The 222,976-nt window shown below is 66.6% G+C and carries 203 protein-coding genes and 2 tRNA genes (2 of these 205 running past the window's edge); 90 read left to right on the top strand and 115 right to left on the bottom strand.

The genetic code is table 11. The annotated features are described in order from the left end of the window. From ACWKV7_RS05180 to sutA, 4 genes are all read left to right on the top strand, one after another. Positions 1-925 carry the 3' portion of an ammonium transporter gene (locus ACWKV7_RS05180; protein WP_483856583.1) on the top strand. It extends 389 nt beyond the left edge of the window, so only the last 925 of its 1,314 coding nucleotides appear in the window; the start codon falls outside the window, past its left edge; its stop codon occupies positions 923-925. Between the two features lie 79 nt (positions 926-1,004). After that, positions 1,005-2,255, top strand: coding sequence for an ammonium transporter (amt, locus tag ACWKV7_RS05175; protein ID WP_483856582.1), 1,251 nt, complete (start codon positions 1,005-1,007; stop codon positions 2,253-2,255). A gap of 159 nt (positions 2,256-2,414) precedes the next feature. Beyond that, positions 2,415-2,879 (top strand): secondary thiamine-phosphate synthase enzyme YjbQ, encoded by a 465-nt coding sequence (locus ACWKV7_RS05170; protein WP_483856581.1) that lies wholly within the window; start codon positions 2,415-2,417, stop codon positions 2,877-2,879. 155 nt (positions 2,880-3,034) lie between these two features. Next, positions 3,035-3,355 (top strand): transcriptional regulator SutA, encoded by a 321-nt coding sequence (gene sutA / locus ACWKV7_RS05165; protein ID WP_483856580.1) that lies wholly within the window; start codon positions 3,035-3,037, stop codon positions 3,353-3,355. A 145-nt stretch (positions 3,356-3,500) separates the two neighbouring features. On the opposite strand, the gene ACWKV7_RS05160 is transcribed toward sutA, so the two are convergent. The 6 genes from ACWKV7_RS05160 to lptM are packed head-to-tail and all read right to left on the bottom strand — an operon-like array spanning position 3,501 to position 8,084. Beyond that, a complete protein-coding gene (locus ACWKV7_RS05160; RefSeq protein ID WP_483856579.1) occupies positions 3,501-4,202 on the bottom strand; it encodes an HAD family hydrolase in 702 nt (233 codons plus the stop codon). Further along, positions 4,199-5,104, bottom strand: coding sequence for a tyrosine recombinase XerC (xerC, locus tag ACWKV7_RS05155; protein WP_483856578.1), 906 nt, complete (start codon positions 5,102-5,104; stop codon positions 4,199-4,201). The genes ACWKV7_RS05160 and xerC overlap by 4 nt, the downstream gene beginning before the upstream one ends. Before the next feature lie 54 nt (positions 5,105-5,158). Then, positions 5,159-5,851: a DUF484 family protein gene (locus ACWKV7_RS05150; RefSeq protein WP_483856577.1), complete on the bottom strand. Its 693-nt coding sequence runs from the start codon at positions 5,849-5,851 to the stop codon at positions 5,159-5,161. Then, entirely contained in the window at positions 5,848-6,678 is an 831-nt protein-coding gene (dapF, locus tag ACWKV7_RS05145; RefSeq protein WP_483856576.1) for a diaminopimelate epimerase, read from the bottom strand. Before dapF ends, ACWKV7_RS05150 begins: the two co-directional genes overlap by 4 nt. A 4-nt stretch (positions 6,679-6,682) precedes the next feature. Then, positions 6,683-7,930, bottom strand: a complete 1,248-nt coding sequence (gene lysA / locus ACWKV7_RS05140; RefSeq protein ID WP_483856575.1) for a diaminopimelate decarboxylase — start codon at positions 7,928-7,930, stop codon at positions 6,683-6,685. A 13-nt stretch (positions 7,931-7,943) separates the two neighbouring features. Further along, positions 7,944-8,084, bottom strand: a complete 141-nt coding sequence (lptM, locus tag ACWKV7_RS05135) for an LPS translocon maturation chaperone LptM (protein ID WP_483856574.1) — start codon at positions 8,082-8,084, stop codon at positions 7,944-7,946. 211 nt (positions 8,085-8,295) lie between these two features. On the opposite strand from lptM, the gene cyaY reads away from it, so the two are divergent. The 4 genes from cyaY (at position 8,296) to ACWKV7_RS05115 (ending at position 10,251) form a co-directional block, all read left to right on the top strand. Continuing rightward, positions 8,296-8,628: an iron donor protein CyaY gene (gene cyaY / locus ACWKV7_RS05130; protein ID WP_483856573.1), complete on the top strand. Its 333-nt coding sequence runs from the start codon at positions 8,296-8,298 to the stop codon at positions 8,626-8,628. Then, the gene (locus tag ACWKV7_RS05125) at positions 8,600-8,815 is read left to right on the top strand and encodes a DUF1289 domain-containing protein (RefSeq protein WP_483856572.1); all 216 of its coding nucleotides are present in this window, start codon (positions 8,600-8,602) and stop codon (positions 8,813-8,815) included. The genes cyaY and ACWKV7_RS05125 overlap by 29 nt, the downstream gene beginning before the upstream one ends. A 136-nt stretch (positions 8,816-8,951) precedes the next feature. Then, the gene (rnk, locus tag ACWKV7_RS05120) at positions 8,952-9,359 is read left to right on the top strand and encodes a nucleoside diphosphate kinase regulator (protein WP_483856571.1); all 408 of its coding nucleotides are present in this window, start codon (positions 8,952-8,954) and stop codon (positions 9,357-9,359) included. Positions 9,360-9,450: 91 nt separating this feature from the next. Beyond that, complete coding sequence (locus ACWKV7_RS05115; protein ID WP_483856570.1) at positions 9,451-10,251, top strand: lipase family protein; 801 nt, start codon at positions 9,451-9,453, stop codon at positions 10,249-10,251. Positions 10,252-10,422: 171 nt separating this feature from the next. On the opposite strand, the gene ACWKV7_RS05110 is transcribed toward ACWKV7_RS05115, so the two are convergent. The 5 genes from ACWKV7_RS05110 to ACWKV7_RS05090 form a co-directional block, all read right to left on the bottom strand. Then, positions 10,423-11,085 carry a glycine-rich domain-containing protein gene (locus ACWKV7_RS05110; protein WP_483856569.1) on the bottom strand — a complete coding sequence of 221 codons (663 nt, stop codon included), beginning with the start codon at positions 11,083-11,085 and terminating at the stop codon, positions 10,423-10,425. A 15-nt stretch (positions 11,086-11,100) separates the two neighbouring features. Then, positions 11,101-13,953, bottom strand: coding sequence for a class I adenylate cyclase (locus ACWKV7_RS05105; protein ID WP_483856568.1), 2,853 nt, complete (start codon positions 13,951-13,953; stop codon positions 11,101-11,103). 207 nt (positions 13,954-14,160) lie between these two features. Then, complete coding sequence (locus ACWKV7_RS05100; RefSeq protein WP_483856567.1) at positions 14,161-14,409, bottom strand: TIGR02647 family protein; 249 nt, start codon at positions 14,407-14,409, stop codon at positions 14,161-14,163. A gap of 104 nt (positions 14,410-14,513) precedes the next feature. After that, positions 14,514-14,789 (bottom strand): hypothetical protein, encoded by a 276-nt coding sequence (locus ACWKV7_RS05095; protein WP_483856566.1) that lies wholly within the window; start codon positions 14,787-14,789, stop codon positions 14,514-14,516. A 58-nt stretch (positions 14,790-14,847) separates the two neighbouring features. Continuing rightward, on the bottom strand, positions 14,848-15,603 hold the full coding sequence (locus ACWKV7_RS05090) for an endo alpha-1,4 polygalactosaminidase (RefSeq protein WP_483856565.1): 756 nt from the start codon (positions 15,601-15,603) through the stop codon (positions 14,848-14,850). A gap of 211 nt (positions 15,604-15,814) precedes the next feature. On the opposite strand from ACWKV7_RS05090, the gene ACWKV7_RS05085 reads away from it, so the two are divergent. Next, positions 15,815-16,789 carry a magnesium transporter CorA family protein gene (locus ACWKV7_RS05085; RefSeq protein ID WP_483856564.1) on the top strand — a complete coding sequence of 325 codons (975 nt, stop codon included), beginning with the start codon at positions 15,815-15,817 and terminating at the stop codon, positions 16,787-16,789. Between the two features lie 204 nt (positions 16,790-16,993). Here ACWKV7_RS05085 and argH read toward each other — a convergent pair whose 3' ends face one another. Continuing rightward, positions 16,994-18,388, bottom strand: coding sequence for an argininosuccinate lyase (gene argH, locus ACWKV7_RS05080; protein ID WP_483856563.1), 1,395 nt, complete (start codon positions 18,386-18,388; stop codon positions 16,994-16,996). 212 nt (positions 18,389-18,600) lie between these two features. On the opposite strand from argH, the gene ACWKV7_RS05075 reads away from it, so the two are divergent. The 8 genes from ACWKV7_RS05075 to rsd all read left to right on the top strand — a co-directional run bounded on the left by ACWKV7_RS05075 (position 18,601) and on the right by rsd (position 26,034). After that, on the top strand, positions 18,601-19,683 hold the full coding sequence (locus ACWKV7_RS05075) for a sensor histidine kinase (RefSeq protein ID WP_483856562.1): 1,083 nt from the start codon (positions 18,601-18,603) through the stop codon (positions 19,681-19,683). Further along, positions 19,680-20,426, top strand: coding sequence for a LytR/AlgR family response regulator transcription factor (locus ACWKV7_RS05070; protein WP_483856561.1), 747 nt, complete (start codon positions 19,680-19,682; stop codon positions 20,424-20,426). Before ACWKV7_RS05075 ends, ACWKV7_RS05070 begins: the two co-directional genes overlap by 4 nt. A 164-nt stretch (positions 20,427-20,590) precedes the next feature. Next, complete coding sequence (gene hemC, locus ACWKV7_RS05065) at positions 20,591-21,529, top strand: hydroxymethylbilane synthase (protein ID WP_483856560.1); 939 nt, start codon at positions 20,591-20,593, stop codon at positions 21,527-21,529. Then, positions 21,526-22,299 (top strand): uroporphyrinogen-III synthase, encoded by a 774-nt coding sequence (locus ACWKV7_RS05060; protein ID WP_483856559.1) that lies wholly within the window; start codon positions 21,526-21,528, stop codon positions 22,297-22,299. The genes hemC and ACWKV7_RS05060 overlap by 4 nt, the downstream gene beginning before the upstream one ends. 16 nt (positions 22,300-22,315) lie before the next feature. Further along, entirely contained in the window at positions 22,316-23,428 is a 1,113-nt protein-coding gene (locus ACWKV7_RS05055) for a uroporphyrinogen-III C-methyltransferase (RefSeq protein ID WP_483856558.1), read from the top strand. After that, a complete protein-coding gene (locus ACWKV7_RS05050; RefSeq protein WP_483856557.1) occupies positions 23,425-24,669 on the top strand; it encodes a heme biosynthesis HemY N-terminal domain-containing protein in 1,245 nt (414 codons plus the stop codon). The genes ACWKV7_RS05055 and ACWKV7_RS05050 overlap by 4 nt, the downstream gene beginning before the upstream one ends. Positions 24,670-24,780: 111 nt before the next feature. Next, positions 24,781-25,272 (top strand): disulfide bond formation protein B, encoded by a 492-nt coding sequence (locus tag ACWKV7_RS05045; RefSeq protein ID WP_483856556.1) that lies wholly within the window; start codon positions 24,781-24,783, stop codon positions 25,270-25,272. Positions 25,273-25,566: 294 nt separating this feature from the next. Then, positions 25,567-26,034: a sigma D regulator gene (gene rsd, locus ACWKV7_RS05040; protein WP_483856555.1), complete on the top strand. Its 468-nt coding sequence runs from the start codon at positions 25,567-25,569 to the stop codon at positions 26,032-26,034. Positions 26,035-26,054: 20 nt separating this feature from the next. Here rsd and ACWKV7_RS05035 read toward each other — a convergent pair whose 3' ends face one another. Continuing rightward, complete coding sequence (locus ACWKV7_RS05035) at positions 26,055-26,690, bottom strand: FKBP-type peptidyl-prolyl cis-trans isomerase (RefSeq protein WP_483856554.1); 636 nt, start codon at positions 26,688-26,690, stop codon at positions 26,055-26,057. A gap of 128 nt (positions 26,691-26,818) precedes the next feature. Between ACWKV7_RS05035 and ACWKV7_RS05030 the strand changes: the two genes are divergently transcribed. Next, positions 26,819-27,751, top strand: coding sequence for an AlgP family protein (locus ACWKV7_RS05030; protein WP_483856553.1), 933 nt, complete (start codon positions 26,819-26,821; stop codon positions 27,749-27,751). Here the strand turns inward: ACWKV7_RS05030 and ACWKV7_RS05025 are convergent. After that, positions 27,748-28,215, bottom strand: a complete 468-nt coding sequence (locus tag ACWKV7_RS05025) for a TIGR02444 family protein (RefSeq protein ID WP_483856552.1) — start codon at positions 28,213-28,215, stop codon at positions 27,748-27,750. The two genes, ACWKV7_RS05030 and ACWKV7_RS05025, sit on opposite strands and share 4 nt — an antisense overlap. Positions 28,216-28,265: 50 nt before the next feature. Here ACWKV7_RS05025 and ACWKV7_RS05020 point away from each other — a divergent pair, with 50 nt between their 5' ends. The 6 genes from ACWKV7_RS05020 to ACWKV7_RS04995 all read left to right on the top strand — a co-directional run bounded on the left by ACWKV7_RS05020 (position 28,266) and on the right by ACWKV7_RS04995 (position 33,109). Further along, a complete protein-coding gene (locus tag ACWKV7_RS05020; RefSeq protein WP_483856551.1) occupies positions 28,266-30,182 on the top strand; it encodes an ATP-binding cassette domain-containing protein in 1,917 nt (638 codons plus the stop codon). Further along, positions 30,179-30,757: a mechanosensitive ion channel domain-containing protein gene (locus ACWKV7_RS05015; RefSeq protein WP_483856550.1), complete on the top strand. Its 579-nt coding sequence runs from the start codon at positions 30,179-30,181 to the stop codon at positions 30,755-30,757. Before ACWKV7_RS05020 ends, ACWKV7_RS05015 begins: the two co-directional genes overlap by 4 nt. A 7-nt stretch (positions 30,758-30,764) precedes the next feature. Continuing rightward, on the top strand, positions 30,765-31,514 hold the full coding sequence (locus tag ACWKV7_RS05010; RefSeq protein WP_483856549.1) for a TerC family protein: 750 nt from the start codon (positions 30,765-30,767) through the stop codon (positions 31,512-31,514). A gap of 76 nt (positions 31,515-31,590) precedes the next feature. Next, positions 31,591-32,226, top strand: a complete 636-nt coding sequence (locus ACWKV7_RS05005) for a LysE family transporter (protein ID WP_483856548.1) — start codon at positions 31,591-31,593, stop codon at positions 32,224-32,226. Positions 32,227-32,298: 72 nt separating this feature from the next. Further along, on the top strand, positions 32,299-32,634 hold the full coding sequence (locus ACWKV7_RS05000) for an enhanced serine sensitivity protein SseB C-terminal domain-containing protein (protein WP_483856547.1): 336 nt from the start codon (positions 32,299-32,301) through the stop codon (positions 32,632-32,634). 16 nt (positions 32,635-32,650) lie between these two features. Then, positions 32,651-33,109 carry a YaiI/YqxD family protein gene (locus tag ACWKV7_RS04995; RefSeq protein WP_483856546.1) on the top strand — a complete coding sequence of 153 codons (459 nt, stop codon included), beginning with the start codon at positions 32,651-32,653 and terminating at the stop codon, positions 33,107-33,109. Positions 33,110-33,141: 32 nt separating this feature from the next. On the opposite strand, the gene ACWKV7_RS04990 is transcribed toward ACWKV7_RS04995, so the two are convergent. The 3 genes from ACWKV7_RS04990 to dibA form a co-directional block, all read right to left on the bottom strand. Beyond that, positions 33,142-35,301 carry a putative bifunctional diguanylate cyclase/phosphodiesterase gene (locus ACWKV7_RS04990; protein WP_483856545.1) on the bottom strand — a complete coding sequence of 720 codons (2,160 nt, stop codon included), beginning with the start codon at positions 35,299-35,301 and terminating at the stop codon, positions 33,142-33,144. 157 nt (positions 35,302-35,458) lie between these two features. Next, the gene (gene elbB, locus ACWKV7_RS04985; protein WP_483856544.1) at positions 35,459-36,115 is read right to left on the bottom strand and encodes an isoprenoid biosynthesis glyoxalase ElbB; all 657 of its coding nucleotides are present in this window, start codon (positions 36,113-36,115) and stop codon (positions 35,459-35,461) included. A 178-nt stretch (positions 36,116-36,293) separates the two neighbouring features. Next, positions 36,294-38,192: a phosphodiesterase DibA gene (gene dibA, locus ACWKV7_RS04980; RefSeq protein ID WP_483856543.1), complete on the bottom strand. Its 1,899-nt coding sequence runs from the start codon at positions 38,190-38,192 to the stop codon at positions 36,294-36,296. 141 nt (positions 38,193-38,333) lie between these two features. On the opposite strand from dibA, the gene desA reads away from it, so the two are divergent. Further along, positions 38,334-39,524, top strand: coding sequence for a delta-9 fatty acid desaturase DesA (gene desA / locus ACWKV7_RS04975; RefSeq protein WP_483856542.1), 1,191 nt, complete (start codon positions 38,334-38,336; stop codon positions 39,522-39,524). Between the two features lie 144 nt (positions 39,525-39,668). Beyond that, positions 39,669-40,196, top strand: a complete 528-nt coding sequence (locus ACWKV7_RS04970; protein WP_483856541.1) for an SRPBCC family protein — start codon at positions 39,669-39,671, stop codon at positions 40,194-40,196. 4 nt (positions 40,197-40,200) lie between these two features. Here the strand turns inward: ACWKV7_RS04970 and ACWKV7_RS04965 are convergent, their stop codons facing one another. Beyond that, positions 40,201-40,917: a murein L,D-transpeptidase catalytic domain family protein gene (locus tag ACWKV7_RS04965; RefSeq protein WP_483856540.1), complete on the bottom strand. Its 717-nt coding sequence runs from the start codon at positions 40,915-40,917 to the stop codon at positions 40,201-40,203. Positions 40,918-41,185: 268 nt separating this feature from the next. On the opposite strand from ACWKV7_RS04965, the gene ACWKV7_RS04960 reads away from it, so the two are divergent. The 8 genes from ACWKV7_RS04960 to ACWKV7_RS04925 all read left to right on the top strand — a co-directional run bounded on the left by ACWKV7_RS04960 (position 41,186) and on the right by ACWKV7_RS04925 (position 49,632). After that, a complete protein-coding gene (locus ACWKV7_RS04960) occupies positions 41,186-42,694 on the top strand; it encodes a L,D-transpeptidase family protein (protein WP_483856539.1) in 1,509 nt (502 codons plus the stop codon). 89 nt (positions 42,695-42,783) lie between these two features. Then, positions 42,784-43,104, top strand: coding sequence for an ArsR/SmtB family transcription factor (locus ACWKV7_RS04955; protein WP_483856538.1), 321 nt, complete (start codon positions 42,784-42,786; stop codon positions 43,102-43,104). Further along, positions 43,101-43,535, top strand: a complete 435-nt coding sequence (locus ACWKV7_RS04950) for a YeeE/YedE family protein (RefSeq protein ID WP_483856537.1) — start codon at positions 43,101-43,103, stop codon at positions 43,533-43,535. The genes ACWKV7_RS04955 and ACWKV7_RS04950 overlap by 4 nt, the downstream gene beginning before the upstream one ends. Positions 43,536-43,537: 2 nt before the next feature. Further along, positions 43,538-43,957, top strand: a complete 420-nt coding sequence (locus ACWKV7_RS04945; protein ID WP_483856536.1) for a DUF6691 family protein — start codon at positions 43,538-43,540, stop codon at positions 43,955-43,957. Positions 43,958-44,212: 255 nt separating this feature from the next. Continuing rightward, positions 44,213-45,076, top strand: coding sequence for an MBL fold metallo-hydrolase (locus ACWKV7_RS04940; protein ID WP_483856535.1), 864 nt, complete (start codon positions 44,213-44,215; stop codon positions 45,074-45,076). 10 nt (positions 45,077-45,086) lie between these two features. Beyond that, the gene (locus ACWKV7_RS04935; RefSeq protein ID WP_483856534.1) at positions 45,087-46,817 is read left to right on the top strand and encodes a bifunctional protein tyrosine phosphatase family protein/NAD(P)/FAD-dependent oxidoreductase; all 1,731 of its coding nucleotides are present in this window, start codon (positions 45,087-45,089) and stop codon (positions 46,815-46,817) included. After that, on the top strand, positions 46,814-48,544 hold the full coding sequence (locus ACWKV7_RS04930; RefSeq protein ID WP_483856533.1) for a SulP family inorganic anion transporter: 1,731 nt from the start codon (positions 46,814-46,816) through the stop codon (positions 48,542-48,544). The genes ACWKV7_RS04935 and ACWKV7_RS04930 overlap by 4 nt, the downstream gene beginning before the upstream one ends. A gap of 98 nt (positions 48,545-48,642) precedes the next feature. Continuing rightward, the gene (locus ACWKV7_RS04925) at positions 48,643-49,632 is read left to right on the top strand and encodes a sensor domain-containing diguanylate cyclase (RefSeq protein ID WP_483856532.1); all 990 of its coding nucleotides are present in this window, start codon (positions 48,643-48,645) and stop codon (positions 49,630-49,632) included. Between the two features lie 10 nt (positions 49,633-49,642). Here ACWKV7_RS04925 and ACWKV7_RS04920 read toward each other — a convergent pair whose 3' ends face one another. The 5 genes from ACWKV7_RS04920 to ACWKV7_RS04900 form a co-directional block, all read right to left on the bottom strand. Further along, entirely contained in the window at positions 49,643-50,899 is a 1,257-nt protein-coding gene (locus ACWKV7_RS04920) for a nucleoside recognition domain-containing protein (protein ID WP_483856531.1), read from the bottom strand. Positions 50,900-51,276: 377 nt separating this feature from the next. Further along, positions 51,277-51,444, bottom strand: coding sequence for a DUF1328 domain-containing protein (locus ACWKV7_RS04915; protein WP_483856530.1), 168 nt, complete (start codon positions 51,442-51,444; stop codon positions 51,277-51,279). A 202-nt stretch (positions 51,445-51,646) separates the two neighbouring features. Further along, positions 51,647-51,904 (bottom strand): hypothetical protein, encoded by a 258-nt coding sequence (locus ACWKV7_RS04910; RefSeq protein WP_483856529.1) that lies wholly within the window; start codon positions 51,902-51,904, stop codon positions 51,647-51,649. A gap of 259 nt (positions 51,905-52,163) precedes the next feature. Beyond that, a complete protein-coding gene (locus ACWKV7_RS04905) occupies positions 52,164-52,601 on the bottom strand; it encodes a PA2169 family four-helix-bundle protein (protein ID WP_483856528.1) in 438 nt (145 codons plus the stop codon). A 39-nt stretch (positions 52,602-52,640) separates the two neighbouring features. After that, positions 52,641-53,468 (bottom strand): BON domain-containing protein, encoded by an 828-nt coding sequence (locus tag ACWKV7_RS04900; protein ID WP_483856527.1) that lies wholly within the window; start codon positions 53,466-53,468, stop codon positions 52,641-52,643. A gap of 256 nt (positions 53,469-53,724) precedes the next feature. On the opposite strand from ACWKV7_RS04900, the gene algB reads away from it, so the two are divergent. From algB to ACWKV7_RS04885, 3 genes are all read left to right on the top strand, one after another. Then, positions 53,725-55,071, top strand: coding sequence for a sigma-54-dependent response regulator transcription factor AlgB (gene algB, locus ACWKV7_RS04895; protein ID WP_483856526.1), 1,347 nt, complete (start codon positions 53,725-53,727; stop codon positions 55,069-55,071). Continuing rightward, positions 55,068-56,855, top strand: coding sequence for a KinB sensor domain-containing domain (locus ACWKV7_RS04890; RefSeq protein WP_483856525.1), 1,788 nt, complete (start codon positions 55,068-55,070; stop codon positions 56,853-56,855). The genes algB and ACWKV7_RS04890 overlap by 4 nt, the downstream gene beginning before the upstream one ends. Positions 56,856-56,949: 94 nt before the next feature. Next, positions 56,950-57,357, top strand: a complete 408-nt coding sequence (locus ACWKV7_RS04885; RefSeq protein WP_483856524.1) for a DUF1330 domain-containing protein — start codon at positions 56,950-56,952, stop codon at positions 57,355-57,357. Here ACWKV7_RS04885 and ACWKV7_RS04880 read toward each other — a convergent pair. After that, on the bottom strand, positions 57,354-58,196 hold the full coding sequence (locus ACWKV7_RS04880; RefSeq protein WP_483856523.1) for an N-acetylmuramoyl-L-alanine amidase: 843 nt from the start codon (positions 58,194-58,196) through the stop codon (positions 57,354-57,356). The genes ACWKV7_RS04885 and ACWKV7_RS04880 overlap by 4 nt on opposite strands. Beyond that, entirely contained in the window at positions 58,193-58,786 is a 594-nt protein-coding gene (locus ACWKV7_RS04875) for a MarC family protein (RefSeq protein ID WP_483856522.1), read from the bottom strand. The genes ACWKV7_RS04880 and ACWKV7_RS04875 overlap by 4 nt, the downstream gene beginning before the upstream one ends. A gap of 208 nt (positions 58,787-58,994) precedes the next feature. On the opposite strand from ACWKV7_RS04875, the gene ACWKV7_RS04870 reads away from it, so the two are divergent. Beyond that, on the top strand, positions 58,995-60,416 hold the full coding sequence (locus ACWKV7_RS04870) for a DASH family cryptochrome (protein WP_483856521.1): 1,422 nt from the start codon (positions 58,995-58,997) through the stop codon (positions 60,414-60,416). Between the two features lie 7 nt (positions 60,417-60,423). On the opposite strand, the gene ACWKV7_RS04865 is transcribed toward ACWKV7_RS04870, so the two are convergent. From ACWKV7_RS04865 to ACWKV7_RS04845, 5 genes are all read right to left on the bottom strand, one after another. After that, positions 60,424-62,214: a GGDEF domain-containing protein gene (locus tag ACWKV7_RS04865; RefSeq protein WP_483856520.1), complete on the bottom strand. Its 1,791-nt coding sequence runs from the start codon at positions 62,212-62,214 to the stop codon at positions 60,424-60,426. Further along, positions 62,211-63,089, bottom strand: coding sequence for an endonuclease/exonuclease/phosphatase family protein (locus ACWKV7_RS04860; protein WP_483856519.1), 879 nt, complete (start codon positions 63,087-63,089; stop codon positions 62,211-62,213). The genes ACWKV7_RS04865 and ACWKV7_RS04860 overlap by 4 nt, the downstream gene beginning before the upstream one ends. Positions 63,090-63,095: 6 nt before the next feature. Beyond that, the gene (locus ACWKV7_RS04855) at positions 63,096-63,740 is read right to left on the bottom strand and encodes a thiol:disulfide interchange protein DsbA/DsbL (protein ID WP_483856518.1); all 645 of its coding nucleotides are present in this window, start codon (positions 63,738-63,740) and stop codon (positions 63,096-63,098) included. 141 nt (positions 63,741-63,881) lie between these two features. Continuing rightward, complete coding sequence (locus tag ACWKV7_RS04850; protein WP_483856517.1) at positions 63,882-64,514, bottom strand: c-type cytochrome; 633 nt, start codon at positions 64,512-64,514, stop codon at positions 63,882-63,884. A gap of 47 nt (positions 64,515-64,561) precedes the next feature. Next, positions 64,562-64,852, bottom strand: a complete 291-nt coding sequence (locus tag ACWKV7_RS04845; RefSeq protein ID WP_483856516.1) for a c-type cytochrome — start codon at positions 64,850-64,852, stop codon at positions 64,562-64,564. Between the two features lie 190 nt (positions 64,853-65,042). Here ACWKV7_RS04845 and yihA point away from each other — a divergent pair, with 190 nt between their 5' ends. Continuing rightward, complete coding sequence (gene yihA / locus ACWKV7_RS04840; RefSeq protein WP_483856515.1) at positions 65,043-65,687, top strand: ribosome biogenesis GTP-binding protein YihA/YsxC; 645 nt, start codon at positions 65,043-65,045, stop codon at positions 65,685-65,687. 399 nt (positions 65,688-66,086) lie between these two features. On the opposite strand, the gene polA is transcribed toward yihA, so the two are convergent. Further along, positions 66,087-68,825 (bottom strand): DNA polymerase I, encoded by a 2,739-nt coding sequence (gene polA, locus ACWKV7_RS04835; RefSeq protein WP_483856514.1) that lies wholly within the window; start codon positions 68,823-68,825, stop codon positions 66,087-66,089. 86 nt (positions 68,826-68,911) lie between these two features. Here polA and ACWKV7_RS04830 point away from each other — a divergent pair, with 86 nt between their 5' ends. Continuing rightward, on the top strand, positions 68,912-69,199 hold the full coding sequence (locus ACWKV7_RS04830) for a DUF2782 domain-containing protein (RefSeq protein WP_483856513.1): 288 nt from the start codon (positions 68,912-68,914) through the stop codon (positions 69,197-69,199). 2 nt (positions 69,200-69,201) lie between these two features. Further along, the gene (locus tag ACWKV7_RS04825) at positions 69,202-70,152 is read left to right on the top strand and encodes a homoserine kinase (protein ID WP_483856512.1); all 951 of its coding nucleotides are present in this window, start codon (positions 69,202-69,204) and stop codon (positions 70,150-70,152) included. 79 nt (positions 70,153-70,231) lie between these two features. On the opposite strand, the gene ACWKV7_RS04820 is transcribed toward ACWKV7_RS04825, so the two are convergent. The 3 genes from ACWKV7_RS04820 to ACWKV7_RS04810 form a co-directional block, all read right to left on the bottom strand. Further along, positions 70,232-70,903 (bottom strand): TSCPD domain-containing protein, encoded by a 672-nt coding sequence (locus tag ACWKV7_RS04820; protein ID WP_483856511.1) that lies wholly within the window; start codon positions 70,901-70,903, stop codon positions 70,232-70,234. A 98-nt stretch (positions 70,904-71,001) separates the two neighbouring features. Then, a complete protein-coding gene (locus ACWKV7_RS04815; RefSeq protein WP_483856510.1) occupies positions 71,002-73,143 on the bottom strand; it encodes an adenosylcobalamin-dependent ribonucleoside-diphosphate reductase in 2,142 nt (713 codons plus the stop codon). A gap of 149 nt (positions 73,144-73,292) precedes the next feature. Next, entirely contained in the window at positions 73,293-74,204 is a 912-nt protein-coding gene (locus tag ACWKV7_RS04810) for a zinc ABC transporter substrate-binding protein (protein WP_483856509.1), read from the bottom strand. Between the two features lie 64 nt (positions 74,205-74,268). On the opposite strand from ACWKV7_RS04810, the gene zur reads away from it, so the two are divergent. From zur to ACWKV7_RS04790, 4 genes are all read left to right on the top strand, one after another. Continuing rightward, positions 74,269-74,748, top strand: a complete 480-nt coding sequence (zur, locus tag ACWKV7_RS04805) for a zinc uptake transcriptional repressor Zur (RefSeq protein ID WP_483856508.1) — start codon at positions 74,269-74,271, stop codon at positions 74,746-74,748. After that, positions 74,749-75,522, top strand: coding sequence for a zinc ABC transporter ATP-binding protein ZnuC (znuC, locus tag ACWKV7_RS04800; protein ID WP_483856507.1), 774 nt, complete (start codon positions 74,749-74,751; stop codon positions 75,520-75,522). After that, on the top strand, positions 75,515-76,303 hold the full coding sequence (znuB, locus tag ACWKV7_RS04795) for a zinc ABC transporter permease subunit ZnuB (protein ID WP_483856506.1): 789 nt from the start codon (positions 75,515-75,517) through the stop codon (positions 76,301-76,303). The genes znuC and znuB overlap by 8 nt, the downstream gene beginning before the upstream one ends. Before the next feature lie 179 nt (positions 76,304-76,482). Continuing rightward, entirely contained in the window at positions 76,483-77,325 is an 843-nt protein-coding gene (locus tag ACWKV7_RS04790) for a PA5502 family lipoprotein (RefSeq protein ID WP_483856505.1), read from the top strand. Between the two features lie 60 nt (positions 77,326-77,385). Here the strand turns inward: ACWKV7_RS04790 and ACWKV7_RS04785 are convergent, their stop codons facing one another. Both ACWKV7_RS04785 and ACWKV7_RS04780 read right to left on the bottom strand, forming a co-directional pair. Further along, positions 77,386-78,267 (bottom strand): alpha/beta fold hydrolase, encoded by an 882-nt coding sequence (locus tag ACWKV7_RS04785; RefSeq protein ID WP_483856504.1) that lies wholly within the window; start codon positions 78,265-78,267, stop codon positions 77,386-77,388. 97 nt (positions 78,268-78,364) lie between these two features. After that, positions 78,365-79,165, bottom strand: a complete 801-nt coding sequence (locus ACWKV7_RS04780) for an alpha/beta fold hydrolase (protein ID WP_483856503.1) — start codon at positions 79,163-79,165, stop codon at positions 78,365-78,367. Between the two features lie 181 nt (positions 79,166-79,346). Here ACWKV7_RS04780 and ACWKV7_RS04775 point away from each other — a divergent pair, with 181 nt between their 5' ends. Beyond that, a complete protein-coding gene (locus ACWKV7_RS04775; protein ID WP_483856502.1) occupies positions 79,347-79,967 on the top strand; it encodes a TetR/AcrR family transcriptional regulator in 621 nt (206 codons plus the stop codon). A 223-nt stretch (positions 79,968-80,190) separates the two neighbouring features. Here the strand turns inward: ACWKV7_RS04775 and ACWKV7_RS04770 are convergent, their stop codons facing one another. Together ACWKV7_RS04770 and ACWKV7_RS04765 are read right to left on the bottom strand one after the other, a co-directional pair. Further along, positions 80,191-81,543 carry a DUF1329 domain-containing protein gene (locus ACWKV7_RS04770; RefSeq protein WP_483856501.1) on the bottom strand — a complete coding sequence of 451 codons (1,353 nt, stop codon included), beginning with the start codon at positions 81,541-81,543 and terminating at the stop codon, positions 80,191-80,193. Between the two features lie 17 nt (positions 81,544-81,560). Next, positions 81,561-83,312: a DUF1302 domain-containing protein gene (locus ACWKV7_RS04765; RefSeq protein WP_483856500.1), complete on the bottom strand. Its 1,752-nt coding sequence runs from the start codon at positions 83,310-83,312 to the stop codon at positions 81,561-81,563. 234 nt (positions 83,313-83,546) lie between these two features. Between ACWKV7_RS04765 and ACWKV7_RS04760 the strand changes: the two genes are divergently transcribed. Beyond that, positions 83,547-84,398, top strand: coding sequence for an extracellular medium-chain-length polyhydroxyalkanoate depolymerase (locus tag ACWKV7_RS04760; RefSeq protein ID WP_483856499.1), 852 nt, complete (start codon positions 83,547-83,549; stop codon positions 84,396-84,398). Between the two features lie 73 nt (positions 84,399-84,471). Here the strand turns inward: ACWKV7_RS04760 and ACWKV7_RS04755 are convergent, their stop codons facing one another. Further along, positions 84,472-85,437 carry a CobW family GTP-binding protein gene (locus ACWKV7_RS04755; RefSeq protein WP_483856498.1) on the bottom strand — a complete coding sequence of 322 codons (966 nt, stop codon included), beginning with the start codon at positions 85,435-85,437 and terminating at the stop codon, positions 84,472-84,474. A gap of 121 nt (positions 85,438-85,558) precedes the next feature. Here ACWKV7_RS04755 and ACWKV7_RS04750 point away from each other — a divergent pair, with 121 nt between their 5' ends. Further along, positions 85,559-85,909 (top strand): NADH:ubiquinone oxidoreductase, encoded by a 351-nt coding sequence (locus tag ACWKV7_RS04750; RefSeq protein ID WP_483856497.1) that lies wholly within the window; start codon positions 85,559-85,561, stop codon positions 85,907-85,909. A gap of 13 nt (positions 85,910-85,922) precedes the next feature. Here ACWKV7_RS04750 and zigA read toward each other — a convergent pair whose 3' ends face one another. Both zigA and dksA read right to left on the bottom strand, forming a co-directional pair. Further along, positions 85,923-87,128 carry a zinc metallochaperone GTPase ZigA gene (gene zigA / locus ACWKV7_RS04745; protein WP_483856496.1) on the bottom strand — a complete coding sequence of 402 codons (1,206 nt, stop codon included), beginning with the start codon at positions 87,126-87,128 and terminating at the stop codon, positions 85,923-85,925. A gap of 11 nt (positions 87,129-87,139) precedes the next feature. Next, positions 87,140-87,556 (bottom strand): RNA polymerase-binding protein DksA, encoded by a 417-nt coding sequence (gene dksA / locus ACWKV7_RS04740; RefSeq protein ID WP_483856495.1) that lies wholly within the window; start codon positions 87,554-87,556, stop codon positions 87,140-87,142. A 68-nt stretch (positions 87,557-87,624) separates the two neighbouring features. Between dksA and folE2 the strand changes: the two genes are divergently transcribed. Then, complete coding sequence (gene folE2 / locus ACWKV7_RS04735; RefSeq protein ID WP_483856494.1) at positions 87,625-88,533, top strand: GTP cyclohydrolase FolE2; 909 nt, start codon at positions 87,625-87,627, stop codon at positions 88,531-88,533. Here the strand turns inward: folE2 and ACWKV7_RS04730 are convergent. Together ACWKV7_RS04730 and ACWKV7_RS04725 are read right to left on the bottom strand one after the other, a co-directional pair. Next, a complete protein-coding gene (locus ACWKV7_RS04730) occupies positions 88,520-89,740 on the bottom strand; it encodes a PepSY-associated TM helix domain-containing protein (RefSeq protein ID WP_483856493.1) in 1,221 nt (406 codons plus the stop codon). The genes folE2 and ACWKV7_RS04730 overlap by 14 nt on opposite strands. A gap of 66 nt (positions 89,741-89,806) precedes the next feature. Then, positions 89,807-91,915, bottom strand: coding sequence for a TonB-dependent siderophore receptor (locus tag ACWKV7_RS04725; RefSeq protein WP_483856492.1), 2,109 nt, complete (start codon positions 91,913-91,915; stop codon positions 89,807-89,809). Between the two features lie 281 nt (positions 91,916-92,196). Here ACWKV7_RS04725 and ACWKV7_RS04720 point away from each other — a divergent pair, with 281 nt between their 5' ends. After that, entirely contained in the window at positions 92,197-92,925 is a 729-nt protein-coding gene (locus ACWKV7_RS04720; RefSeq protein ID WP_483856491.1) for a substrate-binding periplasmic protein, read from the top strand. A 40-nt stretch (positions 92,926-92,965) separates the two neighbouring features. On the opposite strand, the gene ACWKV7_RS04715 is transcribed toward ACWKV7_RS04720, so the two are convergent. From ACWKV7_RS04715 to rimB, 9 genes are all read right to left on the bottom strand, one after another. Further along, positions 92,966-93,490 carry a DUF3617 domain-containing protein gene (locus ACWKV7_RS04715; RefSeq protein ID WP_483856490.1) on the bottom strand — a complete coding sequence of 175 codons (525 nt, stop codon included), beginning with the start codon at positions 93,488-93,490 and terminating at the stop codon, positions 92,966-92,968. Positions 93,491-93,546: 56 nt separating this feature from the next. Continuing rightward, positions 93,547-94,041 carry a GNAT family N-acetyltransferase gene (locus ACWKV7_RS04710; RefSeq protein WP_483856489.1) on the bottom strand — a complete coding sequence of 165 codons (495 nt, stop codon included), beginning with the start codon at positions 94,039-94,041 and terminating at the stop codon, positions 93,547-93,549. Positions 94,042-94,110: 69 nt separating this feature from the next. Continuing rightward, positions 94,111-96,084 (bottom strand): DUF2207 domain-containing protein, encoded by a 1,974-nt coding sequence (locus tag ACWKV7_RS04705; RefSeq protein ID WP_483856488.1) that lies wholly within the window; start codon positions 96,082-96,084, stop codon positions 94,111-94,113. A 2-nt stretch (positions 96,085-96,086) separates the two neighbouring features. Then, on the bottom strand, positions 96,087-96,644 hold the full coding sequence (locus tag ACWKV7_RS04700) for a LemA family protein (RefSeq protein ID WP_483856487.1): 558 nt from the start codon (positions 96,642-96,644) through the stop codon (positions 96,087-96,089). 128 nt (positions 96,645-96,772) lie between these two features. After that, positions 96,773-97,225, bottom strand: coding sequence for a DUF1850 domain-containing protein (locus ACWKV7_RS04695; RefSeq protein ID WP_483856486.1), 453 nt, complete (start codon positions 97,223-97,225; stop codon positions 96,773-96,775). After that, entirely contained in the window at positions 97,222-99,249 is a 2,028-nt protein-coding gene (locus tag ACWKV7_RS04690; RefSeq protein ID WP_483856485.1) for a TRAP transporter permease, read from the bottom strand. The genes ACWKV7_RS04695 and ACWKV7_RS04690 overlap by 4 nt, the downstream gene beginning before the upstream one ends. Positions 99,250-99,445: 196 nt before the next feature. Further along, positions 99,446-100,402: a TAXI family TRAP transporter solute-binding subunit gene (locus tag ACWKV7_RS04685; RefSeq protein WP_483856484.1), complete on the bottom strand. Its 957-nt coding sequence runs from the start codon at positions 100,400-100,402 to the stop codon at positions 99,446-99,448. A gap of 716 nt (positions 100,403-101,118) precedes the next feature. Beyond that, positions 101,119-102,024, bottom strand: coding sequence for a 30S ribosomal protein S6--L-glutamate ligase (gene rimK / locus ACWKV7_RS04680; RefSeq protein ID WP_483856483.1), 906 nt, complete (start codon positions 102,022-102,024; stop codon positions 101,119-101,121). Further along, positions 102,021-102,491 (bottom strand): retropepsin-like aspartic endopeptidase RimB, encoded by a 471-nt coding sequence (rimB, locus tag ACWKV7_RS04675; protein ID WP_483856482.1) that lies wholly within the window; start codon positions 102,489-102,491, stop codon positions 102,021-102,023. Before rimB ends, rimK begins: the two co-directional genes overlap by 4 nt. 174 nt (positions 102,492-102,665) lie before the next feature. Here rimB and ACWKV7_RS04670 point away from each other — a divergent pair, with 174 nt between their 5' ends. Together ACWKV7_RS04670 and ACWKV7_RS04665 are read left to right on the top strand one after the other, a co-directional pair. Further along, positions 102,666-103,595 (top strand): acyl-CoA desaturase, encoded by a 930-nt coding sequence (locus tag ACWKV7_RS04670; protein ID WP_483856481.1) that lies wholly within the window; start codon positions 102,666-102,668, stop codon positions 103,593-103,595. Between the two features lie 43 nt (positions 103,596-103,638). Continuing rightward, on the top strand, positions 103,639-104,031 hold the full coding sequence (locus ACWKV7_RS04665) for an RNA-binding S4 domain-containing protein (RefSeq protein ID WP_483856480.1): 393 nt from the start codon (positions 103,639-103,641) through the stop codon (positions 104,029-104,031). 22 nt (positions 104,032-104,053) lie between these two features. Here the strand turns inward: ACWKV7_RS04665 and ACWKV7_RS04660 are convergent, their stop codons facing one another. Beyond that, a complete protein-coding gene (locus ACWKV7_RS04660; protein ID WP_483856479.1) occupies positions 104,054-104,854 on the bottom strand; it encodes a phosphatase PAP2 family protein in 801 nt (266 codons plus the stop codon). Between the two features lie 107 nt (positions 104,855-104,961). Here ACWKV7_RS04660 and hslO point away from each other — a divergent pair, with 107 nt between their 5' ends. The 3 genes from hslO (at position 104,962) to ACWKV7_RS04645 (ending at position 108,320) form a co-directional block, all read left to right on the top strand. Next, complete coding sequence (hslO, locus tag ACWKV7_RS04655; protein ID WP_483856478.1) at positions 104,962-105,855, top strand: Hsp33 family molecular chaperone HslO; 894 nt, start codon at positions 104,962-104,964, stop codon at positions 105,853-105,855. Positions 105,856-106,012: 157 nt separating this feature from the next. Next, positions 106,013-107,557 carry a phosphoenolpyruvate carboxykinase gene (locus ACWKV7_RS04650; RefSeq protein WP_483856477.1) on the top strand — a complete coding sequence of 515 codons (1,545 nt, stop codon included), beginning with the start codon at positions 106,013-106,015 and terminating at the stop codon, positions 107,555-107,557. 160 nt (positions 107,558-107,717) lie between these two features. Continuing rightward, positions 107,718-108,320: a nitroreductase family protein gene (locus ACWKV7_RS04645; RefSeq protein ID WP_483856476.1), complete on the top strand. Its 603-nt coding sequence runs from the start codon at positions 107,718-107,720 to the stop codon at positions 108,318-108,320. Between the two features lie 66 nt (positions 108,321-108,386). Here ACWKV7_RS04645 and ACWKV7_RS04640 read toward each other — a convergent pair whose 3' ends face one another. From ACWKV7_RS04640 to ACWKV7_RS04630, 3 genes are read right to left on the bottom strand one after another with little or no spacing between them, the layout of a single operon-like run. Continuing rightward, a complete protein-coding gene (locus tag ACWKV7_RS04640) occupies positions 108,387-109,205 on the bottom strand; it encodes a hypothetical protein (protein WP_483856475.1) in 819 nt (272 codons plus the stop codon). Beyond that, a complete protein-coding gene (locus tag ACWKV7_RS04635; protein ID WP_483856474.1) occupies positions 109,202-110,281 on the bottom strand; it encodes a flavin-containing monooxygenase in 1,080 nt (359 codons plus the stop codon). The genes ACWKV7_RS04640 and ACWKV7_RS04635 overlap by 4 nt, the downstream gene beginning before the upstream one ends. Positions 110,282-110,325: 44 nt before the next feature. Next, positions 110,326-110,676, bottom strand: coding sequence for an ArsR/SmtB family transcription factor (locus ACWKV7_RS04630; protein ID WP_483856473.1), 351 nt, complete (start codon positions 110,674-110,676; stop codon positions 110,326-110,328). Positions 110,677-110,803: 127 nt separating this feature from the next. On the opposite strand from ACWKV7_RS04630, the gene ACWKV7_RS04625 reads away from it, so the two are divergent. Continuing rightward, positions 110,804-112,777: a RecQ family ATP-dependent DNA helicase gene (locus ACWKV7_RS04625; RefSeq protein WP_483856472.1), complete on the top strand. Its 1,974-nt coding sequence runs from the start codon at positions 110,804-110,806 to the stop codon at positions 112,775-112,777. Between the two features lie 96 nt (positions 112,778-112,873). Here ACWKV7_RS04625 and ACWKV7_RS04620 read toward each other — a convergent pair whose 3' ends face one another. From ACWKV7_RS04620 to ACWKV7_RS04580, 9 genes are all read right to left on the bottom strand, one after another. After that, complete coding sequence (locus ACWKV7_RS04620) at positions 112,874-113,410, bottom strand: DUF6817 domain-containing protein (protein WP_483856471.1); 537 nt, start codon at positions 113,408-113,410, stop codon at positions 112,874-112,876. 56 nt (positions 113,411-113,466) lie between these two features. Further along, complete coding sequence (locus tag ACWKV7_RS04615; protein WP_483856470.1) at positions 113,467-113,757, bottom strand: hypothetical protein; 291 nt, start codon at positions 113,755-113,757, stop codon at positions 113,467-113,469. Next, positions 113,754-114,317, bottom strand: a complete 564-nt coding sequence (gene ybiA, locus ACWKV7_RS04610) for a riboflavin biosynthesis intermediates N-glycosidase (RefSeq protein WP_483856469.1) — start codon at positions 114,315-114,317, stop codon at positions 113,754-113,756. The genes ACWKV7_RS04615 and ybiA overlap by 4 nt, the downstream gene beginning before the upstream one ends. A gap of 89 nt (positions 114,318-114,406) precedes the next feature. After that, positions 114,407-114,778, bottom strand: coding sequence for a VOC family protein (locus ACWKV7_RS04605; RefSeq protein WP_483856468.1), 372 nt, complete (start codon positions 114,776-114,778; stop codon positions 114,407-114,409). Positions 114,779-114,861: 83 nt separating this feature from the next. Continuing rightward, positions 114,862-115,401, bottom strand: coding sequence for a carbonic anhydrase (locus ACWKV7_RS04600; RefSeq protein ID WP_483856467.1), 540 nt, complete (start codon positions 115,399-115,401; stop codon positions 114,862-114,864). A gap of 569 nt (positions 115,402-115,970) precedes the next feature. After that, positions 115,971-116,645, bottom strand: a complete 675-nt coding sequence (locus ACWKV7_RS04595) for an ATP-grasp domain-containing protein (protein WP_483856466.1) — start codon at positions 116,643-116,645, stop codon at positions 115,971-115,973. Positions 116,646-117,305: 660 nt separating this feature from the next. Continuing rightward, entirely contained in the window at positions 117,306-118,154 is an 849-nt protein-coding gene (locus ACWKV7_RS04590; RefSeq protein ID WP_483856465.1) for a hypothetical protein, read from the bottom strand. Between the two features lie 147 nt (positions 118,155-118,301). After that, positions 118,302-120,653 carry a putative bifunctional diguanylate cyclase/phosphodiesterase gene (locus ACWKV7_RS04585; protein WP_483856464.1) on the bottom strand — a complete coding sequence of 784 codons (2,352 nt, stop codon included), beginning with the start codon at positions 120,651-120,653 and terminating at the stop codon, positions 118,302-118,304. Further along, positions 120,650-121,297, bottom strand: coding sequence for a methylamine utilization protein (locus ACWKV7_RS04580; RefSeq protein WP_483856463.1), 648 nt, complete (start codon positions 121,295-121,297; stop codon positions 120,650-120,652). Before ACWKV7_RS04580 ends, ACWKV7_RS04585 begins: the two co-directional genes overlap by 4 nt. A gap of 486 nt (positions 121,298-121,783) precedes the next feature. On the opposite strand from ACWKV7_RS04580, the gene ACWKV7_RS04575 reads away from it, so the two are divergent. Next, positions 121,784-122,464 (top strand): helix-turn-helix transcriptional regulator, encoded by a 681-nt coding sequence (locus tag ACWKV7_RS04575; RefSeq protein WP_483856462.1) that lies wholly within the window; start codon positions 121,784-121,786, stop codon positions 122,462-122,464. Here the strand turns inward: ACWKV7_RS04575 and ACWKV7_RS04570 are convergent. The 4 genes from ACWKV7_RS04570 to ACWKV7_RS04555 all read right to left on the bottom strand — a co-directional run bounded on the left by ACWKV7_RS04570 (position 122,447) and on the right by ACWKV7_RS04555 (position 125,098). Then, positions 122,447-123,313 carry a sterol desaturase family protein gene (locus ACWKV7_RS04570; protein ID WP_483856461.1) on the bottom strand — a complete coding sequence of 289 codons (867 nt, stop codon included), beginning with the start codon at positions 123,311-123,313 and terminating at the stop codon, positions 122,447-122,449. The two genes, ACWKV7_RS04575 and ACWKV7_RS04570, sit on opposite strands and share 18 nt — an antisense overlap. Before the next feature lie 192 nt (positions 123,314-123,505). Next, complete coding sequence (locus ACWKV7_RS04565) at positions 123,506-123,694, bottom strand: hypothetical protein (RefSeq protein WP_483856460.1); 189 nt, start codon at positions 123,692-123,694, stop codon at positions 123,506-123,508. Then, complete coding sequence (yidD, locus tag ACWKV7_RS04560; protein WP_483856459.1) at positions 123,670-124,053, bottom strand: membrane protein insertion efficiency factor YidD; 384 nt, start codon at positions 124,051-124,053, stop codon at positions 123,670-123,672. The genes ACWKV7_RS04565 and yidD overlap by 25 nt, the downstream gene beginning before the upstream one ends. Before the next feature lie 145 nt (positions 124,054-124,198). Beyond that, entirely contained in the window at positions 124,199-125,098 is a 900-nt protein-coding gene (locus ACWKV7_RS04555; RefSeq protein WP_483856458.1) for a LysR family transcriptional regulator, read from the bottom strand. A gap of 97 nt (positions 125,099-125,195) precedes the next feature. Between ACWKV7_RS04555 and ACWKV7_RS04550 the strand changes: the two genes are divergently transcribed. From ACWKV7_RS04550 to ACWKV7_RS04535, 4 genes are all read left to right on the top strand, one after another. Beyond that, the gene (locus tag ACWKV7_RS04550; RefSeq protein ID WP_483856457.1) at positions 125,196-126,437 is read left to right on the top strand and encodes a 3-hydroxyacyl-CoA dehydrogenase; all 1,242 of its coding nucleotides are present in this window, start codon (positions 125,196-125,198) and stop codon (positions 126,435-126,437) included. Further along, a complete protein-coding gene (locus ACWKV7_RS04545) occupies positions 126,437-128,227 on the top strand; it encodes an acyl-CoA dehydrogenase C-terminal domain-containing protein (RefSeq protein ID WP_483856456.1) in 1,791 nt (596 codons plus the stop codon). Before ACWKV7_RS04550 ends, ACWKV7_RS04545 begins: the two co-directional genes overlap by 1 nt. A gap of 103 nt (positions 128,228-128,330) precedes the next feature. Continuing rightward, on the top strand, positions 128,331-129,494 hold the full coding sequence (locus tag ACWKV7_RS04540) for an iron-containing alcohol dehydrogenase (protein WP_483856455.1): 1,164 nt from the start codon (positions 128,331-128,333) through the stop codon (positions 129,492-129,494). A 186-nt stretch (positions 129,495-129,680) separates the two neighbouring features. After that, entirely contained in the window at positions 129,681-130,115 is a 435-nt protein-coding gene (locus ACWKV7_RS04535; protein ID WP_483856454.1) for an acyl-CoA thioesterase, read from the top strand. Between the two features lie 3 nt (positions 130,116-130,118). Here ACWKV7_RS04535 and aroQ read toward each other — a convergent pair whose 3' ends face one another. The 5 genes from aroQ to fdhD form a co-directional block, all read right to left on the bottom strand. Then, entirely contained in the window at positions 130,119-130,652 is a 534-nt protein-coding gene (gene aroQ, locus ACWKV7_RS04530; protein ID WP_483856453.1) for a gamma subclass chorismate mutase AroQ, read from the bottom strand. Between the two features lie 74 nt (positions 130,653-130,726). Beyond that, positions 130,727-131,572 (bottom strand): alpha/beta fold hydrolase, encoded by an 846-nt coding sequence (locus tag ACWKV7_RS04525; RefSeq protein WP_483856452.1) that lies wholly within the window; start codon positions 131,570-131,572, stop codon positions 130,727-130,729. A 126-nt stretch (positions 131,573-131,698) separates the two neighbouring features. Next, positions 131,699-132,151 carry a YMGG-like glycine zipper-containing protein gene (locus tag ACWKV7_RS04520; RefSeq protein ID WP_483856451.1) on the bottom strand — a complete coding sequence of 151 codons (453 nt, stop codon included), beginning with the start codon at positions 132,149-132,151 and terminating at the stop codon, positions 131,699-131,701. A gap of 212 nt (positions 132,152-132,363) precedes the next feature. Next, positions 132,364-134,664 (bottom strand): FdhF/YdeP family oxidoreductase, encoded by a 2,301-nt coding sequence (locus ACWKV7_RS04515; protein WP_483856450.1) that lies wholly within the window; start codon positions 134,662-134,664, stop codon positions 132,364-132,366. 1 nt (position 134,665) lies between these two features. Next, a complete protein-coding gene (gene fdhD / locus ACWKV7_RS04510; RefSeq protein ID WP_483856449.1) occupies positions 134,666-135,499 on the bottom strand; it encodes a formate dehydrogenase accessory sulfurtransferase FdhD in 834 nt (277 codons plus the stop codon). A gap of 249 nt (positions 135,500-135,748) precedes the next feature. On the opposite strand from fdhD, the gene ACWKV7_RS04505 reads away from it, so the two are divergent. Both ACWKV7_RS04505 and ACWKV7_RS04500 read left to right on the top strand, forming a co-directional pair. After that, the gene (locus ACWKV7_RS04505; protein ID WP_483856448.1) at positions 135,749-136,054 is read left to right on the top strand and encodes a hypothetical protein; all 306 of its coding nucleotides are present in this window, start codon (positions 135,749-135,751) and stop codon (positions 136,052-136,054) included. A gap of 151 nt (positions 136,055-136,205) precedes the next feature. Further along, positions 136,206-136,412: a DUF2795 domain-containing protein gene (locus ACWKV7_RS04500; RefSeq protein WP_483856447.1), complete on the top strand. Its 207-nt coding sequence runs from the start codon at positions 136,206-136,208 to the stop codon at positions 136,410-136,412. A gap of 26 nt (positions 136,413-136,438) precedes the next feature. On the opposite strand, the gene ACWKV7_RS04495 is transcribed toward ACWKV7_RS04500, so the two are convergent. The 3 genes from ACWKV7_RS04495 to yrfG form a co-directional block, all read right to left on the bottom strand. After that, positions 136,439-137,329, bottom strand: a complete 891-nt coding sequence (locus ACWKV7_RS04495) for a LysR family transcriptional regulator (protein WP_483856446.1) — start codon at positions 137,327-137,329, stop codon at positions 136,439-136,441. 65 nt (positions 137,330-137,394) lie between these two features. Then, entirely contained in the window at positions 137,395-139,941 is a 2,547-nt protein-coding gene (locus ACWKV7_RS04490; protein WP_483856445.1) for a PAS domain-containing protein, read from the bottom strand. 109 nt (positions 139,942-140,050) lie between these two features. Beyond that, on the bottom strand, positions 140,051-140,725 hold the full coding sequence (gene yrfG, locus ACWKV7_RS04485; protein ID WP_483856444.1) for a GMP/IMP nucleotidase: 675 nt from the start codon (positions 140,723-140,725) through the stop codon (positions 140,051-140,053). 141 nt (positions 140,726-140,866) lie between these two features. Here yrfG and nudE point away from each other — a divergent pair, with 141 nt between their 5' ends. Both nudE and cysQ read left to right on the top strand, forming a co-directional pair. Continuing rightward, positions 140,867-141,433 carry an ADP compounds hydrolase NudE gene (gene nudE / locus ACWKV7_RS04480; protein WP_483856443.1) on the top strand — a complete coding sequence of 189 codons (567 nt, stop codon included), beginning with the start codon at positions 140,867-140,869 and terminating at the stop codon, positions 141,431-141,433. Continuing rightward, positions 141,430-142,248 carry a 3'(2'),5'-bisphosphate nucleotidase CysQ gene (gene cysQ / locus ACWKV7_RS04475; protein ID WP_483856442.1) on the top strand — a complete coding sequence of 273 codons (819 nt, stop codon included), beginning with the start codon at positions 141,430-141,432 and terminating at the stop codon, positions 142,246-142,248. Before nudE ends, cysQ begins: the two co-directional genes overlap by 4 nt. A 135-nt stretch (positions 142,249-142,383) precedes the next feature. Here cysQ and ACWKV7_RS04470 read toward each other — a convergent pair whose 3' ends face one another. The 5 genes from ACWKV7_RS04470 to arcD all read right to left on the bottom strand — a co-directional run bounded on the left by ACWKV7_RS04470 (position 142,384) and on the right by arcD (position 149,271). Continuing rightward, the gene (locus ACWKV7_RS04470; RefSeq protein ID WP_483856441.1) at positions 142,384-144,282 is read right to left on the bottom strand and encodes a beta-ketoacyl synthase; all 1,899 of its coding nucleotides are present in this window, start codon (positions 144,280-144,282) and stop codon (positions 142,384-142,386) included. 335 nt (positions 144,283-144,617) lie between these two features. Next, complete coding sequence (arcC, locus tag ACWKV7_RS04465; RefSeq protein ID WP_483856440.1) at positions 144,618-145,544, bottom strand: carbamate kinase; 927 nt, start codon at positions 145,542-145,544, stop codon at positions 144,618-144,620. 1 nt (position 145,545) lies between these two features. After that, positions 145,546-146,556, bottom strand: coding sequence for an ornithine carbamoyltransferase (locus ACWKV7_RS04460; protein ID WP_483856439.1), 1,011 nt, complete (start codon positions 146,554-146,556; stop codon positions 145,546-145,548). Positions 146,557-146,580: 24 nt separating this feature from the next. Beyond that, positions 146,581-147,828 (bottom strand): arginine deiminase, encoded by a 1,248-nt coding sequence (gene arcA, locus ACWKV7_RS04455; RefSeq protein WP_483856438.1) that lies wholly within the window; start codon positions 147,826-147,828, stop codon positions 146,581-146,583. Between the two features lie 15 nt (positions 147,829-147,843). After that, positions 147,844-149,271 carry an arginine-ornithine antiporter gene (gene arcD, locus ACWKV7_RS04450; protein WP_483856437.1) on the bottom strand — a complete coding sequence of 476 codons (1,428 nt, stop codon included), beginning with the start codon at positions 149,269-149,271 and terminating at the stop codon, positions 147,844-147,846. 153 nt (positions 149,272-149,424) lie between these two features. Here arcD and ACWKV7_RS04445 point away from each other — a divergent pair, with 153 nt between their 5' ends. Then, complete coding sequence (locus ACWKV7_RS04445) at positions 149,425-150,189, top strand: hypothetical protein (RefSeq protein ID WP_483856436.1); 765 nt, start codon at positions 149,425-149,427, stop codon at positions 150,187-150,189. Positions 150,190-150,276: 87 nt separating this feature from the next. On the opposite strand, the gene dctM is transcribed toward ACWKV7_RS04445, so the two are convergent. The 5 genes from dctM to ACWKV7_RS04420 all read right to left on the bottom strand — a co-directional run bounded on the left by dctM (position 150,277) and on the right by ACWKV7_RS04420 (position 156,749). Continuing rightward, positions 150,277-151,557, bottom strand: a complete 1,281-nt coding sequence (gene dctM / locus ACWKV7_RS04440; RefSeq protein WP_483856435.1) for a C4-dicarboxylate TRAP transporter large permease protein DctM — start codon at positions 151,555-151,557, stop codon at positions 150,277-150,279. Further along, entirely contained in the window at positions 151,554-152,183 is a 630-nt protein-coding gene (locus tag ACWKV7_RS04435) for a TRAP transporter small permease (RefSeq protein ID WP_483856434.1), read from the bottom strand. Before ACWKV7_RS04435 ends, dctM begins: the two co-directional genes overlap by 4 nt. A gap of 112 nt (positions 152,184-152,295) precedes the next feature. Further along, on the bottom strand, positions 152,296-153,285 hold the full coding sequence (gene dctP / locus ACWKV7_RS04430) for a C4-dicarboxylate TRAP substrate-binding protein DctP (RefSeq protein ID WP_483856433.1): 990 nt from the start codon (positions 153,283-153,285) through the stop codon (positions 152,296-152,298). A gap of 267 nt (positions 153,286-153,552) precedes the next feature. Continuing rightward, positions 153,553-154,935 carry a sigma-54-dependent transcriptional regulator gene (locus ACWKV7_RS04425; protein WP_483856432.1) on the bottom strand — a complete coding sequence of 461 codons (1,383 nt, stop codon included), beginning with the start codon at positions 154,933-154,935 and terminating at the stop codon, positions 153,553-153,555. Beyond that, entirely contained in the window at positions 154,932-156,749 is a 1,818-nt protein-coding gene (locus ACWKV7_RS04420) for a sensor histidine kinase (protein WP_483856431.1), read from the bottom strand. Before ACWKV7_RS04420 ends, ACWKV7_RS04425 begins: the two co-directional genes overlap by 4 nt. Positions 156,750-156,905: 156 nt before the next feature. On the opposite strand from ACWKV7_RS04420, the gene ACWKV7_RS23720 reads away from it, so the two are divergent. Then, positions 156,906-158,531 carry a methyl-accepting chemotaxis protein gene (locus ACWKV7_RS23720; protein WP_487249193.1) on the top strand — a complete coding sequence of 542 codons (1,626 nt, stop codon included), beginning with the start codon at positions 156,906-156,908 and terminating at the stop codon, positions 158,529-158,531. Between the two features lie 7 nt (positions 158,532-158,538). Here the strand turns inward: ACWKV7_RS23720 and rfbD are convergent, their stop codons facing one another. From rfbD to rfbB, 4 genes are read right to left on the bottom strand one after another with little or no spacing between them, the layout of a single operon-like run. Then, positions 158,539-159,408, bottom strand: coding sequence for a dTDP-4-dehydrorhamnose reductase (gene rfbD, locus ACWKV7_RS04405; RefSeq protein WP_483856430.1), 870 nt, complete (start codon positions 159,406-159,408; stop codon positions 158,539-158,541). Then, the gene (gene rfbC, locus ACWKV7_RS04400; protein WP_483856429.1) at positions 159,405-159,950 is read right to left on the bottom strand and encodes a dTDP-4-dehydrorhamnose 3,5-epimerase; all 546 of its coding nucleotides are present in this window, start codon (positions 159,948-159,950) and stop codon (positions 159,405-159,407) included. The genes rfbD and rfbC overlap by 4 nt, the downstream gene beginning before the upstream one ends. Then, positions 159,947-160,819 carry a glucose-1-phosphate thymidylyltransferase RfbA gene (gene rfbA, locus ACWKV7_RS04395; RefSeq protein ID WP_483856428.1) on the bottom strand — a complete coding sequence of 291 codons (873 nt, stop codon included), beginning with the start codon at positions 160,817-160,819 and terminating at the stop codon, positions 159,947-159,949. Before rfbA ends, rfbC begins: the two co-directional genes overlap by 4 nt. Continuing rightward, positions 160,816-161,880: a dTDP-glucose 4,6-dehydratase gene (rfbB, locus tag ACWKV7_RS04390; RefSeq protein WP_483856427.1), complete on the bottom strand. Its 1,065-nt coding sequence runs from the start codon at positions 161,878-161,880 to the stop codon at positions 160,816-160,818. The genes rfbA and rfbB overlap by 4 nt, the downstream gene beginning before the upstream one ends. Before the next feature lie 151 nt (positions 161,881-162,031). On the opposite strand from rfbB, the gene ACWKV7_RS04385 reads away from it, so the two are divergent. The 6 genes from ACWKV7_RS04385 (at position 162,032) to ACWKV7_RS04360 (ending at position 168,781) form a co-directional block, all read left to right on the top strand. Then, on the top strand, positions 162,032-163,138 hold the full coding sequence (locus ACWKV7_RS04385) for an NAD(P)/FAD-dependent oxidoreductase (RefSeq protein WP_483856426.1): 1,107 nt from the start codon (positions 162,032-162,034) through the stop codon (positions 163,136-163,138). An 86-nt stretch (positions 163,139-163,224) separates the two neighbouring features. Continuing rightward, complete coding sequence (locus ACWKV7_RS04380; protein WP_483856425.1) at positions 163,225-165,453, top strand: AsmA family protein; 2,229 nt, start codon at positions 163,225-163,227, stop codon at positions 165,451-165,453. Beyond that, positions 165,450-166,517 carry an A/G-specific adenine glycosylase gene (mutY, locus tag ACWKV7_RS04375; RefSeq protein ID WP_483856424.1) on the top strand — a complete coding sequence of 356 codons (1,068 nt, stop codon included), beginning with the start codon at positions 165,450-165,452 and terminating at the stop codon, positions 166,515-166,517. Before ACWKV7_RS04380 ends, mutY begins: the two co-directional genes overlap by 4 nt. Continuing rightward, entirely contained in the window at positions 166,514-166,786 is a 273-nt protein-coding gene (locus tag ACWKV7_RS04370; protein ID WP_483856423.1) for an oxidative damage protection protein, read from the top strand. Before mutY ends, ACWKV7_RS04370 begins: the two co-directional genes overlap by 4 nt. Positions 166,787-166,875: 89 nt before the next feature. Beyond that, positions 166,876-166,951, top strand: a tRNA-Phe gene (locus ACWKV7_RS04365). A 105-nt stretch (positions 166,952-167,056) separates the two neighbouring features. Further along, entirely contained in the window at positions 167,057-168,781 is a 1,725-nt protein-coding gene (locus tag ACWKV7_RS04360; RefSeq protein WP_483856422.1) for a DUF6538 domain-containing protein, read from the top strand. Between the two features lie 135 nt (positions 168,782-168,916). Here ACWKV7_RS04360 and ACWKV7_RS04355 read toward each other — a convergent pair whose 3' ends face one another. The 4 genes from ACWKV7_RS04355 to ACWKV7_RS04340 all read right to left on the bottom strand — a co-directional run bounded on the left by ACWKV7_RS04355 (position 168,917) and on the right by ACWKV7_RS04340 (position 171,868). After that, positions 168,917-169,837 (bottom strand): hypothetical protein, encoded by a 921-nt coding sequence (locus ACWKV7_RS04355; protein ID WP_483856421.1) that lies wholly within the window; start codon positions 169,835-169,837, stop codon positions 168,917-168,919. An 82-nt stretch (positions 169,838-169,919) separates the two neighbouring features. Beyond that, positions 169,920-170,165, bottom strand: coding sequence for a hypothetical protein (locus ACWKV7_RS04350; protein ID WP_483856420.1), 246 nt, complete (start codon positions 170,163-170,165; stop codon positions 169,920-169,922). Between the two features lie 236 nt (positions 170,166-170,401). Continuing rightward, positions 170,402-170,980 (bottom strand): recombinase family protein, encoded by a 579-nt coding sequence (locus tag ACWKV7_RS04345; protein ID WP_483856674.1) that lies wholly within the window; start codon positions 170,978-170,980, stop codon positions 170,402-170,404. A gap of 171 nt (positions 170,981-171,151) precedes the next feature. After that, complete coding sequence (locus ACWKV7_RS04340) at positions 171,152-171,868, bottom strand: hypothetical protein (protein WP_483856419.1); 717 nt, start codon at positions 171,866-171,868, stop codon at positions 171,152-171,154. A gap of 843 nt (positions 171,869-172,711) precedes the next feature. Here ACWKV7_RS04340 and ACWKV7_RS04335 point away from each other — a divergent pair. The 6 genes from ACWKV7_RS04335 to ACWKV7_RS04310 all read left to right on the top strand — a co-directional run bounded on the left by ACWKV7_RS04335 (position 172,712) and on the right by ACWKV7_RS04310 (position 177,461). Beyond that, the gene (locus tag ACWKV7_RS04335) at positions 172,712-173,485 is read left to right on the top strand and encodes an ABC transporter ATP-binding protein (protein ID WP_483856418.1); all 774 of its coding nucleotides are present in this window, start codon (positions 172,712-172,714) and stop codon (positions 173,483-173,485) included. Positions 173,486-173,499: 14 nt separating this feature from the next. Continuing rightward, entirely contained in the window at positions 173,500-174,252 is a 753-nt protein-coding gene (locus tag ACWKV7_RS04330) for an ABC transporter substrate-binding protein (protein WP_483856417.1), read from the top strand. A 56-nt stretch (positions 174,253-174,308) separates the two neighbouring features. Then, positions 174,309-175,004, top strand: coding sequence for an ABC transporter permease (locus ACWKV7_RS04325; protein WP_483856416.1), 696 nt, complete (start codon positions 174,309-174,311; stop codon positions 175,002-175,004). Beyond that, positions 175,001-175,798 (top strand): ABC transporter permease, encoded by a 798-nt coding sequence (locus ACWKV7_RS04320; RefSeq protein ID WP_483856415.1) that lies wholly within the window; start codon positions 175,001-175,003, stop codon positions 175,796-175,798. Before ACWKV7_RS04325 ends, ACWKV7_RS04320 begins: the two co-directional genes overlap by 4 nt. An 86-nt stretch (positions 175,799-175,884) precedes the next feature. After that, complete coding sequence (locus ACWKV7_RS04315; RefSeq protein ID WP_483856414.1) at positions 175,885-177,120, top strand: methyltransferase; 1,236 nt, start codon at positions 175,885-175,887, stop codon at positions 177,118-177,120. Positions 177,121-177,385: 265 nt separating this feature from the next. Next, positions 177,386-177,461, top strand: a tRNA-Thr gene (locus tag ACWKV7_RS04310). A gap of 116 nt (positions 177,462-177,577) precedes the next feature. Here ACWKV7_RS04310 and ACWKV7_RS04305 read toward each other — a convergent pair. The 6 genes from ACWKV7_RS04305 to ACWKV7_RS04280 form a co-directional block, all read right to left on the bottom strand. Further along, complete coding sequence (locus ACWKV7_RS04305; protein ID WP_483856413.1) at positions 177,578-179,710, bottom strand: efflux RND transporter periplasmic adaptor subunit; 2,133 nt, start codon at positions 179,708-179,710, stop codon at positions 177,578-177,580. A gap of 11 nt (positions 179,711-179,721) precedes the next feature. After that, positions 179,722-181,155, bottom strand: a complete 1,434-nt coding sequence (locus ACWKV7_RS04300; protein WP_483856412.1) for an efflux RND transporter periplasmic adaptor subunit — start codon at positions 181,153-181,155, stop codon at positions 179,722-179,724. Between the two features lie 96 nt (positions 181,156-181,251). Then, positions 181,252-182,487: a glycosyltransferase gene (locus ACWKV7_RS04295; protein ID WP_483856411.1), complete on the bottom strand. Its 1,236-nt coding sequence runs from the start codon at positions 182,485-182,487 to the stop codon at positions 181,252-181,254. A 3-nt stretch (positions 182,488-182,490) separates the two neighbouring features. Continuing rightward, the gene (locus ACWKV7_RS04290) at positions 182,491-184,935 is read right to left on the bottom strand and encodes a DUF4347 domain-containing protein (RefSeq protein WP_483856410.1); all 2,445 of its coding nucleotides are present in this window, start codon (positions 184,933-184,935) and stop codon (positions 182,491-182,493) included. A 274-nt stretch (positions 184,936-185,209) separates the two neighbouring features. After that, positions 185,210-186,019 (bottom strand): efflux RND transporter periplasmic adaptor subunit, encoded by an 810-nt coding sequence (locus ACWKV7_RS04285; RefSeq protein WP_483856409.1) that lies wholly within the window; start codon positions 186,017-186,019, stop codon positions 185,210-185,212. Positions 186,020-186,045: 26 nt separating this feature from the next. Beyond that, the gene (locus ACWKV7_RS04280) at positions 186,046-187,662 is read right to left on the bottom strand and encodes a TolC family protein (RefSeq protein WP_483856408.1); all 1,617 of its coding nucleotides are present in this window, start codon (positions 187,660-187,662) and stop codon (positions 186,046-186,048) included. A gap of 324 nt (positions 187,663-187,986) precedes the next feature. Between ACWKV7_RS04280 and ACWKV7_RS04275 the strand changes: the two genes are divergently transcribed. Genes ACWKV7_RS04275 through ACWKV7_RS04265 form a run of 3 tightly spaced genes read left to right on the top strand, consistent with a single transcriptional unit; the run spans position 187,987 to position 193,404 of the window. Next, positions 187,987-189,231 (top strand): glycosyltransferase family 4 protein, encoded by a 1,245-nt coding sequence (locus tag ACWKV7_RS04275; RefSeq protein WP_483856407.1) that lies wholly within the window; start codon positions 187,987-187,989, stop codon positions 189,229-189,231. Beyond that, complete coding sequence (locus ACWKV7_RS04270) at positions 189,228-190,907, top strand: glycosyltransferase family 4 protein (RefSeq protein ID WP_483856406.1); 1,680 nt, start codon at positions 189,228-189,230, stop codon at positions 190,905-190,907. Before ACWKV7_RS04275 ends, ACWKV7_RS04270 begins: the two co-directional genes overlap by 4 nt. Positions 190,908-190,953: 46 nt before the next feature. Next, entirely contained in the window at positions 190,954-193,404 is a 2,451-nt protein-coding gene (locus ACWKV7_RS04265) for a glycosyltransferase (protein WP_483856405.1), read from the top strand. 47 nt (positions 193,405-193,451) lie between these two features. Here ACWKV7_RS04265 and ACWKV7_RS04260 read toward each other — a convergent pair whose 3' ends face one another. From ACWKV7_RS04260 to ACWKV7_RS04225, 8 genes are all read right to left on the bottom strand, one after another. Continuing rightward, positions 193,452-195,329, bottom strand: coding sequence for a hypothetical protein (locus ACWKV7_RS04260; protein WP_483856404.1), 1,878 nt, complete (start codon positions 195,327-195,329; stop codon positions 193,452-193,454). Between the two features lie 36 nt (positions 195,330-195,365). Then, the gene (locus ACWKV7_RS04255; RefSeq protein ID WP_483856403.1) at positions 195,366-196,250 is read right to left on the bottom strand and encodes a shikimate dehydrogenase family protein; all 885 of its coding nucleotides are present in this window, start codon (positions 196,248-196,250) and stop codon (positions 195,366-195,368) included. Further along, positions 196,247-197,137: a 3-deoxy-7-phosphoheptulonate synthase gene (gene aroF, locus ACWKV7_RS04250; RefSeq protein ID WP_483856402.1), complete on the bottom strand. Its 891-nt coding sequence runs from the start codon at positions 197,135-197,137 to the stop codon at positions 196,247-196,249. Before aroF ends, ACWKV7_RS04255 begins: the two co-directional genes overlap by 4 nt. Before the next feature lie 70 nt (positions 197,138-197,207). After that, positions 197,208-198,263 carry a Gfo/Idh/MocA family protein gene (locus ACWKV7_RS04245; RefSeq protein WP_483856401.1) on the bottom strand — a complete coding sequence of 352 codons (1,056 nt, stop codon included), beginning with the start codon at positions 198,261-198,263 and terminating at the stop codon, positions 197,208-197,210. 30 nt (positions 198,264-198,293) lie between these two features. Further along, a complete protein-coding gene (locus tag ACWKV7_RS04240) occupies positions 198,294-199,670 on the bottom strand; it encodes a glycosyltransferase (protein ID WP_483856400.1) in 1,377 nt (458 codons plus the stop codon). Then, the gene (locus ACWKV7_RS04235; protein WP_483856399.1) at positions 199,667-200,401 is read right to left on the bottom strand and encodes an acylneuraminate cytidylyltransferase family protein; all 735 of its coding nucleotides are present in this window, start codon (positions 200,399-200,401) and stop codon (positions 199,667-199,669) included. Before ACWKV7_RS04235 ends, ACWKV7_RS04240 begins: the two co-directional genes overlap by 4 nt. Before the next feature lie 89 nt (positions 200,402-200,490). Further along, the gene (locus tag ACWKV7_RS04230; protein WP_483856398.1) at positions 200,491-201,483 is read right to left on the bottom strand and encodes an NAD-dependent epimerase; all 993 of its coding nucleotides are present in this window, start codon (positions 201,481-201,483) and stop codon (positions 200,491-200,493) included. Next, entirely contained in the window at positions 201,480-202,823 is a 1,344-nt protein-coding gene (locus ACWKV7_RS04225; RefSeq protein WP_483856397.1) for a UDP-glucose dehydrogenase family protein, read from the bottom strand. The genes ACWKV7_RS04230 and ACWKV7_RS04225 overlap by 4 nt, the downstream gene beginning before the upstream one ends. A gap of 999 nt (positions 202,824-203,822) precedes the next feature. Here ACWKV7_RS04225 and ACWKV7_RS04220 point away from each other — a divergent pair. Genes ACWKV7_RS04220 through ACWKV7_RS04205 form a run of 4 tightly spaced genes read left to right on the top strand, consistent with a single transcriptional unit; the run spans position 203,823 to position 210,198 of the window. Then, complete coding sequence (locus ACWKV7_RS04220; RefSeq protein WP_483856396.1) at positions 203,823-204,941, top strand: AAA family ATPase; 1,119 nt, start codon at positions 203,823-203,825, stop codon at positions 204,939-204,941. Then, the gene (locus ACWKV7_RS04215) at positions 204,938-205,372 is read left to right on the top strand and encodes a bpX5 domain-containing protein (protein WP_483856395.1); all 435 of its coding nucleotides are present in this window, start codon (positions 204,938-204,940) and stop codon (positions 205,370-205,372) included. Before ACWKV7_RS04220 ends, ACWKV7_RS04215 begins: the two co-directional genes overlap by 4 nt. Before the next feature lie 49 nt (positions 205,373-205,421). Next, positions 205,422-207,260, top strand: a complete 1,839-nt coding sequence (locus ACWKV7_RS04210; protein ID WP_483856394.1) for a hypothetical protein — start codon at positions 205,422-205,424, stop codon at positions 207,258-207,260. Continuing rightward, a complete protein-coding gene (locus ACWKV7_RS04205) occupies positions 207,253-210,198 on the top strand; it encodes a bpX6 domain-containing protein (RefSeq protein WP_483856393.1) in 2,946 nt (981 codons plus the stop codon). Before ACWKV7_RS04210 ends, ACWKV7_RS04205 begins: the two co-directional genes overlap by 8 nt. Positions 210,199-210,204: 6 nt before the next feature. Here the strand turns inward: ACWKV7_RS04205 and dbpA are convergent, their stop codons facing one another. From dbpA to ACWKV7_RS04185, 4 genes are all read right to left on the bottom strand, one after another. Next, on the bottom strand, positions 210,205-211,584 hold the full coding sequence (dbpA, locus tag ACWKV7_RS04200) for an ATP-dependent RNA helicase DbpA (protein WP_483856392.1): 1,380 nt from the start codon (positions 211,582-211,584) through the stop codon (positions 210,205-210,207). A gap of 84 nt (positions 211,585-211,668) precedes the next feature. Further along, complete coding sequence (locus ACWKV7_RS04195; RefSeq protein ID WP_483856391.1) at positions 211,669-212,709, bottom strand: serine hydrolase; 1,041 nt, start codon at positions 212,707-212,709, stop codon at positions 211,669-211,671. Further along, the gene (locus tag ACWKV7_RS04190) at positions 212,706-213,785 is read right to left on the bottom strand and encodes a serine hydrolase (RefSeq protein ID WP_483856390.1); all 1,080 of its coding nucleotides are present in this window, start codon (positions 213,783-213,785) and stop codon (positions 212,706-212,708) included. The genes ACWKV7_RS04195 and ACWKV7_RS04190 overlap by 4 nt, the downstream gene beginning before the upstream one ends. Positions 213,786-213,902: 117 nt before the next feature. After that, positions 213,903-214,301, bottom strand: a complete 399-nt coding sequence (locus tag ACWKV7_RS04185) for a YkgJ family cysteine cluster protein (RefSeq protein ID WP_483856389.1) — start codon at positions 214,299-214,301, stop codon at positions 213,903-213,905. A gap of 174 nt (positions 214,302-214,475) precedes the next feature. On the opposite strand from ACWKV7_RS04185, the gene ACWKV7_RS04180 reads away from it, so the two are divergent. Next, positions 214,476-216,923, top strand: a complete 2,448-nt coding sequence (locus tag ACWKV7_RS04180) for a glycogen/starch/alpha-glucan phosphorylase (protein ID WP_483856388.1) — start codon at positions 214,476-214,478, stop codon at positions 216,921-216,923. A 97-nt stretch (positions 216,924-217,020) separates the two neighbouring features. Here the strand turns inward: ACWKV7_RS04180 and metK are convergent, their stop codons facing one another. Then, positions 217,021-218,211, bottom strand: coding sequence for a methionine adenosyltransferase (gene metK, locus ACWKV7_RS04175; protein WP_483856387.1), 1,191 nt, complete (start codon positions 218,209-218,211; stop codon positions 217,021-217,023). Between the two features lie 15 nt (positions 218,212-218,226). Next, complete coding sequence (locus ACWKV7_RS04170; RefSeq protein WP_483856386.1) at positions 218,227-219,228, bottom strand: ArsR/SmtB family transcription factor; 1,002 nt, start codon at positions 219,226-219,228, stop codon at positions 218,227-218,229. A gap of 196 nt (positions 219,229-219,424) precedes the next feature. Between ACWKV7_RS04170 and tkt the strand changes: the two genes are divergently transcribed. The 3 genes from tkt to ACWKV7_RS04155 all read left to right on the top strand — a co-directional run. Further along, positions 219,425-221,422 (top strand): transketolase, encoded by a 1,998-nt coding sequence (tkt, locus tag ACWKV7_RS04165; RefSeq protein ID WP_483856385.1) that lies wholly within the window; start codon positions 219,425-219,427, stop codon positions 221,420-221,422. A gap of 105 nt (positions 221,423-221,527) precedes the next feature. Next, a complete protein-coding gene (gene epd, locus ACWKV7_RS04160; protein ID WP_483856384.1) occupies positions 221,528-222,571 on the top strand; it encodes an erythrose-4-phosphate dehydrogenase in 1,044 nt (347 codons plus the stop codon). 23 nt (positions 222,572-222,594) lie between these two features. After that, a protein-coding gene (locus tag ACWKV7_RS04155) for a phosphoglycerate kinase (RefSeq protein ID WP_483856383.1) crosses the window boundary here: on the top strand, positions 222,595-222,976 show its beginning. 782 nt of this gene lie beyond the right edge of the window; 382 of the gene's 1,164 nt are visible here — the first part of the coding sequence; it begins with the start codon at positions 222,595-222,597; the stop codon falls past the right edge of the window.

Raw genomic sequence — 222,976 nt, 5'->3', positions numbered from 1 at the left:
GTTCGTCACCTTCCAGATGACCTTCGCCATCATCACCCCGGCGCTGATCGTCGGTGCCTTCGCCGAGCGCATGAAATTCTCCGCGATGCTGATCTTCATGGCCGTGTGGTTCACCGTCGTCTACGCGCCCATCGCCCATATGGTCTGGAGCGGCGACGGCGCGCTGATGTGGGACTGGGGCGTGCTCGACTTCGCTGGCGGCACCGTGGTGCACATCAACGCCGGTATCGCCGGCCTGGTGGCCTGCCTGGTGCTGGGCAAGCGCAAGGGCTACCCGACCACTGCGATGGCGCCGCATAACCTCGGCTACACGCTTATCGGCGCGAGCATGTTGTGGGTCGGCTGGTTCGGCTTCAACGCCGGTTCCGCGGTGGCCGCCAACGGCACCGCCGGCATGGCCATGCTGGTGACCCAGGTCGCCACCGCCGCCGCTGCGCTGGGCTGGATGTTCGTCGAGTGGCTCACCCACCGTAAGCCGAGCGTGCTGGGCATCGCCTCGGGTGCGGTGGCCGGCCTCGTGGCCATCACGCCGGCCTCCGGCACGGTGGGCCCGATGGGCGCGCTGGTCATCGGCCTGGCTGCTGGGGTGATCTGTTTCTTCTGCGCCACCAGCCTCAAGCGCAAGCTCGGCTACGACGACTCGCTCGACGTATTCGGCGTGCATGCCGTCGGCGGCATCGTCGGCGCCATCCTAACCGGCGCCTTCGCGGCACCCGCGCTGGGCGGTTTCGGCGAAGTGGAAAGTATCGCGGGGCAACTCTGGATCCAGGCCGAGGGGGTGGCTTTCACGGTGATCTACACCGCGGTCCTGACCTTCGCGATCCTGAAAGTCATCGATCTGGTGATGGGCTTGCGCGTCAGCGATGAGGAAGAGACCGTCGGCCTCGACCTCGCCTTGCACAACGAGCGTGGCTACAACCTGTAAGCACACGGAGCGCGCCCGGAGCCAACCCGGGTGCCTTAACCGAACGGCGCTGGAAAAGCGCCACGGCAAGAGGTGATTCATGGATAACACAGCACTGATTCCCATGCAGTACGCATTGGATACCTTCTACTTCCTGATCTGCGGTGCGCTGGTGATGTGGATGGCGGCCGGTTTCGCCATGCTCGAGGCGGGCCTGGTGCGCGCCAAGAACACCACCGAGATCCTGACCAAGAACGTCGCCCTGTACGCGGTGGCCTGCGTGATGTACATGCTGATCGGCTACCACATCATGTATTCCAGCCCGGAAGGCGGGTTCCTGCCGAGCTTCGGTTTCCTGCTCGGCGAGGAACATGCCGCCGACGTGATCGCCGCCGGCGGTGACGGCGCGCCCTACTACTCGGCGCGTTCCGACTTCTTCTTCCAGGTGGTGTTCGTCGCCACCGCCATGTCCATCGTCTCCGGCGCTGTCGCCGAGCGCATGAAGCTGTGGGCGTTCCTGGCCTTCGCCGTGGTGATGACCGGCTTCATCTACCCGGTCGAAGGCTACTGGAAGTGGGGCTCGGGCTTCCTCAACGAAGCGGGCTTCCTCGACTACGCCGGCTCCGGCGTGGTGCACATGACCGGTGCGGCCGCCGCGCTGGCCGGCGTGCTGCTGCTCGGCGCACGCAAGGGCAAGTACGGCGCCAAGGGCCAGGTCAATGCCATCCCCGGCGCCAACCTGCCGTTGGCCACCCTCGGCACCTTCATCCTGTGGATGGGCTGGTTCGGCTTCAACGGCGGCTCGCAGCTGAAGATGAGCACCATCGACGATGCCAATGCCGTGGCCAACGTGTTCGTCAACACCAACATGGCCGCCGCCGGTGGCCTGATCGCCGCGCTGATCGTAGCCCGCATCCTGTTCGGCAAGGCCGATCTGACCATGGCCCTGAACGGCGCCCTGGCCGGCCTGGTGGCCATCACCGCCGAGCCGCTGACCCCGTCCGCCATCCAGGCCACGCTGATCGGCGGCGTCGGTGGCGTGCTGGTGGTATTCAGCATCCTTGGCCTCGACAAGCTGAAGATCGACGATCCGGTCGGTGCCATTTCCGTGCACGGCGTGGTCGGCATCTGGGGCCTGCTGGCGGTCTGCCTGACCAATGGCGACGCCAAGCTGAGCGCCCAACTGCTGGGCATCGGGGTGATCTTCGCCTGGGTGTTCATTGCCAGCCTGGTCGTCTGGGGTGTGCTCAAGCTGGTCATCGGCCTGCGAGTATCCGAGGAAGAAGAATACGAAGGCGTGGACATCGCCGAATGCGGCATGGAAGCCTATCCGGAATTCACCAAGCAGTAATTTCCGGAAGAACTTCGAAGGGCGCCCTCGGGCGCCCTTTGTTTTTTTCCTGGCCGCGCTAGAATGCGCGGCGCTGGAACGCAGCGCGGCGTGCGGCATTGAACCTTGCGGGCGATTCGGCACCGTATGATTCAGGCGGTATGACGAAACGGGGCTTTCATGTGGCGGCAAACCTTGATCACCTTGCGGGCGCGTCCTCGCGGGTTCCACTTGGTCACCGATGAGGTGCTGGCGGCGTTGCCGGAACTGTCAGCCTACCGGGTGGGTCTGTTACACCTCTGCCTGCAGCACACCTCGGCCTCGTTGACCGTCAACGAGAATGCCGACAGCGCGGTGCGGCGGGATTTCGAACGTTTCTTCAATCGCCTGGTGCCGCAGGGCCAGGGCGGCTACGAGCACGATTACGAAGGGCCGGACGATCTGCCGGCGCACTTCAAGGCCAGCCTGCTGGGTTGCCAGTTGAGCCTGCCGATTGCGCAGGGGCGGCTGGCGCTGGGCACCTGGCAGGGAATCTACCTCGGCGAGCATCGCGACCATGGCGGTGCGCGCCGGCTACTCGCCACCCTGCATGGCGAGGAATTTGAAGGCGGCGCCAGGGAGGCGCTTGCCGAGCCGGCTGGTTAGCCCCGGCTCTCGTCGGTGCCTTGCATCGGCGACCGGCACGGTGTGCCGCAGCACCACTCGGGTTGCAGTGGTTGTTGAATTTTTTCCGGCAGCGTTAGAAAGCTGGCGCTGCTGGGCTATAACTAACCTGCTTTTCGCAAGTCATGAGGTTGAGCATGAGCGACGAAGAATTGGAACAAGACGATCTGGAAGCAACCGACGAAGAGGACGGCGAAGAGCTGGCCACGGCGGATGACGACGGCGATGGCGACGACGACAGTTCCGAGCGCGCGGCGCCCACGGGCAAGAAGGCCAAGGCTGCGGTCGACGCCGATGAGCTGCCGAGCATCGAAGCCAAGCAGAAGGAGCGCGAAGCCCTGGAAAGAGCCATGGCCGAGTTCCTCGCCCGTGGTGGCAAGGTCCAGGAAGTGGAGCCCAACGTAGTTGCCGATCCGCCGAAGAAGCCGGATAGCAAGTACGGCAGCCGCCCCATCTAGTTCCCCGAATGCGAAAGAAAAAGCCCGCCTACTGGCGGGCTTTTTTGTGGTCGTGGTGTGCGTTGCTGCGGGTGAAGAGGACGCGAATCCGCTGCCGAAAGCCCAGTGGGCGAGCTGTCAGGGGCGCCAGTGTGCTGGCGACGGGTCAGGCGCGGCCCCAACCTTCCAGCAGCGCGGGCAGCTCCGCCAGGCTGCGGATTTCCGCGTGGGCCGGGGTTGCGCCGGTCCACGGCTTGCCCAGCGGGTTGTACCAGATCGCCCGCAGGCCGGCATTCAGCGCGCCGCCAATGTCATCGCCGGGATGGTCGCCGATATGCACCGCGTGCTCGGCTTCCACTCCGGCGCGCTTGAGCGCTTCGCGAAAGGGATGCGGGTCGGGTTTGCCGATGCCCAGCTCCTCGGCGCAGAGGGCGAACTGGAAGTAGTCGGCAAGGCCCAGGCGACGCACGTCGGCATTACCGTTGGTGAGCACGCCGAGCATGTAGCGATTGGCGAGCCGTTCCAGGGTCGGCTGCACGTCCGGGAACAGACTGACCTGGTGGCGGGCCTCGAGAAAGGTCTGGAAGCCGGCCTCGGCCAGTTCGCTGGCCTCCACCGCGGTGTAGCCGGCGTCCTCCAGGGCGTGGAACAGGATGCGTCGGCGCAGTTCGCTGAGGCGGTGGCGCAGCATCGGGTCAGCCTCCAGCAAGCGCGAGCGAATCGCCCACAGGTGCTCGATCGGCACCGGCCCCAGGCGCGGGGCGTGGCCCCCCAGCCAGTCGCGCAAGGCGGCTTCGGCGCCATGCATCACCGGGGCGACGTCCCACAGGGTGTCGTCGAGATCGAAGGTAATCAGCCGAATGCTCATGAGGGGTCGCCTTTACTGCGCTTGGCGCGGGGATGGGCGCGGTCATAGACCGTGGCCAGGTGCTGGAAGTCCAGGTGGGTGTAGACCTGGGTGGTGGCGATATCGGCATGGCCGAGCAATTCCTGCACTGCGCGCAGGTCCTGGGAGGACTCCAGCAGGTGGCTGGCGAAGCTGTGCCGCAGCATGTGCGGGTGCAGGTGCTGGCCCAGTTCGCGCACGCCGGCCTGGCGCACCCGCAACTGCACGGCACGGGGGCCGAGGCGGCGGCCCTGCTGGCCGATGAATACGGCGCCGTCGACCGGGCCGGCCAGGGCGCGCAACGGCAGCCAGGCCTCCAGGGCCTGTCGCGCCTTGCTGCCGACCGGCAGTTCGCGGGTCTTGTTGCCCTTGCCGCATACCCGCACCAGGCCGGCGGAGAGGTCGAGGCCGTCGAGGTCGAGGCCGACCAGTTCGGCCAGACGCAGGCCGGAGGAATAGAACAGTTCGAGCATGGCCTGGTCGCGGCGGGCCAGGAAGTCATCCTCCACCGCACCGTCCAGCAGTTGCTGGGCACGGTCGGTGTCCAGCGTGTGCGGCAGGCGACGCTCGCCCTTCGGCGGACGCAGGCCGGCGGCCGGGTCGTGCTGGCAGATACCTTCGCGCAGCAGGTAGCGATAGAGCCCGCGCACCGCCGAAAGCAGTCGCGCCAGGCTGCGGCTGGACTGGCCCTGCTGGTGCAGGCGAGCGACCAGGCTGCGCAGGTTGCGCACGTCCAGGTTCGCCCAGTCGTCGATGGCCTGCCGGGTGCAGAGGGCGATCAGCTTTTCCAGGTCGCGCCGATAGCCGGCCAAGGTGTGCGGCGACACCTGGCGCTCGCTGCGCAGGTGTTCGAGGTAGGCGTCCAGATCAGCGGCAAGCTTCAAGCTCAAGCTCCAGTTGATGCGGTCCGCCGCTGTTCTGGCAGCTCGTGGCTGCCCCTAGCGTACCGAACGCAGCGGCGTGGCGAAGCGCGGCAGCACGCGGGCCAGCACCTCAGCGACGTAGCCGAGGAACAGCGTGCCGAGGGAACTCTTGTAATGCTGCGGGTCCGGGCTGCCGATGGCGAGGATGCCGTGCAGACCCTGGTGGCTGAGGCTGACCACCGCGGCGGAGCCGACCTGGTCACGCTCGGCCTCGCCGAACAGGAAGCTCAGTTCGTGGGGCCGCAGCACGCCGCAGATGGTCTTGCCGCCAGCGAGCAGGCCGCCAATGGCCTGGTGCGCCTCGGCGGCGCTGACCGAGCGGCCGACGCCAAGCGACATCTCGCTGAACAGGATCAGGCTGACATAGGGCACCTGGAATTCGTGGCGCAGGCTGTCTTCCACCGTGCCGATCACCTCTTCCAGGCTGGTGGCGTCGAGCAGGTCGAGCACCAGGCGGCGGGTCTTGTCGAACAGCCGGTCGTTGTCGCGGGCCACGTCCATCAGTTGGGCCAGGCGGTGGCGCATCTCGATGTTGCGCTCGCGCAGCAGCTTGACCTGGCGCTCCACCAGCGACACCGCATCGCCGCGCGAATGGGGGATGCGCAGCTCGGGAATCAGCTCGTCGTGGTCGACGAAGAACTCGGGATGGGCGCGCAGATAGGCGGCGACGGTCTCGGAGTCGAGCGGCTTGGGCGGCTGATCGGTCATAGACGAACCTGTCCTTCGTAAACGCGCACGGCGGGCCCGGTCATCATAACCGGCTGCCCGGGCCCTGCCCACTCGATGGACAACCGCCCGCCGGGCAGTTCGATCTGCACCGGCGAGTCCATCCAGCCCTGGCGAATCGCCGCGACGGCGGCGGCGCAGGCGCCGGTACCGCAGGCCTGGGTCTCGCCGGCACCGCGTTCCCAGACGCGCAGCCTGGCCTGCTTGCGGTCGACGACTTGCAGGAAGCCGACGTTGACCCGCTGCGGAAAGCGCGGGTGGTGTTCCAGCTTCGGCCCCAGCTCATGCACCGGTGCCGTGCCCACGTCATCGACGCGCAGCACGGCATGGGGATTGCCCATGGACAGCGCGGCCAGTTCGACCGTCTGCCCGTCGACCTCGACGCGGTAGTGAGTGGCTTCGGTCTCCGCCTGGAACGGCACCTGTTTCGGCTCGAGCCGTGGCGGGCCCATATTGACGCGGATCTGGCCATCCGGGCGCACGTCCAGTTCGATCGGGCCGCCCTTGGTTTCGACGCGGATCTGCCGTTTCACCGTCAACCGCTTGTCCAGCACGAAGCGGGCGAAGCAGCGTGCGCCATTGCCGCATTGCTCCACTTCCGAGCCGTCGGAATTGAAGATGCGGTAGCGGAAATCGACATCCGGATTGCTCGGCGGCTCGACGATCAGCAGTTGATCGAAGCCGATGCCGGTATGCCGGTCGCCCCATTGCTTGGCGTGCTTGGGCTGGATGTGCGCGTGCTGGCTGACCAGGTCGAGCACCATGAAATCGTTGCCCAGGCCATGCATCTTGGTGAATCGCAACAGCATGGCATCACTCCGGCAGCAGGCTTTCGGCGGCGTAGAGCTCCTGCACGGTTTCCCGGCGGCGCACTTCGAAGGCTTTTGCGCCATCCACCAGCACCTCGGCGGCGCGGCCGCGGGTGTTGTAGTTGGAACTCATGACGAAGCCGTAGGCGCCGGCCGACTTCACCGCCAACAGGTCGCCCTCGGCCAGTGCCAGCGCACGATTCTTGGCGAGGAAGTCGCCGGTTTCGCAGATCGGCCCGACCAGGTCATAGGGGCGTGTCGCGCCGTCGCGCGGCTGTACCGGCACCACGTCCATCCAGGCCTGGTACAGCGCCGGGCGGATCAGGTCGTTCATCGCCGCATCGATGATGGCGAAGTCCTTGTGCGTGGTGTGCTTGAGGTATTCCACGCGGGTCAGCAGCACGCCGGCGTTGGCGACGATGGAGCGGCCCGGCTCGAACACCAGGGTCAGGTCGCGGCCCTGGATGCGCTGGCGCACGGCGGCGATGTAGTCGCCGGCCTGGGGCGGGTTCTCGTCCTTGTAGCGCACGCCGAGGCCGCCGCCGAGGTCCAGGTGGCGGATGCGAATGCCGCGCCCGGCGAGCCGGTCGATCAGCGCCAGCAGGCGGTCGAGGGCATCGAGGAACGGCGGCAGCGCGGTCAGTTGCGAGCCGATGTGGCAGTCGACGCCGACCACTGCGAGGTTCGGCAACTCGGCGGCGCGGGCGTAGACCGCCTCGGCCTGCTCGATATCGATGCCGAACTTGTTTTCCTTGAGGCCGGTGGAGATGTACGGGTGGGTGCCGGCATCCACGTCCGGGTTGACCCGCAGCGATATCGCGGCGGTCTTGCCCAGCTCGGCGGCGACTTGCTGCAGACGCTCCAGTTCGTCGACGGACTCGACGTTGAAGCAGTGCACGCCGACTTCCAGCGCGCGGCGCATGTCGTCGCGGGTCTTGCCGACGCCGGAGAAGACGATCTTGTCCGGCGCGCCGCCGGCGGCCAGCGCCCGCTCCAGCTCGCCGCGGGAGACGATGTCGAAGCCGGCGCCGAGGCGGGCCAGCACGTTGAGCACGCCGAGGTTGGAGTTGGCTTTCACCGCGAAGCAGACCAGGTGCGGCACGCCGGCGAGGGCGTCGGCATAGGCCCGGTACTGCGCCTCGATATGGGCGCGGGAGTAGACGTAAGTCGGGGTGCCGAAGCGCTCGGCGATGGCAGACAGCGCTACGTCTTCCGCGAACAGCGTACCGTCGCGGTAGGAGAAGGCCTCCATGGGTGCCTCCTGATCAGAATTCGTAACGGTCTTTGCTGTGTTCTTTGGCGGCCTTTTCGTCGTCCGGCAGGTACAGCGGGCCTTTTTGGCCACAACCAGCCAGGGCGGCAGCGAGCACGGCGAGCGCGAGGAAGGGAAGCAACAGGCGCTTCATGGCGGAATCCTTTATGAAAGCGTGAATTGTGCCGGAGTATACCGGCCCCCCGGCGCCTTGCCTATGCGCCGGCGCCCGGCTGGCGGGCCTTGCGGCCGGCTACGGGGGGTGTCGGCGGCGTCGGGTCGCGACGCGGGCCCGGGGCGGCGTTATCCTGTTGCCACGGGTCGGCGTGTCGCCGTCCCTTCCATTGTGTGAGGAAGCTTGATCCATGAGCCTGAGCGAAGCTCGCTATCACGACCTGATCGATGCCGTTCAACAGGAAATCGAAGACGTTTTCGACGACAGCGACCTGGATGTCGACCTGGAGAATTCCGCCGGTGTGCTCACCGTGCGCTTTCCCAATGGCAGTCAGGTGATTCTCAGCCGCCAGGAGCCGCTGCGGCAGCTATGGGTGGCGGCGCGCTCGGGCGGGTTCCACTTCGACTATGACGAGACCGCCGGCCGCTGGATCTGCGACACCAGCGAAGAGCCGCTGGGCGAATTGCTGACCCGCGTGGTCCTGGAGCAGGGCGGTGAGGAACTCGACTTCGAGGAACTCTGAAGGGCCGCCGAGGGTCCCTTCACCGTGCATTCGGCAGTGCTGCCTCGACCCGCAGGATATCTGCCTCGGCTGTGGCCGTAGCCTGGCCGAGATCCTCGAGTGGGGTGCGGCGGACGAGAGCCGGCGGCGACAGATCTGCGTCGACGCCCAGGAGCGCGTGCAGCGGGCGGCCGAAGCGAAGCGCTGAACGAGCCGCGCATCTTGCGCTTTCTCCGTGCTGTGTTACGGTCGATCCGAGTCTCGCCATCGAGTACCGAGAAACCCCGCCCCACCGGGCGGGGTTTTTATTTTTCCGAACCCTTCCAGGGAGAACATCCTTCGCCATGAGCATCACGCCACCGATCATCATCACCCGTCTCGATCTGCAACGCCTGGAGCAACTGCTGGACAGCCTGGACGACTACGGTCCCGCTGCGCAGGCGCTGGAAAGCGAGCTGGCGCGGGCGCAGGTGGTCGGCCATGACGAAGTGCCGGCCGGTGTGGTGACGATGAATTCGCGCGTGCATTGCCGCGAGGAAGGCAGTGGCAAGGATTACCACCTGAAGCTGGTGTATCCGCAAGAGGCCGGCCAGGACGGCACGGTCTCGGTGCTGGCGCCGGTTGGCTGCGCGCTGCTGGGCCTGTCGGTCGGGCAGTGCATCGACTGGCCGACCCCCACCGGCAAGACCTTGCAGTTGACGCTGCTGGCGGTGGAGTACCAGCCGGAAGCCGCCGGCGAATACGCGCGCTGAGCGCGGTAATGATCTAAAGTTGCGGGCAGCCGCAACGGTGCATGGAACCTGTGCCGGGGTTGCGCGTTCTCACTCCGGCATGGAGGCCCCTATGTCCAGTCTTCCCCTGTATTTTCCCGCGGGTTTCTCCCTGCCGCAGGCTTTGCTCTGCGCGCAGTTGGTGGCCGCGGCCTACGACCAGTACGACCAGTGGCAGAGCCAGAAGCGTCCGCGCCGGCCGCAGGACTTCCACTGGCAGGCGCCGTCGATGAGCGGCTGGAGTTTCTCCACGCCGGTCTGGAGCATTCTCAGCGACCTGCACTTCATCAACGAATCGGAACCCTTCGGCTTTGCCGCCCGCGACCCGCAGGGCGAGGTGTACCTGGTTTTCCGCGGCACGGACACCGTGCAGGACTGGCTCGACGACCTCGATGCCGACCAGCAGCCCTACCCGTGGAACAGCGACTTCGGCAAGGTCCACGCCGGCTTTCTCAAGCTCTACCGCTCCCTGCGCGATCTGGCGCTGCAGGCCCTGGACGACATGCAGCCCGCCGGCCCATTGTGGGTCTGCGGCCACAGCCTGGGTTGCACCCTGTCCAGCCTGGCGGTGCCCGACCTGCGGGAGCGCTGGCCGGACCTGGCGCTGCAGCACTACAACTTCGCCAGCCCGCGGCTGGCCGCGCCGGATTTCGCCGCCGCCTACAACGCGCTGGCGGTGCCGACCTACCGGGTGGTGAACGACAGCGACCTGGTGCCGGAGGTGCCGCCGGGGGTGACCGGTTCCTGGCTCTATCAGCACCTCGGCCTGGCGATCACCTTCACCGCCAGCTATGCCGGCGTGGCGGCCGACCACAGCCTGACCGATTGCTACCTGTACGCCTTGCAGCACCCGGAAGCGCCCATGCGCGGCTGATCGGCTGCGCCGCTGGGTCGTCGAGCCTGCCAGGAACACAACGACAGGCGTGACGCAGCCGAGCGTGTGCTCGGCGCTACGGGTTGCGCGCGGAGCCTGGTGTGGCTGTCCTGGCGGCTCGCCGGCAAGCAGTCCAGCGGCGGCCTGTCCGGACGGACCGGGTGTACACCGCTAGTCCCCGCCGCCGCCACAGCCCCCGCCGCAACCTCCGTCGCTTCCGCCGGAATCGCCACCGCAGCCGCTGCCGGCGCATCCCGAGCTGCAACCGATGTGGCCGGCACAGTAGTCGCCGGTGGCGATGCCCTGCCCATCGCTGCAATCGAGACGGTAACGAAAACCGTCGGCGATGCCCAGTTCGGCATCGAGGGCGAACAGCAGCGGCAAGCGCTCGGGTGAGCGCGGCGAGATGCCTTCGCGGGCGCAGGCCAGGCGCCAGGCGCGGCGGATGCCTTCCTGGGCCTGGGTCGGACTCTTCATCGCTTCGCTCGGCACATGGTGCAGGAAGCGGCCGATGCCTTGCTTGCAGAACTGCTGGTACTGGCGGGTATGCAGGATCAGCTCGTGCCAGAGCACGTCCACCGCCTGCGACGGCATCGCCACCAGGCGGCGGTTGGCCATGCGGCACAGCTGGAAGTATTCGCGCAGGCCCTCGAGCGCGCGGGCGGTCTGCGCTTCGCTGAGCTGGGGGTAGCGTGCGGCCAGCTTGTTGCGCAGGCGCGGGGGGAACGGATAGCGCCGGATGAACGCTTCGCGTGCCGCCATGCGCCGCTGGCGCAGCAACCAGTAGCCGGCGAACAGGGCGCCGCCGAGCAGCAGAGTGGGGACCAGGGTCATGGGGGCTCCTTGACGTCAGGCGCTTTGCAGGGCGCGGTTCAGCGCCTCTTCCAGCTCGGCCTTGTAGCGCAGGTAGTGCACGGTCTGGGCGTAGCCCTCGCCGAGCACGCGGGTCAGGTCGAGGTCGGTGATGTAGCAGTGATAGCGCTCCGGGGTGCGGCGCTGGGCGAGGATATGCCGGGCCACGGCGGCGAACAACTCCGGGCCGTATTCCAGCTCGGAAAACTCGCGGTGGTTGCAGAACAGCGTGACGTGGACACGGCCGGGGTCGGCGGCAGGCTCGACGATGGCCTGTACGTCGTAGAACGGGTGGCTGATCGGCGCCTGTGGCGGGCTGCGGCGCTCCAGTTGCTGGGCGCGCCCTGGCAAGGGCGGCAGCACCTCGTAATAGAGAATCTCCAGTGCCGTCGGCGGCAGCGGGTCGTTCAGCGGCAGCAGGGCGTTGCGGCGATACAGCAGCGACTGCAGGAAGCGCTGCACCGGGGTCAGCAGGCTCTGTTCGTCGCGGAACGGCAGGCGCTGGCGCCAGAGGGCGTTGTGTTCGTCGAGCAGGGTCAGCTCGGCCTGCTCGCCGTCCCGGCGATAGAACACCTGGATGCAGTCGGGGCGCGCGACCGGCAGGATCAGCGCCAGGTCGTGCTCCTCCAGCGCGTGGCGGTCGAGGTGCAAGGGGCTGTAGCGCGGCAGTTCTTCGCCGAGCTGTTCGAGCAGCGCCGGCAGATCGGGCAGGGCGATGTGACTGACCGCGCCGGGCTGCAGATCGAGCAAGTGGAAGTGCTGCTGCACCTGCAGCAGGTAGCGGCTGGCCGGGTCGCTGTCGAGGGTGGCGAGTACCTCATGGAACAGCTCGTCGACCCGCTGGGCGATCGCCGCCGCGCGGTTCTTGCAGAAGCAGCGCACCCGCAGCTGTGGGCGCGGCGCCCGCGGCGGCAGGCTGTTGAGAAAGTCGCGCAGGCAATCGAGCAGCGCATGGGGGCCGTCGTAGCGGCTGACCAGCAGCTCGTTCCAGCTGTTGAGGGTGATCTGGTCGAGGGTCAGCACCAGGTTCTCGCGCACCCCGGCGTAGCCCAGCGAATCGGTGCGTCCGGTGGCCATGTGCACGTTGAGCTGGCTGTGGGCCTTCAGCGGATCGACGCCGACGTTGACCAGCAACAGTACCTCGCGCGGATGGCTGGCGCGCAGCAGGGTCTCTTCGCCCACCGGCGGCAACGGCAGCGGCAGTGCCTGCTGCAGGCTGGCCAGCAGGTTGGACAGCTCGTACTCGGTCAGGTCGCTCTGCCCCGGATGCAGCGACAGCCGCGTACTGGCGTCGATCACGCCGTTGCGGTGGCACCAGGCGAGCAGTTCGCCCAGTTCGCGGGCCCGCTTGAGCGGGGCGAAGTCCGGCCATTCCTGGGCATTCAGGCTGCCGGCGAACAACGCCCACTGGGTTTCGCCCGGCGCTTCCGGGCTCGCGCAGTGGACCAGGGTCAGGGTGTCCTCGGCCAGGTCGGGGGCGATGCCGGGGTTGATGAATTCGATCTTGCCGGCCTTGCGCTCGAAGGCGGCGTACAGGCGTCGGCCGAGCACGCTGAGGTCGCGGCTGTTCAGCGAGCTGCCGGCCTGCTGGCTGCGGGCGAATTCGGAGAGGAAGCGGTAGCTGTAGGTCAGCTCGTTGACCAGCGCGCGGCGCTCGGCGCTGACCTGGCGCACCTTCCACTGGCTGCGGCTGTCGAGCGTGGCGAGCTGGCGCGCATCCCAGCCCCAGTTGGCGGTCAGCCGCTCCAGCAGCAGGCGCTGCCAGCTCTTGCGGCGGCCATGGGGCGGGCGGCTGAGCTTCTTGTTCACCTTCAGGTACAGGCAGCGGCGGATCAGCTCCAGGCGCTCGTGGTCGCGACGCCCGAGCAGGTATTCCTCCAGCCGGCGGTAGACCACGATGTAGGGGTCCAGCTCATCCACGTCCAACTGGTTGGCGTAAACGGCATGCTTGAAGCGCAGCGACAGGCATTCCACCTGCGGGTGCTCGCTGGCGTAGACCTCGGTGAGCAGCAGCTTGAGCACCGATTTGTACGGCGAGTCGATGCCCTTGAACAACTGCCACATGCCGGCGCCGATGAACTCTTCCGGCGGGATGCGCGCCAGGTGGCCGAGGTCGATCACCTCGTCGGCACGCACGAAGCGCTTGGACAGCAGCGCATGGGTGTAGTCGCGGTAGCGCTGTTCCTCGTAGACCGGCACCAGCCACCACAGCGGCGTGCGCCCGGCCAGCCAGATGGCGGTGCGGTAGAACTCGTCGAGCAGCAGGTAGTGCTGGGTGGTGCCGCAGTCGTCGGAGGTCAGTTGTGCCTCGCGGTCGCCGACGGTGAAGCGCTGCGGGTCGATCAGGAAGAAGTGCGCCTCGGCGCCGAGGGTGGCGGCCCAGGCTTCCAGCAGGTCGCACTTGCGCCGCAGGTCGTCGACCCGCATCGGCAGCAGGTCGGTGTCGTGGCAGACCCACAGGTCCATGTCGCTCTTTTCCGCCTGCGCCACGGTGCCCAGGCTACCCATCAGGAACAGGCCGTGGATCGGTCGCGGCGGGTTGCCGCGCTGCGGCTTGTAGGCGAACGAGCGGGTCAGGCGCTGGGCTTCGGCGAGCAACTGGCTGTCCGGCTCGAAGCCTGAGACGCCGGCGGGGGTCTGCCCGGAAACGTAGCCCGGCAGCAGCGGGTGGTTCACATGGAACAACAGCGGCAGCAGCTTGAGCACCAGTTGCTGGCGCGTCGACAGCGCCTGCATGGCCCGCTCCAGGCGCGCGTCGTTGACCTGCAGGAAGCGTGCGCGCAGACGCGACAGCTCCTTGCGGTCGATACCCTCGTCGATGTTCGGACGAATTTCCTGGGTGCGCGTCATGGCTGGATCATGGCGGAGTGATGGCCCTAGGTTAGCAGCCGCCTCTCGGTTGGGCAGCATCATCGGACTGGCGTAAAGACGGCAGCGCTGGTCGACGCAAAGTCGCCGGCAACCCGTCGCAACGGCGTGGCGGCGAGCGGGGGTCGATCTGCTATCGGCGCGCCCGGCGGCACACTTGAGTGCGCGGCCGGGCGGGCCGACGAAACGTCAGGCGGTTTCGCGGGCGGTGGTGAGGATCGTCAGCAGAGTCTGGGCGTGCTCGGCGGCATCCAGCCCGAGGCTGGTCAGGTAGCCACCGTCGGCCTGGCTGATGAGGCCCTTGGCATGCAGGCGCTCGGCGGCGGCGACCGCTTCGGGCGCAGCGTTCCGGTGCACCTTGAGGCCTTCCTGGGTGTTGGCCAGGTTGTACAGGGCGAGGATTTCCAGTTCGGCAACCAGTTCGGCGGTAAAGGACATAGATGCTCCTGCATCGGCTGGGCGGTACCGGGGCTGGCCCCGGCGGAGAGGGCCCGCGCCTCGGCGCGAGCCCTTGCAGTGTAGCGGGGGGCGCGGCGGCTCGCTCAAGCGGGTTCGGGCAGCTCCGGAAGGGCGCGCAGCGCCTGCTCGTACCAAGCCGCGTCGAAGGGGCGGTTCTCGCGCAGCATGGCGTCGATCTCGTGGGCCAGCACCAATGCCATCAGGCGCAGGATTTCCTCGCGCTCGTAGCCGACCAGGGTCAGCTTGTTCAGGGTCGCGCGCGCCGCCGGCGGGTTATCCGCCTCCAACTGGTTCTCGACGGCCTGGATCAGGGTGGCTTCGGCGAAGGTCTCGTCTTCGCTGTCATCATGTTCGCTCATGGGCGTCTCCTGCTCGACAAGGCGCCAGTGTGCCATGCTGCGGCCGTCCTGGCGCGACCTAGGGGCACGGCGTGCCCACCCCCTTCAGGGCGAGCTTGAAGAACTGCAGGCGATAGCCGCTGGCCTCGGCCTGGCGGCAGAGCTTGGCGTTGTAGGTGCGGTACTCGGCGATCAGCACCGGCTTGCCCTGGCTGCGCAGCAGCCGATAGGCGTCGCATTCGCGGTACTTGTAGCAGCTCTCGTTGACCGCGAAATCGAACTGCTCGAACAGCTCCGGCAGCAGCTCGACCGCGTTCTTCAGGCCAACGGCCAGGTTGCGTCGGTGCGCTTCGGCGGCCAGCCAGCGGTTGAAGTCCAGTTGCTGCGCGCGGGTCAGGCCCAGGCCATTGGCATTGCTGTAGCCGTCGACGTTGTCCGGGTCGACGCCGTCGCAGCCCTTGCTCACCGCCAGGTCCATGCGCTTGGCCAGCAGGCTGCGCACGTCGGCGCGGCGGACATCCAGCCAGCGTTCTCCCGGCCAGTCGTCCAGCGGCGCACCGAGGGCGGCCTTGGGGAATTGCTGGGCATCGCTGCGCCAGTCTTCCCAGGTGCCGGCGCTGAAGTAACAGATGACGATGCGTCCGCGGCCCTTGAGGTCGGCAATAGTCTGCGCAGAGGTGTCGTAGAGGTCGATGTCGTAGAGCTGGCGATCCGGCCGCTGCAGAGGGCCGTTCAACTGCATGTGCCAGCTGACTCCGGCCGGAATGGCCAACGGGGTGGCCCAGGCGGTACCGGCTAGCAGCCAGAGGCTGGCGATGGCGAGGAAGTGGCGCATGGCAGAGTCCTGTCGGTGATGGTGGAGCGGTTCGCTGCTGCGAGGGTAGTCCCGTTGCGCGGCCGGGAAAGCGTCACGCGTCGAATCTGCGAGCGGGTTCAAGCCGGCAGTGAGGACTGCCTGGCAAGCGCCCGCTCGCCCTGGGGCTTGCCGGCACTCCGCCGCTGCGGCATGGTCCCACCTCTCATCGGCAGTAGAGGAACCCGCGGGCATGATCACCTATCACCGACTGGACAACGGCATTCTGTCCCGCCAAGCGGGTGAAGTCGGCGAGGCCGTTCCCAAGCAGGCGATATGGATCGACCTGCTCTCGCCGACCCTCGAGGAAGAACGCTTCATCGAGCAGGCGCTGGGGGTGGATATCCCGACTCGCGAGGAAATGTCGGCGCTGGAGGATTCCTCGCGGTTCTACGAGGAGAGCGGCGTGCTCTACCTGACCGCCACGGTGGTCAGCGGCATCAGCGAGCAGCGGCCGAGCGCCACCGAGGTGTTCTTCGTGCTCACTCCGCGCTGGCTGGTGAGTGTGCGCTACGCGGAGCTGAAGGCCTTCCAGGCGCTGGACGGCAAGCGCCAGCGGCAGCCCGAGCAGCATCGCAGCAGCGACAACATCTTCGCCTCCCTGTCCGAGTCGATCGTCGACCGCGTCGCCGACGTCATGGAGAAACTGCAGGCGCAGCTGAATACCCTGGCCCAGCGCATCTTCAGCGAGAACCACAAGCCCCGGCAGGAGCGCGCCGACCTGCAGCAGGTGATCAAGCACCTCGGGCGGCACAACTCGCTGCTGTCCAAGCTCAACGAAAGCCTGCTCAGCATCAGCCGCCTGCTGACCTATGCGCGCCAGGGAGGTAACGGTTGGCTCAGCGAGTCGGCCCGGGGATGGCTGAAGTCGGTGGAGCGCGACGTACGCTCGCTCAACGAATACCAGACGAAGATGTCCGGGGAGATCACCTTCCTGCTGGATGCCACCCTCGGGCTGATCAACATCGAGCAGAACAGCATCATCAAGGTGTTCTCCATTGCCGCCGTGCTGTTCCTGCCGCCGACCCTGGTCGGCACCGTCTACGGCATGAACTTCAAGCACATGCCGGAGCTGGACTGGATGCTCGGCTACCCGCTGGCGCTGGCCGGCATGCTCGGCTCGGCGGTGCTCTCCTACGCCTATTTCAAATTCAAACGCTGGCTCTGAGTTGCCCGCCCGCTAAGCGAGCAGCGTCGAGTCGAAGTGCATTTTCGCGCGGAGGAAGGCCGGGCGTTCCTTGGGATCGCTCGTCGCCCTGGGTGCGTTGATTCAACAGCAGGCCGCGTAGGCAGGGGGGCAGGTATTCGCTAGAGGCTGCCTCGCCCTGGGGGGCGCTCCCCGGGTGGCTGCGGTCCGCCCGGGGCGTGTGGCTCAGCGGCTGGCGAGCAGCTCGCGGCCGCGTTGCACCGCCGCCCGTACCTGGGCCGGCGCAGTGCCGCCGATGTGATCGCGGGCGTTCACCGAGCCTTCCAGGGTGAGCACGGAGAACACGTCATCGCCGATCTGGTCGCTGAAGCGGCGCAGTTCTTCCAGGCTCATCTCGGCCAGGTCCTTGCCCGACTCGACGCCGTACTTCACCGCATGACCGACGATCTCGTGGCAGTCGCGGAACGGCAGGCCCTTGCGTACCAGGTAGTCGGCCAGGTCGGTGGCGGTGGAGAAGCCGCGTAGCGCCGCTTCGCGCATGATGTCCTTCTTCGGCTTGATTGCCGGAACCATGTCGGCGAAGGCGCGCAGGCTGTCGCGCAGGGTGTCGGCGGCGTCGAACAGCGGCTCCTTGTCTTCCTGGTTGTCCTTGTTGTAGGCCAGCGGCTGGCCCTTCATCAGGGTCAAGAGGCCGGTGAGGGCGCCGAACACGCGGCCGGATTTGCCGCGCACCAGCTCAGGCACGTCCGGGTTCTTCTTCTGCGGCATGATCGAGCTGCCGGTGCAGAAGCGATCAGGCAGGTCGATGAACTGGAACTGCGCGGAGGTCCACAGCACCAGCTCCTCGGAGAAGCGCGACAGGTGCATCATCGCCAGCGAGGCGGCGGCGCAGAATTCGATGGCGAAGTCGCGGTCGGACACACCGTCCAGCGAGTTGCCGGAGATCGCCTCGAAGCCCAGCAGCTCGCAGGTGATCTCGCGCTGGATCGGGTAGGTGGTACCGGCCAGCGCGGCCGAGCCCAGCGGCATGCGGTTGGTGCGCTTGCGGCAGTCGACCAGGCGCTCGTAGTCACGACTGAGCATTTCGAACCAGGCCAGCAGGTGGTGGCCGAAGGTCACCGGCTGGGCGGTCTGCAGGTGGGTAAAGCCGGGCATGATGGTGTCCGCCTCGGCCTCGGCCAGGCCCAGCAGGCCCTGCTGCAGGCGGTTGATCTCGGCGAGGATGACGTCGATCTCGTCGCGCAGCCACAGGCGGATGTCGGTGGCCACCTGATCGTTGCGCGAACGGCCGGTGTGCAGTTTCTTGCCGACCACGCCGATGCGCTCGGTGAGCTTGGCCTCGATGTTCATGTGCACGTCTTCCAGGTCGACGCGCCAGTCGAACTGGCCGGCTTCGATCTCGCCCTGGATCTGCTTCAGGCCCTCGACGATGGCGTCGCGCTCGGCATCGCTGAGCACGCCGGCCTTGGCCAGCATGGTGGCGTGGGCGATGGAGCCCATGATGTCGTGGCGGTACAGGCGCTTGTCGAACTCGACGGAGGCGGTGAAACGGGCGACGAAGGCGTCGACGGGCTCGCTGAAACGGCCGCCCCAGGACTGGTTGGTCTTGTCGGTGCTCATGAATGCGCTCGCTGCTGGATACGTGATGAAGAAGGCCGCCGAGCCGGCGATAAACGGCAATAATACCAGTGTTGTCGCGAAAACCGGCGCGACAGCGATTCACGGGCCGGTTTGCCTCTGCTGGAATTGCCACCCGTGCATTTCAGCGGCTAATTCGCCCGGCTGGTGCCGGCTCGCTTGCCGCCCCCCGGGGCCATACGGAAACTGCGCCGATGCGTATCGACTGGCTACCCAGCGCGCCCCCCAGCGCGCCTACCGACGATTTCTTCATTCCCGAACTATGCCAACCCGAGGCATTGCTAAGCCTGGTCCTGCTGGCGGAGCTGCTGGTGCTGGTGCTGGTGCTTTCCGAACCGATGCTGCCGGGCTTCAACTGGGTGCGCCTGGCGCTGACCTCGTTGTTCGTGCAGTGGATCGTGCTGCTCTCGGCGGCGCTGTTGTGCCGCCTGCGACCGCTGCTGGCGCGCCTCAGGCCGGCGCTGGCCGGCTGCCTGAGCAGTACCCTGGTGGTGGCCCTGACCCTCGGCTGCACTTGGGTGGCGGACGTCTACGATCTCGGCGGGCCGCTGCCGCATGCTGGCGAGGTCAATCTTTATCTGCGCCACGCGTTGATCGCATTGATCATGTCGGCGCTGTTGCTACGCTATTTCTATCTACAGAGCCAATGGCGACGGCAGGAGCAGGCCGAACTACGGGCACGCATCGAAGCCTTGCAGGCGCGCATCCGCCCACACTTCCTGTTCAACAGCCTGAACAGCATCGCCAGCCTGGTCAGCTGCGACCCGCCGAAGGCCGAGCAGGCGGTGCTGGATCTGTCCGATCTGTTCCGCGCCAGCCTGGCCAAGCCCGGCACCCTGGTGCCCTGGCGCGACGAGCTGGAATTGGCCCGACGTTATCTGTCGATTGAACAATACCGCCTCGGCGAGCGTCTGCAATTAGAGTGGCGGGTGGATGATGTGCCGGAGGATCTGCCGATTCCGCAGCTGACGTTGCAGCCGCTGCTGGAGAATGCGCTGATCTACGGCATCCAACCACGTATCGAAGGAGGCTTGGTGAAGGTCGAGGCGGACTACGGCGACGGGGTGTTCACGATGTGCGTCAGCAATCCCTATGACGAGCACGGCAGCGAACGGCCCTCGGGCGGTACCCACCAGGCCTTGTTGAACATAGACGCGCGTCTGGCGGCACTTTTCGGGCCGCGGGCCAGTCTGAGCGTGGAGCGCCGTGACGGGCGTCATTTCACCTGTCTACGCTATCCTTGTGAACGACTCACGCAGGAAGCCAGAGCAATATGAATGTCCTGATTGTCGATGACGAACCCCTAGCCCGAGAGCGCCTGAGCCGCTTGGTGGGCGACCTGGACAGCTATCGAGTTCTGGAGCCGGCCGCCAGCAATGGCGAGGAGGCCCTGGCGCTGATCGATAGTCTGAAACCCGATATCGTGCTGCTCGACATCCGCATGCCTGGTCTCGACGGTTTGCAGGTGGCGGCCAAGCTCTGCGAGCGCGATACGCCACCGGCGGTGATCTTCTGCACCGCCCACGACGAGTTCGCGCTGGACGCCTTCAAGGTCAGCGCGGTGGGCTACCTGGTCAAGCCGGTGCGCCCCGAGCACCTGGCCGAGGCGTTGAAGAAGGCCGAGCGGCCCAATCGCGTGCAACTGGCCGCGTTGACCCGCCCGGCGGGCGAGAACGGCAGCGGCCCGCGCAGCCACATCAGCGCGCGCACCCGCAAGGGTATCGAGCTGATCCCGCTGGACCAGGTGATCTACTTCATCGCCGATCACAAGTACGTGACCCTGCGCCACGAGGGCGGCGAAGTGTTGCTGGATGAGCCGCTCAAGTCGTTGGAAGACGAGTTCGGCGATCGCTTCGTGCGCATCCACCGCAATGCGCTGGTCGCCCGTGAGCGCATCGAACGCCTGCAGCGTACGCCGCTCGGGCATTTCCAGCTGTATCTCAAGGGCCTCAACGGCGACGCCCTGACCGTCAGCCGTCGGCACGTGGCCGGGGTGCGCAAGCTGATGCACAACCTCTAAGGGCAGCCGCAAGCGTCGAGCAAGAGCCAGGCCGGGCCGCTTGGCTTTGCCGATCGGCCTCCTACCCTGATTCGCTTGGAGCTTGGAGCTTGGAGCTTGGAGCTTGGAGCTTGGAGCTTGGAGCTTGCTATCATCCCCGGCAGTTCGTTTCCTGGAATTGCCCCATGCCCCGCGAAATTCGCATCGCCACCCGTAAGAGCGCCCTGGCCCTGTGGCAGGCCGAACATGTCAAGGCCCGCCTGGAACAGGCTCATCCGGGCCTGAAAGTCAGCCTGGTTCCGATGGTCAGTCGCGGCGACAAGCTGCTCGACGCGCCGCTGGCCAAGATCGGTGGCAAGGGCCTGTTCGTCAAGGAACTGGAAACCGCGATGCTGGAGAACGAGGCGGACATCGCCGTGCACTCGATGAAGGACGTGCCGATGGATTTCCCCGAGGGCCTTGGCCTGTACTGCATCTGCGAGCGCGAAGATCCGCGCGATGCGTTCGTCTCCAACCGCCATGCCAGCCTCGACGAGTTGCCCGCGGGCAGCATCGTCGGCACCTCCAGCCTGCGGCGCCAGGCGCAGTTGCTGGCACGCCGGCCCGACCTGCAGATCCAGTTCCTGCGCGGCAACGTCAACACGCGTCTGGCCAAGCTCGATGCCGGCGAGTACGACGCCATCATTCTCGCCGCCGCCGGGTTGATCCGCCTTGGTTTCGAGGACCGTATCCGCTCGCGCCTTACCGTCGCCGACAGCCTGCCGGCTGGCGGCCAGGGCGCGGTGGGCATCGAATGCCGCAGTGCCGATAGCGATATCCAGGCCCTGCTGGCACCGCTCAACCATGCCGACACCGCGGTGCGCGTGCAGGCCGAGCGCGCGCTGAACAAGCGCCTGAATGGCGGCTGCCAGGTGCCGATCGCCTGCTACGCCGAACTTGAGGGCGACCAACTCTGGCTGCGCGGGTTGGTCGGCCAGCCGGATGGCGGCCTGCTGCTGCGTGCCGAGGAGCGCGCGCCAGCGACCGACGCCGAAGCCCTTGGTGTGCGGGTCGCCGAGGCCCTGCTGGCCCAGGGCGCCGAGCGCATTCTCCAGGCGGTCTACGGCGAGGCGGGCCATCCGTGAGCGAGTGGCGCCTGCTGCTGACCCGGCCGGCGGAGGAGTGCACGGCGCTGGCCGTGGCCCTGGCCGAACACGGCATCCAGAGCAGCAGTCTGCCCCTGCTGGAAATCGAGGCGCTGGCGGAAACCGCCGAGCAGCGCAGCCTGATGCTCGAGCTGGATCGTTACTGCGCGGTGCTGGTGGTCAGCAAGCCGGCCGCGCGCCTCGGCCTGGACCGGCTCGATCGCTATTGGCCGCAACCGCCGGCGCGCCAGCGCTGGTTCAGCGTTGGCCCCGCCACCGGCGAAATCCTGCAGGACTACGGCCTCGACGTGCACTGGCCGGCCGCCGGCGACGACAGCGAAGCCCTGCTGGCGCTGCCTGAGCTGACCGCAGCGCTGTCGGTGCCCGAGCCTCGCGTATTGATCCTGCGGGGCGAAGGTGGCCGTGAGTTGCTCGCCGAGCGCTTGCGCGGCCAAGGCGTGACGGTCGACTATCTGCCACTCTATCGGCGCAGCCTGCCCGATTATCCGGCGGGTGCTCTGTGGCAACGGCTGCAAGCGGAACACCTGAACGGCCTGTTGGTCAGCAGTGGGCAGGGCTTCGAACACCTGCGTGAGCTGGCCGGCGAGCACTGGCCCGAAGTGGCCCGCCTGCCGTTGTTCGTGCCCAGTCCGCGCGTGGCCGATCTGGCTCGGGCGGCCGGTGCCCGGACTGTTGTGGACTGCCGCGGCGCCAGTGCCGCGGCCTTGCTGGCGGCGTTGCGGGATCGCCCCGCGCCGGCCGCCCCCTGATGCAAAGGATGGATACGTGAGCGAAGCAGCTTCCCCGAACGACGCGCAACAACCCGCGGCCATCGCGCCTTCCACGCCTCCCGCCAGCCCAGCTCCCCGCGCACGCGGCGCAGCGGCCCTGGCCGTGTTCGCCTTGCTGATCGGCGCCGCCGGCCTGGCCGCCGGTGGCTGGAGCCTGTGGCAACTGCGCGTGCAGGACGACCGTGAGCAACGCCTGGTCGAGCAGTTCGCGCAGCAGATCCAGGAACAGGCGGACGCCTCGGCGTCCCACGCGCAGACGCTGGACAAGCGTTTGGAGCAGATGCCGACGGCGGACGAGCTGGCCGAACGGCGCCGGCTGCTCGGCGACCTGCAGGCAGACCAGCAGTTCCTGCAGCAGCGGCTCAACAGGTTGCTGGGTGCCAGCCGCCAGGAGTGGCGACTGGCCGAGGCCGAGCACCTGTTGCGCCTGGCCAGCCTGCGCCTGTCGGCGCTGCAGGATGTCGACAGCGCCACCGCCCTGGTCAAGGGCGCAGACGACATCCTGCGTGAGCAGAACGACCCCGCCGCCTTCGCCGCCCGCGAGCAGTTGGCTCGCAGCCTCGAAGCCCTGCGCAGCCTGCCGCAACCGGATCGCACCGGGCTGTTCCTGCAACTGGCGGCCCTGCGCGAACAGGTGGCCGAACTCCAACCGTTGACGCCGAGCTTCGCCGCTGCCCAGGGCGATGCCGAACCAGGGGCCGGCGAAGCGGGTTACTGGGCGCGCTGGTGGGAGAAACTCTCGCGATTCGTGCGCATCGACTTCGACGCCAACGGCGATATCCGTCCGCTGTTGACCGGGCAGAGCCTCGAGCAGGTGCGCCTGGCCTTGAGCCTAGCCCTGGAGCAGGCCCAGTGGGCTGTGCTGCACGGTGAGTCGCAGGTCTATCGCCAGGCTCTGGAGCAGGCCCGTGAAGTGCTGGACAGCCAGTTCGACCAGGATAATCCGGAGAGCCGCGCCCTGCGCGCCCGTCTCGCCGAGCTGGCGGAGCGACCGGTGCAAGTCGAGACCCCCGACCTGTCTGCCGCGTTCACCGCCGTGCAGGCTTATCTGGAGCGCCGCCAGCGAGCGGCCGAGCCAGCCCCCGAGGGGGAGGCGGACGCACCATGAACCGCACCTACCTGCTGTTCTTCATCGCCATCGCCGCCGCCACCTTGCTGGGCTTGGCCATCGCCGCCGACGCCGGCTACGTGCTGATCGCCTACAAGAATTTCCGCTACCAGTCCGGCTTCTGGGTGTTTCTCGCCCTGCTCGGCGCATGCGCCCTGCTGGCCTATGGGGTGCGCCAGTTCCTGCTGTTGCTCAACGTTTCCCACGGCCTGGTAAACCCCTGGTCGCGGCGGCATCGCCATCGGCGCCTGCGCTTGGCCGCCGAGCGGGGTCATATCGACCTGGCCGAAGGGCAGTGGGCCCGCGCCCTACGTCATCTGCGCAGGGCTGCGGCCCACGACCCGCGGCCGCTGGCGCATTACCTGGGCGCTGCGCGTGCCGCCAATCAGCTCGGCGAACATGGCGAGAGCGACCGGCTGCTGCGTTTGGCCCAGGAGCGCGACCCAGGTGCCGAACTCGCCATTGGACTGACTCAGGCGCACTTGCAGATCGACCGCGGCCACTACGAGCAGGCGCTGGCCACTCTGCTGCGCTTGCGCGAGCAGAGCCCGCGCCATAAGCAAGTGCTCGGCATGCTGCAACGGCTCTATGTGCAACTGCAGGATTGGCCGGCGCTCTGTCAGCTGTTGCCGGAGCTGCGTCGTAGCAAGGTCTTGTCCGGCCAGGAACTCGACGAGCTGGAGCGGCTGACCTGGTTGGCCGCCCTGGAGCAGGCCGGCCAGCGCGGCCTGAACCTCGGCGAAGGCGCGTTGCGGCCGCTGACCGAGCAATGGCAGAACCTGCCTGCAAGCCTGCGCGGCGATACCGAGCTGGTGCGGGGCTATGCCGACCAGTTGCGCCTGCTCGGCGCCCAGGAGGAGGCCGAGAAGGTTCTGCGCGGCGCCATCGCCAAGGACTACCAGGATGCGCTGGTATACCTCTACGGCCTGGTTCGCGGAGCCGATCCGGTGCGCCAGCTGCAAACTGCGGAGAGTTGGCTGAAGAATCGGCCGGACAGCCCGGTGCTGCTGTTTACCCTGGGCCGCCTGTGCCTGCTCAACCAGCTGTGGGGAAAGGCCCGAGACTACCTTGAGGCCAGTCTGGCGCTGCAGCGCAATGCGGAGGTGTGCGGCGAGTTGGCGCGGCTGCTGGCGCGCCTGGGCGAGACCGAGCGCAGCAACCAGCTGTTCCAGGAGGGCCTCGGACTGCTCAATCGCGGCCTGCCCGAGTTGCCGCAGCCGGCACGCGACGCCCAGGCATAGCCGGACGACCGCTGGGGGCGCCAAAACGGCGTCCCAGAGCCGCGTGCCTTGAAAGGCCGGGAAGCTTGCTCTACCGTAGCGGCCTTCTTCGTTTCCCCCTTCGGAGCCGCCATGAACCTGGCCAGCCCACGTTCGCTGTTCTTCCTTGCGTTTCTCGGTTGCGTCCTGCTGATGGGCGCCGCGCTCTATCTGGAACACGCTCTCGGTCTCGAACCCTGCCCGCTGTGCATCGTCCAGCGCGTCTTCGTCATCGCCTTCGGCCTGGTCTGCCTGGTCGCCGCCATCCATGCCCCTGCCGCCGCCGGCCGCCGCGTCTACTCTGTGCTCGCCCTGCTGTTCGCCATGGGCGGCGCGGCCAGCGCCGGTCGCCAGGTGTGGCTGCAGAACGTGCCGCCGGAAGAGCTGCCGGCCTGCCTGCCGAGCCTCGAGTACATGATGGATGCGCTGCCGTTCCAGGACATCGTGCGGCTGGTGCTGCACGGTACCGCCGATTGTGCCGAGGTCAGCTGGACGCTGTTCGGCATGAGCATTCCCGAGTGGAGCCTGCTGGGCTTCGTCGGCATGATCGCGCTAGCCTTGTTCCAGTTGCTGCGTCGCGCTTGAGCCCACCCCGCGAACGCTCGCCCGGCGCACTCGCGACCGGGCGCCATGAGCCCCTCTGATTTTCCTCGCCGCATGCGGAGCCAAGTCGCATGCGGGTTGTCGATTAAACGCTCGTATGAAAGTTTCTCCGACCTGTGCCTTGATGGGCGTGTCCGGCGGGCATAATCTGCCCCCACAGTGCCGACGGGAAAATGCCATTCCGGCGCACCTTCCCAAGCCCAAGCACCGATCGACAGAAAACCGTCTCGGAGCGGACATATAACAGCACCAATGATTAGGGAAGTGAGGTCTATCATGCTCGAGAGCTGTCAGAACGCCCAGGAACGTTGGGGTGGCGTACACCTGCTGATCGATCGCTGGTTGCAGGAGCGCCATGAATTGATCTCCGCCTTCGCCACCCTGGAGAACAAGGCGCAGACTGCCGTCAACGGCGAAGCGGTGCAGCGCTTGTGTCAGATCCTGGTGGACTATGTGTCGGCCGGCCACTTCGAGGTCTACGAGCAATTGCTCAACGAGGCCCGCGCCTTCAACGACCAGCGCGGCCTGGAACTGGCCAAGCAGATTTACCCGCGCATCGAAGCCATCACCGAAGCCTCGCTGGCGTTCAACGATCGCTGCGACAATGGCGACTACGGCGACAGCCTGTGCCTGAGCACCGAGCTCAAGCACCTCGGGCAGCTGCTGCACGAGCGCTTCGAACTGGAAGACTGCCTGATCGAAGTGCTGCACAACGCCCATCAGCAGGTAGCGCCGAGCCTCTGAGAGGCTTGGTACGGTGCGGCTCAGTCCGCACTGTCGAGCAATTCGACTTCGAACACCAAGGGCGCGTGAGGCGGGATCAGGTCCCCGGCGCCCTCGCTGCCGTAGGCCTGGGCCGAGGGAATCACCAGGCGCCATTTCGCCCCGACCGGCATCTGCTCCAGCGCGATGCTCCAGCCGTCGATCACACTGTCCAGGTTGAACCACTGCGGTTGTTCGCTCTCATCGAACAGGCTGCCGTCGGCCAGCCAGCCCTTGTAGCGCACCTGCACCTTGCCGCTCGGCGAAGGCCGTTGGCCGCTGCCGCCACGGATTTCGTCGACCAGCACGCCGCCCAGCAACTCGCGCACGCCGGGCTTTGCCTTCTGCTCGGCGAGATAGCGCTGCTCCGCGGCAATCAGCTTCGCGTCGTCGACCGGTTTGGCCTTGAGCGCAGCTTCATGCTCGGCCAGTACCTGCTCGATGCGGACCGGGTCGAGCTTCAGTTCTTCCCCGCGATAGGCGTGCTGGAGACCCTCGACCAAAGCCGGCAGATCCAGTTGCGGTACTTCCTCGCGCAGGCGCTCGCCGAGGCGCACGCCCAGGCTGTAGGCCAGTTCGTCCTCGGCGTGGAGGCCGGAGGCGAACCAGCAGAGCAGTAGCAGGCAATAGCGTGACATGGAGCGGGTCCTTGATGTGAAGGCTGTGGCGATTATGCCAGCCTTCCCGGGCGGCTCAATCCGATCGCTGGCGACCGGCCAGCGCGGCGTCTAGTATGGGCGAATCAGTATTCGCCAGGAGGCGTCCCATGTCGGCCAAGAAGAAACCAGTCAGAACTCCCCTGCATCTGCTGCAGCAATTGTCCCAGAGCCTGCTCGAACACCTGGAGAGCGCCTGCTCGCAAGCCATGGTCGATGCAGAAAAACTGCTGGCGAAGCTGGAGAAGCAACGCACCAAGGCCCAGGACAAGCTGCACGAGGCGCGCACCAAGCTGCAGGATGCAGCCGTGGCCGGCAAGGCCAAGACCCAGGCCAAGGCCAAGCAACTGGTCGCCGAACTGGAGGAGTTGCTCGATACCCTGAAAGCTCACCAGAGCGAGACTCGCGCCTACATTGCCCAGCTCAAGCGTGATGCCCAGGAAAGCCTGAAGCTCGCCCAGGGTGTGGGCAAGGTCAAGGAAGCCGCCGGCAAGGCGCTGGACCAGCGCGAAGCCGCCGCCAAGAAGCCGGCCGCCAGTTCCAAACCGGCCAGCAAGGCAGCACCAGCCAGGACCGCTACCGCCAAGGCACCGGCCAAGACAACCGCCGCCAAGACGGCGGAGAAGCCTGCCAGCAAGCCGAAGGCAGCTGCCAAGCCTGCTCCGGCGAAGACGGCCAGCAAACCCGCGGCTAAAACTACCGCGGCCAGCAAGGCCAAGCCGGCCGCCAAGGCACCGGCGAAAGCCGCTGCTCAGCCGGCCGCGAAGGCATCGAGCAAACCTGCCGCCAAGCCGGCCGCTGCCAAGGCGCCGACGGCCAAGGCTGCCGCCGCTACGACTGCCAAGCCCGCGGCGAAGAAGCCCGCGAGCACGGCTGCCACGGCCAAGAGTCCTGCGAAGCCCGCCGCCAAGCCGGCTGCGAAAAAGCCGGCGGCCGTGAAGAAGCCCGCCGCTGCCAAACCTGCCGCGCCGGCTCCAAGCGCCCCGACACCCGCCCCGTCCGCCCCGGCTGTTTCCAGCGGTAACGGCGCCACCGCGCCTTAAGCCGTTCGGTCCGCCGCGTCGCGCAGCACCTGCAGCGCGGCGCGGCTTTCTTCGTTGAGTCTCGGCAGCAGATGCTCCAGCCAGGCCGGTGATGGCGTGGCGGTGATCGGCGGCCAAGGTCGCGCGGCTCGTTCGAGGCGTGCCAGCAATTGACGTTCGGCGGCCAGCTCCAGGGTCTTCAAATGTTCCCGCAATGCCGCCAACTCGCCGTCTTCGCGGGCCGGTTCGCGCCAGCGTTGGCGCACCCGTCGCAGCGGGGCGATCACCTGGCTCTGCCAGGGGGTCGCCAGGCCTTGCAATAGCGCCGCGCGCTCCGCGTTGTGCTCCACGCCGCGCCGCTCCAGCCAGGCGCCGCAAAGCAGCAGGCAGATGTCCGCACCGTCGGCCTGCAGGTCCAGGCAGGCCGCTTCGACGCCGGGCAGGGCGTAGACGGCCAGGGCAAAACTCCACAGATCGGTCGGCATACGGCTCCTAGGGCGATGGCAGGGGGAAACTGATAGACTCCGCCGCCATTATGATCCGATTGCAAAATCTCACTCTACAGCGGGGTCCGCAGCGTCTGCTCGAAGGCGCCGAGCTGACCCTTCACGCCGGCCAGAAGGCCGGTCTGATCGGTGCCAACGGCGCCGGGAAATCCAGCCTTTTCGCCCTGTTGCGCGGCGAGCTGGGACCGGATGCCGGGGACTGCCAGTTGCCGCCGGACTGGCGCATCGCCCACATGCGCCAGGAAGTGGACACCCTCGACCGCCTGGCCGTCGACTATGTGCTCGATGGCGACGGGCACCTGCGTGCCATCCAGCGTCAATTGGCCGATGCCGAGGCTGCCCATGACGGCAGCGCTATCGCCCGCCTGCATGTCGAGCTGGATTCCGCCGACGGCTATACCGCCGATGCGCGAGCGCGCAAGCTGCTGGCTGGCCTCGGCTTTTCCAACGAGCAGATGGACCGCCGGGTCGGCGACTTCTCCGGTGGCTGGCGCATGCGCCTGAACCTGGCCCAGGCACTGATGTGCCCGTCCGATCTGCTGCTGCTCGACGAGCCGACCAACCACCTCGACTTGGATGCGATCCTCTGGCTGGAGGAATGGCTCAAGGGTTATCCCGGCACTTTGCTGCTGATCTCCCATGACCGCGATTTCCTCGATGCGGTGGTCGACCACGTCGCCCATCTCGAACAGCAGAAGCTGACCCTCTATCGCGGCGGCTATTCGGCCTTCGAGCGTACCCGCGCCGAGCGCCTGGCCCAGCAGCAGCAGGCCTACGAGAAGCAGCAGGCGCAGCGTGCGCACATGGAAAAATACATCGCCCGCTTCAAGGCGCAGGCGACCAAGGCGCGCCAGGCGCAGAGCCGCATCAAGGCGTTGGAGCGCCTGGAGGAGCTAGCCCCGGCCCATGTCGACTCGCCGTTCGAGTTCGCCTTTCGCGAGGCGGACAAGATTTCCAGCCCGCTGCTGGACCTGGCCGAGGGCAGCCTCGGCTACACCGACAAGGCGGTGCTGGAGAAGGTCAAGCTGCAGCTGACGCCGGGGGCGCGCATCGGCCTGCTCGGCCCCAATGGCGCTGGCAAGTCGACCCTGATCAAAACCCTCGCCGGCGAGTTGCAGCCGCTCGGCGGTCGCCTCGCCCGCGGCGAGAACCTGGCCATAGGCTACTTCGCCCAGCACCAGCTCGATGGCCTGGACGCCAAGGCCAGCCCGCTGCTGCACCTGCAGCGCATTGCGCCGGGCGAGCGCGAGCAGACCCTGCGCGATTTCCTCGGCGGTTTCGACTTCCGCGGCGCACGCTGCGACGAGGCGGTACTGAACTTCTCCGGCGGCGAGAAGGCGCGCCTGGCGCTGGCACTGATCGCCTGGCAGAAGCCCAACCTGCTGCTGCTCGACGAACCGACCAACCACCTCGACCTGGAGATGCGCCTGGCGCTGACCATGGCCCTGCAGGACTTCGGGGGCGCGGTGCTGGTGGTGTCCCACGATCGCCATCTGCTCAAGAGCACCACCGATGAGTTCCTGCTGGTGGCCGATGGCCGGGTGCAGGCGTTCGATGGCGACCTGGAAGACTATGCCCGCTGGCTGGTGGACTATCGCGCTCGCCAGACCGTCGCCAACGCACCGGCCGGCACCCCGGCGGCGGACAAGACCGACAAGCGCGCCCAGCGCCAGGCGGCCGCAGCCCTGCGCCAGCAACTGGCCCCGCACAAGCGGGCGGCCGACAAATTGGAGCAGGAGCTGGGGCAGTTGCACGAAAAGCTCGCCGCGGTGGAAACCCGCCTGGGCGATGCGGGTCTCTATGACGTGGCACGCAAGGACGAACTGCGCGACCTGCTGGGCCAGCAGGCCGCCCTGAAAAGCCGCGAAGCCGAACTGGAAGAGCGCTGGCTGGAGGCACTGGAGACCCTCGAGCACCTGCAGCGCCAACTGGAGGAAGCTTCTTGACCGAGCTGACCCACATACTGCCCCCGGTCTGGGCCGCGCCCCTGCTGCTGGCCGGACAGGTGGTATTGATCCTGGGGCTCGCGTTCCTGCTGCAACGCCTGGTTTCCCGTGGCCTGACCGGCATGGGCGAGCGCTACGACCTGCCGTTGGAACTGCTGGTGCCGGTGCGCGGCGGCCTGCGCTGGCTGATCGTCGGTGGAGCCTTGATCATGGTGCTGGAGCGCCTGGGCGTCTCCGCGACCGTCCTGTGGACGGCCATCTCCGGCTTCCTCGCGGTGGCGGCAATCGCTTTCTTCGCCATCTGGAGCGTGCTCTCCAACCTCTTGTGCGCGGTGCTGATCTTCGTGGTCGGGCCGTTTCGCCTGGGCGACCTGGTGGAGCTGCTGGAAAGCCCCGACAAGCCCGGCATCAAGGGGCGGGTGACCGCCATCAATCTGCTCTACACCACGCTCGCGGAACAGGGCGAGGTCGAGACCGGCGCGCTGATCCAGGTGCCCAACAGCCTGTTCTTCCAGAGAGCCATGCGCCGTTGGCGCGGTGGCGACACCCTATCCCTCATCAAGCGCGAGTCGTGAACCCCTCATGGAATGGCTGACTAGTCCTGAAATCTGGATCGCTTTCCTCACTCTGACCGCCCTGGAAATCGTCCTCGGCATCGACAACATCATCTTCATCTCGATCCTGGTCGGTCGCCTGCCGGTGGAACAGCAGCCGCGCGCGCGCTTCTTCGGCCTGGCCCTGGCGATGGGCACGCGCATCCTGCTGCTGCTGTCGATCACCTGGGTGATGCGGCTTACCGCAGACCTGTTCCACCTGTTTGGCCAGGGTATTTCCGGCCGCGACCTGATCCTGTTCTTCGGCGGCCTGTTCCTGTTGTTCAAGAGCACCCTGGAGATCTACCACGGCCTCGAAGGCGAGGACGAGGAGGCGCAGCAGGGCGGTGGCGCGGGCCGCGGCTTCATAGGCGTCATCGTGCAGATCGCCATCATCGACATCATCTTCTCCCTCGACTCGGTGATCACCGCGGTCGGTCTGGTGGAAAACGTGCCGGTGATGATCGCCGCTATCGTCATCGCCGTCGGCGTGATGATGCTCTCGGCCAGCACCATCAGCGCCTATATCGATAAGCACCCATCGCTGAAGATGCTGGCGCTGTCGTTCCTCATTGTGGTCGGTACGCTGCTGGTGGCCGAGGCGTTCGAAGTGCATGTGCCCAAGGGGTACGTCTACTTCGCTATGGTCTTCTCGCTGGCGGTCGAGGCGTTGAACATCCGTATGCGCGGCAAGCGCGCCAGGCCGGTGCAGCTGCGCAAGAACACCCCGGCCGATTGAGTGGCCGGGTTGCCGCTGGGCAGCCAGGGCGGGGCGGCGTAGAGTAGCGCTTTTCCCGATCCGAGGTTGCCCTGCCATGGCGCTCGAAACCTGGCTTGCCTTCTTCGTCGCCTGTTGGGTGATCAGCCTGTCACCCGGTGCCGGCGCCATTGCTTCGATGTCTTGTGGCTTGCAATACGGCTTCGGCCGCGGCTACTGGAATGCCATCGGCCTGCAACTGGGCCTGGCCTTGCAGATCGCCATCGTCGCCGCCGGGGTGGGCGCCATTCTCGCGGCCTCGGCCCTGGCCTTCAGCCTGATCAAGTGGTTCGGCGTGGCGTACCTGGTCTACCTGGCCGTGCGCCAATGGCAGGCTTTGCCCACCGAGCTGGCCGCCGAGTCGGCCGAGCGGCCTCTGGGCCGGCCGCTGACCCTGGTGCTGCGGGGCTTCCTGGTCAATGCCAGCAACCCCAAGGCGGTGGTGTTCATGCTGGCCGTGTTGCCGCAGTTCATCGATCCGCATGCACCGCTGGTGGAGCAATACCTGTTGATGGGAACCACCATGATCGCGGTCGATCTGATCGTGATGGCCGGCTATACCGGGCTCGCTGCGCGGGTCCTGCGCCTGCTGCGCACCCCGCGCCAGCAGCGCCTGTTGAACCGGACCTTCGCCACGCTGTTCGTCGGCGCCGCTGCGCTGCTCGCTACCCTGCGCCGTGCCCCGGCGGGCTGAGCAATGTGATGCGGTGCCGCGACAGCCTGGCCAAGCGCTACTAATCTGATTCCCTTTTTGCAGAGCGAATCCATGTCGTCCTCGATCCAATCCGACAGTTATACCGGCAATGCCGAGTTGTCCATCGCGGCGTTGCGGCACCCGCCGCTGGAACAGGCGATCTCCGCTGCCTGCGCCAAGCTGCCGCTGCGCGAAGCCTACCTGGCCGCCGTGCGCGACCCGTCCATGGGGCCGCAACCGCGGCTGTTGCTGGCGGTGGCCGGCGGCAACGTGCAGGTTCACCGCCGGCTGGCGGCGCTGATCGCCGACCTGTTGCCGGAAGACCTGGAAATGGATCTGATCGAGCTGGCCGACGACAGCCTGTCCACCGCCGTGCGCGAGCGCTGCGAGGCGTTCTTCCGCGCCTGACGCGGGAGCGATCGCCATGCGGGTGTGGGTCGATGCCGATGCCTGTCCCAAGGCGGCCAAGGACCAACTCGTCAAGTTCGCCCTGAAGCGCCGCTTCGAGGTGGTGCTGGTGGCCGGGCAGGGCCAGGTCAAGCCGGCCTTCGCCTGCGTGCGGCTGATCGTGGTGCCGAGCGGGCCGGATGCGGCGGACGACTATCTGGTCGAGCATGCGTTGCCCGGCGAGCTGGTGATCTGCAGCGACGTGCCGCTGGCCGACCGCCTGGTCAAGAAGGGTGTCGCCGCCCTCGATCCTCGCGGTCGCGAGTTCGACGAGCGCAACATGGGCGAGCGGCTGGCGGTGCGCAACCTGTTCACCGATCTGCGCGACCAGGGCCTGCAAGGCGGCGGTCAGGCCGCCTACGGCGAGCGCGAGCGGCAGGCCTTCGCCAATGCGCTGGATCGCCTTCTTACCCGCCTGGTCCGGCAGCGCGGCTAGCCTGTCGCCAGGCGGCGCCCAGGCCAGGAATTTCAACGTGCCTGATAGAGCCGTGCCTGCTCCGTGATGTCCTTTCGCTGCGCCAACCAGGTTTCGAGTTGAGCCAGCGCCAGCGGTTTGCTGAACAGGAATCCCTGGATCAGATCGCACTGGTTGGCCTGCAGGAACGCCAGTTGCTCGTCGGTTTCCACTCCCTCGGCCACCACTTTCAGTCCCAGTTTGTGGGCCATGGCGACGATCGCCGCGGTGATCGCCATGTCGCCCGAGGCATGGGGAATTTCGCTGATGAAGGCCCGGTCCACCTTCAGGCTGTCCACCGGCAGCTTGCGCAGGTAGGTCAGCGAGGAGTAACCGGTGCCGAAGTCGTCGATGGATATCTTCACGCCCAGCAGGCGGATCGCGTTGAGCACCTCGATGGCGGCGCCCATGTTGTTCATCAGCGCGTTCTCGGTGACCTCCAGGGTCAGGGCGGCAGGTGCCAGTCCGGTCTCGCCGAGAATCTGCGCAATGGTCCGCGGCAGCGCCGGGTTGGCCAGGTTGAGCGCCGAGCAATTCACCCCGACGCGTAGCTGCGAATGCCCGGCCAGGTGCAGCTTGTGCAGGTCGGCGCAGGCGCGGCGGGTCACCCAGAGGTCCAACTCGCCGATGAAGCCGTGCTGCTCGGCGAGGGAGACGAAACGGTCCGGGACGATCATGCCCTGGCCCGGATGCGGCCAGCGCGCCAGCGCCTCCAGGGCCTCCACCCGGCCGCTGGCGCAGGCGACGATCGGCTGGTAGTGCACCTCCAGGGCATCCTCGACCAGGGCGCGGCGCAGGTCCTGCTCGAGGGCCAGGCTCTCCTGGGCATGGACTTCGAGAATACTGCTGAAACGCTGGCTCCCGCTGCGTCCATGCCGCTTGCAATGGCCAAGGGCCAGGCCGGCGTGCTTGAGCAGCTCGTCGCCGCTGCGGCCATCCTGGGGGGAAACGGCGTAGCCGATGCTGGCGGTCAGGCAGAGCTGGCCGTTGCTCAGGCTGAAGGGCGGACGCAGCTGGGAGAGGACGCGTTCGGCCAGGAACCGCGCCTGCTCGGGCTGGGTCACCGAGGCCATGACGCAGAACTCGTCGCCGGCGAAGCGCGCCAGCACGTCGTCTTCGCCGAGCACGCCACGGATCCGCTGCGCCACCTGTTGCAGCAGTTCGTCGCCGGCGGCGTGGCCGAGGCTGTCGTTGACCCGCTTGAAGTTGTCCAGGTCGATGAACAGTAGCGCCGTGGCGCGGTGCCGCTGAGGCGGCCCGCTGAGCTGCTGCTCGACCATGCGGATGAATGCCCGGCCATTGAGCAGATTGGTTAGCGGGTCGTAATGGGTGACGCTGTCCAGCTGATTGAGCGCTTGCGCCAGCCGCGCACGCTGCTCGCCCAGGTGCTGTTCGGCCCAGCCGGCGATGACGCCGAGCACGATGATGAGCAGGGCGATGGCGGCGATGGCCCCGGCCAGCATCTCATGGCTATCGCCGTTCTGCAGGTGCAGGGCCTGGGGGTAGAGATCGGCGGGCAGGGCCAGCGTCAGGGCGGCCATGCCGGTGAAGTGCATGGAGACGATGGCGCCGCCCATCACCAGACTGCTGCCCAGGCGCAGCCAGCGCACCAGATTGCCGCTCCGGTTGCGGAAGTAGAAGGCCAGGACCAGCGCGACCAAGGAGGTGCCGATGGCGATGGCGATGGAGGTAAAGAACAGCCAGGGCTCGTAGTACTGGGTCGCCGGCGAGCGGATTGCCGCCATGCCGCTGTAATGCATGGTGGCGATGCCCAGCCCGGCGGCGACCGCGGCCAGTTGATACTGCCAGACGGCCAGCCGGGCGCGACCGATGACCCACATCACCACGTAGGACACAGCGATGGCCACCAGCAGGGAAAACAGAGTGACGCCAAAGTCGTAGGCGATTTTCACCGGTGCCTGGAACGCCAGCATAGCGATGAAATGCATCGACCAAATACCACCGCCGAGGGCGAAGGCTCCGACCCAGCGCCATATCTCGCGGCCCAGGCGGCCCCGGCTGGCGCAGACGCGATTGGCCATGGCCAGCGCGGTGAAGCCGGCGGCGCTCGCTACCAGATAGGCGAGCACGACCAGGCCCGGCGTATGGTTGCAGTCGAGCAGCGCCACCTGGTTCGGGGGGATTTCGCCGATGACGAAAGGCAGTAGGGACATTGACACGCTCCGTACTGGCGTCCTGCCGAATTGTTCATGCGGGAGGCACTGAGCCATTACCGGCAGTGTAGGTGGCGGCGCTGGCGAAAACCAACCTCGCCACTCGGGAAAGCGGTGTGGGGGCAGGCGCCTTCCGGACGGACGGCGCCGAGACCGCTCAGTGGGTCAGTTCAAGCACCCGGTCGACCAGCTTGTTGATGCCCGAGGCCGCCTCGCCGATGCCCTTGGCCAGCATGTAGGCGGGGGTGGTCACCAGCTTGCGCTGGGTATCCTCGACGATTTCGCTGACCTCGCACTCCTTGTGCTCGGCGCCCATCTCGGCGATGGCCGCGGCGGTGTCGTGGTCGGTACCGATGGTACAGGTCACGCCCGGGCCGTAGATCTTCGCCGCTAGGACCGGTGCGATGCACATCAGGCCGATGGGCTTGCCGGCCTGGGCAAAGGCCTGGGCGAAAGCCAGCACGTCGGGCTGCACCGTGCAGTGCGCGCCGCTGATGGCGAAGTCGGAGAGATTCTTCGCCACGCCGAAGCCGCCGGGCAGGATCAGCGCATCGAAGTTCTCGACGTGAGCCTCGCGCACGTCCTTGACGTGGCCGCGGGCGATGCGTGCGGACTCCACCAGCACGTTGCGCGTGTCGGGCATTTCGTCGTCGCTGTAGTGATCGACCACATGCAATTGCGTGATGTTCGGGGCGAAGCACTGGACCTGGGCACCGCGCTGGTCCAGGCGCAGCAGGGTGAGCACGCTCTCGTGGATCTCCGCGCCGTCGTAGACGCCGCAACCGGAAAGGATTACCGCGACTCGTTTGTTCATCGATGCAACTCCTGTGAAGAATTCGACCCCTGTGCGGGCCGCCAATACCGTGCGCTCATCCTAGCCTGAGCCGGTGCGCAGCGATACGCGGCGCCGGCGAAAGCGCGGTGCCGATGATGCTTTGATCGAGGCCTTGGAGGTCGGGTTCCGCCTGCCGGCGCTGGCTGGCCGGCGCGAGTCAGGCCGGTAACGTCTGTTGGGCCCAATGCAGCTGATCCGCGGGCACCGGTTTGCCGTACCAATAGCCTTGGCCCAGGTCGCAATGATGGTTCAGCAGGAAACGCGCCTGCTCGGGTTTCTCGATGCCCTCGGCCAGCACCCTCAGGCCAAGATTGTGGGCCATGGCGATCACCGCCCGGGTGATGGCGGCATCCTCGCCGTCATCCGGCAGGCCGGCGATGAAACCCTGGTCGATCTTCAGCTTGTGCACCGGCAGGCGCTTGAGGCGCAGCAGCGAGGAGTAGCCAGTGCCGAAATCGTCGATGGCCAGGCGCACGCCGAGGTCGCGCAACTGCCTGAGAGTGTCGAGCGCGGCGTCCGGGTTCTCCATCACGGCGCTTTCGGTGACTTCCAGTTCCAGGCAGGCGGGGTCCAACCCGCTGCTGGCGAGGGCGTCGGCGACCTGCGTCTCCAGTTCGCCGCGGCCGAACAGGCGGCTGGAAACGTTCACCGCGACGAAGCTCAGCGAGATGCCCGCCGTTTGCCAGGCGCGCATCTGCCGGCAGGCCTGGCCCAGCACCCAGGCGTCGATGGCACCGATCAAACCGCTTTCCTCGGCGATGGGAAGAAACTCGCCCGGCGGCACCAGCCCGCGCTGGGGGTGCTGCCAGCGCACCAGCGATTCCACGCCGACCACCTGGCCGCTGCGCAGGTCGTGGATCGGCTGGTAGTGCACGCGCAACTCGTCGCCATCCAGGGCGTGGCGCAGGGCCGCGGCCAGGGCGACCCGCTGGTGGGCATAGGCGGTCAGCTCCTGGGTATAGAAGGCATAGCCTTGGCGGCCGTTGCTCTTCGCCTTGAACAGCGCGGAGTCGGCGTTGCGCAGCAGTTGTTCGACGTTCTGCGCATCGGCCGGCGACTGGCTGATGCCGATGCTGGCGCCGACGAACAGCTCCTGGTCGTCGAGATGGAAGGGGGCGCCCAGGGCTGCCAGCACCCGTTGCGCCAGCGTCGCCGCCTGCTCCACCTGGGTGCAGCTGTCGCAGAGCAGGCCATACTCGTCGCCGCCGAGCCGGGCCAGGGTCATGCTGCCGCTCAGCAGGCCGGACAGGCGCTCGGCGATCGCCTTGAGCAGCCGGTCGCCGAGGTTGTGGCCGAGGCTGTCGTTGATCAGCTTGAAATGATCCAGGTCGATCAGCAGCACGGCACAGCCACGCTGGTTCCGCTGCGCCCGCGCCAGTGCCTGCTCGAGCCGCTCGGTGAACAGCAGGCGGTTGGGCAGGTTGGTCAGTGGATCGTGGTGGGCCAGATAGTCGAGTTCGCGCTGGGAGCGCTTGATCGCACTGATGTCCGAGAAGACCGCGACATAGTGGCTGAGCGAGCCTGACTCGTCGTGAATGGCGCGGATGCTTTGCCAGACCGGGTAGATCTCGCCGTTCTTGCGCCGGTTCCAGACTTCGCCGCTCCACTCGTGGCGATTCTTCAGGGCCTGCCACATGGTCTGGTAGAAGGCCTGCTCATGGCGGCCTGATTTGAACAGATTGGGGTGGCGGCCCAGCACCTCGCCTTCTTCATAGCCGGTGATACGGCTGAACGAGCGATTGACATGCACGATGTTCAGCTCGGCGTCGGTCACCAGCACGCCTTCCAGGGTGCTGTCGAACACCGCGGCGGCCTGGCGCAGGCTGGCTTCGTGGGTCCGGCGGGCGCGCAGGTGCTCGTTGAGACGGCACAGATGCAGGCGGTTGAGCCCGTAGAGCAACAGTCCGGTCAGGACCACGAACAGCAGGCCCTTGGTCAATTGGACGTCGGCGCGCACGGCGGCATCGCTGACCAGGCCGGTGAGCAGGTGGTCGCTCAGCAGCACCCAGAGCGTGCCGAAAGCCAAGTAGAACCATAAGATCCGGCGGGTGCTCATAGCAGAACGTCCCTGTGGGAGAAAGCGAAGCGGCCCACAGTCTTATCTAAAAGACGGACTGGTTTTCTGACCCACGTCAGTGATAATGCAGGTAGGTTTGTCCGACAAGCCAGCTTTTCTCCTACCGAGGCATCTGCTCCTATGTGGTACAACGGCTTTCTCGATCTGTCGCCCTGGCAACTGGTGGCGACCGTCCTGCTGATGACCCATGTGACCATCGTCAGCGTCACTGTCTACCTGCATCGCTATTCAGCGCATCGCGCCCTCGAGCTGCATCCCGCGCTCAAACACTTCTTCCGCTTCTGGTTGTGGCTGACCACCAGCATGAACACCCGCGAGTGGACCGCGATCCACCGTAAGCACCACGCCAAGTGCGAAACCGCCGAAGACCCCCATAGCCCGGTGATTAGGGGCTTGTCCACCGTGCTGCGCAAGGGCGCGGAGCTGTACCAGGAAGAGGCGAAGAACGCCGACACCCTGCGCATCTACGGCAAGAACTGTCCGGACGACTGGGTCGAGCGCAACGTCTACAGCCGCTTCCCGATTGGCGGCGTGACCCTGATGGCGATCATCGATCTGGCGCTGTTCGGCGTGCTGGGCCTGACCGTATGGGCGATCCAGATGATCTGGATTCCGGTATGGGCCGCCGGCGTGATCAACGGGCTCGGCCATGCCGTCGGCTACCGCAACTTCGAATGTCGCGACGCCGCCACCAACCTGGTGCCCTGGGGCATCCTGATCGGCGGCGAGGAGCTGCACAACAATCACCACACCTACCCGAACTCGGCCAAGTTGTCGGTGAAGAAGTGGGAATTCGACATGGGGTGGGCCTGGATCCAGCTGTTCAGCTTCCTGCGGCTGGCCAAGGTGGCCCGCGTGGCACCCATCGCCCACCGCGTGGAAGGCAAGCGCAGCCTGGACATGGACACCGCCATGGCGATCCTCAACAACCGCTTCCAGATCATGGCGCAGTACCGCAAGCTGGTGATCGCGCCGCTGGTCAAGCAGGAGCTGGCCAAGGCCGACGAGTCGGTTCGCCATCACTTCCGCCGTGCCAAGCGCCTGCTGTCGCGCGAGACCAGCCTGCTCGACGAGGGCCACCAGGCGCGCATCCAGCGCATGCTGGAACAGAGCCAGGCACTCAAGGTGATCTACGAGAAGCGCCTGGCGCTGCAGCAGATCTGGGTCAAGACCAGCGCCAACGGCCACGAAATGCTCGCCGCGATCAAAGAGTGGATTCACGAGGCCGAAGCCAGCGGTATCCAGTCGCTGCGCGAGTTCGCCGATCAGTTGAAGACCTACTCGCTGCGGCCGTCGCCGGTCATGGCCTGATCGGTACTGTCACGAAAAACCCGCCACGGCGGTTTTTTTGTTGTCTGGCGTGTCGAAATCGCTGTCGGTCGTACGACTAAGGTATGCAGAGTGCTTGCCGGAGTGCCGGCAGGTGCTCGATTACCGACATTCCCGGAGGGAACCATGCTCAAATCCATTGCCTTGATCTTCGTCCTGCTCGTTGCCGCCCTGCTGATCTATGCCGCCAGCCGTCCGGACAGCTTTCGCATCGAGCGCAGCGCCCGTATCCAGGCCCCAGCCGAACGCATCTACCCGCTGATCGTCGATCTGCAGCAGTGGCGCAGCTGGTCGCCCTACGAGAACAAGGACCCGGCGATGCAGCGCCATTTCGCCGGCCCGAGCAGCGGGGAGAGGGCGATCTACGAGTGGCAGGGAGACAAGAATGTCGGCGTAGGCCGCATGGAGATCGTGCAGGCGCAGGGGCCTTCGCTGGTACGCATCAAACTGGATTTCCTGCAACCGTTCGAGGCCCACAATACCGCGGACTTCATCCTCGAAGAGCGCGATGGCGCGACCCAGGTCACCTGGGCCATGTATGGGCCCAACCCGTTCGTCGCCAGGCTGATGCAGGTGTTCTTCAGCCTGGATCGCATGGTCGGCTCGGATTTCGAGGCGGGCCTGGCCAAGCTCAAGGCAACCGCCGAAGGCTAGGCGCTCAACCGCCGCGGGCGCTGGCCAGGATGCTGGCGACCCGCCGGGGCTGGCAATTCAGATACACCGAGGATTGCAGCCATTTCTGGTCGGGGTAGTAGGAGAACATGAACTGCCCGCCCTTGAGGGTATCGACCACCATCTTCGCCACCTCCGGGCGCACCGCCGGGCAGCCATGGCTACGGCCGATGCGGCCCTGGCGCGCGGCCCAGGCGGGGCTCACGTAATCGGCCGGATGAATGACGATGGCCCGCTCGCGGGCGCGGTCGTTCACCCCGGGTTCCAGGCCGTCCATGCGCAGCGAATAGCCATGCTTGCCGAAGTAGCTTTCCTGGGTACGGAACAGACCGAGGCTGGACTGGTGGCTGCCGCTCTCGTTGGAGAAGCGGGTGGCCAGGTTCTCGCCGGATCGCTGCCCGTGGGCCACCAGGTCACTCAGCAGCAGCGAGTGGTTTTGCAGATCGAAGATCCACAGGCGTCGCTCGGTGGACGGCCGGGAAAAATCGATGATTGCCAGTCGCCGTGCCGGGCTGGCGCCATTGTCGATGGCGCATTGCATGGCGGCGACGGCATGCTGGAGGATCTTCGGGTTGAGGGCCGGCGCCGCCTTGGCGAGGTCACTGGCCAGGGCAGATGGAGCGGGGCTGGCCGCCAAGACGGGCATGGCCAGCAGTGCACTGCTGATCACGGTCAATACGAGCCGCCGAAAGCTGGTCATCATAAACAAAGGGTCTCGTTGCGCGGGCCTTCGCGTCCTGCCGCCTGCTGCCGTTGGGCTTATTCTTATCCGCAACCGCTGCCATGTAATTGTTGTCGTCTAAGAAGTCAGGAGTCTAACAGGCGCGTTTTTGGAGCTGAAGTTGTTTAAAAAATATACACTTCTGTTCGTCGGATTTTTGCTCGCCGGTGGCTTGGCTCAGGGTGAGCCGTCACCGGAACCTGTCGAGCCGGTCCGCCAGCTCCTAGACGAAGGACGCCTTACCTGCCTGATGCCGGCGCCGCGACTCGACGCTGCCGACCTACAGGCTTTGCGCGGCTTCTACGGCTGGCGCGACTACCGTCCGGCCTGGAGCGCGCCGCGCCTGGATGCGTTGCTCGAGCAACTGGCGCAGTTGGCCGACGACGGCCTGGCGCCCGAGCGCTATTTCCTCGGGCCGCTGCGCCAACTGCGGCTGGCCGAGCAGCCGCCGGCGCCGCTGCAGGCTTGCCTCGATGCCCTGGCCAGCCACGCGTACCTGCGTGCCTTGCGGGATTTACGGGTGGGAAGCCTGGCACGCGCCCAAGTGGAACCGATCTGGTACGCCGAGGGCCTTGCACCGGTTTTCGACGAGGCGGCATTCCTGGCGAGCGCCGAAACCGGGCTCGACGATCTGCCCACTACCTTCGCCCTCGCTCGTCCGGCATTCGAACCCTACCGGGCGTTGCGGAAACGCTACGCACTGCTGCGCCGGCAACCGCTACCGACCTGGTTACCGCTGCCGGACGGTCCGTTGCTCAAGCCGGACGCGGTGGACGCCCGCGTGCCGCTGCTGGAGCAGCGCCTGCGCAGCGAGGGCTACCTGCCGACCGCGGTGCTGGCCGAGCAGTTGAGTGGCGACGGGCTCTACAGCGTGGACCTGGTGACGGCGGTCACGGCGTTCCAGCACCGCCACCAGCTGAAGGAGGACGGCATCGTCGGCCCGCAGACGCTGGCGGCGTTGAACCGGTCGCCGGCCGAGCGCCTGGAGCAACTGCGGGTGAATCTGGAGCGCTTGCGTTGGCTGGCCCGGGACATGCCGTCCACCGGTGTGGTAGTGAACGTCGCTGGCGCGCAAGTGTTCTTCTATCGCCACGGCCAGGAAGTCTGGCGCGCGCGGACTCAGGTCGGCCGACCGGAGCGCAAGACGCCGCTGCTCAAGTCGACGATCACTCACCTGACCCTCAATCCGACCTGGACGGTGCCGCCGACCATCCTGCGCGAGGACAAGCTGCCGGAGATCCGCCGCGACCTGGGCTATCTGCAGGACAACCGCCTGCGCGTGCTCGACCAATACGGCAACGAGCTGGACCCGGACAGCGTCGACTGGAACAGGCCGGGCAGCATTCGACTGCGCCAGGATGCCGGGCCCCACAATGCTCTGGGCCAGGTGGCGATCCGCTTTCCCAATCCATTCTCGGTCTACCTGCACGACACCCCCAGCCAGCGCCTGTTCGAGACCCTGCCGCGGACCTTCAGCTCCGGCTGCGTTCGGGTGGAACGGGTCACCGAACTGGTCGATCACCTGCTGGCCGGCGCCAGCCCGGATGCGCTGCAGCGCATCGAGCGGCTGTGGCGAGGTGGCGGTACCGAGCGCGCCAACTTGCCCACATCGGTGCCGATCCTGCTGACCTACTGGACTGCGGAGGTGGGCGAGGACGACGAGCTGCTGCTGTTTCCCGACCTCTATGGCTACGACCCGCGGGTGCTGGCGGCACTCGACGCCGCCTGGCTTCCCTTGGGCGACCGAAGCGCTCCGTAGCGCCGCAGCGGTCCGGCGCTTAGCGGGTGTGCTTGTCTGATAATATATAAAAAAATATATTGTTAGCGTCTTAACTGAGGAGTGCGCCCATGCCCGCATCGCCGCTCGATATCCAGTCACTACGTGCCAATGCCGACGCTGCCGGTCAGTTGCTCAAGGCCCTGGCCAACCCCGACCGCCTGCTGCTGCTCTGCCAGCTCTCCCAAGGCGAGCGCAATGTCGGCGAGCTCGAAGCACTGCTGGGTATCCAGCAGCCGACACTGTCCCAGCAACTGGCGGTACTGCGCCGCGAGGGGCTGGTGGAAACCCGCCGGGAAGGCAAGTCCATCCACTACCGCATCAGCAGCCCGGCGGCCCTGGCGGTGATCGAGACGCTCTACCGGTTGTTTTGCGAGGGGCAAACACAATGACCATCGACTGGGCGCATTTCACCCCCTGGACGGCACTTTCCGGCGGCGCATTGATCGGCCTGGCGGCCGCCATCTTCGTGATGGGCAACGGGCGCATCGCCGGCATCAGCGGGCTGCTCGGCAGCGTGCTGGAGCCGGGAAGCGAGGGGCGTAGCGAGAAGGCTCTGTTCCTGCTGGGCCTGCTGTTGGCGCCATTGCTCTGGCGGCTGTTCGCGGCTTTGCCGGTCATCGAGTTCCACAACGGCTGGCCCGGGTTGATGGTGGCTGGGCTGCTGGTGGGCATTGGCACCCGCTACGGTGCCGGCTGTACCAGCGGTCACGGCGTGTGCGGCATTTCCCGGCTGTCGCCGCGCTCGCTGGCGGCGACGCTGGCCTTCATGGCTGCTGGTTTCGCCACGGTATTCGTCCTGCGCCATCTCCTCGGAGCTTGATCATGCGCAAACTGTCCGCATTCCTCGCTGGCTTGCTGTTCGGCTTCGGCCTGCTGCTGGCAGGCATGGCCAACCCGACCAAGGTGCTGGCCTTTCTCGACCTGGCCGGCGCTTGGGACCCGTCGCTGGCGCTGGTGATGCTGGGCGCCATCGTAGTCGCCCTGCTGCCGTTCACCTGGGCCAAGGGCCGGCAGCACTCATTGCTCGGCGCACCCATGCAATTGCCGCAGAAGCGCGAACTGGATCGTCGCTTGCTCGTCGGCAGCCTGTTGTTCGGCATCGGCTGGGGCATCGCCGGCATCTGTCCGGGGCCGGCCCTGACCATGCTCTTCAGCGGCCATTGGCAGGCGCCCTTGTTCGCACTCGCCATGCTGGTTGGCATGGGCCTGTTCAAGGTGCTGGAGAGCCGGCGCCTGCACTGAGGGGGGCATACCTCCAGCGCACCATCCAGTGGACTGGCAGGGCAGGTGCAACCCGTCAGCTTCCCCGCAACGTTCCCCGCGGAGTGCAGTCGCCATCCAGCGGCGCTCTCCCGTAGCGCCATCGCTGGCACGGTTAAGGCCGGCAGCGAATGAGTACAAGTCTTTTATATTTTATTCTTCTAAGCATAGAACGAAATTACAGTTACGCTTGTCCTTAATTGATCCCCGCCTGGGGAACGATCAGAGGACACGACCATGCAACCCCATGTAGACGCTTTCTTCGACCCGGCCACCTTCACCTATAGCTATGTGGTCAGCGACCCCGCCAGCAAGCGCTGCGCGATCATCGACTCGGTGCTGGACTACGATCCAGCCGCCGGACGCACTTCGCACCGCAGCGCCGACCGACTGATCGCCCATGTGCGCGAGCGCGGCCTGGCGGTGGACTGGCTGCTGGAAACCCACGTGCATGCCGATCACCTGTCCGCCGCGCCCTACCTCAAGCGCGAGCTGGGCGGCCGCCTGGCCATCGGCGGCCACATCACCGTGGTGCAGGACACCTTCGGCAAGCTGTTCAACGCCGGCAGCGAGTTCGCCGTCGACGGCAGCCAGTTCGACCACCTGTTCCGCGACGGCGAACGCTTCAGCATTGGCGAGATCGGCGCCCGTGCCCTGCACACGCCCGGCCACACTCCGGCGTGCATGACCTATGTGATCGGCGATGCCGCGTTCGTTGGCGATACCCTGTTCATGCCCGACTACGGCACCGCGCGCTGCGATTTTCCCGGCGGCGACGCGGGCGTGCTGTATCGCTCCATTCGCCGCCTGTTCGAGCTGCCCGACCCGACCCGCCTGTTCATGTGCCACGACTACAAGGCGCCGGGGCGCGACGATTTCCGCAACCAGACCACGGTGGCCGAAGAGCGTGCCCACAACGTGCACGTCCATGAGGGCGTCAGCGAGCAGGACTTCGTCGCCATGCGCCGCGCGCGCGACGCCAGCCTCGGCATGCCGGCGCTGATCCTGCCCTCGGTGCAGGTGAACATGCGCGCCGGTCAGTTGCCGCCGGCCGAAGACAACGGCACCCGGTACCTGAAAATCCCACTCGATGTGCTCTGAGGAGACGGCCATGGACAGCCTCAAGCGCTTGACCCCTTTCCTCGCCGTCGCCGCCCAGTTGGAGCCCGGCGACATCGGTATCCTGGCCGCCGCCGGATATCGCTGCGTGATCAACAACCGCCCCGATGGCGAAGGCGATGGTCAGCCCAGTTCCGCCGACGTGGCTGCCGCCGCCCAGGCCTCGGGCCTCGAATACCATCATCTGCCGGTGGTATCCGGGCAGATCGGCGATGGCGACGTGGCTGCCTTCGCCGCGCTGCTGGCCCAGGTCAAGGGGCCGGTGGTCGCCTGCTGCCGCACCGGTACCCGGTCCATCAGCCTCTGGGCGCTGAGCGAAGCCGCCCATCTCGACCCGCAGGCGGTGCTCGATACGGCGCAGGCGGCCGGCTACGACCTGAGCGGTCTGCGCCCGCGGCTGGAGCGGCGCTGGCAGGGCGAGGCGCTCAGCCCGCCGGCGCATACCGCGCGCTACGATGTGCTGGTGGTCGGCGGCGGCGCGGCCGGCTGTGCGGTGAGTGCCAGCCTGTTGCGGCGCGACCCGGACCTGCGCATTGCAGTGATCGAGCCGCGTGAGCGGCACTACTACCAACCCGGCTGGACGCTGGTGGGCGCCGGGGTATTCGACCGAGCCCGTACCGAGCGGCCGATGGCCCGTTGCATCCCCCACGGCGCCCAGTGGATTCGGGCCGCCGTGGCCGCCTTCGAGCCCGAGCAGCAGCGCGTGGTGCTCGAGGACGGCAACCGCCTGGGCTATCGCGCCCTGATCGTCTGCCCGGGGCTGACCCTGGATTGGGCCGGTATCGAGGGGCTCACGGACACCCTGGGCCAGAACGGCGTGACCTCCAACTACCAGTTCGAACTGGCGCCCTATACCTGGCAACTGGTGCAGAACCTGCGCCAGGGTCGCGCCCTGTTCACCCAGCCGCCGATGCCGATCAAATGTGCCGGCGCGCCGCAGAAGGCGTTGTACCTGTCCTGCGACTGGTGGCAGAAGCAGGGCGTGCTCGGCGACATCGACGTGCAGTTCTGCTCGGCGGCCGGCGCGCTGTTCGGCGTGGCCGACTTCGTGCCGCCACTGATGCGCTATATCGAGCGCTACGACGCCCGGTTGAACCTCAATACCAACCTGGTGGCCGTCGATGGCCCGGCGCGCAAGGCCTGGTTCACGCGGCCGGCGGCCGACGGCAGCCACGCTACCGTCGAACAGACGTTCGACCTGCTGCACGTGGTGCCGCCGCAACGCGCGCCCGCGTTCATCCGCTACAGTGCCCTGGCCAATGCCGACGGCTGGCTGGAGGCCGATCATGAAACCCTGCGCCATCCGCGCTACGGCAACATCTTCAGCCTCGGCGACGTCTGCGCGGCGCCGAACGCCAAGACCGCCGCTGCCGTGCGCAAGCAGGCGCCGGTGGTGGCGGAGAACGTCCTGGCGATTCTGGCGGGTACCGGGCCGCGGGCGATCTACGACGGCTACGGAGCCTGCCCGCTGACCGTCGAGCGGGGCAAAGTGGTGCTGGCCGAGTTCGGCTACGGCGGCAAGCTGTTGCCGACCTTTCCCCTCGATCCGCGGGTTCCGCGGCGCCTGGCCTGGGCGCTGAAGGCGCAACTGATGCCGAACATCTACTTCGATCTGATGCTGCGCGGCCACGAATGGCTGGCCAAGCCCCAGCGCCTGCCCCATGAGCCGTTGCCGGTACAGGCTCCGGCAGCCTGCGGCTTCGGGCAGGAGAAGGGCAAGTGAATTGGCGCCGCTGGCTGCCGTGCCTGGAGTGGGCGCGTCGCTACGACCGGACGCGTGCTGCCCAGGATGGGCTGGCGGCGCTGATCGTTACCCTGATGCTGGTGCCGCAGAGCCTGGCCTACGCCATGCTCGCCGGCTTGCCGCCGGTGGCCGGGCTCTACGCCAGCATGCTGCCGCTGCTTGGCTATGCGTTGTTCGGCTCCAGTCGCACCCTGGCGGTGGGGCCGGTGGCAGTCGTCTCGCTGATGACCGCCGCCGTGCTCGGGCCGCTGTTTCCCGCCGGCAGCGCCGAGTACGTCGGCGCGGCCATGCTGCTGGCGCTGCTTTCCGGCCTGCTGCTGGCGGCCATGGCGCTGCTGCGGCTGGGGTTCGTCGCCAACTTTCTCAGCCATCCGGTGATCTCCGGCTTCATCAGTGCCTCGGGCATTCTCATAGCAGTCGGGCAACTCAGGCACATCCTCGGCGTGCAGGCGACCGGCGAGAACCTGGTGCGGCTGCTGCCGGCGTTGCTGGCCGGCCTGCCGCGCACGCACCTGCCGACCCTGTTGGTCGGCGCCGGCAGCCTGCTGGCGCTCTGGTGGATGCGCCAGCACCTGAAGGCCTGGCTGGTACGGCGCGGGGTCGCGTCGACGCTGGCCGGCACCCTGGCCAAGGCCGGGCCGGTGCTGGCCATCGTCGTATCGATCCTGGTGGTGGACTGGCTGCATCTGGACCAGGCCGGGGTGCGGGTGGTCGGCGCGGTGCCCCAGGGGCTGCCGAGCCTGGCGTTGCCGACCCTGGATGCGGCGCTGGCCTGGAAGCTGCTGCCGGCGGCACTGCTGATCAGCCTGGTGGGCTTCGTCGAGTCGGTGTCGGTGGCGCAGACCTTGGCCGCCAAGCGGCGCCAGCGCATCGAGCCGGACAACGAACTGCTCGGCCTCGGCGCGGCCAACCTGGCGGCGGCGGTGAGCGGCGGGTTCCCGGTCACCGGTGGCTTCGCCCGCTCGGTGGTCAACTTCGACGCCGGGGCGCAAACGCCGATGGCCGGGGTACTCACGGCACTGGGCATCGGCATCGCGGTGCTGCTCTTCACGCCGCTGCTGCACAACCTGCCGCAGGCGGTGCTGGCGGCGACCATCATCGTTGCGGTGCTCAGTCTGGTGGACCTCAAGGCCTTGCTGCGCACCTGGCGCTTTTCCCGCCAGGATGGCGCGGCGCAACTGGCGACCCTGGCCGGCGTGCTGCTGCTCGGTGTCGAAACCGGCATCCTGCTCGGCGTCGGCTTGTCCCTGCTGCTGTTTCTCTGGCGTACCAGCCGGCCGCACATGGCGGTAGTCGGCCAGTTGCCGGGCAGCCAGCATTTTCGCAATGTCGAGCGTTTCGCCGTGGTGGAAAGCCCCCAGGTGCTGTCGCTGCGGGTCGACGAGAGCCTGTACTTTCCCAACGCCCGCTACCTGGAGGAGCGCATCGGCGAGCTGGTCGCCGCGCGCCCGCAGGTCCGCCACCTGGTGCTGATGTGCTCGGGGGTGAATCTGATCGACGCCAGCGCGCTGGACAGCCTGGAAGCGATCGTCGAGCGGTTGCACGCAGCCGGCGTGCAGCTGCACCTGTCGGAGGTCAAGGGGCCGGTGATGGACCAGCTCGGCCGCTCCGATTTCCTCCAGCGCTTTGGCGGGCGGGTGTTCGTTAGCCAATACGAGGCGCTCTGTGCCCTCGACCCCGGCACCGCGGCGCGCGCCTCGGCTTGAACAGGGCCCGCGCGGCATAAAAAAATACAAAAAATAGGGTCTTTTGCCGTTTTTCGCTGTCCTACGGAGGTCCAGGTCACGCGCTTAGGGGAAACCGCATGGATGAGATCGCCAACCTGCCCACCGAACCCGAACAATTGTTCCTTGCCCTGCTGCACAGCCGCGCCGAAGTGGAACGCCTGCGCGAGCGCGAGGAGCTGTTCGGCAGCCTGCTCGGCAGCGTCAACGCCGTACTCTGGGCTTTCGACTGGAAGTCCCAGCAGGTCACCTACGTCAGCCCGGCGTACGAGAAGGTCTTCGGCCGTTCCGCCGCGCTGCTGCTGGCCGACTACCGCGAGTGGTTGAACAGCATCTATCCGGACGACTTGGAATACTCCCAGCAAAGCCTGCGCGAGGTGCTGGAGAAGGGCGCCGACGAGGCGCGCGAGTACCGCATCATTCGCAGCGACGGGCAACTGCGCTGGATCAGCGACAAATGCTTCGTCAGCAACCGCAACGCCGCCGGCAAGCCCTTGACCCTGGTCGGTATTGCCGAGGACATCACCGAAAAGAAGCACCTGGAAGAGGAGTTGCAGCGCCTGGCCACCACCGACGTGCTGACCCGCAGTTGCAACCGCCGGCATTTCTTCGACTGTGCGCAGCGCGAGTTCGACCGCGCGCGCATCGGCGGCAGCCCGCTGGGGTTCCTGCTGCTGGATATCGATGACTTCAAGAAGATCAATGACAGCTACGGCCACCAGGTCGGCGACCAGGTACTGCAACGCATCGCCCATTGCGGCGAGACGGTGCTGCGCCGCGGCGACCTGTTCGGCCGGGTCGGCGGCGAGGAGTTCGCGGTGATCCTGCCCGGCTGCCCGCCGGAGTTGGCGCTGCAGATTGCCGAGCGGCTGCAGCGCGAGGTGCAGCGGCTGATGTTCGAAACCGAAAGTCGCCGCTTCCATGTCACCGTCAGCCAGGGATTGGCCAGCCTGGACAGCGAGGACGCCGACCTGGGCGCGCTCTACGCCCGCGCCGATGCGGCCATGTACGAGGCCAAGCGGCGCGGCAAGAACCAGATCGTGCTGGCCAAGCCAAGCATCGGCGGTTAGTCCTGCTCGGTCAGCCCGGTACACCAGCCGTCGGCAGCGCCCCGAAGAACCAGTAGCAGACCAGAATCGCCGCGGTGATGCCCGCCAGGTCCGCCAACAGGGCGCAGCCTACCGCGTGGCGCGCGCGCTGGATGCCCACCGCGCCGAAATACACGGCCAGCACGTAGAAGGTGGTCTCGGTGCTGCCCTGCACGGTGGCGGCCACCAGCGCCGGGAAACTGTCGACGCCCTGGCTCTGCATGGTTTCGATCAGCATGGCGCGGGCCGCGCTGCCGGAAAACGGCTTCATCAGCGCGGTTGGCAAGGCATCGACGAAGCGGCTGTCCCAGCCGGCCCATTGCACCAGCGCGCGCAGGCCGTCGAGGCCGAAGTCCAGGGCGCCGGAAGCGCGTAGCACGCCGATGGCGCAGAGCATTGCCACCAGGTAGGGCAGCAGGCTCTTGGCCACGTCGAAACCTTCCTTGGCGCCCTCGACGAAGCTCTCGTAGACCGCGACCCGGCGCAGCGCGCCGACCAGCAGGAACAGCAGGATCAGGCCGAACAGCACCAGGTTGCCGAGCAGCGAGGACAGCGCCGCCAGGGCGGCTGCGCTCATGCCGCCGAGCAACGCCATGAAGCCGCCGAGCAACAGTGCGCCGGGAACCAGGTAGGCCAGCACCACCGGGTCCCACAGGCGCAGGCGCTGCACCGCGGCCACGGCCAGTAGCCCGGCGAGGGTCGAGGCGCTGGTGGCCAGCAGGATCGGCAGGAACACCAGGGTCGGATCGGGCGCGCCCTGTTGCACGCGGTACATGAAGATCGACACCGGCAACAGGGTCAGCGACGAGGTATTGAGCACCAGGAACAGGATCTGCGCATTGCTTGCGGTGGTCGGGCTGGGGTTCAGCTCCTGCAGGGCGCGCATCGCCTTGAGGCCGATCGGCGTGGCGGCATTGTCCAGGCCCAGGCCGTTGGCGGCGAAGTTGAGGGTGATCAGGCCGAGCGCCGGGTGGCCCGGCGGCACTTCCGGCATCAGGCGGCGGAACAGCGGGCCGAGCAGTCGCGCCAGCAACTCCACCAGCCCGGCTTTCTCGGCGATGCGCAGGAAGCCGAGCCAGAGGGTCAGGGTGCCGAACAGCACCACCATCAGCTCGACCGACAGCTTGGCCATGGCGAACAGGCTTTCCACCAGGGCGGCGAACACCTCGGCCTCGCCGCCGAACAGCCAACGCGCGAATGCGGCCAGCGCGGCGATGAAGAAAAAGCCCAGCCAGAGCCCGTTGAGCATGTGGAATCCCCCGATGAGCGCACGATGATAGCGAGGCTGACACCGCAGCGTCATCCGCCCGGTGGCCGGTTATCAGCGTAGTCGTCGGGTGCGGGTTGCAAGAGGAGGATTGGCGCTGCGAGCCGGGGAGGGCGGATGGCTCTACCCCGGCTGCAGGCTGCCGGACCCGGCCCGCCATGGCGGAGGTACTCCCTGTACCCCTGGGTCGCTCCGCATGCAGAGCAACCCGGCCCCCTGGTCCCTTACGCCGCCCGATTGGGCGGATGTGCGCGAACTCCATGCGGTCCTTCGCGGCGGTGACCCGGAATTCCGTGTCGACCTGCAGGCTGTTCCCTGCCGCTTAGCTTGTACGCGAATTTCGTTGCGGTTTTATGGCCTCAGCGCGGTGGACGCATGCGGCCGAAGATGAGGGAAATCACGAACAACACCAGGAAGACGACGAAGAGGATCTTCGCGATGCCGGTGGCGGTGCCCGCGATACCACCGAAGCCCAGTACTGCGGCGATGATGGCGATGATCAGGAAGGTTATGGCCCAACTCAACATAATGCTTCTCCTGTAGCTTGGAATTATGCGGCCGGATAACGGGCGGCGACTGCCGCGTTGGCATCGATCGGGACGGACCGCCTAGCTGGCGGTTGCCGATCGAGCACTGGCGCTATCCGGCGCGGCCATGCGCAACACCGTGGCGTTGCCGGTTCTCCCCCCAGGTAGACAAGGTCTGCAATGCGCTCCTCCTTGTCTTTCTTCAGAACACCCAGCGCGGCAGACGTTCGCTGTTGTAATTCGACTGGCTGATCGTGGAAGCCTGGCTGGCAGTCTGGCCGTGCATCTTCCATGGAGAATTTTCTTGATACGGCTGTCTCAGTTCCGACTGGGGCGAAAACCGCGTTGCCGCGGAAGTCGCGCCGTCTGGCGAGCCGTTGCCGAGCATGAGCAGGGTGGCGAGGCCGACGAGCAGGGTTTTACCAAGCAGTGATGCAAAAAGAGCGTTGTGGTGTTTCATCCTGAATCTCCTCCCAGTGCAGGGCCTAATCAGACCGGGGCCGGGGCAATCTCCTGACCTGGGTCTGTATCAAGCAATCGTCAAGCCAACCGAAGCCGTAGTTCACATCTTTAAAAATCAACAACTTAGTGATGTTGAGCGGTTTTTGATCGGTCGATTTGCACGATCTGACGGTTTTCACCTTGCAAATTGCACGATTCGGTCAAAGGGCCCGGGACGTCCCTGTCCCAAGCAAAACCTGACTACCACTACCAGTCGATCAGTGTTTCAAGCTCTGTTTCAGGCTGCGCATGCGATCGTGGCAGGCACGTATCTTGGGCAGCTCCACCGCGAGCAGGGCGCGTACGTCCGGCTCGGCTTCTTCCAAGGCGTCCTCGAAGGCATGCAGAATGCGGTCTTCGGCTTCCTCCAACTGCGACACATAGGTGGCGCCTTCGTCGCTGGAGAGCGCCGCGCGGGTGTCGGCATAGGTCTGGCGCAACTTGCCGACCATGGTGCCGCCTTCCGCGGGCTGCTCATGATTGGCCGCCACCTTGATGGTCAGCGCCTGGATGACCTGGGTCTTGGCCTGGGCCATGTCGCGGAACAGCTGCTGTAGCTGGCCGTCCTTCACTTCTCCGATGGCGTGCTGGTAGAACTGCTGGCCATCGCGGGTGATTTCGATCAGCTCGTTGAGTTGCTTGGCTGTATTGGTCATGACGTGTCTCCTTTACGGGTGAGAATCGGGCGGATGGCGTTAGCTGGCGACCTTCAGGGCCGAGGCATCGACCTCGCGCACGCCGCGGATGCTACGGGCGGTCTCCACCACCAGGTCTTTTTCGGTGGGGTCGGAAACCACGCCACTGAGCTGGACCTTGCCGTCGTTGGTGTCGACATCGACAGCCAGTCCGTCGATGTCGCGGTTGTACAGCAGGCTGGCCTTGACCTTGCTGGTGATCCAGGCGTCGCTGATGCTGTCGCCGGCCTCGCTGGCGGCTTCCTTGGCCTTGGCGACGGTGCCGGGCTGCTCGGTGACGCGAATCTGGTTGTTCACCTCGCGCACCCCATCGGTGTTGGCGGCGAGCTTGCCGGCCAGGTCCTTGGCAGCGTCGGACTGCGCGGTGCCGCTCAGGGTGACCACGCCGTTATGGCTGTCGACATCGATATCCAGGCCCTCGGTGCTGCGATTCCACAGCAGCTTGTATTTCACCGTGGCGGTGGTGGTGGCGTTGTCGAAGTTCTGCGACAGCTCGGACTTGTTGGTGCGCTGGGTCGCGGCGTCGACCTGCAATTGGTTGTCGACTTCGCGAATGCCGTCGATGCCCAGGGCGATCTGTTCGGCCAGTTGGCGGTCGACCTCGCTTTCCACCTTGCCGGTGAGCAAGGCTCGACCGTTTTCCACATCCACGTCGATGCGGAACGGGTTAAGGTGTTGGTTCAACGCCAGGGCGGTCCACAGCGAGCCCTCTTGGCGGGCCTCGCTCAATTGATTGGTCAGGTCTTCATCGGCCGCCATGGCGGGCCAGGAAAAATTCATCAGGGCGGTGGCAGCCATAGCCAGGACGAGCGTTTTGCGTGGGTACATGGCACGTTCTCCTTGATCGGCTTGGTTGCGTCGTGCAACCGGTACCCGTCTCTATCGCAAGCCTTGTGCCAGTCCGTTTTCCAACGAAAAATCCATAAAAATCAATCAAGTGGCATTTTGAAGGCAGACGCGGCGGCCTTGCAGGGTGCAGGATCTGGAAAAAATCATCGTGCAACTTGCACGGCTTTTACCGGACTAACTCAAGCGCAGCGCATTTCATCTGCGCCCGCGCAGCCGAACATGGAGGGCGATGAAAATGGAACAACCCCTGGAAGCCAGTGGGCGTGTGCTTCTGGTCGACGACGAAGCCGCGATCCTGCGGACCTTTCGCTATTGCCTGGAAGATCGGGGCTACAGCGTGGCCACCGCCAGCAGCGCGGCGCAGGCCGAGGCGTTGCTGCAGCGACAGGTGTTCGATCTGTGCTTTCTCGATCTGCGCCTGGGCGAGGACAGCGGCTTCGATGTCTTGCGGCAGATGCGCGTGCAGGCGCCCTGGATGCGCGTGGTGATCGTCACCGCCCACTCGGCGGTGGATGCCGCGGTGGACGCCATGCAGGCTGGCGCCGCCGACTACCTGGTCAAGCCCTGCAGCCCCGATCAGCTGCGCATGGCCGCTGCCAAGCAGCTGGAAGTGCGGCAGATGGCTGCGCGTCTGGAAGCGCTGGAGGGCGAGCGCAGCAAGTCCAGCGATGTGCTCGGCTCCAACAGCCCGGCGATGATGGCGGTGCTGGAAACCGCCCGGCAGGTCGCCGATACCGATGCCAACGTGCTCATCCTCGGCGAATCCGGCACCGGCAAGGGCGAACTGGCGCGAGCGATCCATGAGTGGAGTCGTCGCGCAAAAAAGTCCTTCGTTACCATCAACTGCCCGTCCCTGTCGGCTGACTTGATGGAAAGCGAGCTGTTCGGCCACAGCCGCGGCGCCTTCACCGGCGCCACCGAGAGTACCTTGGGCCGGGTCAACCAGGCCGATGGCGGCAGCCTGTTCCTCGACGAGATCGGCGACTTCCCGCTGGCCTTGCAGCCCAAGTTGCTGCGCTTCATCCAGGACAAGGAATACGAGCGGGTCGGCGATCCGGTGACCCGTCGCGCCGACGTGCGCATCCTCGCGGCGACCAACCTCAACCTGGAGGACATGGTGCGCGAAGGGCGCTTCCGTGAAGACCTGCTGTACCGGCTCAACGTCATCACCCTGAACCTGCCGCCGTTGCGCGAGCGACCGGAGGACGTCCTCGACCTGGCCGAACGTTTCCTGGCCTTCTTCATCAAGAACTACGGGCGCCCGGCGCGCGGCTTCAGCGAGCCGGCCCTGCGCGCGCTGCAGGCTTACCGCTGGCCGGGCAACGTGCGCGAACTGCGCAACGTGGTGGAACGCGCCAGCATCATCTGCCCGCAGGAACTGATCGACGTCGGCCACCTCGGCCTCGCCGAGCCCTCCTCCGGTAATGCCTTGCGGATCGGCGAGCCGCTGAGCCTGGAAGAGTTGGAAAAATCCCATATCGCCGCGGTGCTGGCGACCAGCGAGACCCTCGATCAGGCGGCGAAAATCCTCGGCATCGATGCCTCGACCCTCTACCGAAAACGCAAGCAATACAGCCTATGAAGCTGCAGATGAAGTTGCGCACCCGGCTGTTCCTGAGCTTCTCGGCCTTGATGACGGTGGCGCTGCTCGGCCTGTTGCTGGCCCTGAGCAGCGTGATGCAGATGGCCACGACCCAGGAACATCTGGTCCGGGACAACTTCGCTGCCCTGGAGCGCGGCGCCCGGCTGCGCCAGCGCTTCGGCGACCAGATTGTGATCCTGCTCAGCGAACAGCCGGACATGCAGGCCATGGCCCAGGCCCAGGAGGAGTTCACCGCCTTGCTCGACGACGCGCTGCGGGAGACCAGCGATCCGCGCAAGCGCGAGTTGTTCGAGCAGGTTGCCGAGCATTACCAGACACTGCGCAAATGGTTCAACCAGCCGGCCGGCACTCGCCGGCGCATACTTGACGACAACCAGTTCAGCGAAGAGTTGAACGCCGTGCGCCTGCGTCTGATCGAAACCCAGCAGCACACCATCGACAGCGTCATCGGCGAAGAAGGGCGCTCCCGCGAGCGCGCCATCCTGCTCGCCACGCTGCTCGGCATCGTCGGCTTCGCCGTGCTGCTGATCGGCTTCATCACCGCCCACAGCTTTGCCCGGCGCTTCGGCGCGCCGATCGAAAAACTCTCCCAGGCCGCCGACCAGATCGGCCAGGGCGATTTCCAGGTCAGCCTGCCGATTTCGCCGATCGCCGAGCTGGCCACGCTGATCCGTCGTTTCGGCCTCATGGCCGAGGCCCTGCGGCTGTTCAAGGCGACCAACGTCGAGGCTCTGCTCAACGGCCAGCGGCGCCTGCAGGCAGTGCTCGACAGCATCGACGACGGCCTGCTCATCATCGACCGCCGTGGTCGCCTGGAGCACGCCAACCCGGTGGCCCAGCGCCAGCTGGCCTGGGAAACCGAGCAGCTCGGCCAGGCGCTCGGCGAGGTGCTGGACTATCCGGAGCTGGACCTGATCGTCCAGCAGGTCTTGCGCAACCAGCCGCTGGAAAGCCCGCCGGCCGACCTGGAGGTGCGCGCCGACGGCGAGACCCGTCTGCTGGCCTGGCGGCTGAGCCCGGTCAGCCACACCGACGGGCGGGTGCTGGGGGCGGTCATGGTCATGCGCGACGTCACCGACCAGCGCGCCTTCGAGCGGGTGCGCAACGAGTTCGTATTGCGCGCCTCCCACGAGTTGCGCACGCCGGTGACCGGTATGCACATGGCATTCGGCCTGCTCTGCGAGCGCCTGGAGTTTCCCGAGGACGCCCGCGAGAAAGACCTGCTGCATACCATCGACGAGGAAATGCGGCGCATGGTGCGGCTGGTCAACGACCTGCTGAATTTTTCCCGCTACCAGTCCGGCAAGCAGAAGCTGGAATTGGCGCCGTGTGACATTCCCGAACTGCTGGAACTCAGTCGCCAGCGCTTCAGCACCCAGGCCAGCGAGCAGGGCATCGACCTGCAGGTGGAGTTGCAGACACCGCTGCCGGTGCTCAATCTCGATCGGCTGCTGATGGAACGGGTGCTCGATAATCTGCTGAACAACGCGCTGCGGCACACCCCGCGCGGCGGGCAGATCCGCCTGTTGGCGCGGCGCCATGGCGAGCGCGCGATTCTCAGCGTCGAGGACACCGGCGAGGGCATTCCCTACAGCCAGCAGGCGCGCATCTTCGAGCCGTTCGTGCAGATCGGCCGCAAGCGCGGCGGCTCCGGCCTCGGCCTGGCGTTGTGCAAGGAAATCGCCCAGCTGCATGGCGGGCGGCTGGGGGTGCATTCGCGGCTGGGGCACGGCACGATTTTCTATGTGGCGTTGCCGATCTGAGCGGCGCCAGCGGACATCATCAGTGTCGTGAATAGCGCTTGACCGGTATGCCCGAGGCCCGCAGCCTGCCCCGAAAACTATCCGGGAGCCGCTCATGACCAGCCTCAATCCGACCCGCGAACAACTGGCCGCCTTCGCCGAGCGGATGCCGGCGCAAGGACCGATCCTGATGCTCAACCTGCTGCGCTACCGCGAGCAGGCCGACTACCCGGCCGACAGCGGCCACAGCCCCTGCAGCGGCCGCGAGGCCTATGCCCGCTACAGCCGGACGGCACTGGCGAAAGTCCGCGGCGTCGGCGGCGAGGTGCAGGTGCTGGCCGAGGTGAAGATGGCGCTGATCGCCCCGACGGACGAGCAGTGGGACGACCTCCTACTGGTGCGCTACCCGTCTCGCGATGCCTTCCTGAGCATGCTCGCCGATCCCGAATACCGCGCGGCCACCGTGCATCGCACCGCCGCCCTGGCCGACTCGCGACTGCACGGCAGCGTACCGCGCGGTTAGCTGCTGCCCGCCGGCTGCGGCGCGGCGAGGCCGTCGCACAGCTCGCCGTCGTGCTCCTCGGGCGCCTCGATGCCGTTCAGCACCAACAGCAGCGCTGCCGTCTGCGCATCGCCGATGCCGTCGAAGCGTTCCGGCCGGTACTTCATCTGGAACGCCGCCAGCACGTTGCGAGTCGCCTCGTCCCATTCGCCACTGCGGGGCACCGCGTAGCCGAGCTGTGCCAGCAACTGCTGGAACCAGGCGGCAGCCGGAAGGTGGTCGGCGAAACGCTGTTGCTGGCGAGCCACCGCGCCGGCATCCGGCCAGGTGATCAGCCCGGCGTCGGCGAGGCGCTTCCAGGGAAACTGCGGGCCGGGATCGACCTTGCGCTGCGGGGCGATGTCGCTGTGGCCGATGATGCTGTCCGGCGGCAAGCCGTGGCGCTTGACCAGATCCTTGAGCAGGGCGATGAGGGCGTCGATCTGTTCGTCCGGATACGGCTGCCAGACGCGCCCCGCTGCGGTCTCGCGATAGCCCGGGTTGACCAGTTCGATGCCGATCGAGCTGGCGTTCAGCCAGGTCCGCCCTTGCCACTGGCTCTCACCGGCATGCCACGCGCGCCGGTTCTCGTCCACCAGCCGGTAGATGGTCGGCGGCTGCTGGTCGATCAGGTAGTGGCTGCTCACCGGTCCCTGGCTGAGGATCTTCAGCGAGCGCTCGAAATCGGTGGAGGTGTAGTGCACCACGATGAACTGTACCCGGCTGTCCTGGCTGGAGGCGGTGTGGGTCGTATCGATGGGAGGGCCGCTGGCGCAGGCGGCCAGCAGGGTGGTGGTCAGCAACAGTGGAAGAACTTTCATGAGTCGATGTGCAAAACGCTCTGCAGGTTATCCAACAGCATGTCGACACTGAGCATGATCAGCAGCATGCCGGTCAAGCGCTCCACGGCGGTCAGGCCGCGCGGGCCGAGGAAACGCTGCAGGAAAGACGCCTGCAGCAGGATGAAGGCGGTCGCCGACCAGGCCAGGCCGAGGGCCAGGTAGAGCTCCCAGAGCGGCCCCTGGTGGGTATTGCGCAAGGTCATCAGCACTGCCAGGGCCGAGGGGCCGGCCACTGCTGGCGTCGCCAGCGGCACCAGCATCGGCTCGCCATCCGGCAGGTCGCCGAGCACGCCCTGCGGGGTGGGGAAGATCAGGCGCATGGCGATCACGAACAGGATGATGCCGCCGGCGATGGCCGTTGCCTCGCGGGATAGCCCGAGGCCACTCAGCACCTTGTCGCCGAAGGTGAGGAACAGCAGCAGCAACGCCAGTGCGGCGAGTAGTTCGCGCAACGCCACCCGCAGGCGTCGTTCCGGCGCAACGTTCTTCAATGCCGCCAGGTAGATGGCGATGTTGCCGAAGGGGTCGGTGACCAGAAAGATCAGAACGGCAATGCCAAAGATATCCACGGGCGTACTCCTCGAACGGCGTGGCTGAAGTCTAGTGCAGCCGGGTTATCGGCGGCTGTCGTGCAGGCGTCATGTTATGCGTTCCGGGCACCCGGATGAGCGGCAAAGTTATCGGACACAGGGAACGGACCGGTGGATGAGCGGCTCTACATTTGTCCAAGAGAAGCCTATCGTTGCTATAGGCCTGATGGCTTTGAGGACACTCACCATGCGCCGCCTGCTGCTCTGGTTCAAACAGGACCTGCGTCTCGACGACCACCCCGCCGTGCAAGCCGCCCTGGACGCCGGCTGCCTCTTGCCGGTCTACGTGCTCGATCCGCAGTTGCTGCAAAGCGGCCCGCTCGGCGATCGGCGCATGGGCGTGCACCGTGCGCGTTTTCTGCTCGAAAGCCTCGCCGCCCTCGATGGCGAGCTGCGCCAGCGCGGCTCGCGCCTGCTGGTACTGCCCGGTCGCGCCGAGGACGTGCTGGTGCAGCAGGTCGAGCGCTTTGCCATCGACGAGGTTCTGACACTCGATGAGATTGCGCCGGAAGAGCGTGCGCAACTGGCACGGGTACGCAGCAGCCTGGGCTATGTGTCGCTGCGCCTGTTGCCCGGCAACGACCTGCTGAGTGCCAGCGAGCTGCCCTGTGCGGTGGAGCAACTGCCGGCAGTGTTCAGCCGCTTCCGCGAACTGGTCGAGCAGCGCCCGCAAGTGTTCCAGCCGCGTCCGGCGGCCGAGCGCCTGCCGCCGTTGCCGGATGGTGCCGACCGGCTGGTCGTGCCGCTGCCGAGCCTGTCGCAACTCGGCCTTGGCGAGCCGCTCAGCGTGCCGGGCAACGCCTTTCCCTTCTCCGGCGGGGAGCCAGCGGGCCGTGCGCGCTTGCGTGACTACCTGTGGATCACCCGCAACGTGCGCGAATACAAGGCCGTGCGCAACGGCATGATCGGGACCGAGTATTCCTCCAAGCTGTCGCCCTGGCTGGCCAACGGCAGCTTGTCGCCGCGCCGGGTGATGGCCGAACTGCGTCGCCACGAAGCCCAGTACGGCCGCAACGATTCCACCCGCTGCCTGGCTGGCGAACTGCTGTGGCGGGAGTTTTTCCGCTGGACGCTGGTGCGCCATGGCGAAGCGCTGTTCCGTGCCGGGGGCGTCAGGGCCACCGAAGGCGCGCCGCAGACGCTGGACGAGCGCTTCGAGCAATGGTGCCGGGGGCGCACCGGCTTGCCGCTGGTGGACGCCAACATGCGCGAACTGGCGGATACCGGGTTCATGTCCCGGCGCGGCCGTCAGGTGGTGGCCTGTTACCTGGTGCACGACCTGCAGCAGGACTGGCGGCATGGCGCGGCCTGGTTCGAGGAGCACCTGCTCGACTACGACCCGGCGAGCAACTGGGGCAACTGGGCCTACCTCGCCGGCGTCGCCAGCGACGAGCGCCGCAGCCGGGCGTTCAATGCGCTGCGCATGGCCCGCCAGAGCGATCCGGACGCCGCCTACGTCAGCCTCTGGCTGCCGGAGCTGCGCAGCCTGCCGCCGCGGTTGCGGCACACCCCGTTCCTGCTACCGGCGCAGCAGCTGGAGGCGCTGCACTATCCGCGTCTGGAACGCATTCCCCAGGCCTGGCAGCCGTACCTGCCCAGCGCTGCGTAGTGGTGGGTCAGCCGGTCTCGATGCGGTTGCGGCCGCCGTTCTTCGCCCGATAGAGCGCCTGGTCGGCCCGCTCGAAGACTTGGTCGGCTCGCTGCCCGGCGGCAAATGCGGTGATGCCGGCGGAGAGGGTGATAGTCACCGGCTCGCCCTTGAAGTGGAACGGGCAGGCGGCGATGGCCCCGCGCAGGGTTTCCAGCAGTTGCAGGCCGCCCTCCAGCGGCGTGCCCGGCACCAGCAGCACGAATTCCTCGCCGCCATAGCGGGCCATGAAGTCGGTCTTGCGCAGGCGCTTGGCCAGCTCGCCGGCGATGATTTTCAGTACCTTGTCGCCGGCCAGGTGCCCGTAGTTGTCGTTGATGCGCTTGAAGTGGTCGACATCCAGCACCGCCAGCAGCAGGTCGCCGCCATAGCGTTGCCAGCGGGCCATCTCCAGATCCAGCCGCTCGCTCCAGGCGGCGCGGTTGGGCAGGCCGGTGAGCGGGTCGGTCAGCGCCTTCTGTCGCTGCTCCTCGATGTGGTCGCGGAAGTTCTTGGCTTCCTGCTCCATGCTCGCCACCCGCTCGACCAGCGTTTGCAGGCGTTCGGCGACGAGCTGCTCCTGGCCCGCGCGTTGGCGCTGGTACTGGTCCATGGTGTTGAGCAGGCCGTCGAGTCGGCTTTCCACCACCTGCTTGAGGCTGTTCAGGTCGGTGGCCTCGCGCACGCTGCTGTGCAACCCGCCGACCTGCTCACGCAGCTCGTTGTCCAGCTCGCGAGCGGCGCTGAGGGTTTCCGCATAGCCCTCGTGGGCATCCTGCAGATTACCCTGGAAGGTTGCCAGGCGATCGTTGAGCTGCTTGAGATAGCCTTCGAACTCGCGCTGGCCAAGGTCGGCCACCGCCAACATGAGCACCGCCAGGTCATCGAGGACCGGCACCAGCTCATACCAGTTCAACCCCTGGCGGATGCGCTCGGCGAGGGCCTCGGCCTGGGGCTGGTGGCGTTCGGGGATCGGCAGCTCGTCGAGCAGGCCGAGCAAGGTCGCTTCGACATGCTCGGCAATGGCGCTGTAGCCCGGCTCGGGGGCCACCGGCAGAGCGAAGGCGGCGTCCTGCCCCTGGGCTTGTACCGGAGGCGGTGCGGTGGGCTGTGCCGCTACCGGTGGCGCGGGTACCAGCGGCGGCAGTGGCTCGGTCACCGGCAGCGGTGCGGCGGTCTCGGCTGCCAAAGCCGGGGGCGGCGGTTCCACGCTCAGGTCAGTGGCCGGCGTCGGGCTGGGCGTGGGCTCGGCAGGCGCCTCGCGCTCGCCGAACAGGCGGCGCAACAGGCCGGGTCGAGGCGCCTCGGCGTTTTCCAGCAGGGCCAGGGCCTTGCGTTGCAGTTCGCTCAGCTCGCCCAGCAGCAGCGGCAGCTCACGCATCTGGCCGACGCGCTCGTCCAACTGCTTGGTGAACTGTTTCAGCGGTTTGCGCAGTTCCCGCGGCAGCGGCAGGTCTTGCAACTGCCCGGCGAGCGAAGCGAGCGCTTCGGTGAGCTGGGCGACCCGCTCCTGGCGACGCCGCTCGGAGTCGAGCACGGCTTTTTCCAGGCGTGGCACCAGGGCCGCCAATGCGGTGTCGTTGTCGTCGTGGCGGAGAATCTCGCGCAGGTCGGTCAGGCATTGGTCGACGGCCTTGTCGCTGCCCTCGGCGGCCAGGCTGCTGCGCACCAGGCCGCGGCGCAGCAGATCGAAGCGGGCCTTCCAGCGACGCTCGAGCTGCTCCTGCTGCTCGAGGTTCTCCAGGTACTTGGCCTTCCAGCGCTGGCTGTCGTCGCTCATGCCGGCACCCCGCCATCCTGCCGCACGACCGGCAGCGCATCTTGGTGCAGGTGATCGGGCAGGCGGATGTCCATGGCCACCGGCAGGTGATCGGAAATCGGTTGGGCCAGCACCTGGACGCGCTCCAGGGTCAGGCTGGCGCTGAGCAGGATGTGATCCAGGCAGCGCTGTGGGCGCCAGCTGGGAAAGGTCGCCTCGACCTGTGGCGCCAGCAGGCCGAGACCGCGCAGCGGCGAGCTTTCCAGCAGGTCGTTGGCATGGGTGTTCATGTCGCCCATCAGCACCAGGTGGCGATAACCATCCACCTGTTCGCGGATATAAGCCAGTTGACGGGTACGGGTGCGGGCGCCCAGGGCCAGGTGCATCATCACCACCACCAGGGCATCGGCGCCCTCGCCGAAACGCAACAGGATGGCACCGCGCCCCGGCGGGCCGGGCAACGGGTGATCCTCCAGCAGACCAGGATGCAAGCGACTGAGCAGCCCGTTGCTGTGTTGGGCGAAGCGCCCGAGGTTGCGGTTGAGCTGCTGGTACCAGTAGGGGAAGGCGCCGAGTTGGGCCAGGTGTTCGACCTGGTTGACATAGCCCGAGCGCAGGCTGCCGCCGTCCACTTCCTGCAGGGCGACCAGGTCATAGTCGCTGAGCAGATCGCCGATGCGTTGCAGATTGACGGCGCGGCCGGCATGGGGCAGCAGATGCTGCCAGCTGCGGGTCAGGTAATGGCGGTAGCGCTGGGTGCTGATGCCGACCTGGATGTTGAAGCTGAGCAGGCGCAGCCGTCCGTCGGCGGGCAGGCCGCTGGCGTCCAGGCAATGCGAATTGACCCGCGGGCTGCGCAGGCAGGTCGCACGCTCGGTACTCCAGCGGCGCAGCATGGCTGCTTACTGCGCGGCGCGTTCTTTGTCGATCAGGTATTCGGCAACGTCCAGTGTCTGCTCCGGACCGCCGGAGGAGCCGACGTCGAAGCGGTACTTGCCGTTGACGATCATGGTCGGCACGCCGGTGATCTGGTAGGCGGCGGCTAGCTTCTTGGCCTTCTCCATCTGGCTTTTCACCGCGAAGGAGTTGTAGGCCTTGAGGAAGGCGTCCTTGTCGATGCCTTGTTCGACCACGAAGTCGGTGATTTCCTCGAGGGTGGCCAGCTTGCGCTTTTGCTCGTGGTAGGCGTTGAACACCGCCGCGTGGATCTTCGGATCGACCTTCATCGATTCGAGGGTCAGGAACAGTTGGCCGTGGGTATTCCAGATGCCGCCGAACATGGCCGGGATGCGCACGAAGTTGACGTCTTCCGGCAGGTTTTCCGACCACGGCTTGATGGTTGGCTCGAATTTGTAGCAATGCGGGCAGCCGTACCAGAACAACTCAACCACTTCGATCTTGCCCGGCTGGGACACCGGCACCGGCTGGTTCAGTTCCACGTATTGCTTACCGGCATGGATGTTGGCGGCGTCGAGACTGCCGGCCTGGGCGGTTGCGCCGATCAGGCTGGCGGTGGCGAATACGGCGCTGAGAAACAGATTACGCATGCATGACTCCTTGGCGGATGGGGGCGCCCGGCGTGGCGTGGACAGGGCCTGCGGCGGGCGGCGGTTCCGGTTCATTGTAGCGGTCCGAGCAAAGAAAAAGGGTGGCCGTGGCCACCCTTTTTCTGCCGCCCATCAAGCGCCTCAGTGCAGGCCCTGAATGTAGCTGGACAGCGCGGCGATGTCCTTGTTGCTCAGCTTGGCCGCGATGTTGCGCATGATCATGGTGTCGCCATCGTTGGTGCGATCACCCTCGCGGAAATCGGTCAGCTGCTTGGCGACGTAGGTCGAATGCTGGCCGCCGAGCTGCGGGAAGCCGGCCAGGTCGTTGCCGGAGCCATTGGGAGCATGGCAACCGGTGCAGGCCGGCATGCCTTCTTCCAGCTTGCCGCCGCGGAACAGCGCTTCGCCGCGCTCGACCAGTGCCGGGTCGGCAGCGCCGACGCTCATCTTCTGGCTGGCGAAGTAGGCCGCGATGTCGGCCAGGTCCTGGTCGCTGAGGTTGTCCAGCAGGCCGGTCATTTCGACGACCTTGCGGCCTACCCCTGCTGGAGTTTCCGGGTTGTTGCCGGCCTTGATGTCGAGCAGTTGCTTGAGCAGGTAGCGCTCGCCCTGGCCGGCCAGTTTAGGGAAGTTCGGCGCGGCGCTGTTGCCGTCGACGCCATGGCAGGCACCGCACACGGCGGCCTTGTTCTGCCCGGCGGCGGCGTCGCCTGCGGCATGGGCCATGCCGGTGATGCCCAGGGTCAACAGCAGACTCACGAGTACTTTGTTCATCAGCTCATCCAACTAACGGCTAAAAGGGAAAGGGGTTCGGGCGCGAATTACTTGCTCATCCACTCGATGACGGCCTGGTAGTCCTCGGCGCTGCAATCCATGCAGAGGCCGCGCGGCGGCATGGCGTTGAAGCCTTCGGTCACATGCTTGACCAGGGTATCCATGCCTTTCTCCAGGCGCGGGGCCCAGGCGGCGGCATCGCCCTTCTTCGGGGCCATCGGCAGTTGACCGCTGTGGCAGGCGGTGCAGGCCCGGTTGAACACGGCTTCGGGATCCTGGGCGGCCTGGGCGTTGCAAGAGAGCAGAATGACACCAGCAGCAAGCAGCATTTTTTTCATGGGATCGACCTCATCAGGGGCTGGGAACGCATCGCGTTCTAGGCGCGAAAGGTAGTTATCGTTCCCCTTGGCTGTTCGTCCCTCGTGTGGGACAAAGCGCACACAAAATCTGCGGCATTATATACTGGCGTCGCCGAAACGGAAACGAAACAGCCCCCTGCGACACCGCGTCGCACCTTGGAACGCCTCAATGTCATTCAAGAATCCGATCCTCGGCCTGTGTCAGCAGGCCGCCTTCATGATCAGCGCCGCCAAAGTCGACCAATGCCCGGACGACCAGGGCTTCGAAGTGGCTTTCGCCGGGCGTTCCAACGCCGGCAAGTCCAGCGCGCTGAATACCCTGACCCACGCCAGCCTGGCGCGCACCTCGAAGACACCGGGGCGAACCCAGTTGCTCAACTTCTTCCGCCTGGACGACCAGCGTCGCCTGGTCGACCTGCCGGGCTACGGCTATGCCAAGGTGCCGATCCCGCTCAAGCAGCACTGGCAGCGCCACCTGGAGGCCTACCTGGGCAGCCGCGAAAGCCTGGTGGGTGTGGTCCTGATGATGGACATCCGCCATCCGCTGACCGACTTCGACCGGCTGATGCTCGACTGGTCCGCCGCCAGCGGCATGCCCATGCATGTCCTGCTGACCAAGGCCGACAAGCTGGCCTTCGGCGCGGCGAAGAACGCCCTGTTGAAGGTGCAGCGCGACATTCGCCAGGGTTGGGGCGAGGGGGTCAGCGTGCAGTTGTTCTCGGCGCCGAAGCGCCAGGGCATCGACGAGGCCCATGAAGTCCTGGCAGGTTGGCTGGGACTACTGGAGGAGCCGCAAGCCGACGCGGAGTCCTGATTGGCGATGCCCGTTGCGATGGGCAAACAGCAGGCAAAAAAAACCCCGAACTTCGTATGGGGGAGGGGGAAGTTCGGGGTTTAAGTCTGGACCGCTAGGGCGGGGCCCAGATATCTGCCAACACTTAACACAACAAGGAGCATCGAAAAGGTCTTTCAACCATTTCGTAAAAGCTCTGACTGACCGCCCGAAAGAAAAGTTCAGCACGGCGTTGCCGCCGCCGTGCCGTCTGCCCCGAACCGGTGCATGGAAGGTCACCGCGACCATCCCGTTCCCACCTGGCATGGCCTGGCAAGACGGGGCGGGGACGCCCATGATCGGCGCACCGAGCGAGACGCAGCCAGCCCCCGCAAGCCGAGTGCTGACGGGGGCTGGCGGGGACCGGACGGTTGCTCGCGGTCAGTGCGCCTCGTCCCAGTTGGCGCCGACACCGACCTCAACCAGCAGCGGCACATCCAGTTGCGCGGCTCCGCTCATCAGCGGACGAACGGCCTCGCGCACGAGCTCCACCAGGTCCTCGCGCACCTCGATGACCAGTTCATCGTGCACTTGCAGGATGACCTTGGCATCCAGCCCGGACTCGCCGAGCCAGTCGTCCACCGCCACCATGGCGCGCTTCATGATGTCCGCCGCGGTGCCCTGCATCGGTGCGTTGATCGCGGTGCGTTCGGCGGCCTTGCGCATGGCGCCGTTCTTCGAATTGATCTCCGGCAGGTACAGGCGTCGCCCGAACAGCGTCTCGACGTAGCCCTGCTGAGCCGCCTGCTCGCGGGTGCGCTCCATGTAGGCGAGCACGCCGGGGTAGCGGGCGAAGTAACGGTCGATGTAGGCCTGGGCCTCCTTGCGCTCGACGCCGATCTGCTTGGCCAGGCCGAAGGCGCTCATGCCGTAGATCAGGCCGAAGTTGATCGCCTTGGCCTTGCGCCGCTGGTCATTGCTGACTTCGTCCAGTGGCAGGCCGAACACCTCGGCGGCGGTGGCGCGGTGCACGTCGCGGTCGTGGCGGAAGGCGTCCAGCAGGCCCTCGTCCTTGGCCAGGTGAGCCATGATGCGCAGCTCGATCTGCGAGTAGTCGGCGGCCAGCAGCTTGTAGCCGTTGGGTGCGACGAAGGCCTGGCGGATGCGCCGCCCCTCGGCGGTGCGGATCGGGATGTTCTGCAGGTTCGGGTCGCTGGAGGACAGTCGGCCGGTGGCGGCCACCGCCTGGTGATAGCTAGTGTGGATGCGCCCGGTGCGCGGGTTGATCTGCTCCGGCAGGCGGTCGGTGTAGGTGCTCTTCAGCTTGCTCACGGTGCGGTACTGCATGATCACCTTGGGCAGCGGGAAGTCCTGCTCGGCGAGTTCGGCGAGCACCGCCTCGGCGGTCGACGGCTGGCCGGTGGCGGTCTTGGCGATCACCGGCAGGCCGAGCTTCTCGTAGAGGATGGCGCACAGTTGCTTGGGCGAGCCGAGGTTGAATTCCTCGCCGGCCAGTTCGTAGGCCTGGCGCTCGAGCTCGACCATCTTCTCGCCCAGCTCCAGGCTCTGCTGGCCGAGCAGGCGAGCGTCGACCAGCGCGCCCTGGCGCTCGATGCGCGCCAGCACCGGTACCAGCGGCATCTCGATGTCGGTGAGTACCTTGGCCAGGCTGGGAATGGCCTGCAGCTTCTGCCACAGGCACTGGTGCAGGCGCAGCGTGACGTCGGCATCTTCCGCCGCGTAGGGGCCCGCCTGCTCCAGGGAGATCTGGTCGAAGGTCAGCTGCTTGGCGCCCTTGCCGGCGATGTCCTCGAAGCGCACGGTGCCCTGGCCGAGGTACTTCAGCGCCAGGCTGTCCATGTCGTGGCGGGTGGCGGTGGAGTCGAGCACATAGGATTCGAGCATGGTGTCGAAGGTCAGGCCCTGCACCTCGATGCCGTAGCGCACCAGCACGTTCATGTCGTACTTGCCGTGCTGGGCTACCTTGGCCCTGCGCGGGTCCTCCAGCAGCGGCTTGAGCGCGGCGAGCACGCTGTCGCGGTCCAGTTGCTCGGGCACGCCCATGTAGGAGTGGGCCAGCGGCACGTAGGCGGCCTGGTGGGCGTCGACCGCGAAGGACACGCCGACCAGGTGCGCCTGCTGGGCATCCAGGCCGGTGGTCTCGGTGTCGAAGGCGAACAGCGGCGCAGCCTGCAGCCTGGCCAGCCAGGCGTCGAACTGCGCCTGCTCCAACACCACCTCATATTGCGTTTCGCTGGCGGCCGTCGCTTCGGCGGCCGGTGTCGGTTCGCCATCGGCCTTGGCTTCGCGCAGCAGGGCGTCGAGCCAGGTGCGGAATTCCAGGGTGCGGTAAAGCTCGATCAACGCCTCGCGATTGGGCTCGCCAGGCTGTAGCTCGGCGATCTGCACGTTCAGCGGCACGTCGGTCTTGATGGTGGCCAGCTGGTACGAGAGGTAGGCCATCTCGCGGTGTTCCTCGAGCTTGGCCGGCAGCGACTTGGCGCCGCGAATGGGCAGGCCGGGCACCTTGTCGAGGTTGGCGTAGAGCACGTCGAGGCCGCCGCCGACGCCGACCAGCAGCCCCAGGGCGGTCTTTTCGCCGACGCCGGGCACGCCGGGAATGTTGTCCACCTTGTCGCCCATCAACGCCAGGTAGTCGATGATCAGCTCCGGACCGACACCGAATTTCTCTTCCACGCCAGCGACGTCCAGACGGCTACCGGTCATGGTGTTGACCAGGGTAACGTGGCCGTCCACCAGCTGTGCCATGTCCTTGTCGCCGGTGGAGATCACCACCTCGCGGCCCTCGGCGGCGCATTGGCGGGACAGGGTGCCGATCACGTCGTCGGCTTCCACCCCGTCCACGCACAACAGCGGCAGGCCCAGGGCACGCACGCAGCCGTGCAGCGGTTCGATCTGCACGCGCAGCTCGTCCGGCATCGGCGGGCGGTGGGACTTGTAGTGCTCGAACAACTCGTCGCGGAAGGTCGGCCCCTTGGCATCGAACACCACCGCGAACGGGCTGTCCGGATATTGCTTGCGCAAGGACAGCAGCATGTTCAGCACGCCCTTCACCGCGCCGGTGGGCAGCCCGGTGGAGGTGGTCAGCGGCGGCAGGGCATGGAAGGCGCGATACAGGTAGGAGGAACCGTCCACCAGGACGAGAGGAGCTTGGCTCATGAGCGGGATCAACCTTTTCGGCGGTAGCGGGGGCCGGCAGACTGCTAGAATGACCGGACCATTGACGGCAAAGGGACAAGGTTAACATGCGCATACTCAATCGCCTGCTGCTGGCCAGCCTGTTGGCGCTGCCCCCGGTCCTGGCCGTTGCCGCGGACGATGCGCCCGGCGCCGAACCGGACGTCACCATTCGCCAGGAAGGCGACAAGACCATTCACGAATATCGGGTCAACGGCTTTCTCTACGCCATCAAGGTGGTGCCGAAGAGCGGCAAGCCTTACTTCCTGGTGCGTGCCGATGGCAGCGATGGCAATTTCGTCCGTTCCGATCAGCCGGATATGTTGATTCCGGCCTGGGAAATCTTTAGCTGGTAACTATGTCCGTCTTCACACCCCTTGAGCGTCATGAGCTGGAAACCTTCCTCGAACCCTACGGGCTCGGTCGTCTGCGCGACTTCCAGGGCATTGCCGCGGGCAGCGAGAACAGCAATTTCTTCGTCAGCCTGGAGCAGGGCGAGTACGTCCTGACCCTGGTCGAACGCGGCCCCTGGCAGGACCTGCCGTTCTTCATCGAGCTGCTCGACGTGCTGCACGAGGCCGAGCTGCCGGTGCCCTTTGCGCTGCGCACCGTCGACGGCGTGGCCCTCCGCGAACTGGCCGAGAAGCCGGCGCTGCTGCAGCCGCGCCTGCCCGGCAAGCACGTCGCGGCGCCCAATGCCCACCATTGCGGCGAAGTCGGCACGTTGCTGGCGCGCCTGCACCTGGCGACGCGCGAGCGCATCATCGAACGCAAGAGCGACCGCGGCCTCGACTGGATGCTGGCGGAAGGCCCGAGCCTGGCCCTGCAATTGCCGGAACAGCACCTGCCATTGATGCGAGAGGCGCTGGCCGAAATCGCCGCGCTCAAGGGCAAAGTGCTGGCGCTGCCGCGGGCCAACCTGCACGCCGATCTGTTTCGCGACAACGTGCTGTTCGACGGCAACCACCTGTCCGGGGTGATCGACTTCTACAACGCCTGCTCGGGGCCGATGCTTTACGACCTGGCGATCACGCTGAACGACTGGTGTTCGCAGGCCGACGGCAGCCTGGATGCCCACCGCGCCCAGGCACTGCTCGGCGCCTATGCCGCGCTGCGCCGCTTCACCGCCGCCGAGGCCGAGCTGTGGCCGGCGATGCTGCGCATCGCCTGCGTGCGCTTCTGGCTGTCGCGCCTGATCGCCGCCGAGTCCTTCGCCGGCCAGCAGGTGCTGGTGCACGACCCCGAGGAGTTCCGCCGGCGCCTGGCCATGCGCCAAAGGGTGGATGTGGCATTGCCGTTCGCGCTGTAGGCAGGCCCCGCGAGAACGCCGGTCGGGAGGCCCGCCGTGCCTCAGGCCGAGACGTCTCGATCGGGTGTGATTTGCGCGCTCACCCGCACTTCGAATAACCGCAGTTCAGGCAGGTGGCGCAGCCCTCCAGTTGCACCACTGCCTGGGTGTGGCACTTGCCGCAGAGCTGTGCGCCGGGCGGAAAGCCTTCGCCGGGCTCGACCGCTTCGGCGTTCTGGCTGGCTTCGTAGGCGGCGCGCTTTTCCAGCAGGTAGTTGCGTTGCGTTTCGTCCAGCGCCTGGCCCTTCAGCAGGCCGATATCGATCAGGTGGCGCTCCACCACCGCGCCGATCTCCGCCACCAGCGAGGGCATGTAGACTCCGCCGCGCTTGAGGTAGCCGCCGCGCGGGTCGAACACGGCCTTCAGCTCCTCCACCAGGAAGGTGCAGTCGCCGCCCTTGCGGAACACCGCCGACATGATGCGGGTGAGCGCGACGATCCACTGGAAGTGCTCCATGCCCTTGGAGTTGATGAAGATTTCGAAGGGTCGGCGTTGTTCGTGCGGCGTGCCGGGGTTGAGCAGTACGTCGTTGATGGTTACGTAGAGCGCGTGCTCGAACAGCGGCGACTTGATCTTGTAGGTGACGCCGACCAGTGCTTCCGGACGTTGCAGGCTTTCATCCATCTGCACCGGGGCGCTCTCGCCGGGTGGCGCGAGGGTATCGTCGACGACCTTGAAACTCTTGATGCGCTTGTCGATCTTGATGGCCATGGTGTTCGGGCAGTCCGCTTGTGGGTTACGGCGCGCCGCTACTCTTCCGCTTGCATTTCGACCCCGCAGGTGGCGCGCCTGACCCACCCCAGGGTGCCTCAATACTTGCCGTAGTAACCCTCCTTGAGGGCATCGAACAGGTTGGCGGCGCTGTGCACTTCGCCGTCGTACTCAACCTCTTCGTCGCCGCGCAGTTCCACCACGCTGCCGTCTTCAAGCTCGAAGCGGTAGCGGGTGCGCGCCAGGTCGGTGTCCTTCACCAGCACGCCCTGGAACGCCGCCGGGTTGAAGCGAAAGGTGGTGCAGCCCTTCAGGCCCTGGCGCCAGGCGTAGCGGTAGATGTCCTTGAACGCTTCGAACGGATAGTCGGTGGGCACGTTGGCGGTCTTGGAGATCGACGAGTCCACCCACTTCTGCGCCGCCGCCTGGATGTCCACGTGCTCGGTAGGGCCGATGTCCTCGCTGCTGACGAAGTAGTCGGGCAGGCACTCGGCAGGGTCCGGCGAGCCGGGCCGGGCGCGCGGATTGACCAGCGCCCGATAGGCCAGCAGCTCGTAGCTGAATACTTCCACCTTGTCCTTGGTCTTGCGCCCGGCGCGGATCAGGTTGCGTGAGTAGTGATGGGCGAAGCTCGGCTCGATGCCGTTGGAGGCGTTGTTGGCCAGGCTCAGGCTGATGGTGCCAGTGGGTGCGATGGAGCTGTGGTGGGTGAAGCGCGCGCCCTCGGCGGCCAGTGCTTCCACCAGTTCCGGCGCATGCTCGGCGAGGCGCTGCATGTAGCGCGAGTAGCGCGCGTGCAGCACGCGGCCGGGCAGGTGGTCGCCGGCCCGGTGGCCATCGGCGGCCAGCTCGGGTCGCTGACGCAGCATCGCGTCGCTGATCTCGAACTCTTCGGCGAGCAGCGGCGCGGGACCCTTTTCCCGCGCCAGCTCCAGGCCCACCTGCCAGCCGGTCAGGGCCATTTCCCGCGCCACTTCTTCGGTGAACACGCAGGCCGCGGGGCTGCCATAGCGCAGCCTGAGCATCGTCAGTGTCGAGCCCAGGCCGAGGAAGCCCATGCCGTGGCGGCGCTTGCGCAGGATCTCCTCCTGTTGCCGGGGCAGCGGCAGGCCGTGCACCTCGACCACGTTGTCCAGCAGGCGAGTGAAGATGCGCACCACCTGGCGGAAACGATCCCAGTCGAAGCGCGCCTGCTCGCCGAACGGCTGCTCGACGAAGCGCGTCAGGTTGATCGAGCCGAGCAGGCAGGAGCCGTAGGGCGGTAGCGGTTGTTCGCCGCAGGGATTGGTCGCGCGGATTTCCTCGCACCACCAATTGTTGTTCAACTGGTTGACCCGGTCGATGAGGATGAAGCCCGGCTCCGCGTAGTCGTAGGTGGCGGCCATCAGCATGTCCCACAGGTGGCGGGCCTTGACGCTGCCGTAGACCTTGCAGGCCACCCGGCCGTCCGTGGCGACGCTGTAGCCGTCGCGCAGCGGCCAGTCGCGCCAGATCACCTGGGCCGGGTCGTGCAGGTCCAGCCGCTCGCGCTCGCGGGGATGTACCGGAAACACCAGCGGCCAGTCGGCGTCGCTTTCCACCGCCTGCATGAACGCGTCGCTGATCAGCAGGCTGAGGTTGAACTGACGCAGCCGGCCGTTCTCCCGCTTGGCGCGGATGAACTCGCGAACGTCCGGATGGGCGACGTCGAAGGTGGCCATCTGCGCGCCGCGGCGGCCGCCGGCGGAGCTGACGGTGAAGCACATCTTGTCGAAGATATCCATGAATGACAGCGGCCCGCTGGTGTGCGCACCGGCCCCGGAAACGAACGCGCCGCGTGGGCGCAGGGTAGAGAACTCGTAGCCGATGCCGCAGCCGGCCTTGAGCGTCAGACCGGCTTCGGCGAGCTTGGCGAGAATGTCTTCCATGGCGTCGGCGATACTGCCGGACACCGTGCAGTTGATGGTCGAGGTGGCCGGCTTGCAGGCCTGGGCGCCGGCATTGGCGACGATGCGCCCGGCGGGAATGGCGCCGTTGCGCAGGGCCCAGAGGAACTGGCCGTGCCAGTGATCGCGCAGCGCCGGCGCCTCGACCTCGGCCAGGGCGCGGGCGACGCGTTGCCAGGTGCCGTCGATATCGGCGTCGAGCGGCGTGCCGTCGCGGTCGCGCAGCCGGTACTTCTGCTCCCAGATGTCCACGGCTGCGGCCTGCAGGGCGATATCCGCCGCCGGGGCCTGGGTGGTTTCGCTGCTTTTCGCCATGGGCTGCCCCCGTTGCAGACCCTCATCTGCCAGGAGCAGCCGCGTACCCACGACGCCTTGCGGCGTCGCGCGCAACAGCCACGGCTGCTGTGTTCACCATAGCGTTTCTGACGCGCTTGTGCAGGTCGCCCGGTCGGCGCCGATAGCGCTCAGAGTGATTCCAGGCAGCCCGCCAGGCCCTCGGCCAGTTGCTCCAGCAGGCGCTCGTAGCCCCGGGCATCGACGGCTAGGTCAATGCCCAGCGGGTCCAGCTCCGCCAGCTGCACCGGCAGGCCCGTGCTGAGGGTCTGCGCCAGGCGCGGGCGCAGCGGCGGTTCGCTGAACACGCAGCTGGGGCCGGCCTGTTGCAGGTGCTGGCGCATGGCGGCGACGTGGCGAGCGCCGGGCTGTACTTCGCCGAGCACGCTGAACACCCCGGCATGTTCCAGGCCGTAAGCGGCCTCGAAGTAGTCGTAGGCTTCGTGGAAGACGAAGAACGGCTTGTCCCGCAGCGCGGCGAAACGTGTGTTCAGGCGCTGGTCGAGCGCATCCAGGCGCTCGTCGAATGCCTTCAGGTTGGCCTGGTAGCGGGTGGCATTGGCCGGGTCGGCGGCGGCCAGGTCGGCGGCCATGCGCGCGGCGATGCCCCGGGCGTTGGCCGGCAGCAGCCAGAGGTGCAGGTCGACGCTGCCGGGGCGATGGTCATGGTCGTGCTCCTGCTCGTGTTCCTGCGGCGCATGTTCCTCGTCCTCGCCGAAATGCCGCAGATGCAGGCCTGGCAGTTCCTGCACGGCCAGGCTCGGTGACCGGCGACTGGCGAGCACGCGGGGCAGGAAGCTTTCCATGTCCGGCCCGATCCAGTAGAACAGCTCGGCCTCGGCCACCCGTCGCATGTCCGACGGGCGCAGCGCGTAGTGATGCGGCGAAGAGCCCGGCGGCAGCAGCGCCTCGGGCTGGCCGACGCCGTCCTGCACCGCGGCGGCGATCAGTTGCAGCGGCTTGATGCTGGTGAGCAGGCGCACGTCGGCCTGGGCCGAGCAGGCGCAGAGACAAAACAACAAGACAGCGAAAAGGCGGGGCACGGCAGCAGCATCCAGAGCAAAAGAGTTATAGAATAACGTCTCTTTTTCCCTGCGTCGTGGTCCGATGAAAACTCCCCTGGCCTGTCGTCCCCATGATCATTCCCACTGCGTGCACAGTGCGCTGAGCGAAGCCGATGCGCTCTGCGAGCGCCAGGGCGTGCGCCTGACCGCGTTGCGCCGGCGCGTGCTGGAGCTGGTCTGGCAAAGCCACAAGCCGCTCGGTGCCTACGACATTCTTGCCGTGTTGAGCGAAACCGACGGCCGTCGCGCGGCGCCGCCGACCGTCTACCGGGCGCTGGATTTCCTGTTGGAAAACGGCCTGGTGCATCGCATCGCCTCGCTCAATGCCTTCGTCGGCTGCAGCCATCCCGAACATGCCCACCAGGGCCAGTTCCTCATCTGCCGGCAATGCCATGCGGCCGTCGAGCTGGAGCAGGCGGCGATCAGCGATGCCATCGTCGCCGGCGCCGGCAGCGTGGGGTTCGCCGTGGAAAGCCAGACCGTGGAAGTGGTCGGTCTCTGCGCCGCCTGCCGGGAGCACTGAATGAGCGCTGAACTGATTCGCCTGGAACGGGTGAGCGTCGCATTCGCCGGGCAAGCGGTATTGCAGGACGCCAGCCTGCAGGTGCGCCCGGGGGAGATCGTCACCCTGATCGGCCCCAACGGTGCCGGCAAGACCACCCTGGTGCGCGCCGTGCTCGGCCTGCTGAAGCCGGACAGCGGCAGCGTCTGGCGCAAGCCGAAGCTGCGCATCGGCTATATGCCGCAGAAGCTGCACGTGGATGCGACCCTGCCGCTCTCGGTGCTGCGCTTCCTGCGCCTGGTGCCGGGGGTTGATCGTGCCAAGGCCGCCGCAGCACTGGCGGAGGTCGGCGCCGAGCAGGTGCTCGAAAGCCCCTTGCAGGGCATTTCCGGCGGCGAGTTGCAGCGTGTGCTGCTGGCTCGCGCGCTGCTGCGCCAGCCCGAACTGCTGGTGCTCGACGAGCCGGTGCAGGGCGTCGATGTCGCCGGGCAGGCCGAGTTGTACCGGCTGATCACCCGCCTGCGCGACCGCCATGGCTGCGGTGTGCTGATGGTCTCCCACGACCTGCATCTGGTGATGAGCACCACCGACCAGGTGGTCTGCCTGAACCGCCATGTCTGCTGCTCCGGGCATCCGGAGCAGGTCAGCGGCGACCCGGCTTTCGTCGAACTGTTCGGCCGCGATGCCCGCAGCCTGGCGATCTACCACCACCATCACGACCACGCCCATGACCTGCACGGCGGCGTGGTGACCGGCAAACTCCACGTGCACGGGCCCGACTGCAACCATGGATGATTTCCTGCTCAATGCCTTGCTCGCCGGCCTCGGCCTGGCCCTGGTGGCCGGCCCGCTCGGCTCCTTCGTGGTCTGGCGGCGCATGGCTTATTTCGGCGACACCCTGTCCCACGCCGCCCTGCTCGGCGTGGCGCTGGGGCTGATGCTCGACGTCAGCCCGACCCTGGCGGTGACCGTCGGCTGCGTGCTGCTGGCGGTGCTGCTGGTAACCCTGCAAAGCCGCCAGCCGCTGGCCTCCGATACGCTGCTGGGCATTCTCGCCCATAGCACGCTGTCGCTCGGCCTGGTGGTGTTGAGCTTCATGCGCGATGTGCGCGTCGACCTGATGGGCTACCTGTTTGGCGACCTGCTGGCGGTGGGGCCGAGCGAACTGGCCTGGATTCTCGGCGGCAGCGCGCTGGTGCTGCTGGTGCTGGTGCCGCTATGGCGGCCGCTGCTGGCGATTACCGTGCATGAGGAGCTGGCCCGGGTCGAGGGCCTGCCAGTGGCGGCGATCCGCCTGGCGCTGATGTTGCTGATCGCGGTGGTCATCGCGGTGGCGATGAAGATCGTCGGCGTGCTGCTGATCACCTCGCTGCTGATCATTCCCGCCGCCGCCGCCCAGCGCCATGCCCGCACGCCGGAGCAGATGGCCATCGGTGCGAGCCTGCTCGGGTTGCTGGCGGTCTGCGCCGGGCTGTCGCTGTCCTGGTACCAGGACACTCCGGCCGGTCCGTCCATCGTGGTCAGCGCCGCTGCGCTGTTCCTGTTCAGCTTCGCCCTGCCGCGGCGACGGGCGTAGGGCGGGAACCGGTATTGGCCGCTTCGTGCCCGGCGGGCTTCGTCTGCCCTGCGTTCGCCTGAGCGCCGCGAAACATAGCGATCCGCGCATTTGGCCGATTCAGCGCGTCGATGGGTTGGGTCCGGCTAGGGCGGCAGTGTAGACTTGCGCGTTTTTTGCGCAATTCGGAACCCATCGCAATGCTGCCGTTCGCTTCCCGCACTCTGACTGTCCTGGCGTTCACCCTGCTGCTCGGCGCCTGCCAGAGCGCCCGCCAGGCGCCGCCACCGCCCACCGACGAACTGGTCGATGCCTTTCGCCAGGTCGAGCTGAGCCTCGATGCCGGCCGACTCGACGAGGCGCAGAGCCGCTTGCAGACGTTGCAGACCCGCACCGCCGGCGACACCCGTCTCGAGCAGTACCGGCGCCAACTGGCCGAAGCCTATATGCAGCGGGGCCAGCAGGCGTTGCAGCAGGGCGACCTGGACACTGCCACCCGCGCGCTCGGCGATGCCCGCGCGCTGATGCCGCAGGCGCCGGCGCTGACCACCGGGCTGGATGACGCCATCGCCGAGGCCCGCGAGGCCTCCCTGCGGGCCGCCGAGCGGGCTCGCGCGGCGGCCGCCCGGGAAGCGGCGGCGCGCGACGAGCAGGCCCGCCAGGCGCGACTGGCCGCCGAACGCCAGGCGGCATCGAGCCAGGCCGAGCAGGTGACCGAGGTGCCGGTGGAGCGCCCCCGTGTCGCCGCCGCGCCGCGCGCCAGGCTGATCGACCCGAGCGCCGCCAGCAGCGCGGTACCCTTGCCGATGCTCGACTACCAGGACAACCAGGGGCTGCGCAATCTGCTCGACAGCGTTGCTGCCGATGTGGTCGGCTTCGACTGCGCGGTACGGGTGGAAGTGCGCGAGGCCAAGGATTACCAGTGGGTCGCCGCCCTGCTCAGCGCGCGGGTGAAGAAGCTCGATCCGGGCTTCGCCCTCAGCCTCAACCCGTCCCTCAAACCGGAACAGCCGCCGCGCCTGCTGCTCAGCCCACGGCGCTGAAGATCGAACGGCGCTCTGGTAGGGGCAAATGAATTCGCCCCTACACGGATAGCCTGTTGGTCAGTCGCGCCGCAGCAGGAAGTCCGCTGTCCGCTCGGCGCTGTCCTGCGGGAATTCCTGCATGAAGCAATGTCCGCCGGCGACCACCTGGCCGCTGACGAACGGGTTCGCTGCACACCAGCGGGCCACCGACTTGCCGACGAACTCGTAGCTCTGCTGACCGTAGAGCACGCGGGTCGGCGTGCGTACCTTGGCCAGCGACGGCCACAGGCGCTTGGGGAAGGAACCGAAGATTTCCGCTTCGCGGCTCGGCCGGCATTTCAGTTCGACGCCGCCGTCTTCCGCGTCCTTCAGCGCGTGGTCGACATAGGCCAGCAGCGCTTCGTCGGCCCAGCCCTTGAACATGCCGCGGCCATGCAGGCCGTTGTACGCCGCCGCGCGGTCCGGCCAGTGGCGCCGGCGGGCACGGGCCTTGGTCGCCATGGTGTTGCGGCGATACAGGCCGACGGCGTCGGAGAGCACCATCACGCCGATCAGGGCCGGGGTGAACAGCACCGGATCGAGTAGCACGGCACGTTCGAACAGTTCCTTGTGGCGAGCCAGCACCAGGCTGGTGAGCACGCCGCCGAAGCTGTGCCCGACGGCGAAGCGCGGCACTTCGCCGAACCGGGCTCGCCCGGCCTCGAAGGCTTCCACCGCCAGCTCGGCGCTGCGGTTCCAGCCGCGGAAACGACCGCCGTGATCGCTGTCGCCATGGCCCTGGACATCGCACAGCCAGAGGTCGAAGTCGTCGGCGAGCCGTTGCAGCAGGGGTTCGTAGGTGCGCCCGCAGAAGCCGTTGCCGTGCAGGAAGTGCAGCAATGGCTTGCCCGATGGCTGGCTATGCCAGCCGCGCAGGGTGAAGCCGGTGGAACAGGGGTGGGACCAGGGAATCAGGTGCATGGACAGGCGCCGCGGATTGAACCGCCGCTAGTGTAAACGTCGGCGCTGGCGGCGTCAGGCGATGGGCGCGTGCCGCCGCGTTCCGCCCCGTCTGGGCTCAGGAAGCCGTGGCGCCGCTGTGGTTGGCGATGAACTGTTCGAGCAGCCGGTTGAGCTGGGCCGGCTGGTCCAGCGGTGTGGCGTGGCCGGAGTCCGCGATCACCACGAGGCGGGCGTTGCGCAACTGCTTCACATAGTCCTGCTTGTAGCTCAGCGGCGTGTAGTCGCGGTCTCCGGAGATGATCAGCATCGGCGTGCTGACCTCGCGCACCGCCGGCAAGGCCGACCAGCCGAGGATGGCGCGCAGGGCGTACAGGTACGAGAGGCGGTCGTTGCGCGCGATGCGCTCGGCGATCTGCGCCCGCAGCCCCGCCTGCTCGACATGGGGAAACAGCTTGTGCGCCAGCAGGCGGCCGAGGGTGCGCAGGCCGAGCAGGCGGATCAGAGCCAGGCGCAGGAACACCTGGCAGCGCAGGGCGAAGGAGTCCAGCGGGAAGCTCGGTGCGCTGTTGATCGCCACCAGCCCGCGGGCGATGCCGGGATAGCTGGCGAGCAACTGGAAGCCGACCATGCCGCCCATGGACACGCCAACGATGATGCACGGCCGGATCTGCATGGCCTGGATGAACTCGGCGACGTCCGCCGCCATGTCTTCCACCCGCAGTTCGTGGCGCACCGGTTCGCTGGCGCCGTGGCCGCGCAGGTCCAGCGCGTGGACCTGGCACAGGCGGGAGAGGTGGTCGATCTGTGGTTGCCAGTCGAGCAGCGAGGAGCCCAGTCCGTGCAGCAACAGCACCGGCGTGCCCTGGCCTTTGCGGATATAACCGAAGCGGCCGTTAGTTAATTGCAAATACTCCATGCGCGATCTCCTGCGTTATTAACTTCAGGCAAATAAACACCGTGCTCCGCTTAGTTGTAGCGAGGCATTAATTATTTCCTGAACATCGTGCTATTCAGACCGCGAGGAACATGCCCAGCGGTTATTTGCCATGCCCTGCCAAAGAAATTAGAATCCTTGCGCTACCGTTCAGGAATTCAGTATGCACAGCCTCGTCAGTCCTCCCCAAGCTCGCAGCAAACAGGCCCTCGAACGTTTTCTCAATGTGGCTGCCGAGTTGCTCGCCAACAATACTTTCGAAGAAACCGGGATTTCCAAGATTGCACAACTCGCGCAGTCTTCGGTCGGTACTTTCTATCGGCTGCTGGGCGACAAGGACATTCTGCTCTACGCCGTGCATGCGCGTTTCGTCGAGGAAAGCCGCAGCGCCATCGACGAGGCTGTGGAAGACCTGCTGGCCGGCGACCTGGCCCCGCGGGAGCAGGTGGAAAGCTTCATCCGCACGCTGATCGCCCTGTTCGCCCGCCGCGACGGCCTGCTGCGCGCCCTGATCCGCCGCAGCTCTGCCGACTTGCAGTTCCGCGAGCGCTTCCATCAGCTCAACGCCTATGTCGGCCAGGCCTTCTGCCGGATCGCCCTGGCCCGGCAACACGCGATCCATCATCCCAATCCCATCCAGGCCACCGATCTGGCGGCGCATCTGTTATTAGCCAGCATGAATTACTACACCATGACCGGCACGCTCGGTATTACCGCCGGCAGCGATATTCCGGGAGAACTTTCCCGGCTTATCCTGAGTTATCTGGAAGTGCCCGCCGATTAATTCGCTGTTTTATCTCTCCGCTATTTCCCGGCTGGCGCCGGGTATACTTTCATGTCGCGCAAGTCTGTCTTGCCGCATCCTCTGTTATTTCTTCTCCGCGCGCTTACCGATTAAAAAATGCACGTCCTTGTGCCTGTAAAACTGCATGCTGCGCGTTGCTGGCCCTTCCCTCGACGTTGCCGCGCACGTGGGAAGGGCCGCCCGACAGTAGCGCCGGGTTCGTTTACCGCCGGCTGTCCCGACGCAGCTGCGCCGGGGTGAAGTCCGAGGGTTTCAACTCGATGCCGAACTGCTCCGGCGGTTCTTCGTTGGACAGGATGCCGATCACGTAGCGGCCGCTGATCAGGTCGTAGACGGCGTCGCCCTTGGTCCAGACCAGCGGCTGGTCGTAGTAGTTGATGGTGTATGACTCGCCGACCCGCCACAGGTTGTCGCGGTTGTCATAGTGGTCGACCATCAGGAGCTGGTAGCTGTCCTCGTCGAAATACATGTCGCGCTGCTTGTACTGGTGGCGCATGCCCGGCTTCAGCGTCGCCCGCACGTGCCAGACACGGTGCGGCTCGTAGCGCAGCAGGTCGGGGTTGACGTGGCCGGGCTTGACGATGTCGGCATAGCTGTTGGCCTTGGAGGCGAACTTGTAGCTGTTGTACGGCACGTACATTTCCTTCTTGCCGAGCAGCTCCCAGTCGTACTTGTCCGGTGCGCCGGAGAACATGTCGAAGTTGTCGGTGGTGCGCATGCCGTCGGAGGCGGTGCCGGGGGAGTCGTAGGCCACCTGCGGGGTGCGCCGCACGCGGCGCTGGCCGGCGGCGTAGAGCCAGGCCAGGCGCGGTTCCAGCACCTGGTTGACGGTCTCGTGGACCAGCAGCTCGGTGCCGGCCAGGCGCGCCGGTGCCAGCACCGACTGGCGGAAGTAGAACAGCACGTTGCCGTTGCTCTTGCTGTAGTCGCCGGCGTCGTCGTTGAACAGGAACAGGTCTTCGATCTTGGTGACGAAGTAGTCGCCGCCGGCCTGCGGCACAGCCTGGGCGTAGTAGCGCTTGACGCTGTCGCCGCGGTAGCGCGCCAGGTGGTTCCACAGCACTTCCAGGGCCGACTGCGGGATCGGGAAGGGCGTGGCGTTCTGGAAATCGGCGATGCCGTTGCCGTTCTCGATCAGCTTGGCGCTGGTGGCGTTGGCCTTGGCGGCGGCGTAGACCCTGTCCGGGTAGGATGCCGAGCGGTGGCTCGGGTAGACCGGCAGCTTCCAAGTCTCGGCGAAGCGGGTCAGCATGGCCAATTGGCCGGCGCTGAGCTTGTCGCGGTACTGCTCGGCATTGGCGGCGGTGATGGTGAATTGCACCGGGTCGCTGGCGTAGGGGTCCTTGTAGCCGAGCTTGGGGTCGTTGGCGTCGGGCACGCGCGGCAGACCGCCGTCCCAGGCCGGGATGCTGCCGTCGGCGTTGCCGGCGCGCTCGGCGCCCAGCGGGGTGAGGTCCTGGCCGAGGCGCGCGGCCTGGTCGGCGGGCACTTGCGCGAGGGCCAGCGGGGCGCCCAACAGCAGGGCGGTTAGCAGGCCGGGTCGAAAATGATTCATGCTGCGCTCCCTCCTTCCTAGAAGCTGTATTTGACGTTGAAGCTCAGGTAGTCACGGTCGCTGCGTTTGTTCGACAGACCGCCGCCGCTGTAGCCGACGTACTTGGCGCCGAAGGTCAGGGCTTCCTGGTAAACCGCGTCGACGCCGATGGAGTAGCTCTTGGCTTCCTCGACCAGGCCGTTGGTGAGCTGCGGCGCGATCCCGTTGATGCCGTACTGGTAGCTGACGCTGGGGATCAGGTTGATCAGGTTGAACACGTTGTTGTAGGTGAGCGACAGGCTGGTCTGGGCACCCCAGGCGCTGCTGGTGGCCTCGTAGTAGTCGATATTCGACTCCAGGCCTTGCACACGGCTGCCCACCACCTCGCCGAACAGGTTGGCGCTGTCGGCGCCGAGCAGGTTGTTGAAGGTGTAGATGCCCACCAGCGAGGCCTGCCACATGTCCTTCTCGCGGTAGCCGTCGAGGCGGGTGCCGGCGCTCAGGCCCGTTGTGGTGCCGAACAGGGCGTTGGGCAGGTACTCGCCAAGCCCCAGGGCGATGGGCGCGTTGGGCCGGTAGCTCAGTTCGCCGGCCAGCGACAGGCCGTTGAGGAAGTTGTCGCCCTGCACCGTGGTGTTGAAGCTGAAACCGTAGAGGTCGCGTTTTTCCAGATACTCGGCGTAGTAGCGCGAGGTATTGGCGATCGGCAAGCCACCCATCGACTGGGCGACCGTGAGGCCGAGCATCGGTACGTTCATGTTGTAGCGCAGGTAGTAGAAGCCGAACTCGGTATCGTTCAGCTCCGGGACGAACCAGCGCAGGGCCATGCCGTACTGGGGTGCGCCGTCACCTTCCAGGTCGCGTCCGCGAGGAATGTAGGTGGTGGGCAGCAGCTGCTTGACCAGGGCCAGGGCCGGAATGCCCGGCAGGCCATTGGCATAGGCCTGGGCCAGTTCCGGGCTGTCGAAGGCAAGCCCGCCGGGCACCAGGGCGGCGGTCAGCTGTTCCTGCAGCGGCGGCAGCATCAGGTAGTCGCAGCCTTCGCCGATCACGTCGAGGGTGGAGAAGTAGGTGCCGCACGGGTCGACCCGCGATTCCTCCCAGGCCCAGCCGGGCTGCCAGTAGGCCTCGACGCTGAGGTTCTCGCGCAGTTCGAAGGAGGCGTAGGCCATGAAGGTCGGCATGTAGGCCTCCTTCACTTCCGAGCCGGGGGCGCGCAGGGCGTTGATGTCGATGGGATTGGTGGCGCCGATGCCGTTCTGGTAGAACAGCCCCTCGCCCCAGTTGATCACCTGGCGACCGAGGCGCGCGTTGAGCGCGTGGTCGTGGACGGTCCAACTGCCGTAGATGAAGGCGTCGAGGATCTCGGCGTCGGCGCCGGCTTCGTCCAGGCCGTCGTCGCTGATCTCGCGGTGGCGGCGGTCGTCGTCCTTCAGCTCGAAGTCGTAGAACGCCCGGCCGCGCAGGAACAGGCCGTAGGTGTCCTGGTAGCGCAGGTCGAAGTCGCTGACAATCTTCGCCACCTCGGAGAACAGCTCGCCTTTCTCGAAATTCAGGTTGCCATCGTCGGAGTTGATCAACGCCGAGTTGTCGCCCTTGCCGCCGTTGGCACGGGCGATCAGGCGGCGGTCCTGGCTTTCCATGCGGTAGTTCAGACCGTAGGAGAGGGTGGTATCCAGCGACGTGGTCCAGTCGCCCGAACGGACCTGGAATGCCCATGATTGCGCCGCCGGCAGGGCTGCCAGCAGCGCCAGACCGGTAAGGGTCCGGCTCCTTGCGAGTGTTGCCACGATGACCTCCAGTGCTTGTTTTTATCGGAATCGGAACATCGGTTCCGATAAATCTACCCTCGGTCGTGTAACCAGGCAAGCGCAGCGGGAAAAATATTTTTCCGTGACTGCGGGCCTCTAGCCTGGGTGCGATTGGCTGAGGGCCGCGCAGACCGCGGCTTTGCTCGCTTGACGGAATCGGAATTCCTGTTTCTATTTTGAGGGCCGCAAAACAAGAACAACGGAGAAGTACCCATGTTTCTCTTTCGAAATGCCCGCTTCACCCTCGGCCTCTGTGCCTTGCTTGCCTCCCTGCTCAGCACCTCGGTCCTGGCCGAGTCCCGTTGCAGCGAACGACCCAAGGGCTTCCTGATACCGGCGAAGGTCAGTTGCAGCTACCGATCGCTCTGGCTGCCTTCCGGCCTGGTCGGCTCGCGCAAGGTAATCTACGAGACGCCGGTGGGCACGCCGCCGGCCGGCGGCTGGCCGGTGGTGCTGATCTACCAGGGCTCGTTCTTTCCGCTGAACGATTTCACCTACTACAGCAACATGCCGTTTGGCGGTTTCTACCAGGGCAAGGTGGTGCAGACGCTGCTGGATCACGGCTATGCGGTGATCGCGCCCAGTGCGCCGGCGGACCTGTTCTGGCAGACCAATATTCCCGGCCTTTCCAGCCACTACGAGCTGAGCACCGACTACGACTTCCTCGGCAACGTGCTGACGGCGATCAGCGCCGGCTACTTCGGGCCGTTGAACAGCCAGCGCCAGTACGCCACCGGCATTTCCAGCGGTGGCTACAACACCAGCCGCATGGCGGTGTCGTTCCCCGGCAAGTTCAAGGCGCTGGCGGTGCAGTCGGGTTCCTATGCCACCTGCAGCGGGCCGATCTGCTCGGTGCCGTCGAGCCTGCCGGCGGACCATCCGCCAACCCTGTTCCTGCATGGTTTCGTCGACCTGACCGTGCCCTGGTGGAGCATGGACATGTACTACGACCGGTTGCTGCAGCAGGGCATCGAAACCAAACGCTACACCGATACCTGGGCCGGCCATGAGTGGTTCGCCGCGTCGCCGCCGAACATCCTCGCCTGGTTCGACGCGCACCCGTGATGCCGGCCCGGTGACTCAACGAACCCGCCGCGGTGCTGTGTTCGCGGCAGGCAGCTGCCGCGCCGCGGGTTCCTCAGTCCACCAGCAGGCACTGCTCCAGCCCGGCGTGCAGGTGACTCTGGTCCTGCTCGGTGGCGAAGATCAGTTCCAGCCGGGAGTCCTTTCGCCATTCGCTGGCTTGCCAGTGCGGCGGCTGTCCATCGAGGGCGTTGCCGGACAGCCAGCCGGCGTTGCTATGCAGCACCAGCTTGGCGCGGCGCCAGGGCCACTCGGCCAGCCAGCGTTGCACGCGCATCAACTCGAAGCGCTGGCTCGGGTGCCAGCGCCAGCCGATGCTCCAGCCCTCGGCCTGGGTCTGGCTGTGCCGAATCGGCTGCCGGGGATCGAGCCAGACGGTAGTGAGTGGCGGCGGCGTCGTAGGCAGATCGACCGGTCTGCCTGCTTGACCGGCCGCCGAGCAGCCCGGCAACTCGCTCAGCGGCATCGCGCCCTGGCAGGTCCAGAGCAGCGGGCGTCCTGGCAGTTGCCCGGCCAGTGTGGCGCGCGCGCGCTCATCCAGATTTTCCGACTTGTTCAGCACCAGCAACCCGGCCTCGGCGAGCGCCGCCTGCTGGCTGTCCGGCAGCGGCTGTCCGGTGCTCAGGGCCTGGGCATCCAGCACCAGCACGCTGGGCTGCACGGCGAGCACGCCGCGCCAGGGCGGCTCACGTAGCTGGCGCAACAGTTCGGCCGGGTGGCCGAGCCCGGAGGGTTCGATCAGCAGGCGGTGCGGCCTGGCCTTGCGCAGCAGGCGACCGAGACCGACCTGGAAGGGCGCGCCGTTGACGCAGCACAAGCAGCCGCCGGCGACTTCGCCGAGGGCGATGCCGGTGTCGTCGCTGGCCAGCAGCGCGGCGTCCAGGCCGATCTGGCCGAATTCGTTGATCAGCACCGCCCAGCGCTCATGGACAGGCCGCTGCGCCAGCAACTGGCGGATCAGGCTGGTCTTGCCGGCACCCAGGGGCCCGGCGATCACGTGGGTAGGGATATTGGTCAGCATGCTTCTATGGTGATGCTTCGTGCGGTCGGACGAAAGCCGCCGCGCACTTTGTCATCTGCCTCTCGGAGTGGGCCAAGCCCCCGTGCTAGAGTCGCCGCCATCATTTCCAGGAGGGCCCTGTATGCGTTTTCTCGGTTTGCTGGTGCTGCTCGGTTTGTCCACCACAGCCTGGGGCGAGGCCTGCGTGGTGCACGCCAAGGGCGACCGACTGTCCGTGCAGCTCTGCCAACAGAATCGCAGCATTCCCAGGAACCTGTTCCGCGAGGGCTTCTGCCAGCCGCAACTGACCGGGCAGGAAGTCCAGGTGGAGTTCGTCGAGAGCTGCCCGGCCGGTGCCTATGGCGTCTGCCGCGACGCGCAGGTCAGCGGCCTGTACAAGCAGGACATCCACTATTACGGCGTCAAGACCGACGCGCGCTACCTCAAGCCCTACTGCGAAGGGCAGAGCCGCGGCGTGTGGATGGAATACTGAGGTCGCGGCGCCGTCAGGCCGCCGCTTCTCCCCAGGCGCCGAACGGGTCGGGCAGGCGCCGCCAGGCATCGGGCCCCGCGGCCATCTCGCTGGCGCTGAGCAGGCAGGCGTCCAGCTCCCGGCGCAACAGCGCGAAGTCGATACCCTGGCCGATGAACACCAGCTCCTGCCGGCAATCGCCCACCTCTGCATGCCAGTGACCCATGATCGTGGCCAGGCCTTCTTCGTCCTGCGGCCAGTGCTCGCGTGGCACGAAGCGCCACCAGCGGCCGGCGTAGCCGTAGCGCATCAGCCCGCCGGCCTGTGACCAGCTGCCCGCTTCCTGCGGCCTGGTCGCCAACCAGAAATAGCCCTTCGAGCGCAGCAGGCGTCCATTGCGCCATTCCCGGTCGAGAAAGGCGAAGAAGCGTTCGGGATGGAACGGCCGGCGCGCCCGGTAGGCGGTCGAAGCGATGCCGTATTGCTCGGTTTCCGGCAGGTGCTCGCCGCGCATTTCCTTGAGCCAGCCGGGTGCCTGGGCGGCGCGCTGGAAGTCGAAGCGGCCGGTGTCGAGGATCTGCTCCAGCGGCACGGCGCCCATGCTCATCGGCAAGATCTGCGCATGCGTATTGAGGCGGCGCAGGATGGCGCCCAGCTCGTCGCATTCGGCGCTGGAAATCAGGTCGGTCTTGCTGATCAGGATCACGTCGGCGAACTCCACCTGCTCGATCAGCAGCTCGGTGATTGAGCGCTGGTCCTCTTCGCCCAGGGTTTCGCCGCGACTGGCCAGGCTCTCCGCCTCGTGGAAGTCGCGCAGGAAGTTGACCCCGTCCACCACTGTGACCAGGGTATCCAGGCGCGCCAGGTCGGCCAGGCTCCGGCCCTGCTCGTCGCGGAAGGTGAAGGTCTCGGCTACCGGCAGGGGTTCGGAAATGCCGGTGGATTCGATCAGCAGATAATCGAAGCGGCCGTCGCGGGCCAGGCGACTGACTTCCTCCAGCAAGTCCTCGCGCAAGGTGCAGCAGATGCAGCCGTTGCTCATCTCCACCAGCTTTTCTTCGGCGCGGTTGAGGCTGACGTCGCGTTGCACTTCGCTGGCGTCGATGTTGATCTCGCTCATGTCGTTGACGATGACCGCCACCTTGCGGCCTTCGCGGTTCTTCAGCACGTGGTTGAGCAGGGTGCTTTTGCCGGCGCCGAGAAATCCGGACAGCACGGTGACGGGTAGACGGTTATCCATGGGGTTTCCTCTCAGGCATTTCTCTGGTGTCTTTCGCGCCGTTCCTGGCGCTCCTTGGCCTCTATGCACAGGGTCGCGGTGGGGCGTAGCAGCAGGCGTTTGAGGCCGATGGGTTCGCCGGTCTCGGCGCACCAGCCGTACTCGCCACGGGCCAGGCGCTCGAGGGCATCGTCGATCTTGTCCAGCAGCTTTTTCTCCCGTTCGAGCAGGCGCAGTTGCCCTTGCCGCTGTTCCTCGGCGCTGCCGATGTCTGCTGGGTCTCCGCTCGGCGCGACTTCGCGAAGGTCTTCGAATTCGCCGGCGATGCGCTCCTGCAGTTCGCGTCGTTGGCGCAGCAGCAGCGCGCGAAAAAAGACCTGCTGCGCTTCGTTCATATAGGCGTCAGCAGGTTGGGAAAGCAGATCGGTTTCGCTGAGAAGAGAGGTCATGGTGCTAGTGCCAGGAAAATAATACTTGTTATAACATAACACTTTCTGTGAGCTGCCAAGGATTTCCGATGAATGCCCTTACCCTGCCGGACATTGCTGCGCAAACCGACCAGGCCGCACCGCCGTTGGAATGGGTGGGTATGGCCGGGATCGCCGTGCCGCTGCTGCTCGCCGGCCAGCGGCTGGCGGCGCGTGCCGACGCGGGCGTGAGCCTGGACGATGGCAATGCGCGCGGCATTCACATGTCGCGGCTGTACCTGGCGTTGCAGGCACTGGAGCGGGCGCCGCTCGGCCCGACGCTGCTGCGCCGAGTGCTGGAGGATTTTCTCGACAGCCATCGGATGCTGTCCGCCAGGGCTTATCTGGACCTGCATGGCGAACTGCTGCTCAGCCGACCGGCACTGGTCAGTCCGCTATCCGGCTGGAAGGCCTACCCGTTCGGCCTGCGCGCCGCCCTGCGGGACGGCGTGCTGCGCCTGGAGCTGCGGCTGACCCTGGCCTATTCCTCGACCTGTCCCTGTTCGGCGGCGCTGGCGCGGCAGCTGATTCAGCAGCGCTTCGAGCAGGACTTCGGCGGTCGCCCGCTGGAGCATGGTGAACTGCGCGCCTGGCTTGGTTCGACCCAGGGCATCGTCGCCACGCCCCACAGCCAGCGCAGCCTGGCGGAGCTGTGGCTGCGGCTCGATCCGCAGCTTGCCGAACTACCACTGGAGGGCCTGCTGGACGCGGCCGAGACCGCTCTCGGCACGGCAGTGCAGACGGCGGTGAAGCGCGCCGACGAGCAGGCCTTCGCCCTGGCCAACGGACAGAACCTGATGTTCTGCGAGGACGCCGCCCGCCGCCTGCACGGCGTGCTGCGACAGCAGGCGGAGGTGCAGGGCTTCCGCGTGCGCGTGGTGCACGGCGAGAGCCTGCATGCCCACGATGCGGTAGCCGAGAGCCGCTACCGCTGGGAGGCGGAGGTCAGCCCTGGTTGACCAGCAGGCCCTGGCGGCCGGCCTCGCGCTTGCGCCTGACGCGGCGCGAGGTGCGCTTCTTCAGCCAGATGATGATCCCGGTCAGCGACAACATGGCCACCGCCAGGCCCAGCACGGAAACGAGAATGCGCCCGGGAATGCCTAGGATGCGCCCCGAGTGCAGGGGGAATTGCGCCTGCATGAAAATGTCCCCGGCGCTGCCGGTTCCCGGCACTTCAGCGCCGGCCGGCGCGCCGCTTTGGGCGTCGAAGTACAGGCGTGGGTTGCCCAGGCCACCGTCGCCGTGGTCGTTGCCGGGAGCGAAGAAGCCGACGCCGTAGACGCCGAATTCCGGTGAGTAGAACAGCCCGCCGGCTGGGTCGGCGAGGCCGAGGCGTTGCCCTTCCGCCTCGGCGACCGCCAGGACCTGCTCGCGGCTGATCGCCGGTTCCCGTTGCGCGTCCAGGCTGACCGGGACGCGGCTGGCGAAAGGGCTGGGGGAGAGCGGCGAGAACAGTTCCACCAGGGGGCGCATGACCTGGACATTGAGGTTCATCGACACCGAGGTCACCGCGATTGTCAACAACAGGCCCCAGATCCACACGCCGCCGGAGCGGTGCAGGTCGAAGTTGAGTTTGTAGCCGCCCTGCTTCCAGCGGAAGGCGAAGGATTTGCGCCAGGCCCGGTGGCTGGGGAAGGACAGCCAGAGCGCGACCAGGCAATCGATGCACCAGACGATGGCGACGATGCCGAGCAGCAGCATGCCCAACTCGATGCCAAAGCCATTCGGGATGTGCAGGCTGTAGTGCAGCTTGTAGAGGAACGGCATGAGGTTCTCCCGGGTCACGGAGACCTCGCCCCACAGCCGCCGGCCCTGCTCGGCGCCGGTCACCGGGTCGAGCGCAATCTGGTTGAAGTCCAGCGGATACGTCTTGCCGGTGGCCGGGTCGACCTTCGGCTGCACCCACAGGGTTAGCGCGTGGCCGGGCTCGACGTGCAGCGGCAGGTAGCTCACCTGCAGGCGCGGGTCGCGGGCTTCCAGCTGGGCGGCGAGGGCCAGCGGCGCCTGGGGCTGGCCCGGTGTGCGGGAATCGAACAGGTGCGGATTGAGCCATTCGTCCAGCTGGTGATCCCAGGAAATCACCGCGCCGGTGAGCCCCGAGACGAACAGGAACAGGGCGATGAACAGGCCGAACCAGCGGTGCAGCAGTACGAGCAAGGGGCGCATGGGTGTGTCGGTCCGAGCAGAAGCCCACGGCAGGAAGGCCCACCGTGGGCGGTGAGTCGTGCGGCGTCAGTACTGCCAGCTGAGGGTCATGCTGGCGTTGCGAGGGGCGCCATAGAAGCCTTGTTCCCAGTACAGGCTGGAGAGGTATTTCTCGTCGGTCAGGTTGTTCAGGTTGGCGGAGACGCTCCAGTTCGGGTCGATCTCGTAGCTGGCCATCAGGCCGACCAGGGCGTAGCTGTCCTGCTCGATGCGGGCGGCGCTGCCGTTGGGCAGGGTGACGTTGCGGTAGATGTCGTCCTGCCAGCTCAGGGTGGCCCCGACCTTGAGTTGCGGTAGGGTCGCCAGGCGGTAGCTGGTGGAGCCCCGCAGCATGTGCTTGGGCGCGTAGGGGCGACCGTGGCTGTGGTCGGCGTTCTGAATGTCGACGAAGGTATAGCCGGCCATCGCCTGCCAGCCCGGCAGCAGCTCGCCGGAGATCTCCAGTTCGTAGCCTTCGCTGAGGTAGTCGATGCCGCGGTAGGTGTCCTTGCCCAGTGCCGGGTCGAATCCGGCGGATTCGGCGACATTCGACTGCTTGGTCTGGAACATCGCGGCGGACACGTTGAGCTGGCCGTCCAGCAACTCGCCTTTGATGCCCAGTTCGTAGTTTTCGCCCTCGATCGGCTCGAGGCGGTCGCCATCCCTGCCGGTTTCCTTCTGCGGATCGAAGATTTCGGTGTAGCTGGCATAGACCGAGTATTCGTCGGTCAGGTCGTACACCAGGCCGGCGTAGGGCAGCACGCTCTTGTCGCTGCGTTTGCGCGCCTGGCCGTAGGAAAACCCCTCGGTTTCCAGCTCGATGGCGCGTGCACCGGCGATCAGCGACAGGTCGTCGCTGAAGGTGAAGCGCGAGGCGGCGTAGAGGCTCTTCTGGCGATCCTTGAAATAACCGCCGTCGACCCTGGCGTCGAAGGGCGGCTTCGGATAGTCGCCGTTCCAGCTGCCGATGGGCGGCAGCGCGGTGCCGATGCCACGCCCGTAGTGGGACACTTCGTCCACCTTGGAGGTGTACCCGTTGGCGCCCAGCACCAGCTCATGCTCGCGTCCCGCCAGGCGGAACGGGCCGCTCAGGGAAACGTCGCCGATCCATTGACGGGTCTCGCCTTCGTATTGCGACGGATAGGCCGCCAGGCCCAGCCCGGTGACCGCATCGGGCGTGCCATAGACATAGAACAATTCCGAATCGCTGTCCTTGCGCACATGGGTCACGCTGGCCTTGGCCTGCCAGCCATTGGCGAAGCGATGGGTCAGTTCGATGAAGGTGCGTGCCTCCTGGTTGTCCCACCAGGACCAGTCGGACGCGGTGCTGGTGGACCGCGACAGGTGCGTGGAACGGCCCCTGCTGTCGTAGAGCGGCAGGGCGCCCCAGAGCGGGCTGTCGGAGCGGGTCTGGTCGAGGCTGTGACCAAGGGCGAACACGGTGGCGTCGTCCAGGTCGGCCTCGATCACTCCGTAGAACAGGTTCTTTTCGCGTCCGTAGCGGTCCAGGTAGGAGTGCTTTTTCTCATGGGCATAGACCGCGCGGCCGCGGAGGTGGCCGCTGTCTACCAGCGCGGCGGAGACGTCAGCATCGACACGGCGCTTGTCCCAGGATCCGGCGGAGAGGTCGATGCGTGCCTGCGGGGCCAGGGTGGGGCGTTTGCGGACGAAGTTGATGGTGGCGGAAGGGTTGCCGCTGCCGCTCATCAGGCCATTGGCGCCGCGCACCACGTCGATGCGTTCGAACAGCGCGGTATCGATGGCGCCGTCCTGGTTGCCGGAAGCGAACGGAATGCCGACGCCGTCGTACTGGAAATTGGTGATGTCGAAGCCGCGGGCGGTGAAGTAGGTGCGGTCGGTTTCGATCTCTTCGACACCGATGCCGGGGCTGAACTTGAGCGCGTCGTTGACGCTGGTCAGCTTGAAGTCCTCCAGTTGCGCGCCGGTGAGGGTCGACACCGACTGCGGGGTTTCCCGCGGGGTCAGCTCCAGCTTGGTGGCGGCGCTGCTCGGCGTGGCCTGGTAGGAATCCTGCCGCGTCCCGTCGACGTCGCCGACCACCGTCTGGGCATCCAGCTGCACCGCGTCGCCGTGGGCGAGCGTGCTGATGGAAAGGGTGGCCGCCGCCATGGCCAGGCCGGTTCTGCGCAATACCATTGAAACAACTCCCCCTACAACGAATGAAAGATCCTGCGGAGTCGTCCGTGTGGCAGGTGCAGCAGCAAGCGACGGCGGCGTGACCGCAAAGGGATGCGCCACTGATGCGAATGCAACTAATTATCAATCAATGATTTCAAGAGATTGCCTGGGTGTCAATGTTATTGCGCATGTTTCTCATTCTCTCTCTTGCAAATACTGTCCTGCCACCGTCTATGCTGGTTGGAAGCCGGTATGCGGTGGACGCGCCGGGCCAGGAGTGAGGGCCGTGTATGCGGGCCATGGTCATCTTGCTGTGCTGTTGCCTGGCGGGCGCCGCCGCTGCGCAGCCGCGGGAGTATCGCGTGGGCATCGAGAGGCAGGCGTACCTGCCGTTTTACAGCCTGCGCGAGGGGCACTTCCGGGGCTACGCGGCGGAGCTGCTGGCGGCCTTCGCCGAGGCCAAGGGCTACCGCTTCGTTTACGTGGCGTTGCCGGTCAAGCGTCTGCTCGGCGACTTTCTCGCCGGCAAGCTGGACTTCAAGTTCCCCGACAACCCGCAGTGGAGCGTCGCCCAGAAGCAGGGCTCGACGCTCCACTACAGCGCTGCCGTCGCGCCCTTCACCGATGGCGTGCTGGTGGCCGAGCGCTTCAAGGGGAAGGGGCCGGAGCGGCTCGAAGTGCTTGGCACCCTGCTCGGGTTCACGCCCTCGGCCTACCTGGAGGAGGTGCGCAGCGGGCACATCCGGCTCAACCAGGCCACCGACATCGATGCGCTGCTGCGAATGCTTGATGCCGACCGGGTCGACGGTATCTACCTGAACGTGCAGGTCGCTCAGCACCGCCTGGAGTCGCTGGGGCTGGGCGAGGGCCTGCTGGTGTTCGACCCTCAGCTACCCTACGTGCGCGATCACTACCATCTGTCGAGCATCCGGCACCCGGACGTGATCCAGGCGTTCGATGCGTTCCTGCTGGAGCGGGCCGAGTGGGTGCGCTCGCTGCGCAGGAAATGGGGCATCGCGATGGACTGAGCGCCTGCCGGCGATGCCCGGTGATGCGCCGGGCGGGTGGCTACTGGGCCGGTTTCAGCGCGCCACAATCGGGGCCCAGCCAGCGTCCGTGGGACTCCATGCGGCCACTCTGCGGTTGGCCCTGCATGGTGGAACTGGTGGTCATGGTACTGACGAATTCCTTGTCGCTGATCAGCCGGGTTTCGCCCTCTCCCTTGCCCTGGGGGCAGTGGAAGCGGATCTTCCAGAGGTCTTCGCTCTGCTCGGTCAGCTCCTGGGTGCAACCGGATTGCGCGTTGGCCATCGGCAGCGTCCGGGCCTGCACCTGGGCCTCGCTGAGGCACACGCGCACGCCCTGATCGCCGAGGGCCACGCCCTGCTTGGCCATCATCTCCTCCATCACCTTCCGTTGTTCCGGCGGCAGGTTTTTCAGCTGCGCCATCATCTGCTGCATGCCGGGCATCTCCTGGCCGTCTATCTGCATGCGGTCCGAGCTGATTTCCCACAGGCCGGGGCGCAATTGCGCGGCCTGGGCGAGGCCGCCGAGCAGGCAGAGGGAGAGGGCGAGCAGGGTAGGTTTGTTCATGGCGAGGGCTCCTGCCGGTGAGGGCGTCGAGTGAGCAAGCGTAGCTGGATTTCGCCCTATGCTTCGCAGGTTTCCTCATGGTAGAGGCGCATCCCGCGGGCCTGGTAGTTGGCCAGGGCGCTGGCATGGTCGAGGGTGCAGGTATGTACCCAGACCCGCTCGCAGCCTGGCCAGTTCCAGGCGGAGGCGATGGCATGGCTGAGCAGTGCGCCGCCGAAACCCTGGCCGAAGAACTCCGGGGCGAGGCCGAAGTAGAGGATTTCCACATCGTGCCCTTGCCTGGACAGTTCGTAGTAGCCGGCGATCGCGCCCTGGTGGTAGGCCACCCAGGTGCGATGGTCGGGGCTTTCCACCAGCTCGCGCCATTGCGCGTCGGACCAGCTCAGCTTGTCGGTCCAGGCCCAGGGTTCGCCGATCAGTTGGTAGAGGAAGCGATTGAAGCGGAACTGCTGGATCCGGCACTCGACGATCATGAGGTCGCCCGGCACGGGCTTGGCTTTGAGCGCGCCGGGGTCGGTCATTTCCAGGTAGTAGGTGGTGTAGCTGGGCATGGCAAGGCTTCCGGCCGGCAACTGCGAAGTCGCGAGGCTACTGCAGCGGAGCCGGCAGCGACAAGCCCGCTACCAGCCGCCGCCACCGCCACCGCCGCCCCCACCGCCGGAAGAGCCTCCGCCGGATGCGCCTCCGGATGAATCGCCGAATGAGTCGCTGGAGGAGGCGCGCGAGGGTTCCACCGAGGCGCTCGCCGCGACGCTGGCCAGGCCACGGGACAGCCGTTCGGAAAGCGCCGAGGGGCTGCTGTAGTCCTGGCTTGCGTGGTACCAATCCGGCTGATAGTCGCAGTCTTGCTGCGGATCGATCAGGCCGCGTTGCAAGGCCTGGCCGAAGCGTTCGCTCCACTGCCGCTCGACGCCAAGCGCCATGGCATACGGCAGATGCTGCTCGTAGAGCGCAATACTCATCGCCGGCGCGTTGCCGGCCAGCGCCAATGTTTCGCTTTCCGCCAGGGCCAGGTAGTTGCGGTAGCCCTCGATCTGGTCCAGCAACTGCCGGCCCCGGCCGGTCGGCGCCTCCAGCCAGAAGCGGAACAATGCACAGAGCGCAATCATTGCCAGCGCCACGACCAGGTTGGCCGGCGGGACCATCTGGCCGACGACGTACATGACGATCAGCGCTGGAGCGAGAAGCATGCCGGAGCCCATGAATTCCATCACGGCACTGCTATCGTCGGAGCCGCTCACCATGGTGCGCAGGGACGAAAACATACTGATCAGCGCCGGGGTGCCGAAGACAACCATGAACACCAGTGCCGCAAGGATGCCTTCCCGTTGCTCGGCGCTTTCCGCGCAGCCGAGCAGGACGATGGCCAGCCCAGCCACCCCCCAGAGCAGCCCCGTCCACCAGACTCCTCGATTGAGCCGGAAGCACGCGTCACGGTGTTCCTTCTCGAGGCTTTCGCCGATCATTTCGACGGCCGACTTGAGGCGTGGCTGGAAGTCGCGACTGATGTGCAGCGGCGTGCCCGGATCGTCGAACAGCGTCTGTAGCGCTGCCCGCTCGCCAGCGTACAGCGGCTGTCCAGTGGTGCCGGTCCTGATGGTGAAGCCACTGTCCCTGGCATCCTCTAGGCTTATCGAGCGCTGGATGGCCATGCTGGTCAGCGCCACGGTCAGGGCACGCACCCTGTCGTATCCGGCACGGAAGCCGCGATGCCAGATATAGCCCATCGCCGCGGGGGAAATCCCTTCGGGGGCCTGGAACAACGGAATGATCAGCCCCTTTTCTGGATCCCGGCCCACGTCCCGCCAGGCCAGATAGTAGTAGGCGAAGAGGCCGAGCAGGACGAGCAGGCCGGCCACCGCGCTGCCGTTTTCAGTCACCAGCCAGACCAGTTGCTGCAGTAGGGATGGCCCCTTGATCAGCCCCTGCGGCCATGACACGGCAATGGTGAAGCCTTCTCTGGCCGCCAACGGTTGGGTGGTTTCCAGGGCGAGGGTAGCGCCCGTCACCGTGATCCGCTGGTAGTCCTTGCCCTGTTGGCCGCGCCGGCCGGTGTAACCCTGGACTGCCAGGGGCTGCGCGCCTTCCGGCAGGTGGATGGCGATGCTCGCGTGCTCGATGGGGAACAGCCAGTCGTTGCCGGTGACGTTCCAGTACAGTTCGTCTTCGCCGGGGCGCTGAAGCAGTTGCCGGTCGCTGCGGTAGCGCAGTTCGAACAGATGGCGGCCAGGCTCCAGGAAACGGTCCCGGCGGCCAATATAGACGCGATGTCGGGTTCGCTCCTTGTCGACGAAGTAGGCTTCCGGAGTACCGTCCCGGCTGACCCCGAGCACCTCGAAACCCATGCGTTTCTCACGCTGGCTCCGGGATATCGAGCGCACCGGGAATTCGCGATAGATGCCGCGGCTGATCGAGTCGCCGGTCGCCCATACGGTAATGCGCTCGGTAACCAGCAGGCTGCCGTCCTGCTCGACGGTCAGCTCCACGGCGAAATCCTCGATGCGTTCCCGCTGTCGCTCGACCTCGGGGGCGGCGAGGGCGAGCACGGGCATCAGAGCGAGCAGCAGCGCGCAGGTCTTTCTCCATCGGGACATGGTTACAGCTCCACGGTCGGGGCGTGCCGTTCGCTGGCATCGCTCAGGGCGAAATAGGGCGCACCGGCAAAGCCGAACAGTCGGGCGACCAGATTGCTGGGGATGGACTCGACCAGCAGGTTCAGCTCGCGCACGGCGCCGTTGTAATAGCGGCGGGCCATCTGGATCTGCTCTTCGAGTTCGCCAAGGCTGCGCTGCAAGCCGAGGAAGGTGTTGTCGGCCTTGAGGGCGGGGTAGTGCTCGGCCAGGGCGCAGACACGCAGCAGGGCATTGGAAAGCCGCCCCTCGGCAAGGGCGCGGCCGTCGGCGGCGACCTGCTCGCGGGTGAGGACGCGCGAGCGTTCGGCGCTCAGTGCCTCCAGGGTGTCGCGCTCATGGGCCGCGTAGCCCTGCACGCAGGCCAGCAGATTCGGCACCAGGCTGGCCCGGCGCTTGAGCTGCACGTCGATGCCGCTCCAGGCCTCGGCCACTCGTTGGCGGTTGAACACCAGGCGGTTGTAGGTGCGCACCAGCCAGATCGTCGTGGCCAGCAGCGCCGCCGCGGGTAAAAGCATCTCCATTGCATTGCTTCCATGTCAGAACGGCGGCAAGCCTAACGGCAAGTGCGGGAAAAAACCGTGTCGGGCTGCAAACGAACAAAACCCCCACCGGCAAGCCGCATGGGGGCTTTCCTCTTGCTGGCCGACGCTTATGGCGCCGGGAGCAGGGCGGGCCGCAGTGGCTGCCCTTGGGCCTCGGCCGCGGGGGCCGGGGTGGAGCTTTGCTCGCAGCTCCAGAGTTCCAGCGCCGGCTGGCTCGCTTGTGGCGGGCCGAGCCAGTCGCCCAGGGGGCGACAACGCCGGTCATGGCAGAGTTGGTAATCCCCTGCCTCGGGGGTTCGCCCCAAGCGCAGCGGTTGCAGCGGCGGCAACTGGCGATGGTAGTGCCAGGCCCCGTCACGCAGTTCGGCGTCGGCAGGGATTTCCATGCCGGCGCCCGAACCCTTGACCCGCGCCTCGCCGAGCAACAGCCCGTGCGGCGTGACGCGGTAATCCTCCTCCCAGCGCACCTTCTCGATGGTGTGATTCCAGGCCAGGCTGAAGTCCCGGACCGGCACCTCGGCCCAGATCGCGCCGGCCAGGCCCATGCACAGTCCGATCATGCGACGGCCGCGGAGGCCCGGTGGGCACGCCAGAAGTGTGCGCCCAGTAGCAAGATGCCAAGGCCGAAGCCGAGTTCATCGGTAATCGGCAGGGCCACGATCAGGCACACCCCGCTGGCGAAGGCGACCAGCCGCTCCCACCAGGCCAGCGGGCAACGCAGGTAGCCGATCGAGGCGATCCCCCACAGGCCGATGGCAAAGGCGGCCTTGATCACCACATAGGCGGTCATCCACAGGCTGTCGCCCTGCAGCATCAGCGCCGGCGCATACACCGCGATGAATGGCACGACGAAGCCGGCGATGGCGATGCGCACCGCCCACAGGCTGATCTTCAGGCCCTTTTCCTTGGCGATCGGCGCGGCGGCGAAGCAGGCCAGCGCCACCGGCGGAGTGAGGTCGGCGAGGATGCCGAAGTAGAAGACGAACATGTGCGAGACGATCAGCGGCACGCCCAGCTCCAGCAGCGCCGGCGCGGCAATCGAACTGGTGATGATGTAGTTGGGAATGGTCGGGATGCCCATGCCTAGCACCAGGCAGGTGAGCATGGTCAGCACCAGGGAGAGGAACAGGTTGTCCTGGCCGATGGCGAGGATGTAGCCGGCGAAGGTGGAGGCCACGCCGGTCAGCGACACCACGCCGATGATCACCCCCACCAGCGCGCAGGCGATGCCCACCGGCACCGCATGCCGCGCGCCTTCCACCAGGGCGTGCAGGCATACCAGCAGCGTTTCGCGGCCGCCCTTGAGGAACCAGCAGGCGGCGATCAGCGCAGCGATGACGGCGAAGATCACCCCGATGCCGAGCTGGAAGAAACCGGCGCAGAGCAGACCCAGCGCAATCCAGAAGGCCATGCGCAGAGCGAAGTTGGACACCCGCAGGATGATCGCTGAACCGAGGATGACGATGGCGGTGAGCGACAGCCCGACCATTCCCGAGAACAGCGGCGTGCGTCCGGAAAACAGCAGGGCCACCAGCACGCCCAGCGGAATCAACAGGAACCAGCGCTCCTTCACCGCCGCCCATGGGTTCGGACATTGATCCTTGGGCAGGCCCTTGAGGTCGGCGCGCTTGGCCTCCAGGTGCACCATCCAGAACACCGAGCCGAAGTACAGCAGCGCGGGAATCAGTGCCGCCTTGGCTACCTCGACGAAGGGCACATTGATGGTCTCGGCCATGATGAACGCCACCGCGCCCATCACCGGCGGCATCAGTTGGCTGCCCATGCTGGAGGTGGCCTCGACGCCGCCGGCGAACGCCGCCTTGTAGCCGAAGCGCTTCATCAGCGGGATGGTGAACTGGCCGGTGGTGACCACGTTGGCCACCCCGGAGCCGGTGATGGTGCCCATCAGCGCCGAGGACACCACCGACACCTTGGCCGGGCCGCCGAGCTTGTGGCCGAACAGGCCCATGGCGAAATCGGTGAACAGCCTGATCATGCCCGCCTGTTCGAGAAACGCGCCGAACAGGATGAACAAGAAGATATAGGTGGCCGAGACGTACACCGGTGTGCCGTAGAAGCCCTCGGTGCCGAAGGCCAACTGGTTGACGATCTGGTCCACGCCGTAGCCGCGGTGGGCGAGGTCGCCGGGCAGGTATTGGCCGAGCAGGCCATAGGCGAGGAACAGCCCGCAGATCAGCGGCAGCGCGATGCCCATCACCCGCCGCGCGGCTTCGAAGATCAGCGCCGTGAGCAAGAGGCCGATGGCCATGTCGCCACTGGTCAGGTCGCCGGAGCGCTGGATCAGGTCGGCCTCGAAAATCCACTGGTAGGCGGCGGTGGCCATTCCGGCCAGGCCGAGCAGCCAGGCCAGCGGCTGCCACGGCCGACCCTTGCTCAGCGCCGGGTAGCTGAGGAACACCAGCAGCAACAGGAAGCCGACGTGCACCGAGCGCAACACCTGAGTAGAGACCAGCGGAAAGGCTGCGGTGGCGATTTGGAAACAGGAGAACAACAGGGCCGCGCAGAACAGCGCCTTCGGCCAATCGCCGGTGGCGGCCGCCAGGCCTTGGTGGTGTTCGCTCATGACATCACTCTCTTGGAAAAAATGAGCCCAGGGCCGGCATGCATGTCTGTAGGGGCGAATGCATTCGCCGACCAGGCTCCGTCAGGCGAATAAATTCGCCCCTACAGGTGGACGTCCCTGGCCGTTCGACAAAAGCCCCTCTTCAGGAAAAGAGGGGTGGTGGCGGCGGACGCCTTGTCCGGCGCCGACCGAAACCTCACTTCAGTACGCCGGCTTCCTTGTAGAAGCGCTCGGCACCGGGGTGCAGCGGAATCGGCAGGCTGTCGGTCGCGGTTTCCAGCGTGATGTCCTTGGCCGCGGAGTGGGCGGTGGCCAGGCGTTCCAGGTTGTCGAACATCAGCTTGGTCATCTGGTAGGCCAGCTCGTCGGAAACGCCCTCATGGCTGACCAGGATGTTCTTGATCGCCACGGTGGGCACCGCCGCGTCCTGGCCGTCATAGGTCTTGGCCGGGATGGTCGCCGCCTGGTAGGCCGGGTTGCCGATGGCCTTGACCACTTCTTCCGGAATCGCCACGAAGGTGATCGGCATGGTCGCCGCCAGATCGCGGATCGCCGCCATGCCCAGGCCAGAGGATTGCAGGGTGGCATCCAGCTGGCGGTTCTTGATCAGCTCGACCGACTCGGCATAGGGCAGGTACTCGACCTTGCCCATGTCCGCGTAGGACAGGCCGGCGGCCTTGAAGATGGCGCGGGCATTCAGCTCGGTGCCGGACTTCGGCGCGCCCACCGAGATGCGCTTGCCCTTGAGGTCGGCCAGCGTCTTGATGCCCGACTCCTGGCTGGCGACGATCTGGATGTAGTTCGGGTAGGTGGCGGCGATGGCCCGCAGCTTCTTCAAAGGCGCCTTGAAGCCGGCGTCTTCCACGCCGTTCCAGGCATCGGCCACCGAGTCGCCCAGGGCCAGGGCCAGCTCGCCACGGCCAGCCTGCAACAGGTTGAGGTTCTCCACCGAGGCCTTGGTGGCCTGCACCGAGGTTTTCGCCCCGTCGATGTGGCTGCCGTAGATCTGCGACAGGCCGACGCCGATCGGGTAGTACACCCCGCTGGTGCCACCGGTGAGGATGTTGATGAAAGTCGGCGCGGCGAGGGCCGCAGTGCTGGCGGTGAAGGCCGCGGCGGCGGCGAACAGGGATAGACGCTTGGTCAGGCGCATGGGTGGGTCTCCGTGGTTGTTATGGATTGTTCGGCACTGGAGTAGATGCCCGAGCGCAGCGGCGGTTCGGGCATTGGCGATCAGCCGCGCAGCGATGGCGTGCTGCGCGGCGGATGCAAGGGGCGAGAGCAGGTGAGTTGGCAGTTCATGGGCTGGCCTTTGCTTTTTCTTATGGTGAGGTTGCGCCGGGGCGCGGCTTTTCGTGGAAATAACCATAGCAGGCAGCGTGCCAGCTAACGGAATGCCCGAGCTAGAGCGATTCTGCCTCTGTGTGGCTGGCGCAGTGAGCGGAAATCCGCCGATGCCGGAGGGAAGGTGGGCAGGAATTCGCCGTGGTTTGCAGGCGCGTTGCTGGCGGGCCGTCCCCCGGCTACCGGCCTTCGCCGGTACGACGGGTGCCCGAAGAAATGGCTGCGGAAACCCGGGCGTAGGGCGGGTTAGCCACGCCTCACGCTGGCTGCTGTCCTGCAAGAGGGCGCGTGGCGTAACCCGCCAGGTAGCTCCCAGGCCCGCGCATTGCCTGCTCCTGGGTACCGACCTTCGTCGGTACGACGGTTTCTTATTGGATGGGACGGCGTGTCCGGCGGAATGGCTGTGGAAACCCGCCAGGCAGCCCCCAGGTCCGCGCGCTGGCTGCTCTGATTGCCGCCTTCCTAGGCACGGCGGCTCTTCATTGAAGGAACTGTCGGCCCGCCGGGAGACTGAGCCGAGCGCCTCTAGCCCTTGCCCTTGGTCCGGGTCAGGTTCGGGCCGCCGTTCTTTTCGATGAACTGGATGATGATCGAAGCGATGTCCTTGCCGGTGGTGGTCTCGATGCCCTCCAGGCCGGGCGAGGAGTTCACCTCCATCACCAGCGGGCCGTGGTTGGAGCGCAGGATATCGACGCCGGCGACGCTCAGGCCCATCACCTTGGCGGCGCGAATGGCGGTCATGCGTTCCTCCGGGGTGATCTTGATCAGGCTGGCGCTGCCGCCGCGATGCAGGTTGGAGCGGAACTCGCCGGCCTTGGCCTGGCGCTTCATCGAGGCGATCACCTTGTCACCGACCACGAAGCAGCGGATGTCCGCGCCGCCGGCTTCCTTGATGTACTCCTGCACCATGATGTCCTGCTTCAGCCCCATGAACGCCTCGATCACCGACTCGGCGGCCTTCTGCGTTTCGCAGAGCACCACGCCGATGCCCTGGGTGCCTTCCAGCACCTTGATCACCAGGGGCGCGCCATTGACCATCTGGATCAGGTCGGGAATGTCGTCCGGCGAGTGGGCGAAGCCGGTCACCGGCAGGCCGATGCCCTTGCGCGAGAGCAGTTGCAGCGAACGCAGCTTGTCCCGCGAGCGGCTGATGGCCACCGACTCGTTGAGCGGAAATACCCCCATCATCTCGAACTGCCGCAGCACCGCGCAGCCATAGAAGGTCACCGAGGCGCCGATGCGCGGGATCACCGCATCGAAGCCCTCCAGCGGCTTGCCGCGATAGTGGATCTGCGGCTTGTGGCTGGCGATGTTCATGTAGGCGCGCAGGGTGTCGATCACCACCATCTCGTGGCCGCGCTGCTGGCCGGCTTCCAGCAGCCTGCGGGTCGAGTACAGGCGCGGATTGCGCGACAGGATGGCGATCTTCATTGGGCACCGGAGAGGTCGGGAAGCATGGGTTTGTCCTGGATATAGGTGAGCGCGGGATTGACCACCAGCTGGCCTTGGATCAGCGCCTTCGAGCCAAGCAGCACGCGGTAGCGCATGGCCTTGCGACAGGTCAGGGTGAATTCCACCGGCCAGGCTCGGTCGCCCAGGGCCAGCAGGGTGCGGATCACATAGCGGGTCTGTGTCTGACCGTTGGAACTCTTGATGGTTTTCACGGCCACCAGCGGCGCCTCGCAATTGCGCTGGCGCAGTTGCACCAGCGTGCCGAGGTGGGCGGTGAAGCGTACCCAGCGCTCGCCATTGCGCTCGAACTGCACAATGTCGGTGGCATGCAGGGTCGAGGTGCCGGCGCCGGTATCGATCTTCGCCCGCAAGCCCACCAGGCCCAGCTCGGGCAGGGCTATCCATTCGCGCAGGCCGATTACCGAAAGTTGGTCGAACGTCTTCAAGGGCCTTTCCCCGGGCAAGATGCCGGGCATTCTAGTCGCGCCTTGTGACAACCGCATCCGGGGAAAGCCGCCGGCAATCACACATCCGCTCAAAGCATCGCTAAGCTAGCGCGTGCGTCCGCGGCCAAGGGCGAGCAATAACCGATTCGATATCCAGGGGTAAGGAACGCTGCAATGGACGCAATACCTGACAGTCTCAGGAGCCACCGGGTACAGAAGGGAGCGAATACCTGCGACGGGCAGGTGGTGTGGGAGCCGATCCGCTCCCTGTGGTTCACCGGCATGGCGCTCGGGGCGGTGATCGGCGGAGCGCTGACGTTTTCCTGGGCGGCTTTCGCCGTGTTCGTGGTATCGACGGCGATGGTCTTGCTGCTCGGGCATTCCGTGGGCATGCATCGCAAGCTGATCCATGACAGCTACCAGTGCCCCAAGTGGCTGGAGTATCTGCTGGTCTACTGCGGGGTTCTGGTCGGTCTCTCCGGGCCGTTGGGACTCCTGCGCACCCATGACCTGCGGGATTTCGCCCAGCGCCAGGCGGACTGTCATGATTTCTTCGGGCACCGTCGCTCCCCGCTGGTGGATGCGTGGTGGCAACTGCACTGTGAACTGCGCTTGCAGCATCCGCCGGAGATCGCGGTCGAGGCGCATATCGAGCGAGACCCGGTATACCGCTTTCTGCAGCGTACCTGGATGGCCCAGCAAGTGCCGTGGGCCGTGCTGCTGTTCCTGCTGGGCGGCTGGGGGTTCGTCTTCTGGGGCGTCTGCGCGCGTGTCACGGCCGGGGTGTTCGGACATTGGCTGGTCGGGCATTTCGCCCATCGTCATGGCGAGCAGCACCACCGCGTCGAAGGGGCCTGCGTGCAAGGCCACAATGTGCGTTTCGCCGCGCTGCTGACCATGGGCGAAAACTGGCATAACAACCATCACGCTTTTCCAGGTTCAGCCAGGTTGGGTCTGCTGCCGGGAGAGTGGGATCCGGGTTGGTGGCTGTTGCTCGGCTTGCGTCGATTGGGGCTGGCCTGGGAGCTGAAATGCCCCGAAGATCTGCCCTTTCGAGCGGAGCTCAAGCACCTGGCGCCGACGCGCGACGGGTGCCGCTGCTAGCTTCGTGGTCACATCAAACGCTGGGCATGAGGTATAGCGACGGGTGAGCGAGCAAGACGACGACAAGGTGCGCCTGGACAAGTGGCTCTGGGCGGCGCGGTTCTTCAAGACGCGGGCACTGGCCAAGGCGGCCATCGAGGGGGGCAAGGTGCATTGCCGGGGCGAGCGCTGCAAGCCGAGCAAGGAGCCCAGGGTGGGCGATGAATTGCTGATCCGCACCGGCTTCGACGAGCGCACGGTGGTGATTCGCGCGCTGTCGGCGGTGCGCCGAGGCGCTCCGGAAGCGCAGCTGCTGTACGAGGAAACCGAGGAAAGCCGGCAGCGCCGCGAGAACGCGGCGGCGATGCGCAAGGCCGGTGCCCTCGGTGTGCAGACGGAGGGCCGGCCGAGCAAGAAGCAGCGCCGGCAGATCCACAGCCTGCGCGGCGAACACTGAGGGGCAGGCGTATCGCCGGGCGTCAGTCGCGCCCGGAGATCACGCTCAGGCGTCCCAGCAGCGGCAGGCGCGCGAGGCGGCTGGTCAGTGGCGCGGTGAGGCGCTCCAGCAGCTCGCTGGCACGCAGCGCATAGGGCGTATAGCAACCCCAGCCGAGCGCCAGCAGGCAGAGGAACAGGCCGCCGACGAAGGCGTCCGATCCCCAGTGGGCGCCGGCCACCAGGCGCGGCAGGATGCCGATGACGGCGATGGCCCACACCAGCGGCTGCTGCCAGAGGCGGGCGAAGAAGGCCATGAACATCGCCCAGATGATCAGCACCGAGGCATGGTCGCCCGGAAAACTGCGGGTGGCGTGGTCCTTCATGTCCCAGCGCTCTTCCCACAGCGGGAACATGCTGCTCAGGCGTTGGGCGCCTTCAACCGCCAGCGACGGGCTTTCGTGCTGCCAGTCCATCACCTTCACCACCTCGGCGAAGACCACGCGGCACAGCAGCAGCAGGGTCAGTACGGCGAGAAAGGCGTAGAGCGCGCGGCGCACTTCGCTGCCCTTGAAGATGAAGCCACCCTTGAGAATCAGCGCGAGCATCACCAGCCCCACGCCGGCGTCGACCGGGCGCATACTGCCGATGGCCCACACGTGCGCCCACAGGCTGCTGCTGGCCAGCGGCTCGTTGAGCGCGTGAAACAGCGTCCTGTCGAACTGATCCCAGAGCGCGCGCGTCGGTTCCCACAGCCAGCTGAGCAGCAACAACAGCGCGGCCAGGTTGCACAGCAGCAAGGCTGCCCAGTGCCAGCGGCCTTGGAACGGTGCGGGTTTGTCCATAAAATCGGCTCCTGTTCGTATGCGATGAAGCCGCTATAAGCAGCTGCGGGCGCCTATATAAGGGCCTGCCATCAATTTGTCACCTTTTTCTGCTCAGTGGTTACCCCATGCACGATGCCGATCACAGCCAGCGCTTTCTCTTCGACGACACGGACGTTCGCGGAGAAATGGCGAGCCTGGAGCACAGCTACGCCGAGGTGCTGGCCAAGCACCCCTACCCCGAGCCGGTCGCGCAGTTGCTCGGCGAGCTGCTGGCCGCCGCCTCCCTGCTGGTCGGCACCCTCAAGTTCGATGGGCTGCTGGTGCTGCAGGCGCGCTCGTCCGGCGCCGTGCCGCTCTTGATGGTGGAGTGCTCCAGCGAGCGTGAGGTTCGTGGCATCGCCCGCTATCACGCCGAGCAGGTCGGCGCCGGTGCCACCCTGGCCGAGCTGATGCCCGAGGGCGTGCTGACCCTCACCGTCGACCCTCGCCAGGGTCAGCGCTACCAAGGCATCGTCGCCCTCGAGGGGGCCAGCCTGGCCGAGTGCCTGAGCGGCTACTTCGCCAGCTCCGAGCAATTGCCGACGCGCTTCTGGCTGCAGGCCGACGGCCGCCGCGCCCGCGGTCTGTTGCTGCAGCAGTTGCCCGCCGACCGCCTGAAGGCGTCAGAGGCCCGCGAAGCCAGCTGGCAGCACGTGACCACCCTGGCCGATACGCTTACCGCCGAAGAGCTGCTCGGGCTGGACAACGCCACCCTGCTGTATCGCCTCTACCATGAAGACCCCGTGCGCCTGTTCGACCCGCAGCCGCTGCAGTTCCGCTGCAGTTGCTCGCGCGAGCGCTCCGCCGGGGCGCTGGTCAGCCTGGGCCAGGGCGATGTCGAGCAACTGCTCGAAGAGCACGAAGGCGCGGTGGTGATCGACTGCCAGTTCTGCAACCAGCGCTACCGCTTCGACGCCGCCGACGTGGCGCAATTGTTCGCCGGTGGCGGCAGCCAGGCACCGTCCGCTACCCGCCATTGAAAGCGCAACGGCGAAGTGAACCTTTGGCCAGACCAGAGGTTCCTACCCAGCGCGGCCTTTTCTGGCATAATCGCGCGCACTTTTTCCGCTGTAGCGAATTTTCGGGTTCGCTACAAAACGTTTGGAGGCTCGGCATTTTGCCGACGGGGGACCCCACATGACGCAAGTCAAAAACGCCGTGTACACCGATATCAGCGCCGCTCAACTGATCGAAGAGGCCCTGCGCCGCGGTGAAGGGGAGCTGGCCGCCAACGGTTCGCTGGTGGTGAAAACCGGCCATCGCACCGGTCGTTCCCCGGCCGACCGCTTCATCGTCGAAGAGCCGAGCACCCAGGGCGCCATCGCCTGGGGTCCGATCAACCGGCCGTTCCCCGCCGACAAGTTCGATGCCCTCTGGGCGCGTGTCGAAGCCTATATCGGCGAGCGCGACCGTTTCGTTTCCCACGTCCATGTAGGCGCCGACCCGCAGCACTACCTGGCGGTCAAGATGACCACCGAGACGGCCTGGCACAACCTGTTCGGCCGCTGCCTGTTCATCAACCCGGAAACCTTCAATCCGGCGTCCAAGAGCGAGTGGTTGATCCTCAACGCGCCGTTCTTCGAGTGCGTGCCCGAGCGCGACGGCACCAACTCCGATGGCTGCGTGATCATCAACTTCGCCGCCAAGAAGGTGCTGCTGGCCGGCATGCAGTACGCCGGCGAAATGAAGAAGGCCATGTTCTCCGTGCAGAATTTCCTGCTGCCCGAGCAGGACGTGCTGCCGATGCACTGCGCCGCCAACATGGGCGAAGAGGGCGACGTGACGCTGTTCTTCGGCCTCTCCGGTACCGGAAAGACCACCCTGTCCGCCGACGAGAGCCGCTACCTGATCGGCGACGACGAGCATGGCTGGGGCGTCGGCAGCGTGTTCAACATCGAGGGCGGTTGCTACGCCAAGTGCATCGACCTGTCCGAGAAGAACGAGCCGGTGATCTGGAAGGCCATCCAGTTCGGCGCCGTGCTGGAAAACGTCGTGCTGCATCCTGAGACCCGCCTGCCCGACTACGCCGACAGCACCCTCACCCAGAACACCCGCGCCGCCTACCCGCGCGAGCTGATCGAGAAGCGCGTGGCGGACAACCGTGCCGGCGAGCCCAACGCGGTGATCTTCCTCACCTGTGACCTCACCGGGGTGCTGCCGCCGGTGTCGATCCTCAACAACGAGCAGGCCGCCTACCACTTCCTCTCCGGCTACACCGCGCTGGTCGGCTCCACCGAGATGGGTTCCGGCGGTGGCATCAAGTCCACCTTTTCCACCTGCTTCGGCGCGCCGTTCTTCCCGCGTCCGGCCGGCGAATACGCCGAACTGCTGATCAAGCGCATCAACGGCTTCGGCTCCAAGGTCTATCTGGTCAATACCGGCTGGACCGGCGGCGGCTACGGCGTCGGCAAGCGCTTCAACATTCCCACCACCCGTGGTGTGATTGCAGCGATCCAGAGCGGCGCACTGATCGGCACCGAGACCGAACACCTGCCCATCATCAACCTGGACGTGCCCAAGGCCGTGCCGGGCGTCGAGACCAACCTGCTCAACCCGCGCAACACCTGGGAAGACAAGAACGCCTACGACGAGGCTGCCAAGGCCCTGGCCCAGCAGTTCATCGACAACTTCAAGAAGTTCGATGTCTCCGACGCCATCAGGAACGCCGGCCCGCAGCTGTAAGTTGCGCATCGCGTGGAACGAGCCGCCTTCGGGCGGCTTTTTCATGCCCGGCAATGGATCGAAATTGGCGATAGCTACCATCAGCAAAGACACATGGATTCGGCGGCTACGCGGGGCATAGCATGGCGACCTCATTTTCCAGTGCCAGCGGAGTCATGCCATGCATATTCAAGAAGCCATCCAGAGCCGTCGCGCGGTCAAGGTCTACGACAGCGCTTTCCAGCTCAGCCGCGAAGAAAAGGACGAACTGCTGCAACTGGCCTTGCTGGCCCCGTCGGCCTTCAATCTGCAGCACGTGCGACTCGTCGAGGTCAGCGACCCGGCCCTGCGTGCGCATATCCGCGAAGTGGGCTGGAACCAGGCACAGATGACCGACGCCTCGATGCTGGTGGTGGTCTGCGCCCAGCTCGACAGTTGGGAAAAGAACGTCGCTCGCGTCTGGCAGGGCGCGCCTGCCGACGTACAGGACTTCATGGCCGGTGCCATCGACAACTACTACCGCGACAAGCCGCAGGTCCAGCGCGACGAAGTCATGCGCAGCGCCGGCCTGGTGGCCCAGACCCTGATGCTCGCCGCCCGCGGCAAGGGCCTGGACTCCTGCCCGATGGACGGCTTCGACTTCGACGCGGTCGGCAAGCTGATCAACCTGCCGGACAACCATGTCATCGCACTGATGGTCGCGGTGGGCAAGCGCGCCGCCGAGCCCAAGCCGCGGATCGGCAAGCTGCCGTTCGACGAGGTGGTCGTTCGCGATCGCTTCTAGGCAAGCCGCAAGGCGAGGCTCGTTCTCCCAGGCGCGGGCTCTGCCCGGGCAGCCACGCTGTGCCTGTCATCTCTCTGCTCTCGGCGCGCAGCAGGCGGGGCGTCGATGCAGCCATGTCGCGAGCAGTGCCAGGCCGTACATCGGCACGCCAAAGGCGACGATGGCCAGCAATACGGCCTCCGGCTCTGGCAGGCGGGCGACCAGGATGGCGCCGCCCAGGTTGCGCGTCAGTATGATCAGTTGCGGGTTGCCGCCTTTCACCGAGCCACTGAACAGGCTGGCGCTCAGCATCGAGGCGATGGGCACCGAGGCGATTAGTAGCAGCTCGGCCTGCTTGGCCAGGTGCGGTAGGGTCAGAAGAGCGATCAAACCGATCAGACCCAGCACGGCTACGTTCGCCAAGCGTTCCAGCGGTACCGTGATCGATCGGCTGAAGTCGGGTGCCCGGTGTTTCAGCGCGCGACCGATACCGTAGGGCAATGCCTGGCCGAGCAGGCAGAGCAGCAATACCTTGCCGAGTAGAGGCGCGCCGGGGCCGTCGCCGCCGATCAAGGTAACGCCAGCCGGGACCAGCAGGATCGCCAGCAGGCAGCTACCAATGACCAGTCGTGCCGCCTGCTCGCCATTGCCTCCGGCCATGCGGTGCAAGGCTGCCCCCGAGGTGCCGAACCCCGCGCCGATGCACAAGACCAGGCCCTGTAGGAGGCTGGGTTCGACACCGTGCCAGGCCACCAGTGAAAGCCCGAACCAGGGCGCCAGGTAACCCAGCAGCGCCGCCTGGTGCCAGCCGCTGGCGCCAGGTTTGCCGGCGGACTCGCTCATGCCCAGGCTGACCATCACCAACCAGGTGTTGATCAGCGCAAAACCATCCAGCGCGCTGCTCACGCCAGGCCCGGTAGGCTGGCCGCCGGTTGTGTGCGCAGATGGCGAAGCAGCTCGGGCAGTAGATGGGCTGCATCCCGCCCTGCCCCGCGCAGGGTGGCCGAAGCCAGGTTGCGCTGCATTGGCTGGCCGACGAAGAACAGCCCCGGCACCTCTCGGGTGCGGCCGTTGCGCTGCAGCAGCCGGCCATCTGTGTCCTGTACCGGCAGGCCATCGAGGAACGGTAGGTTGGGTCGGTAGCCGGTGGCGAAGATCAGCGCGTCGACGCGCTCATGCTCACCATCCTCCCAGATCACCCCGTCCGCAGTGATCCGCTGGAACATCGCCCGCTGGGCGACCAGGCCCTCGCGCAGGGCGCGCTTGTAGCGGCCGTCATCCAGCACTGGAGTGCTCTGGTCCTTGAACCAGCGGCTGTTGTCGAGCCCGCTCAGCCGCAGCCAGAAGTGGATGTCCTTGCCCAGCAAGCGCTGCGGGCTGAACCTGACTTTCTCGCGGGTCGCCAGCGTCACCTGTGCAACCTGGGCCAGCTCGTAGGCGATCTGCACCGCCGAGTTGGCCGCGCCGACCACCACTACGCGTCGTCCCTGCAAGCCTTGCGGGTTCCGGTAGTCGCGGCTGTGCAGGCGCAACCCCTGGAAGTCCTCCAGCCCGGGGATGTCCGGCGTGTAGGGCCGGCTGAAGGCGCCGGAGGCCACCACCAGCGCCTGGCAGCCGAAGACCTCGCCGTTGGCGCTGAACAGACGGAACCCATCGGCTTCGCGGAGTACCGTGTCGACGCGGCAATTCAGGTGAATCGGCAGGTCGAAATGCTGGGCATAGTGCTCCAGGTAATGCGTTACCTCATCCCGGCGCGGGTAGTGGTGCGCGGGGCCGGGAAAGGGCAGGCCGGGCAGCGAGGAATAACCGGCCGGGGAGAACAGCCTGAGGCTGTCGTAGTAGTGTCGCCAGTTGCCACCCGGCCGATCGCCCGCCTCCAGAATTCGAAAGTCCAGCCCCTGGCGCTGCAGGTGCCAGCCCATGGCTAGCCCGGCTTGCCCGGCACCGATGATCACGACCTGATGATGTTCTTCATTGTGCATATATGCGCCCCTATGCATGTATCGCCGCAAAAAATAGACCCGAGTCAGCCGGGCCCGCCGGGACAACAGAACGAAGCGATGCGCTTGCACTGCTGCAGGATGATTTCCAGGCGCGCGACTATCGCCGGGCCGTCCACCTCGTAGAACACCTGGCGACCCTCCTTGGCGGTGCGCAGGATGCCGGCGTCCAGCAGGGTCTGTAGATGGCGCGAAACCACCGAGCGTTCCTGCGGCAGGCCGGCCGCGATCTCGCTGACGTCGGCGCGGCCGAGTAGCATCACGCGGCGGAGCACGCCGACCCGCGAGGGCTCGCAGAGGGCCTTGAAGAAAGTGCTGTCGAGCGTCTCGATGGCGGCGTCGACGGCACGTTGTCGGCTGGCTGGCTGATCGTTCATGGTGGCGACTTTATGTGCGCGACAATGCACATGTCAACGGCGGTTCGGCAAATAGTCATTGTCTGGTCGCGGTGGATGGCCGAGCATGGCGGGCTCGTCTGCCATCTCAGTCAACGGAGTGACCGCCATGGTCCAGCAAAGCCTGCAAGACGTCTTCGGCTATTCGCACTTCCGCCCCGGCCAGGAGGCCACCGTCGCCGCTGTGCTGGCGGGCCGCTCGGCGGCGGCGATCTTCCCTACCGGCTCGGGCAAGTCGCTGTGCTATCAACTGCCGGCCCTGCACCTGCCGCACCTGACCCTGGTGGTCTCGCCGCTGCTGGCGCTGATGCAGGACCAACTGGCGTTCCTGCACAAGCACGGCATCGCCGCCGCCAGCATCGACTCGGCGCAGAGTCACGAGCAGGTCGCCGCGACCATGGCCAAGGCCAGGTCCGGTGAACTGAAGATTCTGATGATCTCGGTGGAGCGGCTGAAGAACGAGCGCTTCCGCCACTTCATCGCCCAGGTGCCGATCTCCCTGCTGGTGGTGGACGAGGCCCACTGCATCTCCGAGTGGGGCCACAACTTCCGGCCCGACTACCTCAAGCTGCCGGACTACCAGCGCCAGTTCGGCATTCCCCAGGTGCTGCTGCTGACCGCCACCGCCACGCCGCCGGTGATCGCCGACATGCGCGCCAAGTTCGCCATCGCCGCCGAGGACGTGATCACCACCGGCTTCTACCGCCCCAACCTCAACCTGCTGGTGGAGCCGGTGCGCGGCCGCGACAAGCAGCAGCGGCTCGCCGACTGGCTGGCACCGCGCGTCGGCCAGCCGAGCATCGTCTACGTCACCCTGCAGAAGACCGCCGAGCAGGTGGCCGAGCGCCTGAGCCAACGCGGCATCCCGGCCAGCGCCTATCACGCCGGCATGCCCCACGAGCAGCGCGAGGCGCTGCAGCGTCAGTTCATGGGCGGGCGGGTGAACTGCATCGTCGCCACCATCGCCTTCGGCATGGGCATCGACAAGAGCGACATTCGCAACGTGGTGCACTTCGACCTGCCGAAATCCATCGAGAACTACAGCCAGGAGATCGGCCGCGCCGGGCGCGATGGGCAGCCCTCCGATTGCCTGGTGCTGGCCAACCGCGACAGCCTCAACGTGCTGGAGAACTTCGTCTACGGCGACACTCCGGAACGGGAGGGCATTCGCTGCGTGCTCGACGAACTGCTCGCCGCCAGCCGGGACGGCCAGTGGGAGCTGCTGCTCAATGCGCTCTCCGAGCAGAGCAACATCCGCCAGTTGCCGCTGAAGACCCTGCTGGTGCAGCTCGAACTGCGCGGCATCATCGCCCCGCGCTTCTCCTACTTCGCCGAATACCGCTTCAAGTACCTGATCGAGCCCGAGGCGCTGGTGGCCCGGTTCGATGGCGAGCGACGTCAGTTCGTCGAGGCCATCGTGCAGACGTCCGCCCGCGCACGGACCTGGTGCACGCTGGATTTCGACCTGCTCTATCGGCAGCACCAGGCCGAGCGCGCCCGGGTGGTGAAGGCGCTGGAGTACTTCCAGGAGCAGGGCTGGATCGAGGTGGAAAGCAAGCAGATGACCGAGGTCTACGAGGTGCTGCGGCCTGATTTCGATCCGGCGGCCCTCGCCGAGGAACTGCATGGCCACTTCCGGGACAAGGAAGCCAGCGAGATTGGCCGCATCCAGGCCATGCTGGCGCTGTTCGCCAGCGAACAGTGCCTGAGCCGGCGCCTGGCGGACTACTTCGGCGACCGGCAGGCGCCGGAGCGCTGCGGCCATTGCTCGGTATGCCGCGGACAGCCGGCGCACCTGCCGGAACCGCCCGCCCTGCCGCCGCTGGCTGGTCAGGACGCCACGGCCCTGTGCGCCGCCTTCGTCGCGCGGCATCGCGAGCACAAGGGGATCTCGCCCAGCGCCGAATGCCTGACCCGCTTCCTCTGCGGTATTGCCGTGCCCTTGTTCACCAAGCTCAAGGCGCGCAGCGTGCCGGGGTTCGCCGCGTTGGAGAACTACCCCTATGCCGAGGTGCGGGATTGGGTGCGGCGGACTGCCCCGGATTGCGCTGGCGCTTATCCGGGCTACGGGCTTCGTCAGTAGCGCCGGCCCCTACGCTCCACAAGCCCGACAACGACCTGGCCGCAACTGCGGCCGCTTCGTCGCCCTGAACGACTTGGCTGTGGCCGCCCAGGCCGATCAGACATGCAGTAGCCGGCGCACTTCCGACCGCGCGCCGGTGCTGATGAAGGGGCTGAAGCGAACGAACAGCTCGCCCAGTTCGGCGCCGAGGCGTGCGATGAATGCGGCGTCCTGGGCTGCGATCTGCAGTTCGTTGGCCACGGTCAGCTCGCAGAAGTCGCCGAGCAGGGCGTCCTCTAGGGGATAGGTCGAGCCGGCGAAACGGTCGCGGAAAAGCACCGGTGCCTCGCGGCCTATACAGGGCCAGGTCGTGTCCCGGTCGCAAGCGCAGTAGTGGTAGACGATGGCCTCGGCCTCGATGCCGATCAGCGCGGCGATGCGCGCCCGGCCATCTCGGCCGACCAGGGCCTGGTTGAACCCAGCGGTGCCGTAGGCAGCGTGGAACAGGCCGGCATCGGCCAGCGCGGGTCGGGCGCCCCAGTCCAGCAGCAGTCGACGGGTGCCGTCCAGATGGTCGATCAGGCTGCCGTTGAGGTGGGCGAACTCGCCCGCGCCGAGCTGCCGAAGTGCCTGGAAGCGCGGGTCGTCATCCATAAGGCCTCCGTGGCCGTGGTGTGGCCTGGTTGGGGGATGGGTGCTGTCGCGCAGGCTCATGCCGGGCCTTCGCCGGGCGGCGTTCGCTTGCTGCGCCAGTAGACTGGCCGTGCGACCTTGCGCGGTTTGCGCCGGGTCAGCAGGGCCACCAGCAATTCGAACAGCGCCAGCACGACCCAAGCCAGCAACTCCAGGATCAGCGAGGCCAGCGTGGCCAACGCCTCCAGCGCGGTCAGCGCCTGGCCGCCGGCACCGAAGAGGGCGGCGATGGCTTCGACAAGGGCAGTGAACAGGCCGATGACGGCTTCGACCAGGGCCGCGATCAGCGCGAACAGTGCCTCGATCATGGCAGCGGTTCCGCACGCTGCACGCGGCTACGCACCTCCATCAGCGCGAAGCCCAGCAGATTCTGCCCCGGCCAGAGCCGAGGCTGGCGCGCCGCCGGGTCGTCGGCGGCGAGGCCGATGCCCCAGATGGCGTCCACGGGGCTGGCTTCCACCAGCACGCGGTTGCCGGTATCGAGGAGAAAGGATTCCAGCGCGGGGTTCTGCGTGAACTTGCCGAGGTTGGCGGCAACCACGATCTCGAAGCAGTGCGCCTCCCAGGTCTGGGCATCGAAGCCTCGGACCTGGCGGCCGAGTTGCTTGGCCTCGGCGGGCGACTGCGCCGCCAGGATGCGGGCGAGCGTGGAGGCGTCGCCGAACAGGCGGGCCTTGCCGGCCATCATGAAGTGCTCGGCGGTCCCGTAGGCCTGGCCATCGATACGGAAGGGCGCTTCGTACCACTGGCTCAGGCAACTGGCGGAGGTGCCCGACTTCGGCTTCCTGTGTCCCCAGAAGAACAGGTATTCCACGGGCTCGCCGCGGTCCAGGCGCTCGATCAGCGCGTCCTTGCTTTTGATATCCACCGGCTGCATCCGTTTGCGTGAAAAGGCGCCAGTGTAGGCCAGGGCGCGGCGGTGGGGCGAGGACGCGCTCGCGTTTTGCCGACGTAAACTCAGGGCTGGACGAGGTTGATCAGGTTGCCGCAGATGTCTTCGAACAGCACCGCGGTGACCGGCCCCTGGCGTTGGGGGACGCCGCGAAAGGTCACCCCCAGCCCCTTCAGCCGGCGGTGCTCGGCCTGGATGAACGCGGTGGCGGCGATCTTCGCGTCGAACAGCGCCTTCTGGTGGATCTGCGAGGCGCGAAAGCCCGTCGGCTCCAGCACCAGCTCGACCCCCTGCACGCCCTCGGGGGCGGTCACCGGCAGCCAGCGATAACCGCCCAGGGGCTGGTCCGCGTGTTTGTCGAAGCCGAGCGCCTGGGTGTAGAACTGCAGGGCCTTGTCCCGATCGTCGACCAGCATGCTGGCGAGCCTGATTTGCATGGGACCTCCTTGACCGAAGCGGCGGGCCGCGCCGGCCCGCTCGACTGAGCGCCTAGGAAAATACCGGTCAGTCTGTTCGTGGTTCAGCTCGCTTCGATGGTTTCAACATTGCCGTCCAGTGCCATCAGCAGGGTCTCGATCTCCAGGCTCGGGTGAGCCTTGGCGATCATGCCGCGAAGTGTGCGCAACTGGTCGGCATGGGTGGCTTTCTCCTGTTGCGGGTCCTGGGTGTGCTCGGGACCGAGAATGACCTTGTAGGCGCCGCAGTCGCGATGGTCGAGGATGATCACCCGGCGGATGGCGTGCAGCTGGATGGCGATATCCAGGTGTTGCCAGAAGGTTTTGTTCCACGCCGGGTACTTGTCGGTGATCGCGCCCAGGGAGGCGCCGGCCAACACGATATGGTCGTACTTGTCGCGCAGCCCGCGGCCGCTCATGTAGCGTTCGATCTCGTCCATCAGGCGGAAGTCCATGCAGCTGAGCAGCAGCGCCTCGGTGTTGCCGGCCGCGCGGGCCCTGGGCACTCCGGAGGTGACCGCCAGCAGGCTGGCGCCGGCACCGAGCGCGGCAAGTTGCAGGAACCGGCGGCGATTGCCGGGCTGTTTGAGGGTATCGCTTTCCATGTGGGTCACTCCTGAATAGTCCGTCGGGGGCAAGGGGGTCGCCCTGCCGAAACCGCCGCGCAGGCGCGGCGTAGGACTTAGTCAGGTGCAGGCGGACATTTATCCGGGGCTCTGCGATTTGCGCCATGGGCTTTATGGCGAGATGTTGCCGACGTCCCGGTGAAACTGATCCATCGCATGCTGCGAAATGGCCATCGCTTCGGGAAACCCCTGTTGGCTGGCCGTTTCACACCTGCGCCAGGCAATGATGTGGTCGACCTTGGTCTAGATGCCCAAACCGAGCATGGTGCACAGGCGTATCGCGCTGGCCAGCGACTGGCGATAGGCCAGGTACTGGTACTCGTTGAGCACGGCATTCACCTCGGCCGAGGTCGTGGCTTTGTCCAGCTTCGCGGTCGCGGCGCGATAGTCGGACCGCGTCTGGCTATCTTCAAGGGCGGCGAAGTTGTCCGCCGACCGGAAATAGGCCTAGGCGATTTGGAATTTATCGGGCTGCTGCTCGGCCGAACTCGGCGCGGTCGTAAGGAGGGTGGCGACAGCCAAGAGTACGGCGTAGCGAGTGCGTACGTTCATGAGTGCGTTCCGAAAAGCCGAGTGATGAACTGTTCGGGCGTCCAGGCCTTGAGATCCGAAACCTGCCCGTCGCCGAGTTCGATCAGCCGCAGGCGCCCTTGGCGATCCTCGACGACGTCGACGGAGAAGAACGGGCTGTCGATTCTTTCGGCGATGCTCGTCACCAATTGCGGAACCTCGCCATGGCGGGCGTACGGGCGGCTCTTGAAAACGAAGTAGCGCTCCTCCGTCTCCGTGCGGAGTTCCTCCCGTTCGCGGATGCAGACGCCGCCTTCGATCCCGCCGCGAAATTGCTCGATGAGACCAACGACTTCCGCGATTTCATCAAGGTCGGCAGCCATTGAGCCGCGCGAAGTGGTGAGGGATTTCACGTAGTCCTTCACGAAGTAGCCTTGCCACTTTCGGCCAGCGAGCGCTGCGGCGTAGTCCCGGTGGGCATCCGGAAAGACGGTCTCCGGGGTCCAGTCGGTGCAGAGGGGATACCACTCCGGAAGATGATGGCAATGGCGGTACTGTGCTGCGGTGGTGAGCATCGTGGCGGTGCATCCTGCCACCGCCAGATGCAATTGCGCATAGGTGTCGGGCGTCAGCATCCAGCCGCGATAGATGACCTCGCTTCGCTCAGGAACCGGCGGATAGGCCCTGAAATTACCCTGCTCGAAATCGTCCATGGAGAACAACGAGCAGCGAATGCCGTTTTGCCGTGCGGCCCGGTACTCCGCCTGGTAAGCCGCGTCTGGCTCCCTGGGGTGGAGTGGATCACTGGGGTAGAGAAGGTGCATCCCTGTAGGTCTCTCTGGTTTTGGTAGCTTGCAGGTGCCGTCTGGGACGGTACGTGAAGTCGCGAGCGAAGGCCAGGCAGGGCTCACTCGGGCCCAACCCGCCGCTGAGCCAGCGCCCGCTCGATCCGCGCGATAAACCTACGCGTTTCTGGGAAAGGTGTTCGCTGCCGTGCAGGGAGAGCACGCGCAGCCGGCAGCGCGGGGCGCGGCGCCGAGGATGGCGGTCTTCAATACCCGTCGCACGGGCCGCCACATCACCAGCCGATCGACCCACCAGGGCGAGCCGAGCGAGGTCACCGCCAGCATCTCGCAGCCCATGCAGTCTCGGCTTGATTGGCCAGCAACCGTTCGACCTGCCCGGCGACGTCCTCCACGGCATAGGGGCCGGCGTAGTAGCTGGCCCGCTCGGTGGCGTTCAGCGCCGGTTGGAAGTGCTTGGCGTAGACGTCACGTGGTGCCTGTGCCGACGCAGCGTGGCGACGATGCGCTCGGTCAGGCCGGCGCACAGGCTCGCGGAAAGCGGGTGGGCTTTGACGACCCGGCAACGCATCAGCTCTCGTGCCCTTGTTTCTGCAGCGCACGCTCTATGGCATTCAGGAAATGCCGTTCGGCCTCCCAGGGGCCGCTTTTTGCGTAGCGAGTGCCGACAGGACTGTCGCGTCGCACGTAGTCGGCAAGTTCGTCATAGGTGAGCAGGGCCGTGGTGCCGCCGCAAACCCCTGGAGTGATTTCGTACTCCGAGAAGATGAACTCGATGCCGGCCTCGCGGATGAAAAAGCGTGGCAGGTACTGCGGGCGGTAGAGGCTGTCTTCAAGAATCGCATCGCAGGTTTTGAGCACTTCCCTGGCGATCAGTGCTTTCACGCCTTGCTGGGCATTGCGCCGGGCATCGAACACGTCGAAGAAGTCGAGGATCGTCTGCGAGCGAAGGTCCACGTTGATGGCGGCCAGCGAGGTATTGCCATTCGCCGCCCCCTTGTAGAACGCGTACTGCTCCACCTTGATGCTGAGCACCGATTCGTCTTGGACCCCGGGCTCATAGGCGAACTGGTAGTCGAGCAGGCTTGGGTCCAGATAACCCAAAGCCATCTCCTCGAGCTCGGCATTCAGAGAGGCGTACAGGTCATTCGGGTAGTAGTAGACCAGTTGAGGGTAGCGGCCCTTGATCGTGCCGCCTTCCTGCAGATAGTTGTTCCCGGTTCGCTCGGCGATCTGCTCGGCGGACAGCTCCACGCCTTCCAGCACTACCTGTCGGCGCAGGTGATCGACAACCTTGATGGAGACATAGGACACGATGGGCAGGGCGAACGCCCAGACGGCCAGGTAATAGCTGATGGCAGTCATCTTGGCAGGCAAGGTCCAGGCCTTCCATTGCTTCGAACTCGGCATCCATTTCATTGCGCGCTCTCCTGACCTCGGGGCGGCAATGCTAGCAGAGCCTACGGCCGGCGCGGGATCACCTGGCGCGCAGCGTGGCTGGGGGCGCTAGTGCCGGCGCAGGCAGTGATGGACGTCCCACCGGGTCCAGGGCGCGGCTCGTGCCACTCAGCCCCGGCCCACCTCCCACTCGGTCTTGCCCAACCACTCCCCGAACGCCGCCGGCGCCAGCGGTTTGCTCAGTAGGTAGCCCTGGGCGATATCACAGCCGAGTGCGTCCAGACGTTCCAGAACCTCGGTGGTCTCCACGCCCTCGGCGACGATCTTCAGGCCCATGTTATGGCCGAGGTCGATGGTGGAGCGCACGATGATGTCGTCGTCGGGGTTGCTCAGCAGGTCCTGGATAAAGGACTTGTCGATCTTCAGTTCGTGCACCGGCAAGCGCTTGAGCTGGGCCATAGACGAGTAGCCGGTACCGTAGTCGTCGATGGACAGGCGCACGCCCAACTGGCGCAGTTGTTCGAGCTGGCCCATGGCGAGTTCCGGGTCGGCCATCACCGCGCTTTCGGTGATTTCCACCACCAGGGTGGCCGGCGCCACCTGGTATTCGTCCAGTTGGGCGGCGATGTAGCCGGCGAACTGCGGGTCGGCCAGGTCGAGGGCGGAAATGTTGATGGCGGTCTTCAGGCCCAGGTCCTGATCGTGCCAGGCGCGGTTCTGCGCCAGCGCCGTGCGCACCACCCAGCGGGTGAGGGCGCAGACGTTGCCGGTCTGTTCGGCCAGCGGGATGAATTCGTCCGGCGGCACGAAGCCGTGCAGCGGGTGGATCCAGCGCACCAGGCATTCCACGCCGAGCAGGCGGCGCTGGGGAATATCCAGCTTGGGCTGGAAATACAGGCTCAACTGCCCATCGTCGATGGCGCTCTTCAGTTCGCTCATCAAGGCCAGGCGTACCAGGCTATGGCGGTCCAGTTCCGGGCGGTAGAGGGCGTAGGGCGAACGCTGCGCCTTGCCCAGGTACATGGCCACCTCGGCGTGCTGCAGCAGGGTGCCGGCGCTCTCGCCGTGGTCCGGATAGAGGGCGATGCCGAGGGTGGCATTGAGCGTCATGCTGATGCCGCGCACGTCGAAGGGCGTGGCCAGGGCGGTGCGATAGCGCTGGGCGGCCTGGATCACCGCGTTGGGCGTGGTGCGCGGTAGCAGCAGGGCGAATTCGTCGCCGCCCAGGCGCGCCAGTTGCTCGCCGTCGGCGAGCTGCCCGCCGAGGCGCGCCGCCAGCTGGCAGAGCAGGCTGTCGCCGGCGTCGTGGCCGAGGGTGTCGTTGAGGTCCTTGAAGTTGTCCAGGTCCATCAGCAGCACCGCCACGCAGTCGCCGGGGCGGGCCGCGTCCAGGGCCAGCTCGATCTCGGCGAGGAAGCGGTTGCGGTTGGGCAGTTCGGTCAGCGGGTCGCGGTAGGCGAGGAAGCCGATGGTCGCCTCGCGCTCGGCGATGCCCTGCTGCATGGCGACGAATTCGCGGGCGAGCAGGCCCACTTCGCCGGCTGCGCGGGTCTCCATCGGCGCACGATAGTCGCCGGCGGCGATGCGGCGCACGCTCTCGACCATGCGCGTCAGTGGCCGGCTTACCGTATTGGCGATCCACAGCGCCCCCAGCCCGGCCAACAGCAGGGCGGCGGCGAAGATCGCGGCGAGCTGCCATTGCAGCGGCTGGTAGTCGGCCAGCGCGGCGGACAGCGAGCGCAGCAATAGCACCTGCAGCTCGCCGCCGGTGCCGGCCAACGGGGCGCGGAAGGCGACACGCTCGTCCTGTTGCAGGTCGAGCAGGAACACCCCCTCGCCATCGGGAATGTCCAGCCCGCTCAATTCCGCCCGCGCCACCGGCGCCAGGTTGCTGGCCAGCACCCGGTAGGCGCCGGCGCTGCCGGTGAGCAGCGCCACGTCCGCACCGCTCAGCTCGGCCAGGTGGCCGGCGGCGGTATCGTCGATGGCGAAGCCCATCACCAGCCAGCCGAGCAGGTTCGGGCGCGGCGCGAAGATCGGCGTGACGTTCACGTGCAGCACGGTATCGCCCAGCACCACCAGGCGCTCGCCGCTCTGTGGGTCGCCGAGGCCGAGCAGCTCCGGCCACGGCAGCTCGGCGCCCGGCAGCAGCACGCCGCTGGTGCCGGCGAGGATGCGCCCCTCGGGCGCGCTGACCAGGGCGAAGCTGGCATCGCTGCGGGCGGCGAACGACTCCAGCGCGGCGGACAGCGATTGCGCTTCCTGCTCCGGACTGCCCAGCAGGTCGGCGATTTCGCCGAGCAGGGTGAAGTCCTTGGCGATCAGGTCGGCCATGGCACTCTGTGCCTGGCGCCGGCCCTGCAGCTCATTGGCCAGCACCACATGGGCGAAGCTCAGTTGGCCGCGAATCTGCGCCAGCGTGTGGGCATAGGTGGAGCGGTAGACCAGCGCCAGCAGCAAGGCCATGACGATCAGCAGCATGGCCAGGAAGAAGGCGAGGATCTTGCCGCGCAGGCTCATCGCACGTAGCCGCCCTTGCCGCGGGGAATGTCCTTCGGCGGTTTGCCGCGCGGGTCGCGCTTGAGCGACTCGCTCAGGCGGATGCGCAGCGAGGTCTCGCCGGCCAGGTCGCGAGCCAGGCTCGCGGGCGCATCGGCGACGCGCGGGTGCCAGACCTGCACCCGTTGGCCCGCGGCCGGCTCGTAGTCCAGCCGGGCGCGACCGCTCTGATCGGTCTGGGCGAACCAGGGGGTTTCCAGCACCAGCACGAAGCCGAGCATCCAGTCGTGGATATTGCAGCCGAGAGTGACCAGACCGGGCTGGTCGAAACGCACCTCCTGGGCTTGATCGCCCTGGTGATGCAGGCGCAGCTCGAAGCGCTTGGCCGGGGAGAACGAATAGACGTGGTGGTTGATCGGGTCCGAGTTGGGAAACACCACCGTGGTGCCCACCTGCACCGGCAGGATGTACGGCTCGAACAGCCGGCGCTTCTGGTCCATCACCGCCGTGCCGGGCGCGGCCTGTTGCGGCCCCGGCTCGATCCACACCACTGCCTCGGGCAGCGGCTTGCCCTTGTGGTCGAGTAGTTCCACTTCCAGGCTCGCGGCCTGGGCGGCGGACCAGAGAACCGCCGGCAGCATCGCCAGCCATGTGCGTACCTTCATAACCACCTCGCCGCAACGACCGCTTGGCTGAGTATAGGAAGGTCTTCGTGGATTTCTGGCGGATGGCCAGCAGGGCGATGGTTGGTTCGGTTGCATAGGTGAGCCGAGCGTTGTTCAGGCGGCGGGCTGGGCTGTTCGGCGCGGGACCCCGCGCACAACTCAACGACGGGCCTCTGGCGCTGGCGGCTAGCCGTACCGGCGACGCGGCGTCAGCCAGGAATGCTCGCAGCTACTGCAATATGGCGCCGTGCTCAGCGCCGGCCGGCAATAGCTGTTCGAGCGGCTGGCCAATTGACGCGAGCGGCGAAGCCAGGTGGACTTCTGCCGCCTCGCCAGGCATGTTCTAGCGACTGTCCGATTGGCTCATCCATCCGTCACTGCTCTTGTCGGCTGGATTGCACGCCCGGCTTCCGTTCCGGAGCCCCGCGCTCGCCCGCTCGGATCAGCGCCCACGAACCAAGCAAACGAAACCCAGGTTGTGCATCGATGACCGGCGAGCACCATTGGCAAGGCGAAATCTGGCTGGCACGGGACTACGGCCTGTTCGCCGGGGAGAGCGGGCACACCCGCGTGCATCGGCATTATGCGCATCAGGTCATGCTCGCGGCGGCCGAACCGCTGCGCCTGCGGGTGGAAGGCGAGGTGCTGAGCGGGCGTTGCCTGCTGGTGGAGTCCCAGCTCAGCCATGCCTTCGACGACGCCCGCCAGCCGCTGCTGGCAGTCTACGCCGAGCCTCTGGCCTTCGCCCCCGAGGCATTGCACCTGGCCGTGGCCGAGTGCGAAACGAGTCTGCCGGCCCTGGCGCAGTGCCTGGCCGCGCTGCCTCGGCGGCCGCTGGACCCGCGGCTGCAGCGGGCGCTCGAGGCCGTGGACGGCTTGCTGGCGGGCAAGGTCAGCGCGCAGGCCCTGGCAAACCAGGCCAATCTCTCTCTCAGCCAGTTGGAGCGTCTGTTCGGCCAACAGGTCGGACTCTCCGTGCGGCGTCTCGTCTTGTGGCGCCGGCTGCACCGGGCCCTGGCGCTCGCCCTGCAAGGGCTGAGCCTGACCCAGGCCGCCCATGATGCCGGCTTCGCCGATTCGGCCCACCTCTCCCGCAGCGTGCGCAGCCTGTTCGGCATCCGCGCCGACCTGAGCCTGCCGCACCTCCGGCTACGGCTGCTCGACTGATGCTGGGGGCGTCCGACGGAATGGCGCTGCCAATTGCTCAAGGTAGGCGACCGGATACTCCGGCTGGTCGCCGATGCCCAGGTCCTGGCTGTCCAGTCGCTGCCCCGGCTGGTAGCGCACGGTGCCGAGCAGCCGGTCCCAGACGCTGAAGAACAGCGCGAAGTTCACGTCGCCTGCGGTGCCCTTGACGTGGTGGAAGCGATGCACCGGTGCCCAGGCGAACAGATGGCGCAGTGCGCCGATGCGCATGTCCACGTTGCTGTGCTGGAGCAGCAACTGGATGACCACCGCAAAGGCCAGCAGCGTCGCCAGCGTCTGCGGCAGCCCGAGCAGCACCAGCGGCAGGATGCCGGCCATCGCCTCCAGCGTCTGGTGCAGCGGGTGCTTCATCAGCCCGTTGAAGCCGTACAGCCGCTGCACGCTGTGGTGCACCGCGTGCAGTCGCCAGAGCAGCGGCTGGCGGTGGCTGGCGTAGTGCATCAGCGTCACGCCGAGGTCCGCCAGCGCCACCGCCAGCAGCAGTTGCAGCCAGAGCGGCCAATCGGTCGGCCACAGCGCCAGCGCCGGCACGCTACCCGCCAGCAGGGGCACCGCGAACACGCCCAGGCCGTTCAGCGCTTCGTTCACCGCCGCATGCAGCGCATCGCGCCAGCGGTCGCCGCGCGGGCGGTTCCAGTCCCGTTGGTAGGGCAGCAGAGCTTCGGCGAGAAAGGACAGGGCCACTGCCGCCAGCAGCAGCGGCAGCAACCAGCCGGCGGCGGTCTGTCGATAGCCGACCAGCCAGGTGGCCAGGGCGACGAAGCCGAACAGCATTGCAGGTGCATAAAGGATGCGGACGAGCTTTCGCATGGGGCAAGTCTCCAGAAAAAGGACACTGCCAGACTCGCGCGACCGCCGGGGGGAGGGATTGAATAAATGGCGCAAAGAAGAGAAGAGCGGGATGTGGCGAGCTCGTGGGCGGGATGCGCGGCCTCGCCCATTCGCTACATGGCGCCATCGGCCGACCGTCCCTGCCTGGGCGCGGCCGATGGACCCGCCGGGTCACTCCTTGGTGTACACCGCCAGGTAGGTAATGGTGGGCTTTCCGAAGCCCATGCAGCCCGGCTGCTGAATCTGGAACACGGAGTGGAACTTGTAGCCCTCGGCGGCGTGAGCGGTGAAGCGCTTCTCCAGATTGGCGATCGATTTGTTGGAGAACTCGGCACCTATGGATTCGATTTTGTACTGCATGGCTGCTCCTTCTTGCATGAGAGATCGGTGCCACCTGCGCCGGGACGGCACCGTGACAACCTGTTCATCGTGAGTCGTATGCCCTTGCCCAGGCCGTGTTCCCGAATGGCCAACTCGCTGTAGTGCGAGCAGCTGGGGTCGAACACACACCTGTTACCGATCTTCTGCGGGCGAATGCGCCGATAGAGGCGCAAGGACAAAACGGCGAGTTTCACACCGGCCGGCTTCTGCGGAATGGGGAGGGCGTGAATTTCCTTGTCCAACGCGGTGGAGCCGGTCAGTTGCCGTTCCAATGAGGGGCGAAGCTGCTCGTCGACATTGAATTCGAAGCTTGCATTGCTTGGATCGAACGGGGTCAAGCGGTCTCGTCCTTGATTGGCGGCTGCGACTAGGGGCGCAAGCCCGGTGCTGTGGGGCGGTTCCGGAAGATACGGTTTTTCAGGGGCGAAAGGAAGCGAGCCGTAGTCTCCAGCGGATGCCCTTCAGAGACCCTGAACGCCGTGTTCATTCCCGCCCGACGGCCAGGATCTCCCCGATCAACCACTGCAACGCCGCATCCCGCGCGCGCTGGGCCGGGCTGACGATTTCCAGGTGGAAGGGGTCGAGGCGGAAGGGCAGGTCGAACAGTTGCAGGGGCAGCAAGCCGGCGAAGTGGCGAGCGAGCTGGCGGGGCAGCACGGCGACCAGGTCGGTGGCGGCGACGACATGGGCGGCCTGCAGGTAGTTGGGCGTGGTGTACACGACCTGGCGCTCAAGGCCCTGTTCGCCCAGCCACTGGTCGACCATGCCCTTGGTCTGGCCGCCCTGCACCCACAGGTGGCGCAGGCGCAGGAAGCCTTCGAGGTCGGGTTGGCCGCCAAGCAGCGGATGGTCGCGGCGGGCGGCCAGCTGCAGGGTTTCGCTGGCCCAGGGGTGGCGCTGGAAGCGCGGCGGCACGTCGAGGAAGCGGCCGAGGGCGAGGTCGATCTCGCCCTTGTCGAGGGCATCGGTGGGCAGCGTGGGGCTGAGGTGGCGCACCGAAAGTTCGATGCCAGGCGCCTGTTCGACCAGGCGGCGCAGCAGGCTGGGCATGCAGATCAGCTCGACGTAGTCGGTCAGGGCGACGGTGAAGCGCTGGCGACTGCGCGCCGGGACGAAACCTTCGCCCTCGTTGAGGCTCTGTTCTATCTGGCGCAATGCCGAACGGATCGGCGCTTCCAGCGCCAGCGCCCGTGGGGTTGGCTGCATGCTTCGGCCAACCCGCACCAGCAGCGGGTCGTCGAGCAATTCGCGCAGGCGGTTGAGGGCGTTGCTCACCGCCGGTTGGCTGAGGGACAGGCGTTCGGCGGCGCGCGAGACATTGCGCTCGCGCAACAGGGTGTCGAGTACCCGCAGCAGGTTGAGGTCGAAGGTGGAGATATTCATCGGCCCAATACGACGTATCACAACTCTAAATTTCAAAAATAGTAGCTGCTTTCTTATCGTGACTGCCGATTTTGCTCCGTGCATAAGGGGAACGATTATGAGCCTATCCGTCTCACCGCAGGTCGCCAGCGCGGCCGTCATTGGCGCCGGCACCATGGGCCGCGGCATCGTCATGAGCCTGGCCAACGCCGGTATCCGCGTGCGCTGGCTGGACACCGACTCGCAAGTGCTCGACCAGGCACTGAGCGCCGTCGCCGCCACCTACGCCCACGGCGTGCGCCAGGGCCGCATCAGCCAGGAACAGGCGGATGCCCGCTATGGGGGTATCGAGGCGGTGGCGGACTACCCGGCGCTGGCGGACGTCGACCTGGTGATCGAGGCGGTGTACGAGAACCTGGCGCTGAAGCAGGACATCTTTCGCCAGCTGGATGCCAGCGTGAAGCCGGCGGCGATCCTCGCCAGCAACACCTCGGCGCTGGACATCGACGCCATCGCCGCCGTCACCGGGCGGCCGGAGCAGGTGCTGGGCCTGCACTTCTTCAGCCCGGCGCACATCATGAAGCTGCTGGAAGTCGTGCGCGGCGCCAAGACCTCCCAGAGGGTACTGGACAGTGCGCTGGAGCTGGGCCGGCGCATGGGCAAGGTGGCGGTGGTGGCCGGCAACTGCCACGGCTTCATCGGCAATCGCATGTTGCACACCTATGTACGCGAGGCCCGCAGGCTGCTGCTGGAGGGCGCCTACCCGCAGCAGGTGGATGCCGCGCTACAGGGCTTCGGCTTCGCCATGGGGCCGTTCCGCATGTACGACGTGGTGGGCATCGACCTCGAATGGCGCGCCCGCGAGCTGGCCGGCCAGGGGGAGGACGCGCCCGAGGTGCAGGTGGATAACCGGCTCTGCGAACTGGGCCGCTTCGGGCAGAAGGCACAGAAGGGCTACTACCGCTATGCCGAAGGCAGTCGCCAGGCCGAACATGATCCGGAAGTGGATGCGCTGGTGCTGCGCGAGAGCGAACGGCTCGGCTTCCGCCGCCGCGAGATCGGCACCGAGGAAATCCTCGAGCGCGGCCTGCTGGCGCTGGTGAACGAGGGGGCGAAGACCCTCCAAGAAGGCATCGCTGCCAACAGCCATGACATCGATCTGGTGTACCTCAACGGCTATGGCTTCCCGGCGGACAAGCGCGGGCCTATGGCCTGGGCGGATGCCGAGGGGCTTTCGTCGATCCACGGGCGGTTGCTGGATTTGCAGGCGCGCTTCGGCGAGCACTGGCGACCGGCGGCACTGATCGAGCAATTGGCGTTTTCCGGCATGCACCTGGCCGACGTACGGGAGAGCCGCTGATGAGCTATCGAGCCCCCCTGCGCGACATGCGCTTCGTGCTGCACGAACTGTTCGATGTCACTGGCCATTGCGCGCTGCTGGACAACGGCCTGGACCGCGAGCTGATCGACGGTGTGCTGGAGCAGGCCGCCAGCTTCACCGCCAACGAAATCGCCCCGCTCAATCGCATCGGCGACGAAGAAGGCTGCCGCCTGGAGGATGGCCGGGTGAGCACGCCAACGGGCTTTCGCGAGGCTTATCGGCAGTACGTGGCGAACGGCTGGGGCGGCATGACCGGCCCTACCGAATACGGCGGCCAGGGTTTCCCGCAACTGGTCGGCTGGGCCTTTCACGAAATGCTGATGGCGGCGAACCTGTCCTTTCGCATCTATTCGGGACTTACCGAGAGTGCGGTGCTGGCGCTGTACAGCCATGGCAGCGAGGCGCTCAAGCGCGACTACCTGGCCAAGCTGGTCAGCGGCGAGTGGAGCGGCACCATGTGCCTCACCGAGCCCCAGGCCGGTACCGACCTGGCGTTGCTGCGCGCCCGCGCCGAACCCCAGGCGGACGGCAGCTACCGGGTCAGCGGCAGCAAGATCTTCATCAGCGGCGGCGAGCAGGACCTGACCGAGAACATCCTGCACCTGGTGCTGGCCCGCCTGCCCGACGCGCCGCCGGGGGTGAAGGGCATATCGCTGTTCCTGGTGCCGAAGTTCCTGCTGGATACCCAGGGCGCGCCGGGCGAGCGCAATGCGCTGTCCTGCGGGGCGATCGAGCACAAGATGGGCATCAAGGGCGCCGCCACCTGCGTGATGAACTTCGACGGCGCCCGTGGCTGGCTGGTGGGCGAGGCCAACCAGGGACTGGCCTGCATGTTCACCATGATGAACGACGCGCGCTTCCAGGTCGGCCTGCAGGGCATCGGCATTGGCGAGGCGGCCTTCCAGGGCGCCCTGCGCTACGCCCGCGAGCGCCTGCAATCCCGCGCCTTGAGCGGCCCGGCGGCGCCGCAGCAACCGGCCGACCCGATCATCGTGCATCCGGACGTGCGGCGCATGCTGCTGATCCAGAAGACCCTGGTGGAAGGCAGCCGCATGCTCGCCGGCTATATCGCCCGGCAACTCGACCTGGAGCACGGCCATCCGGACGCGGCGGCGCGCCAGGCGGCTGGCAAGCGCGCTGCGTTGCTGATCCCGATCATCAAGGCGTTCTGTACCGACCGCGGGCTGGAGTGCGCCAGCCTCGGCGTGCAGGTATACGGCGGGCACGGCTACATCCGCGAGTGGGGCATGGAGCAGCTGATGCGCGACAGCCGCATCACCCAGCTGTACGAGGGCGCCAACGGCATCCAAGCACTCGATTTGGTCCGCCGCAAGTTGCTGGGCGACGGCGGTGCCGAGCTGGCCGCGTTGCAGGCGGAATTCGCTGCGCAGTGCGAGGCGGCCATGGCCCGCCCGTCGCTGCGCGAACTGGCGCTGAAGGTGCAGGCGCGCCTCGGCGAATGGCGCGAGCTGGGCGCCCTGGTGCTCGCCGCCAGCCAGCGCGACCCCCAGGAAATCGGCGCCTGCTCGGTGGACTTCCTGCATTACTCGGGCTATGTGCTGTTGGCCGGTCTCTGGCTTCAGGCGGCCTCGAAGGCGCAGGATGCGCTGGAGCAAGGCAGCGATGAGGCGGCGTTCTACCAGGCCAAGCTGCAGAGCGCCGAGTTCTACCTGCGCCGGGTATTGCCCCGCGCCAGCGCGCACCGCGAAGCCATCGAAGGCGGCGCGCAGTGCCTGATGGCGATGGAGGAAGAAGCGTTCAGTGTGTGACCGGGCCAACCAGGGGAGCGCAGAACCGGCCCGAGGCCGATCCGCATTAACAACGAGAGCGATAGCCATTCGCTCTCTGGCTGCACCGCATCCAGGAGGCACCATGCATCCGTTCAGTTTCGCCACCACCGCGCAGATCATCTGCGAGACCGGTGCCGCCCGACGCCTTGGCAGCCTGTGCCGCGAGCGCGGGGCGCTGTCGGTGCTGATCGTCACCGACCCCGGCATCACCCGTTTCGGCCTGCTCGACGAGGTGCTGCCCGGCTTTGCCGACGCCGGGCTGGCGGTGGCGGTATTCGACCAGGTCGTCGCCGACCCGCCGGAAGCGGTGGTGCTGGCGGCCATCGAGCAGGCCCGGGCGCAACAGGCCGGGTTGATCGTCGGCTTCGGCGGCGGCAGTTCGATGGACGTGGCCAAGCTGGTGGCCCTGCTCGCCCATCCGCAGTCCACCCAGGCGTTGAAGGAAATCTACGGCGTCGGCAACGCCAAAGGCCAGCGCCTGCCGCTGATCCAGGTGCCGACTACCGCCGGTACCGGCTCGGAGGTGACGCCAATCTCCATCGTCACCACCGGCGAGACCACCAAGATGGGCGTGGTCTCGCCGCTGCTGCTGCCGGACCTGGCGCTGCTGGATGCCGACCTCACCCTCGGCCTGCCGCCGGCGGTGACCGCCGCCACCGGCATCGACGCCATGGTGCATGCCATCGAAGCCTATACCAGCGCGCTGAAGAAAAACCCGCTGTCCGACCTGCTGGCCCGCGAAGCGCTGCGCCTGCTGGCGAGCAATATCGACCAGGCGGTGCACCATGGCGACAACCGCACGGCGCGCCAGGCCATGCTGCTCGGCGCCTGCCTGGCCGGCCAGGCATTCGCCAACGCGCCGGTGGCGGCGGTGCATGCGCTGGCTTATCCATTGGGCGGGCACTTCCATATCCCCCATGGCCTGTCGAATGCCCTGGTGCTGCCCCATGTGCTGCGTTTCAACGCGCCGCGGGCAACCCATCTATATGCCGAACTGGCACCGCTGCTGCTCGGCCGCGAACTGGTGCCGGGCAATGCGGCGAGCCTGACCGAGCAGTTCATCACCGAACTGGCCACGCTTAACGACCGCCACGGCCTGCCCAGCCGCCTGCGCGATGCCGGCGTGCCGGAGGCGATGCTGCCGCGCCTGGCCGCCGATGCCATGCTGCAGCAGCGCCTGCTGGTGAATAACCCGCGCGAGGTGAGCGAAGCCGATGCCCTGGCGATCTACCAGGCGGCGTACTGACGGTGACGTCCTGTAGGGGCGAATTCATTCGCCTAACGGGCCACCAGGCGAATAAATTCGCCCCTACATGTTCGCGTGCCCGGTCGCTCGTTCGCGGGGGCCGATGTCTGCTCCCGTTTTGCGCGTCTTGCGAGCATCTCCCTGCATAATCCCGGTGCCTCTGGCTTGCCTTCAAGGAACCCCTCGATGAGTCAACCGCAACACCTGCGCGGCGACTACCGCCACTTCCAGCCGATCACCACGCGCTGGCACGACAACGACCTCTATGGCCACGTCAATAACGTCACCTACTACGGCTTCTTCGACACGGCGGTGAACACCTACCTGATCGAGCGCGGCGGGCTGGATATCCATGACGGCGAGGTGGTCGGCTTCGTGGTCAGCTCGGCCTGCGATTACTTCGCCTCCATCGCCTTCCCCGAGTGCATCGAGGTCGGCCTGCGGGTCGGCAAGCTGGGCAAGAGTTCGGTGCAGTACGAGCTGGCGGTGTTCAAGGCGGACGAGCAGCAGGCCTGCGCCGCCGGGCGTTTCGTGCACGTGTTTGTCGACCGCCGGAGCAACCGCCCGGTGGCGATACCGCCGCCCTTGCGCGAGGCGCTGGCAGCTCTGCTGGTGGGCTGAGCCTCAGAGCCCGCGGCAGGTATCGCCGAGGGCACGGACCAGTGCCGTTCTATGCAGGGCGTCGAGGTGCGCCTGCTCGGCCCGGGTGTCGATGGCCGCCTGCAGGCGCCTGGCGCAATCGCCTTCCCGCAGTTCGGCCAGGGCTGGCTCCAGGGTTTGCAGCAGCTCGTGGTTGAGCGCGTTGAGGCGGATGCGGATCTCGTTGAGTGCCATCGGCGGGTCGTCGCGGCCGGTCGTCGGCCCGGCCAGGAGCTGGTACTGGACCAGTTTGTTGGCCTCCATCTGCCAGCGGAAGAAGGCCGTGACCTCGGTCGGGTCGAGCCGGTAGTCCCTGGCGTTGCGGGCGAGCAGGTCCAGTTGCTCGGCTTCCCGCGCCACGTCCTCCACCGCCTTGCCGGATTGCGCCTTGCTCGCGGCCACCTGGTCGGCCAGCAACAGGCGCTGGGTGCAGAGAGCGACGAGCCGGTCCAGCGCCGGGCTGTTCGCCTGGACGGCCAGGGTGCAGAGCAGGAGCAGGGCGGCGCAGCAGCGTTTCATGGTCGGGTCCTGGCGGAGGGGCGGCGAAAAGCTAGCGGACAGCGCGCCGCCCGGCAAGTCCGCCGTCGTTGGCATCAACGCTCGTCCTGCGGCGGGCGCGTTGCCTCGTGGCCGTTGAGCAAGGGGGGGGCGTGGCCGTCGGCGCGCTGCAGGAACTCGCGTATCGCCTCGGCGGTGTCGTCTGCGCTGGTGACCACGAAGAAATGCCCCTCGCCCTGCAGGATGCGCAGCTCCGCGCGGCGGATGGCACCGCGCAGGATATGCGCGTTGTACAGGCGCACCAGCGGGTCGCGGTCGCCGGCGAGGATCAACGTGCGCTGGCGCAGGCGGAACAATCGCAGCAGGCTGGTCCAACCGGCGAGCGCGGCGATCTGATGGTAGTAGGCCCGCGGGTTGACGCTGAGCATGCCGTTGGCCACGCCGTAGCGCAGCAGCGCCTGCACCGAATTGCGCGCGGCTTCGTCCTGCCGGGCGATGCCGAGCCTGCGGCGCTTGGCGCCCTTGTCCTTGCTGAAGAACGCCAGCACGTCGGCCGGCTTCATGAACACCGCCGGGCCGGCGGAGGTCGCGGCGAGAATCAACCGGTGCACCCTCTTGGGGTGGCGCAGGGCGAATTCCTGGGCCAGCGCACCGCCCCAGCTCACGCCGAAGACATCCACCTGCTCCAATCCCAGGTGCTCCAGCAGCCCGGCGATGAGGTCCGCATGCCGCGGCAGGCGCATCGGCCAACTCGGCACGTGGGACTTGCCCACGCCGGGCACGTCGAAGGCAATGGTCTGGTAGTCGGGTAACGCGTCGCGCAGCGGATCGAAGGAGCGGATCAGCCCGCCCAGCCCGTTCAGCAACAGCAACGGCGAGCCCTGCCCGCGGATGGAAACGTTCAGCTCGATTCCGTGGATGGTGAGCCTGCTGGTCGGCATGGAATCCCCTCTGGCTGCCTGGCGTTTAGACAGTGTCCGTCGGGTCTGTTGCAAATTCCGGGCGGAAATCCCCCAGGGAGGTGCGTACAGGTAAAACAAAGCCCGCACGGGGCGGGCTTCGGCGAATCAATGATGCTTGTGGTGCTGATGCCACTTGTTCTTGTTGTGGCCATGGCCGTTGGGGCGTCGGTCCTGGCGATAACCGTCGCGGCGGTTATCGTCGCCGCCGCCGTAGGCGTTGCCGAGCGCGCCGCCGGCCGCACCGCCCGCCGCCGCGCCGATCAGGCCGCCATTCTGGCCGCCGACCTTCTCGCCGATCACCTGGCCGCCGGCGGCGCCGAGACCGCCACCGATGGCGGCCTGGGTCCGGCTGCGCTTGTCCGCGCCAACCGCACTGCCCGCCGCACCGCCCACGCCGGCGCCAATGGTCGCGCCGGTGCTGCCGCCAACCTTCTCGCCCACCACGGAACCCAACACGCCGCCCAGAGCCCCACCCACCGCGGCCTCGGTGGTGCCGCCGGCCAGCGCGGCGCTGCTGACCAGGCTCAGGGATATCAGGAGCATCGACGAATACTTCATGGAAAAACGCCTCGCTGGGAATGACGCGGCAATGCTGGGGTTGCGCCAAAAGTTGCACAAGCGGGTGCCTGCGCGCCGTGGGAAGTGCCTCACATTTGGTAGATATTTGTTCTGCCTAGGGAACTCGCGCGGGCCTTGGCGTGCAGGGAGGAGGGCTCTTCTCTCTCCGGAGACCACGCTGGCGAATGAATCGCCGGCCCGCGCGGATCGGTTTACGCAATACGGGCGTTTTCCCGCGTCGGCTCCAGGCGAATGGCGATGAACTTCGAGGTCGGCGTATGGCTGCCGATGCCGTAGCTGTCCAGCGGCACCAGTGGGTTGGTTTCCGGGTAGTAGGCGGCGGCCTGGCCGGCGGGAATGTCGTAGGCGAGCAGGGTGAAGCCATGTACCCGCCGCTCGATGTCGTCGCTCCACAGGGACACCAAGTCCACCTTCTGGCCGGGTTCGAAGCCCAGGCGGCGGATGTCCGCCTCGTTGGCGAAGACCACCTCGCGCATGCCCTTCACGCCCCGGTAGCGGTCGTCCAGGCCGTACAGCGTGGTGTTGTACTGGTCGTGGGAACGCAGGGTCTGCAGGATCAGGTCGGGATGGCCGGCCCGGTTGCGCACGGTTTCCGGCAGCAGGTCGGCCGGCAGCGGGTTGGCGCGGAAGCCAGCGCGGCCGGCGGCGGTCTTCCACTCCAGCCGCGCGGCGCTGTTGCCCAGGTAGAAGCCGCCGGGCTGGCGCAGCCTGGCATTGAAATCGGCGAAGCCGGGAATGGTCGCGGCAATCAATTCGCGGATGCGGCCGTAGTCGGCGATCAGCGCGTCCCAGTCCACCGGCCGGTTACCCAGTACCGCCTTGGCCATGCCGGCGACGATGGCAGGCTCCGAGCGCATCTGCGCGGACAGCGGTTCGAGCTGGCCGTGGGAGGCATGCACCATGCTGAACGAGTCCTCAACCGTCACCGCCTGCGGGCCGCCGGCCTGGCGGTCGATGTCGGTGCGGCCAAGGCACGGCAGGATCAGCGCGTCGCGGCCGTGGGTCAGGTGGCTGCGATTGAGCTTGGTGCTGATCTGCACGGTCAGCGCGCAGCTCTGCAGGGCCTGGTGGGTGCGCGGGCTGTCCGGGGTGGCCTGGGCGAAGTTGCCGCCGAGGCCGATGAAGACCTTGACCCGGCCTTCCAGCATGGCGTTGATCGCCTCGACCGTGTTGTGTCCGTTGTGCCGCGGTACCGGAAAGCCGAAGTGTTGCTCCAGGGCATCCAGCAGCGCTTTCGGCGGCCGTTCGTTGATGCCCATGGTGCGGTCGCCCTGCACGTTGCTGTGGCCGCGCACCGGGCACAGGCCAGCGCCCGGCTTGCCGAGGTTGCCGCGCAGCAGCATGAGGTTGGCGATCTCCTGGATGGTCGCCACCGAATGGCGATGCTGGGTGATGCCCATGGCCCAGCACATGATCACCCGCCCGGCGTTGGCGTAGAGGCGTGCCGCCTGTTCGATCTCGCCGCGCGCCAGGCCCGATTGCTGCTCGATCTGCGCCCAGGGCGTGGCATCGACGGCGGCGAGGTACGCCTCCAGACCGTCGGTGTGCGCGGCGATGAACGCCTGGTCGAACACGCTGCCTGGTGCTTGCCGCTCCCAGTGCAGCAGGAACTTGGCCATGCCGCGCAGCAGCGCCATGTCGCCGCCGAGGTGCGGACGAAAGTAGGCGGTGTTGGTCGGCTCGGAGCCGTTGCTGAGCATCTCCAGTGCATGTTGCGGATGCTGGAAACGCTCCAGGCCGCGCTCCTTCAGCGGATTGACACAGACCACCTGGGCGCCGCGCCGCACCGCCTCGCGCAGCGGTTCGAGCATGCGCGGATGGTTGGTGCCGGGGTTCTGGCCGAGCACGAAGATGGCGTCGGCGTGCTCGAAGTCGGCAAAGGTCACGGTGCCCTTGCCGACCCCGATGCTCTGGCCGAGGGCTACGCCGCTGGCCTCATGGCACATGTTCGAGCAGTCCGGGAAGTTGTTGGTGCCATAGGCGCGCACGAACAACTGGTAGAGATATGCGGCCTCGTTGCTGGCCCGGCCGGAGGTGTAGAACTCGGCCTGGTCGGGGCTTTCCAGCGCACGCAGGTGGTCGGCGATCAGGGCGAAGGCGGCGTCCCAGCTGATTGGCAGGTAGCGGTCGCTGGCGGCGTCGTAGCGCAGCGGCTCGGTCAGCCGGCCCTGGTATTCGAGCCAGTAGTCGCTCTGCGCACGCAGCTGGGCGACGCTGTGGCGGGCAAAGAACTCGGCACCGATGCCGCGCTTGGTGGCTTCCCAGTTCACCGCCTTGGCGCCGTTCTCGCAGAACCTGACCATCTGGCTGTCCGGCGATTCGCCCCAGGCGCAGCCGGGGCAGTCGAAGCCGCCATGCTGGTTGGTCTTGAGCAGGGTGCGAATGTTCTTCAGCGCGTTGTCGCTGCCCAGCCAGTGGCGGGTCACGCTGCGCAGGGCGCCCCAGCCGCCGGCCGGGCCGTTGTAGGGTTTGTAGCGGGCGGGTGTGCTCATCTCAGGCCTCGGGCGCTGGGCTGTAGACCCGTGGCGCGCTGTGGTGGGGCAGGTGGATCAGGTTGAGGTTGTGGCGCTGCGCCCACTGCACGGCGAGGCCGGTGGGCGCCGACAGGCTGACCAGGGTGTGGATGCCGGCGCGCAGCACCTTGTGGATCAGCTCGAGGCTGCAGCGGCTGGTGACGATGGCCAGGCCGCCGGCGGTGTCCAGGCGTTGCCGGGCGAGGGCGCCGATCAGCTTGTCCAGCGCGTTGTGCCGGCCGATGTCTTCGCGGCCCAGGCGTAGCTCGCCCTGGGCGTCCATGAACAGCGCGGCATGTACCGCGCCGCAATGCTGGCCGAGGGGCTGGAAGGCGCGCAGGCGCTGGCGCAGATCGGTCAGCCAGGCCGCCGGCGGCAGTGCGCTGGCGGGCAGCCGTGGCAGTTGCGGCAGGGCCTGGTCAAGGGCCTCCACACCGCATAGCCCGCAGCCGCTGCTGCCGGCCTGGCTGCGGCGCTGGCGCTTGAGGTTCCAGAAGGCGCGGCCGGCGATTCGTAGCTGGGCCTGGCGGGCGGCGCCGGTGCCGTTGATGGCAAGGTCATAGATTTCGTCGATGGACTCGACGATGCCGTTGCCCAGGCTGAAGCCAACGACGAAGTCTTCCAGGTCGGCGGGGGAAACCAACATGACCGCCTGGCTGATGCCGTTGTAGGCGATGGCCAGGGCGCATTCCTCGGCCAGCTCGACCGGCGCGGCGGTATCGCGCTCCAGGCTGCGAAAGCGATAGCCGCGACTGGCCGGCGACGGCTGGGCGAGGCTGGCGAGCGGGACGTGGCGGCGGCGCGGCGAAGTCATGGCGACGGACCCGGCGAAGGGGAATTGGGCCAGCCTAGGCCGATCGGGCGCGAGCGTCTAATCGCTGCTGCCGATGCCTTGATAGATGTGCTCGATCAGTATCGCCCGGGCGATCCCTAAGCTGGGTTATGAGCTATGCGCAATGCATCTAACCCGCCGGTATTCGGCTGCTAGGGTTCTTTAGGCCAGTGAAGTGAAAGGCCGGCATGTGAGGAGTGACATTAACCGTTCGGAAAAAGGAGTTTGAACATGGCCGCAGTCGAGCAATACAGCCTGCTGATGTATGGCAGTCCCTCCGGTTACCAGACCAATCGTGCGCAGATCCAGTTGCGCGGCAACAACGGCGCCGTGGTGGCGTGGGTTCGTTTCAACGATCCGGGGCAGTTCTTCGAGGATGACTATGTGGAGGGCGGTATCATTCGCATGCACCTGCCCTCGACGATGTTGCCGAGCTTTCTCGACGTGCTGCGCAACGAGAAACCGCTGAACATCTACTTCGCCGCCGGGCGGGCGTTCTTCGGTACCGCCGACGAACCGATCGGCGAGGCGGAATAACCCGTTGTCGATGTCCCCGGGGCGCTTGCCGACGCCCCTCGTCGGCCCGTGCCGTCCAGGCCGGGCCGGCGCCCTCCGCTGCGCTCGAACGTCCTCGCCCGGCCCAGATGCTCCGCATAGGCAATCCATGGCATCCAACCGGAGGTTTGACATGCCCCGTGGTCTTGGTGGCAAGTCCCCAGCGAACGCAGCGCAGTACCTCGAAGGCATCGATTTCCCGGCGATCAAGCAAGACCTGCAGCGGCACGCTCAGCAGAACCATGCGGACCAGGAGGCGCTGGAGGTGATCCGGCAGATACCGGAGGACGAGTACGGCGACATGGCCGAGGTGATGAAGGGCTTCGGCAGGCGCGAATGACCAGCCCCGGCGCTGGCCCGCCCGGCTCAGCCGTGCCGGTCTGCCAGTTCGCCCATCTGGGCGAAGCAGGCCTCGGCCAGCGGCGAGCGCGGCGCATGACGGCGCATGATCAGGCCGAGCGGCGCCAGGGTGTGGGCATTCTCGATGGGTTGCAGGCGCAGATGTTCGGTAAGCCCGTCCAGCCCGCCGGAAAGCGGCATGATGGCGCAGCACAGGCCGCCGTGCACGGCCTGCAGCAGTTGATGCACGGCATCGGTTTCCAGCAGCGGGGTGGGTCTGAGGCCGCGCGAGCGAAAGCCATGGTCGATCGATTGGCGAAAATGCATGCCGCTGGAGAGTAGGCCAAGCGGCAGCTCGGCCAGCGCCTCCCAGCTCAACGAGGCCTCTTCGAAGCGGAAGTGGCGCTGGTCGTAGAGCAGGCCCATGCGGGTTTCCACCAGCGGCAGCGAGTCGAAATGCTCGCCATCCAGGCGGTCGAGAAAGGACACGCCAAGATCCAGGCGGTTGCTCGCCAGTTGTTCGAGGATCTGCTCCGAACTCAGCGCACTCATCTGGAAGCGCAATTGCGGGTGCTGGGCATGCAGGCGCTGCAGCAGCGGCAGCGGATCGAAGCTGGACAGCGGCACCACCCCCAGGCGCAAGGTGCCGACCAGTTGTCCGCGGCAGGCGGCGGCCTCGGCATGCAGGCCGTCGTAGGCCGCCAGCACCGTGCGAGCCCAGGCCAGCACACGCTCGCCTGGCTCGCTGAAGCCCTCGAAACGCTGGCCGCGCCGCACCAGTTCCAGGCCCAGCTCGTCCTCCAGGTTGCGCAGGCGCATCGACAGCGTCGGCTGGGTCACATGGCAGCGCGCGGCGGCCTGGCCGAAGTGGCGGGTTTCGTCGAGCGCGACGAGAAACCTGAGCTGTTTGATGTCCATGACCGCACCCCGTGTCGATGCGGCAGCATCCCCCATCGCGCGCCGCTTGGCCAGCCATGGGGGCGTCAGGGGCTGGCGTCGGGCTCGTCCTTCTCGCTGGGCTCGCCGATCATGCCGCGGATGCGCGCGGCCAGTGCGTCGATGGTGAACGGCTTGCTCAGCAGCTCCATGCCGTCTTCGAGGAAGTCGCTGCGCGCGGCGGCCTGCTCGGCGTAGCCGCTGATCAGGAGCACCTTGAGATCGCGCCGGTGGCGGCGGGCCAGGTCGGCGAGCTGGCGGCCGTTGATGCCGGGCAGGCCGATATCGGTGATCAGCAGGTCGATGCGCCAGCCGGACTCGAGGAACGGAATCGCCTGTTCGCCATCGGCGGCTTCCAGCACCGCGTAGCCCAGTTCGTCGAGCAGGTCGTAGACCAGCATGCGCACGCCCGGTTCGTCTTCCACCAGCAGCACGGTTTCCCCGGCATGCGCCTGCATCGCCGGGCCGACCCCGGCCAACACGTGGGGGGCCGGCACCTGCTCGCTGTGCCGCGGCAGGTAGAGCCGCGCCGTGCTGCCGTGCTTGGGCTCGCTGCTGAGCTGGATGTGGCCGCCGGACTGCTTGGCGAAGCCATAGATCATCGACAGGCCGAGACCGGTGCCCTGGCCGATGGGCTTGGTGGTGAAGAATGGCTCGAAGGCGCGGGCGAGCACTTCCTCGTTCATGCCGATACCGGTGTCGCTGACGCTGAGGGCCACGTAGTCGCCGGCCGGCAGTTCCCCCTCGATGGCGTTCTCGCCGAGGTGCACGTTGGCGGTCTCGATGCGCAGGGTGCCGCCGGAGGGCATGGCGTCGCGGGCGTTGATCACCAGGTTGAGCAGGGCGCTTTCCAGCTGGTTCTCGTCGCTGTGCACCGGCCACAGGTCGGCGGCCAGCGCCGCCTCGATGCGGATCTGCTCGCCGAGGGTGCGCTTGAGCAGGTCTTCCATCGAGGAAATCAGATGGTTCACCTCGACGCGCTTGGGCTTGAGCGGTTGCAGGCGGGAGAACGCCAGCAGCCGGTGGGTCAGTGCCGCGGCGCGGTTGGCCGAGGTCAGCGCGGCGTCGATGAAGCGGCGGGTTTCCTTGGCGCGCCCGGCCTCGATGTAGCGCTGGATCAGGTCCAGCCCGCCGATGATGCTGGTGAGCATGTTGTTGAAGTCGTGGGCGATGCCGCCGGTGAGCTGGCCCACCGCTTCCATCTTCTGCGCCTGGCGCAGCGCGCCCTGGGCCTGCTCGCGCTTGGCCATCTCGCTGAGCAGGCGCTCGTAGACTTCGGCCAGGGCGCGGGTGCGTTCCTGCACGCGGCTTTCCAGGGTCTCGTTGAGTTCGCGCTGGGCCTGTTCGGCCACGCGGCGGTCGTGGATGTCTTCGGTCATGCCGTGCCAGCGGATCACCCGGCCGGCGCCGTCGTGCAGTGGCAGGGCGCGCAGGCGCATCCAGTGGTGGTGGCCATCGGCCACGCGCAGGCGGCATTCGACATCGAACGGCTTGCCACTGGAGATGGAGTCGCGCCAGGCGCTGAGCAGCAGGCCACGGTCGTCTTCGTGGGCCCAGTCCAGCCAGCCCTGGCCGAGCGCCTGTTCCTGGCTCAGGCCGGCGAGCGACAGCCAGCGCTCCGGCAGGTTGGTCAGGCGGCCCTTGTCGTCGGCGGTCCAATGCAGGCCGGGCGACAGCTCGATGGCGGCGCGATGCAGTTCCTCGCTCTCGCGCAGTGCATCTTCGGTGCGTTTCTGCTGGCTGATATCGATGGCCGAGCCCGGAAAGCGCACCGGACGGCCCTGCTCGTCGTAGTGGCAGCGGCCCCGGGCGAACACCCAGCGCAAGCTGCCGTCGCTCTGCAGGATGCGGTATTCCTCGGCGAAGGTGGTGCGCTGGTCGATGCACTGGCGAATGCTCTGCTCGACGCGCTGGCGGTCGGAGGGGTGCAGGTTGACCAGCAGCTCGGCGAGGCTGGCGCCTTCGGCCGCACGCTCGGGGTCCACGCCGTAGAGGCTGGCGAAGCGTTCGTCGGCGATGATGCGGTCTTCCACCAGGTCCCAGTCCCAGATGCCCACCAGCTCGGTGGCTTCCAGGGCCAGTTGCAGGCGCTCCTCGCTCAGGCGCCGCGCGGCGTGGCTGCGTAGCGGCGGAGCGGGCTCGCTGCACGACTCGGCGGCGCTTTCCACCGCGGCGGTGGATTCTTCGAGGGTGACCAGCATGCCGGCGATCTCGCCATGGTCGCCGGTCAGCGGGGTGCAGTGGATCGTGAACCAGGCGTTTTCAGCCGCGCCGCGGCGGCGCAGACGTAGCGGCTGGTTGTACAGGTGGCGCTCCTGGCCGTGGCAGACCCCGGCGTAGATCGAGGCCAGCGAGGGCCAGGCATCCGGCCAGCTGCGCCGTGCCGGTGCACCGAGCAGTAGCGGGCGCACGCCACCGATCAGTTCGGCATAGGCGTCGTTGCACAGCAGTGGCGGTTCGTCGCCCCAGCACAGCTGCATCGCCCGAGACGAGCGCAGCATCTCGTCGAGTGCGTGGCGCAGCGCGCGCGGCCAGCGCGGCAACGGCCCGAGGTTGCTGTGCGTCCAATCCAGCGCGCGAATTCGCGCGCTCATTTCACCATCTTCGCGTGGCCGAGTTGCGGACCTATCTGTGGTCATAGCCCTTCCCTGATATGCGTTTATACGGCCGCGTGCCGTTGTCTTTCGTCGGTATCCGGAGGGATCAGCTGCCGGAATGCAATTGGGCGGCCAGTGTGCGGTAATCCGTCACGGCAGAAAACTCCTCGGTGTCCTTTCGGCCTTTCCGGCTGTCGGGTTCCGCCACCGCCAACAGGTGGGCGACACCGAAACGGCGGGCACTGCGCAGGATCGGCAGGCTGTCGTCGATGAACAGGCTGCGCGCCGGGTCGAAGGCCAGGTCCTGCTGCAAGGCGAACCAGAACTGCTGGTCTTCCTTCGGGAAGCCGTAATCGTGTGAGCTGATCAGACGGTCGAAGTAGGGCTCCAGTTCAACCCTTTCCAGTTTCAGCGACAGCGAGCCGCGGTGGGCGTTGGTGATCATCGCCACCTGCTTGCCGGCCTGGCGCAGGGCCGCGAGGAAAAGGTCGGCATCCGGGCGCAGGGCGATCAGGTGCGCCACCTCGCGCTTGAGGTCGGTGATCGACAGCTTCAGCTCGGCGCTCCAGAAATCCAGGCAATACCAGGTCAGCTTGCCGGCATGGGCCTCGAACAGCGGCAGCAACTCCATGTCGGCCATCGCCCGGCTGATGCCGTGGTGCTCGGCATAGCGCTGCGGCAGGTGTTCGAGCCAGAAGTGGTTGTCGAAGTGCAGGTCGAGCAGGGTGCCGTCCATGTCCAGCAGGACGGTATCGATGGTGTTCCAGGGCAACGGCGGCATGGCGGGACGGTGGATCTCCTGCGTAAATGGGAGGGACGTCGCACCAGGCACGCATGGCGTCGCCTGTGTGCAATCCCCGGCGCGGACAATCGGCGAAGCCGGGGTATGATAACCCGCCAGCCGTGCCCCAGGAGTGTGCCCATGCGCCAGAAACCCACCGTGCTCGCCCGCGAGATCGTCGCCAGCAGCCGCCTGTTTCGTGTCGAGGAGCTGCAGTTGCGCTTCGCCAATGGCGTCGAGCGCACCTACGAGCGACTGGTGGGCAAGGGCACCGGCTACGGCGCGGTGATGATCGTGGCGCTGGCCGATGCCGAGCACGTGCTGCTGGTGGAGGAGTATTGCGCCGGCACCGACGACTACCAGCTGTCCCTGCCCAAGGGGCTGATCGAGCCGGGCGAGGACGTGCTCGCCGCCGCCAATCGCGAGCTGAAGGAAGAAGCCGGCTTCGGCGCCCGGCGGCTGGAGCGATTGACCGAGCTGTCGCTATCGCCCGGCTACATGAGCCAGAAAATCCAGGTGGTACTGGCCCGCGACCTGTACCCGGAAAGCCTGCCGGGCGACGAGCCGGAGCCGCTGCGGGTGGACAAGGTCAACCTGCGGGAGATCTCCAGCCTGATCGAGCATGCCCAGTTCAGCGAAGGCCGCGCCCTGGCCGCGCTTTACCTGGCACGCGACCTGTTGATCCAGCGTGGGGAGCTGAGCCTGTGAACGCCTATCTGCCGACGGTGATCGACCTGGTGCGCCGTGCCGGCGCGGCGACCCTGCAGCACTGGCGTGTCGGGGTGACGGTCAACGACAAGGCCGATGCCTCGCCGGTGACCGCCGCCGACCTCGCTGCCCACGACATTCTGGTGGCAGGCCTGCAGGCGCTGGCGCCGGAGATTCCGGTGCTGTCCGAGGAGGACTGCGAAATCCCGCTGGCCGAGCGCGCCGGTTGGAGTCGCTGGTGGCTGGTCGATCCGCTGGATGGCACCAAGGAATTCATCGCCGGCTCGGAGGAGTTCACCGTCAACGTGGCGCTGATCGAGCAGGGCCGGGTGGTGTTCGGCGTGGTCGGCATTCCCGCCAACGGACGTTGCTACTACGGTGGCGAGGGGCTGGGCGCCTGGCGCGTCGAGCCGGGCGGCCAGCCGCAGGCCATCGCCGTGCGCCTGGTGCCGGACGAGGCCTTCACCCTGGTGGCCAGCCGGCGCCATTCCAGCCCGGCCCAGGAGCGCCTGCTGGAGGGCCTGCGTGAGCGTTTCGGTGACCTGGAGCTGGCCAGCGTCGGCAGTTCGCTGAAGTTCTGCCTGCTTGCCGAGGGCCATGCCGATTGCTATCCGCGCCTGGCGCCGACGTCGCAGTGGGATACCGCCGCGGCCCAGGGCGTGGTGGAAGGCGCCGGCGGCGCGGTGCTCGACCTGCGCGGCGCGCCGCTGACCTATGCGGCGCGCGAGTCTTACCTGAATCCATCGTTCATCGCCCTGCCGGCGACCGCCGAGTGGCGCATCGAACTGGTGCAGCTGGCACGGGCACTGGATTAGCGCTCGATTTCCATGGCGGGTTGCACCCCGCCCTACCAGCCGGCGCTTGCGTGGGGTGGATCACGCTTTATCAATCCACCAGGGTGCCGAGACGGTGGATGAGAAAGCGTCATCCACCCTACCGTGCCTCGCGCTTCAGTCCAGCATGTCCTTGAAGCGCTCGTCCTTGTGGAAGGTCACCGGCTGCGGGAAGCCCGGTACGTCGATGTGCTGGGTATCGATGGCGATGGCCTGGTCGTCGATCAGGTCCTTGCCGAAGTTGTAGATGATGTCGAACTGGCCCTTGAGCGCGCGCTGCTCGTATTGCAGGGCTGCGTCGCGGGTCTGCTCGCGGCGCTGACAGTAGGCCGTGAAGGCGGCCTCGCCATAGCGCTTGCGCAGCATGCGCTCGACCACGTGGGGCGCCAGCACGTAGGCGCTGGCGTTGTTGCCGCCGAAGCCCTTGGAGTTGAGGAAGCACAGGTCCAGGGCGTTTTGCCCCAGGTTCAGGTCCTGGGTGACGATGCGGATGTACTGCTGGTGCACATCGTCGGCGACCTTGTCGATGGTCTTCACGCCGGGAACGATGCCGTACTTGAACGAGCCCAGGGCGGAGATCATCTGGTCGCCGCTGGCCGGCGCCAGGGAGTGGCCGACGAAGGCCTTGACCGCGGTCACCGGCCAGTTGTCGATGCCGAAGGCGGCGGCGACGCGGTCCAGCAGTTGCGATTCGGTGACCCGGTTGGCCGGGGTGCTGGAGCCGTGGGCGTGGATGAAGCTGCGCTTGCGCACGCCCTCCAGGCCGACCAGCTGCGCGGCGCTGGCCACCGCCTTGGCGAAGGTCAGATAGTTGCCGGGGCCGGGGGCGGAGATCGATTTCTTGAAGCCATCGGCGTTGATGAACACGTCCGGCACCGCGCCGTGGATGTCGGCGCCCAGTTCCAGGGCGAGGGCGTCGTCCATCAGCACCACGAACTGGCTCGACTCGGCGAGGGTGAAGCCGCAGTTGGCGCCGAACGGCCGGCTGGCGCGGCGGAAGTCCACCTCTTCGCGGCCCTCCACCTGGCGCAGGCCGTCTTCGGTGGCCAGCGCGCCCATGGCGCCGTAGCCGTCGATGCATTCGAGGGTGATCGGCGCTTCGCTGTTGCCGACCACCGCCACCCGTGCGCGGCCGTTGGCAATACAGTCGACGCCCTTCTGCAGGTTGTAGAGGAAGGTGGCGCAGGCGCCGCCGACACTGCCGGTGGTACCGACGCTGCCGAGCACATAGGCGTTGATGAAATCCGCCGGCATGGTGTTGAGGCCCAGCGGCAACTGCTTGGCGGTGACCCGGCCGCCCTTCAGGCGCGACTGCATCATGCCGCCGAAGCCGTTCTCGTCGAGCTGGCTCATGATGCTGCCGGCGAACACCGCGATTTCGTCCGGCGCGACTTTCTTCAGCACGTCCTGCCATTCGATACCCATCGAGCGCACCGCGTCGGTGACGCCGACGATGCTCATCTGCAGGCCGCGGGGGTGGAAGTGGGAGTTGTACAGCTCGCCCGGCTCGAAGCCGGTGGGCAGCTGGCCGGCGGACTTGACCGGCAGCGAGCGGTAGCTGTCCACCTTGAAGTCGCAGCCTTCGTGCAGGGTGACGCGCACCTCGCCGCCCTCCAGTTCTTCCACAGTCCAGCTCGCCGGCACCGGCTCGGGCAACTGCTTGCGTTGGGTGGTGAAGCTGATCGGGCCGCCGCCGACGGTCATGTTCTTCTGCCAGTGGGAGGCGTCGACGTCGAGGTAGCGTTTTTCGATGCGGCGGATCAGGGTGGCGTCGAGGATCTGCTGGCCAAGGCGGCTCTCGATGTCCGCCGGGGTCAGGGTCTTGCCGTCGTCGTCGCGGTACTGGCCGTCGACCACCTGGACCAGCTTCATCATCACTGCTAGACCGGCCAGGGTTTCCTGGCGGGTCTGCGGATCGAGGGATTCGATGACGGTGCGGCGAAAACCGTGGTGAAACGAACTGCGTCCTGCTGAGTTATAACCACCAAAACCAACGATGACGGGTAAGCGAGACATAACTCAAAGCTCCTTAAATTTCTTCACGGGGCCGGAATGAAAAACGCGGCGGCTAGTGAGTGGCCGGTGGTGTGAATTCGGCTCAAGCAATCGACACGCGCTGCGCCAGCACAAGAACCCCCGGAGGGGTGGGATGCCTATGCTGACGAGACCGGTGACTGTTGAGTCACGCCTTCGGTCGAGACGGCACGGCCTGTTACTTCCTGTCAGGCCCGTGGTTTACCGCATGCATATGACATGCCGTGGAGAAAAGGTTCGGACGCGCGGACCCCATGGGTCGCGATTCGTGCCATGCCTGTCGGCAACCTGCATGACACGCCTCGGCGGTGTGGTTTTCAGCGGTAGGCCAGGCCGGGCGTCGCGTCGCTCACCTGGGTGCCGGCTCGACCGTCGAGCATGGCGGCGATGTCGCCAAGGGTGCCGATGACGGCCCGTTTGCCGGTGTGGCGGGCGAAGTCGACGACGGCCCGGACCTTCGGTCCCATCGACCCGGCAGGGAACTCCAGCGCCTGCAAGGCATCGGGGTGGGCATGTGAGATCGCCCGCTGCCGGGGCGTGGCCCAGTCGAGGTAGACGGCATCGACGTCGGTGGCGATCAGCAGCAGGTCGGCCTGCAACTGCTCGGCCAGCAGGGCCGCGCAGAGGTCCTTGTCGATCACCGCTTCCACCCCCGTCAGCCGCTCGTCGCGATAGGCCGTGGGAATGCCGCCGCCGCCCGCGCAGATTACCACCGTGCCGCGCTCCAGCAGCCACTGCACCGGGCGGATCTCGAAGATGCGCCTGGGTCGCGGGCTGGCCACCACGCGGCGAAAGCCGTCACCGTCGGCGGCGATGCGCCAGCCCTTGGCGGCGGCCAGGCGCTCGGCCTCTTCGCGGGCGTAGAGCGGGCCGATGGGTTTGCTCGGGTGGTCGAAGGCGGGGTCCGCCGGGTCCACCTCGACCTGAGTGAGCAGGGTGGCGAAGGGCACCTCGGGCGGTAGCAGGTTGCCCAGTTCCTGTTCGATCAGGTAGCCGATCATGCCCTCGGTCTGTGCGCCGAGCACATCCAGCGGATAGGGCTCGACGCCGCCGTAGGCCGCGCTTTGCAGGGCCAGCAGACCGACCTGCGGGCCATTGCCATGGGCGATCACCAGCTCGTTGCCGGGGGCGATGCGCGCCAGCTGGCGACAGGCGGTGCGCACGTTGTCGCGCTGGTTCTCGGCGCTCATCGGTTCGCCGCGCCGCAACAGCGCATTGCCGCCCAGGGCGACGACGATGCGCATGTCAGATGTCTCCCAGGGTTGAGACCAGCACCGCCTTGATGGTGTGCATGCGGTTCTCCGCCTGGTCGAAGACGATGGAGGCGGGCGATTCGAACACCTCCTCGGTGACCTCGACGCCACCGGCCAGGTCGGGGTATTGCTCGGCAATGTGCTGGCCGAGGTGCGACTCGCTGTTGTGCAGCGAGGGCAGGCAATGCATGAAGCGGGTTCGCGGGTTGCCGCTGGCGGCCATCAAGGCGGCGTTGACCTGGTACGGCAGCAGCAGGCGAATGCGCTCGGCCCAGGCTTCCGGCGGCTCGCCCATCGACACCCAGACGTCGGTGTGAATGAAGTCCACGCCGCGCACCGCCTCCAGCGGGTCTTCGGTCAAGGTCAGGCGCGCCCCGCTGGCAGCGGCGAAGGCCTGGCATTGCTCGACCAGCTCCGCGTGCGGCCAGAGCGCCCTGGGCGCGCCGATGCGTACGTCCATGCCCAGCTTGGCGCCGACCAGCAGCAGCGAATTGCCCATGTTGTTGCGCGCGTCGCCGAGGTAGGCGTAGCTGATCTGGTGCAGTGGCTTGTCGCTGTGTTCGCGCATGGTCAGCACGTCGGCGAGCATCTGCGTCGGGTGGTATTCGTCGGTCAGGCCGTTGAACACCGGCACCCCGGCGTACCTGGCCAGCTCCTCCACCGCCGTTTGGCCGAAGCCGCGGTATTCGATGGCGTCGTACAGCCGGCCGAGCACCCGCGCGGTGTCCTTCAGGCTTTCCTTGTGGCCGAGCTGGGAGGAGGCCGGGTCGATGTAGGTGACCTGGGCGCCCTGCTGGTGGGCGGCGACCTCGAAGGAGCAGCGGGTGCGGGTCGAGCTTTTCTCGAAGATCAGCGCGATCTGCTTGCCCAGCAGGTGCTGGCGTTCGGTGCCGCTGTAGCGGGCACGCTTGAGGTCGCGGGCCAGGTCGAGCAGGTATTCCAGCTCGCGCGGGCTGTGGTGCAGCAGGCTGAGCAGATGGCGGTTGTGCAGGTTCAGGGGCATCTCGGGTTCCTCTCCATGGAGCGGTCAGACGGGGTCGCGCACCAGCGGGCAGGTCATGCAGTGGCCACCGCCGCGGCCACGACCCAGTTCGCTGGCATCGATGGTGATGACCTCCACCCCGGCCTTGCGCAGTTGGGTGTTGGTGTAGGTGTTGCGGTCGTAGCCGATGACCACGCCGGGCTCCAGGGCGAACACGTTGTTGCCGTCGTCCCATTGCTCGCGCTCGGCCTCGAAGCTGTCGCCGCCGGTGGCCACCGCGCGCAGGGCCTTCAGCCCGAGGGCTTCGGCCACCACCTCGAGGAACGGCTGCTGCTCGCGGCGGATGTCCAGCCCGCCGGGCTGGGCGGGGTCGGGACGCAGGCTGAAGGCCTGGATCTGCCGCACGACTTCCGGGTAAATGGTCACCAGGTCGCGGTCGCAGAAGCTGAAAACCGTGTCCAGGTGCATGGCCGCGCGGGAGCGCGGCAGCGCGGCGACGATGATGCGCTCGGCCGCGCCCTTGGCGAACAGGCGCTGGGCGAGCTGGCCGATGGCCTGGCGAGTACTGCGCTCGCCCATGCCGATCAGCACCAGGCCGTTGTCCAGGGGCATCACGTCACCGCCTTCCAGGCTGGCGGCGCCCTGTTGCTGGTCCGGGTCGCCGTACCAGATGTCGAATTCGGCATTGGCGAAGCGCGGGTGGAAGCGATAGAGGGCGGCGGTGAGCAGGGTCTCCTGTTGGCGCGCCGGCCAGTGCATCGGGTTGAGGCTGACGCCACCGTGAATCCAGCAGCTGGTGTCGCGGGTGAACAGCGTATTGGGCAGCGGCGGCACGATGAAACCGGCTGGGCCGAGGTAGTCGCCGAGCATGTCCAGGCGCTGGCTGCGGCCCAGGTGCTTGAGCAGATCGGCCACCGCCACGCCGCCGATCAGGTATTCGGCCAGCGGACGCGGTTCCAGCGTGCGCAGCCAGCCGCGCAGGTCGTCCACCAGGCCGACACCCACTTGGTCGACGCTGATCTTGCGTTCCAGTAGCCAGTCCAGCGCGCCGGGTTGCTGCACGGTCTCGCTGAGCAGGTTGTGCATTTCCAGCACGTCGACGCCGTGTTCGCGCATCTTGCTGACGAAGTCAAAGTGATCGCGCTTGGCCTGGCTGACCCAGAGCACATCGTCGAACAGCAACTCGTCGCAATTCGCCGGCGTCAGCCGCAGGTGCGCCAGGCCCGGCGAGCAGACCAGTACCTGGCGTAGCTTGCCGACTTCCGAATGTACGCCGAGGGGCAGGGTGGTCATGGGTCTCTCCTGGGGCTAGAGGCTGAGGAAGCCGGCATAGAGGCCGTAGGCGGCGACGGCCGCACCGGCCAGCACGGCGACGAGGATGAGCTTTTCCACCGGGGTAAAGACCGGCTGGCCCTGCTCGCGCTTGGCCTTGGCGAAGAACAGTGCGCCCGGTGCGTAGAGCAGCGCCGACAGCAATACGTACTGAAGCCCGCCGGCATAGACCAGCCAGACGGCATAGAGCAGCGCCACCAGGCCGACCAGCAGGTCCTTGTTGCGTTGTCCGGGCTCGCCCTCGTAGGTTTCCCCGCGCAGCGCCAGCAGCACGGCGTAGGCAGCGGACCAGAAGTACGGCAACAGGATCATCGAGGTGGCCAGGTAGAGCAGCTTGAGGTAGGTGGCCTGGTTGAACAGGGTGATGACCAGGAACAGCTGGATCAGCCCGTTGGAGAGCCACAAGGCGTTGGCCGGCACATGCCTGGCGTTCTCCTGCTTGAGGAAGCGCGGCATGCTGTCGTCGCGGGCGGCGGCGTGGAGAATCTCGGCGCAGAGCAGCGTCCAGGCCAGCAGCGCCCCGCACAGCGACACCACCAGGCCGATGCTGATCAGCACGGCGCCCCAGGGCCCGACCACGTGCTCCAGCACGCCGGCCATCGAAGGGTTCTGCAAGCCGGCCAACTGCGCCTGGCTCATGATGCCCATCGACAACACATTGACCATCACCAGCAACAGCAGCACGCCAAGAAACCCGAGCAGGGTCGCCTTGCCCACATCGCTTCGGCGCTCGGCGCGAGCCGAGTAGATGCTGGCGCCTTCGATGCCGATGAACACCCAGACGGTCACCAGCATCATGCCGCGCACCTGATCCATCACGCTGCCCAGCTCCGCATTGCCGGCGCCCCAGAAATCGGCGGTGAACACGTCGAGTTCGAAGGCCACCGCACAGAGGGCAATGAAGACCAGCAGTGGCACCACCTTCGCTACGGTGGTCAGCTGGTTGATGAATGCCGCCTCGCGAATGCCGCGCAGCACCAGGAAATGCACGCCCCACAGCAGCAGCGAGGCACCGACGATGGCCGGCAAGGTGTTGCCCTCGCCGAACATCGGGAAGAAGTAGCCGAGGGTGCTGAACAGCAGCACGAAGTAGCTGACGTTGCCGATCCAGGCGCTGATCCAGTAGCCCCAGGCCGAGGAAAAGCCCATGTAGTCGCCGAACCCGGCCTTGGCGTAGGCGTAGACCCCGGCGTCCAGTTCGGGCTTGCGATTGGCCAGGCTCTGGAACACGAAGGCCAGGGTCAGCATGCCGATGGCAGTGATCGCCCAGCCGAGAAGGATCGCCCCGGCACTGGCGCTGGCCGCCATGTTCTGCGGAAGCGAGAAGATGCCGCCGCCGATCATCGAGCCCACGACCAGCGCGACCAGCGGAGCGAGGTGCAATCGGTTTTGCGAGGAGGTCATGATGTGTGCTCGGTATCTGAACGAGTGACTATTGATCCACGTCCGGCGCAGGGCCGGACTGATCCAGGTCAAGCCGAGGCGATCGGCCACCGGGCAGGGAACCCTTCGGCGGAGTGCGGCCACTCAGGGGCAAATTCATCAAGGAGACACCCCATGCCGGGCTCACCCATCGCCGCCACCTCTACTCACGCCACTTCTGCCGCGTCGGCAACGGCCGCCACCGCCGCCGTCTCGCGTGCAGCGGACAACAGCAGTGCCGCGGATGTGCAGGCCGCTTTCAACCAAGGTGGCTTGTTGCTTCGAACGGTGCAGGAGAAGCATGCACACAAGGAGCTGGCCAACTGCGGCGTGTCCCTCGACGACGCCCGCCAGATACACGCCGAGGGAGGGCACGGCGGGCTGCGCAAGTGGAGCCTGGTGCAGAAGGACCTGACACCGAACTATTACAAGATGGGCGATAGCGTGGGCGCATTCGGCCGTTTCATGGCCGTGCTGGCAATGCCGGAAAAGGTCGGCGCCCACGTCGTGGGTATCCATGAAAAGGATGCGTCCTCCGGCACCATTACCGCGGATATGCGGGCGAAGCATCCCGGCGATGCCAACCGGGAGCTGGATGGGCTATTGACGACATTGAAAGGCAATCAGGCCAGCAATCCGGATACGCCGCTGGAGAACAATGAAGTGCAGACGGTCGGCATCGAGCCGGCGGGCATTGCCGCCTTGCTGTTCCATCCGACCCCAGGCATGGGCAATCCTCAAAACTGGGTGGATGCCCAGCCCCGCATGCAGGCGATGATCAACAAAGCCGGGCCGGAGTTCGAAGGGCGGACTTTCCCCGTGTTCTCCTACTCCCAGGTCGGCGGAACGACCCAGTTGAATCACCTGGGTGACTTGACGGTGCAGCGCCCTGGGGATTGAACGCCTACGGCGCTGCGAAACGCAGGGCAAAAAAAGCCCGGCGCGAGGGCCGGGCAAAGATGACGCATGGAGAATGCTTGCGGCGGGTTACATGCCCAGCCAGTTCGGCAGGGCCATGGACACCGCCGGTACGTAGGTGACCACCATCAGGAAGCCGAGCAGGATCATCAGCCACGGCAGCGCCGCGCGGATGGTGGCGCTCAGCGGCATGCCGGTGACCGCCGAGGTGACGAACAGGTTGAGGCCCACCGGCGGGGTGATCAGGCCGATTTCCATGTTCACCACCATGATCACGCCCAGGTGGATGGGGTCGATGCCCAGCTCCATGGCGATGGGGAACAGGATCGGCGCGAGGATCAGGATGATCGCCGAGGGCTCCATGAAGTTGCCGGCGATCAGCAGCACGATGTTGACGATCAGCAGGAACATCCACGGCGACAGGCCGAGCCCGGTGACCCAGGCGGCGATGGTCTGCGGAATCTGCTCGGTGGTCAGCACATGGGCGAAGAGCATGGCGTTGGCGATGATGAACATCAGCATGATGGTCAGCTTGCCGGCTTCCAGTAGCACCTTGTGGCTCTCGCGGACCGTCATGTCCTTGTAGACGAACAGCGCGATGCAGGCCGCGTAGACCGCCGATACCGCAGCCGCTTCGGTGGGGGTGAACATGCCGGAGTAGATGCCGCCGAGGATGATCACCATCAGCAGCAGGCCCCACAGCGCCTTGCGCCCGCTGCTCAGCCATTCGCGCAGGGTGGCGCGCGGCATGGCTGGCAGGTTCTTCTTCCGCGCCACCACGTAGATCGCCACCATCAGCAGCAGGCCGAGCAACAGGCCCGGCACCACGCCGGCCATGAACAGCTTGCCCACCGAGGTTTCGGTGGCGGCGGCATACACCACCATGACGATCGACGGCGGAATCAGGATGCCCAGGGTGCCGGCGTTGCAGACGATGCCGGCGCCGAACGCCTGCGGATAGCCGGAGCGCACCATGCCGGCGATGGCGATGGAGCCGACCGCCGCGACGGTCGCCGGGCTGGAGCCGGACAGCGCAGCGAACAGCATGCAGGCCATCACCGCGCCGATCGCCAGGCCGCCACGGATGTGGCCGACGCAGGCATTGGCGAAGTCGATCAGCCGGCGCGCCACGCCGCCGGTGGTCATGAACGCACCGGCCAGCAGGAAGAACGGAATCGCCAGCAGGGTGTAGTGCTCGGAGGTCTCGAACAGCTTGATCGCCAGCGAGCGCACCGAGTCCGGGCTGAAGAACAGGATGGTCATGGCGCCGGACAGGCCGAGGGAAATGGCCACCGGCACGCCGATGAACATCAGCAGGAACAACAGGAAGAACAGAAACAGGATGGTCACGGCTTGTGCTCCTCGTGCTCGGTCAGCTTCATCACCTCGGCGGCCTCGTCGGCCAGGCCCAGGCCGGTCTGTTGGTCGCGCAGGATGCGAATGAAGATTTCCAGGAAGCGCAGGAACACCAGGAGGAAGCCAACGGGCACCACCAGGGCGATGTGCCCCTGCTGGATGCCGAATTTGTCAAGGTCCTCGGCGCCGATGCCGGCGTCGAGCAGGGTGCGTACCCAGTCGAAACTGGCGACGCTCATCAGCCCCGCGTAGCCCAGGCAGCACAGGCAGGCGAGCAGGCCGAGCCAGCGTTGCAGCGCGCGCGGTGCCAGCTTGACCAGCACGTCCACGCCGATGTGCCCGGCAGTGCGCACGCCATAGCCGATGCCGAGGAAGATCAGCCAGCCGAACAGCGCCTTGGTCAGCGCGCTGCTCCAGGTCATGGCCTGGGCCCAGCCGATGACGACATCACCGATGCGGAGGAAGAAGTCCTCGGCGAAGCCCAGATCGGCGAAGTAGTAGAACACCGAGTAGAGGTTGTTCAGCACTACGTAGGTAAAGGTCACGAGGGTCATGGTCGCGAGCAGGAAGCTGATGGCCACCTCCTCGAAATGCGCCCAGACGCGCTGCAAGGCATTCATTGGTTACATCTCCAGTGACGGAAGCGGGAGAGGGCGTGCCGAACGGCACACCCCGCGCAAGCGACCGGCAACGGCGCTGCACGCCGCCCGTTGCCGTGCGATGGCATCCGCCTTACTGGTTGGCGGCCTCGGCGGCCTTGATCAGGTCGGCACCGATCTCGCCTTCGAATTCCTTCCACACCGGCTTCATCGCGTCGCGCCAGGCGTTGCGCTGCTCGGCGGTGAGCTGCAGGATTTCGCTCTTGCCGGACTCGGCGATGCGCTGCTTGTCGCCCTGGTTGAGGGCTTCGGCCTGCTTGTTCACTTCGGTGGTCACCTCGGCAACGATCTTCTCCAGCTCGCTGCGCACGTCAGCCGGCAGGCCTTCCCAGAACTTGGTATTGGTGATCAGCATGTAGTCGAGCACGCCGTGGTTGGACTCGGTGATGTACTTCTGCACCTCGAAGAACTTCTGCGAGTAGATGTTCGACCAGGGGTTCTCGGCGCCGTTGACCACGCCGGTCTGCAGGCCCTGGTAGACCTCGGCGAAGCTCATCTTGCGCGGGTTGGCGCGCACCGCCTTGAACTGCTCTTCCAGCACGCGGGAAGCCTGCACGCGGAACTTCAGGCCGCGGGCATCCTTCGGCTCGCGCAGCGGCTTGTTGGCCGACAGCTGCTTCATGCCGTTGTGCCAGTAGCCGAGGCCGGTGATGTTCTTGTCTTCCATTGACTTGAGCAGCGCCTGGCCTTCAGGGCTGTTCTGGAAGCGGTCGACCGCCTGGATGTCGTTGAACAGGAACGGCAGGTCGAAAATCTGCAGCTTCTTGGTGTAGTGCTCGAACTTGGCCAGGGACGGCGCGATCAGTTGCACATCGCCGAGCAGCAGGGCTTCCATTTCCTTGCCGTCGCCGAACAGCGAGGAGTTCGGGTAGACCTCGACCTTCACCTTGCCGGGCAGGCGCTCTTCGGCGAGCTTCTTGAACATCAGCGCGCCCTGGCCTTTCGGGGTGCTGTCGGCGACCACGTGGGAGAACTTGATCACAATCGGCTCGGCGGCCTGGGCCAGCCCGGCGACGGCGAGGGACAGTGCGCAGGCGAGGGCCTTGGCGGTGTGCTTGAACATGCGGCTTTCCTCTTGTTCTTGGAGTTCGCAACAGTGAGTGTTGGCGGGCGGAGCAACGGCAAGTCTAGGCGACCCAGCGGCGGGCGCCGGGCTGTCGGGCAGGACGGCACCTGGGCTTGCGTTCGTCGGCACGCTGCAAGCGAGAGAGCAACCGCCGTGCCAGCACCTGGCTCGGGCGCTGGGAAGCGCTCAGGCGCGGGCTTGCGCTGCGGTTGTGCGGGGCGGGGAGAGGCGCATTTGTGAGGGAGTTGGCGGAAATCCGCCAGCTCAATCGAAATCTTCTGGCGAGGTTCCGCCAGCGAAGCTCAATCCGTGCTTGCGCAGTTTGTCGTGCAGGGTCTTGCGCGGAATGCCCAGAGCCTCGGCGAGGCTGCGCAGGGAGCCGTGGGGGCGGCTCAGCTCGGCGGCGATCAGCGCCCGTTCGAAGGCTTCCACCTGTTCGCCGAGGCTGCCGCCGGCTTCGGCCAGGCGCGGCGCGAGGTCGCTGGCGGTCTGTTCCAGGCCCAGCTCCAGGCCGAGGGCGAAGCGCTCGGCGGCGTTCTGCAGCTCGCGCACGTTGCCCGGCCAGGGGTGGGTCAGCAGCAGCGCGCGCTGGCCGGCCTGCAGCTCCCGGGGCGGCAGGCCGTGGCGATCACTGGCCGCCGCAGCGAAGTGCTGGAACAGCAGCAGGATGTCTTCGCCGCGCTCGCGCAGCGGCGGGATGCGCAGCGGCGCGACGTTGAGCCGGTAGTAGAGGTCGGCGCGAAAGCGGTTCTGGTCGGCGGCCTGGCGCAGGTCTTCCTTGGTCGCGGCGACGATGCGGATATCCAGCGGGATCAGCTGGTTGCCGCCGAGGCGTTCGACCACCCGCTCCTGTAGCAGGCGTAGCAGCTTGACCTGCACCTCCAGGCTCATGCTCTCGATCTCGTCGAGGAACAGGGTGCCGCCGTTGGCGAATTCGAACTTGCCGATGCGGCGCTTCTGCGCGCCGGTGAAGGCCCCGGGCTCGTGGCCGAACAGCTCGCTTTCCACCACCGACTCGGCCAGGGCGCCGGCGTTGATGGCGACGAAGGGGCCGTCGCGGCGCGCCGACAGCTCGTGCAGGGCGCGCGCCACCACCTCCTTGCCGGCCCCGGTTTCGCCCAGGATCAGCACGTCGGCGTTGGTCGCCGCCAGCGCGCCGATCTGCTCGCGCAAGCGCTGCATCGCTGCCGACTGGCCGACCAGGCGCGAGGACAGCTCGCGGCGATCGGCCAGGGCCAGGCGCAGGCTGCGGTTGTCCAGCACCAGGCGCCGCAGCTCCAGGGCGCGATGCACGCTGTCCAGCAGGTCCTCGCTGGCGAAGGGCTTTTCCAGGAAGTCGTAGGCCCCGGCACGCATCGCCTGCACCGCCAGCGGCACGTCGCCGTGGCCGGTGATCAGCAGCACCGGTAGTTGCGGGTCCCGTTCGTGCAACTGGGCCAGCAACTGCAGGCCGTCGACCCCCGGCATGCGGATGTCGCTGATCACCACCCCGGCCCAGTCGCGCGGCACGCGCGCGGCGATGCCCTGGGCATCGCCCAGGCTGGCGACCTTGAGGCCGGCCAGGTCGAGGGTCTGGCTCAGGGCCTGGCGCAGGTGCGCATCGTCGTCGATCAGCAGGACCTGGGTGCGGCTGTCGAAGTCGCTCATGGGCAGGCATCCTCGGGAGGTTGGAGATTGACGCCGGACGCGGCGGTGCGCAGGCGCAGGGTGATCAGGGCGCCGCCTTCGGCATGGTTGGCCAGCAGCAGCTCGCCGTCGAGGGCGCGCATCAGGGTATCGCAAATCGCCAGGCCCAGGCCCAGGCCCTGGGCGCTGGTCTTGGTGGTGAAGAACGGTTCGCGTGCGCGGGCCAGGGCATCGGCGCTGAATCCCGGCCCGTTGTCGCGCAGGTGCAGTTCGACCCAGTCCGGCGCGCCGGGCTCGATGCTCAGCCACAGGCGCCGGGGCGGCGCCTTCTCGGCCAGTGCGTCGAGGGCATTGGCCAGCAGGTTGCCGAGCACCTGGCGCAGCCGGGTTTCGCCGGCCTGCACCCACAGGGTGGCGTCCGGCAGGTCGCGAATCAGTTCCACATCCAGGGCCCGCCGGCGCTTGGCCAGCAGCGCCAGCGCGTCGTCCAGCGCCGGTTGCAGGGCGACGCTCTCCGGCGCATGACGATCGCGGCGGGCGAAGGCGCGCAGGTGGGCAATGATCGAGGCCATGCGCGCGGTGAGTTCGCCGATCAGCTTGAGATTGCCGCGGGCGTCGTCGAGGCGGCCGTGGTCGAGCAGCACGCCGGCGTTTTCGGCATAGCTGCGGATTGCGCCAAGCGGCTGGTTGAGTTCATGGCTGATGCTCGCGCTCATGGTGCCCAAGGCCGACAGCTTGCTGGCCTGGACCAGTTCGTCCTGGGCGCGCACCAGCTCCTGCTGGGCCTGCTCGCGCTCCAGCACCTCGCGCTTGAGCCGGCTGTTCAGCTCTTCCAGGTCGCGGGTGCGTTCCAGCACGCGGGTTTCCAGCTGGCGCCGGGCGCTGGCGTCGAGGGCGATGCGTTCCAGGTAGTGGCGGCGGCGCTGCATCAGCAGGCCGAGCAGCAACAGCAGCACCAGCAACGCGGCGCTGCCGATGGCCACTGCGGTGCGCACCTGGCGCTCGATCAGCGCGGTGGGGGCGAAGATGCTCACCGTCCAGCCGATTTCGTCGAGCGCCTGCTGCTGCACCAGCCAGGCCGGCTCGTCCAGCTGCAGGCCCTGCGGTTCGAGGGTCGGGTAGGGTTGGTTGGCAGCGATTTCCGCACGTTCGGCGGCGGTCAGCGGGCGGGTCGCGCGAAAGCGCCATTGCGGCCGCGAGGTGAGGATCACCACGCCGTGGTGATCGGTCACCAGCAGTTGCTCCGGGGTGTTGCCCCAGAGCGTCTCGGTGTAGTCCAGGTCAACCTTGACCACCAGCACGCCGAGCACCTGGCTGCCTTCGCGCACCGGCGCGGCGAAGTAGTAGCCGCGCTTGCCGGAGGTGGTGCCGAGGCCGAAGAAGCGTCCCTGGCCGCCGCCGATGGCTTCGCGGAAATAGGGGCGAAAGGCGAAGTTGCGGCCGACGAAGCTGTCGTCGAGGTCCCAGTTGGAGGCCGCCAGGGTCTTGCCGTCGTCGGCCATCAGGTAGATCACGTCGGCGCCGGTCTGCTCGCGCACGCGCTTGAGCAGGCGGTTGGCGCTGTCCAGGGCGGCGCGCCGGTCAGGCGTGGCCAGCGCCTCGCGCAGCGCCGGCAGGTCGCCAAGGATCTGCGGCAGCACCTCGTAGCGCTTCAGCGTGCCGCGCAGGTTGGCCACGTAGAGGTCGAGGGTCTGGCGATTCTGTTGCGCCAGTTCGCTGCTGTAGTAGCGCTCGGCGAGCCGCTGCAGCGGCACCAGCAGCGGCACCAGCAGCAGGGCCAGCAGCGCCAGGCTGCGCCAGCGGGGACGTTTGGGGGCGGGCCGGTGGTCGGGCATGGATGGGGCGGTCTCGTTGGTGGCATCGCCGGGCAAAGAGCAATTACTAGGCCATACTGCACCCTAGCCAGGCAGCGCACGGGCGAATGCCTGCTGACAGTCTTGCGCCGACACAGGGAGAGGCAAGCGCAATAACAAGCCTGTGGAGGGTTGCAGATGCTAGCTCAACTGACGGTTCGTGCGCGCCTGTTCGCACTGGCCCTTATCCCCTTGGCGGTCCTGCTGGTGGTGATTGCGCTGGCCCTGTCGAACGCCAGCCAGCTCAACCGGAAGTTCGAAGAGCTGTTCACCGACCGCATGCAGCCGATCAGCCAGCTCAAGGTGATTTCCGATGCCTACGCGGTGAGCATCGTCGACGCCTCGCACAAGTACCGCGCTGGCGTGTTCGACGAAAGGACCTTTCGCGAAGGCATTCACGATGCTCGCCAACGCATCGAGGAGCAGTGGCGTGCCTACAGCTCGACCAAGCTGACCGACGAGGAGGCCCGGCGAGTGGAACGGGCCAAGGCGTTGTTCGCCAAGGCCGACCGGCTGACCGATGACCTGCTCGGCGGCGTCGACAATGGCAGCCTGCGCGCAGAAGAGCCCAAGCCCTTCAACGAACGCCTGTATGGCGCCATCGACCCGCTGAGTGGCGAGTTGGAGGGCTTGATCAAGCTGCAACTGGACGAGGGCGTGAGGCTCAGCGAGCAGGCCAAGGAGCAATACCAGGATATCCGCAATGGCTTCATCGTTGCCGGCGCTTTGGCCCTGATCCTGGTGCTGGGTGCGGCGGTAGTGATCGGGCTGTCGATCATTCGTCCGTTGCGCGGGTTGGCTTCGGTGATCGGCGAGGTGCAGCGTTCTTCCGATCTCACGTTGCGCGCGCCGGCCGGCGGGCGCGACGAGCTGGCCAGCACCGCCCGGGCGTTCAACGGCATGCTCGAGCATCTGCAGGGGCTGATCCGGCATTTCCGCGACGCCACCACGCAGCTCGCCGCCTCCTCCGAAGAGATGAGCGCGATCAGCACCCAGGTCAGCGCGGCGGCGGCATCCCAGGGACAGCAGACCGAGATGGTCGCCACCGCCGTGCACCAGATGAGCGTGGCGGTCATGGAGGTGGCGCGCTCGGCGCAGCACACCTCCCAGGCTGCCGAGGCTGCGACCCGGGACGCGCACCAGGGCAGCAACCTGGTTCAGGCCAACATGCATTCGATCGAGCAGTTGTCCGACTCGATACGCCTCGGTGCCGAGGTGATCGACCGCCTGCACAACCAGAGCGACGAGATCGGCAAGGTGCTGACGGTGATCCAGAGCATCGCCGAGCAGACCAACCTGCTGGCGCTCAATGCCGCCATCGAAGCGGCGCGGGCCGGCGAGGCCGGGCGCGGCTTCGCCGTGGTGGCCGACGAGGTGCGCAGCCTGGCGAGCAATACCCAGCAGGCCACCGAGTCGATCCGCGGCATGATCGATGCGCTGCAAGGCGGCGCGCGACAGGCGGTCAGCGCGATGCAGCAGTCACGCGATCAGGCGCAGACCAGCGTGACCCATGCGCGGCAGTCGGGGGAGGTACTGGAGCTGATCGCCAATGCCGTTCAGGGCATCGCCGACGGCAACGTGCAGATTTCCACCGCCACCGAAGAGCAGACGGCGGTGGCCAGCGAGATCAGCCAGAACATCAGCGGGCTCAACGAGAGCATTCACGGGGTGGTCAACGGCGCCGAGCAAAGCTCGCTGGCCAGTCGCGACCTGGCGCAACTGGCCGCCAGCCTGCAGCAGCAGGTGCAGCGCTTCCGCGCCTAGCGCGGCTTCAGCGCGGGCTGCCCAGGCATTGCCGCAGGGCCTCGCGCCACTCCGGCAGCTGCACGGACCAGTGATCCCGCAGGTGCGAGCCGTCCAGCCGCGAGTTGAGCGGGCGACGCGCCGGGGTCGGGTAATCGCTGGTGGGGATCGGCAGCAGCCGGGCGCAGCGCCGGCCGTCTGCTCGCAACTGTTCGGCGATGGCTTCGGCGAAGCCGAACCAGGACGTCTCGCCCTGCGCCGTCAGGTGGTAGAGGCCCCAGGGGCCCGCCTGGCCATCGCGCCAGCGACGCACCAACTCGGCGGTGGCAGTAGCGATGCTACCGGCCCAGGTCGGCGCACCGATCTGATCGGCGACCACGCGCAGTTCCTCGCGCTCCTGCAGCAGCTTCTGCATGGTCAGCAGGAAGTTGCGCCCGTGCAGCGAGTAGACCCAGCTGGTGCGCAGGATCAGGTGGGCGCCGCCGACCGCCTGGATCGCCCGTTCGCCCTCCCGCTTGCTCTGGCCGTAGACGCCCAGCGGGTGCGGTGTATCGCTCTCGACATAGGCGCCGGCCTTGCTGCCGTCGAACACGTAGTCGGTGGAGTAGTGGATCAGCGGCACGCCGAGGCCGGCGGCTTCTTCCGCCAGCACGCCGGGGGCCGTGGCGTTAAGCGCGAAGGCGGCCTCCGGCTCGCTCTCGGCCTGGTCCACCGCAGTATGGGCGGCGGCATTGACGATCAGGTCCGGGCGCCGTTCGCGCACCTGGCGGCGGATCTGGCCGCTGTCGCCCAGGTCCAGCTCGGCGCGGCCAAGGGCAATCACTTCGCCGAGTCCGGCCAGGCTCAGTTGCAGCTCGCGGGCGACCTGGCCGTGACGGCCGGTGACGAGAATCCTCATGGGAACAGCTCGGCGTCGTTCAGGGCCAGGCCGCCCTGGTCCTTGGCCGACAGCAGCGGTGCGCCGGCCAGGGGCCAGTCGATGGCCAGTGTCGGGTCGTCCCAGCGAATGCAGCGCTCGTGCTCGGGGGCGTAGTAGTCGGTGGTCTTGTAGAGGAACTCGGCGGATTCGCTGAGCACCAGGAAGCCGTGGGCAAAGCCTTCCGGCACCCACAGTTGCCGTTTGTTTTCCGCGGAAAGGTGCACACCGACCCAGCGACCGAAGGTGGGCGAGCTACGGCGCACGTCCACCGCCACGTCGAACACCTCGCCGGCAGTGACCCGCACCAGCTTGCCCTGGGCCTGTTGCACCTGGTAATGCAGGCCGCGCAGCACGCCGCGCTGGGAGCGCGAATGGTTGTCCTGGACGAACTGGCGCTGCACGCCGGTGGCTTCGGCGAAGGCGCGGGCATTGAAGCTCTCGAAGAAGAAGCCGCGCTCGTCGCCGAACACTCTGGGTTCGAGGATCAGCACCTCGGGCAGTGCGGTGGCGATTGCTTTCATGCGGTTTCCCCCGCCAGCTGGAACAGGTACTGGCCATAGCCGGTCTTGCCGAACGCCTTGGCCTGGCTGAGCAGTTGCTCGCGATCGATCCAGCCCTGCTGGAAGGCAATTTCCTCCAGGCAGGCGACCTTCAGGCCCTGGCGATGCTCGATGGTCTGCACGTACTGCGAGGCTTCCAGCAGGCTGTCGTGGGTGCCGGTGTCGAGCCAGGCGAAGCCGCGGCCGAAACGCTCGACGCGCAGGTCGCCACGCGCCAGGTAGGCGTTGTTGACGTCGGTGATCTCCAGCTCGCCACGGGCCGAGGGCTTGACTGCCTTGGCGATCTCGACCACGTCGTTGTCGTAGAAGTACAGGCCGGTCACCGCGAAGCTGGATTTCGGCTGTTGGGGCTTCTCCTCGATGGAGATGGCCCGGCCGTCGCTGTCGAACTCCACCACGCCGAAGCGCTCCGGGTCCTTCACCCAGTAGCCGAACACCGTGGCGCCCTGGGGCTGGCTGGCGGCGCGCAGCAGCTTCTCGGTGAAGTGCTGGCCGTGGAAGATGTTGTCGCCGAGGATCAGGCACACCGGGTCGTCGCCGATGAACTGCTCGCCGATCAGGAACGCCTGGGCCAGGCCATCCGGCGACGGCTGCTCGGCATAGCTGAAGCGCACGCCGAACTGGCTGCCGTCGCCGAGCATCTTCTCGAAATGGGGCAGGTCGTAGGGCGTGGAGATGACCAGGATGTCGCGAATGCCGGCGAGCATCAGTACCGACAGCGGGTAGTAGATCATCGGCTTGTCGTAGATCGGCAGCAGCTGCTTGGAGGTTCCCAGGGTGATGGGGTGCAGCCGGGTGCCGGAACCGCCGGCGAGGATTATCCCTTTCATGCATTCACTCCGAGGCGTTGCCCTTGATAGCTGCCATCCTGCACGTGGCGGCACCAGTCGCGGTTGTCGAGATACCACTGCACGGTCTTGCGCAGGCCGGTGTCGAAGGTTTCCCGCGGCACCCAGCCCAGTTCGCGTTCGATCTTGCTGGCGTCGATGGCGTAGCGAACGTCATGGCCGGGGCGATCCTTCACGAAGCTGATCAGGTCTTCGTAGCGGGCCACGCCGGCCGGCTTGTTCGGTGCCAGTTCTTCCAGCAGGGAACAGATGGCGCGCACCACCTCGATATTCTTCTGTTCGTTGTGCCCGCCGATGTTGTAGGTCTCGCCGACCTGGCCCTGGCTCACCACCTTGAGCAGCGCGCGAGCATGGTCCTCGACGAACAGCCAGTCGCGCACCTGCTGGCCATCGCCGTAGACCGGCAGCGGCTTGCCCGCCAGGGCGTTGAGGATCATCAGCGGAATCAGCTTCTCGGGAAAATGGTAGGGCCCGTAGTTGTTCGAGCAGTTGCTGACCAGGGTCGGTAGCCCGTAGGTGCGCTGCCAGGCGCGTACCAAGTGGTCGGACGCCGCCTTGCTGGCCGAATAGGGCGAGCTGGGCGCGTAGGGCGTGGTCTCGGTGAACAGGTCGTCGACCCCGTGCAGGTCGCCGTAGACCTCGTCGGTGGAAATGTGGTGGAAGCGGAACGCCTGCTGGCGGGCGCCCACCAGCCCCAGCCAGTAGGCGCGCACGGCCTCAAGCAAGGCGTAGGTGCCGACGATGTTGGTCTGGATGAAGGCGGCCGGGCCATCGATGGAGCGGTCGACATGGGATTCGGCGGCCAGGTGCATCACCGCATCAGGCTGGAAGCTGGCCAGCGCCTCGGCCACCTTCGGCTGGTCGGCGATGTCCGCCTGCACGAAGCGATAGCGCGGGCTGGCCGCGACGTCGGCCAGGGATTCCAGGTTGCCGGCATAGGTCAGCTTGTCCAGATTGAGCACCTCGTGCTCGGTGTCTCGCAGCAGGTGGCGGATCAGCGCGGAGCCAATAAAACCGGCCCCGCCGGTCACCAGAATGCGCATGGATGTGTTCCTTCGAATGGCTCGTCGCGAGCGGCAGGCGCATAGCTTGTCGGCAGGGGCTGCCGTACGCAAGTTGGCAGGCCCTAAAAAACGGCAGCTCGTCGGGCGTTTGCTATGCTCGCCGCCTCCAACAGCCGCCGTTTCGCTCCCCATGGATTGCATCGATACCCTGATCATCGGCGCCGGGGCCCTCGGCCTGGCCTGCGCCGCGCGCCTCGCCGATGGCCGGCGCAGCCTGCTGGTCGTAGAGGCCGAGCGGCAGATCGGCAGCCACACGTCCAGCCGCAACTCCGAGGTGATCCACGCCGGCCTCTACTATCCGCCCGGTTCGCTGAAGGCTGAACTGTGCCTGGAGGGGCGCGCGCGGCTCTACGCCTGGTGCGCCCGCCATGGCGTCGGCCATCGTCGCCTCGGCAAGGTCCTGGTGGCGGTGACGGAGGGCGAGCGCGGCAAACTGGAGGCCCTGGCAGCCAATGCGACGGCCAGCGGCGTGCATGACCTGCAGGCGCTTGACCGGCACCGGCTACACGCATTGGAGCCGGCGGTGCGCGGCGTGGCGGGGCTGTTGTCGCCGAGCACCGGCATTCTCGACAGCCACGCCTACCTTCAATCGCTGCTGGCGGCGGCCGAGCGGGGCGGCGCGCAGTTGGTGCTGGATACCCGCGTCGAGCGCCTGCTGCGCAATGGCGGCGGCTGGGTGGTACAGGGCACCAGCAGTGGCGAGCCTTTCCAACTGCGGGCCGAGCGCCTGGTAAATGCCGGCGGGCTGTTCGCCCGGCAACTGGCGCTGTGCACCGAGGGGCTGGCGCCACGGCACGTTCCGCCCTTGCACCTGTGCCAGGGGCGCTATTTCGGCTATGCCGGCCGTTCCCCCTTCAGCCACCTGATCTATCCGATGCCGGAAGCCAATACCGCCGGCCTGGGTATCCACGCCACCCTGGACCTGGGCGGGCAACTGCGCTTCGGGCCCGATGTGAACTATGTGAGCGCGCTCGACTACCGCGTCGACGAGAGTCTGCGCGTCTCGTTCGCCACCGCCATCGCCCGCTACTTTCCCGCCCTCGACCCGAGTCGCCTGGTCCCCGGCTACAGCGGCATACGCCCGAAGCTGGCCGGCGCCGGGGAACCGGCCGCCGACTTCCTCATCCAAACCGCAGCCATCCACGGCCTGCCGGGATTGGTCAACCTGTTCGGCATCGAGTCGCCGGGCCTGACGGCCAGCCTGGCCATCGCCGAGCGCGTGGCGCAGGCGCTCTGACGGGCACCGGTTTGCCAATCTCCCGCCAAGCGGGCGTTATACTCGTCGCCTTTATCCGCACCACTTACTAGCACAAGGACTCGTCCATGAAAGCGCTCGGCAAACTCCTGGGTCTCCTGCTCCTCGGACTGTTGCTGATCATCGTAGCCCTGGGCTTCGCTCTGACTCACCTGTTCGACCCCAACGACTACAAGGACGAGATCCGCCAGCTCGCCCGCGACAAGGCCAACCTGGAGTTGAGCCTGAACGGCGACATCGGCTGGAGCCTGTTTCCCTGGCTCGGCCTGGAACTGCACGACGCCACCCTGGCCAGCGTCGCCACGCCGGACAACCCGTTCGCCGACCTGCGCATGCTGGGGCTGTCGGTGCGGGTGATGCCGCTGCTGCGCAAGGAAGTGCAGATGAGCGATATCCGCGTCGAAGGCCTCAACCTGATGCTCAGCCGCGACGCCAAGGGCCGCGGCAACTGGGAGGGCGTGGGCCGACCGGACACGCCGGTGGCCGCCGACGCGCACTCGACCGCTCCCGCCGGGCCGGCTGCCGGCCAGCCAGCGACGCCGACGCAGCGCACCGGCCGGCCGCTGAAGCTGGACATCGACAGCCTGGCGGTGAACAACGCCCGCATCGAATACCACGATGCCAAAAGCGGCCAGCAGTTCACTGCCGAGAGCATCCAGCTGAGCACCGGGGCGATCCGCGAGGGCGCCAGCATCCCGCTCAAGCTCAGTGCCTTCTTCGGCACCAATCGGCCGCTGCTGCGGGCCCGTACCGAGTTGGAAGGGCGCCTGCGTTTCGACCTGGCGCTCAAGCGCTATCAACTGGAGGATGCCAAGCTGTCGGGCGAGGCGTCCGGCGAGCCGTTGCAGGGCAAGACCCTGACCTTCGCCGCCCAGGGCCAGCTGCTGGCCGACCTGGTGGCCCAGGTGGCCGAGTGGAACAGCCTCAAGCTGTCCGCCAACCAGCTGCGCGCCATTGGCGACATCAAGGTCCGCGACCTGGACAAGGCGCCGAAACTGGGCGGCGGTATCTCGATTGCCCAGCTCGATCTGCGCGAGTTTCTCGCCGGACTCGGCCAGGAGCTGCCGCCGATGGCCGCCCCGGATGCCCTGGGCAAGGTCGAGTTGGCCGGGCGTCTGACCGGCTCCGACAAGAGCCTCGGCCTGGACGAACTGACCCTGAAGCTGGACGACAGCACCTTCACCGGCAGCGTCGCCATCGCCGACTTCGCCAGCAGCGCCCTGCGCGTGCAGCTCAAGGGTGACCGCCTGGACCTCGATCGCTACCTGGCGCCGCCGAGCAAGCAGGCCGAAGGCGCCAGCGCCGCTCGCCGCAGCGAGGTGCGCGAGGCGGTGGCCAATGCCGGTGCCAGTGGCTCCACCGAGCTGCCCAGCGCACCGACCCAGCAGGCCTGGAGCGAAGCACCCATGCTGCCGGTCGACCAACTGCGCAAGCTCGACCTGGACGCCGTCCTCAGCATCGGCCAGCTCACCGTCGACAAGCTGCCGCTGGCCAACGCCAGCCTGAAGGCGAAGGGCAAGAACGGCGTGCTCACCGTGCAGGACGTGCGTGGCGAACTCTACGGTGGGCGCATCGAAGCCAGCGGCCGCCTCGACGTACGCCCGGCGGTGCCGCTGCTCAGCGTGCAGAAGCGGGTCAGCCGCCTGCCGGTGGATAAATTCCTCCAGGCCCAGGGCGAGCAGCCCCCGCTCAAGGGCCTGCTCGACTTCACCGCCGAGCTGTCGACCAGCGGCAACAGCCAGAAGGCCTGGATCGACGGCCTCAACGGCAACGCCAGCTTCGTGCTCAACGACGGTGTGCTGGTCGATGCCAACCTCGAACAGCAGCTCTGCCAGGCCATAGCCACCCTCAATCGCAAGAACCTCGGCAGCGAGCCGCGCGGCAGCGACACACCGTTTCAGGAACTCAAGGGCACGCTGATCCTACGCAATGGCGTGGCCAACAACCCGGACCTGCGTGCCCGCGTCCCCGGCCTGCTGGTCAAGGGCGACGGCGACGTCGACCTGCGCGTGCTGGGCATGGACTATCGCGTCGGCATCCTCATCGAAGGAGACCAGCGCGACATGCCCGACCCCGCCTGCGAGGTCAACGAGCGCTATGTCGGCATCGAATGGCCGCTGCGCTGCCGCGGGCCGCTGGAACTGGGCGCCAAGGCCTGTCGTCTGGACAAGGAGCGCATGGGCAAGGTCGCCGCGCGCCTGGCGGGTGAAAAGCTCAGCGAGAAACTGGAGGAGAAGCTCGGCGACAAGGTCAGCCCGGAGCTCAAAGACGCGCTGAAGGGGCTGTTCAACCGATGACTCCCGAGCAGTTCGGCACGGCGGTCCTCGACTGGTACGACCGCCACGGCCGCAAGGACCTGCCCTGGCAGCAGGCGATCAATCCGTACCGTGTATGGGTTTCGGAAATCATGCTGCAGCAGACCCAGGTCGCCACCGTGCTCGACTATTTCGAGCGCTTCATGGCGGCGTTGCCGACGGTGCAGGCCCTGGCCGCGGCCAGCGAGGACGAGGTGCTGCATCTCTGGACCGGGCTCGGCTACTACAGCCGCGCCCGCAACCTGCACAAGACTGCGAAGATCGTCGTCGCCGAACATGGCGGCGACTTTCCTCGCGATGCCGAGCGGCTGGCCGAGCTGCCCGGCATTGGCCGCTCCACAGCCGGCGCCATTGCCAGCCTGTCCATGGGGCTGCGCGCGCCGATCCTCGACGGCAACGTCAAGCGCGTGCTGGCCCGCTACCTGGCCGCCGAGGGCTACCCCGGCGAACCCAAGGTGGCGCGGCAATTATGGGAGGCCGCCGAGCGCTTCACCCCGCAGCAGCGCGTCAACCATTACACCCAGGCAATGATGGACCTCGGCGCCACCCTCTGTACCCGCAGCAAGCCCAGTTGCCTGTTGTGCCCATTGCAGAGCGGCTGTCGAGCCCAGCTATTGGGCCTGCAGAGCCGCTACCCGCAGTCCAGGCCACGCAAGGAGCTGCCGCAGAAACGCACCCTGATGCCGATCCTGGCCAGCCGCGACGGCGCTATCCTGCTTTACCGGCGACCATCGACCGGTCTCTGGGGTGGCCTCTGGAGCCTGCCGGAGCTGGACGACCTGGATGCCCTCGATCCGCTGGCCAGCCGGCATGCGCTGAACCTGGGCGAGCGCCGCGTGCTGCCTGGGCTGACCCACACCTTCAGCCATTTCCAACTGGCCATCGAACCCTGGCTGATCCGCGTCGACAGCGCCGCGCCCGTCGTGGCCGATGCCGACTGGCTCTGGTATAACCTCGCCACCCCGCCGCGCCTGGGGCTCGCTGCCCCGGTGAAGAAATTGCTCAAGCGCGCGGCCGATGAATTGAATGCAGGAGAACTGCCATGACCCGCACCGTGCATTGCCGCAAATACAAAGAAGACCTGCCCGCCCTCGACCGTCCGCCGTATCCCGGCGCCAAGGGCGAGGACATCTACAACAACGTCTCGAAGAAGGCCTGGGACGAGTGGCAGAAGCACCAGACCATGCTGATCAACGAGCGCCGCTTGAACATGATGAACGCCGAGGACCGCAAGTTCCTCCAGCAGGAGATGGACAAGTTCCTTTCCGGCGAGGAATACGCCCAGGCGGAAGGCTACGTACCCCCGAGCGAATGAGGCGAGACGCGTAAACGCCCGTCATTGCTAAAAAATTTCTTCGCCCGGCTTGACACTGCCAAGCCAAATCCGTTTAATGGCGCCCCGTTGCCCAGGTAGCTCAGTCGGTAGAGCAGGGGATTGAAAATCCCCGTGTCGGCGGTTCGATTCCGTCCCTGGGCACCAAGACACGTAAGCCCCTGATTCCTCAAGGTTTCAGGGGTTTTGTCTTTCTGGAGGAGCTGTAGCCCGCCCCACTTGAGTACACACGGCGGGTACACGATGGCGTTTATGGCCCAACCCTGGAAAGACCCAAGAAGCGGCATTTACTACATTCGCCGCCGCGTCCCAAAGGATGCGAAGCCCCACCTACCCCACTTCGGCGAGTTCTACAAACGTAGCCTAGAGACGACCTGCCCCCAGGACGCCAAAGTCCGCTTCGCCGCCGAGTGGGTGAAGTCGCAGGAGCTGTTCGACCTCGCTCGCCTTCAGTCCAGCGGCACCTATCAGCCCACAGCCCGCGACGCTGTTCAACTTGCCGCCCGCTGGGCGAAGCGCGAGCTGGAGGAAATGGATCAGTCCGGCGACTTCGCCCGTTGGCTGGTTGATATTGGCGACGGCCCAACGACCCTCGGCTACCTCTATGGTGACGGCGCAGCCAGGGACTTGATTGCGTCGGATGACGCCGGGCGGGCATGGACTGCAAACGTGACCCCTCACATCCATGACGAACTAAGCCGCAGCGGTCTTTTGCCCCCTCAGGAGGACAGCGACTTCTACCGCCACCTCCTCGTCGCATTCGTGGCACGGATGCAGGAGCTGTCAGGTATCGCCTACAAGCGCTTCTGCGACGACCACGCCACAGACCTGCACCTCCCCAAGGAGGCACCGCTTAGCGTCGATCTAGCACGCCGCCCAGCCCCGGAAAACCTACTTTCCAAGGTATTCGCCGATTGGTGCAAATGGACACGCGATGCAGACGGTGAAGGACGCGATGTACTGAAGCGTATCTCGGAGTACGGGCCCACCATCCAGCGTTTTATCGAACTGCAGGGCGACCTCCCTGTAACAAGCATCCGGCGTGTCACGATCCAGGAGTTCCAAAGCCAGCTCCGCCGGATGCCCAGCAAGGGAGCCGGGATACGGTCACTCACCGCCAAGGAACAGATCGCCAAGGCCGATGCCGATGACCTTCCACGGCTCAGCACAGCCAGGGTGAAGAATCGGCTGATGCACCTGTCTTCCGTCCTTTCCTATGCCGCCCGGATGGAGCTGATGACCGAGAACCCCGTTACCGCCAGCGGCATCACCAAGCAATTGGCCAAATCGGCGAACAAAGCCGGGCATAGGTCGAAACGCCTACATTACGAACAGGGGGAGCTGATCCAGATATTCTCCAGCCCGATCTACACCAGCGGCTGGCGCTCCCCCCGCGCAGCCTTCGGGGACGCATGGTTCTGGATACCCCTCCTACTCTGCTACACAGGGGCACGTCGGGAAGAAATCGCACAGCTTCAGGTAGGCGAGGTTCGCGAAAGCGTCGAGGGCGTATGGCATTTGAGCCTGCTGGCTACACCGGATGATGATGGCGAGGACTTAGACCGCACGGTCAAGACCCTTGGCAGTCACCGCGTCGTGGCGCTCCATCCGGACATGATAGAGCTGGGTCTCCTGGATTACGTCCGTTCACTCCCTGTGAAAGGTCCGTTGTTTCCAGGCCTCACGGCCAACCCCGGAGGCTGGTTCGGCCACAACTTCGGGAAGCGCTGGTCGGACTACCTGAAGAAAGTCGCTGGCCTGCACACGCCGGTGGCCCCCTCGCGCGGCTTCCGCCACTCCTTCAAGACCATGTGTAGAGAAGCGGGCGTCCCCGAGGAGATTCACGACGCCATCACGGGGCACGACGACGGACGGGTTAGCCGTAAGTATGGCGACCGTCAGCTACTTTCCGTGCAGGCCGAACAGCTAAAGCGGCTCCCAAGCATCGCCCGCATGGCCGGACTGCTGCCCACCTGAAAGCCCCAGGGGGACGGACACGCGAACGTCCATCAGCCCCCCTTGGGCGCGTGATAGGTTTGAAGGGGCAGCTCCAGGAACGACGGGGCCTGCAGCCATTCGAGGGCTCTGAGGGCCCCTCATGTGGGGCTCCCGTTAGAAGTCGCCAGGCGCCCTGGAGGTGCCTTCCGCGTGCATGCGGGCAACCTCCACGCCCAACTGGCTGTGGTCAACGTCGCCGCCCACGGCTTCATCGTCGTCCGTCGTCACTGGTTGATGAACCTTCGGCTTGTACTTCGCCTCCAGATACGCAGCTCCGTCCGGGCGCCCTGCTTCACGCCCAAGCTCCTCCAGGGCCGTGACTATGACCTTGGGGTCGTATCGCCCATCCTCACCGAACAACGCCTGTATGACGGCCATTTTGACGGCATGCTTCAGGGCTGCCGGGCTGGTTCGTTTCCCGCCGTCCTGGCGCTGCTTCTGGAACATCCTCCAGGAGATGATGGAAAGGCGTCGCCATGTCGTCTTCCGCTGCCAGTAGGCCTGGAGTTGCTGCTCCGCCTTGTCCCTTGGCGCGTCACGGTCGATCTTGCCGGCGTTGATGCCCTCCTGGCGGACTGCGTCGCGGAAGCGCTTGATGGAGTTCTCGGAGACGCCCAGCAGGACGGAAGCTTCCTTGACCGGCATCTTGCGGTAGGTGTCGCGCTCCTGGTTGAAGGCGCACCAGGCGTTCTCGACTCGCTCCAGTGGTGATAGAGCCTGGACGATCTGCTGGTTGGCCAGCCGGGAGGCATCGAGAGCATCCGCGAAGCCGAGCCCAGGCAGGACTTCGACCAACGCCTCCGCTACTCCCGCCTTCCCCAGCGCTTCCAGGCGGTGGTGTCCGTCCACCAGCCAGAAACGGGCGGGGACGTGGTGCGGCCTGTCGGCCCCTGGAGCAAGCTCGTAGACACCGCCTTCCTCAGCCGCCACGACCTGCAGGGGGACTTGCTGGCCGTCGGCCTTGATGCTGCGCCGGAGCTGATTGACGTGGTCCTTGTAGCGCTTGGCGTCGCTGTGCTCCTTGTACTTCTGCATACCGACATTGCGGTTCTGCAACTGCGGGTCGGTCTGGATTGAGTCCAGGGGAATAGATTGAAGTCGTCCCGTCATAGCTACCTCACCGCGTCCGAACGATAGGGCCCAGGGCGAGCCAGCGCGGCTCCTCCCGGTCGCTACGAGCCAAGTCCAGGAGGTCGTCATCCTCCCAGGAAAAGCCCGCTGTAAGGGCCAGCTCCATGGCTTCAGCCAGGCGTGTGTCGCGGCACTTCTTCTTGCCCAAGGCGCAGGCCAGGGTGGTCAGGCGGTCGATGTGGTCAGGGCGCAGGTGCAGGTTCAACCGCACCAGCTTGGTGGTGGTGTTCATTGGATCGAAGTCCTTGGTGATAGAGCGAACGCCAGCGCCCCGCCTGGAGGGCTCCGGGCAGGGTGTCGTGGTCGTCGCTGGATGGATTGAGTCGGGCTTGAGGCGCACCCCGCTGGAGCAGGTTGCGTCGTCTTCGCCTAGGGGTGGCCGCAATTTTCCCTGGCAAAGAAGTGCCAGGCTCGTCGGTTTGTCCTATGGGGGGCCCAAATAGCCCAAGGAGACGCTTGGAGGGGCGCTTACACCTCGACCGGGTGCGCCTTGCAGGCCCGCTTCACGGTGGCTGTGGATACCTTCCAGTGGTCGGCGGTGTCCTGGATGCTGGCGCCGTACTCCTTCCGCCAGGCGGCGATTGCTGCGTCGTCGTGCTGCTTGGGCTTGCCTAGCTTGCGACCGTCCTGCCTGGCCTTCTCAATGCCGGCCATCTGCCTGGCCTTGATGTTCTCCCGCTCCAGCTCGGCGACGCCCGCCAGGAGGGTGAGCATGAGCTTGCCGGTGGGCGTGGATAGGTCAAACCCCTCACGCAGGGACACGACGGTGACTCCCTTCTTCGCCAGCGCCTCGACTGTCTCCAGGACGTCGATGGTGTTCCGGCCCAGGCGGTCGATGGCCGCGACGATGACGGTGTCGCCCTTCCTGGCAAAGGTGAACAGCGCCTTGAAACCCTCGCGCTCCAGGGCCTTGGTGGTGCCGCTGGTGGCTTCGTCGGTGAACCATCCATCTTCGCTGACGTTGTGGCGCTGGCCGATGGCATGGCGCTGGGCCTCGACTGACTGGCCGTCGCTACTGACTCGGGTATAGGCGAGGATGGCGGTCATGGTGTCGCGCTCAAGATGGCTCATAAAGTAGGCTCACAACCTACCGAATGGCTCAATGAAAAGCAACACATTTGAGCCACCCTGAAGACCTCATTCTTCCGTGCCCCCGTGAGGCCGCCTAGCCTGGCTCATAAGGTGTACTTAGTGAGCCAGGACCTGTACCAACGATGGCTAGTTATCAACCTGCTGCGCAGCGTACTCAAATAGCTCCTCGAAGCCGGATGTTTCGTAAATGAACCCATTGTGGATTGAGGAGAAGTCGGGAGTGTCCATGTTCAACCATGCGTTGTGGTCGTCTAGGCTCACCACCCCTCCTTCGGGGGGCAAAGCTGCCTTGCCCTGGTACTTACACCCCTCAAAGAACGCCCCAGGATCTTCCGCTACAGCACTCTTCAATTCACCTATGTCGGCTTTCAGGTGCCCATAGATTGCCTGCACAGCAGCAGAAGCATGCGCCTTAAATGCCTCGACTGCTTCCTTGTCACTCGGCCGTGAAATTGACTTATTCGACATTCGCACGCTTACCGGCATGAAACTGCCATTGACCTCCACCCCCTGCATTAGTAGGCGAGGAGGAATTGCGTCAAGGTCATCATGGGCAATCAGGGTGTTCCTTATGACTAACAGGTGCCGATGGATTGCCAGGTCAAAGCCCTCTGCTCGGGTAACTCGATTCTCCTTATAGCGAACAGACACCCCATCAATGTTGTGATTGAGAAACGGCTTCGAGTAGCGGATGACTGCCCAGTGGAATATCGACGCCGGGACTATTGCAACAGGATTTTCGTGATGCTCCAGCAAGAGGTGGAAACCATTAGCTGCACCAATCATGTTGTGTAACGCCTTCATCCCGATCTTGCACTGCTTCAACAATCCCTCGACCCTCATGGATCCACCTCTGCGTCTGCGTGAAAAACAGATAGTACCCCCAGGGTACGGGGGGAACTGAGCAATCACCTACTTACATGAATGGGCTCGGATATTTTCTGTAGAAACATGCTGGACGACCATACCTGCATGGCTGGAGTCGAGTACACACAACGAGTACACTCCTCACCTTGCACGCCCCCGAGGGCTGTATTTGCTGCGGGTTTACAATTCTTCAGCCAGTGTCGGCGGTTCGATTCCGTCCCTGGCACCATGAATACCGAACGAAAAGGCTCACCCGAAAGGGTGGGCCTTTTTGCTTGTCGGGGTGTGGTTTTCCTGCGATGCGAGCAATTCGTTCGCCCGGGAGGCTGGGGGCGAGCGACTTCCGGCTCGGCGCCCTGCGGTCAGACGCCGCGGTTCAGGTTGCCGCCTCAGGCGTTGAGCCAGCCCGGGTCGCCGGCATCATCCTGAAATGCCTTGTATGTGTCGTCTCCCAGGTCTTGTCGCGGTTCTTGTCGAAGATGCCGCGGCATGCTCGTTGACGTCCGCGACGCCGTTGCTGTTGCTGTCTCAGACTCTGGTGGTCGTCGCCTCCTGCTGGCAGTCAGCGACGCTGAGCAGGAAGCCCGCGTCCCGCCCTGGGTGACGGTCTGGGGCTAAGCCGGCTGGCCAGGGGGCGGCGCGCATGACCGGATGGTCGCGCATCGCCCGCTCTCGGGCGCCAAGCAACGAGGATGCGACAAGCCAGTCCGACAAAGCGTCATCCTCTGGGCATCATGCTTGGCTCCCAGCGAAACGCTATGCTAGGTTGGCGCCTCGCCTGGCAGGCCCGGGCGCATCAGTATAAGAAGAGGAAATCTCATGACCGAGGCCCCGCCAGCGCTGGAAATCCGCGACCTGCACAAACGCTACGGCGACCTCGAGGTGCTCAAGGGCATCTCCCTGACCGCTCGCGACGGCGATGTCATCTCCATCCTCGGCTCTTCCGGTTCCGGCAAGTCCACCTTTCTGCGCTGCATCAACCTGCTGGAAAACCCACACCAGGGGCAGATCATCGTCGCCGGCGAGGAGCTCAAGCTGAAGCCCAGCAAGGGCGGCGATCTGGTCGCCGCGGACAGCAAGCAGATCAACCGCATGCGCAGCGAGATCGGCTTCGTCTTCCAGAATTTCAACCTGTGGCCACACATGAGCGTGCTCGACAACATTATCGAGGCGCCGCGGCGGGTGCTCGGCCAGAGCAAGGCCGAAGCCACCGAGGTGGCCGAGGCGCTGCTGGCCAAGGTCGGTATCGCCGACAAGCGGCATGTCTATCCCGCCCAGCTTTCCGGCGGCCAGCAGCAACGCGCGGCCATTGCCCGTACCCTGGCGATGCAGCCGAAAGTGATCCTGTTCGACGAACCGACTTCGGCGCTCGACCCGGAAATGGTACAAGAAGTGCTTAACGTGATCCGCGCGCTCGCCGAAGAGGGGCGCACCATGCTGCTGGTGACCCACGAGATGAACTTCGCCCGGCAGGTGTCCAGCGAGGTGGTCTTCCTGCACCAGGGGCTGGTGGAGGAGCAGGGTACGCCGGAGCAGGTGTTCGATAATCCTGGCTCGGCGCGCTGTAAACAATTCATGTCCAGCAATCACTAACGGAGCAACATCGCATGCAGAACTATAAGAAGATCCTGCTGGCTGCGGCCGCTACCCTGGCTTTCGGCACCAGCGCCGTTGCCGCCGACAAGCTGAAGATCGGCACCGAGGGCGCGTATCCTCCCTTCAACCTGATCGACGCCAGCGGCCAGGCCGTCGGTTTCGACGTCGAGATCGCCCAGGCCCTCTGCGCCAAGATGGAAGCCGAATGCGAAGTGGTCACCTCTGACTGGGACGGCATCATCCCGGCACTGAACGCCAAGAAGTTCGACTTCCTCGTCGCCTCCATGTCCATTACCGACGAGCGCAAGCAGGCGGTGGACTTCACCGAGCCCTACTACACCAACAAGCTGCAATTCATCGCGCCCAAGTCGGCTGATTTCAAGACCGACAAGGAAAGCCTGGAGGGCAAGGTGATCGGTGCCCAGCGCGCCACCATCGCCGGCACCTGGCTGGAAGACAACCTGGATGGCGTGGTCGACATCAAGCTCTATGACACCCAGGAGAACGCCTACCTCGACCTGGCTTCCGGTCGCCTCGATGGTGTGCTGGGCGACAAATTCGTCAACTGGGAATGGCTGAAGAGCGATGCCGGCAAGGACTTCGCCTTCAAGGGCGACCCGGTGTTCGAGAACGACAAGATCGGCATTGCCGTGCGCAAGGGCGATCCGCTGCGCGAGAAGCTGAACACCGCGCTGAAAGAGATCGTCGAAGACGGGACCTACAAGAAGATCAACGACAAGTACTTCCCGTTCAGCATCTACTGACCCGCCCGACCGCCGCTGCCCACCAGCGGCGGCGGTCCTTCTAGTAGTAGCCTCCGATGATTTTCGATCTCCACGGATTCGGCCCGGCCCTGGCCGCCGGCACCCTGATGACCATCAAATTGGCGCTTTCGGCGCTGCTGGTCGGCCTGGTGCTCGGTTTGCTGGGGGCACTGGGCAAGACCTCGCCGTACAAGCCACTGCGTTGGCTCGGCGGCACCTATTCGACCATCGTGCGTGGCGTGCCCGAGCTGCTCTGGGTGCTGCTGATCTATTTCGGCACGGTGAACCTGATGAGCGCCATCGGCGATCTGATCGGCGAGCCGGGCCTGGCACTGAGCGCCTTCGCTGCCGGCACCATCGCCCTGGGGCTGTGCTTCGGCGCCTATGCCACCGAGGTGTTCCGCGGTGCCATCCTGGCGATCCCGAAGGGGCATCGCGAGGCCGGACAGGCTTTGGGATTATCCAAGCCGCGCATCTTCTGGCGCATCATCTTGCCGCAGATGTGGCGCATCGCCCTGCCGGGCTTGGGCAACCTGTTCATGATCCTGATGAAGGATACTGCGTTGGTCTCGGTGATCGGGCTTGAAGAGATCATGCGCCGCTCGCAGATCGCCGTTACCGCAAGCAAGCAGGCGTTCACTTTCTACATGGTCGCGGCGTTGATCTACCTGAGCCTGACCGTGCTCGCGATGATCGGCATGTATTGGCTAGAGAAGCGCGCCGGCCGTGGCTTCAGCAGGAGTGCGGCATGAATTGGGACGTCATCATCAAGTGGCTGCCGCGCTTGCTGGAAGGCGCCGCGCTGACCTTGGAGCTGGTCGCCATCGCGGTGGTCGCCGGGCTGATTCTGGCGCTGCCGATGGGTATCGCGCGGGCCTCCCGGCACTGGTACGTGCGCGCCCTGCCATACGGCTACATCTTCTTCTTTCGCGGTACGCCGCTGCTGGTGCAGCTGTTCCTGCTCTACTATGGGCTGGCCCAGTTCGATGCGATCCGCAATAGTGCTTTGTGGACCGGCACCCTGATCAAATTCACGCTCGACTTCGGAAGTTGGTTTTCCGGCTTGTTCGGTCATGTGGCGGAGCTTAGCGATTGGCGCTGGGACTTCAGGTTCCGTATAGAGGGGTTGCGAGATCCATTCGTCTGCGCGGTAGTGACCATGACCATGCACACCGCCGCGTATATCGCCGAGATCCTGCGCGGCGCCATCCAGGCGGTGCCGACTGGCGAGGTGGAAGCGGCCCGTGCACTGGGCATGTCCCGCGTGCAGACGTTGTTCTACATCGTCCTGCCACGGGCCGCGCGCATCGGCCTGCCGGCCTACAGCAACGAGGTGATCCTGATGCTCAAGGCCAGCGCGCTGGCCAGTACCATCACCCTGCTGGAGCTGACCGGCATGGCGCGGACAATCATCGCGCGGACCTACCTGCCGGTGGAGATCTTCTTCGCTGCCGGGGTGATCTACCTGTTGATCGCCTACATCCTGGTGCGCGGCTTCAAGCTGCTCGAGCGTTGGCTGCGGGTCGACGCACTGCAGGGGCGCTGATCACGGCACGCCAGGTGATGGCTAGTGGGCCGCGGCGGGGCGGGGCGGCGATATAATCCCGCTCTTCCTCGCCAGTGCCTGCTGTCATGCCCCATTTTCCCTCTGCCAGCGCTTCGGCGCTGCTCGACCGCTTCCGCGCGCTGGATGCCTTCCTGCTTGAGCACCAGGGACTCTGGCGACCGAAACCCTTCACTCTGCGACAGCTGCCCTGGGAAAGCCAATACCCGGAGCTGGCCCGCTGGTTGCGTCAGCGCACCCTGGCCGAGGCCGAGGCTAGTCATCACCAGCCCCAGCGAATCGACGCCCCCTGGCCGTTCAACGACCTGGCCGCCCAGTCCACCGTCCTGGCTCACCTCGATGCATTGCCACAGGCCCCGATGCCGCACCCGCCGGCCCACCTCAGCGTGGACGTGCCGGGTCGCAAGTGGCAGCAGCTCCTGGCCTTTGCCGGCAGCCTGCGTTTCGCTCGACCGCCCGAGCGCTGGATCGACTGGTGCGCCGGCAAGGGGCACCTCGGCCGCCTGCTGGCCCAGACCGGCGCCGGCTCCGTCTGCCTGGAACGGGATGCCGAGCTGGTCGAAGCCGGTAGCCGGTTGAGTGCGCGCGCGGGGCTGGATGTCGAGCACAGGGCTCAGGATGTGCTGGATGAGCAGACTGCTACCCAACTGTGCGAGCAACACGCCCCGGTGGCCCTGCATGCCTGCGGCGATCTGCACGTGCGCCTGCTGCAACTGGCCAGTGCGGCCGGCTGCACCCGGCTCGCCGTGGCGCCTTGCTGCTACAACCGCATCGCGGCTGCCGACTACCAACCCCTGTCGTTCGCGGCCCGGGCATCGACACTGCACCTGTCGCGAGAAGAGCTCGGCCTGCCGCAGAGCGAAACCGTCACCGCCGGTGCACGCGTACGCCGCCAGCGCGACCAGTCGATGGCCTGGCGCCTGGCTTTCGATCTGCTGCAACGCCGACTGCGCGACTGCAACGAGTATCTGCCGACCCCGTCGCTGCCCAGCGCCTGGTTGCATAAGGATTTCGCCAGCTACTGCCGCGACTTGGCCGAACTCAAGGGCCTGCCCCGGCCTGACGGCGAAGATTGGGTTGCGCTGGAAGCGGCCGGTTGGTGTCGCCTGGCCGAAGTGCGCAACCTCGAGCTGGTCCGCGGGCTGTTCCGTCGCCCCCTCGAAGTCTGGCTACTGCTCGACCGCGCGTTGTACCTGGAAGAGCAAGGCTACCGAGTCCGCCTGGGCACGTTCTGCGCCAGCCAGCTGACGCCGCGAAATGTGCTGCTGCTGGCAGAAAAGGTTATCCACCAAACTTGTGGATAACTTTGTTGATGAATTCTGGGCAACTACCCAAAACCCGCGACACTACAGTGTCTTCAGCGGCTGGCGTTTTTTTGATCTAAAGAAAAATATCAATAAAAACAGCAGCTTGTTGACATCCGAGATTTCTCTCACAAAGCGCGGCCTGCTCGCTCCCGGTTACTGATCAATTGTGCATAAGCACTTGGCTGCTGATAGCTGGCCTCCAGTTTTGCTATGGCGAACAGCTTTACTCGTCACACCGAATCGCTATAATGGCGGCCCTTCGGCCGGTATAGCTCAGCTGGTAGAGCAACTGACTTGTAATCAGTAGGTCCCGGGTTCGACTCCTGGTGCCGGCACCATAAAGGGGTTTCACGCGGTGTCGTGAAGCCCAAACAAAGCCCGCCTCGTGCGGGCTTTGTGTTTTCTGGGCGGCCCTTGCGGCCGATTCAGTCTTTTCGAACCGAATCGCTGACCTTCAAAACCCACTCTCCCGAATCAGCACGCCGGCGGCGTTTTCCAGGAATTCGGCGAAGAGGGTCCGCGGTGCCGCGTTGATGACGACGTGGCCGCGTTCGGCATGGGCCAGGCCGGTTCCGTCAGCAACGGCGAGGGTGACGCGGTAGAGGGCGCGGTCCGGAAACAGCTGGCCGCTGCGTTCGCGGCTGAGGATCTCGCCGCCGTGCGGAGCGGCCAGCATCGGCTCGGGCAGGATGCGCGTGGCATCGCGGTCGATGCGTAGTACGTGCAGGGCACGCACGGGCTTGCCGGCTGTTTCCGGGAAGAAGCGTCCGCCTGCACCCACCGCGATGCGTTCGATCTCTCGTTCGGAGAGGTAGGTCTCGACCCACCAGGCGGTCGGGTCGACCAACACGCCGAGTCGCTGATTCGCTGCTACCCATTGGCCTGGAGCGAGGTCAGGCGGCAGGTCGAGCAGGCGGCCGGCGAAGGGCGCCAGCGGCGCCAGGCGTGCCTGCTCATGGGTCAGGCCTTCGCGCTGAGCCTTCGCCACGGCCAGTTCCTGTTGCAGTACGAGCTGTCGATTGCGCCACTCGGCATCGAAACCGGCGCCCGCCACTTGCCAGCCGAGCGCCTGCACGCGTGCGGCCGTCGCCGCTTGTCGGCTGGCGAGCTCCGGCGACTCCAGAACCATGAGCGGTGCGCCCGCTTCGACTGCGTCACCCGCCGCCACGGGCAGCTCGACCACCCGTGCGGCCACCGGGGTCACCAGCGGGAAGGTCTGTGCCGGGCGCAGCATCGCCACTCCGTCGACCTGAACGCGCCAGGGAACGATGCCGAGCAGCACCAGGCCAGCTAGCAACCAGCATGAGCGCCGCCAGCGCTGCCCTTGGCGCAGTGCAGGCCAGCGGCGCCGCCAGTCGCCCAGCTCGCGCAATACCGGTCGAAGGAGAAACCAGAAGATTTCCACCGCGAAGAGCACGATGCCCAGCACCTTGGCGAACATGTGATAGACGAGCAGCGCAATGCCGAGAAAGACGATGAGACGGTAGGTCCATACCAGATAGGCGAAGAGGATCAGCCCGCGGTGGCGCCCTGGTGACAGGTGTTCAGGCGGCGGCTCGCCGGCGCCGAACAGGCTCTCGCGCAGGTGCCAGCGCGCCAGGGCGAAGGCCCGCGGGTGCAGGTTGGGCATTTGCAGCCAGTCCATGAGGATGAAGTAGCCGTCGAAGCGCATGAAGGGCGAAAGATTGATCGCCACGGTGCTAATCCAGGTGGTGGTGGCCAGCAGGAACGCGGCGCTGCGCAGCGCGCCCTCCGGGAGCAACGCCCAGGCCAGCGTTGCCCAGGCGGCGACGATCAGCTCGGTGATGATGCCGGCGCTGCCTACCAGCAGGCGCTGCCGGTGATTGGGAAGCTTCCAGGTTTCATTGACATCGGTATAAGCCATGGGAAACAGCACCAGGAAGGCCACCCCCATGGTCGGCACTCGGCAACCGTAGCGCTTCGCTGTAAAGGCGTGGCCGAGTTCGTGGAGAAACTTCACCACGGCCAGGGTCAGCGCGTAGTTCGCCAGCCCCCGCCAGGAAAAGGTATCGACCAGGGTGGCGACGAAGGGCTCCCACTGGCGGATCACGGCGATCATCCCGGTGAGCAGCGCCAGCGCGGTGAGCAGGAAGAAGCCGCGCCCGAAAAAGGGCTCGACCCAGGGCAGGGCGCGGGCCAGCCAGCGATCCGGAAAGAACAGCGGGAGGCGAAAGAACAGGTAGTTGTGGATCAGCGCCTGCCACCAGCGCTGTTCGAGCCGCGCCTTCTTTTCGAGCAGCCAGGCGCTGCCCTGGGCGTCGGTGAGGGTAAGCAGCTCATTGGCGCGGAGGAAGTCGAGCACCTGGCGCACATCGCCCTCATTGGCCTGCAGCGTCGTTTCCCGCGCCAGGGCGTCGAGAATGCGCCGTGGCGTTCCGGCCTGCCAGCGCGCGAGAATCTCGAACGACAGCCAGTCGATGCGGAAGAAGAGATTGCGCACCGGGTCCTGCAGCACCCAGGCGGGCGAACCGTCGGCTGCCGGCGCGCTGGCATGCAACGTGAGCTCCTCGCGCAGCGGCGGCAGAGTGGCGCCCGGTTTTCCGCCACGCGCGCCCCGCATCGCCATGCTCACGCTCATCAATAGCCGACGAACGCGCGCAGCGCCGCGATCGGCTTGCGCAGCACCCAATAGACCAAGGGTACGCGCTCGCCGACGATACGCGCCGAGCCCTTGAGGCCAACCCGTGGCGCCGTCGTGCCCGGTACCAGCTCTGCTCGCAGGCGGTAGGCGTAGTCGCCTTCCGGGCGAAGCTGCGCCTCATGGGCGATGCGGCGGACGCGGGCGTCGACCGGGGAAAAGGGCCGGGCGTTGAGGTACAGGGTGAGCTCCGCCGCATCCGGAAAGTCGATGAGGTCGCCCGGCGACAGCCAGGCCTCGACTTCGACATCGCCCGGCGCCGCGACCACCATGACCCGTTCGCCGGTACTGACTGGGCGGCCACCCCATTCGCTGGGGTCGTCGAACAGCACCACGCCATCCTGCGGCGCGGTCACCGCCGCGCGTGCGTTGAGGTCGCGGATGAGCGCCACTTCCGCGCGACGCTCTTCGATGTGCCCCTGCAGGGTCGCAATCTGTGCCTTGCTTTTGCCGTCGAAGACCGCCTGCTGGGCGAACTGACGATACTCGGCCTCGGCGGTGGCGAGTGCCTGCTCGGCGACCAGCAGGCGGCTTTGCAGGGTGATCCGATCGAACTCGAACAATGGCGTGCCGGTGCTGACCGTCTGGTTGGGCTGCACCAGCACCCGGTCGACGATACCGTCGAGCGGCGCGCGGATCACCGCCGGGTGCGCCGGCACCAGCTCGGCGGGCGCCAGCACGGTCAAGCGGACCGGGATGAACAGCGCGAGGACGAAGACCAGCCCCCAGCGCCGCGCGGGGTGTCGCCAGAAGGCACGCATCAGGTTGCCCCAGGCGCTCGGGCGGAACAGGGCACGCAGGCCGGCACGCGTCGGCCACAAGGCGCGCCAGGTTTCGCGCATGGTGGAGAGCGGGTGGCGCCGTTCCGCAGGCTGTCGGAGTTGCCAGGACTGGGTCCAGAGCGCGCACCATTCGCTGAGCAGAACCACCTCGCTTTCGCTCCATGGCGTGTCGCGGGCCAGCAGCCAGGCACCGGGCGAGGCACCTCCAGCGGACGCGGGCAGCGGCAGCCACAAGCCGTGTGCCGGCCACCATTCGGTCCATTGCGCCGCGTCGTCGTCGGCTAGGGCGGCGGCGGTCAGGGTTTGCGGCAGGGTGGGGCTCCTGTCGCGCAAGTGCCGAGCGATGCGTTCCAGCCATTGCACATAGGGCGTGTTGGCTTCCACTGCGGTGACGCCGGAAAGCGTTGCGACCCCGCCCTCGGCGAGCCACAGCGCCGCTTGCCGGTATGGCAGCAAGGCCCTGGTTTCATTGACGGCAATGAAGCCCAGTTCGGCGGCGGACGCCGCGGCACGCGCCCGCCGCCCGAGCTGCAGCAGATGCAGCAGGGCGGCGGTTTCTCCAGTGTGTTCGGGATGTAATGGCAGGGACAAAGGCGTCTCGTAGTGAACTCGGCCGAATGGCGAAAATCAGGCGTTGCCTGCGGCGGGTCGTGTGCGTTGGGCCGCGCCAGCCGGCGCGGCGTGGCTTCATCCTGAGGGTAGCTGGAAACCCAATGACCGTTCAAATAAGCGCATGAGCGCATTCCAGGCGGTGTCCGTCCGCGACGTCAGGCGCAACGCGGTGGTTTGCGCCGCTTCCTGCAACTGCGTATCGCGCACCAGGGACGGCAGCTTCCGAGCGAGGCGCTCGATGCCCATGGCGGGCGGCACGGCGACCGTTCCCGGAAGGCTGGCGATCGCCCGCCGGACATTCAGTGTCTGCTCCAACTGGCGTGGCAGCAGCAGTTGGGGCCGGCCGGCCATGGCTGACTCTTCGATCGAGCCGATGCCGCCATGGTGGATCAGCAGGGAGGCGCGGCCGAGAGCCTCACGCAGCGGTGGCGGCTGGCTGTGTACGCGAATCCCGGCGTGCTCCAGCGTCGCCACCGTGTCGGCTGTGGCGTCGTGCAGATAGCACTCGCCCGGTATGCGCTGCTCGACGAGGACCTTGAGCAGCTTGCCTGCCAAGGGGTGCTTGAGCCGCAGGTAGGAAAAGACATGGGGTCGAGCCGGCGGCGGCAGCGGCGACGATGGCACCTGCCAGGGGCCGGCGGCCGGAGACGGCCGGGTTGCGGCATAGATGTCGAGTTCGCGCGGCACTGACACCACCTGTCCCGCTCCAGCGATGATCTGCGGCAAGCTCTCCGGCTGTGGCAAGCCACGCGCCGCCTGGACGCTCCGCGCGGCGTCGAGCAGGGCAGCCGAAGGCCAGATCGGCGGCATCTGGTCGCCAAGCGGCGGGAACTGGCCGTCAGGCAGGCCGGGTGGGTTCACGAAGCCGTCGCCGACCGCGATCAGCGGTAGTCGGCCGAAGGCGGCTAGCGACAGGAGTGGCGAGTAATCGGCGATGACGAGATCGGGCGCGGCTTGCAGCAGCAGTTCGTCCCATGCGGCTACCATGGCCGCCAACTGTGCCGGGTCGGCAAAGCCGCAGACGCCCATGATGTCGGCGAAGGTCGCGGCGCGGAACCGCCCCGGCCCGGTAAAACAGCTGCGATGCGGCGGCGCGGCGATCAGCGGGATGTTCGCCGCCGCATAGCGTTCGGCCAGGGCGGCTGGATTGCGCGCCGCTACCACCGGCGACCAGCCCGCGGCCCGCAGGCGCTCGGCAATGAGCAGCAACCGGGCCGCATGCCCGAGGCCTTCGCCCAGCTCCCAGGCCAGCAGCACGCGCGGGGCATTTTTTGCAAGCCGTGGGGCGTCGAGCTTTTCCGGACAGGCCACGTATCAGCTATTCGGCGCTTTCGCCGCGGCAGCGGCGCGGGCATGCGCGAGCAACGCTTCACGCTCGGCCTGCCGTCCGGCGATGCCGTTCTGCCGTAACTGTTCGCTGAGTGCCGGCTTGCCCGTCGGCCTTTCCCCCGGCACCGTCGACTCGCGCAGCGAACCGGCGAGCAGGGCGGCACTCGCGTCGATATCCAGCCCGGCGTTATCGCCGGATTGCCGCTCCTGCGCCGACGAAGCATTGTTCTCTGGAGTCTCGCCTTCCTCGCTGTCGGGCTGGTCGCCCGGTGCGGCGCTCGGCTGATCGCCGCCTCCGGCGTCGGTCTGCGCACCGGGCCCGCCGAACACGTCGCCCAGATCGCCGGCAAGATCACCGCCCAGCCTTTCCTCAAGGTCGTCGCCGAAGCCGTCGGGACCGCCAAAGCTGTTCATCGGTGGCAATGCGTTCAAATCGTAGAGCGAGCTGCCTCCTGTCCAGTTCGACCCGGCCGTCCCCAGCATCGCCGCAAGCGGCGAGCCATTGGTGATGCCGCCGACGGTCTGGCCGCCGAGACCGAGGTTTTCCGGCGTACTGAAGGATGCGGTCGCACCCAGGCCAAGGGGCGCGGTAGCGGGCTCGATCACCAGGGGCTCGATCAGGGTATTGGCATTGGTCGTTTCGCTCGGCCAGGTTGGGGGCGGGATGAGCTCCTTCACTGGAGGTGGCGTTGGCGTTGGTGTCGGTGTGGGCTCGGGTGACGGCACGCTGGCGAGTTTGAAGGTGATCAGCGTGGAACCGCCAAAGTCGCTGACGGTATCCACCTGCAAGGTGTTGCCGGCGGCATTGCCCAGCGCCAGGGTCACTTCCACCGTCGAAAAGTCCGTGCCGTTGGTATCGATCTCGAGGATGCCCGAGCCGTTGAACCGCACATTGGCGGTGGTCAGGCCGGTGATGCTGTTGAGGCGGATGACATCGCCGACAGCGAGGTCGCCGATGGTGTCACCATCGAGATGACTGGCCGACCCGGCAAAGGTGTCGTCTCCCGCACCACCGAATAGGACATCTACTCCCTGCATGCCGCTGAGGACATCGTTGCCATCGCCCCCATAGAGGAAGTCGGCATCGCTACCCCCGGAGAGGGTGTCGTCCCCCGCTCCCCCGTATAGCGTGTCGTTGCCGGCATCCCCGCTCAGGGTGTCGTTGCCGTCATCGCCCCAGAGGAGGTCATTGCCCTGTTGCCCCCACAGCCAGTCGTTGCCATCCCCACCGTAGAGAAAGTCATCGCCAGTCGAGCCCATCAGGGTGTCGTTGCCGGCCCCGCCATAAATCGTATCGTTGCCATCGCCGCCGCTCAGGCCGTCGTTGCCGTCTTCCCCGTAGAGATAGTCGTCACCGGTCTGGCCATAGAGAAAGTCGTTGCCGGCGCCGCCATACAGTGTGTCGTTGTCGCCCCCGCCGTAGACCGTGTCGTTGCCATCGTCGCCATAGACGATGTCCGCCCCGTCGAGGGCCGAGATCGTGTCGTTGCCTCCCAGGCCGTAGATAGTGTCGTCGCCGATCGTGCCGGTGAGGGTGTCGTTACCGTTCGTTCCCGTGATGACGCCGAGCAACCGGTCATAGGCCGCGAATCGCGGTGCCACGGCTGCCGTCGATTCCACCGCCCCCTGGCTTGCCTCCAGTTCCCAGTCTCCACCCAGCACGCTCGAGCCGGTGGCGTCGTCCGAAGCCGCCACATCGGCTCCCGTGGCGGCGGCAAAGCGGCTCAGGAAATCCATGCCGGCGTCGCCCGCGGCGATGTCGCAGCCATAGAGCAGGATGTCGCCGGTGGCGCTCAGCGCTCCGCCCCAGGCCGCCAGGGTATCCGCCTGGCCGGCTAGGGTGGCGGTGGAGAGGGTTTCCGCGCCCAGATAAACCTCGCCCGCGCCGCCATGGGAAACGAGATGCAGGGCGTCGAGGTTCTGGTAGCGGGCAAGGATGGAGCTGATCTGATCGATAGAGCTGGACCCGGCGTCGAGCAGCCAGACATCGACGCCGGCACGAACATCGCCGAGAAGATCGGCCAGCCCCGGCAACCGGCTGTCGATGATCATCACTTCGCTGGCCTCGCCCTCGGCGTCGACCAGTTGCAACAGACCGTCGCGGTTCACATCGACAAGGCTGTCCAGTTGCGCCTGGGTAACGGCGCCTTCATTCAAGGATGCGCCACCGAGGGGGAGGGCGATGTCGCTGTCGGCGGTCACGCCGGAGGTGTCGCCGACCATGGCCGCGCTGGCGAAAGTCTCCACCGCCGCGCCATCGAACACCAGCCGTGGTTCGAGTCGCATGAGGCCTGGCATGCTGCGCACCAGCCCGCGCTGCGTGTCGACGTACATCGCAGCGGCAGGCTTGGCCGCGGGCGTGTCGGTCCTGGCGACGGCAACGAAGGTGTTGGAGATCTTGCTCCAGACGGTGCGGTAGAGACGGTTCATGGTTCTTACTCCCTTCACCCGCGACATGCCTGCCGGGCTCAACAACTCAATGGTTTCAGTCAGTAGAAGCATTCACGCAGCGAAATGCGGAAAAGCCTCCAGGCCTGTCGCAGAGGCCGAAATTGCCGCAGCGCTCCCGGCGCCGCCCTTACCAATGTAGCCGCCACGAAACCAGGCGGGTCCTTGCTCGTCGGATTCCTTCCGAACGGCCCCTGGCGGCCGATCAACCGCCCGGCAACGAATTTAGTGAATCGCCGGACTGGTGGCCCTCTCGCTACTCGGGAAGTTCCGGCGGCGCCAGTTCGATCCTTCCGCTCATCCCGGCAATGAGTTCGTTGAAGCTACCATCGATCACCGCGCTGGCCTTGACCGACTGGCTGATCGGATCGACCCGCGCGCCCAGGCGCTGGATACGCGCCGGATAGCTCTTCTGGGTTTCGTCGATGAAAACCCGGAACTCGTGATCAGGCTTCAACCAGCTGAGCCAGCGCGAGGGCACGATGAAGTCGAGTTCCAGCGCTGAGTCGTCGAGGATGTCCAGCAGGGCCGTACCCGGCTCGACATACTGTTCGGCACGCACCTTCTGCTCGGCCACCCGCCCGGAAAACGGCGCGTGGATGTTGCACTTCGAGAGCGTCGCCTGGATGAGCGCGACATCGGCACGGGCCTTGTCGCGTTCGGCGATGGACGTATCCAGCTCGACCTTGCCGATGGCGTTCAGCGTGTTGAGCCTGGCGTTGGCGGCGTAGGCACGTTCGGCAGCGGCGAGGGTGGCTTTCGCCCGGTCGCGCTGGGCCGCCTGGATGACGCAGTCGAGGCTGACCAACAGTTGCCCGGCCTTGAAGCGTTCGCCTTCCTTGACGGTAATGCGGTTGATCTTGGCGCCCAGTTCTGCGGCCAGCGTCGTATAGCGCAGCGGCGAGAGCTGGGCGCGGATATCGAACTTGTCCAGCGCGGGGGCCGACGACGCCGTGGCCGTCCCCGCCGGTGACGGCGGGGCGGCCTGCGCGGCGAAGCCGAGGGCCAGGAGCGCGAACAGGGGCGCGGCGGCGAACCGCCTTGCCTGGTGACTACGTGAGGGCATGAATACCTGACTGGCCGAATTCATTACTACGGATTGACCGCCAACTGCAGGGGCGCCTGCGGCACCGCCTCGGCCTGCTCCATCGCGGCATTCTCCGGCAACGGGGACGGGGTTTGCTCCGCCTCCAGGGCACTCTCCGTCGCGCTGGCTGCAGGAGCTTTCTGCCAGGTGCGCAGCGCATCGTCGATCGCCCTGGACAAATCGGGGAGCGACATGTCGTCGACGCTGGCAATCGCCGGCTCCAGCCCCAACGTGGCCTGGATGCGGCTGGCGGCGGCATGGACCGCGGCGAGCGCCTGGTAGCGCCGCAGATCGGACAGCAGCGCCGTCGTACCGGCGGCAACGCGGCTCAGCTGGCCTTCCTTCTCGGCCTCGGCGGCGCGGCGGGAAAGCTCGAACAAGTCCTGGTCGACGCTGGCGAGTTCCTCGCTGCGCTGATACTGGTGCAGCGCGTTCTCGTATTGCTGGGCAGAAAGATGAACCTGGGCGACGACGACCATCTGCAGCGCCATGCGCTGCGCTTCATAGACTCGTTCGTTGCTATGCGCGGCATCGAGACGGGCCGGGGCGGAAAGCAGGTTGAACAGGTTGAAGTTGACGCGCAAGGCCGCTTCGTTCCAGGTGTTGTTCACCAGGAAGCGATCGTCGTCATGCTTCAGGCTGTAGTTGAAGGAAATGCCGGGGAACAGCTGGAGCAGCTCCTTGCGGGTGTCGGCGGCGGCGATGCGGACGTTGTAGGCGCTTTCGCGCAGGTCTGCGTTGTGGGTGATGGCGATCTCTTCCATCGCCTCCACGTCGAGGGCGAGCGGTTGTGGCGCGAGTTCGTCGGCGGCGGGCTCAGCCAACTGGAAGCGAGTGCCCGGCGGCAGGTTAATGAGTGCGGCGAGTTCGACCCGTGCCAGTCCCAGCTCCTGCTGCACCGCTTCCAGGGTGCGCAGGTTCTCGATCAGGGCGCGCCGGTAGCGCAGCATTTCGCTCGGCGCCTTGATGCGCTCATCAGTGATCTTGCGGGCATCGACCAGCGCCGACTCGGCGACGGCCATGTTTTCCCGCACGGCGGCTTCCAGTTTCTGGGCACTGGCTGCGCGCCAGTAAGCCGCGCGCACGTTCTGGATGAGGTTGTGCATCGAACGGCGCCGCCGCTCGCTGGCGATCAGCAGGCGGTCGGCATTCTGCTGGGCGGTGTAATAGCTGGCGCCGAAGTCGAGCAGGCTCCAGGTCAGACCGAGATCGGCAACGGTATGGTTCTTTTCCGAGCTGATGGAGTTGGCCAGGTTGGGGGCGCGGGTATCGGCATCGATGGAGTCGCGCACCAGGTCCTCGTCACGGGTGTAGTAACCGGCGCCCGCCACCAGTTCGGGCAGCATGTCGAAGCGGCTGGCTTCGAGGACACCGGCCGCATGGGCCTGTTCGAGCTGGTGGGCACGGTGTTCCAAATTGAATTTCAGCGCCCTGGCAATGGCTTCGGACAGGCTCAGCGGGGTGCTGAGCGGAGGCACTTCGGCATGTGCCTTCTGCCAATCGGCGCGGGCGATGGCGCGCAGTTCCTCGGTCTGCAGCGGCTGCGGTTTGACGGCGCAACCAGTGAGGGCGACGGCGGCGAGGGCGACGATAGGGGCCTTGCGGCGGAGTCGAAACAACATGACGGGGTGATCCTCCCTGCTGGAACAGGCTGTGGCTCGTTGAGGCGAATCGCAGCTTCGAAAGCGTGTTGGCTCGAACTCCAAGTCTGGTCGAGCATGGCATCACTATTTTTTTATAGCAAAATATATTGAGCTAATTCACATTCAGATTTGATCGGCATTGACAGGGTAGTTCGTGTGCTGGATCAGGACACGTCCGCAGTCACCAGATTGTGTTTTTTCACCGGTAGGGGCAGAGGTCGATTGCCAAACGCCCCATTCAGGCTGGGACGTGCGGCAAGGCTTGCTTGCCGCCGGATATGGAACGCCAGATAAGGCATCGGCATGCGTTTTCTCTTCATTCACCAGAATTTTCCCGGCCAGTTCCGTCACGTTGCGCGGGCCCTGGCCGAGGATCCGCGGCACGAAGTCGTCGGTATCGGCGATGCGCGCACCGTCAGGCCGGGGCGCATGCATGCGCGACTGACGGTCGTGGCCTATCCCTCGCCCAAGGGCGGCAGCGCCCAGACCCATCCCTACCTGCGGGATGTCGAGGGCCAGGTGCGGCGTGGGCAGATGCTGTTTCGTGCCGCCGCACAACTGAAGGCGAGCGGGTTTGTTCCCGATGTGGTCGTTGTGCATCCGGGCTGGGGCGAGGCCCTCTTCCTGCGCGAACTGTTTCCCGACGCACGGCATATTCACTACTGCGAGTATTTCTTCCGTTCGCAAGGCGGCGACTTCGATTTCGACCCGGAATTTCCGGCCACGGCCGACGGACGGGCCGGGGTGCATATCCGCAACAGCACCCAGTTGCTCGGTCTGACCCAGTGCGACGCCGGCATTTCGCCGACGCATTGGCAGCGCTCGCGTTACCCGCTCGAGTACCAGCCCAGGATCGCCGTCCTGCACGAAGGCATCGATACCACCCAGGTCCGCCCGGATGCGCAGGCGGTGCTGGAGATCGGCGGGCAGGTGTTCCGCGCGGGCGAGGAAATCGTCACCTTCGTCGCCCGCAATCTCGAACCCTACCGGGGCTTTCACAGCTTCATGCGCGCCCTGCCGACGTTGCAGGCACTGCGCCCGGCGGCACGGGTTCTCATCGTCGGCGGCGACGAGGTCAGCTACGGTCGGCACCTGCCTGCCGGGCAAAGCTACCGGCAGCGTTACAGCGCGGAAATCGACGAGCGGGTCGATTGGTCGCGCATCCACTTCCTCGGCAAGCTGCCTTACGACGACTACCTCAAGGTGCTGCAGGTCTCCGCCGCGCATGTCTACCTGACCTATCCGTTCGTGCTGTCGTGGTCCATGCTCGAAGCCATGGCCTGCGGATGCCTGGTCGTCGCCTCGGCGACGGCGCCGGTACAGGAGATGATCATCGACGGCGAAAACGGGTTGCTTACGGACTTCTTCGACACGGAGGCACTCGCCCGAACGGTCGCCACCGCGCTCGCCGATCCGCCGGCCCAGGCGCCACTGCGGGCGCGGGCACGGGAGTTCGTCGTGCGCAACCACGACTTGCGTACGCGCTGCCTGCCGGCCTGGGTCGACTTCCTGACGCAGCCAGCGCTGCTCTCGGACGGTCGCCCATGACGGCCTCTGCGCCCTTCGCGCTGTACTACGCCGGCGATGCCTATTCGACCGAAAAAAAGATCATGGGCCGCCAGGCAGCCGGCAAGGCGCTACTCAAGGGCATCGCCCGCACCTGGCCGAATGCCACCCTGCGCGGCTTGGTCGGACGGCGCAAGGCCGCCGAGAAGCTGGCCATGCAGCTACGTGCCGATGGCTTTGCCGGCCAGATCGAACACAGCGTGCTGCCCGACTGGCGGGTTGCCGCAGAGACGGGCACCTTGTATTACCCCGCACCGCCGGCCAAGGACATTGCGGCGGCGCGCAACCTGGTGCGCCCGGACGCCTTCAGCCTCATGGGGGTGACGCACACGCTGGCTTCCGCCGGCGTCATGGATCTGCTGGCCGACCTGGTCCTGCCGCCGTTCCAGCCCTGGGATGCGCTCATTTGCACGTCGCAGGCCGCGCATACCCTGGTCGGCCGCCTGCATGACGAAATGCGCGCCTACTGGCGGGAAACCACCGGGGCGACGCGCTTCGTCGAGATCGAGCGGCCGGTGATCCCGCTGGGTGTCGATGTCCCGGCCTTCAACCGCGCGGCGGGGGAGCGTGAGGCGGCGCGCACGGCGCTGGGGCTGCGCCACGACGAGACCGCCTTTCTGTTCGCCGGGCGGCTGGCCTTTCACGCCAAGGCCAATCCGGCGCCGGTCTATCAGGCCCTGGAAAAGCTTGCCGGCGACCTGCCGCTGGTGTGTATCGAAGCCGGCACCTTTCCCGGCGACGATATTCGCCAGGCCTACCAGGCCGCGCAAAAAGCCCTGGCCCCCAGGGTGCGCTTTCTCTGGGTCGACGGCGCGGATGCCGCCCGTTACCGGCAGGCCTGGCAAGGCGCGGATATCTTCGTTTCGCTTTCCGACAACATTCAGGAAACCTTCGGCCTGACTCCGGTGGAAGCCATGGCCGCCGGCCTGCCGGTGGTGGTGTCCGACTGGAACGGCTACAAGGACACGGTGCGCGACGGCCTCGACGGCTTCCGGGTGCCCACCGTCATCGCGCCGGCGGGCACGGGGCAGCAGCTGGCCCTGCGCCATGCCCTGGGCGTCGACAGTTACGACCGCTACGTCGGCCATGCCAGCCTGGCCACCGTGGTGGAGCCACAGGCGCTTTCCGAGGCGTTTCGCCGATTGGCGAGCGATCCGGGGCTGCGCGCGAGAATGGGTGCCGCCGGGCGGGCACGGGCCGCGGCCGAGTTCGACTGGCCGATCATCCTGCATCGCTATGCCGAACTTGCCGGGCACTTGGGCGAGATCCGCCGCCGCTCGGCGCACGAGCCTGCCCGGTCCTGGCCACAGCGTGCCGACCCGTTCCGGCGCTTCGCCCACTTCTCCAGTGCAACCCTTGGCGGCACCTGGCAGGTGAGCGCCAGGCCGGATGCCTCGGCGCGGCTGCCGACGTTGATGGCGCTGGCCATGGCCAACTTCGGCTTCACCCCGCACGCGTTTCCCCGCGAAGCACCCGAGGCGCTGCTCGAAGGCTTGCGCCGGGGCGCGGCGCCCAGCGTCGATGCGCTGCTCGCCCAGGCCGGCCTGGCAAACGCGCTGGGCGTTCAGGCGCTGATGTGGCTATGGAAATTCGATTTGGTGGAGATCCGCCCAGGGGGCATGCCCGCGCCGGCCACTCCGCCGGAAGGTGCGACATGAGCTGTCATCTCGATCCCGCGGCCGCCAGCCACGCGACGGGGCGGCCATGAAGCGCCTCGGCATCGCGTTGCCTATGGGCCTGCCTGGCGGCGCTGGCGTCCAGGCGCTTGACCTGGCGCTGCAGATCGCCCTCAAGGGTTTGCGCCCGACCCTGCTCGACGTGGTCGGCCCCGTGGCGCTGGACCCGCTGCGCCAGCGCCTACTGGCGGCGGCTCTGGACGAATACGACGACAACCGCGCGCGCGTCGCGCGCAACCTGGGGCGACAATTGCCCTTCCCGGTACTGCATGCCCTGGGCGACCGGCTGAGCGCCGGCAGCTCCCTGGAGAAGACGCCGGGTCGGCCCGACATCGGCCTGGCCTTCTTCCGGCACTGCGACATTCCCACGGAAAATCTCCAGCGCGCGGCCGACCTGCCGCTGATCGTGGCCGCCTCGTCATGGCATGCCTGGGTGCTTCGCGAGCGCGGGCTCGGCAATGTGCTCAAGTGCCCGCCAGGTATCGATCCGGCGCTGTTTCACCCCGCGCCGCGCAGTGGCTTGTTCCATGAGCGCTTCGCGATCTTCTGCGGGGGCGCGCTGAGTTACCACAAGGGTTCAGACCTGGTTGTCGCGGCCTTTAGCATCTTCCATCAGAGGCACCCGGAGGCGCTGCTCGTCTGCTCCTGGGGCGAGCCGACCAGCCTGGGCGAACTGGCCGATTCGCCCCATCTCGACGGCGTTCCGGAACTGGCCGGCGACAGGCTGCGGCTGGCGCCCTGGCTGGCGCGCAACGGTATTGCAGCGGAGGCGGTGATCGACCTGGGCCGGGTGCCCCATGGCCAGATGCCGGGCATCCTGCGCGAATGCGACCTAGCGGTGTTTCCGGGGCGCGCGACGCACGGCACGCCGCGAATGGCGATGGAGGCCATGGCCTGCGGCCTGCCCAGTGTGCTGGCCGCCAACACCGGCCACCTCGACCTGCTGGGCGAGCATGTCTATGTGCTCAGGGAGCAGGGCGATCTCGCCTGCCTGAGCGGCGATCCCGGCAAGGCCGGCTGGGGCGAATGCGCGGTCGAGGAATTGCTGGCGGCGATGGAAAGCGCCTATAGCCGGCGCGGCGAGGCGCTGGCCAAGGGCAAGGCGGCGGCTCGCTTCATGGAGTCCTGGGACTCGGCCCGGCAGCTCGACCGCCTGCTGGCGGCGATCCGCCGGGCCGAGGCGGGGCAGCCGGTGCCCGCACCGCCGCTCAGCGAGGACTACGCCTGGGGGCTCTGCCTGCACCGAGGCAGGCGCTATGCCGAGGCGCTGGCCATCTACGACGGGATTCTCCAGCGCGTGCCCGGCCATGTCGGCGCGCGCATGGATCGCGGCCACGTGCGCCGCGAACTGGGCGATAGCGACGGGGCCGAAGCCGATTTCCGCACCCTGCTCGCCGCCCGGCCGGACCATCCCCAGGCCCTGCAGTGCCTGGGCAACCTCCTGCAGCGGAGGGGCAAGCTCGAGGAGGGCGCGGCCTGCTTCCGCCGCGCGCTGGAAACTGCGGACACCCCCTCGCTGCACTGGGACCTGGCCTGGTCCCTGCTCCTCATGGGGCGCTACCGCGACGCCTGGCCGCATTTCGAACACCGTCACGCGGCGCTGGGCCTGCGCACTCCCGGCCCGGACAAGCCGCGCTGGGACGGCCGGCCGGTGACCCAGGGCACCCTACTGGTGCTCGACGAACAGGGGCTGGGCGACACCCTGCAATTCCTCCGCTTCCTGCCGCGAATTCCGCGCGAGCCGGGCGGCCGGGTGATTTTCGCGGGCAAGCCGGCCACCCTCTCGGTGGTGCGCCGCATCCTGCCCGAAGGCGATGTGTTCGATTGGGACCGACCGCTGCCCCGCTCGCAGTCCTGGGTGCCGCTGATGTCCTTGCCGCAGAGTCTCGGCGTCATGGCGCCCGAGGACCTGTGCCCGCCGACGCCGGGCACGCTGGTCGAAGCCGAGCGCGTGGCCCGCTGGCGCTCCAGGGTGCGCGGCGGCGACGACCGGCCGGTGGTGGGACTGTGCTGGCGCGGCAACCCGGATTTTTCCGCGGACGCGGTGCGCTCGCCCGGACTGGCGCCACTCAGGCCGCTGCTGGCGGTGGCGGGGCTGCGCTTCGTCTCGCTGCAGCTCGGGCCGGGCCGCCGGGAAATCGCCGAACTCGGACTGGAAGGACTGCTCGACGATGTCGGTGGCGCCCTCGAAGCCGAGGGCGCCGACGTGCTCGACACCCTGGCGGTGCTGCAGAGCTGCGACCTGGTGGTGTCCTCCTGTACCTCAATCGTGCACATGGCCGGCATCGTCGGCCGGCCGGGATGGGTGCTGCTGAGCACGCGCCCGGACTGGCGCTGGATGACCGGCCGTGACGACAGCCCCTGGTACCCGACGCTCAGGCTGATCCGCCAGCGGACGCCAGGCGACTGGGCCGGCGTGGCCGAGGAGGTGGCGACGGCGTTGGCCGCCTGGGCCACGCCAGCTCAGCGCGACGACTAGCAGCCTGTTGACGTTTCGCCGGGGTTCGCGTCGAAACGTTTCAGATACTAGGCATCGCCCCGCGGCGCTAGCAGCCCTGCGGCCAGGGAGCGAAGCTGCGCGAGCGATGCCTCGCTGTCCATGACGAGCACCTGCTCCTGGCTGTCGCGCAAGGCGGCCATGCGGTCGGTGAATACGTTCAGGTACATCTGCCAATATTCCGGGCTGGTCGAGTGTCGCGCGAAGCGCTTGGCCGCCAGCAGCTCCTGCACCACCTGCTCGATATCCTGCTCGACGATCACCCAGGTGGCCTCAGGGTAGGCGCGGGCGAACAGCGGCCAGAGCAGCGCCAGCCGGAAGTCCTTCAAGCCCCAGGCGGTCTCGCCGTCCCAGCCCTGTTCACGCAGCGCGCGCTCGATCTGGAAGCGTAACCACGGGAAGGGAGGCAGGCGCTCGGGGCACGGGGGGAAGACCGTGCACTGCTCATTGGCACCGAGCGTGTTCAGCATGTTGAAGATCAGCCGGTTGCGCACCAGCGGATTGTCGCAGGCGTCGAGGGTCTCGGGCTCGTCATGCCGGGGAACGGAGCCGACCCAGAGACCCTGCTCCGCGAGCCGCCGCATCAGCCGTGACAGCCCGATGCCCGGCAAGCCGGTGACGAAGACGGGGCGCTCGGCTGGCCTGGCGCCGGGAGCGGGGGCCACAGTCGCGCGTGACTGCCATGCCTGCAATGCGGACTGGCTCCAGGCGTGCACCCGGTCATGCGACAGCGATGCCTTGGCGATGGTCGTGGCGCTCGGATAGATCGAGCGTGCATCCGACTCCCGACCCCATACCCAATGGGGCGTGCCGTGCATGATCGCCAGCAAGGGAATGTTGGCGCCGCCGGCCAGGTGCCAGTTGGCTCCGGCAACCGAAATCACCCCGGCCAGCTCGCGGACCAGGTCGAATGTCGCCAAGGCATCGGCGGTCAGGTCGAGAAACGGGGCCTGGATGTTCGGATGCGCCCGCAGAAAATGCCGCTCCTCGTCGGATAGGTCGTACTGAAGCACCAGGTAGTCGTGCTGTTTCGGCAGAAGCTCGACGAAGAACTGCAGCGGGATATGGCGTTCCTCCCGGCGATTCTGCGCCGAGCCGCCGCGCCAGCAAATGCCGAACAGGGGCCTGGAGTGGCGCGTGCGCAGCGGGGTGTCGAAAACCGCGCGGGGCGACAGCGACTGCGTGTTCAGCCAGGCGCGCTTGAGAAAGTCGACGGCCAGGATCGCCGGCTGGCCCTCGAACTCCGCCGCGTCGAGCCGGCTGTGGTAGCTGGCCTGAGGAAAATAGCGCGCGACCAGCCGCCGGTACTTGGGCATGCCGCAGAACCTGGACCGGGTATGCCGCTTCGATGCCTTGATATGGAGCAGGCTGATCAATACCTCGCCCATGCCCTGCTCGAGCACGATCACATCCGGGTCTTCGTCCGGGTCATCCGTCAGGTAGTGATAGCGCAGCGGCGTCATCAGGCTCTTCGGCGTATTAATGGCGCGATGGCGTTCCTGGTAGAAGTTGAAGCCGACCCTGTACTTGCCCTTCGACAAGCAGTGCAGGCCCAGGGTGTAGCGAAAGTCGGCCAGTTCGTTTTCGTTGTAGGCATGGGCGCGACGCAGGCGCCTGGCTGTCGCGTAGTCGCGCAGGCGCAGGCAGAGCCGGTAGCGGATCGTCGGATGGAAGCGGAAGTCGAGGCGGCGATTTAGGGTCCTGGCCTTGTCCAGATCGCCTATGCCATACAGCGCGCAGGTCAGGATGTAGAAGAAATATCGGGGCTGGCGCGTTTCGGGGAGGTCCCGCTCGCCGAGGCTCTGCAACGTCGACCACAGGGTAGAGAACTGTCCCTGGCCGAACAGTCGTTCTGCCGACTGGAAGTACTCGTCCCAGTCGTCCTGGGCGGATTCAGTCATGGCCATCCGGCTGCTCCGTCGGGCGCTGTTCGCATCGTTCGGTCATGCCTGGGCCGCCTCGCTCATAAGCAAGTCGATGACAGTTTCGCTGACCTCCGGATGGGCCAGCTGGAAGCCGCGCACCGCCTGCAGCAGGTTCATTCGTCCGCCGCCGCGGCGCACCACGCTGGCGGGCATGCTGTCGAGAAAGGCCGTGTCGGCCGGTTGATAGACCACATCGAAGGCCAGCCTCAGGCGCCGGGCGTGCCGGGCGAAATCCTCCGGTAAGGGGCTGGCGCCGACATGCTGCGGCGCCGAGCCGAGCACGGTGCCGTTGACCAGCACCGTGGCCTGCTCCAGCGCTTCGCCACAAGCCGCCGGTGCGATCAGCTCCACGCCCATCCAGCGAGCCAGTTCGGCCGCCTCGGGGTTGGCGAAGGCGCGGCTCGCCACCGTCACCTGCGCCACCAGGGGGCGCAGCGCATTGACCAGCGCCCTGGCCGCCCCGCCGAAGCCGAACACCAGCACCCTGTCCGTCGCCTCCAGACCGGCTTCCCGCAGCACCTGCACAGCCGCCAGGCCATCGGTGTTGGCGCCGTGCAGCTGCCCCCGGGCATCGCGCGACAAGGCATTCACCGCCCAGATGCCCAGGGCGCTCGGATCGAGGCGCTGCGCGCCCAGCCAGCGGGCGACGGCCTGCTTGTGCGGTACCGCCACCGCCCCGCCGACGAAGCCGGGCTGCTCGTTGAGCCAGTCCAGCAGGCTGGGCAACTGCGCGGCGCCGACATCGAACGGCAGCATGCGACAGTCGCGGCCCAGGGCCTGGTAGACCGCATTCCACAGCCGCGGCGAACGCGCGCCCTGGGAAGGCTGTGCGCCGATGATGGCGGCGAACTCGCCGGCCGGCAGCGCCAACGCGTTGTCGATGAACGGAATTCGTTCGCTCATTTCACCCGCCGCCCCACGGCGTGCGCGACCGCGTCCATTTCCTTCATCAGCGTGCCGAAGGCGGCGAAGTCGATGGGTTGCAGCGGGTCCACCGCGGCGTTGTCCGGATCGGGGTGCACCTCCAGCATCACCCCGTCGGCGCCCGCGGCGATCGAGGCCAGGGCCATGGGCTTGACCCAGGGCCGCCAGAAGGTGGCATGGCTGGGATCGGTCACCACCGGCAGGTGCGTCACCTCCTGGGCGGCGGGCACCACCTGCAGATCGAGCAGGAAGCGCGACGAGCTGCGGTGGGTATGGGCGGCGCTGACCCCGCGCTCGCAGAGGATCACCCGCGGGTTGCCTTCGATCAGGATGTACTCGGCCGCCCCCAGCCAGTCGCGCAACGAGCAGCCGAAGTGGCGCTTGAGCATGATCGGCTTGCCGGTCCGCGCAACGCGCGTCAGCAAGGGGAAGTTCTGCATGTTGCGCGCACCGATCTGGATGATGTCGGCCACCTCGGCGACCGCCTCGACGAAGCGCTCCTCCATCACCTCGGTGATGACCGGGATGCCCGCCTCTCCACGGGCGATCTTCAGCCAGGCCAGGCCGTCCTCGCGGGTCTCGGTGTACTTCTCCGAACGGTAGGGAAAGCTCAGCGGCTTGAACGCCCCACCGCGCAAAAAGTGCGCGCCGTGGGCCCTGACCGCCTTGGCCGTATCGACGATCAAGGCTTCGGATTCGACCATGTTCGGCCCGGCGAAGATCGGTATCAGCTCGCCACCGAATTCGACGCCCTGCACCTGGAAGCGCGAGCGATGCTCGGGGCTCTGCTTCGCCGCCAGGGGAAACTTGTCGAGCATGTCCTGCTCGGACACATCCTTGCCGGGGGCCTTGTTTTCAATAGGCATTGTGCTGCTCCACCCAAGTGTTCAAGCAAACTTCATCGAGCGCCGTGTCGGCGCCGACCGGGCATCCAGTCTAACGACGACCAAGCCTGGACGAGCGCGGATGGTCATCCATGCGCACCCAGCCACCGCACTCGACGCTCGCGTACAGGGCATGCACCAGGCGCAGGGTGCCCATGGCCGAGGCGATGGTGACATTCGGGGTGACGCCGTTCTCGAAGCTTGCGACCAGCTCGCGCAGGTATAGAGAGTGACTCAGGCCATAACCGTTCGGTACATCAAGGCTATATCGTTCTGCGACGGTCGCGTCTTCTGTCGTCGCCTCGACCAGCTCCCAGTGCTCGATCCTGTTCAGGGCTATGCCGCCCAACTGGATCTTGCCGCCCTCGCCGACCAGCGACAACGAGGCCTCGAAGTCCCGCGGCCGCGCGGCGGTGGTGGCCTCGATGGTGGCCAGGGCGCCGTTCTTGAAGCGCAGCACCGCCGCCAGGGTGTCCTCGGCCTCGAGGCGGTTCAGGCGATTCGCCGCAGTCGCACACAGGGCCTCGACCGGCCCGCAGAGCCACTGCAGGGCGTCGATGTGGTGGATGGCCTGCTGGTTGATCACCCCGCCATCCATGGCCCAGGTGCCATGCCAGCCGTCCTCGTAATAATCCTGCAGGCGGCACCATTGCAGGCGCACATTGGCCGTGACCAGGGTCTGCAAGCGCCCGGCCTCGACTGCCGCCTTGGCCGCGCGCAATGCCGGGTTCCAGCGGTTCTGGAACACCGTGGCGCAGAACAGGCCCTTCGCCGCGGCCATTTCCGCCAACGCCTCGGCCTCTTCCGGGGTCATGGTCACCGGCTTCTCGCAGACCACGTTCACGCCTCTGTCGAGAGCCAGCCGGGCATGCTCGAAGTGATCGCCCGATGGCGTCAGCACGAACAGCACATCGATCACGCTGGCATCCAGCATGCTGGCCGCCTCCTGGAAGGCCGGGCAGCCGAAGGCTTCGGCCAGGCGGGTCGCCTTGCCCAGGTCGATGTCGCATACGGCAACGATATCCAGTCCCTCGACCGGATCGAGTTCCAGCAACATCCTGCGGTAGTGCTCGGCTACGCGGCCGCAGCCCAACAAGGCGGCTCTCATGGTTCTGGTCTCCTGCACAGTTTCGCTGGGCTATTCGGCACGTTCGCGTTCCAGCAACGGCAGGCAGCGCAGCAGGTCTTCTGCCGTGCGAATCTCGACGCTGGCCAGCGGGTGGTGCACGTTGTGCAGGCCCACCCGTTCGCCGAACAGCACGCCCTGCCGGAGCAGCGCCGGCCGCACGACGCAGCCCAGGCCCAGCAGCCCCAGGTGGGCGCGCTCCTCGCTCAGCGCCCGTGGGGCGAAATCGAGCTTGCTGACCTGGCGCACGCCCTGCTCGCCGGCCAGCCAGAACGGCCGGCTCTCCGGCTTGGCTGCCAGCACCGTATCCAGGCCGTCATCCAGCGCCAGCGCGACCATCTCGTCGATCATCCCTGGATCGCGGAACGGGTGGGTTTCCTCGACGACCACGATCAGGTCGAAGATGCCGAGCGCCTTTTCCATCTCGTGCAGGCTGTAGGTCAGCACTTGCAGGATGTCGACATAGTCCTCCGACAGCGCCGCCTGGCGCAGGAACGGCACGCTGGCACCCTGTCGCCTCGCCAGTTCGGCGGTCTCCTCGCAGTCCGTGGAGACGACGACTTCCGTGATGGTTTTGCAGGCCTTCAGGTAATCGATGGTGCTGCCCAGCAGGCTGAGCCCGCCGGCCTGCAGCGACTGGCCGCGGACCGGCACGATGGCGGCCACGCGGATGGCGCCCTCGGCGAGCTTGGTGATGTGTGCGTGGGGCCCGTGCAGACCTTCCATGATGCGCACGACCTGCTGTGCGCGGGAGACGTTTCGATCCTGGTGAATGCCGTGGTAGTGATAGACGCTGGCGCTGGGTTCGTAGGCGATCTTCAGTCCGGCACGGATCACCTCGACGCCCCACACGCGATCCTCGATGTTGGTGACCTGCTCATCGAAGGGGAAGCGTTGCCAGGTTTCCCGGCGCAGGGCGCTGTTGGCGTTGTGAAAGAAGGAGTCCTTGACCTGTATCCGGCTGTCCAGGCCGAAGGTGATCGCCAGGTCGCGCTTGTCGGCGTCGGGGGTGAAGGACAAGGGCTCCTGCCGCCCGTAGACCCCGGCGATAGCTGGGTCCTCGAGCGGGGCAATCAGGTTGGCCAGCCAGTGCTCATCCACCGGAATGCAGTGGCCGGAAATGATCGCGATGATCTCGCCCTGGCTGGCCCGGATGCCGTCGTTGATGGCCTTGCCCGGCAGGAACTCGTCGATCTCGACCAGCTTCACCCCGTAGGGCCGTGCTCTGGCCACGGTATGGTCGGTGGAGCGGTTGTCCACCAGGATGATTTCGTAGTGGCTGTAGGTCTGCCTGGCGATGGCGTCCAGGCACAGGCCGATCCAGCGCTCCTCGTTCTTGGTGCGAACGATGATGGACACCAGCCGCTCGGCGGGGCGCACGGCGCTCACGACTGTCCTTCGGTGAACAACCGGATCCGCTCCGGGTGGTGCTCGGCAAGGTACTCGATGGCCTTTTCCGCCAGGAATAGATCGAAATCGCTGTGAATATCGATGGCCGTCTCGCTCAGGTCGTTGGCGATCAGGTGCACACGGTCGCCGATACGACGGCCCTCGCGCCAGAGCCGGGCCCGCGACGCACAGGCCAGCCCGGTGTCTTCCCGATAGGTCTTCTCCCTGACCTGTCGCGACGAGTAGTCGCGCATCCAGGGCAGGACGCGTGCCCAGCTCCCCGTCGCGGTCTTGTGCCAGTAGTTCTTGGTCGTCTGGTGCACGGCGAAGGCGCTTTCCAGCTCCGGGTTTTCAAGCAATGCCTCGACGGCCTGGGTGATCCAGGCCGGCTGGCGAAAGACATCCGTGGCGGTCAGGAATACGCAGATATCGAATCTCTCGCCGACATGCGCCTCGTAGGCCAGCAAGGCCTGTTGCAGGGTCGCCTCGGTGGTGGTCAGGTCTTCGGCGAACTCGGCAGGGCGCAGGAAGGGCACCTCGGCACCGGCCGCGCGGGCGCATTCGGCAATCTCGGCATCGTCGGTGCTGACCAGCACCCGATCGATTACCTTTGACGCCAGCGCTGCCTTGATCGGCCAACTGATCAGCGGCCGACTGGCCAACAGCTTGAGGTTCTTGCGCGGCAGGCCCTTCGAGCCGCCACGGGCGGGGATGATACAGATCGTTTTCACAGGTGATTCCACAACAGAGGCGGGTCAGCACTGGCGCTGCCGAGATCCGCAGTCTCGGGGATCATACTGCATCGTCGTACTGTCGCCACTCAGGCCTCATAGAAGTCGCGATACCAGCTGACGAAGCGGGACACCCCTTCCGGCAGCGAAATGCATGGCTCAAATCCGGTGCGCCGGGCGAAAGCGCTGACGTCTGCCCAGGTGTGCGGCACATCGCCCGGCTGCATGGGCTTCATCTGGCGGATGGCTTGGACGCCAGTGGCGGCCTCGATGCAGGCGACGAAATCCAGCAACCGCACCGGCTCGCCACGGCCGAGGTTGTAGAGCCGCGCCGGGGCGGCCCGGTGGGCCTCGTCGTGGTCGTCGGCATAGGGCGGCGGGCAGTCCTGAATGCGCAGGATGCCTTCGACGATGTCGTCGATGTAGGTGAAGTCGCGCGACATGTCGCCGGTGTTGTACAGCTCGATCGGCCGGCCTTCGAGAATCGCCTGGGTGAACTTGAACGGCGCCATGTCCGGCCGCCCCCAGGGGCCGTATACCGTGAATAGGCGCAGACCGGTGGTCGGCAGGCGATACAGATGGGAGTAGCTGTGCGCCATCAATTCGTTGGACCGCTTGGTTGCGGCATACAGCGAGACCGGCTGGTCAGCGGCATCCTCGGTGGAGAACGGCACCTTGGCATTCATGCCATAGACCGAGCTGCTGGAGGCATATACCAGATGCCCAACCCCATGTTTCCGGCAGGCTTCCAGCACATTGACGAAGCCGGTCAGGTTGGCGTCCGCATAGGCATGGGGGTTTTCCAACGAATGCCGTACGCCGGCCTGGGCGGCCAGGTGGATGACCCGCGCGAACCTGTGCCTGGCGAACAGCTCCTCCAGACACTCACGATCACTAATGTCCCCGCGCACGAAGCTGAAGCCCTGCAGGCCGGCGAGTTGGCGCAAGCGGGCCTGCTTGAGTTCGACGCTGTAATAGGCGTTGAGGTTGTCCAGGCCGACCACCTCGTGGCCGCTCTGGCACAGGCGCAGGGCGGTGTGGAAGCCGATGAAGCCGGCGGCCCCCGTCAGCAAAAACTTCATGGCGACGGGGCCCCGGAGACCCAGCGACCGATGGAGTAATAGGTCAGTCCTGCACGGGCCACCTGGGCGGGATCGAACAGGTTGCGCCCATCGAAGATCACCCGGTCGGCCAGGCACTCCCGGATCGAATCGAACTCGACCACGCGGAAATTGAGCCACTCGGTCAGCACCACCAGCGCGTCGGCGCCCTGCAAGGCGGCCTCCTTCGAGCCCATCAGCTGTAGATCGTCACGCGCGCCGTAGAGGCGCAGGGCCTCGTCGCACGCTTCGGGATCGAAGGCTTGCACCCTGGCGCCGGCCGCCCAGAGTCGCTCCATCAGCGTTCGGCTGGAGGCTTCGCGCATGTCGTCGGTATTGGCCTTGAAGGCTAACCCCCAGAGCGCGAAGGTCTTGCCCGCGAGGGCACCGCCATAGTGCTCGACGATGCGTTCGAACACCCGCTGCTTCTGCTGCAGGTTGACGGCCTCCACCGCTTCGAGCAACTGGGGCCGGTAGCCGGCATCCATGGCGCTGTGGCGCAGCGCCTGAAGATCCTTGGGCAGGCAGGAGCCGCCGAAGCCACTGCCCGCGTAGAGGTAGTGGTAGCCGATGCGCGAATCGGCACCGATCCCCTTGCGCACGCTCTCGATGTCGGCCCCCAGGCGCTCGGCCAGGTTGGCCATTTCATTGATGAAGGAAATCCGGGTGGCCAGCATGCAGTTGGCCGCGTACTTGGTCAGCTCGGCGCTGCGGCTGTCCATGACGATCAGCTTCTCGTGGTTGCGACTGAAGGGTTGGTACAGCTCGCGGAACAGGTCGACTCCCTGATCGTCGTCGATGCCGATGATGATGCGTTCCGGGCGCATGCAGTCCGCTACTGCCGAGCCTTCCCTGAGAAATTCCGGGTTGGCCACAACCCGCATGGCAAAGCCAACGCCACGCTGCTCCAGAGTTCGCTGCATGCGAGCCTTGATCAGCTGAACCGTGCCCACCGGCGAAGTCGACTTGTTGATCACCACCTTGGCTTCGCAGGCGTGTTCCGCAATGGCGTCGGCGACCGCGAACACATGGCGCAGATCGGCGCGGCCATCCTCGCCAGGCGGGGTTCCGACGGCAATGAACAGGGAAGCGGCGGAGGCCACCGCCTGCGCCAGGTTGGTGGTGAATGTCAGACGCCCGGTGGCGATATTGGCCGCCAGCAAGCCTTCGAGACCGGGCTCGTGGATGGGGCATCGTCCCTTGCCGAGCTGAGCGATACGCTGCTCATCGATATCGACGCAGCATACCTGATGGCCCACCTCTGCCAGACAGGCCGCCAGAGTGAGGCCGACGTACCCCGATCCAAAGATGGAAACAATCATTGTGGCTTCCTTACACGATTCAGCGGTCGTCTATCCGATCCGCCGGGCAAGAGCAGACCCTGGCAGGATCTCCGATGGCCGAACACGTTCTCGGAGAGATAGCGTCGAACTGGCCTGCCCCAAACTGGATACTCTTTCGGGGCCCAGGGATGCGGGAGCAGATTGTTAATCTTGCTGAAAATTGAACTAACAGCTGCGCTTCGCTCTTCTACGAGCCCGCGCCTTGAACCTCAATCCGGACTGCCTGCTACTCAATATCGGTTAGTTCCACGCGCAGATGCAAACCTCGAGAGGTGATGTTGATGGTGCGCTGGGAGGGCTCCAAGACTTGGAGAGAGTATTACAGCCTATCGTACAGGAACGGGATCCTTGGCTATGGCAGCTGAAAGTGCAGGCCATAGCCTTGCGGTTCTCGCCTGGCGAGCAGATTTTCAACGTCAATCGCTTCAGCAAGATGGGGACGAAAGGCCTGACCGCTCGCTTGATCAAGCATTGACAGCGCAGAAGATGCGTTTCTAACTGGTGCGCGAAAGCTGCAGGGGGAGCAACCTGCATGCAGCCATTCTTTGCGTTGCAATGTGTGATTCCACGTTGTTCCGTCGACCCAACCTGACTTGTAATCAGTAGGTCCCAGGTTCGACTCCTGGTGCCGGCACCATGAAATAAAAGACAAAGGCCCGCGGCGATGCGGGCCTTTGTCTGTTCGGCTCGGGCAATATGGGTGTGCAGCAGCGGCGGTGCTTTCGCTGCGTCACTCGCTGCACCGCCAGCCCGCCCCGCCACATCCGGCGCTTCCTCCATGGACCTACTGATTACAAGTCAGTCGGTCTCGCGAAATCCGGTAGGCGGGCCCACCTCCTCAGCCTGCAGCGGGCTGGTTGACAGCGTAGCCAGTTCCCACCTTGGATTGGCCAGCTCGGACGAGCGGCAAGGCCTGGCCCTTTGCTATCGCCAGGCGTTAGGGCAGAATCGCGCGCTTTGCACAGGGAAGAGCTGACCTTGATCGCCTCTATACAGAACGCCGCGCTTCGCATTCGTGAAGGCATTCGCCTCGCCACCGCCGGCCTCATCGGCAGGGACCAATTGGCGGAGCTGATTGTGCTTGCCGCCGTCGCCCAGGAGCATCTGCTGGTCGTGGGGCCGCCGGGTACCGCCAAGAGCGCGGTGGTCCGGCGCGTCGCCCAGGCCATGGGCGGGCGCTATTTCGAGTACTTGCTCGGGCGCTTCACCGAGCCGTCCGAGCTGTTCGGCCCGGTCGATCTGAAGAAGCTGCGCGAAGGCACGGTGGAAACCGATGTGAGCGGCATGCTGCCGGAGGCGGACATCGCCTTTCTCGACGAGGTTTTCCTCGGCTCCACCGCCATTCTCAATACCTTGCTAGGTGTGCTGAACGAGCGTCGCTTCCGGCGCGGCCATACGCAGATCGACTGCCCGCTGCGCGTCTGCGTGGGCGCGGCCAATGGGCTGCCCGAGGACGAGGCGCTGGCGGCGTTCGGCGACCGTTTCCTGCTGCACCTGTTCGTCGATTCGGTGCCCGACCATCAACTGGAAGCCATGCTGGCCGGCGGTTGGCAATCGGAGCGGCGTGCCATCGTCGAGCATGTCGGCCTGGGCCATCTGGATACCCTGGCTAGGGCCATGGCGGATGTGGATCTGGAGCTGGCCCGGCCGGCCCTGGCCAACGCCATCCGCCGGCTGCGCCAGGCCGGTGTGCAGTTGTCCGACCGGCGCATCGTCAAGTCGCAGCGGCTGATCGCCGCGGCGGCCCTGCTCGGCGGGCGCCTGCAGGCCAGCGAGGCGGACATCTGGCCGCTGCTGTATGTGCTGCCTACCAAGGAAGCGCAGCAGCACGGTCGGGAAATCCTGCGCGAGCTGTTTGCGCTGTCCAGCAACAGCAACCTGTTCAGTGCCGTGGAAGAGGCCACCTTGCAGCCGCTGTCGCGGGTCGGTCGCCTGGCCGAGGCGGCGCGCGGATGTCTGGACGGCGAGCATGTGCGCACGGCCGAGATCGAGGGCCTGTTGCGCGAGTTGGACGCCAACTTCTCGGCCGACAGCCTGCCGGAGCCGCTGGCGCCCTTGCGTGAGCGCCTGGTTGCCCGACTGTCCGCCGCGTTATGACCGCCACCTCTGCGCTGTCCTGGCAATGGCTGGCGCGTAGCGATGCGGAGCCCCAAGCCGCCGTGGCCTGGAGCGCGGCAGCACGCCGCCTGCACCAGCGCCTGGCACAGCTGGATGGCGATCAATACGCCGGCCTCCAGGCCACGGCCAACCGCGATGTGCTGGTGCTGCTGGGGCCCTCATCCGCGTTGCCCTGGGTCGACGGTATCGAGTACGCCGCGCCGTGCGAGCAGTGCCCGGAGCTCTGGCTGCCGACCCGCTGGCAGCCGAGCGTGCCGGGCGACCTGCTCGCCAAGACCCTGGCCGGTCGTTACGCCCGTACGCCGATGCTGCTGTGGAATCAGCCGGCTGCGGCGATCCCGCTCGACCGGCAGATGCCGCTCAGCCGCGCGTGGCTGGCCCGCGTCGAGGCGTTCTGGGCCGGGCGCTGAGCGTTGCGAATACGGCCGCGCCGCGGCCCCTCATCTTTCTAGGGCAACAATGGAATTACCCGACTCTCTGCAACCCTGGCGCGAATGGCTGGCCTGGTTCGCTCCCGAACTGGTTAGCGCCGTGGCCGATCTCCTGGGCCGTCTCCAGCCGCTGCTCGGCCCCCTGAATGGGGCAAGCCAGGGCGGCGAGCCGGAGCAGGATGGCCTGGGCGACCTGCAACGACGCGGGCCCTACGAGCGCCTGCTGGCCAGCGAATGGCTGCTCGCCGAAGAGCTGCCCGATGAATTCCTGCGCCGTGCCGCCGGAGGCGAGCATCTGTTCCTGGCGCCGCGCCACCGTGCCAGCCAGGCCAATCGGCTGATCGTCGCCCTGTTCGATGCCGGCCCCGGCCAGTTGGGCGCACCGCGCCTGGCGCATCTTGCGTTGCTGATCCTGCTCGCCCGGCGTGCCCGCGAGAGCGGCGGAGAACTGCGCTGGGGCATCGTGCAGGAGCCCGGTGTGCTGCATACCTTCGAAACCGCGGCGGATCTGCGCCTGTTGCTGCGCTCGCGCACCTATCGGGTTGCCCAGGCCGGCTGGCTCGCCTGGCAAGAGCATTGCGGGGAGCCGCTGGACGAGCCCGGCGAATGCTGGTTGATCGGCCAGCGCCTGCCTGCCGCGGCTCAGGAGCGCTCGGGCTTCACCCATGGTGTGCAGGTGTGCCGCAGTCTGGACAGCCAATCGCTCGAGCTGGAGCTGCTGTTGCCCACCGGCCGGCGCAGCGCCTGCCTGCCGCTGCCCCCCGACGCCTATGGCAAGCGCCTGCTGCTCGCGCAGTTCCAGAGCGAAGTGCCGGTGGAAATCAGCCAGACGCTGGAGGACCGGGTGTCCTTGACACTGCCGCCGGTGATTTCCAGCTCGGGCAGCCATATCGCGCTGCCGCTGCTGGAGGAGGCGGGGGTATTGGTCGTCAAGCTGCCGTCGCTGCAGAAGAAGAAAAAGGCCATGGAGATTCGCAAGAATCTCTGGACCACGGACAGCAGCCCGCTGGCGGTGACCTTTCTCGGCAAGTATGTCGGAGCGGTGCTCAGCAAGGGCTCGCAGTTGAGCTTCTGGCAGATGACCGGGTTCGGCCCGGTGCTGCGGCCCGCGCAGGAGAAGTTCAAGGCGCCACCAGGGCGCGCCGCCTTCCTGCAAAGCGCCTGGCTGCGCAATGGCCAGGCCGAGCGCCTCTACGCGCTCGACACGGCGGGGCAGTTGGTCTTCTGGGTGGGCACTCTGCGAACGCCGGCATACGGACCGGCGCCCGGCACGACCCATGTCCTGGCGGGCGGCGTGCTGGGGCTGGCCAAGATGGAAGGCGACCTGATGGTCTATCTGCGCGAGGAGCAGGGGCAGTTCTATCTGCACACCGCCACCCCCGAGAAGGAGGCCGCCTGCTACCGCCTGGGGGATGCCGGCGGGCAGGGCAAGGTATTGTTCGCTGGTGGCGGTCTCTGGCGGCGCCAGTTCGGTGCCTGCGCGGTGCTTGCCGAAGCGGGGGCGCAGGAGAAGTGGTGCCTGTTCACCGCATCGGCGGCCAATCGCGAGGTGCCGGACTCTAGCCTGGTGTGCCTGCCGACGGGCTGGAAGGCTGTCGGGTTGAACCACGACGTGCAGGGCCCGGTGTTTGCCTTGCTGGTGTTGTCGGCGAATCGGCAAACCCTCGGCGTGTTCAATGGCGAGCGCGTCGAGCCGCTGTTCAGCTGTGCGTCTGCCGTGGCCAAGGTGACGGTGTGCGCGGCAAGCGGCCTGGTGGCCATGCTCAGCGAGGCCCGCGAGGTGCTGGTCTACTCCGCCCGGGAACGCAGGTTGTGCCTGCAGTTGCACGGCAAGCACGGCATGAAACAAGGAGGCGCCGATGCGTGAACGCTATGCAGCCGACGTGCGTCGGCCCGTACTCTCGGGGCGGCGCGAGGTGTCCGGGTTGTGGTTTCCGGCCGACTGGTTCGCGGCGACATCGCGGGCGCGCCTGATCCTGGCGCATTGGCAGGCGGGGGCCAGCGCCTATCGCTTCGCCGAGGGCGATCTGCTGGTGTTCCCGGCGCCCCGGCAACTGTGCTGCGAGACGCTCGAGGGCTGGCCGCTGCTGCGGCACGGGCGCACGCTGTGCTCGGCGCTGCTGGAGGACGACGAGGCCCGATCACTGCCGCTGGCCGATCTCTGGCTGGTTCGCGCGGGTCGGGTCGAAGCGCTCGAGATCCGCCAGGCCCATCGGTTGGACCCGTCCACCTGGCTGGATATCGCACCCTACACGCTGCTCGATACCTACGATTGTCGGGAGCTGTTGCAGCCGGCCACGGTCGAGTACCTGCCGCCGCCGAAGGATCTCCGCGAGATTCTCGGCGACCGCGTGCCGCCCCCCAGCCCGCAGCGCGAGGAGTTCCTGCGTACCCTGCAGCAGCGCCCCCGGCCGACCGCCGAGCCGCCGCGCAAGCCGGCCGCAGCTGGATTCGATGTTGCGGGGTTCGCCCGGCCCTGGCTGAAGTGGCTGGCCATTATTGCGCTGGTGGGGTTGGCGATACAGTTGCTCGACTTCACCGCAAGCAGCGTTCCCGGTCCGTCGGCGGAGGCCGTCGCGCCCCGCGAGGCCCTCGGCTCCACGTCAGGCTGGCTGATTCCCACCCTGGCCCTGGGGTTCATCGGCGCCTTGACCGTCGGCATTCTGCTGAGCAGCCTGGGCCGGGCGCTGCGCACCGAACCGGTCGGTTGGAGTAGCGATGGGGCGGGGCAGAAGCAGACCCGGCCAGCCAGGCCGGAGCCGCCGAGCATCCCGCCGCGCCGGCAAGGTGCGCCCCAGGGGCCGCAATTCTGGCGCAAATGGCTGGCCTCGCTGGCGATTTCGTCGCAATTGAGCCGGGTGCTGAGTCGGCGCCAGGCTGCCTACATGCGGCGCATGTTCGAGCTGTTCGAGAAGGGCGACCTGGAGGAGGCGCTGCGTCACGCCATTCCGCTGGGCAAGGGCGATGACTCGCTGGGGCAGGCGTTCGGCACGCCGGGCAGGCGCCAGGATCTTTCCTTGAGCCGGCAGACCGGGCCGGCGGCGGCCATTTCCTTCTCCGAAGACGTCGACGACTACCTGCGCCAGCTCTATCGCCAGAGCTTCGAGCGGCTCGACCGGGAGGGGCGCATCGACGAAGCGGTGTTCGTCCTGGCGGAACTGCTGAATGCGCGCCAGGAAGCGCTCGACTACCTCGAAAAGCATCAACGCTATGCCCAGGCCGCCGATCTGGCGCTGGCCTGGGACATGCCTGCCGGGTCGATCGTGCGACTGCATTGCCTGGCGGGCGACTGGTCGCGCGCGTTGCTGGTCGCCCGGCGCGACAACGCCTTTGCCAGTGCCGTGCCCCTGCTGCAGCAACGCTGGCCGGACGTGGCCCAGCGCCTGCGCCTGGAGTGGGCGGAGATGCTCGCGACCCGCGGCGAATGGCTGGAGGCGGTGGAGGTCATCTGGAGCCTGCCCGCCCAGCGCGAGCGGGCCGGCGAGTGGCTGCTGCACGCCGAAGCGGCAGGCGGGCGCCTGGCCGCCGGCGCTCTGGTCAAACGGGCCATGCTGCTGCCCGATACCCTGCGCACCTATGCGGATGTGCTGACCGGCCTGCGTGACGATGTGCAGCTGTTCGCCGAGCGCCACGCCATGGCCAAGGCGCTGGTGATCACCCACGGCCAGACCAAGGCCCGCTCCGCCGACCAGGCCAAGGCCCTTGGCCTGTTGACGCGGGCCATCCTCGGCACGCTGTTGGAGGACCATGCCGACAGCCGCATCGCCCTGGACAAGAAAGACCTGCAGGCGCTGATCGCCCTGAGCCAGGACGCGTTACTGCAGGCCGACCTGCCGCCGTCGTCGCTGCCGCAGCCGCCTTGCGTGTCGTTGGAGGGGGTGAGCCCGGCCCTGCGTTGCCAGGCGCCCGAGCCCGGCCGCCATGGCATCGTCGACGCGGTACCGTTGCACGACGGGCGCACCCTGGTGGCACTGGGCGAGGCCGGCGTAACCGTGCTGGACCGCGACGGCCGGGTGCTGTTCCGCTTCGCCGTGCCGGGCCATCGCCTGGTGCTGGGGCAGAGCCGCCAGGTCGCCCTGGCGCTGGCCAGGCGCGACCAACTGTGGCGCGTCAGCAAGCTCGATCTGGTTAACCGCACGGCCAGCGACCTGGGCGTGCTGGCGATGGACTTCTTCGCCGACGAATTCGACGGCACCACCTGGACCATCGGCGCCGGGCAGCGCATCCGGGTGGTCGACGTGGAGCGGGAGTTCGCCACGGTCTGGCATGTCGGCGACCTGCCCGGCCCCTTGGCGGCCTTCCGTCGCAGCGCGCGCTTCGAACAGTGGCTGCTGGCGGACGGCCTGGGCGGCCTGGAGCTATGGGCCTATACCTTGCCCGAGCGCCGCCTGGCCCGGCGCCACAGTGTCGCTTCGCCGGCCGCCGGCAACCTGTGCAGCCTGCTCGACCCCAGCGGTGGCGTGGCGGACGTCATGCTGCGCGGTGGCGAAGCCGAGGGGGCACGCTCGCTGGTGCTGCAGGTGGACAATCAGACCCGCATACTGCCCCTGCCGGACGAGCCGGCGGAGGATCTGATCGTGCGCCTGGTGGACGGTTGGATCGTGCTGGGCCTGCCGCAGCAGGACGGAACCCAGTGGCGGCTGTTCCGCCGGACCGATTGCAAGCTCTGCGCGACCCTGGACTGGCCGGCCGGCGAGGTCGCGTCGCTGCGCGTCGTCGGTAGCGACTGGCTGTTCTTCGACGGCGGCGGTCGGCTGTTCCGTCTCGATGCCAGCGACTGCAGCAGCCGAGGGCTGAGCTACTGAAGGGTGCTAGAGAATGCGCACCTTCAGCGAGCGGCCTTTGATCTTGCCTTCGCTGAGACGCTTCAGCGCCTGCTTGGCGATGCTGCGTTCGACGGCGACGTAGGCCTGGTAGTCGAAGAGGGTGATCTTGCCGACCTGGGCGCCGGGAATGCCGGCCTCGCCGGTGAGGGCGCCGAGGATGTCGCCGGGGCGTAGCTTGTCCTTACGCCCGGCGCTGATGCACAGGCTGGCCATCGGCGGCAGCAGCGGGTCGCTGGAGGTCGGCTTGAGCGTCGCCAGGTCGGCCCAGTTGAGCGGTGCCTTCTGCAGGTCTTCGATGGCCTGGGCGCGGCTGGCTTCGGCCGGGGCCACCAGGCTCAGGGCCAGGCCCTTCTCGCCGGCACGGCCACTGCGGCCGACGCGATGGACGTGGATTTCCGGGTCGCGGGACAGTTCGACGTTGATCACCGCCTCCAGCCCGGCGATGTCCAGGCCGCGGGCGGCGACGTCGGTGGCCACCAGCACCGCGCAGCTGCGGTTGGCGAACATCGCCAGCACCTGGTCGCGGTCGCGCTGCTCCAGGTCGCCATGCAGGGTCTGGGCGGAAATCTTCTGCGCATTCAGGTGGTCGACCAGCTCCTGGCACTGTTGCTTGGTATGGCAGAAGGCGACACAGGATTGCGGGCGGAAGTGCAGCAGCAGGCGGCTCACCGCCTCCAGGCGTTGACGCGGGTCGATCTCGTAGAAGCGCTGCTCGATCTGGGTGTCGTCGTGCAGGGCTTCGACCTTCACCTGCTGCGGGTTGCGCATGAAGGTCTTGGCCAGTTGCTCGATGCCGGCCGGGTAGGTGGCGGAGAACAGCAGGGTCTGCCGCTTGGCCGGGGTCTGGCCGATGATCTCGGCGATGCTGTCGTAGAAGCCCATGTCGAGCATGCGGTCGGCTTCGTCGAGCACCAGGGTATTGAGGCTGTCGAGTTTCAGGGTGCCCTTGCGCAGGTGTTCCTGCACGCGGCCCGGGGTGCCGACGATGATGTGTGCGCCATGTTCCAGCGAGCCGATCTGCGGGCCGAAGGGCACCCCGCCGCAAAGGGTCAGCACCTTGATGTTGTCGGCGGCGCGGGCCAGGCGGCGGACTTCCTTGGCCACTTGGTCGGCCAGCTCGCGGGTCGGGCACAACACCAGCGCCTGGCAACCGAAGAAGCGCGGATTGAGTGGGTCGAGCAGGCCGATGCCGAAGGCGGCGGTCTTGCCGCTGCCGGTCTTGGCCTGGGCGATCAGGTCCTGGCCCTTGAGCATCACCGGCAGGCTGCTGGCCTGGATCGGCGTCATCTCCGCGTAGCCGATGGCGTCGAGGTTGGCGAGCATGGCGGCGGAAAGCGGAAGGCTGGAGAAGGCGGTGCTGGTCACGGGAAGGGCCTGGAGGAGCGAAATGGCGCGCAGTGTAGCAGGCCCGGTCCCGCTCGCGGTGGGTCGTACGGCGCGCGGTTCGGGTCAGGAGGAATGCAGCAGGCTGGTGCCGATCAGCCTGCCGAGCTGCTCGAGCACGTCGGCGGCGTCCTCCTGTTCCAGGTGTTCGGTGCAGGCGGCGACGACGATGGCGTCGTCCTGGCGCGGATCGATCACCCCCATGTGGCAAGCGCGCTGGTACTGGGTGCCGGTCTTGTCGGCAAAGGGGTGCGAGCGGGGCAGCCCGGCTTCCAGGCGATAGCCGTGGTAGCGGCCCAGGCCCATCATCTTCAGCAGTCGCGCGGTGCTCTCGGGAGACAACAGCTCGCCGCGCACCAGCCTTTCCAGCAAGGCGCCGTAGGCGGCGAGGGTGCTGGAGTTGAGGCGGGTGTCGTAGTAGTGCCGGTAGGCCTGCTCCAGGCTCGGCGTCTCGCGCTCACCAGGGCTGGCGCCCAGGCGTCGGGCGAGCGCGGCAGTGCGCTGTTCGCGAGGCAGGCCGGCAAGCTCCAGCAGGTCCTGGCCGGTCAGTCGCGTGGCCTGCGGGTACAGCTGGCCGAATACGTCATAGCGCACCTGCCGCAGGCGGGTGATGCGTTCGAAACCGGCGATGCCCAGGCGCTGCAGACTGTCGTTCAGGGCGTCGACGCCGAGCCGGCGGATCAGCATGTCGGCGGCGGTGCTGTCGCTTTTCTGCAGCATTTCCTCCAGCAGTGTGCCGATCCTGTAGCGGCGGCCAGGTTCCTGCCAGGCCAAGGTGCCGGCGCCGTCCACCTTGTCGGTTTCGCGCAGGGTCATGCGATCGTCGAGAGACAGCTCGCCGGCATCGACCCGCTGCAGCACGGCGATCGCCACCGGCACCTTGACCGCCGAGGCCAGGTACCAGTAGCGGTCGGCCTGGTACTGCAGCTCGAGCCCGTCCCCCAGGTGCTTGATGTACACGCCGAGCTCGCCAGGGGTGCGTTGGTCGAGCAGGGCGATGCGCTCCTGCAGCGAGGGCACCCAGCCCTGGCTCGGAGCCGGGCGCAGGGCGGGCCAGAGCGCCAAGGCCAGCAGCGGCAGGACGACGGCCAGACGGGATGGCTTCATCGGTCGGTCTCCTCGGCAAGGGCGCCGGATAGCCGCAGCGCCGCGCCCACCTCGCGCATGGCCCGCTCGGCTTGGCTCAGGGGCGCTCCGCGGGTGCAGGCGGCGACGATCAGCCGCCGCCCGTCAGGGGGCTCGGCGATGCCCAGGTCGCAGGCGCGATTGCGCTGGGTACCGGTCTTGTGAGCGAAGCTGACCCCGGCGGGCAGGCCGGCCTTGAGGCGTTGTTGTCCGGTGGCGGCCCGGCGCATCAGCGACAGCAGCAAGGCCCGGCCTTCCGAATCCAGGGCATGGCCATCGACGATGGCTTCCAGCAACTGGCCATAGGCGTCGAGCCGCCCGGCGTTGAGTCCGCTGGCGTAGAAGGCCTCGAAGGCGCTGTCGAGGTCGACACCGGGCTGCAACTGCGATGGCTCGACACCGAGCAGTTGAGCGAGCAGGGCACGGCGCCCGGCTTCGCGGTTTTGCTGGCGCAGCAGCAGGAAGTCCTGGCCGCTGAGCTGGAAGGCCCGTGGGTGATAGTGGCTGTAGGCGTGCCGGCGCACGTCCGCCAGGCTGGTGATGCGGCCAAGGCCCTGCGGAACCAGTTCGTTGGCGAGCTGGTTGACGTTTTCCAGCCCGACCTGGCGGATCAGCGCATCGGCAGCGGTGTTGTCGCTGCGGATGAGCATCTGCTCCAGCAGGAAGTCCACCCGCACCGCGCTCCCGGGTGGCAGTCCCTTGGTCGGTCCGGCGCCATCGACGTAGTCGCCGGGGGCCAGGCGTACCGGGCCGTCGAGGGTCAGTTCGCCGCGCGCGACGGCGCGCAGCACGGCGATGGCGACCACCACCTTGATGCCGGAGGCCAGGTACCAGGTCTGCTCCGTGCGGTAGCCGACGGTCAGGCCGCTGCCCAGGTCCTTGACGTACACGCCGAGCTCGCCCGGGTGTCGTGCATCCGCCTTGGCCAGGTGCTCCAGCAGGCGTTGCGGCCAGGCCGCCGCCGACCCGGCCTGGGCGGCGTGCCAGGCGCCGCCGAGAAGGTAGAGCAGCGCCAGCGCGGTTAGCCGGCAGCCGGGTGCGGGAGGAGGAGTGTGCATGGCCTGCGCTGTCCCGGTGGCTGAGGGCGCGGCCGCAGGGGCGGCCGTGTAGCTGTCTAGACGCGATGCGCTGCCTCAGGTTCCCGGCAAGGCACGCCTATTTCGTTGGCGAACCGCTCAAGCGCGCGGTTTGTAGGCGCAGTGGCCGGGGCGCGGGCCGATGTGCGGATGGTTGCGGCAGGTGGTCGGGCGCTGCTCGTAGATGCGGCACAGGCGGCTCTTGCGGTCCAGGTACAGGCAGTCGCCGTTGGCCATGCGGGTGAGGGTGAAGCGTTCGTGCTTGTGGTTGAAGCGCTCGACGATGCCTTCCTTGATCAGGCGCTTGGCGATCGACTTGGCCGGTTCGTCGCGCTCGAATTCATCCACCACCTGCATGCGGATCAGGTCGTCCAGGCGCACTTCCACCGGCAGCGTGCAGCAACTGGCGTGGCAACCGCTGCACAGGCCTTCGCGGTACTTGACCCAGGTTTCCAGGCGGTCGATTTCGGCGGCGGCGATCAGTTGCGGTCTTTTCATGCCAGGGCAGTCGCGAGGGGCGGGCGGCGATCATAGCGGCGCCGCGGTTTTTTGCCAGCATTCTCCGCCATCCGGTCATGCCGGGTCGGCATCGAACCCAGGGCTGGCATTGGCGTCACATGCAGAGAAACGTCGAGAGTCATGCCCGCTCACCTGCATACAAGGCCGTCATCCATGTCCCAGGAGCCGCTCGTTTCCGCTGAAGAAGTCGCCGCATTTCGCGCCAATGTGCTCGCCAAGCTGACCTACTCGGTTGGCAAGGACCCTGAACACGCCTTTGACCATGACTGGTTCGAAGCCATCGCCTTGGCCGCCCGCGACCATCTGGTCGACCGCTGGATGGAGCGCACCCGCGAGGTCTATCGAAAGGGCTGCAAACGCGTCTACTACCTGTCGCTGGAATTCCTCATCGGCCGCCTGCTGCTGGACAACCTGAGCAACCTCGGCCTGCTCGACGTGGCGCGCGCCGCGCTGGCGGATCTGGACGTCGACCTCGAACGCATCCGCAACCTGGAGCCGGACGCCGCCCTCGGCAACGGCGGCCTCGGCCGGCTGGCGGCCTGCTACATGGAGAGCATGGCCACCCTTGGCGTGCCAGCCCATGGCTACGGTATTCGCTACGAGCACGGGTTGTTCCGCCAGACCATCGTCGACGGCTGGCAGCAGGAGCAAACCGAGACCTGGCTGGATTTCGGCAACCCCTGGGAATTCGAACGGCCGGAGGTCAGCTACCTGGTCGGCTTCGGCGGCAGCGTCGAGGCGCAATCGGACGGCAATGGCAATCGCCGGCAGGTCTGGCATCCGGCCGAGGAGGTGCGCTCGATCGCCTACGACACGCCGGTCGCCGGCTGGCGCGGGGCCAGCGTCAACACCCTGCGGCTATGGCGGGCGCGGGCCGAGAGCGACCTGCACCTGGAACGCTTCAACGCCGGCGACCACCTCGGCGCGGTGGCCGAGGAAGCGCGCGCGGAAAGCATCTCGCGAGTGCTCTATCCGGCGGATATGACCGAGGCCGGCCAGGAACTGCGCCTGCGCCAGGAGTATTTCTTCGTCTCCGCCTCGCTGCAGGACCTGCTGCGGCGCCACCTGAAGCAGCACGGCAGTCTCTACAACCTGCCCGAGTTCGCCGCCATCCAGCTCAACGACACCCACCCGGCCATCGCCGTGGCCGAGCTGATGCGCATCATGGTCGACGAGCACGGCATCGACTGGGACCGCGCCTGGGACCTGACGATCAACACCTTTGCCTACACCAACCACACATTGCTGCCGGAGGCGCTGGAAACCTGGGCGGTGGGCATGATGGAGCGCCTGTTGCCGCGCCACATGCAGATCATCTACCTGATCAACGCCCAGCACATCGACCGCCTGCGCGCGCAGAACATCCACGATTTCGATCTGTTGCGCGCGGTCTCGCTGATCGAGGAAGAGCACGGCCGCCGGGTGCGCATGGGCAACCTGGCGTTCCTCGGTTCCCATAGCATCAATGGCGTCTCCGCGCTGCACACCGAGCTGATGCGCGAAACCGTGTTCGCCTCGCTGCACCGGCTCTACCCGCAGCGCATCAACAACAAGACCAACGGCATCACCTTCCGCCGCTGGCTGTACCAGGCCAACCCGCAACTCACCGGGTTGCTGCTGGAGACCATCGGTCCCGGTGTGTTCGATTCGCCCGAAGAGAGCCTCGCCGATCTGGAGCCCTTCGCTGAGCGTGCGGCCTTCCAGAAGCGTTTCGCCGAGCAGCGCCGGCATAACAAGGGGGTGCTTGCCGAGCTGATCCAGGAGCGCATGGGCATCGTCGTCGATCCGACCGCAATGTTCGACGTGCAGGTCAAGCGCATCCACGAATACAAGCGCCAGTTGCTCAACCTGCTGCATACCGTGGCGCTGTACCAGGCGATCCGCGACGAGCCGAACATCGACTGGGTGCCGCGGGTGAAGGTCTTCGCCGGCAAGGCCGCGGCCAGCTATCACCAGGCCAAGCTGATCATCAAGCTGGCCAACGACATCGCCCGCACGGTCAACGACGACCCTACCGTGCGCGGCTTGCTGAAGGTGGCATTCCTGCCCAACTACAACGTCAGCCTGGCCGAGCGGGTGATCCCGGCGGCCGATCTCTCCGAGCAGATTTCCACCGCCGGCATGGAAGCGTCCGGCACCGGCAACATGAAGTTCGCCCTCAACGGCGCGCTGACCATCGGTACCCTGGACGGCGCCAACGTGGAAATGCTCGAACGTATTGGCGATGAGCACATGTTCATCTTCGGCCTCACCGCCGAAGAGGTGAAGGCCCGCCGCGACGCCGGCGAGCTCAGCTCCGAGGCCTTGATCATGGAGTCGCCGCGCCTGCACGAGGTGTTGCTGGCTATCCGTGGCGGAGTGTTCTCGCCGAGCGACCCGTCGCGCTACGTGGCGCTGGTGGACAGCCTCACCTGGCACGACCACTTCATGCTCTGCGCCGACTTCGACGCCTACTGGAGCGCACAGATGCAGGTCGAGGAACGCTGGCGCTCGCCCAAGCAGTGGTGGCGTTCGGCGATCCTCAACACCGCACGCATGGGCTGGTTCTCCTCCGATCGCAGCATTCGCGAGTACGCGCGGGATATCTGGAGGGTGGGCTAGGTCGCGGTTCTCGCCGCGCCGGGCAAAAAAATCCGATGCCGGAGCATTCCGGCATCGGATCGTTTGCGGGCGGCGGGCCTGCCGCCTGGCTGGAGTGCTACAGGCCGGCGGCGGCGCGCAGGGCGTCGGCCTTGTCGGTCTTCTCCCAGGTGAAGGCGGTGAAGCTGTCGCTGCCTACGGTCATCTCGTAGGGATTGCGCCCGAAGTGGCCGTAGGCCGCGGTGGCCTTGTACATCGGGTGCAGCAGGTCGAGCATCTTGGTGATCGCGTAGGGACGCAGGTCGAAGTGCTCGCGAACCAGGGCCACGATACGCTCGTCGCTGACCTTGCCGGTGCCGAAGGTGTTGACCGCGATCGAGGTTGGCTGGGCCACGCCGATGGCGTAGGACACCTGGATCTCGCAACGCTCGGCCAGGCCGGCGGCGACCACGTTCTTGGCCACGTAGCGGCCGGCGTAGGCGGCGGAACGGTCGACCTTGGACGGGTCCTTGCCGGAGAACGCGCCGCCGCCGTGGCGGGCCATGCCGCCGTAGCTGTCGACGATGATCTTGCGCCCGGTCAGGCCGCAGTCGCCCACCGGGCCGCCGATGATGAACTGGCCGGTCGGGTTGATGTGGAACTGGGTGTCCTTGTGCAGCAGTTCGGCCGGGATCACGTGCTTGACGATCAGCTCCATCACCGCTTCGCGCAGGTCGGCGTACTTCACGTCCGGGTTGTGCTGGGTGGACAGCACGATGGCGTCGATGCCGACCACCTTGCCGTTCTCGTAGCGGCAGGTGACCTGGCTCTTGGCGTCCGGGCGCAGCCACGGCAGCAGGCCGGACTTGCGGGCCTCGGCCTGGCGCTCCACCAGGCGGTGGGAGAAGCAGATCGGCGCCGGCATCAGCACGTCGGTTTCGTTGCTGGCGTAGCCGAACATCAGGCCCTGGTCGCCGGCACCCTGGTCTTCCGGCTTGGAGCGGTCGACACCCTGGGCGATATCCACCGACTGCTTGCCGATGATGTTGATGATGCCGCAGGTGTGGCCGTCGAAGCCGACGTCGGAGCTGGTGTAGCCGATGTCGCAGATGACCTTGCGCACCAGCTCTTCCAGGTCGATCCAGGCGGAGGTGGTGACCTCGCCGGCGACGATCGCCACACCGGTCTTCACCAGGGTTTCGCAGGCCACGCGGGCATGCTTGTCCTCGGCGATGATGGCGTCGAGCACCGCATCGGAGATCTGGTCGGCGATCTTGTCCGGATGGCCTTCGGACACGGACTCGGAGGTAAACAGGGAATATTCGCTCATCGATCGGTTCCTAAATTACCGGTGGGTGAGGCGGTCGTCAGCGCTGGGCTTGGCGAAATGCCGCACCTGGATCTGAAAACCGTTACGCAAGCCAAGATAGAGGCTCTCGCCGGGCGTGAGCCCCGCGGCATCGGCCCAGCGGGCCAGTTCGTCCTGTTCGAAGCCCAACCAGAGATCGCCGCAGGCCTCCCTGGCCCAACTCTGGTTGTGGCTGCACAACTCGGTGACCAGCAGGCCGCCGCCGGTCTTCACCAGGCGCGCCAGCTGTCTCAGTGCCTCGGCCGGGGCGGCGACATGGTGCAGCACCATGTTCACCACCACGCAGTCGGCGGCTTCATGTTCCTCCTGCAGCGCGTCGGCGAGTTTCAGCTCGACGTTGCCCAGGCCCAGTGCGGCGCAGCGCAGCCGCGCCAGTTCCAGCATCGCCGGGCTGTTGTCCAGCGCGGTGACCCGGGCGAAGCGCCGGGCCAGCTCCGGCAGGAAGGCACCGTCGCCGGGACCGACTTCCAGCGCCGTCGCGCTGGCCGGCAGGCCCAGCGCATCGACCAGTGCCAGCACGCTGTCGCGGTACTGCGGCAGGCCGGCGATCAGGTCCTGCTGGGCCTGGAACTTGTCCGCCATGCGCGCGAAGAAGTCGCGGCTGGCAGTGGCCCGTTGCCCATGCACCTCGGCGATGCGCGCCCGTACCTCGGCCGGCAGGTCCAGCGCGTCCACCTCTTCCAGCAGTGCCGCGTGCAACGCCCCGCCCAGGGTGTCGGCCGGCGGCAGGGCGCGGCGGTAGAAGATCGCATTGCCTTCGCGGCGGGTGGCCACCAGGCCGGCCTGGGCCAGCACCTTGAGGTGATGGCTCATGCCCGACTGGCCGATGGCGAAGATTTGCGCCAGCTCCAGCACACCGAAAGAATCGTTGGTCAGCGCGCGCAATACGTTCAGCCGCAGTGGATCGCCGCCGGCCTTGCACAGGGCGGCCAGCTCGTCGCAGGCATCGTGGCGGATGGTAGGCGCGCGCAGGTTCATAGGGGGCGCAGTCTAGTCGGTCACTTTTCGTACAGCAAGGCCAATATCAAAAATTCTTGATATTGGCTGTGGGTGGCGAAGCGCCGCTTGCTGGCAAATAGCAGGCAGCTTCCGTCGCTACGTCATTGCCCCCGCGGTCCCGGCTGGGCGAAAATGGCCGCCTTTTTCGATTCAGTACCCCCGCAGGAGATCAGCGATGCCCAGCCGTCGTGAGCGTGCCAATGCCATTCGTGCCCTCAGCATGGATGCCGTGCAGAAAGCCAACAGCGGTCATCCCGGCGCCCCCATGGGCATGGCCGATATCGCCGAAGTGCTCTGGCGCGACTACCTGAAGCACAACCCGAGCAACCCGGGCTGGGCCGACCGCGACCGCTTCGTGCTGTCCAACGGCCATGGCTCGATGCTGATCTACTCCCTGCTGCACCTCACCGGCTACGACCTCGGCATCGAGGACCTGAAGAACTTCCGCCAGCTGCACAGCCGCACTCCCGGCCACCCCGAATACGGCTATACCCCCGGCGTCGAGACCACCACCGGCCCGCTCGGCCAGGGCATCGCCAACGCCGTCGGCTTCGCCGTGGCGGAAAAGGTCATGGCCGCGCAGTTCAACCGCGAAGGCCACACCATCGTCGACCACTTCACCTACGTGTTCCTCGGCGACGGCTGCATGATGGAAGGCATCTCCCATGAGGTCTGCTCGTTGGCCGGCACCCTCGGCCTGGGCAAGCTGATCGCCTTCTACGACGACAACGGCATCTCCATCGACGGCGAGGTGCACGGCTGGTTCACCGACGACACGCCCAAGCGCTTCGAAGCCTACGGCTGGCAGGTGATCCGCAATGTCGATGGCCATGACGCCGACGAAATCAAGATGGCCATCGAGACTGCGCGCAAGAGCGAGCAGCCGACCCTGATCTGCTGCAAGACCATCATCGGCTTCGGCTCGCCGAACAAGCAGGGCAAGGAAGAGTGCCACGGCGCCGCGCTGGGCAACGACGAGATCGCCCTGACCCGCGCCAACCTCGGCTGGAATCACCCGCCGTTCGAAATCCCCGCTGACATCTATGCCGAGTGGGATGCCAAGGACGCAGGCGCCAGCGCCGAGAGCGACTGGAACCAGCGTTTTGCCGCCTACCGGGCCGAGTACCCTGAGCTGGCCGCCGAGTTCACCCGGCGCATGGCCGGCGAGCTGCCGGCGGACTTCTCCGCCAAGGCCAGCGAATTCATCCGTGCGGTGGCCGAGAAGGGCGAGACCATCGCCAGCCGCAAGGCCAGCCAGAACTGCCTGAACGCCTTCGGCCCGCTGCTGCCGGAACTGCTCGGCGGTTCCGCCGACCTGGCCGGCTCCAACCTGACCCTGTGGAAGGGCTGCAAGCCGGTGGTGCAGGAAGATGCCTCGGGCAACTACATGTACTACGGCGTGCGCGAGTTCGGCATGAGCGCGATCATGAACGGCATCGCCCTGCACGGCGGCCTGGTGCCCTACGGCGCCACCTTCCTGATCTTCATGGAGTACGCGCGCAACGCCGTGCGCATGTCGGCGCTGATGAAGCAGCGCGTGCTCTATGTATTCACCCACGACTCCATCGGCCTGGGCGAGGACGGCCCGACCCACCAGCCGATCGAGCAACTGGCCAGCCTGCGCTGCACGCCGAACCTCGACACCTGGCGGCCGGCCGACGCGGTGGAGGCCGCGGTGGCCTGGAAGCACGCCATCGAGCGCAAGGATGGCCCGAGCGCGCTGATCTTCTCCCGCCAGAACCTGCCGCACCACCTGCGCGACCACGAGCAGGAAAGCGCCATCGCCCGCGGCGGCTACGTGCTGAAGAGCTGCCAGGGCGAACCGGAGCTGATCTTCATCGCCACCGGTTCGGAAGTGTCGCTGGCCATGCAGGCGTATGACAGGCTGACCGAGCAGGGCCGCAAGGTGCGTGTCGTCTCGATGCCGTGCACCAGCGTGTTCGATGCTCAGGATGCCGCCTACAAGCAGGCCGTGCTGCCGGTGGAAGTCGGCGCGCGCATCGCCATCGAAGCCGCCCATGCGGACTACTGGTACAAGTACGTCGGCCTCGACGGCCGGGTGATCGGCATGACCAGCTTCGGCGAGTCCGCCCCGGCACCGGCGCTGTTCGAGCACTTCGGCTTCACCGTCGATAACGTGCTGTCGGTCGCCGACGAGCTGCTGGAAGACTGACCGGCGAGGACGCCGGCGCGGCGGCTCCTTCGGTGGGGCGCCGTGCCTGGCGCCTCCCGCGTTGTGTCGCCCCAGGGCTGCTTGCTCCCGCTCACAAGGAACCCCATGTCCCGTCGTCCCTATAGAGTTGCATTGAACGGCTATGGCCGCATCGGCCGCTGCGTGCTGCGCGCACTCTACGAGCGCGGCGGGGCGGGGTTCGAGGTGGCGGCGCTGAACGACCTGGCCGACCAGGCGAGCATCGAGTACCTGACGCGCTTCGACTCCACCCACGGCCGCTTCCCCGGCGACGTGCGGGTGGAAGGGGATTGCCTGCACATCAACGGCGATTGCGTGAAGGTACTGCGTAGCGCCACGCCCGAGGGCATCGACTGGGCCGCGCTGGACATCGACCTGGTGCTGGAGTGCTCCGGCGCCTACCACACCCGTGGCGATGGCGAGCGCTTCCTCGCGGCCGGCGCGCCGCGGGTGCTGTTCTCCCAGCCGATGGCCAGCGAAGCGGATATCGACGCGACCATCGTCTACGGCGTCAATCAAGGGCGCTTGAGCGGTTCCGAGACGCTGGTCTCGAATGCGTCCTGTACCACCAACTGCGGCGTACCGCTGTTGAAACTTCTCAACGAGGCGGTGGGTCTTGAGTACGTCTCGATCACGACCATTCACTCCGCCATGAACGACCAGCCGGTAATCGATGCCTATCACCACGAGGACCTGCGCCGCACGCGCTCGGCCTTCCAGTCGGTGATCCCGGTGTCCACCGGTCTGGCACGCGGTATCGAGCGGCTGTTGCCGGAATTGGCCGGGCGCATCCAGGCCAAGGCCGTGCGGGTGCCGACGGTGAATGTCTCGTGCCTGGACATCACCCTGCAGACCGCCCGCGATACCGATGCCGACGAGATCAACCGGGTGCTGCGCGAGGCGGCCGAAAGCGGCCCGCTCAAGGGCCTGCTGGCCTACACCGAACTGCCCCATGTCAGCTGCGATTTCAACCACGACCCCCATTCGGCCATCGTCGACGGCAGCCAGACCCGCGTCTCCGGCCCCCGCCTGGTGAACCTGCTGGCCTGGTTCGACAACGAATGGGGCTTCGCCAACCGAATGCTCGACGTCGCCGATCACTATCTGCGCGTCGCCGCTGTCTCCGATTAACCAGCCCCCGTGAAGGACTGACCATGAACGTGTTGAAGATGACCGACCTCGACCTCGCCGGTAAGCGCGTGCTGATCCGCGAAGACCTCAACGTCCCGGTGAAGGACGGCGTGGTCAAGAGCGATGCGCGCATCCTCGCCGCCTTGCCGACCATCCGGCTGGCGCTGGAGAAGGGCGCCGCGCTGATGGTCTGCTCGCACCTGGGCCGTCCGACCGAGGGTGAGTTCTCCGAGGAGAACAGCCTCAAGCCGGTGGCCGCGTACTTGAGCAAGGCCCTCGGTCGCGACGTGCCGCTGGTCAAGGACTACCTCGGTGGCGTCGAAGTCAAGCCGGGCGAGCTGGTGCTGTTCGAGAATGTGCGCTTCAACAAGGGCGAGAAGAAGAACGCCGACGAGCTGGCTCAGC

This window comes from Zestomonas ipomoeae, from assembly GCF_057128665.1.
This window is presented reverse-complemented; position numbering and strand designations above follow the sequence as displayed.

Excerpts from the sequence above, each read along its gene's own strand:
- ACWKV7_RS04370 (WP_483856423.1), top strand. The coding sequence starts at position 166,514 with ATGACCCGCACCGTGCATTGCCGCAAATACAAAGAAGACCTGCCCGCC.
- ACWKV7_RS04245 (WP_483856401.1), bottom strand. The coding sequence starts at position 198,263 with ATGAGAGCCGCCTTGTTGGGCTGCGGCCGCGTAGCCGAGCACTACCGC.
- ACWKV7_RS04645 (WP_483856476.1), top strand. The coding sequence starts at position 107,718 with ATGCATATTCAAGAAGCCATCCAGAGCCGTCGCGCGGTCAAGGTCTAC.
- elbB (WP_483856544.1), bottom strand. The coding sequence starts at position 36,115 with ATGAACAAACGAGTCGCGGTAATCCTTTCCGGTTGCGGCGTCTACGAC.
- ACWKV7_RS04900 (WP_483856527.1), bottom strand. The coding sequence starts at position 53,468 with ATGTACCCACGCAAAACGCTCGTCCTGGCTATGGCTGCCACCGCCCTG.
- rnk (WP_483856571.1), top strand. The coding sequence starts at position 8,952 with ATGAGCATCACGCCACCGATCATCATCACCCGTCTCGATCTGCAACGC.
- ACWKV7_RS05070 (WP_483856561.1), top strand. The coding sequence starts at position 19,680 with ATGAATGTCCTGATTGTCGATGACGAACCCCTAGCCCGAGAGCGCCTG.
- ACWKV7_RS04700 (WP_483856487.1), bottom strand. The coding sequence starts at position 96,644 with ATGGAGATGCTTTTACCCGCGGCGGCGCTGCTGGCCACGACGATCTGG.
- yihA (WP_483856515.1), top strand. The coding sequence starts at position 65,043 with ATGTCATTCAAGAATCCGATCCTCGGCCTGTGTCAGCAGGCCGCCTTC.
- ACWKV7_RS04600 (WP_483856467.1), bottom strand. The coding sequence starts at position 115,401 with ATGGAAAGCGATACCCTCAAACAGCCCGGCAATCGCCGCCGGTTCCTG.
- ACWKV7_RS04470 (WP_483856441.1), bottom strand. The coding sequence starts at position 144,282 with ATGTCTCGCTTACCCGTCATCGTTGGTTTTGGTGGTTATAACTCAGCA.
- ACWKV7_RS04225 (WP_483856397.1), bottom strand. The coding sequence starts at position 202,823 with ATGATTGTTTCCATCTTTGGATCGGGGTACGTCGGCCTCACTCTGGCG.
- ACWKV7_RS04940 (WP_483856535.1), top strand. The coding sequence starts at position 44,213 with ATGCAACCCCATGTAGACGCTTTCTTCGACCCGGCCACCTTCACCTAT.
- ACWKV7_RS04490 (WP_483856445.1), bottom strand. The coding sequence starts at position 139,941 with ATGAGCGCGCGAATTCGCGCGCTGGATTGGACGCACAGCAACCTCGGG.
- ACWKV7_RS04630 (WP_483856473.1), bottom strand. The coding sequence starts at position 110,676 with ATGAACGATCAGCCAGCCAGCCGACAACGTGCCGTCGACGCCGCCATC.
- ACWKV7_RS05005 (WP_483856548.1), top strand. The coding sequence starts at position 31,591 with ATGGCGCTCGAAACCTGGCTTGCCTTCTTCGTCGCCTGTTGGGTGATC.
- ACWKV7_RS04555 (WP_483856458.1), bottom strand. The coding sequence starts at position 125,098 with ATGAATATCTCCACCTTCGACCTCAACCTGCTGCGGGTACTCGACACC.
- ACWKV7_RS04790 (WP_483856505.1), top strand. The coding sequence starts at position 76,483 with ATGCTGCCGTTCGCTTCCCGCACTCTGACTGTCCTGGCGTTCACCCTG.
- ACWKV7_RS04280 (WP_483856408.1), bottom strand. The coding sequence starts at position 187,662 with ATGTTGTTTCGACTCCGCCGCAAGGCCCCTATCGTCGCCCTCGCCGCC.
- ACWKV7_RS04885 (WP_483856524.1), top strand. The coding sequence starts at position 56,950 with ATGACCAGCCTCAATCCGACCCGCGAACAACTGGCCGCCTTCGCCGAG.
- ACWKV7_RS04730 (WP_483856493.1), bottom strand. The coding sequence starts at position 89,740 with ATGCGCCCCTTGCTCGTACTGCTGCACCGCTGGTTCGGCCTGTTCATC.
- ACWKV7_RS05100 (WP_483856567.1), bottom strand. The coding sequence starts at position 14,409 with ATGTCCTTTACCGCCGAACTGGTTGCCGAACTGGAAATCCTCGCCCTG.
- ACWKV7_RS04605 (WP_483856468.1), bottom strand. The coding sequence starts at position 114,778 with ATGCAAATCAGGCTCGCCAGCATGCTGGTCGACGATCGGGACAAGGCC.
- ACWKV7_RS04780 (WP_483856503.1), bottom strand. The coding sequence starts at position 79,165 with ATGGAGTATTTGCAATTAACTAACGGCCGCTTCGGTTATATCCGCAAA.
- ACWKV7_RS05035 (WP_483856554.1), bottom strand. The coding sequence starts at position 26,690 with ATGTCACGCTATTGCCTGCTACTGCTCTGCTGGTTCGCCTCCGGCCTC.
- ACWKV7_RS04705 (WP_483856488.1), bottom strand. The coding sequence starts at position 96,084 with ATGTCCCGATGGAGAAAGACCTGCGCGCTGCTGCTCGCTCTGATGCCC.
- ACWKV7_RS05020 (WP_483856551.1), top strand. The coding sequence starts at position 28,266 with ATGATCCGATTGCAAAATCTCACTCTACAGCGGGGTCCGCAGCGTCTG.
- rsd (WP_483856555.1), top strand. The coding sequence starts at position 25,567 with ATGCTCGAGAGCTGTCAGAACGCCCAGGAACGTTGGGGTGGCGTACAC.
- ACWKV7_RS04960 (WP_483856539.1), top strand. The coding sequence starts at position 41,186 with ATGCCGGCGCCGCGACTCGACGCTGCCGACCTACAGGCTTTGCGCGGC.
- rimK (WP_483856483.1), bottom strand. The coding sequence starts at position 102,024 with ATGAAGATCGCCATCCTGTCGCGCAATCCGCGCCTGTACTCGACCCGC.
- algB (WP_483856526.1), top strand. The coding sequence starts at position 53,725 with ATGGAACAACCCCTGGAAGCCAGTGGGCGTGTGCTTCTGGTCGACGAC.
- ACWKV7_RS04870 (WP_483856521.1), top strand. The coding sequence starts at position 58,995 with ATGCGCCGCCTGCTGCTCTGGTTCAAACAGGACCTGCGTCTCGACGAC.
- ACWKV7_RS05050 (WP_483856557.1), top strand. The coding sequence starts at position 23,425 with ATGAACCGCACCTACCTGCTGTTCTTCATCGCCATCGCCGCCGCCACC.
- ACWKV7_RS05075 (WP_483856562.1), top strand. The coding sequence starts at position 18,601 with ATGCGTATCGACTGGCTACCCAGCGCGCCCCCCAGCGCGCCTACCGAC.
- ACWKV7_RS04595 (WP_483856466.1), bottom strand. The coding sequence starts at position 116,645 with ATGGACGATTTCGAGCAGGGTAATTTCAGGGCCTATCCGCCGGTTCCT.
- dibA (WP_483856543.1), bottom strand. The coding sequence starts at position 38,192 with ATGAGCACCCGCCGGATCTTATGGTTCTACTTGGCTTTCGGCACGCTC.
- hslO (WP_483856478.1), top strand. The coding sequence starts at position 104,962 with ATGCACGATGCCGATCACAGCCAGCGCTTTCTCTTCGACGACACGGAC.
- ACWKV7_RS04205 (WP_483856393.1), top strand. The coding sequence starts at position 207,253 with ATGCGTGAACGCTATGCAGCCGACGTGCGTCGGCCCGTACTCTCGGGG.
- ACWKV7_RS04905 (WP_483856528.1), bottom strand. The coding sequence starts at position 52,601 with ATGACCAATACAGCCAAGCAACTCAACGAGCTGATCGAAATCACCCGC.
- ACWKV7_RS05010 (WP_483856549.1), top strand. The coding sequence starts at position 30,765 with ATGGAATGGCTGACTAGTCCTGAAATCTGGATCGCTTTCCTCACTCTG.
- ACWKV7_RS04650 (WP_483856477.1), top strand. The coding sequence starts at position 106,013 with ATGACGCAAGTCAAAAACGCCGTGTACACCGATATCAGCGCCGCTCAA.
- ACWKV7_RS04260 (WP_483856404.1), bottom strand. The coding sequence starts at position 195,329 with ATGGCCATGACTGAATCCGCCCAGGACGACTGGGACGAGTACTTCCAG.
- argH (WP_483856563.1), bottom strand. The coding sequence starts at position 18,388 with ATGAGCACCGACAAGACCAACCAGTCCTGGGGCGGCCGTTTCAGCGAG.
- mutY (WP_483856424.1), top strand. The coding sequence starts at position 165,450 with ATGACTCCCGAGCAGTTCGGCACGGCGGTCCTCGACTGGTACGACCGC.
- fdhD (WP_483856449.1), bottom strand. The coding sequence starts at position 135,499 with ATGACTTCGCCGCGCCGCCGCCACGTCCCGCTCGCCAGCCTCGCCCAG.
- ACWKV7_RS04320 (WP_483856415.1), top strand. The coding sequence starts at position 175,001 with ATGAATTGGGACGTCATCATCAAGTGGCTGCCGCGCTTGCTGGAAGGC.
- ACWKV7_RS04815 (WP_483856510.1), bottom strand. The coding sequence starts at position 73,143 with ATGGCGAAAAGCAGCGAAACCACCCAGGCCCCGGCGGCGGATATCGCC.
- ACWKV7_RS04445 (WP_483856436.1), top strand. The coding sequence starts at position 149,425 with ATGCCGGGCTCACCCATCGCCGCCACCTCTACTCACGCCACTTCTGCC.
- ACWKV7_RS05085 (WP_483856564.1), top strand. The coding sequence starts at position 15,815 with ATGATCACCTATCACCGACTGGACAACGGCATTCTGTCCCGCCAAGCG.
- desA (WP_483856542.1), top strand. The coding sequence starts at position 38,334 with ATGTGGTACAACGGCTTTCTCGATCTGTCGCCCTGGCAACTGGTGGCG.
- ACWKV7_RS05095 (WP_483856566.1), bottom strand. The coding sequence starts at position 14,789 with ATGAGCGAACATGATGACAGCGAAGACGAGACCTTCGCCGAAGCCACC.
- ACWKV7_RS04620 (WP_483856471.1), bottom strand. The coding sequence starts at position 113,410 with ATGGATGACGACCCGCGCTTCCAGGCACTTCGGCAGCTCGGCGCGGGC.
- ACWKV7_RS04285 (WP_483856409.1), bottom strand. The coding sequence starts at position 186,019 with ATGCCCTCACGTAGTCACCAGGCAAGGCGGTTCGCCGCCGCGCCCCTG.
- dctP (WP_483856433.1), bottom strand. The coding sequence starts at position 153,285 with ATGTTCAAGCACACCGCCAAGGCCCTCGCCTGCGCACTGTCCCTCGCC.
- ACWKV7_RS04695 (WP_483856486.1), bottom strand. The coding sequence starts at position 97,225 with ATGATCGGACTGTGCATGGGCCTGGCCGGCGCGATCTGGGCCGAGGTG.
- ACWKV7_RS04275 (WP_483856407.1), top strand. The coding sequence starts at position 187,987 with ATGCGTTTTCTCTTCATTCACCAGAATTTTCCCGGCCAGTTCCGTCAC.
- ACWKV7_RS05000 (WP_483856547.1), top strand. The coding sequence starts at position 32,299 with ATGTCGTCCTCGATCCAATCCGACAGTTATACCGGCAATGCCGAGTTG.
- ACWKV7_RS04625 (WP_483856472.1), top strand. The coding sequence starts at position 110,804 with ATGGTCCAGCAAAGCCTGCAAGACGTCTTCGGCTATTCGCACTTCCGC.
- ACWKV7_RS04355 (WP_483856421.1), bottom strand. The coding sequence starts at position 169,837 with ATGCAGAAGTACAAGGAGCACAGCGACGCCAAGCGCTACAAGGACCAC.
- ACWKV7_RS04505 (WP_483856448.1), top strand. The coding sequence starts at position 135,749 with ATGGCCGCAGTCGAGCAATACAGCCTGCTGATGTATGGCAGTCCCTCC.
- lptM (WP_483856574.1), bottom strand. The coding sequence starts at position 8,084 with ATGAAGCGCCTGTTGCTTCCCTTCCTCGCGCTCGCCGTGCTCGCTGCC.
- ACWKV7_RS05090 (WP_483856565.1), bottom strand. The coding sequence starts at position 15,603 with ATGCGCCACTTCCTCGCCATCGCCAGCCTCTGGCTGCTAGCCGGTACC.
- ACWKV7_RS04525 (WP_483856452.1), bottom strand. The coding sequence starts at position 131,572 with ATGCCGACCAGCAGGCTCACCATCCACGGAATCGAGCTGAACGTTTCC.
- ACWKV7_RS04660 (WP_483856479.1), bottom strand. The coding sequence starts at position 104,854 with ATGGACAAACCCGCACCGTTCCAAGGCCGCTGGCACTGGGCAGCCTTG.
- ACWKV7_RS04990 (WP_483856545.1), bottom strand. The coding sequence starts at position 35,301 with ATGTCCCTACTGCCTTTCGTCATCGGCGAAATCCCCCCGAACCAGGTG.
- ACWKV7_RS04230 (WP_483856398.1), bottom strand. The coding sequence starts at position 201,483 with ATGAAGTTTTTGCTGACGGGGGCCGCCGGCTTCATCGGCTTCCACACC.
- ACWKV7_RS04710 (WP_483856489.1), bottom strand. The coding sequence starts at position 94,041 with ATGCCCAGCTACACCACCTACTACCTGGAAATGACCGACCCCGGCGCG.
- ACWKV7_RS04965 (WP_483856540.1), bottom strand. The coding sequence starts at position 40,917 with ATGATGACCAGCTTTCGGCGGCTCGTATTGACCGTGATCAGCAGTGCA.
- ACWKV7_RS04500 (WP_483856447.1), top strand. The coding sequence starts at position 136,206 with ATGCCCCGTGGTCTTGGTGGCAAGTCCCCAGCGAACGCAGCGCAGTAC.
- ACWKV7_RS04565 (WP_483856460.1), bottom strand. The coding sequence starts at position 123,694 with ATGCAGTACAAAATCGAATCCATAGGTGCCGAGTTCTCCAACAAATCG.
- ACWKV7_RS04515 (WP_483856450.1), bottom strand. The coding sequence starts at position 134,664 with ATGAGCACACCCGCCCGCTACAAACCCTACAACGGCCCGGCCGGCGGC.
- ACWKV7_RS04945 (WP_483856536.1), top strand. The coding sequence starts at position 43,538 with ATGCGCAAACTGTCCGCATTCCTCGCTGGCTTGCTGTTCGGCTTCGGC.
- ACWKV7_RS04855 (WP_483856518.1), bottom strand. The coding sequence starts at position 63,740 with ATGCGTAATCTGTTTCTCAGCGCCGTATTCGCCACCGCCAGCCTGATC.
- ACWKV7_RS04195 (WP_483856391.1), bottom strand. The coding sequence starts at position 212,709 with ATGAAGCCATCCCGTCTGGCCGTCGTCCTGCCGCTGCTGGCCTTGGCG.
- ACWKV7_RS04520 (WP_483856451.1), bottom strand. The coding sequence starts at position 132,151 with ATGAAGTATTCGTCGATGCTCCTGATATCCCTGAGCCTGGTCAGCAGC.
- ACWKV7_RS04210 (WP_483856394.1), top strand. The coding sequence starts at position 205,422 with ATGGAATTACCCGACTCTCTGCAACCCTGGCGCGAATGGCTGGCCTGG.
- ACWKV7_RS04950 (WP_483856537.1), top strand. The coding sequence starts at position 43,101 with ATGACCATCGACTGGGCGCATTTCACCCCCTGGACGGCACTTTCCGGC.
- ACWKV7_RS04495 (WP_483856446.1), bottom strand. The coding sequence starts at position 137,329 with ATGGACATCAAACAGCTCAGGTTTCTCGTCGCGCTCGACGAAACCCGC.
- ACWKV7_RS04345 (WP_483856674.1), bottom strand. The coding sequence starts at position 170,980 with ATGACCGCCATCCTCGCCTATACCCGAGTCAGTAGCGACGGCCAGTCA.
- rfbC (WP_483856429.1), bottom strand. The coding sequence starts at position 159,950 with ATGAAAGCAATCGCCACCGCACTGCCCGAGGTGCTGATCCTCGAACCC.
- lysA (WP_483856575.1), bottom strand. The coding sequence starts at position 7,930 with ATGGAGGCCTTCTCCTACCGCGACGGTACGCTGTTCGCGGAAGACGTA.
- ACWKV7_RS04585 (WP_483856464.1), bottom strand. The coding sequence starts at position 120,653 with ATGAGCCTGCGCGGCAAGATCCTCGCCTTCTTCCTGGCCATGCTGCTG.
- ACWKV7_RS04420 (WP_483856431.1), bottom strand. The coding sequence starts at position 156,749 with ATGCCCGACCACCGGCCCGCCCCCAAACGTCCCCGCTGGCGCAGCCTG.
- ACWKV7_RS04265 (WP_483856405.1), top strand. The coding sequence starts at position 190,954 with ATGAAGCGCCTCGGCATCGCGTTGCCTATGGGCCTGCCTGGCGGCGCT.
- ACWKV7_RS05030 (WP_483856553.1), top strand. The coding sequence starts at position 26,819 with ATGTCGGCCAAGAAGAAACCAGTCAGAACTCCCCTGCATCTGCTGCAG.
- ACWKV7_RS04305 (WP_483856413.1), bottom strand. The coding sequence starts at position 179,710 with ATGGCGATGCGGGGCGCGCGTGGCGGAAAACCGGGCGCCACTCTGCCG.
- ACWKV7_RS04760 (WP_483856499.1), top strand. The coding sequence starts at position 83,547 with ATGTTTCTCTTTCGAAATGCCCGCTTCACCCTCGGCCTCTGTGCCTTG.
- aroF (WP_483856402.1), bottom strand. The coding sequence starts at position 197,137 with ATGCCTATTGAAAACAAGGCCCCCGGCAAGGATGTGTCCGAGCAGGAC.
- znuC (WP_483856507.1), top strand. The coding sequence starts at position 74,749 with ATGAGCGCTGAACTGATTCGCCTGGAACGGGTGAGCGTCGCATTCGCC.
- ACWKV7_RS04865 (WP_483856520.1), bottom strand. The coding sequence starts at position 62,214 with ATGAGCGACGACAGCCAGCGCTGGAAGGCCAAGTACCTGGAGAACCTC.
- ACWKV7_RS04535 (WP_483856454.1), top strand. The coding sequence starts at position 129,681 with ATGAGTCAACCGCAACACCTGCGCGGCGACTACCGCCACTTCCAGCCG.
- ACWKV7_RS04385 (WP_483856426.1), top strand. The coding sequence starts at position 162,032 with ATGGATTGCATCGATACCCTGATCATCGGCGCCGGGGCCCTCGGCCTG.
- ACWKV7_RS04955 (WP_483856538.1), top strand. The coding sequence starts at position 42,784 with ATGCCCGCATCGCCGCTCGATATCCAGTCACTACGTGCCAATGCCGAC.
- ACWKV7_RS04725 (WP_483856492.1), bottom strand. The coding sequence starts at position 91,915 with ATGGTATTGCGCAGAACCGGCCTGGCCATGGCGGCGGCCACCCTTTCC.
- folE2 (WP_483856494.1), top strand. The coding sequence starts at position 87,625 with ATGAATGCCCTTACCCTGCCGGACATTGCTGCGCAAACCGACCAGGCC.
- ACWKV7_RS04910 (WP_483856529.1), bottom strand. The coding sequence starts at position 51,904 with ATGAAACACCACAACGCTCTTTTTGCATCACTGCTTGGTAAAACCCTG.
- ACWKV7_RS04215 (WP_483856395.1), top strand. The coding sequence starts at position 204,938 with ATGACCGCCACCTCTGCGCTGTCCTGGCAATGGCTGGCGCGTAGCGAT.
- ACWKV7_RS04825 (WP_483856512.1), top strand. The coding sequence starts at position 69,202 with ATGTCCGTCTTCACACCCCTTGAGCGTCATGAGCTGGAAACCTTCCTC.
- dapF (WP_483856576.1), bottom strand. The coding sequence starts at position 6,678 with ATGCTGTTGCGATTCACCAAGATGCATGGCCTGGGCAACGATTTCATG.
- ACWKV7_RS04850 (WP_483856517.1), bottom strand. The coding sequence starts at position 64,514 with ATGAACAAAGTACTCGTGAGTCTGCTGTTGACCCTGGGCATCACCGGC.
- ACWKV7_RS04755 (WP_483856498.1), bottom strand. The coding sequence starts at position 85,437 with ATGCTGACCAATATCCCTACCCACGTGATCGCCGGGCCCCTGGGTGCC.
- ACWKV7_RS04690 (WP_483856485.1), bottom strand. The coding sequence starts at position 99,249 with ATGAGCGAACACCACCAAGGCCTGGCGGCCGCCACCGGCGATTGGCCG.
- ACWKV7_RS04995 (WP_483856546.1), top strand. The coding sequence starts at position 32,651 with ATGCGGGTGTGGGTCGATGCCGATGCCTGTCCCAAGGCGGCCAAGGAC.
- polA (WP_483856514.1), bottom strand. The coding sequence starts at position 68,825 with ATGAGCCAAGCTCCTCTCGTCCTGGTGGACGGTTCCTCCTACCTGTAT.
- ACWKV7_RS04720 (WP_483856491.1), top strand. The coding sequence starts at position 92,197 with ATGGTCATCTTGCTGTGCTGTTGCCTGGCGGGCGCCGCCGCTGCGCAG.
- rfbB (WP_483856427.1), bottom strand. The coding sequence starts at position 161,880 with ATGCGCATTCTGGTGACCGGCGGGGCCGGTTTTATTGGCTCCGCGCTG.
- ACWKV7_RS04860 (WP_483856519.1), bottom strand. The coding sequence starts at position 63,089 with ATGCTGCGCCGCTGGAGTACCGAGCGTGCGACCTGCCTGCGCAGCCCG.
- ACWKV7_RS04180 (WP_483856388.1), top strand. The coding sequence starts at position 214,476 with ATGTCCCAGGAGCCGCTCGTTTCCGCTGAAGAAGTCGCCGCATTTCGC.
- ACWKV7_RS04935 (WP_483856534.1), top strand. The coding sequence starts at position 45,087 with ATGGACAGCCTCAAGCGCTTGACCCCTTTCCTCGCCGTCGCCGCCCAG.
- ACWKV7_RS04270 (WP_483856406.1), top strand. The coding sequence starts at position 189,228 with ATGACGGCCTCTGCGCCCTTCGCGCTGTACTACGCCGGCGATGCCTAT.
- ACWKV7_RS04880 (WP_483856523.1), bottom strand. The coding sequence starts at position 58,196 with ATGAAAGTTCTTCCACTGTTGCTGACCACCACCCTGCTGGCCGCCTGC.
- ACWKV7_RS04360 (WP_483856422.1), top strand. The coding sequence starts at position 167,057 with ATGGCCCAACCCTGGAAAGACCCAAGAAGCGGCATTTACTACATTCGC.
- ACWKV7_RS05115 (WP_483856570.1), top strand. The coding sequence starts at position 9,451 with ATGTCCAGTCTTCCCCTGTATTTTCCCGCGGGTTTCTCCCTGCCGCAG.
- epd (WP_483856384.1), top strand. The coding sequence starts at position 221,528 with ATGTCCCGTCGTCCCTATAGAGTTGCATTGAACGGCTATGGCCGCATC.
- ACWKV7_RS04670 (WP_483856481.1), top strand. The coding sequence starts at position 102,666 with ATGGACGCAATACCTGACAGTCTCAGGAGCCACCGGGTACAGAAGGGA.
- ACWKV7_RS05045 (WP_483856556.1), top strand. The coding sequence starts at position 24,781 with ATGAACCTGGCCAGCCCACGTTCGCTGTTCTTCCTTGCGTTTCTCGGT.
- ACWKV7_RS04715 (WP_483856490.1), bottom strand. The coding sequence starts at position 93,490 with ATGAACAAACCTACCCTGCTCGCCCTCTCCCTCTGCCTGCTCGGCGGC.
- rfbA (WP_483856428.1), bottom strand. The coding sequence starts at position 160,819 with ATGAAAGGGATAATCCTCGCCGGCGGTTCCGGCACCCGGCTGCACCCC.
- ACWKV7_RS04190 (WP_483856390.1), bottom strand. The coding sequence starts at position 213,785 with ATGCACACTCCTCCTCCCGCACCCGGCTGCCGGCTAACCGCGCTGGCG.
- ACWKV7_RS04890 (WP_483856525.1), top strand. The coding sequence starts at position 55,068 with ATGAAGCTGCAGATGAAGTTGCGCACCCGGCTGTTCCTGAGCTTCTCG.
- ACWKV7_RS05025 (WP_483856552.1), bottom strand. The coding sequence starts at position 28,215 with ATGCCGACCGATCTGTGGAGTTTTGCCCTGGCCGTCTACGCCCTGCCC.
- ACWKV7_RS04335 (WP_483856418.1), top strand. The coding sequence starts at position 172,712 with ATGACCGAGGCCCCGCCAGCGCTGGAAATCCGCGACCTGCACAAACGC.
- ACWKV7_RS04770 (WP_483856501.1), bottom strand. The coding sequence starts at position 81,543 with ATGAATCATTTTCGACCCGGCCTGCTAACCGCCCTGCTGTTGGGCGCC.
- ACWKV7_RS04750 (WP_483856497.1), top strand. The coding sequence starts at position 85,559 with ATGCGTTTTCTCGGTTTGCTGGTGCTGCTCGGTTTGTCCACCACAGCC.
- ACWKV7_RS04545 (WP_483856456.1), top strand. The coding sequence starts at position 126,437 with ATGAGCTATCGAGCCCCCCTGCGCGACATGCGCTTCGTGCTGCACGAA.
- ACWKV7_RS04635 (WP_483856474.1), bottom strand. The coding sequence starts at position 110,281 with ATGCACAATGAAGAACATCATCAGGTCGTGATCATCGGTGCCGGGCAA.
- ACWKV7_RS05170 (WP_483856581.1), top strand. The coding sequence starts at position 2,415 with ATGTGGCGGCAAACCTTGATCACCTTGCGGGCGCGTCCTCGCGGGTTC.
- ACWKV7_RS04330 (WP_483856417.1), top strand. The coding sequence starts at position 173,500 with ATGCAGAACTATAAGAAGATCCTGCTGGCTGCGGCCGCTACCCTGGCT.
- yrfG (WP_483856444.1), bottom strand. The coding sequence starts at position 140,725 with ATGCCGCCGTTGCCCTGGAACACCATCGATACCGTCCTGCTGGACATG.
- zur (WP_483856508.1), top strand. The coding sequence starts at position 74,269 with ATGAAAACTCCCCTGGCCTGTCGTCCCCATGATCATTCCCACTGCGTG.
- arcA (WP_483856438.1), bottom strand. The coding sequence starts at position 147,828 with ATGACCACCCTGCCCCTCGGCGTACATTCGGAAGTCGGCAAGCTACGC.
- zigA (WP_483856496.1), bottom strand. The coding sequence starts at position 87,128 with ATGGATAACCGTCTACCCGTCACCGTGCTGTCCGGATTTCTCGGCGCC.
- ACWKV7_RS04925 (WP_483856532.1), top strand. The coding sequence starts at position 48,643 with ATGGATGAGATCGCCAACCTGCCCACCGAACCCGAACAATTGTTCCTT.
- ACWKV7_RS04550 (WP_483856457.1), top strand. The coding sequence starts at position 125,196 with ATGAGCCTATCCGTCTCACCGCAGGTCGCCAGCGCGGCCGTCATTGGC.
- ACWKV7_RS04845 (WP_483856516.1), bottom strand. The coding sequence starts at position 64,852 with ATGAAAAAAATGCTGCTTGCTGCTGGTGTCATTCTGCTCTCTTGCAAC.
- ACWKV7_RS04970 (WP_483856541.1), top strand. The coding sequence starts at position 39,669 with ATGCTCAAATCCATTGCCTTGATCTTCGTCCTGCTCGTTGCCGCCCTG.
- ACWKV7_RS04580 (WP_483856463.1), bottom strand. The coding sequence starts at position 121,297 with ATGAAGGTACGCACATGGCTGGCGATGCTGCCGGCGGTTCTCTGGTCC.
- ACWKV7_RS23720 (WP_487249193.1), top strand. The coding sequence starts at position 156,906 with ATGCTAGCTCAACTGACGGTTCGTGCGCGCCTGTTCGCACTGGCCCTT.
- ACWKV7_RS04350 (WP_483856420.1), bottom strand. The coding sequence starts at position 170,165 with ATGAACACCACCACCAAGCTGGTGCGGTTGAACCTGCACCTGCGCCCT.
- ACWKV7_RS04590 (WP_483856465.1), bottom strand. The coding sequence starts at position 118,154 with ATGAAATGGATGCCGAGTTCGAAGCAATGGAAGGCCTGGACCTTGCCT.
- ACWKV7_RS04920 (WP_483856531.1), bottom strand. The coding sequence starts at position 50,899 with ATGCTCAACGGGCTCTGGCTGGGCTTTTTCTTCATCGCCGCGCTGGCC.
- ACWKV7_RS04685 (WP_483856484.1), bottom strand. The coding sequence starts at position 100,402 with ATGCGCCTGACCAAGCGTCTATCCCTGTTCGCCGCCGCCGCGGCCTTC.
- arcC (WP_483856440.1), bottom strand. The coding sequence starts at position 145,544 with ATGCGCATCGTCGTCGCCCTGGGCGGCAATGCGCTGTTGCGGCGCGGC.
- hemC (WP_483856560.1), top strand. The coding sequence starts at position 20,591 with ATGCCCCGCGAAATTCGCATCGCCACCCGTAAGAGCGCCCTGGCCCTG.
- ACWKV7_RS04340 (WP_483856419.1), bottom strand. The coding sequence starts at position 171,868 with ATGAGGGTCGAGGGATTGTTGAAGCAGTGCAAGATCGGGATGAAGGCG.
- ACWKV7_RS04540 (WP_483856455.1), top strand. The coding sequence starts at position 128,331 with ATGCATCCGTTCAGTTTCGCCACCACCGCGCAGATCATCTGCGAGACC.
- ACWKV7_RS04425 (WP_483856432.1), bottom strand. The coding sequence starts at position 154,935 with ATGAGCGACTTCGACAGCCGCACCCAGGTCCTGCTGATCGACGACGAT.
- metK (WP_483856387.1), bottom strand. The coding sequence starts at position 218,211 with ATGAGCGAATATTCCCTGTTTACCTCCGAGTCCGTGTCCGAAGGCCAT.
- ACWKV7_RS04575 (WP_483856462.1), top strand. The coding sequence starts at position 121,784 with ATGACCGGCGAGCACCATTGGCAAGGCGAAATCTGGCTGGCACGGGAC.
- aroQ (WP_483856453.1), bottom strand. The coding sequence starts at position 130,652 with ATGAAACGCTGCTGCGCCGCCCTGCTCCTGCTCTGCACCCTGGCCGTC.
- dksA (WP_483856495.1), bottom strand. The coding sequence starts at position 87,556 with ATGACCTCTCTTCTCAGCGAAACCGATCTGCTTTCCCAACCTGCTGAC.
- znuB (WP_483856506.1), top strand. The coding sequence starts at position 75,515 with ATGGATGATTTCCTGCTCAATGCCTTGCTCGCCGGCCTCGGCCTGGCC.
- ACWKV7_RS04570 (WP_483856461.1), bottom strand. The coding sequence starts at position 123,313 with ATGCGAAAGCTCGTCCGCATCCTTTATGCACCTGCAATGCTGTTCGGC.
- ACWKV7_RS04185 (WP_483856389.1), bottom strand. The coding sequence starts at position 214,301 with ATGAAAAGACCGCAACTGATCGCCGCCGCCGAAATCGACCGCCTGGAA.
- sutA (WP_483856580.1), top strand. The coding sequence starts at position 3,035 with ATGAGCGACGAAGAATTGGAACAAGACGATCTGGAAGCAACCGACGAA.
- rfbD (WP_483856430.1), bottom strand. The coding sequence starts at position 159,408 with ATGAGGATTCTCGTCACCGGCCGTCACGGCCAGGTCGCCCGCGAGCTG.
- ACWKV7_RS05105 (WP_483856568.1), bottom strand. The coding sequence starts at position 13,953 with ATGACGCGCACCCAGGAAATTCGTCCGAACATCGACGAGGGTATCGAC.
- ACWKV7_RS04315 (WP_483856414.1), top strand. The coding sequence starts at position 175,885 with ATGCCCCATTTTCCCTCTGCCAGCGCTTCGGCGCTGCTCGACCGCTTC.
- ACWKV7_RS04460 (WP_483856439.1), bottom strand. The coding sequence starts at position 146,556 with ATGCCCCTGAACCTGCACAACCGCCATCTGCTCAGCCTGCTGCACCAC.
- ACWKV7_RS04380 (WP_483856425.1), top strand. The coding sequence starts at position 163,225 with ATGAAAGCGCTCGGCAAACTCCTGGGTCTCCTGCTCCTCGGACTGTTG.
- ACWKV7_RS04830 (WP_483856513.1), top strand. The coding sequence starts at position 68,912 with ATGCGCATACTCAATCGCCTGCTGCTGGCCAGCCTGTTGGCGCTGCCC.
- ACWKV7_RS05150 (WP_483856577.1), bottom strand. The coding sequence starts at position 5,851 with ATGACCGATCAGCCGCCCAAGCCGCTCGACTCCGAGACCGTCGCCGCC.
- cyaY (WP_483856573.1), top strand. The coding sequence starts at position 8,296 with ATGAGCCTGAGCGAAGCTCGCTATCACGACCTGATCGATGCCGTTCAA.
- ACWKV7_RS04255 (WP_483856403.1), bottom strand. The coding sequence starts at position 196,250 with ATGAGCGAACGAATTCCGTTCATCGACAACGCGTTGGCGCTGCCGGCC.
- ACWKV7_RS05160 (WP_483856579.1), bottom strand. The coding sequence starts at position 4,202 with ATGAGCATTCGGCTGATTACCTTCGATCTCGACGACACCCTGTGGGAC.
- ACWKV7_RS04775 (WP_483856502.1), top strand. The coding sequence starts at position 79,347 with ATGCACAGCCTCGTCAGTCCTCCCCAAGCTCGCAGCAAACAGGCCCTC.
- ACWKV7_RS04435 (WP_483856434.1), bottom strand. The coding sequence starts at position 152,183 with ATGAATGCCTTGCAGCGCGTCTGGGCGCATTTCGAGGAGGTGGCCATC.
- ACWKV7_RS05110 (WP_483856569.1), bottom strand. The coding sequence starts at position 11,085 with ATGACCCTGGTCCCCACTCTGCTGCTCGGCGGCGCCCTGTTCGCCGGC.
- ACWKV7_RS04915 (WP_483856530.1), bottom strand. The coding sequence starts at position 51,444 with ATGTTGAGTTGGGCCATAACCTTCCTGATCATCGCCATCATCGCCGCA.
- ACWKV7_RS04820 (WP_483856511.1), bottom strand. The coding sequence starts at position 70,903 with ATGGCCATCAAGATCGACAAGCGCATCAAGAGTTTCAAGGTCGTCGAC.
- ACWKV7_RS04170 (WP_483856386.1), bottom strand. The coding sequence starts at position 219,228 with ATGAACCTGCGCGCGCCTACCATCCGCCACGATGCCTGCGACGAGCTG.
- ACWKV7_RS04615 (WP_483856470.1), bottom strand. The coding sequence starts at position 113,757 with ATGATCGAGGCACTGTTCGCGCTGATCGCGGCCCTGGTCGAAGCCGTC.
- ACWKV7_RS04785 (WP_483856504.1), bottom strand. The coding sequence starts at position 78,267 with ATGCACCTGATTCCCTGGTCCCACCCCTGTTCCACCGGCTTCACCCTG.
- tkt (WP_483856385.1), top strand. The coding sequence starts at position 219,425 with ATGCCCAGCCGTCGTGAGCGTGCCAATGCCATTCGTGCCCTCAGCATG.
- ACWKV7_RS04290 (WP_483856410.1), bottom strand. The coding sequence starts at position 184,935 with ATGAACCGTCTCTACCGCACCGTCTGGAGCAAGATCTCCAACACCTTC.
- nudE (WP_483856443.1), top strand. The coding sequence starts at position 140,867 with ATGCGCCAGAAACCCACCGTGCTCGCCCGCGAGATCGTCGCCAGCAGC.
- ACWKV7_RS04325 (WP_483856416.1), top strand. The coding sequence starts at position 174,309 with ATGATTTTCGATCTCCACGGATTCGGCCCGGCCCTGGCCGCCGGCACC.
- arcD (WP_483856437.1), bottom strand. The coding sequence starts at position 149,271 with ATGACCTCCTCGCAAAACCGATTGCACCTCGCTCCGCTGGTCGCGCTG.
- amt (WP_483856582.1), top strand. The coding sequence starts at position 1,005 with ATGGATAACACAGCACTGATTCCCATGCAGTACGCATTGGATACCTTC.